This is a genomic window from Pseudoroseomonas cervicalis, from assembly GCF_030818485.1.
Lineage (GTDB): Bacteria > Pseudomonadota > Alphaproteobacteria > Acetobacterales > Acetobacteraceae > Pseudoroseomonas > Pseudoroseomonas cervicalis_A.
The window spans coordinates 2800543-3020619 of record NZ_JAUTAJ010000004.1; the positions used below are offsets into that span (position 1 = coordinate 2800543).

Here is a 220077-nt window from a genome sequence, read left to right on the forward strand (position 1 = left end):
CGGCTGCGAGGCACGCTCCACGAAATCCTCGACCCCGATATAGGTGCCGGCGACCGGGCCGGAGCCATGGATCGTCCAGCGCACATCCGGCGCCAGCAGGCGGAAGACATTCTCGCCGCGCTGCGCCCAGCCCTCGAAGGCCTCGCGCACCAGGGCGGCGTTGCGGGCGGTGGCGTCGCTGCCCTGGGCGGCGGCGCCCGCCGCGGGCCGGGCGGCGGTCTGGGCATGGGACGGGGCGGCCGCGACGGCAATGGCGCTCAGGGCCAGGGCCAGCAGCAGCGGGCGGCCGGCGGCGGCAAGGCGGCGATGGGTCTGGGCGAAGGGCATGGAATCCTCCCGAAGGGTTGCCGGGCGGCCGGGTCAGGCCCGGCCGCGGCAGCCGGCGGCAGCGCCGGGTGGGGAGGACGGCGCGCCATGCGCCCGGCCGGCCCCTCTGCCACCAGGCCAGATGGCCGCGCGCCGGCGCCAGGGGTATGTGTCGCCCGCTTAACGTTACAGTTAGCGCAAGTTAACAATCACGGCCCCGCTTCAGCCAGGGCCGGCGCCCTGCTACGCTGCGCATCGGCAACAAAGACCGATGGAGCACAGGGGATGGCCGGCCAGGATCTCGCGCGCTTCCGGGCGGAGCATGCGACGGAGGCGGCCCGCGCCGCCTTTCTCGACCGGCTGGGCGCTGCCCCCGCCACCCCCGCCGCGGTGGCGGCGGCGGCACGATCGCTCGGCTACCAGGTGACGGAGGCGGATTTCCGGCCGCGGGCGGAGCTCGCCGAGAGCGAGCTCGACCAGATCGCCGGCGCCGGCCTGAACCCGGTCAACCTGCTGCGCATGATCTGGGGGTGAGGGCGCGCCGGCCGCCGCCATAGCGGCCGGCTTGGCGCGACACGGGGCGGCACGCCTCCGCCAAACCGGCGCGGCCGGCGCTGCCACGCCGTCTTCCGCCCAGGGCCGGGCCCTCCCCTGGCGCGCTTGTGTTGCGCCCGCCCGCCGGCCCGGCTTCCATTTCATGAACAAAACGGAATACTCCCCGCCCGGGGAGGATCACGTCATGGCCAGCTACCAGACATCGCTGTTCTACAAACTGACCGTGCTCGAGGATGGCCGCTACGAGATCGCCGATGGCGGCTTCAACGCCGTCACCGCGCAGGACGAGACGGATGACGGCGTGCTGGAAGGCAGCGTGCAGGCCTCGGGCGTCACCTGGGAGTATCTCGGCCAGTACGGCACCGGCTGGGTCGGCTACAGCGCGACGCCGGTGATGGGCGCGCAATACTACCTGTTCAGCAACAGCGTCCTGGGCGCGGGGCCCGACTCCGCCTTCGCCGCCGACCCCGCCCCGCTGCCGATCTGCTTCATGCCCGGCACCCGCATCGCCACCCCAGGGGGATCCTGCGCGGTCGAGGCGCTGCGCATCGGCGACGCCGTGCGGACGGCCGAGGGCGCGGTGCGGCCGGTGCGCTGGATCGGCCGGCAGCGCATCGTGCCGCTTTTCGCCGACCGGCTGCGCGCCTGGCCGGTCCGCATCCAGGCCGGCGCGCTGGGGGAAGGGCTGCCGGCGCGCGACCTGTGCCTCTCCCCCGACCATGCGCTGTGGCTGGACGGGCTGCTGGTGCAGGCCGGCGCGCTGGTGAACGGCACCACCATCCGGCGCGAGACCGCGCTGCCCGAGGCCTTCGACTATCTGCATGTCGAGCTGGAGGACCACGCGCTGCTCCTGGCCGAGGGCGTGCCGGCCGAGAGCTTCATCGACAATGTCAGCCGCCGCCGCTTCGACAATTACGCCGAATATGTCGCGCGGCATGGCGAGGAAGGCGCGGCCATGGCCGAGATGGCGCCGCCACGGGTGAAATCGGCGCGCCAGCTGCCGCGCCGCCTGGCCGAGGCGCTGGCCCGCCGCGCCACGGCGCTGGGGATGGCGGAGCTGGCGGCCTGACCCAGCCCCCCCTTAGCGCTCCTCCCGCATTGCCGGACGACCAGGATGACGGCCTGGCGGGCGCCGGCTTGCCGGAGGCCATGGCACGTTCTCTGCCTCCTCACCTTCCGGCGTGTCGGACAAGGACCTGCGCCACCGCATCCCATATCGATACCGCAACTTTTTTGAATGACGCACCCCTGGCAGCCATGCGATCGTTGCGAATAAGAAATTTATGGGAGGCAGCCATGTCGGACGATTTCAGGGGAAAGTTACGGCAGTTTGCAGAACGAATGGTGGCGCTGGCTCCACGCTGCACCAACGAGGAAAGCACCAAGCTGTTCCTGGTGCTGCCTTTCCTGAGCTTCCTCGGCTATGACGACCGCAACCCCGATGAGGTCTGTCCGGAGCATAGCTGCGACTTCAGCGAAAAATACAAGAACAGGGTCGATTTCGCCATTCTGCGCGATTCCTGCCCCGTCATCGCCATCGAGTGCAAAACCCTCGGCATGGCGCTGCGGGACGAACGCGGGCAGCTCCGCTCCTACTTCAACGCCGCACCCACCGTGAAGATGGGCATCCTTGGCGATGGACTCGTCTACGAATTCTACGCGGATTCCGACGAGCCCAATATGATGGATCAGAACGCCTTCCTGACCCTGGATCTGCGCGAGATCGCCAAGGGCAAGATCGAGGATTCCGTCGAGGAGGGCCTGCGTAGCCTGCAGAAAAGCACTTTCGACCCCGAGAACATCGGCGCCGAGGCCAAGCGCAAGCTGATCTTCCAGAACATCCTCGCGCAGCTGAGTGCGCTGGCCCAGGATCCGAGCGAGCCTTTCGTGCGCCTGCTGCTTCAGAATGCCGGCGTCAGCCATGTGCGGGCGAAATCGCTCGGCGAGTACCGCGACCTGACCAAGGCGGCGTTCAGCGAGTTCGTCAATCTGCGCATCCTGCGGCGGCTGGACCTGCCGACACGCGAAGAACCGGAGAAGGCCGCGACGCTGCCCGCCGAAGCCACCCCCGCCGCCTCGCCGGCCAGCGGCCATGACGCCGGCATGACGGAGGCCGAACTGAAGGTCATAGCCCATGTGCGGCGGAGGCTGGCCTTCCTGGTCAATGAGGAGCGCCTCTACGAGGCTTTGGAGAAGCTCGATTTCCGCGACTACAAGGGCAAGATGGTAGCGTTCTACCAGCGGGAGCGCGCCGGCCGGCTGTTCGATTTCCGTGAAGGCCGCGACGCCACTTTGATCTTCGATTTCGGTGCGCTGGGCGGCGAAATCTCCACCCGGCAGCTGAGCGACATGGACGAGCTGCTCCTTGCCGCCTTCAAGCAGCGGGTGGAGGAGCTGGCGCCCGCGCCCAAGCGCGCCGCAGCCTGACCAGCCTCGGAGGGCGCTGCCAGCGGCAACGCCCTCCTGTGCATGCCAGCTGGAAGGCCGCCGCGGAAAGGCTGGCGCCGCCGCCCCGCCGGGGGAACAATGCCCGCCTCGCCACCGCAGGGGATGCGCATGTCCATCGGCCACAATGGCGGCCCGCCGCTGGAGCCCGAGCCCGACCTGTCCTGGAATGCCTGGAACTGGCGGCGCGCGCATCGCAAGGCCTGGAAGACGCCGCCGCGCGAGATCGCGCTGCGCCGCCTGGCCCGGGCCGAGGAGCTCGGCATGAGCTATCGTGACTACACGCTGGAGATCCTGGAGCGCGGCCGCCATCTGTGACGGCGCGGCGCCTCAGGCCGCCGGGCGCGCCTCCAGCGGCGCGGGGCAGCGGCGCTGCAGCGCCTCGGACAGGCAGATGCGGTTGCGGCCGCCCTGCTTGGCGGCATAGAGGGCGCGGTCGGCCTCGCTGTACAGCGCGTCGAAACTGTCGGCCGGCTGCAGCGCGGCGCCGGCCGAGATGGTGATCGACACCGCCCGCCCATCCACCACCACCGGCTGCTGCGCCAGCCGGTCGCGCAGCCGCACCAGCCGCTGCAGCAGCGCCTCCGGCGCCTCGCCGGGGGCGAGGAGGGCGAATTCCTCGCCGCCCAGCCGGCCCAGCACCCCTTCGCCGCCCAGCTCCCAGGCCATGATGGCCGAGGCCGCCTGCAGCACCCCGTCGCCGATGCGGTGGCCATGGGTGTCGTTGACGCGCTTGAAATGGTCGATATCGATGATGACCAGCACCATCAGCGCCATGCCGCCGCGCTCCGCCGCCTCCAGCAGGGCGCGGCGATTGGCCAGGCCGGTCAGCGGGTCGGTGCGGCTGAGCAGCTCCACCGCCTGCTTGGCCTGGTACAGCGCCAGGTGGGAGCGGCCGATCCAGCCCAGCAGCAGCACGGCGATGCCGGCCGCCAGCACGATGGTGACGGCCCAGGAGCGCAGCGCGGTCGCCCAGTCGGTGAAGAAGATCAGCTGCTGCGCGACATCCACCGCCAGCGCCAGCAGCACGGCGAGGCAGCTGGCCGTCGCCACATAACGGACCAGCCCGGCCCTGTCGCGCAGCTGCGGCGCGGCGATCCGTCGGAAAAGCTCACGCACGCCAGGCCTCGCCGCGGGGGTTGGAACGGGACACAGCCCGGCTGGCGGCCCCCGACCGCCATCACGGGCGGCGGCAGTCTAGCATGGCCGGCTCACGGAATCGCGCGTTTAAGGGCCGGCCGGTGCCGTCCCCGGCGCCGGACAGGATGAAGGCCGGCGGGGTCTCCCCCGCCGGCCTCCGCCCGGTGCCGCGGCGTGCCGCCGCCCGGGCTCAGTTCTGCGCCGGGCCGGTGCCGAAGCCGCCCCAGGCATTGGCGGAATTGCCCACGGCGCGCGGCAGATGCGCCGCCTCATGCGGCTCGGTCTGCGCCAGCTGCAGGGCCAGCGGGTTGCCGCGGGGCTGGGCGTTGTCGCCCACCGGGCCGGGGATGCCGGCCGGGGCCTGCGCCCGGGTCACCTGCATGGAATAGGCGAAGGGGGCGGAGGTGCTGCCATTGTTGGCGTTCTCCGTCAGGTCGCGGGCCGCGGCCAGGCCGGGCAGGGCCAGCGCCAGGCCGGCGGCGAGGGTCAGGGCGCGGAAGGCGTTCAGCTTGGTCATGAGGCTCTCCTCGTCAGGGTGGTGGCGGTCGACCCGCCGTCTGAGCGAGAGATGGGCAAGGCGATCCGGCGCAGTGAGGGCCGATTCCTGATCGCCCTGATTAGCAGAAGTCATCAATCCCCAGCCGCGCCAGGCGGTGCGCCGCCTGCGGATTGACCGCCTGCTCCGGCAGGCGCCCGGCCGCCAGCGCCGCCACCTGGCGCACCGTGTCGAAGGCCTGGTGATGCGCCGCCTGCGGCGTCAGCCCGCCGATATGCGGCGTCGCCACCACATCCGGCCGGGCGGCGAGGGACGGGCTCGGCATCTGGTCGGCGGCGCGGCCGACATCCATCGCCGCGCCCCCCAGCTGGCCGGACTCCAGCGCGGCGGCCAGCGCCGCCTCGTCCACCAGCTCGCCGCGCGCCAGGTTCAGGAACAGCGCGCCGCGCCGCATGGCGGCGAAGGCCGCGGCGTTCATCAGCCCCTCGGTCTCCGGCCGCGCCGGCGCCAGGCAGACCACGATGTCGGAGGCCGCCAGCAGCGCGGCGAAGGACACGCCCCGCGCGCCCTCGCGCTCCGCCCCCTCGGGCAGCGCCGGGTCGCTGGCCAGCACCTGCATGCCGAGCGAGGCCGCCAGCCGCCCCAGCCTCTGCCCGATGGCGCCATGGCCGATGATGCCGAGCGTGGCGCCGGAAAGCTGCCGCCCCATGCGGACCGGCGCCGCCCCGCCGGCGCGATAGGCCAGCACGGCGTCGCTGATGCCGCGCGCCAGGTCGATCATCAGGCCAAGCGCCAGCTCCGCCACGGAATCGACGAAGCCGGGGGTGGCGCGGCAGACCAGCACGCCGGCGCGGCTGGCGGCCTCGACATCGACATTGCGGATGTCGACGGCGACCCGCAGGAAGGCCGCGAGCTGCGGCAGCCCCGCGAACAGCGCCGCCGGCGCCGCCGCCAGCCGGTCGGCCACGATGATGTCGCAGCCCTCGGCCAGGGCCAGCAGCGCCGCGGTGTCGAGCGGCGCGTCGCGCTCGTTCAGCCGCAGCGTGCCGTGCTGCGCCAGCGCCTGCAGCGCCGCCTCCCCGTAATACAGCGCGCGGGCGCGTGGGGCGTGGGTGAGCAGGATGCGCAGGCCGGCCATGGCGGTTCTCTCCCTCGGGCGCGCCAGCATAGGCGGGTGGCGCGCGCGGCACAGGAGGGGGGTTTCGCGCGCCGCGCGTAAACCCGCGCCCTCCCGCGCCATTGTGTCAGCGGGGCGATGCGGCCCGCGCCGGAGACGGGCGCCAGCCGGGGCGGCCCCCCGAGGACAGGAGCAAGACCATGAGTGATGCGAAGCGGCAGCTGGAGGAGCGGATCCGTCAGCGCGCCTATGCGCTGTGGGAGCAGGCCGGCCGCCCGCACGGGCAGGACGAGGCGCATTGGCACCAGGCGCGCCGCGAGCTGGATGCCGGCGAGGCGGGCAATGCGGCGCTGGACGCGCAGCTGGCCGACACCTTTCCCGCCAGCGACCCGCCCAGCCTGACCGACCCCAATCGCGGCGCCAGGCTCTCCGGCGACAAGGCCGCGAAGCCGGCCAGGCCGGCGGCGAGGAAGCCGGTGGCCGGCACCGATGCCGCGCCCTCCGCCGCCACGCAGAAGGCCGCGGCGGCGGCGGCCAGCAAGGCGCCGGGCGCGCAGCCGCCCGCCCCCGCCGGCGCCAGGCCCACCCCCGGCAAGGCGGCGCCGAAGCCGGCCGCGCGCAAGCCGAAGGCCTGACGCCCGCCGCCCCGCGGCCATGCCACCGCGGGCCAAGCCCCTTGCGGCGGGATGGCCGGCGGAGGGACACAGGGGGCAGGGCCGGCCCTCCGGCCGCCCGCCGAGGAGATGCCGCCATGTCCCGCCGCCGCCCCATCCCGCCCGCCCTGTCGCTGCTGGCAGCGCTGCCGCTCGCCCTGGCGCTGGGCGGCGACGCCACGGCGCAGAGCCGCGTCGGCGAGGTCAGCACGACCTTCCGCCTGGTCGGCCCCAACGACAAGGTGGTGGTCGAGCGCTATGACGACCCGCGCGTGCCGAATGTCTCCTGCTATGTCTCGCGCGCCGACACTGGCGGGCTGTCCGGCTGGGTCGGGCTGGCCGAGGATCCGTCGCGCTTCAGCATCGCCTGCCGCGCCACCGGCGTGGTGACGCTGCCGCAGGGGCTGCCGCAGACGGAATCGGTGTTCCGGCAATCCTCCTCGGCGCTGTTCAAGTCGCTGACGGTGACGCGCATGCATGACCGCGAGAAGAACGTGCTGGTCTATCTCGTCACCAGCACCAAGATCGTCGACGGCTCGCCCTTCAACAGCGTCACCGCCGTGCCGCTGGAGGCGCCGCCACGCTGAGCGCCCCGCCGCCGGCGACATAGCCGAGCCGCCGCCAGCCCGGGCGCGCGGCTTCGCGCGGCGGCGCCTGCTGCAGCGCCACCAGCACCATCAGCCAGAAGATCATCGGCAGGTCGGGGTTCAGCAGCGCGCTCTCGCTCTGGTTCAGGATCACCAGGACCCCCGCCAGCATCAACGTCCACATGGCGTGGCGGCGGGGCCCGCGCGCCAGCGCCACCAGCGCCCAGAGCAGCGTCACCGCCGCCAGCAGCATGACCAGCACGGCGCCGGCCCAGCCCAGCTGCAGCAGCACCTCCAGATAGCCGCTATGGGCGCTGGGCACCGCCCATTGCACCCGCTCCTGGATCGCCAGCACGCCGGGGGAATCGGCGATCCAGAAGGCGGCATAGCCGATGCCCAGCAGCGGCCGCTGGTTGATCGAGTTCCACACCTCCTCCCAGATGAAGGTGCGGCCGGTGAGCGAGGCATCCTTGCCGATCAGCTCGAACAGCCCCTCGGTGCCGAGCGCGCCGAACAGCAGCAGCCCGGCGCTGCCGCCCACCACCAGGCCGAGCAGGATGGAGGCCGCCCAGGCGCCGCCGCGGTCGAGCCAGAGGAAGGCGACGGTGGCGCCGGCGCAGAGCAGCGTCAGCAGCAGCGAGGTGGTGGAGCGCGCCAGCACCAGCATCACCAGCAGCACCAGCAGGATGGCGCCGTCGCTCCAGCGCAGCCTGCCGCGTTCCAGCACCACATAGGACAGCGCCAGCGCGCCGCAGAGCAGCGCCATGCCGAAGACGTTCTTCTGCGGGAAGACGCCGCGCACCGCATTGGCGTAGTCGCCGGTGTCGAAGCCGATGGAGGGGCGCAGCACCGCCTCGGCCAGGCTGAACACCACCAGCACCAGGGTGACGCCCACCGTGATGCGCATGAAGCGCACGATGCCGGGGCCGGCGATGGTGGACAGCACGAACAGCAGCAGCACCACCACGCTGACCGAGCGGCGCAGCGTGTGCCCCGGCGATTGCGACCAGAGGGTGGAGGCGGCGATCATCGCCACGATCAGCAGGAAGGGCCAGAGCCGCAGGGCGAGGCCCAGCGCCCGCCGCGCATGCAGCAGCACGGCCAGCCCGCCGCCGGCCAGCAGCATCAGCTGCATCAGCGTGTTCAGCGGGTCGCTGGCGCCGAGCTGCTCGGCCTCCGGCGCGCCGCCGCTCAGCTGGAACTTGGCGCCGCTGTAGAGCACCACGCCGATGGCGGCGAGCGCCAGCTGCAGCGGCATCAGCCAGGCCGGCAGGCGGAAGGCGGCGGGCGGCGGCGCCAGGGCCGGCCGCGCGGGCCCGGCCCCCTCCAGCCGCAGCGCGGCGGGCGCCGCCGCACCGGACGACGTCCAGTGCGGCGCGAAGCCGCCGGGGCGGCGCGCCGCGCCCGGCATCAGAACACGTTCCGCCCCGCCAGCCCGACCACCACGGTGCGCACCATGATGCGGATGTCGAGCCAGAGCGACCAATGGGTGATGTAGTAGAGGTCCATCTCGATCGATTTGCGCGCATTCTCCGGCGAGCGCAGCGCGTAGCTGCGCATGCCGTTCGCCTGCGCCCAGCCGGTCAGCCCCGGCTTGATGCGGTGCCGCGCGGCGTATTGCCGCACCATCTCCGAGAAGCGCTCCTGCCCCACCAGCATGTTGGCGACATAGGGGCGGGGACCCACGATCGACATCTCGCCGCGCAGCACGTTGATCAGCTGCGGCAGCTCGTCGATCGACAGCCGGCGCAATAGGCCGCCCACCCGCGTGATGCGCGGGTCGTTGCGGCTCTGCGTGCCGACCGAGCCGTCATCGGTCGGGTCCATCAGCATGGTGCGGAATTTGTAGATGGCGAAGGGCTTCTGGCCGAGGCCGGGGCGCCACTGCTTGAAGAAGATCGGGCCCGGGCTGTCGAGCCGGATGGCGATGGCGGCGGCGATCATGATCGGGCTCAGCAGCAGCAGCGCGACGCTGGCGATGACGTAATCCTCGATCACCTTGACCACGCCCTGGGTGCCCTTGAAGGGCCGCACCATCACCTGCAGCGCGCGCAGCCGGCCGAGCGGGGCGATGCGCGCATAGTTCGGCGGCACGCCCTCCGGGTCGAAGGGGATGACGACATCGGCGGCGATCCACTCGACCTGGTGCATCAGCCGGAACAGCTCCTGCGCGCGGCTCCAGGGCAGGGCCAGCACGATCAGGTCGATGGTGTTGTCCTGCGCGAAGGCCGAGAGCGCCGGCAGCCCGCCCAGCACCGCATGGCCATCGAGCGCGGCCGGCGCGGCCCCGTCATGGCCAACATCGCCATCGCTGCTGTCGGCGAAGACACCGACCAGCTCGTATTCCGCCGCCTTGTCGGGCGCGGTCAGCTCGGCCAGCACGCGGGCGCCGGTCGGGTTGGCGCCGACCACCACCACCTTGCGGCAGAGCAGGCGGCGCCGCTCCACCCAATAGACCATCAGCCGGTGCCATTGCCGGCTGAGCAGCAGCAGCAGGAATTGCAGCGCGTGCCATTCCAGGAACCAGGGCTGGTTCAGCGGCAGCTGGCCGGGCAGGCAGGCCTGCAGCGCGATCAGCCCGACCGCCCAGCCCACCGCCAGCCCCGCCAGGATATGGCCGAGCTGGCCCCAGAAGCCCTGGTAATGCTCCACCCGATAGGCGGAGATGCGCTCCATCACCGAGAGATAGGCCCAGACCTGGGCGGCGGCGATGACCAGCGCCTGCTGCCAGGCCAGCGGCGAGGCATCGCTGCCCGGCAGCAGGCCGAAAAAGGCCGCCGGCAGCAGCAGCATCGCCACGTCGAACCATTTGACGACGCGGTTGATCAGCCCATGCGTCCAGCGGACCGTGGCGAGCGACTGGCCGAGGGCGGCGAGCCCGCCACGGGCGGCGGCGGCGGAGGGGGCGGGTTCGGGCTGCGTCACGGAGCGGCTTCCCAGAGCGGAACGTGGCGGGGAGAGGATGGGGCCGCGCGCCCGAAGGGCAAGGCGGCGGGCGGCGGCGCGGAGGGAAGGCCGGGCGCGGTCCGGCGCGGCGGGCAGCGGTGGCCTGGCATGAGCGCCCTCCCCCTCACGGCACGCCGGTGGTGCCGCGGTTGATGGTGTAGCTGAAGGAGCGGTTGAACGGCACCAGCCGGTTGACGAACTGGTCGATCCACAGATTGACCTCGCCGATACGGCTGCGCGGCACATAGACGATGTCGCCCGGATAGAGCGGCACATCGGCGGCGCCCGCGGCGCTGCCCTCGATGAAGCCGCGCACATCGATGGTGCGCAGCATCGGCCGGTCGCCCGGGCCGCGGCGGATCAGCACCACCTGGCCCATGCGCGCATCCGGGTCGAAGCCGCCGGCCTGCAGCACCGCCTCCAGCACGCCGCGCCGCCCGGGCAGCGGATAGGCGCCGGCCCGCTGCACCGCGCCGCCCACCAGCACGGTGGAGGCGCCGGCCTCCTCCAGCCCCAGCGTCACCACCGGCTGGGTCAGGATGCGGCGGGAGGCCTGCTCGACCGCCGCCTCGGCCTGCGTCACGCTCATGCCGGAGAGGGCCAGCCGGCCGGCGGCGCGCAGCGCCACCTGGCCATCGGGCGCCACCAGCACCGTCTCGTTCATCTCCGGCGTCAGCAGGAACTGCACGCGCAGCCGGTCGCCGGCGCCGATGCGGTATTCGGGGGCGGTCTCGGTCCAGGGGGCGAAGCCCTCCGGCGCGCGCTCCACCGGGTCCAGCGCCTGGCCGGTGCCGCAGCCGGCCAGCGCCAGCGACAGCAGGGACAGCAGCAGGGCGGCGGGCAGGCGCATCGCGGGCGTATCCTCAGGCGAACAGGCGGGTCAGGGCGCGCGGCAGCAGCCGCCGCTGCCCGGTGAAGGCGAAGCCGAGCAGCGCGCCGCCCGAGCCGAGCACGGTGTCGCGCACCGCGCGCGCCTCGGCGCCGCGGCTGCGCTCGCCGCGCACCACCAGCAGATTGGCGTCGACCATGGCGGAGAGCCGGCGCATCGCATAGCTGCCGCCCTCATCCGGGCCGATCAGCACCACGGTGCCGAAGGCCTCGCGCAGCCGGTCGAGCAGGGTCTGCGTCTCCTCCCGGCTGGCGCGCGGATTGGTCAGGTCGGACTCCACCGCCTCATAGGAGATCCAGAGATTGGGGATCACCGTGCTGAACACCAGCACATGGCCGGGGATGCGCTCGACCTCGAGCGGCTGCGAGCCCAGCGCCGCCAGATGCGCCCTGCCATCCGATTGCAGGTCGATCAGCGCCACATCGGCCACGCCGCGCCGGGCCAGCGCCACGGCCAGCGCCCGGCCCAGCTCGTCCCGCCCATCGCCGGCATCGGTCGCCACCAGCTGCACCAGGCGCGGGCGGCGGCCATTGACCCGCGCATCGCCCAGCAGCGCCACCAGATCCTCGACGGGCGGCATCGGCTTCAGGTCGCGCGAGGCCGGCACCAGGCTGCCGAAGCTGGCCAGCGCCGGCAGGCGCAGCCCGCGCTCGGCCTCGTCCGGCGTCGCCAGCACGCGGCGGGTCAGCGTCAGCAGCAGGCCGAGCCCGCCGGCGAAGGCGAAGCCGCCGGCGATGCCGCCGGCGGCCAGCAGCTTGCGCAGGCTGCGCCCGTCCAGCGGCGCCGCGGGGGGCTGCACCACCACCACGCCGGGGCGGCCCTGGCGGCGCGCCTCCTCGCCGATGCGGGTGCCGGCCTCGCGGGTGATCAGCTGGCGGTTCACCGCCTCCAGCCCCTCGCGCTCGCGCCCCAAGGCGCGCAGCCGCTGCTCGGCGGAGAGCAGGGCGGTGCCGCGCTGCTCGGCCTCCTGCCGCTGGCGCTGCAGCTCGGCCAGCTGACGCTCCAGCGCCTCGCCCTCCAGCCGCAGGGCGACGACGCGCTGGCTCAGCATCTCGACATTCGGGTTGCGCACCTCGCGCGTGGTCGAGAAGGTGGTGCGCGCATTCTCCCGCATGGCGCCGCGCAGGGCGGCGATGCGCTGGTCCAGCTCGCGCAGCCCGGGATATTCGGCGGTGTACTGCCCCGCCATGCGCTCCCGCTCCTGCAGCAGCCGGGCGAGCTGGCCGCGCGAATCATCGCCCGGCACCAGGTTGGTGGCCTCGCTGGAGGCGAAGACGCGGCCGGGCTGGGCGGCCAGCGCCGCCTCGGCCGCGCTGCGCTGCGCCTCGACATTGGCCTGCTGCTCGCGCAGCGCGTTCTCGCGCCGCGCCAGCTCCTCGCGGCGCGAGGCGGCGAGGGTGATGTCCTGGGCGATGTCGAGCACGCCATTCTCCGCCTGCACCTGGCGGATCTGCGCCTCCAGCGCGCGGATGCGCTGGCCGTAGCGCTCCAGCTCGGCATTCAGCAGGCGCGCGCTCTCATCGGCATACATCTGGTCGCGCCGGTCGAGATAGGCGCCGACCACCGCCTGCAGCCCGCGCAGCGCGCGCTCGCGGTCGGGCAGGGTCAGGCTGACGCGCATGATGGTGCTGGCGGTGTCGGCCTCGGTCTTCAGCGCGCGCCACAGCGCCTCGATGGCCTTGGCGCCGGTCAGCTCCGCATCGGTGAAGATGCCGCCCGGCCCGGCGCGGCGCAGCGCCTCCTCCAGCACGGCGGTGCTGCGCAGGATCTCGATCTCGGCGCGCGTCACCTTCAGCATCTCGACGGCGACGACATTGGGGCCGAAGCCGGTGACGTCGGTGGCGCCCGCGGCCTCGCGGGTGGTCTGCGCCAGCAGCACGCTTTCGGCGGTGTAGCGGGTGGGGGCCAGCAGGGCGCCGGCGAAGCCCAGCGCCACCGGCAGCAGGAAGGCCAGGGCCAGCAGCTTCCAGCGCAGCCGCAGCGTCACCAGCAGGTCGGCGATGTGGAAACCGCCCACCGGCGGCGCGCCGAAGGGCTCGGGCGGGGCCAGCATCGGCGCCGGCGCGGCGGCCAGGGCGGCGCCCTGCGGCCGGGCTTCCGGCCCCGGCGGCGGCGCACCCGGCGGCACCTTCTCCCAGGCGGCGCTCTCCTCGGCCTCGGGCGGCGGCGGATCCCCGGGCGGCGGCGCCGGCCCATCCTGCGGCGCATCCGCCTGCGGCGCATGCTCCGGCGCGGCCGCCTCCGCGGGGCCGGCGCCGTCTCCCTCCGTCCCGGCCGGGCTGGGGTCCTGCGGCGGCCTGTCCTGCCCGTCCCGCTCCGGCCCGCCGCTCATGCGCGCGCCCCCCGCGCCGGACCGGCCGGCCAGAGGTTCCGAGACAGGGTCGCCAGGCGGAGCAGCGTCAATTCCTCCACGGACCGCAGAGAGGCAGCGACCCGGCCGGCAATTCTGCCGCGAAGGTCATGCTTCCGCACGAACACCGCCAGTTTAGGATGATCCGGCTGCGAAGTGGTAGCTTTCGGGTCACAGCGCCATGCTTTCTCTGCCCTTCCCGCCGGGAACCCCTGCATGACCAATACTTACGCCGATACCGCCCCGCCGCCAGAGGGGCGGCCGCACAGCCAGAGACTGCTCGGCCTGCGCTTCGATTCGCTGGATCTGGAGGCGGTGCTGGCCCTGATCGCGGCGCGCGACCCGGCTTCGCCCTTCGCCTATGTCGTCACCCCCAATGCCGACCATCTGCTGCGGCATGAGCGCGCCGGTGCGGCGCTGCGCGCGGTGTATGAGGGCGCCTGGCTGTCGGTCTGCGACAGCCGCGTGCTGCGGCTGCTGGCGGCGCGGCGCGGCATCCATCTGCAGCTCGCCCCCGGCTCCGATTTGACCGAGGCGCTGTTCGCCCGCGGCCTGGCCGGGCCGGACACGCCGGTCACCATCATCGGCGGCAGCGCCGCGGTGGCGGAGGCGCTGCGGCAGCGCTTCGGCCTGCGGCGCCTGGCGCACCACAACCCGCCCATGGGCTTCATCGACGACCCGGCCGCCGTCGCCGCCTGCGTCGATGTCGTGCTGGCGCATCCGGCGCGCTTTGTCCTGCTCTGCGTCGGCTCGCCGCGGCAGGAGATGCTGGCGGCGCGCATCGCCGAGAGCGGGCGGGCCACCGGCATCGGGCTCTGCGTCGGCGCGGCGCTGGAATTCACCACGGGGGCCAAGAAGCGCGCGCCGCTCTGGATGCAGCGGGCGCATCTGGAATGGCTGCACCGGCTGGGCAGCGAGCCGCGCAGGCTGTGGCGCCGCTACATCCTGGAAGCGCCGCGCCTGCTCTGGCTGATGCGCCGGGTGGAGCGGCCGCGCGGCGCACCGCCTGGCTGACGCTGCGGCGCCGCCGCCACACCCCCCCGCTGCGACGCGCCGGGCCGGGCGGCGCGTTCTTGCAGCGGGGCGGGGCCTGGGGGAAGATCGTTCCGCCCAGGCGACACCAGCCTGCCCCGGCCGAATTCTCCCCGTGCCCCGTGCAGGATCCGCCATGCCGCGCACCGCCATCGTCATCTGCACCTACAACCGCCCGCTGCCGCTGAAGCGCGCCGTGGAAAGCGCCCGCGCCCAGGCCCTGCCGCCGGGCTACGAGGCCGAGGTGCTGGTGGTGGACAATTCGCCCGACAGCAATGCCCGCGACGCCGTCGCTTCGATGGCGGAGGGGCCGGGCCTGCCGCTGCGCTATCTCGGCCTGCCGCAGCCCGGCGTCTCCCAGGCGCGCAATGCCGGCGTCGCCGCGACCAGCGGCGAGACGCTGATCTTCCTCGATGACGACCAGTGGTTCGACCCGGGCTGCGTCGCCGCCCTGCTCGCCACCGCCGAGGCGAGCGGCGCCGACATGGTGTTCGGCCCCGTCCTGCCGGATTTCCCCGGCGGCGCGCCGGATTGGGACCCGACCGGCCACCATTACCGCCGGCTGGTGCACTGGCCGACCGGCACCACCATGCCGCTGAACCACAGCAACCCGGCCGGCGGCCGCTGGATCGCCACCGGCAATCTGCTGCTGCGCCGCGCCACCTGCCTGGCCGAGCCGGTGCCCTTCGACCCCTCGCTCGGCATCTGCGGCGGCGAGGATTACGACCTCTTCGTGCGGCTGCACGGCCAGGGCCGCCGCATGGTCTGGTGCGCCGAGGCGGTGGCGCATGAGGAGGTGCCGGCGGGGCGCACGCGGCTCGGCTATTTCCGCCGCCGCAGCTTCCATGCCGGCAAGCTCTACGGGATGGTCACCCTGCGCTACAGCGCCTGCCGCCCCTGCACCGCGCTGAACCTGACGGCGCGCGCCATCGCGCAATGCGGCGTGGCCGCGGCGCGCTGGGCGGGCGCGGTGCTGACGCGCGAGAAGCGCGCCGAGCGCCATTCGGTGAAGCTGGCCGAGGTGGCCGGCAAGCTGGTCTGGTGGAGCCTGTCCCGCCGGAGCCCCTGGTGAGCGCCCCCGCCATGCCCGGCACGCCCCGCCCCCAGCCCGATGCCGCGCCGTCACGGCGCGCCGGGCAATGGCTGCTGCTGGGCTCCTCGCCCGGCGGCTATGACCATCACTGGATCACCCGCTTCGTCTCCCCGCTGCGGCACCGCTTCTTCGACCTGCACGCCGATTACGACCATGACCGCTCGCGCCGCGCGACCTCGGGGCGGCAATGGCTGGACTATCTGCGGCATGCCGCCCGCGGGCTGCGCGCGGCGCGCCTGTCGCGCGATCCGGGGGCGGGTCTGCTCACCGTCTTCCCGCAGCTGGCGCTGATGGCGGGGCTGCTGAAGCGGCTCTCCGGCAGCCGGCGGCCGATCATCGCCTGGAGCTTCAACCTCGGCCAGCAGCATGGCGGGGCGAAGGCGAAGCTGGCGCGTTACGGGCTGCAGGCGGTGGAGCGCATCATCGTGCATTCGCGGCGCGAGATCGCTTCCTATGCCGAGGCCTTCGGCCTGCCGCAGGAGCGCTTCGTCTTCGTGCCCTTCAGCGTCAACGCGCTGAACCCGACGCTGGAGGAAGAGGCGGAAAAACCCTTCCTGCTGGCGATGGGCACCGCCAATCGCGACTACGCCACGCTGTTCGCCGCCATGCGGGAGCTGCCTTCGCTGCCGCTGGTCGTCGTCGCCGGGCGGCACGCGACCGAGGGGCTGGAGCTGCCGCCCAATGTCACGCTGCGCAGCGGGCTCTCGCTCGCCGAATGCCATGTGCTGGCGCAGCGCGCGCGGCTCAGCGTGGTGCCGACGGCGAACCGCTTCTCCGCCTCCGGCCAGGTGACCTTCATCGAGGCGATGATGTTCGGCCGCTGCTGCATCGTCACCGAATCGATCGGCGCCGAGGATTACGTGCAGGACGGGGTGAACGGGCTGCTGGTGCCGCCCGGCGATCCGGCGGCGCTGCGCGACGCCATCGCCCGCGCCTGGGGGGACGAGACCCTGCGCCAGCGCATCGGCGCCGAGGCGCGGCGCCACGCGCTGGAGCATTGGACGCATGAGGCGGCCTCGCGCCAGCTGGTGGCCTTCTGCGACGCGCTCTCCGCGCCCCAGCCTGGCCCCGCAGAGACCCGCGCCGCCCGCCCATGATCGCCAAACTGAAAAAAATCCTGCCGGAGAAGGCGCTGGCGCTCGACATGGGCGTGCTGTTCAGCGGCTTCACCCTGCAGCTGCTGACGCAGATCGGCTGGCTGGTGCTGGCGCTGCGCGTGCTGGGGCCGGGCGGCTACGGGCTGTTCGCCAGCCTGACGGCGGTGACCATCGCGCTGTCCAGCCTGGTCGGCCTCGGCAGCGACCAGCTGCTGATCCGCCACGCCGCCGGCGACCGCGAAGCCCTGCCGCGCTGGATCGGCCATGCGCTGCTCTCGGCGACGCTGACCGGCCTGCCGCTCGGCCTGCTGCTGCTGGCGCTGCTGCCGCTGTTCGAGATCGGCTCGATCGGGCTCTGGCCGCTCGCCGCGGTGCTGGCGGCGGACCTGCTGTTCGGCCGCTACGCCAATCTCTGCACCATGATCTATATCGCGACGGGCCAGGCCGGGCGGCAATCGCTGGCCACCGTGCTGATCGGCGCCATGCGGCTGGCCGCCATCGCGCTGGCCTGGGCCGCCCATGCCGCGCTCGGCAGCGGGCTCAGCCTCGGCGAATGGGCCTTCTGGTATCTCGGCGCCTCGGCGCTGGCCGCGCTCTGCTGCCTGGCGCTGGTGGTGCGCGACCATGGCCGGCCGGTCTTCGCCTGGATCCAGGGCAGCTGGCGCGAGGGGCTCTCCTTCGCCGCCGAGGGCACGCTGCAGGCCTCGGCCGCCGATCTCGACAAGCCGATCGTGCTGGAACTGGCCGGGCCGCACGCCGCCGGCCTCTATGCCGCCGCCTTCCGCATCATCGGCACGCTGTACCTGCCGATCCGCGCGCTCGGCTACGCGCTCTATGGCCGCCTGTTCCGCATGGCGGCCGGGGACCGCGCCGGCTACGGGCTGCGGCTGCTGCCGGTGGGGCTCGGCCTCGGCCTCGCCGCCGCGCTCGGCGTGCTGGTCTTCGCCGATCTGCTGCCCTGGATCTTCGGCGCCGCCTATGCCGAGCTGCCGCCGCTGCTGCGGCTGATCTGCCTGACGCCCGCCGCCTATGCCGCCTTCTATATCGGCGCCGATGTGCTGAGCGCGACCGCCCGCCAGGGCCAGCGCCTGGCCGTGGTGGCGCTCTCGCTCGGGCTGACGCTGCTGCTGTGCTGGATCGCCGTGCCGATCGGCGGGATCGAGGCGGCGGCGCTGGCCCGGCTGGCGGTGATGGCGCTGACCGCCGCCCTGGTCTGGCTGCTGGCGCTGCGCCGCCCCCCCTCCACCCCCGGGACCGATCCCGCCGCATGACCGAGACCCTGCCCAAGCTCGTCACCAGCCCGGCCTGGCACGGCGCCACGCCGCGCCTGTCCATCCTGGTGCCGACCTATGACCGCGACATCCGCCCCCTCGCCGCCGAGCTGCTGGCCGACATGGCGGCGCTGCCCGAGCCCGGCACGGTGGAGCTGCTGGTGCTGATCGACGGCAACCCCGCCCTCACCGGACAGGAAAAAATCCTGGAAGCGGCCGCGCAACGCGGCCAGGCCGCAGGCCTGGCCAACGCACAAAAGAATCTCGGCAGGGCGGGGGCGCGCAACGCGCTGGCGCGGCTGGCGCGCGGCCAGGTGGTGCTGTTCCTCGATGCCGATGGCCTGCCGGATTCGCCGGGCTTCGTCGGCCGCGCCCTGGCGGCGGCGGAGGCGCATCCGCGCGATGTGGTCTGCGGCGGCCGCAGCGGCCAGCGCCTGCCCCCCGTGCCGGCGGACAGCCTGCTGTTCCACACCCACAGCCAGAAGCGCGAATGGCTGCCGGCCGAGACCCGCAACCGCGACCCGGCCGGGAACTTCCTCTCCGCCAATTTCCAGATCGACCGCGACCTCTTCCTCGCCACCCCCTTCGATGACCGTTTCCGCGGCTGGGGCTGGGAGGACACGGAATGGGCGCTGCGCATCGGCGCCCAGGCGCCGGTGCGGCATGTCGACAACAGCGTCACCCATATGGAATTCCACCGCGACGCCGATTGGCTGGGGCGGCTGGACCGCTCGGTCGAGAATTACCGCCTGCTGTTCGAGGCGCATCCGGAGGCCGTGCGGCGCCACCGCATCTTCCCGATGATCCGCGCGCTGCGGCCGGTCGGCCGGTGGCGCTGGCTGCGGGGGCTGTTGTGGCAACTCGCGCTGTGGCGGGCCCTGCCGCCATCGCTGCGGCTGCAGATCGCCAAGCTGCGCCAGGCCATGGTCTATGGGGCGATCCTGGAACCGCAAACCTCCCCCTGACGCGCCCCGCCTTGAGGGGGCTCTGCCCCCTCAAACTCCCCCGGCAGGGGACAGGGTCCCCTGCACCCGCCTTCGGTTTGAGACGATATTTTGTGCCTGTGTCGCCATCACGGGCGCGTGATTTACTCGGCGCTAACCTCACGAAAGCGAGAGTGACCTCCATCGGAACCCTTCGATGGAGCCCCCCAATGCTGCACCGCCTCGGCCTCAAGGCCCTGTGGAACTGGCTTTCTCCCAATGGCTACCGGCCGGAGCGCCGCTATATGCGGGGCGGCCGCAGCGTCTGATCCGCCTCATCCCCCGTTGCCCCCTGGCCCCTCCCGCCTTCAAATACCCGTGCGCCGGGGAGCGGCGATGCAGGGCGGGGGACAGGAATGGGGCGGGGTGAGCAGGGGCGCGGCAGGGCCGCGACAACCCTGAATCCGGCGGAGTGCCGCGACGGCGCGCCGCATCATTCCGACAGCCGATGTTCCACGTGAAAACGGCGCAGCCCAGCCTGCCGCGCCGCTTCGCGCGTTTCGCGTTTCTCCCCGCAGGACCCGACGGTTTTCCGCTTCCAAGCCGGAAACAAAACAGTTTAAGCTTCAAAGAAATAGGGGAGATCGGGAGATGATGGACAGGCGTGGCTTCGGGCGGAACGTCCTGGGCGCCGCGGGCGCGCTGGCGGCCGCCCCGCTCTTGGCGCGGCCGGCCCTGGCGCAGGGCGCGCCGCTGAAGATCGGCATGATCACCACCCTCTCGGGGCCTGGCGGCTATCTCGGCCAGGACATCCGCGACGGCTTCGCGCTGGCCGCCGAGATGCAGGGCGGCAAGCTCGGCGACACCGCCGTGCAGCTGCTGGTCGAGGATGACGCGCTGCGCCCCGGCCAGGGCAAGCAGATCGCCGAGCGCTTCATGAAGAATGAGCGCATCAGGCTGCTGACCGGCATCGTCTTCTCCAACGTGCTCGGCGCCGTGGCGCCGGACGTGCTGGATGCCGGCGGCATCTATGTCAGCCCCAACGCCTCGCCCTCGACCTTCGCGGGCCGCGAATGCCACCGCAATTTCTGGTCCATCGCCTGGCAGAATGACGGCCTGCATGAGAGCGCCGGCCAGGCCGCCGTCAATCTCGGCTACAAGCGCATGTTCATCCTCGCCCCCAACTACCAGGCGGGCAAGGACGCCATCACCGGCTTCAAGCGCCTCTACAAGGGCGAGATCGTGGGCGAGGTCTATACCCGCCTCGACCAGACCGACTACGCGGCCGAGATGGCGCAGATCCGCGCCGCCCAGCCCGACGCGGTCTACCAGTTCCATCCCGGCGGCCTCGGCATCGCCTTCCTGAAGCAGTATGTGCAGGCCGGCCTGCTCGCCAACATCCCGATGGTGCTGGCCGAGCCGTCGATGGACGCGACGACGCTGACCGCGGTGGGCGATGCCGCGCTCGGCATCCATGTCACCGCGCATTGGAACACCGATTTCGACAATGCGGCGAACAGGCGCTTCGTCTCGGCCTTCATGGCCAAGCACAACCGCACGCCGACCTACTACGCCCAGCATGGCTACGACACGGCGCTCGCCATCGGCGCCGCGCTGGCCGGCACCGGCGGCAAGGTGGACGACACCGAGGCCTTCCGCCGCGCCATGCTGCCGGCGCGCTTCGAGAGCCCCAGAGGCAAATTCGCCTTCGGCCCCAACCAGCACCCGGTGCAGGACTGGTTCCTGGTGCGCGTCGAGCGCGGCGCCGATGGCAAGCCCGCTCTGGTGACGAAGGAGCGCGTGCTGGAGAATCATGGCGACGCCTACGCGTCGCAATGCCGCCTCTGACCGGGCCGGCGCCGGGGCAGCCGCCCCGGCCCACCCTGTCCTGACCGCAAGGACCGGCGGGCGCGGCCCGCCGGCGGCTTTCTGGAGAACCGCATGGCCCTGCTGCTGGAGCAGCTCCTCAACGGCCTGCAGCTCGGCGTCATGTTGTTCCTGCTGGCGGCAGGGCTGACGCTGGTCTTCGGCATCATGGGCGTCATCAACCTGGCCCATGGCTCGCTCTACATGGTGGGCGCCTTCGCCGCCGCCTGGGTGGCGGCGCAGACCGGCTCGGCCTTTCTCGCCTTGCTCGCCGGCCTCGCCGCCGCGGCGCTGATCGGCATGGTGGTGGAATTCGCCGTGCTGCGCCGCCTCTATGCGCGCGACCATCTGGACCAGGTGCTGGCCACCTTCGGCCTGATCCTGTTCTTCAACCAGGCGATGGTGCTGGTCTTCGGCCGCCAGCCGCTTTTCGTCGACATCCCCGGCCCCCTGCGTGGCGCGGTGGAGCTGCTGCCGGGCGTGCCCTACCCCGCCTACCGCCTGGCCATCATCCTGGTCGGGTTGCTGGTGGCGGCCGGGCTTTACCTGCTGATCCAGCGCACCCGCACCGGCATGCTGGTGCGCGCCGGCGCCACGCACCGGGAGATGGTGCGCGCCCTCGGCGTCGATGTGCGGCTGCTCTACACGCTGGTCTTCGGCCTCGGCGCGCTGCTCGCCGGGCTGGCGGGTGTCATGGCCGGGCCGCTCTTCTCCGTGCAGGTCGGCATGGGGGAGCAGATCCTCATCACCACCTTCGTCGTCGTCGTCATCGGCGGCATCGGCTCGGTGCGCGGGGCGCTGGCCGGCGCGCTGCTGGTCGGCCTCGTCGACACGCTGCTGCGCGCCTATCTGCCGGCCACGCTGCGCAATGTCATGCAGGGGCCGGACGCCGATGCGCTGGCCGCCGGCCTCGCCTCCATGGGAGTCTATCTGCTGATGGCGCTTGTGCTGCTGCTGCGCCCGCGCGGCCTGTTCCCCGCCCATGCGTAGCCGCCTGCGCAACCGCCTGCCCTCGCGCGATGCGGTGGCACTCACCCTGCTGCTGGCGCTGGCCATCGCCCTGCCCTGGCTGGCCGAGGCGCTGGGCAGCCCGGCCAGCATCGCGCTGGCCACCCGCATCGCCATCTACGCCATCGCCGCCAGCGCGCTGAACCTGGCGCTCGGCCATGGCGGCATGGTCAGCTTCGGCCACGCCGCCTTCTTCGGGCTCGGCGGCTATGCGGTGGGCATCCTCTACGCCCACTGGTCCTGGCAGGAGCCGCTCTTCGGCCTGATCCCGGGCAGCGTCTCGCTGCCCGTCACGCTGCTGGCCGCCATCGCCCTCGGCGGCGTCGCGGCCGCGGTGATCGGCGCGCTCAGCCTGCGCACCAGCGGCGTGCCCTTCATCATGATCACCCTGGCCTTCGCCCAGATGGTTTTCTTTCTGTTTGTCTCGCTGAAGGCCTATGGCGGGGATGACGGGCTCAGCGTGCGCCGGCAGGGGGAGTTCCCGGGCCTGTCGCTGCGCGACCCGGCGCAGCTCTACTGGCTCTGCCTCGGCCTGCTGGTCGGCTGGCTGGCGCTGCTGCGGCGCGTCACCCGCTCCCGCTTCGGCCAGGTGCTGGATGGCGCCCGGCAATCCGAGCGGCGGCTGCGCGCGCTCGGCATCACCCCCTACCCCTACAGGCTGGTGGGCTTCATCCTCTCCGGCATGGGCACGGCGCTGGCCGGCGCGCGCTGATGGTCAACCAGGCGCGTTTCGTCAGCCCCGACATGATGCATTGGACCAAATCGGGGGAGCTGATGATCATGGTCATCCTGGGCGGCGTCGGCACGCTGCTCGGCCCGGTCTTCGGCGCCGCCGCGCTGGTCGGCCTCGAATCCCTGCTCTCCGCCTGGACCGAGCATTGGCAGATCATCCTGGGCCCGATCCTGCTGCTGGTCGTGCTGTTCGGGCGCGGCGGGCTGATGGCGCTGCTGCGCCGGGCGCTGCCGGCATGACGCCGCTGCTCTCCCTCCTCGGGCTGCGCAAGAATTTCGGCGGGCTGCGCGCCACCGACGACCTCTCGCTCACCGTCCTGCCGGGCGAGCTGCACGCGCTGATCGGCCCGAACGGCGCCGGCAAGAGCACCGCCATCGGCCAGATCACCGGCGAGATCGCCCCCGATGCCGGGCGCATCCTGTTCGACGGCCAGGACATCACCCGCCTGCCGGCGGCGCGCCGCGTGCGGCTCGGCCTCTCCCGCTCCTTCCAGATCGTCCAGCTGCTGGACGAGGCGAGCGCCGAGGACAATGTGGCGCTCGCCGTGCAGGCGCATCAGGGCCATTCCTTCCGCTTCTGGCGCGCCGCCGCCAGCGACGAGACGCTGCGCCAGCCCGCCCGCCTGGCGCTGCTGGAGGCCGGCCTGCCGCCCGCGCGCTGGGATCTGCCGGTGGCCGATCTCTCCGCCGGCGAGCGCAAGCAGATCGAGCTCGCCGTGGCACTCGCCGCCGAGCCCCGCCTGCTGGTGCTGGACGAGCCCATGGCCGGCCTCGGCGCCAGCGAATCCCGCGCCATGACCGAGACGCTCGCCCGGCTGAAAGGGAAGATCGCCATCCTGCTGGTCGAGCACGACATGGAGGCGGTCTTCGCCCTGGCCGACCGGGTCTCCGTCCTGGTCTATGGCCGCTGCATCGCCACCGGCGCGCCCGAGGCGATCCGCGCCGACCCCGAGGTGCGCGCCGCCTACCTGACCGAGGAGGAGGAGGTCTGATGCTCGAGATCTCCGGCTTGCGCGCCGGCTACGGCGCCAGCGAGGTGCTGTTCGGCGTCGAACTTCTCGTGCGGGAGGGCGAGGTCGCCACCCTGCTCGGCCGCAACGGCATGGGCAAGACCACCACCGTGCGCGCCATCATGGGGCTGAACCCGCCGCGCGGCGGCCATGTCGCCTTCCGCGGCGCGGCCCTGGTCGGCCGCACGCCGGAATCCATCGCCCGCCAGGGCATCGGCCTGGTGCCGGAGGGGCGGCAGGTCTTCCCCACCCTCTCGGTGCGGGAGAACCTGGTCGCCACCGCCGCCAACCGCGCCGGCCAGCCCTCGCCCTGGACGCTGCGCCGCATCTTCGATCTCTTCCCGCGGCTGGAGGAACGCGCCGGGCAATCCGCCCGCACCCTCTCGGGCGGCGAGCAGCAGATGCTGGCCATCGGCCGCGCCCTGATGACCAACCCGCATCTGCTGATCCTGGACGAGGCGACCGAGGGCCTGGCGCCCGTCATCCGCGCCGAGATCTGGAACACCCTTGCTTTGCTGAAGCGCGAGGGACAGTCCATCCTGGTCATCGACAAGAACCTGGCGGCGCTGACCCGGCTGGCCGACCGGCACCATGTGCTGGAAAAGGGCCGCACCGTGTGGAGCGGCGACAGCAACGCCTTGCGCGAGAACGCCGAGGCGGTGAAACGCTGGATCGGCGTCTGACAGCCAAAGCGGCAGGGGGCGCTGCCCCCTGCACCCCCGCCGGGGTGGCAGGGCCACCCCGGACCCCGCCATCCGAAAGAAATCCGATGCAGGCACTCTATCGCGGCATGGACCGCGCCACGCTGGACCGCGAATACAATGCCCGCGCCACCGTGCCCGATGTCGGCCCCTTCCTCGCCGAATACCGCCGCCGCACCGACGCCGCGCGCGCCAGCCTGCCCTGCCGCACCGACATCCCCTACGGTCCGACCCCGGCCGAGCGGCTGGATATCTACCCCGCCAGCACACCCGGCCCGGCGCCGGTCTTCCTGTTCATCCATGGCGGCTACTGGCGCGCGCTGGATTCCGCCGATTCCGGCTTCATGGCGCCCTACCTGACGGCGCGCGGCGCCTGCGTGGTCGCGGTGAACTACGCCTTGGCCCCCGGCGCCTCGCTCGACGAGATCACCCGCCAATGCCGCGCGGCGCTGGCCTGGGTGCATGCCAACATCGCCTCCCATGGCGGCGACCCGGCGCGCATCCACCTCTCCGGCAGCTCGGCCGGCGGGCACCTGGCCGCCATGCTGATCGCCGGCGGCGACTGGCCGGCCGCCTTCGGCCTGCCGCCGCACCCCGTCACCGGCGCCACCCTGCTCTCCGGCCTCTACGACCTCGAGCCGATCCGCCTCTGCCACGTCAATGACTGGCTCTCCCTCGACGCGGCCGCCGCGCGCCGCCTCTCCCCCCTCGCTTTGCCGCCCCCAGCCCCGATCCCGGTGGTGCATTGCGTGGCGGAGACGGAGACGGCGGAATTCAAGCGCCAGACCCATGACCACGCCGCCTTCTGCGCGCTCGCCGGCTGCACCACCCACAGCATCCCGGCGCCGCCCCTCTCCAACCATTTCGACCTGCCCTTCGCCCTGTGCGAGGACACGCCGCTTTCCCGCGCCACCCTCGCCGTGATGGGGCTGGCCCCGGAACGCCTGTAACGGGATCGCTTTTTGACAGCCGCGCCCCGCTCTGCTCCCTGCCGCCCCTTCCACGCGAAGGAGGGCAACGCATGTCGGATGGCTGGACCGAATCGGCCGGGGCCTGGCTCGAGGAAATGGGCGACCACGGCGACTATGCCCGCCAATGGGTGCTGGACCGCCCGATGCTGGCCCGCGCCACCGCCTCCGGCGCGCGCGAGGCCCTGGATATCGGCTGCGGCGAGGGCCGCTTCTGCCGCGCCCTGCGCGCCGCCGGCATCCGCGCCACCGGCATCGACCCCACCCCGGCCTTGCTGGAGGCCGCCCGCGCCCGCGACCCCGGGGGCGACTATCGCCCCGGCCGGGCCGAGGCGCTGGACTTCCCCGATGCCAGCTTCGGCCTGGTGGTCAGCTACCTCTCGCTGATCGACATCCCTGGCCTCGCCGCCGCCGCCGCCGGGATGGCGCGGGTCCTGGCCCCGGGCGGCGAGCTGCTGATCGCCAATCTCAACCCCTTCATGACCGCCGCCGCCCCGCATCACCGCATCCGCGACGCCGAGGGGCGCGAGCATCTGCGCGTCGACCGCTATCTTGAGGCCCGCGCCGAATGGGTCGCCTGGCGCAACATGCGCATCCAGAACTGGCACCGGCCGATGCAGGACTACATGGCGGCCTTCCTCGGCCAGGGCCTGGTGCTGCGCCACTTCGCCGAGCCCGCCGCCTGGGGCGGCGATCCCGCCCTCGCCGAGCGCTACCGGCGCACGCCCTGGTTCCACATCATGGCCTGGGGCAAGCCTTAGGCCCTGGGGAGGCTTTGCCTCCCCAGACCCCACCACCGGGGTGGCAGGGCCACCCCGGACCCCGCCGCCAGTCAGGTCAAGGTCACACGCGTCAGGCCTTCCTCGCGCGTCGCGCTCAGGCCCAGCGCCTCCAGCCCCTGCAGGGCCGCCGGCGGCGCCTCCCAGGCGGCGGTCAGGCTGGCACCCTCCAGCACCAGCGTGGGCTTCACCCCGCGCGGCAGCTCCCGCGCGCCCCAGGCCAAATCGATCAGCGCGATATCCACCGCCGGCCGCTGCGGCGCGATCATCGTGCTCGACCGCACCTCGACCACCACCGGACGCCCCGCCGCCTGCGCCAGCACCGGGCGCACCGCCTCCAGATACTTGGCGGAATCCATGGCGGGCTGCTCGGCCGGGCGGCCGATGCGCAGATAGGCGCGCAGCAAGGCCTCCATATCCTTCGCCCCCTGGCTGGCGCGCTGCAGCCGCAGCGTCGTCTTGTCCTCGGGCGGCAGGGCGGAGATCACCGAATCCAGATTGGCGTGCAGCACCATGAACAAATTGTTCAGGGCGTGCTGCATCGGCCGCGCCAGGGCGGCCAGGTTGCGGGCGCCGGGATTTTCCTCCCCCGCCGTGGCGTCATCGCTCATGGGCGAAGCTCCTCCAGGATGTCGTGGAACAGCCGGGCGGGCAGGCTGCCGCCGCTGACGCTCTCCATCGGGCTGCCATCGTCATTGCCCAGCCAAATGCCGATGACCAGTGAATCGGCGAAGCCGATGAACCAGGCATCGCGAAAATCCTGCGTCGTGCCGGTCTTGCCGGCGACCGAAAGCCCCGCCACCCCGGCCGCCCGGCCCGTGCCCTGCCGCACCACCGCCCCCAGCATGCGCCGCATCGCCGCCGCATGCTCCGGCGCCAGCACGCGCTGCGGCGCGCTGCGCGGCACCGCCAGCAGCCGCTCCGCCGCCTCGGCCCGCGCCACGCCATAGGGGGTGACGCGCAGCCCGCCATTGGCGAAGGCGGCATAGGCGGCGCTCATGTCGAGCAGCGTCACCTCCGCCGTGCCCAGCGCCAGCGAGGCATTGTTGGCGAAATTGCCCTGCACGCCCAGCCGGTGCGCCACCTCCGCCATCGCCCGCGCGCCGCCGCCCTGCTGCATCACCCGCACCGCCGCGGTGTTGACGCTGTGCGCCAGCGCCTCCTCCAGCGTGATCTCGCCCCGGCTGCGCCAGCCGCCATTGCCCGGCGACCAGCGGCCGAGGCTGAGCGGCGTGTCCGCCACCCGGTCCTCGGGCCCCGCCCCCTGCTCCAGGGCGGCCAGGAAGGCGAAGGGCTTGAAGGCCGAGCCGGGCTGCCGCCGCGCCGTGGTGGCGCGGTTGAACGGGCTCTGGCGATAGGCGCGGCCGCCGGCCATGGCGCGCACCGCGCCATCCCGCGCATCCAGCACCACCACCGCCCCCTGCCCGACATGCGCCGCCACCCCGGGTCCGGCCAGCAGCGCCTCCAGCCGCGCCTCCACCGCCGCCTGGGCGCGCAGGTCGAGCGTGGTGCGCAGCACCAGGTCGCCGGTGCCGGGATAATCCTCGGCGAGGTCGTCCTGCACCCAGTCGGCGAACCAGCCGGCATCGCCCGAGGGGCGGCGCGGCAGGCTCATCCGCTCCGCCTCCTCCGCCGCGCGGCGCGGCGTGATCAGCCCGGCATCGGCCATGGCGGCCAGCACATCGGCGCCGCGGCGCATCGCCGCCTCCGGCGCCGCGCGCGGATTGAGGCGCGACGGCGCCTTGGGCAGCCCGGCCAGGATCGCCGCCTGCCACAGCGTCACCCGCGCCGCCGGCACGCCGAAATACAGCCGCGCCGCCGCATCCACCCCGAACGCCCCGCCGCCCAGATAGACGCGGTTCAGATAGATCTCGAGCAGCTGGTCCTTGGTGAAGCGCCGCTCCAGCCACAGCGCCAGCAGCGCCTCCTGCACCTTGCGGCGCAGGTTGCGCTCCGGCGTCAGGAACAGGTTCTTGGCCAGCTGCTGCGTCAGGGTGGAGCCGCCCTGCACCACCCGCCCGGCCCGCCAATTGGCCAGCGCCGCGCGCGCCAGCCCCATCGGGTCCAGCCCGAAATGGCTGCGGAAGCGCCGGTCCTCCACCGCCATCAGCGCCGCCGGCAGATAGGCCGGCAGCTCCGCCAGCCGCACCCGCTCCCCATACAGGTCGCCCGAAGTGGCCAGCAGCCTTCCATCCGCGGCCTCCAGCGTCACCGAGGGGCGGCGCGTGGTGGCCAGCGCCGCATCCGGCCGCGGCAGGTCCCAGGCGAAGAACAGCAGCGCGACGCCGAGCGCCAGCCCGCCCCAGATGGCGAGCAGCAGCAGCGCGTGCAGCAGCCGCAGCAGCCAGGGCCGGCGGCGGCGCTGCGGCCGTGCCGGGGCCGGCGCTCCCTTGGCGGTCCCCTGGGCGGGGGCGGCAGGCGGGGCCAGGCGCGCCGCGCGCGCGGAAGTGCGAGCCATGCCGGGCCTATAGCATGGAAGCCCGTGGACGGCGCGGGGTGCGGCGGGCAAGCTGGCCCTGCCCCGGAGGCGGGACGCGGACAGGCCGGGGCGCGGGAGAGCGGGAGCGATGCGGGCCAGGCGAAGCGCCGGGCGTTGGGGATGGCTGGGCCTGCTGGCGGCGCTGGCGCTGTCGCCGCTTCCGGGCGCCGCCCAGGCGCCGCGCCCGGACAGCGAGGCCTGCCGCCAGCAATGCGGCGCCACCATGCCGCGCCGCGCCGACCACCCCGCCAGCATCCAGGCCTGCCTGATGCGCTGCCAGGCGCTGGAGGGCCGCAGCGAGCTGCGCCCCTTCCAGGCCCCCGTGACCCGCGCCAGGCCCGAGGCGCTGACCCCGCCCTCCGCCCCGCCGCCGCTGGGGCTGGAAGCGCGCGAGGGCACGCCCCGCGCGCCGCTGACGCCGCCCGCCGGCAGCACGCTGCGCACGCCGCAGGGGCTGCGCCCGGCCGGGGGCAGCCTGCCCGCCGCCCCCGCCCCCTCCGCCTCCCCCGGCCTGCTGCCGCCGGGCGCGCCGCCGGGAACCGCCTCGGGCGCCGCCGCGCCGGGCCGGGCCGGGGCCGGGCCATCATCCCCAGGCTCCTCCGCCCCAGGCCCCTCCGCCTCCGGCGCCGGCAACCGTTTTCCGCTGCGCGGCGCGCTGCCCGGCCCGGAGCCGCGCGACGCCGGCCTTCCGGCCTCCGCCGGCGCCCCGCCAGGCGGCGCGGCCACCCGCGCGCCCGGCCGCCTGCCCACCCTGCTGCCGCCCGCCACCCCAGCGCCCCAGCCGCAGGCGCCGCTGCCGCCGCCGCTGCTGCCCGGCCCGGCCGCGGCCCCGCGCCCGGGGGCGGAGGCGCCCCCCGCCACGCCGGCCCCGCGCATGACCCTGCCGGCCTGGAGCGCCCCCGCCCAGGCCGCCACCGCGCCGCCTGCCGCCGCCCCCTCGCCCCCCGGCGCCCCGGGCGCGCGGTTCGGCGCCATCTACCTGGCCGCCGCGCCCTCGGCCCGGTACGGGCTGGTGGCGGGGCAGGCCGACCGCATCGCCGCGCATCGCCGCGCCGAGGGGCAATGCATGGGCTCGGACGGCACGCCCTGCCGGCTGGTGCTGGAATTCCAGGAACGCTGCGGCAGCATCGCGCATGGGGTGATCGGGCGCAGCATGGTCGTCACCGACGACCCCAGCACCTATCTCGTGATGCTCGCCACCGCCGCCAGCGGCCGCAACCCGGAGGAATCGGAGCGCGAGGCGCTGGCCGATTGCCGGCTGCGCCACCGCAACGCGCAATGCCGCGTGGTGCAGACGCAATGCGGGCCCGCCTCGCCGGGCTGAGCCCCCTCGCCAAGCGCCGCGCAACGATCCTAGGCTCGGGCTTTCGCCCCCGGGGAGGGTTGTCCATGAGCCATCTGATCCACCGCAACCTGCGCAGCGATCCGCCCATCGCCGTCTCCGGCCAGGGCATCTGGCTGCGGGACGCCGCCGGGCGGGCGGTGATCGACGGCTCGGGCGGCGCGGCGGTGGCCTGCCTCGGCCATGGCCATCCGCGCGTGCTGGCGGCGATGCGGGCGCAGATGGAGCAGCTCTGCTACGCCCATACCAGCCTCTACAGCTGCGAAAGCGCCGAGGCGCTGGCCGACAGGCTGGTCGGCCACGCGCCGGGCGGGCTGAGCCATGCCTATTTCGTCTCCTCCGGCTCGGAGGGGTCGGAGGCGGCGCTGAAGCTGGCGCGGCAATATTTCCTGGAGATCGGCCAGCCGCAGCGCCAGCGAATCATCGCGCGGCGGCAGAGCTATCACGGCAACACGCTCGGCGCGCTCGCCGCCGGCGGTAATGCCATGCGCCGCGCCCCCTATGCGCCGCTGCTGGCCGATGCCTTCAGCCATGTCTCCGCCTGCTATCCCTATCGCGGCCAGGCGGCGGGCGAGAGCGAGGGTGACTACGTCGCCCGGCTGGCGGCGGAGCTGGAGGCGGAGTTCCAGCGCCTGGGCCCCGACAGCGTCATGGCCTTCATGGCGGAGACGGTGGTGGGCGCGACCCTGGGCTGCGTCGCCGCGCCCGAGGGCTATTTCCGCGCGGTGCGCGAGATCTGCGACCGGCATGGCGCGCTGCTGATCCTGGACGAGGTGATGTGCGGCATGGGCCGCACCGGCACGCTGCATGCCTGGGAGCAGGAGGGCGTGGCGCCCGACATCCAGGTGATCGCCAAGGGGCTGGGCGGCGGCTACCAGCCGATCGGCGGCATCCTGGCCGCGGGGCGCGTGGTGGCGGCTTTGCGCGACGGCTCGGGCGGCTTCAAGCATGGCCACACCTACCAGGCGCATCCGATGGCCTGTGCCGCCGCGCTCGCCGTGCAGCAGGTGATCGAGGAGGAGGGGCTGGTGGCGCAGGTCGCCAGGCGCGGCGCGCAGCTGGAGGCGGCGCTGGTCGAGCGGCTGGGCAACCACGCGCATGTGGGGGAGATCCGCGGCCGCGGCCTGTTCCTGGCGGTGGAGCTGGTGGCCGACCGCGCCGGCAGGACGCCCTTCGAGCCGGGCCTCGCTTTGCATGAGCGGGTGCGCGACGCGGCGCTGGCGCGCGGCCTTGCCTGCTATCCGATGAATGGCACGATCGACGGGCGGCTGGGCGACCATGCCATCCTGGCGCCGCCCTATATCGTCACCGAGGATGAGGTGGCGATGATCGCCGAGCGTTTTTCGGCTGCGGTGGAGGAGGCGGTGGAAAGCGCGCTGCGCGAGGCCGCGCTGGCCTGAGGCGGCATCGCCCGGCCCGCCCGCACGGCCGGGCGCGGCCGGCGCCGGGCGCCGCGATGGCGCCCCGCCCGTCCGGGAGGAGGATGGCCACCGGACAGCGTCCCGCTTCTTCGGGAGATGGCGGCAGCCCGAAAAGAGTCCCGCCTCACCGGGAGATGGCGGCAGCCCGAAAAAGAGTCCCGCCTCACCGGAAGACGGCGGCAGCCCGAAAAGAGTCCCGCCTTACCGGGGGACGGCGGCAGCCCGAAAAAAATCACCGGGAGGCGGCGGCAGCCTGAAGAAAACCTTCCATGACCGGCACGGCGCCGCCGCCGACATGGGCGCGGATCGCCCCGTCCTGGCGTTCGGCGCGGGCCAGCAGCAGGCTGGGGCGGCCCATCGCCTCGCCCTGGCGGACCCGCAGGCGCAGCGAATCGCCGCCGCGGCGGGAGAGCAGCCAGGCCGTCGCCGCCGCCGTGGCGCTGCCGGTCGCCGGGTCCTCGTATTCGCCCTGGATGAAGCAGCGGGATTGCAGCGCATCCTCGCCCTCCGCCACGCAGGCATAGATCGAGCGGCGGCCGCCCGGCAGGCGCAGCGCGGCGAAGGCCGCGCGGTCGGCGCGGGCGCGGGCGAGCGCCTCGGGGCTGGCGAGCCGCGCCACGCAGAAGGGCAGGCCGACGGACGCCATCACCGGATCCTCCGCCACATCCTCAGGCGCCAGGGAGAGGCAGCGCGCCACCTCCTCCCGGCTGGCGGCGGGGAGGAGGGAGAGCGGCTCGGGGGCGGCGAATTCGGCGCCGGTGACATGGCCGTCCTGCCGCAGCAGGCGCAGCGGGACGAGGCCGGCGCCCTCCTCGAACAAGAAATGCTCCGGCGCCGCGCCGGAGAGGCGCCGCGCCAGGGCGACGGCGGTGCCGACATTGGGGTGGCCGGCGAAGGGCAGCTCCTCGCGCGGGGTGAAGATGCGCACCCAGGCGGTGTGGGACGGGTCGCGCGGCGGCAGCACGAAGGTGGTCTCGGAGTAATTAAACTCCCGCGCGATGGATTGCATCGCGGCGTCCGACAGGCCCTCCGCCTCCAGCACCACGGCCAGCGGATTGCCGCCGAAGCGGGTGTCGGTGAAGACGTCGAGGGTGACGTAGCGATGGCCGGTCATGGCGCGGGCTCCGGTGGCGGAAGACGGAAAAGACTAGTCCCAGAAGGGGCGGCGGGCTTCCCGGGCGGCGTCGGCCTCGGTCAGGCCGAGGTCGCGCAGCCGGCCGGGCGGCAGTTCCGCCAGCGCGGCGCGGGTGGCGGCGTTGCGGCGCCACAGGCGCAGCCGGGCGGCCAGCTGGCCGAGCCAGGCGGGGCGGAGGGAATTGATCCGATCTCTGGGAGATATTGCTCCGATCAACATGGGATTGTCCTGCGATTGATCTCGGCGCAATCCGTGGCACGGCGCAAAAAAAGCTTCAACAGGGGAATTGTTCTCGGTACAATTTCCCATGACCGATTTCCGCCTGCTGGCCGAGCGCTACGCCACCGAGCTGACCGCCGATCTGCTGGCCGGCCGGCGCCACCCCGGGGAGCGGCTGCCGACCAGCCGCGACTTTGCGCATCGGCAGGGCATCGCCCCCTCCACCGCCAGCCGCGTCTATGCCGAGCTGGTGCGGCGCGGCGTGGCGGTGGGCGAGGTCGGGCGCGGCACCTTCCTGCGCGCGCCGGAGGACAGCGCGCCGGGCGGCCCGGCCGGGCATGGCCTGCCCGCCCTGCCGGCGCGGGAGATGAAGCCGGATGGCATCACCGATCTGGAGGTGAATTTCTGCGTGCTGCCGGAGCAGGCGGCCCTGCTGGCCCCGGCCCTGGCCCGGCTGGCCGCCGACCCCGCGGCGCTGACCGAGGCGATGCTGCGGGCCGAGGCGCGCGGCACCGCCGCCTGCCGCGCCGCCGCCGCCGCCCTGCTGGCGCGCGGCGGCTGGACGCCGGAGCCGGAGCGGCTGCTGTTCGCCGGGCGCGGCCAGCAGGCGCTGGCGGCGGTGTTCAGCGCCCTGGTGCCGCCGGGCGAGCGGATCGGCTTCGAGGCGATGACCTACACCATGGCCAAGGGCATGGCGCTGCGGCTCGGGCTGCAGCCGGTGCCGCTGGCGATGGATGCGCATGGGCTGCGCCCGGACGCGCTGCTGGCGGCGCATCGCGCGCATCCGCTGCGCCTGGTCTATCTGCAGAGCGAGCTGCACAACCCGCTCGGCATCACCATGCCGCCGGCGCGGCGGCAGGAGCTGGCGGCGCTGCTGCGGGAGCTCGGCATCACCGCGGTCGAGGATGCGGTCTATGCCTTCCTGGCCGAGGATGCCGGCGCGCCGCTGGCGGCGCTGGCGCCGGAGCATGTGGTGCTGGTGGACAGCCTGTCGAAGCGGGTCTCGCCGGGCATGACGCTGGGCTTCCTGGTGGTGCCGCCGGCGCTGCGGCACCGGCTGGCGGCGGCGCTGCGCCTCGGCGGCTGGACCGCGCCGGGCTTCGCCCTGGCCTGCGGCCGCGCCTGGATCGAGGAAGGCAGCGTGGCCGAGCTGGTGCGCCACAAGCAGCAGGACGCGCAGGCGCGCAACGCCCTGGCGCGGCAGCTGCTGGGCGAGGCCGGGCTCAGCCTGCGCGGTGACCCGCGCGCCTATCACCTCTGGCTCGACCTGCCGGGCGGCTGGCGGGCGGAGACCTTCGTGGCGGCGGCGGCGCGGCGGCGCATCGCCGTCTCGCCGGCGGCGGAATTCACGGTCGGCAGCGGGCATGCGCCCGATTCGGTGCGCCTGGCCCTGGCCGCGCCGCCCGCCGCCGCGCTGCGCCCGGCGCTGGAGACGCTGCGCGACCTGGCGCTGGCCGGGCCCGAGGCGGGCGGGGTGGAATAGACGCGGCTCAGCCCTTCTTCGGCGGCGCCTCCGCCTCGCTCCCCGCCATGCCGGGCAGGCCGCGCTCCAGCACCAGCGCGCCGGGGCCCTCGCCGCCCCAGACGTCGCCCGGGTTGCGCAGCGGGCAGGTATCGATCGACAGGCAGCCGCAGCCGATGCAATCGCCCAGATGGTCGCGCAGGCGCTGCAGCTGGCGGATGCGCGCCTCCAGCTCCGCCCGCCAGCCGGCGGCCAGGCGCGCCCAGTCCTGCCGCGTCGGCGCCCTTCCCTGCGGCAGGGCGGCCAGCGCCGCGCCGATCCCGGCCAGCGGGATGCCGGCGCGCTGCGCGGCGCGGATCACGGCGATGCGCCGCAGCACGTCGCGCGGGTAGCGGCGCTGGTTGCCGGCGCTGCGGCGGCTCGCGATCAGCCCCTTGGCCTCATAGAAATGCAGGGCGGAGACGCTGACGCCGCTGCGCCGCGCCACCTCCCCCACGCTCAGCTCCGGCGCCATGCGGATGGGCTGCGTCATGCTCTTGACCTGAACCTTACCTGAGGTTCTATGGGGTGTGCTCCGTGATGCCGCAACAGGAGCACGCCCATGCCCCGTCCCGTCGAACTGGCCCTGGTCTATCGCAGCGACCGCCCCGGGCGGCTTTGCGACCGCGTCGCCGCCTGGGCGGTGGGGGAGATCTGGGGCCGCCCCGAATTCCGCCTGAGCCTGGTCGAGAGCATGGGTGAGGGCGCGGCGCGGCGCCTGGACCATGCCGAGGCCTGCCTGCTGCTGGTGGAGGGCGAGGAGGCGTCCGGCCTGGCGCCGCTGCTGCGCGGCCCTTCCTGGCAGGACCGGCCGGTGGCGCTGCTCGGCCCTGGCGGCGCGGCGCTGCGCCAGCGCCTGGCGCTGCTGCGCGCCGTGGTGGTGCCGGAGCGGCTGGTCCTGCCCGACGCCGCCAACCTCACCGAGGATGGCTGGCTGCGCCATCCGGGCGACCTCCCCGCCCGCTTCGCGGCGCTGCTGGACCGGCTGCACTGGTGGGCGCTGGTGCTGCGCCAGGCGCGGGCCGCCACGGCGCAGGGCCGCGCGGCCTGAGCGCGGCGCCACCTCAGGCGTATTGCGCCACGCCGTGGCCCAGCGACCAGTTCTCCCGCGCCACCTCGACCAGGTTCACGAACACATCCTCCGGCCGCAGGCCGGGCGCCTCGCCCAGCAGCTCGACCAGCCGGCGGTACAGCGCCTGCTTCTGCGCCGCGCTGCGGGTGTTGTTGGCGGTGATCTGGATGAAGACCAGGTCGTCGCTGCGCGCGATGCCGAGATAGGAGCGGCCATAGCGGAAGCTCGCCGCCGCATGCTCGGTGATGACCATGAACTGGTCGTCCTCCGGCACGTCGAAGGTCTCGCGCAGGGCGCGGTACAGGCCATCGAGCAGGGCCTGCCGGTACGCATCCGGCTTGCCGGCGCGCATCGCGATATGGGCCAGGGGCATGGGGAGCCTCTCCAAGGGATTCGCCCGCAGGGTGAGCCGGGCCCATGGATTTGCATAGCATATGGCGATGGATAGCTGTGATAATCAGGCGTTATGAACGAACCGCCCCTCGATCTCGACGCCGTCTGGGCCTTCCTGCTGATCGCCGAGCTGGGCAGCTTCACCCGCGCCGCCGAAAGCCTTGGCACCACGCAGGCCGCGGTCAGCCTGCGGCTGAAGCGGCTGGAGGAGCGGCTGGGCTGCCGGCTGGTGGAGCGCACCCCCCGCCATGTCGGCCTGTCCGCGCGGGGGGTCGCCTTCCTCGAACAGGCCCGCGCCCTGCGGGCGGCGCATGACCGCGCGCTGACCGTGCTGGACACCGCCCGCCAGCGGCTGGTGCTCGGCATCAGCGAGCATGTGGCGGGGCCGGAACTGCCGGCCCTGATCGCCCGGATGAACGCGCAGGACCCGCATCTGCTGATGGAGATCCGCATCGGCTCCTCGGGCGATCTGCTGCGCGCCTATGACCGGCGGGAGCTGGATGCCGCCCTGCTGCGCTTCGAGGCGGGGCGGGAGGATGGGGAGCGGATCGCGGAGGAACGCTTCGGCTGGTTCGCCGCCCCCTCCTGGCAACCCCGCGCCGGCGAGAAGCTGCCGGTCGCCACCCTGTCCGAGCCCTGCGGCGTGCGGGCAATGGCCAGCCAGGCGCTGGACCAGGCGGGCATCGCCTGGACGGAAAGCTTTGTCGGCGGCGGGGTGGCCGCGGTCGTCGCCGCGGTGACGGCGGGGCTCGGCATCGCCGCCCTGGCGCCGCGCATGCTGCCGCTGGGCGCGGTGGAGGTCGGCGACAGGCTGGGGCTGCCGCCGCTGCCGCGCCTGCCCATCCTGCTGCATGCCCGCCCGGCCGGGGAGCGGCCGCGCGCCGCGCTGGCCGCGCTCTCCGCCGCCTTCCGCGCCGCGGTGCGCGGCTAGGCGCAACCGGCCTCCGGCCTGCCGGCCGCCCCGCGACGGCCGATCCGGCCCCGGCGGCCGCTCAGAGCCCCATCAGATCCAGGGTGCGGCCGATGATGCGCGCCTCGTCGAAACGCTCCACCGCCCGGGCCCGCCCCGCCGTCCCCATCCGCGCGCGCAGCTCCGGATCGGCCGCCAGGCGGTTCAACGCCCCGGCCAGCGGTTCGACGGTCATGGGCGGCACCAGGAAGCCGGTCTCGCCCGGCACCACCTGCTCGCGCGGGCCGCGGATATCGGTGGCGACGACGGGCAGGCCGGTCAGCATCGCCTCGATCACCGACATGGGCAGGCCCTCGAAATGGCTGGGCAGGCAGAACACATCCGCCGCCGCCAGCAGGCGGTCCACATCGGTGCGGTAGCCCAGCCGCTTCAGCCGCGGCCCCAGCAGCCGCTCGGCGCGCGAAAAATCCTCGGCCATGTCGGGGCCGTGGTCGGTGGGCAGCCGCTCCCCCACCACCCAGAGGGTGGCGCTGGGCACCGATTCCATCGCCCGCAGCAGCTCGGGATGGCCCTTGTGCCGCACCAGGCGGGAGACGATGACGATGACGCACTCCTCCTCCGCCGCGCCCAGCTCGGCGCGCACGGCCGCGCGGGTGGCGGGGTCGGGGCGGAAGCGCGCCGGGTCGCGGCCATTGCCGATGCCGATGGCGTTGCGGGCGATGCCCAGGCGCCGGGCATCCGCCGCCTCCTCCTCGCTCACCGTCAGGAAGACATCGGTGGCGCGGCCGCCCAGCCATTCCAGGCCCAGCGACAGCCCGCGCCGCCAGGCCGGCCCCGGCTGGTTGAACAGGAAGCCATGCCCCGTATAGGCGATGCGCGGCACCCCCGCCGCCTTGGCCGCCGCCCGCGCCAGCAGGCCGGAGATCGGCATATGCGCGTGGACGAGGTCGAAGCGCTCGGCGCGGAAATGCCGCAGCAGGGCGGCGAAGGCGCGGCCCTGGGCCAGAGGGTTCAGGCTGCGCGCCATCGGCACCGGCTCGATGCGGAAGCCCTCGGCGCGCGGCACATCGAGCAGCGGGCCCTCGGCGCAATAGCCCACCACCGCATGCCCGCGGTCGCGCGCGCCGCGCATCACCGGCAGCAGGAAATGCCGCATGGCAAAGTCGACATTACAAACAAACGCTATTTTTGGCATCTGCCGGTCATGGCCCAGACGAGAGTCGCTTCACTGAGGCCGCGCGCTCCGGCCCAGCCGTGCCGGCGACCCCGTCACCACCAGCCCCCCCTTGCGAGTGCAGCGTCCCGCCACCCCACCAGACGGCGGCAGCCCGAAAAAAATCAATCGGAGGTGGTGGGGTTGGGGAGGTTCACGCGGCTCAGCGCCCATTGCACCGAGGCGGTGCCGGGCTCGGCCGAGAGCACCACCTGGGAGGTGCGGCGCGGCTCGCCGGCCATGAACACGCTTTCCTCGACGGTGAGCCGGGCGCGGCTGGCGCGCAGCCGCCAGGAGGCGCCGGAGGGCAGGCGCAGCAGCACCGCATTCTCCTCCTGCTGCGGGCTGGCCACCACGCCGGGATGCAGGTGGAAGCGCACCGCATAGGCGGGGATGTCCTCGGCCTCGACGGAATCCTCGCCGCGCAGATCGTCGCCGGATTCGGAGAGGTAGAGGCGGCGGCGGTGCAGCGCGCCGAAGCCGCGCCGGTAGCCATCATGGCTGGCATCCAGCCATTGCGCGCCATTGGCCTCCTGGCGCTCGGCCTCCACCGCCTCGGGCCGGCGGCCGAGGCCTTCCTCGCGCAGCTCGCTGCTGTTGGTGTCGGCCAGCACCAGGGTGGAATGCGCGGCGGTGGCGCGCAGCGCGTCGCGCCAGGCGCTCTCGGCGGCCGGGGCGGCGCCGCAATTGACGATCAGCCGGTCGCGGCCGACCGACATCTCGAAGGCCAGGGTGCCGGCATGGTGGTAGCGGTCCGGGTGGCGCGGCAGGCCGCCCGGGCCGGCGCTGCCGCGGCCCTCGGGCGGGGCGCCGCAATCGGCGATCACCAGGGTGCGCCCGGCCTGCAGGCGCTGGAAGCCGGCCTCGGGCAGGATCAGCGGCGCGCGGCCGCGCGCCTGGCCCTGGGTCAGCACCAGGTCGACCAGCGCCGCGCCCTCGTCGCGGGTGCCGTTGAACAGGGCCAGCCCGCCATCGCCATGGCGGAACAGCCGCAGCGCCGGGGCGGCGCGGTCGAGGGCCAGCGCCAGATGCGGCGGCGCCTCCAGCCCCGCGCCATGCAGCAGGTTGCGGATCTCGATGAGGTCCTGCACCGCCAGCAGCAGCTGGCCGGGGGAACGCTCGACATGCGCGCCATCGGGCAGGATCTGTCGCTCGATCTCCTGCGGCAGCACGCGCAGGCAGCGCGCCACCCAGGCCTCCTCGGCCAGGGCGACGGAGGCGGCCAGCGCGCCCTTCAGCGCGGCGAGGCCCCCGCGGTGCCGCGCCTCGGCCGGCAGGGAGGCGACGAGGCCGCGCGCATCCTGGGCGAGGCGCACCATCAGCGCGCGGCGGAAGCCGTCCTCGGCGGTGGCGGCCAGGAAATCCCAATGGCCGAGCCAGGCGGAAAGCCGGGCGCCGACCACTTCCGGCAGGGCGGCGAGCGGCTGCTCGCTGCCCTGGGCCATCCAGTCGGCGGTCAGGTCGCGGGCGCGCAGCCGCGCGCCATCGGTGCCGAGCGCGCGCAGGTCGCGCAGCCAGGCGAAGCCATGCACGGCGGCGCGCCAGGGCGGCGCCCCGCTGCCCTCGGCCCAGCCCTGGCCGCCTTCCTCGGCGGTGGTCAGCGGGCGGGTGGTGCCATACACCTCGCATTCGCCGCGCAGCAGCCGGTGGCCGCGCGCCGCGTCGCCGGGCCAGAGGTCGCGGAAGGCGCGGGCCGGGGCATCCGGCACCTTCACCGGCCGCAGCCCTGCAATGACCTTGCGCGCGCCGCGCAGCCAATCGGACATCAGGCAGCGTCTCCCCGCAGGGCGGCGATGGCGGCGGCATAGTCCGGCGCGCCGAACACGGCGGTGCCGGCCACCAGGACGTCCGCCCCCGCCTCGATGCAGCGCGGCGCGGTCTTCACCGTGACGCCGCCATCGATCTGCAGCGCGATGTCGCGGCCGGTGGCCTCGATCATCCGGCGCAGCGTGGCGATCTTGGGCAGCTGGCTGTCGATGAAGGACTGGCCGCCGAAGCCGGGATTGACCGTCATCACCAGGATCAGGTCGACCAGATCCATCACATGCTCGATGGCCGAGACCGGGGTGGCCGGGTTCAGCACCACGCCGGGCGAGGCGCCGAGGGCGCGGATGGTCTGCAGCGAGCGGTGCAGATGCGGCCCGGCCTCGGGGTGCAGGCTGATGCGCTCCGCCCCCGCCTCGGCGAAGGCCGCCAGATAGGGGTCGGCGGGCGCGATCATCAGATGCACGTCGAAGCACATGCGGCTGTGCTTGCGCAGCGCCTTCACCACCGACGGGCCGAAGCTGATATTGGGCACGAAATGCCCGTCCATGATGTCCAGATGCAGCCAGTCGGCACCGGCGGCGTCGATGGCGGCGACTTCCTCACCCAGCCGCGCGAAATCGGCGGCCAGCAGGGACGGGGCGATTTTGACCGGTCGTGACACGGGGGACGTTATGCCTTTTGGCCTGGGGCGGGACAAGCCGTGGGACGGGAGAGAGAGTCAGACGAAGTAAGGATTTAGCGAGGCGGCCGGCACGTTCCAATGGAATGCCCCGCCGCGCTGTTGACGGGATGAGCGAAACCGGCGGCCGCGCGGCCGCCGCGCTCACACCATGCTCGCGGCGAGGTCGTTTGCCCAGGCCTCGGCGGCGTCGCGTTGATCGAGCCAGAGCCGGTCCCAGGCGCGGACCGAGCGCGGCCCCATCGCCCAGGGCTTGCCGGGGGTGTAGTGCAGGAAGACGATGCGGTCGCGCACCGTCTCGAAATGGGCGGGGCCGAGCGAGCCGAAGATGCGCCGCCGCGCATTGTACCAGACCGGCAGGCGCAGGAAGGGCGTGCCGCTGCCGGCGATGGTGCGGGTGGTCAGGTTCTGCTCATTGGTGAAGGCGGTGGTGCTGGCCAGGGCGAGAGCGCCGTCGAACGCCGCCTGCGACAGCAGCGGCCGCTCCAGCACCACGAAGCCGGAATTGATGCCGCGGATCGGCCGCAGGGCGGGCTGGTCGTGCTCGGCCAGATAGGCCTCGGACACCGCCTGCGCGTCCTCCCGCCGGGGTTCCTGGCCGATCGGGAAGGTCGAGGCGCCGTATTCCTCCACCGCCTTGGCCGGCTGCGGCCCGGTCAGCAGCGCCGCGTCCGGCGTCCGCAGGCAGAGCATGTCGGCATCGAGGAAGATGTGCCGGTCATAGCCCCTGTCCTGGAACATGCTGAGCTTGAGGAAGGTGTATTTCGGGGCGAAGCCGGCATGCAGCGCGGGATTGATCCGCTCGCCCCGGATCTGCGCGAAGCGGGCCAGGCGCGCCGCGTCGAACATCTCGATGCTGGCCGCAATGCGGCGGATGAAGGGGTCCTCCGCCACCACCGGGTCGTCGGTGATGATGACGGTGGGGCAGCCCTCGAAGGCGCCCTGCCGCATCAGCGAGTGGCGCAGCACGCGCAGCGGCAGCAGGTAGTCCCGGTTCAGCACGTGCAGGATGGCGGTGCCGGGGTAGACGCTGCCCATGGAGGTTCCTCCCGATGGCGTAAAAGCCTGAACCCGGTTGCCCGCGCCCGCCGCGGCTCAGCCGGCGCGGAAGCGGGCCATGAAGAAGCCGTCCAGCCCGCCCTGCTCCGCCCAGAGATCGGGGCGGGTGCGCAGCCAGCCCTGCGGCGAGAGCGCGGCCTCCAGCCCCGGCACCTCCTGGGCGCGGATCGGGTCGGGGATCAGGCCGGGCGGCGGGCTGGCGGCCTGGGCCTCGCCCTCCTCCGGCTGCAGCGAGCAGGTGGCGAAGACCAGCCGCCCGCCCGGCGCCAGCAGCCGTGCAGCGGCGGCGAGGAGCTGGCGCTGCAGCCCGGCCAGCGTCGCGATGTCGCCCGGGCGCTTCAGATGCGGCACGTCGGGGTGGCGGCGGATGGTGCCGGTGGCGCTGCAGGGCGCGTCCAGCAGGATGGCATCAAACCGCGTGCCGGGCTCCCATTCGGCGACATCGGCCTGCACGCTCTCCACGCTGAGGCCGAGCCGCGCCATGTTCTCGCGCAGCCGGAGCAGCCGCGTCGCGTCGCGCTCGACGGCGGTGACGGCGGCGCCGCTGGCGGCCAGCTGCGCCGTCTTGCCGCCCGGCGCGGCGCAGAGATCGGCCACCCGCATGCCAGGGCCGGCGGCGAGCAGCCGCGCCGGCAGGGCGGCGGCGGCGTCCTGCGCCCAGGCCAGGCCGTCCACGAAGGCGGGCAGCTCGGTGATGCGGGTGCCGGCGGGGAAGCGCGCGGTGCCGGTGGGCAGCATCAGCGCGCCCTCCGGCGCCGGGGTGCCCGGCTTCAGCGAGAGGTCGAGCGGCGCCGGCAGCCGGTGGGCGCGGGCGATGGCGCGCACCGCCGGGCCATAGGCGCCGTGCCAGGCGCTCCACAGCCAGCCCGGCGTGTCCAGCCGCTCGCCATCCAGCTCCTCCAGCGCGGCGGGGCCGGCGGCGGCGACCTTGCGCAGCACGGCATTCACCAGCCCGGCGAAGGGGCGCGGCACCAGGTCGACGCAGCTGGCGACGGCGGCGTGCGGCGGCGTCTCCAGCAGCAGCAGCTCGGCGGCGCCGATGCGCAGGGCGTGGCGCACCTCGGGCGGCGGCTCGCGCCGCAGCGAGGGCTCGAGCACGGCGTCGAGGCTGCCCAGCCGGCGCAGCACGGCGGCGGCGATGCGGTGGGCGGCGGCACGGTCGCGCGCCTCGGCCGGCGGCAGCGCGTCCAGCGCCTCCTCCAGCCCGCGATGCCGGTCGAGCACGGCGGTCAGCAGCGCCAGGGCGGCGCTGCGGGTCGGGTTGCGCGGCGGCCGGCCGCCCCCGCCGCCCGGCCTGCCGCCGGCTTTTCCGGGGGGTTTGCCGCCGGGGCGGCCATCGGCGCGCGGCGGGCGGCCGGAAGGACGGCCATCGGGGCGACCGGAGGGCGAGGCGGCGGAGGCGGGAGAGGGCGGCTTCATCGCCCCCTGCTATGAGCCGGAAGCGCCCGCCCTGTCGAGGGATCGGCGCGGGCGCTTCACGCTTTGTCGCTATACTTCCGGCGGCAAAAAGCTCTACAGCCGGCGCGCCATGCCCTTTTCCCTGCCCGACCTGCTCGATCGGCTGCCCGAGACGCGCCGGCCGCGCCTGTGGCTCGCCCTGCTCTGCCTGGCGCTCTGGCTGCCCGGCTTCGCCACCCTGCCGCCCGGCGACCGCGACGAAAGCCGCTTCGCCCAGGCCAGCCGCCAGATGGTGGAAAGCGGCGACTATGTCCGCATCCGCTTCGGCGAGGAGGAGCGCAACAAGAAGCCGGCCGGCATCCACTGGGCGCAGGCCGCCTCGGTGCATGCGGCCGAGGCGCTGGGCATCGGCTCACGCGACCAGATCTGGCCCTATCGCCTGCCCTCGCTGCTCGGCGCGCTGGCGGCGGTGCTGGCCACCTTCCACTGGGGCCGGGCGCTGGTCGGAAGGCGGGCGGCCTTCGTCGCCGCCGCCATGCTGGCCTGCTCCACCGTGCTGGTGGTGGAGACGCATATCGCCAAGACCGATGCGGCGCTGCTCGGCACCGTCGCCATCGCCATGGGGCTGCTGGGCCGGGCCTATCTGGCGCCGGGCGGCTTCACCGCGCGGCAGGCCGGGCTGTTCTGGGCGGTGCTGGGCCTGGCCATCCTGCTGAAGGGGCCGATCGGGCCGCTGGTGGCGCTGCTGGCGGCGCTGACCCTGTGCATCGCCGACCGCTCGGCCCGCTGGCTGACGGCGCTGCGCCCGGCCTGGGGCGTGCCGCTGATGCTGGCCATGGCCGCCCCCTGGTTCATCGCCATCGGCATCGCCACCGAGGGCCGCTTCTTCGCCGATGCGGTGGGCGGCGACATGCTCTCCAAGGTGAATTCGGGCGAGGAGGCGCATTGGGGCCCGCCCGGCTACTACCTGCTGACCTTCGCGCTCAGCGCCTTCCCCATCGCCTTCCTGGTGCTGCGCGCCTTGCCGGCGGCCTGGCGCGACCGGATGAACCCGTCCACGCGCTTCCTGCTGGCCTGGATCGCCCCCTCCTGGCTGATGTTCGAGGCGGTGGCGACCAAGCTGCCGCACTACACCCTGCCGGTCTTCCCGGCGCTGATGCTGCTGGGTGCCGCCTGGGCGATGGACCCGCTGCGCCGCCCGGCGCCGCGCTGGCTGCGCGGGCTCGGCCTGGTCCTGCTAGCGCTGGTGGCGCTGGCGCTGGGCGTCGCCGCCCCGGTGCTGCCCTTCCTGGCCGATGGCCGGATCGACCCGGTGGCGCTGCTGGCGCTGCCGGCGGCGGGGCTGCTGCTCTGGGGCGTCTGGTCTGCGCTGAAGCGCGGCGCGCCGGGCCAGGCGGCGCTGGCCGGGGCGCTGCTGGCGGTGCCGCTCTACGCCATCATCCTGGGCGGCGTGCTGCCGCGGCTGGAAGCGCCCTGGATCGGGCCGCGGCTGGAGGCCCTGGTGCAGCAGCGCCTGCCCGGCCTGCCGCCAGCGCGGCTCGGCGTGGTCGGCTATCACGAGCCCTCGCTGGTCTTCTCGACCGGCACCGAGACCGCCCTGCTGCGCGACGGCGCCGCGGCGGCCGGTTTCCTGGCGGCCGGGCCGGGCCGCGCGGTCGCCGTCAGCGGCCGCGACCTGGAGGCCTTCCGCGCCGCCGCCAGCGCCGCCGGCCTGGCCCCCGCATCGCTCGGCGAGGTCGCCGGCTACAACTACACCCGCGGCCGCCGCGTGGTGCTGCACCTGTTCGGCGGTGGCGCATGATCGAGTGGGTGACACGCATCGTCGGCGATGCCGGCCCGGCCGGCGTCTTCCTGCTGATGGCGCTGGAGAATCTGTTCCCGCCCATCCCGTCGGAGCTGATCATGCCGCTGGCCGGCTTCGCGGTGGCGGAGGGGCGGATGTCGCTCTGGGCGGCGATCCTGGCCGGCGCCGCCGGCTCGCTGCTCGGCAACGCCGCCTGGTACGAGCTGGCGCGCGCCATCGGCGCCGCCCGGCTGCGGCCGCTGGTGGCGCGGCACGGGCGCTGGTTCGGCGTCAGCGGCGAGGATATGGACCAGGCGGAGGCGAAGCTGCGCCGGCACGGGCCGGTGGCGCTGTTCTTCGGCCGCATGCTGCCGGCGATCCGCACGCTGATCTCGATCCCGGCCGGGCTGGCGCGGATCGAGCGCGGTGTCTTCTATCTGTGGACGGCGCTGGCCGGGCTGCTCTGGGTCGCAGCCCTGGCGGGGGCCGGCTATGCGCTGCGCGACCAGTATCTGAAGGTGGCCGGGGTGCTGGAGCCGCTCAGCTATGTCGTGCTGGCCGCCCTGGTCATCCTCTATCTGCGGCATCTCTGGCGCAGCCGCCGGCGCGGCTGAGCGCCTACCGGCGCGCGGATGCAAGAAGGGCCCGGGGATCGCTCCCCGGGCCCTTCTTGCGTCGCGGCGTTCAGATCACCCCGAACAGCAGCAGAAGGATAATGATCGGAATCGGGATCCCGAGCAGCCACAGCAGGATCGAGCGCATCGTCTTCTCCCTTCGCAATCCTGGCCCAGCAACGCGTCCCGGGAGGCCGGGGTTGCCCGGGGAAGGCGGCCGGGGCGTCTTTGTCACCGGCGCGTCGCTTTTGTGCGACAGGCTGTAACCGAAGCGCCGGCGCGACGTTGACGCGGCAGGCCGGCACGACCGGCTCCCCCCGACGACTACCCAAGACGACAAGGAGCTTCGAGGATCATGCGCCAGCGCGAGATTGGCTTTGCCATCGTGGTGTCCGCCGCCCTGCTGGGCCTGGCGGCCTGCTCGTCCTCCCCCGATGGCAGCGCGCCGGCGCGTGCCCTGGACCGCGCCGCGGGCACCAACACCTCGGGCGCCTATCCGGCGCAGTCGGATGGCACGCCGGCCAACCCGCCGGGCACCGCCGCCAGCCGCGCCCTGGACCGCGCCGCCGGCACCAACACCTCCGGCGCCTATCCCAGCCAGTCGGACGGCACGCGCGTCAACCCGCCGGGCACCGCCGCGACCCGCGCTTATGACCGGGCGACGGATTCCAACACCTCGGGCGCCTATCCGCAGAACGGCCCGCGCATGTAACGCCTGAGGGAAGGCCCGGCGCGCATCCCAGGATGCGGGCCGGGCCTTTTGCATGCGCGCCGCCTGCCCTGCCCCGCGCGGCCGGACCGGCCGGCGCCGCCTTCGCGCGGCGGCCGGTGCGCGCCCGCCTGCGCCCTCTCCATCCCTGCCCCGCAGCCGGCGCGCCGCATCGCGCGCCGGGCCGCGCCGGCCTGCGCGATGGCGCCCCGCGCGCTGCCTGCGTCGCGGCGCCGGGCGGGCGGCGCCCCCTGCCGGAACGCTGCGCATGCGACAGGCGCTGCGCCACGTCGCGGCGGTGCCGCGCCCCGCAGAAACAGAACGGGCGGGGGAGATCCCCCGCCCGCCCAGGGCCGCCATTTTGGCAGCCGATGAGACCCTGCCGCGCGGCGCGTCGCGCGCCGCGCGGCGGGCCTGTCCTCAGGCCCAGCCGCGGCCGGCCACCAGCGAGATCAGGAACAGCACCAGGAAGATGACGAAGAGGATCTTGGCGATACCGCTGGCCGCGGACGCCACGCCGGAGAAGCCGAGAACACCGGCGACCAGCGCCACGACGAGGAAGATGAGCGTCCAGTACAGCATGGGATCCTGCTCCTTCGGACCGTTTGGGGAATATGCCGGTGCCGCGAGGGCGGCATCGTGCCAGGAACGCGGCTTATTCCCCGCAGTTTCAGCCGATCGGAACGGTCGAGGACACGGCCTGGTAGGTGGCGATGGCCAGCGCCAGCGGCTCGAAGGGCTTGCTGATGACGAAGGCCGGCTCGACCTGCTCGGCGGTCAGCAGACGCTCAGGATAGGCGGTGACGAAGATCACCGGCACCTCGACCTCGCGCTGGATGCGGTTGACGGCGTTGATGCCGTCGCCGCCGGCGCCGAGATTGACATCGGCCAGGATCAGCCGCGGCTTCATCTCCGCGGCCATGCGCACCGCCTGCGCCTCGCTGGCGGCGACGCCGACGACACGATGGCCGCAGGCCTCGACCAGCTGGCGGACATCCATGGCGATGATCGGCTCATCCTCGATCACCAGGATGTCGGTGGCGGCGGCGCTGCGCAGCGCCTCGCGCGCCGCGTCCAGCTCGGTTTCGGCGACGTCGACGGGCACGCCCACCACCTGCGCCGCCTCGGCCACCGGCAGCTCCTCCAGCGCGGTCAGCAGCAGCAGCTGGCGCGAGCGCGGCGAGAGATTGGCGCCGGGGCCGGGCGCCGGCGCCGGGGCCAGGCGGGTGACGCCGGCATAGAGGGCGAGGCGCGCCGGCAGCGGCGGCAGCCCCTCGCGCAGCGCGGCGGCGACCAGCGCGTCGCCGGCCGTCTGGCTGCCGCTGAGCGCACGCGCATAGCGCCGGGCGGGGGGAAGGCTTCGGAGCAGCTCGGCCTGGGTAACGGCGTTCATGTCATGGCCCTCGTGACGTTCCTGGTTGCTGCGGCAAGATCGTGCCGGAAGTGAGAATGACAAAGCAAACGGATCCGATCCGCGCCGCCCTGCCGGGGCTGCTGCCCGAGCTGCGCGCCTTCGCGCGCTTCCTCGCCCGCGACACGGCGCTGGCGGACGATCTCGTGCAGGAGGCGATCCTGCGGGCGCTGCGCGCGGAATCCCAATGGCTGCCTGGAACCAGCCTGCGGGCCTGGGTGTTCCATATCCTGCGCAACGTGTTCCTGGAACAGATGCGCCGCCGCGGCACCGAGAAGCGCGCGCTGGAGCGGATGCCGCCGCGCGAGGCGATGCCGGCGGCGCAGGAGGCGCAGGCCGATGTGAACGACCTGTCGCGCGCGCTGGAGCGGCTGCCCATGGCGCAGCGCGAGGCGCTGATCCTGGTCGGCGCGCATGGCCTGTCGCATGACGAGGCGGCGGCGATCGTCGGCGTGCCGGTGGGCACGGTGAAGGCGCGCGTGTCGCGGGCACGCGACGCGCTGGCGCGGGGCTGGTCGCCGGCGGAGCGCGGCGAGGCCGCGCTGCAGGAGGAGGGAGACTGAAGGGACGCGCATCGAACGCCTCTTCAAGGATGCGCGAAGGGCGAAGGTTTCATGCATCCAACGCAATGCAGACATGCTTCGATTGGATATCACCCATGCAACCGCTTGCCCGCCTCCGGCATTGGTGGGGCATGCAAGGCGAGCAGAGCACCATGAACAGCGTGACCCCGATCCAGCAGGCCACCGGCACCGCTGCGCCGGTCAGCGAGGGCCCGAGCTTCCATGAGCAGCTGGTGGCCATCCTGCCCCGGCTGCGCGTCCAGGCCGTCTCCATGACGCGCAACCGCGCCGATGCGGATGATCTGGTGCAGGCCGCCGTCAGCAACGCGCTGGCGGCCCAGCACAGCTTCACCCCGGGGACGAATTTCGGCGCCTGGATGTTCCGCATCCTGCGCAACCGCTTCCTCTCCGACATCCGCCGCAAGCGCGACACCTGCGACATGGACAACGCCCCGGCCGAGGCCCTGGCGCGTCCGGCGGCGCAGGAGGACAGCCTGGCGCTGCGCGAGCTGCGCCGCCGCCTGGCCGACCTGCCGGAGGACCACCGCACCGCCCTGCTGCTGGTGACGGTCCAGGGCATGTCCTATGAGGAGGCCGCGCAGGCGATGAACTGCGCCGTCGGCACCGCCAAGTGCCGCGTCTTCCGCGCCCGCCGGCAGCTCGAGGCCTGGCTGATGGGTGAGAAGCAGCCCTCCCGCCGCGCCCAGGCGGAGGCCAAGGCACCGGCGCGCTCTGGCGAGCAGCGCCGGCGCAATGATAGCCTCCGGGAGAGCTCCAGCGCCGCGCGGGGCATGCATCCGGGTCTCTGATGGACGAGAGAGAGAATAAGCGCATGTTGGCGGATCCGGCGATCGCCCACCGCCCGAGTGCCGAGCGTGCCCGAAAGGGCACGCCGGATGCCGCTTTTGACCTCTGGCTTCAGCGAGGATTGCATGCGATGTACGATGACATCGCCAAAGAGCCCATCCCGGAGGAGCTGCTTCGCTTGATCGACCAGGACAAGGCTCAGGGCAGCAAGACGTGATCTCTCCGGCGCCCCCGAAAGGCCGGGCGCTGCACAGAATGCTCCGCGGAGTGCGGGGCCGCATGCTGCTCCTGCTCCTGGTCGCCAGCGTCCCCGTGGTGGGTATTGCCGGCGCCAATGCGTTCCTGAGTTACGAGGCCGAGCTGGCCGCCGGGCGGCGCACCGCCGCCATCCTGGGCGAGGTCGCCGCGACCCGCCATGGCGCCATCCTGCAGTTTCTCGACAATACCCTGCGTGGCCTGGCCCAGCAGGAAGAGGCGCTGAACGACCCCGCGATCTGCTCGCGCTTCCTGCGCCGCATGCTCTCGGTCAACGCCGCGCATTACAGCAATGTCTGGGTGACGACGCCGGATGGGCGGATCACCTGCTCCGCCCTGCCGCCGCGCGATGTCAGCCTGGCCGGCGACCCGCTGCTGGCCGAGGCCCGGACCGACCGCGTCGCCCTCAGCGGGTTCCGCACCGGCCGCATCAGCGGCGAGCCGGTGCTCAGCGCCGTGCTGGCCGCGCCCGGCCTGGTGGTCGGCGCCAGCCTGCGGCTGAGCATCTTCGAGCAGGCCGAGGCGGCGGCGCCGAAGCGCGCCGCGCAGCGCGTCTGGCTGGTCGACCGCGAGGGCACCGCCCTGCCCCTGACCACCGCCGCGGCGGATGAACTGCCGGATGCCGCGCTGCTGCGCGACCTGGCCAGCCTGCCGCAGGGCGGTGCGATCGAGACGCGCTCGCGACGCGGCGACGACTACGCCTATGCCAGCGCCCGGCTGGATCCCGGCCTCGGCCTGCTGGTCGGGCTGCCCACCGGGGAGATCCGCAAGGCCGCGCACAATGTGCTGCTGCGCCGGGCGATGGAGCTGGCCGCCTTCCTGCTGGCCTGCCTGGTGGTCATCGTGCTGGGCGCGGATCTCGCCATCGCCCGGCCGCTGCGGCTGCTGGCGGCGCGGGTGCGGCAATGGCGCCCCGGCGCGCCCTTCGCCCCCGTCTTCCGCCGCGGCGAGCCGGATGAGGTGCGGGCGCTGGAACAGGCCTTCGCCGACGCCGCCGCCGCCATCAGCGGGCGGGAGGAGGAGCTGCGCGGCGCGCTGCGCCAGCGCGACCTGCTGATGGCCGAGATCCACCACCGGGTGAAGAACAACCTGCAGATCGTGGCCAGCCTGCTGAACCTGCAGGCCAACCGGCTGCGCGACCCCACGGCGCGGGCGGAATTCGCCACCGCCCGCGACCGCGTCCAGGCGCTGGCCACGCTGCACCGCCACCTCTACACCAACCAGACCTTCGAGGTGATCGCGCTGCGCCCCTTCCTGGAGGAGCTGGCGCAGCAGCTCTTCGCCGCCATCGGCGAGCGGCCGGGCCAGCGCATCCGCCTGACCGTCGAGGCCGACGAGCTGGAGATCGTCACCGACCAGGCCGTCTCGCTGGCCCTGCTGGTGACCGAGACGGTGACCAACGCCATCAAGCACGGCTTCCCCGATGCGCGCAGCGGCAGCATCACCATCGCGGTGCGCAGCCTGGGCGAGGAGGCGGAGCTGCGCATCCATGATGACGGGCTGGGCATGCGGCTGGACGAGGAGGAGGGCAGCCAGGGCATCGGGCTGACGCTGATCCGCGGCTTCGCCGCGCATCTGGGCGGCGAGATCGTCATGCGGCGCGAGGACGGCACCGAGCTGCTGCTGCGCTTCCCGCTGCGCCGGCGCGAGGCCGACCAGCATCCGCGCGCCACCCCGCCGCAGCCCGCCGCCGCCGCGCCCTGAGCGGCCGCCCTCCCCGCCTCTCGCCCCGCAGACTCCCCCGCCCCGCCGGCCGATTTGCCGCAACCCGTGGCGGCGCTGCCGTGTTGCAGGCACGAAGAAGGAGTGCATGCGATGCGCAAGATCCTTGCGGCGGCCCTGCCCGCCCTGCTGCTGTCCCTGCCGCTGGTGGCCTGCAACGAAGGCCCGGCCGAGCGGGCGGGCCGCAGCGTCGACAATGCCGCGCAGAACCTGCGCGACGCGGTGGATCCGCCGCGCGGCCCGGGCGAGCGCCTCGGCCGCAGCATCGACCGCGCCACCGATTGATCCCACACGGCAGGAGACTTTCCATGCGCCGTCTTTCCCAGGCGATCGACACCGGCTCCGTCGAGGAGCGCCTGCATGAGTTGCGCCAGAAGCTCGACACGCTGATCGAGGAGCAGGTGAACCCGGCGCTGTCGCGCGCCGGCCACCATGCGCAGGACATGGCGCAGCGCGCCCAGGGCATGGCCCAGCGCCTCGGCCACGACACGCGGCGCGAGGCCGAGCAGGTGCTGGGCGTGGTGCGCGAGCGCCCGGTCGCCACCATCGCCATCGCCGTCGGCGTGGGCTTCCTGATCGCCAAGCTGCTGCGGCGCTGAGGGCATGCGCGCCATCCGCCTCGCCACCGCCTCGCTGGAGGCGGAGCGTGTCCGCCTCGGCCTCTACGGGCGCCGCATGGCGGTGCGCGCCGGCCTGGCGGCGGTGGCCGCCGTCTTCCTCTGCGCCGCCCTGGCCATGCTGCATGTGCTGGCCTGGGTGGCGCTGACGCCGGGCGTCGGCCCGCTCGGCCGCGCCGGCATCCTGCTCGGCGCCGATCTGGTGATCGCGGTCGTGCTGCTGCTGATCGCCATGCGCGACCGGCCGACCACGCAGGAGATCGAGGCCCGGGTGCTGCGCGACACCGCGCTGACCCAGGCGCGCGCCAGTCTGAGTGTCGTCACCGTGCTGGGCGGCCTCGCCGCCTCGCCCTGGCTCGGCATCGTACTGGGGCTGTTCCGCCGGCGCCGCCGCGCCCGCTGAACCGCGCCCGAAGGCCGCGAAAAAGGGCGCCCCCGCCAGGGGGCGCCCTTTTTCATGCCGCGGCCCCGCCCGGGCGGCTCAGCCCAGCAGGCGGTGCAGCAGCTGGATCAGCTGAGCGCGCTCGGCGTCGGAGAGCGGCGAGAGCAGCTGCTCATTGGCGCGGCGCCCCTGCGCCACCGCCTCGGTCAGCACCGCCTCCCCGGCCGGGGCGAGCGACAGCACCAGGGTGCGCCGGTCCAGCGGGTCGCGCGCCACCTCGACCAGGCCGCGGTCGCGCAGCCGGGCGATGACGCCCTGGATGGTCGCCGGGTCCAGCGCCACGGCGCGGCCCAGCGCGTTCTGCGTGGCGCGGCCGAGCTCGCCCAGCTTCAGCAGGGTGGCGAATTGCGTGGAGGTGAGGCCGCCCACCGCGCCGCGATCCTGGAACAGCGAGGCATGGCGCTGATGCGCCCGGCGCAGCAGATGGCCGACCGACTGGTCCAGGCTGTAATGCGCCGTCTCGGCCGGCGGCACCGTGCCCGGCGCGGCGCGGCGCACGGCCGTCCCCGTGCCGGCGGCACCCGCCTGGCTCCGCACCGCATCCAGCAGCAGCGTGATGTCCCGATCGGAAATGGCCTGCCCCTTCTCCAGCCGCCGCACGCAGTGCAGCATTCCCGCAGGGGAGAGGCGCGTCAACCGCTGCTGACGCCCCCCAGCCCTGCAGGGCCAGAAGCTTCGCGCGCCGAGGCTGCGCGCGGCGGAGACCGGCCAGGAAGGCGGGAACCGGGCGGGCGGGCCCGGCGGGAAGGCGGCGTAGGGTCGCCCCCGCCGCAAGCGGGTCGCCTCAGCCGCGCAGCAGGCGCGCGGCGTGCATGGCCAGCGCGCCGAGGCCGAGGCCGAGCGCCGCCATGGCGGCGCGGTCGGCATGCCATTGCAGCCGCTCGGCCAGGATGGCGGAGAGGCGGCGATGCGCGCCGCGGGCGGTGCCGCTGCCATCGCCGGCCAGGACGGAAAGCTGGCGCCAGAGCGGGCGCCACAGCGCGCTGCCGCGCAGATCCTGGCGCGGCACCCGCATCGCCGTGGCCCAGAGGCCGAGCCACACCGCGGCGGTGAGCAGCGCGCCGCTCTGCAGCGACAGCGCCGGCTCGGCCGCCAGCCCGGCCATGACCAGGACGATGCCAAGGGCGAGGCCGCCGAGGATGCGGCGGATCCTGTGGTCAGCCAGAGTGCGGAGCGTATCCATCGAGCCTTCCTTCCCCCCGCATGCTGACGCCCTGCACGCGAAGATGCCAGCCGGTTTTCGCGTCCAGCCGGGGCGCGGCGCGGAAAAACGGCGTCGCCGGCGGCGGGGCGGGGTCCGGAGGGCCGTGTCCGGCCCCCATCGGATATGGGGCCAACGATGCAGCGCGCCAAGCGTTGCGCGGCGCGGCGGGGCGGGATGACAGCGCCGTCACCCCCGGGCGGCCGGCGCGGCCCGGCCGCGGCGCAGGTCGTGGTTGCGGCGCGGCATGGCATTGCCATAACGTTCCGAAGCGAATCGGTTCCCACGAAACGGATCCCGGTTCGCCAATAAGATGAAACCTCTGTAACCCTGCTGCCGGGCCGATTTCCACGATTTCACCGCCCGGATGGCAAGGTCACAATCCGATTGCCGTCACCCTGGCAGGGCATCAGGCCAGGGCGACGGGCTGACGACCGCGCATCCAAGAGCGCGGAATATCAACAAGAACCGGGGGAGGCGGCGAACCGTACCTCCGGGCAGGGCAGGAATGGGTTCGACCAATGGCATCCGCGATTCCACGGACAGAAGCGGCCAAGCGGCCGATGACGCGCGAAGAGAGGCGCGTGATCCTGGCCTCATCGCTCGGGACCGTCTTCGAGTGGTATGATTTCTACCTCTACGGTTCGCTGGCCATCTTCATCGCCGCCAAGTTCTTCACCGTTCTCGGGGCGGATGGCAGGCCGATCTTCGATGAGGCGACCCGCAACGTCTTCGCCCTGCTGGCCTTCGCCGCCGGCTTCCTGGTGCGCCCCTTCGGCGCGCTGGTCTTCGGCCGCCTCGGCGACCTGGTCGGGCGCAAATACACCTTCCTGATCACCATCGTGATCATGGGCGCCTCCACCTTCATCGTCGGTGTGCTGCCGACCGCCGAGCAGATCGGCATCGCCGCGCCGATCATCCTGATCGTGCTGCGCTGCCTGCAGGGCCTGGCGCTGGGCGGCGAGTATGGCGGTGCCGCCACCTATGTGGCCGAGCATTCGCCGCATGGCCGCCGCGGCTTCTACACCAGCTTCATCCAGGTCACCGCGACGGGCGGCCTGTTCCTGTCGCTGATCGTCATCCTCAGCACCCAGGCCATCACGGGTGAGGCCGCCTTCCGCGACTGGGGCTGGCGCGTGCCCTTCCTGGTCTCGATCGTGCTGCTGGCGATCTCGGTCTGGATCCGCACCCAGATGGAGGAGAGCCCCGCCTTCAAGAAGATGAAGGCCGAGGGCACCCATTCCAAGGCGCCGCTGACCGAGGCCTTCGGCCAGTGGAAGAACGCCAAGATCGCGCTCTTCGCGCTGCTCGGCCTCGTCGCCGGCCAGGCGGTGGTCTGGTACACGGGCCAGTTCTACGCGCTGTTCTTCCTGGGCTCGGTGCTGAAGGTCGACAGCTACACCACCAACCTGCTGATCGCCTGGGCGCTGCTGCTCGGCTCCGGCGGCTTCGTCTTCTTCGGCTGGCTGTCCGACAAGGTCGGCCGCAAGCCGATCATCCTCGGCGGCTGCCTGATCGCCGCCCTGACCTATTTCCCCCTGTTCAAGCTGATGAGCGCCGAGGCCAACCCGGCGCTGCACGCCGCCCACCAGAACATCACCGTGGTGGTGCGGGCCGACCCGGCGGATTGCTCCTTCCAGTTCAACCCGACCGGCACGGCGCGCTTCACCAATTCCTGCGACATCGCCAAGGCGGCGCTGGCGCGGCTCTCGGTCAACTACACGGTCGAGAGCGCGCCCCCCGGCACCCCGGCCAGCGTCAGCGTGGCCGGCAATGTGGTGACCAGCGGCCAGCCCAACTTCGCCCAGTCGCTGGGCGCGGCGATCACCGCCGCGGGCTATCCGGCGGCCTCGAACCCGACCGTGGTCCGGGTGCGCCACCCGCTCGACATCTTCGGCGAGCAGCAGCTGGTGCTGATCGCGGTGCTGACCCTGCTGGTGATCTACGTCACCATGGTCTACGGCCCGATCGCGGCGGCGCTGGTCGAACTGTTCCCGACCCGCATCCGCTACACCTCGATGTCGCTGCCCTATCACATCGGCAATGGCTGGTTCGGCGGCCTGCTGCCGGCCACCAGCTTCGCCATGATCGCGCAGACCGGCGACGTGTATTTCGGCCTCTGGTACCCGGTGGCCATCGCGCTCTTCACCGTGGTGATCGGCATCTTCTTCGTGCCCGAGACCAAGGATCGCGACATCTTCGCCGACGACACGGCGGAGGCGCCGCAGGGCAACACCGCGCGGCTGCGCGGCTGAGGCCTCGCCCCTGGCGGCATGGGAAGGGGGGCTCCGGCCCCCCTTTTCTTTTCAGAAGAAGCGTTCTTTTTTGAAAAAAAGAACCAAAAAACTTCTGTCATTTGGCGTCCCGCTGTGCCGGGAGACGGCGGCAGCCTGGAAAAGTCTTTTTGCTTCTTTTTCTTCAGAAAAAGAAGAATAACTGAAATCAATAAAATCAGGGAGGTACCGCCATGGATGATGGCTATGACAGGATGCACGCGGCCTGGCGGCGCGACCCCGAGGGCTATTGGCTGGGCGCCGCCGCCGGAATCGACTGGGCCGTCCCGCCCGGCCGCGCCTTCGACGCTGGCCACGGCCCCTATGGGCGCTGGTTTCCCGACGCCCGGCTGAACATCTGCCACAACGCGCTGGACCGCCATGTCGCCGCCGGGCGCGGCGGGCAGGACGCGCTGATCTGGGACAGCCCGCTGGCCAGCGCCAAGGCCCGGCTGAGCTATGCCGAGCTGCTCGACCGCACCGCGCGGCTGGCCGGCGCCATGGCCGCGCGCGGCGTGGGCCAGGGCGACCGCGTGGTGATCTACATGCCGATGGTGCCGGAGGCGGTGATCGGCATGCTGGCCTGCGCCCGCCTCGGCGCCGTGCATTCGGTGGTGTTCGGCGGCTTCGCGGCGGCCGAGCTCGCCGCGCGCATCACCGATGCGGAGCCGAAGCTGGTGCTCTCCGCCTCCTGCGGGATCGAGCCGGGGCGGGTGGTGAAATACAAGCCGCTGCTGGATGCGGCGCTCGGCCTCTCCCCGCACCGGCCGGCGGCGGGCTGCCTGATCCTGCAGCGCGAATCCTGGCGCTGCGAGCTGACGCCCGGCCGCGACGCGGACCTGCTGGCGGCGATCGAGGCCGCCACGCCGCACCCTTGCGTCGAGGTGGCGGCGACCGACCCGCTCTACATCCTCTACACCAGCGGCACGACCGGGAAGCCCAAGGGCGTGCTGCGCGATTGCGGCGGCTATGCCGTGGCGCTGCACCACTCGATGGGGCTGCTCTATGGCGTGGGCGCGGGCGATGTCGCCTGGACCGCCAGCGATGTCGGCTGGGTGGTCGGGCATTCCTACATCGTCTACGGCCCGCTGCTCGCCGGCTGCACGACGCTGGTCTATGAGGGCAAGCCGGTCGGCACGCCGGATGCGGCCGCCTTCTGGCGCGTCTGCGCCGAGCACGGGGTGAAGACCCTGTTCACCGCCCCCACCGCGCTGCGCGCCATCAAGAAGGAGGATCCGGAGGGGCGGATGCTGGCCGGGCACGACCTCTCCAGGCTGGAGGCGCTGTTCCTGGCCGGCGAGCGCTGCGACCCGGACACCGCCCTCTGGGCGGAGCGGCTGCTGCGCCGGCCGGTGATCGACCATTGGTGGCAGACCGAGACGGGCTGGTGCATCACCGGCAATTTCCGCGGCGCGGGCCTGTTCCCGATGCGCGCCGGCTCCGGCGGCAAGCCCGCGCCCGGCCATGTCGTGGAGGCGCTGGACGAGGCCGGCCGCCCCCTGCCCGCGGGCCGGACCGGCAGCCTGGCGCTGCGCCTGCCGCTGCCGCCGGGCTGCGCGCCGACGCTCTACCGCGCCGATGCGCGGTTCCGCGAAGCCTATCTCGACGCCTTCCCCGGCTACTACAACACCGGCGATGCCGGCATGGTGGATGCGGAGGGCTATGTCTGGGTGATGTCGCGCACCGACGACATCATCAATGTCGCCGGCCACCGCCTCTCGACCGGCGCGATCGAGGAGGTGCTGGCCAGCCACCCGGATGTCGCCGAATGCGCGGTCGTCGGGGTGAAGGATGCGCTGAAGGGCCAGGCGCCGCTCGGCCTGGTGGTGCTGAAGGCGGGCGTGGACAAGGACGAGGCGGTGCTGGAGGCCGAGCTGGTGGCGCTGGTGCGCGAGCGCATCGGCCCCGTCGCCGCCTTCAAGCGGGCGCGGGCGGTGCAGCGCCTGCCCAAGACCCGCTCGGGCAAGATCCTGCGCGCCACGCTGCGCAAGCTGGCGGATGGGGAGGAATTCGCCGTGCCCGCCACCATCGACGACCCGATGATCCTGGAGGAGATCGGGGCGGTGCTGGCGCGGGCCTGAGCCTCCGGCTCTGCGCGGAAGCGGGACGCCCTAGAGCCGCCAGTCGACCGAGTCGCGGCCCTGGGCGCGCAGGAAGTCATTCGCCCGGCTGAAGGGGCGGGAGCCGGCGAAGGGGCTGGCGCTGCGCGCCGCCTGGGCCGCGGCCAGGGGCGAGGGGTGGTCGGATTCCAGCAGCAGATGCGGCGTGCCGCGCAGCAGCTCCGCCCGCTTGCGCGCATGCCCGCCCCAGAGCAGGAAGGCCACCGGATCGGGCCTTACGCCCAGCACGCGCAGCACCTCGTCGGTGAATTCGTGCCAGCCGGCCCGGGCATGGCTGCCGGCCTTGCCTTCCTCCACCGTCAGCGCGGTGTTGAGCAGCAGCACGCCCTCATCCGCCCAGCGCGTCAGGCAGCCATGCGCCGGCGCGGCGATGCCGCAATCCGCCGCCAGCTCGCGATGGATGTTGCGCAGCGAGGGCGGGATGCGCACCCCCGGTGGCACGGAGAAGGACAGGCCCATGGCCTGGCCCGGCCGGTGATACGGGTCCTGGCCCAGGATCACCGCCTTCACCTGCGCGAGCGGCGTGCGCTGCAGGGCGGCGAACACCAAGGGTTCCGGCGGGTAGATCGCCTTGCCCGCCGCACGCTCAGCCAGCAGGAACTCCGCCAGCCGGTCCATGACCGGCATGGCGAAGGCGGGGCCGAGCGCGCCGCGCCAGCAGGGCGGCAGCGCGTCCAGCGCCGCGCTCCAGGCCGGATGCACCATGCGGCTCGGCCTCAGCGCGCGCTCGCGCTGGCCTCCGACCGGTGCGCGCCGACGCGCGACGCCAGGGCGGCGGCCATGAAATCATCCAGCTCGCCATCCAGCACCGCGTCGGGATTGCCCTTCTCGACATTGGTGCGCAGATCCTTGACCAGCTGGTAGGGCGCCAGGACGTAGGAGCGGATCTGGTGGCCCCAGCCGATATCGGTCTTGCTCGCCTCGGTGGCGGCGTTGACCTCCTCGCGCTTGCGCAGCTCCAGCTCGTAGAGGCGCGCCTTCAGCATATCCATGGCGATGACGCGGTTGCGGTGCTGGCTGCGGTCCTGGGTCGAGGCGGCGACGATGCCGGTCGGGATATGGGTGAAGCGCACGCCGGATTCGGTCTTGTTGACGTGCTGCCCGCCAGCGCCCGAGGCGCGGAAGGTGTCGGTCTTCAGGTCGGCCGGGTTGATCTCGATCTCGATCTTGTCGTCGATCACCGGGAAGACATAGACGCTGGCAAACGAGGTCTGGCGGCGGGCGGCGGCGTCGAAGGGCGAAATCCGCACCAGGCGGTGCACGCCGCTTTCCGTCTTCAGCCAGCCATAGGCGTTGGGGCCGGAGACCTGGATGGTCGCCGATTTGATGCCGGCCTGCTCGCCCTCGCTCTCCTCGGTCAGCTGCACCTTGTAGCCGCGCTTCTCGGCCCAGCGCTGATACATGCGCAGCAGCATCTGCGCCCAGTCCTGCGCCTCGGTGCCGCCGGCGCCGGCATTCACCTCGACGAAGCAGTCGCGCATATCGGCCTCGCCCGACAGCAGGCTCTCGATCTCGCGGCGCTTGGCCTCGGCGGCAAAGCTGTGCAGATCGGCGATGGCGGCGTCCGCCGTGGCGGTATCGCCCTCGGCCTCGGCCAGCTCGATCAGCTCCAGCGCGTCCTTGACGTCCTGCTCCAGCTTCTTCACGCCCTCGACCTGGTCGGCCAGGCGGTTGCGCTCGCGCATCACGGCCTGTGCCTCGTCGGGCTTCTCCCACAGGGTGGGGTCCTCGGCGCGGGCATTCACCTCGTCCAGCCGGCGCAGCGCCACGTCCCAGTCGAGGTGGCGGCGCAGCAGGGCGATGGAATCCTCGATCTGGCCGCGCAGGGCCTCGGCATCGGCACGCATCTGTCACATTCCTCCACGGCGCGGCGGCGGCTCAAGCGGGGCCAGAACAAGTCCGGGGGAATGAATTCCCCCGGGCCCCCATCTTTTCTCTGTCAGGGCCGGCGGGCGCTGCCCGCCGTCGGGGCGGGGGCAGCTTCCAGGGCAGCAAAGCGGCTTAGTAGAGCCCGCCCAGGTTGCTGTCCACGCCAGCCGGGGTGTCGGAGGACATGACGCTGTTGTCCACCGGCGGCCGGGCGGCGTTCTCGGTGCCCGGGCGGAACGGCTCCAGGATGGTCTGGCCATTGTCCAGCTGGGTGCGCACCAGCGCGACACCCGGCGGGGCGCGGAACGGCACCGGCGGGCTGTTGCCCAGCGCCGCGGCGACGACGTCGTGGAACACCGGGGCGGCGGTGCTGCCGCCGGTCTCGCCGCTGCCCAGGCTGCGCGGCTCGTCATAGCCGATCCAGACGGCGACCGCGATGTCGGGGGTGAAGCCCACGAACCAATTGTCCATGTAGTCGTTGGTGGTGCCGGTCTTGCCGGCCACCGGGCGGTTCAGCCCGGCCCCGGCGCGGGTGCCGGTGCCGTACTGCACCACGCCCTGCAGCAGCGACACCATCTGGTAGGCGGCGATCGGGTCGGTCAGCTGGCGGCGCTCATCCACCAGCCGCGGCGGCTCGCCATTCGGGCCGCTGTCGCAGCCCTCGCAGCGGCGGTTGTCGGCGCGCCAGACGACGCGGCCGAAGCGGTCCTGCACGCTGTCGATCAGCGTCGGCGCCACCTCCTTGCCGCCGCTGGCGAAGGAGGCATAGGCGGCGGCCATGCGCATCACCGTCGTCTCGCCGGCGCCGAGCGCCATGGACAGCACCCGCGGCATGTTGGGGATGACATGGAAGCGCGCCGCCGTCTCCGCCACGCGATCGATGCCGATCTCCTGCGCCAGCCGCACGGTGACCAGGTTGAGCGACTTCTGCAGCGCCGTGCGCATCGTCACCCAGCCGTTGAAATTGTTGCTGTAATTGCCCGGGCGCCAGATGCCCTGCGGGGTGCGGATCTCGATCGGCCCGTCCAGCAGCTGCTGGTTGGGCGGGATGCCCATCTCCAGCGCCGGCAGGTAGACGAAGGGCTTGAAGGAGGAGCCGGGCTGGCGCAGCGCCTGGGTGACGCGGTTGAACCAGCTCTTCTCGAAGGAGAAGCCGCCGGCCATGGCCAGCACGCGCCCGGTCTGCGGGTCGAGCGCGACGACGGCGCCCTCCACCTGCGGGATCTGCCGCAGGGCGAGCCGCGCCGGGCGGGCCGGGCTGCGGCCCTGGGCGGCGGTGGCCGGCAGGCTTTCCACCAGCACCACATCGCCGACCGAGACGACATCCTGCATGCGGCGCGGCGCCACGCCCAGCCTTCCGTCGCGGCCGACCGGGCGGGCCCAGCCCATATCCTCGAAGGGCAGGCTCGCCTGGCGCGGCTGGGCGGGGGTGGCGCGGTCGGGCTTCTCCACCCAGCCGAGCCGCGCCTCGCGCGCCTCGACGGAGAGCACCACGGCCAGGCGCCATTCGGGCAGCGCGCCGGGCGGGCGGGCCACCGCCTCCAGCGCCGGCATCCATTCGGTGGCGCCGGCCTCGATGCGGGTCACCGGGCCGCGCCAGCCGCCGCGCCGGCGGTCGTAATTCATCAGCCCCTCGCGCAGCGCCGCCTCGGTCGCGGCCTGCAGCTCGGGCTCCATGCTGGTGCGCACCACCAGCCCGCCCATGGTGGTCTGGTCCTGGCCGAAGCGGGTGACCAGCTCGCGCCGCACCTCCTCGGTGAAGTACTGGCCGACCGCCACCATGTCGGGGCGGGCGCGGCCGCGCGGCACGATCGGCTCCTGCTTCGCCGCATCGGCCTCGGCGCGGCTGACCGCGCCGTCATCGACCATGCGGTCCAGCACCCAGTCGCGGCGGGCCTTGGCGGCCTCGGGGAAGCGGGCGGGGTTGTAGTTGTTGGGCGCCTTGGGCAGCGCGGCGAGGAAGGCGGTCTCGCCCAGCGTCAGCTCGTCGAGGCCCTTGTTGAAGTAGTTCATCGCCGCGGCGGCGACGCCATAGGCCTGGGCGCCCAGGAAGATCTCGTTCAGGTAGATCTCGAGGATGCGCTCCTTCGGCATGGCGCTTTCCAGCCGGAAGGCCAGCACCGCCTCGCGCACCTTGCGCAGGATGGTGCGCTCATTGCCCACCAGCATGTTCTTGGCGACCTGCTGGGTGATGGTGGAGGCGCCGCCGGCGCGCCTGCCGCTGGCCAGCCCCTCGACATTGCTGATCACCGCGCGGGCGATGCCGATCGGGTCGACGCCGTGATGGTCCCAGAAGCGCTGGTCCTCGGCGGCGGTGAAGGCCTGCTGCACGCGGCGCGGAATGGCGCCGATCGGCAGGAAGACGCGGCGCTCCAGCGCCAGCTCGGCCATCAGCTTGGAATCCGCCGCGTAGATGCGGCTCATCTGCGGCGGCTGGTAATCGGCCAGCCAGGCATGCTCGGGCAGGTCGGCCGTCGCCTGGCGGTAGAAGCCATAGGCGGCGATGCCGCCCACCGCGGTGACCGCCAGCCCGACCGCCAGGCCGAACCCGGCCAGCCGGGCGACCAGGCGGCCCAGGCCGCGCCCGCCCTTGCCGGCATCGCCGCCCTTGCGGCCGCGCCCATTGCCGCCGCGGCCCTTGCGGGGCGGGCGTGGCGGGCGGCCGCCGGGATCCGCCGGCTGGGCGGCCTCGGGCGGGCGGGAAGCCGGGGCGCGCTCGCCCACCAGCGGACGGTCAGCGCGAAGATCGTTCGGTGCCATGGCGCGATCCCCTTACACCGCCCGGGCCGGGCGCGCGAAGCGTGGAGTGGGCATGGCGGCCAGATGGGAAAGCCAAAGCCTTCACACCAGGGTGAAGCCTTGTTTCAGAAACCCCTGACACCGGTCGCAAGAACACGCGCCGCGCCGGATGCTGCAGCGCGTCACCCGCCGGCGGGCGGGCAGGGCGGGCAGCGCCCGGCTCTCCGCCGCTTCAACGGCCGGGCCGGCCACCGGGTTGTGCGGCGGCGCAGCGAAAGCGGGGTATTTTTCGCGCCCCCGCCTCGGCACCCGGCGCCGGCTCAGCCGCGGAGCAGCAGCACCCCATTGCCGGAGGGGTCGCGGCCGGCCAGGCCCTCGGCGGTCTCCACCGCCCCGCGCAGCCCGGCGGCGGCGATCTCCCAGGCGGCGTCGTCGCGCGCCGCCAGCACCACCTGCTCCAGCCCCAGCAGCCCTTCCGGCCGCTGCCCGGCGCTGTGCCAGCCATTCACCGCCAGATGGTGGTGATAGCCGCCGCTGGCCAGGAAGCGGGCCTGCGGCCGCGCATGCATCTCCTGCAGCCCAAGCCCCTCATAGAAGGCGGCGGTGGCCGGGATGTCGCCGCCGCGCAGATGCACATGGCCGATGCGCAAGCCCGGCGGCAGCGCCGCCTGCGGCGCCTCGGCCAGCAGCGAATCCAGGTCCAGCCGGCGCGTCCACATGCCGACGCGCTCGCCCGCCCCGGGCTGCGGCCAGTCGGCGCGCGGCCGGTCGGCATAGACCTCGATCCCGTTGCCCTCCGGATCGGTCAGGTACAGCGCCTCGCTGATGCCGTGGTCCGACGCCCCCTCCAGCGCGATGCCGAGCGCCGCGGCATGCCGCAGCCAGCCGGCCAGCGCGGCGCGGGAGGGCAGCAGGAAGGCGGTGTGGAACAGGCCGGGCTCATGCCCCTGCCCGGCGCGCGCCGCCGGGGCGGGGCGCAGCCGCAGCAGGCCGCCGGCCTGCCAGAGCCCATCCTCGTGCCGCGCCGGCAGGCCCAGCAGCCGCTCATACCAGCGGGCCAGCCCCGCCGCGTCGCGCGCCGCCAGCGCCACCGCCACCGGATGCAGCGGCGCCGTCCAGGGGCGCTCCGCCGCCAGCGCGTCGGCGGGGAAGTCCAGGGAAGCGGTGCGGGCGTCGGACATGGCGGAACTCCTTTCCCGCTATCTGGGCCCGGGGCGGCGCCAGCGGAAATCCGCATCCGGAAGGACCATCATTGGCCGCGCGCATGATGCCGCCTTGGCCGCGGCCGCGCCGCGCTTCTACTGTCAGCGCGCATGCATCACGCGCCCCCCCTGCTCGCCCTGCTGGTCATCGCCCTGACCCTGGCCTTCGTCTTCGGCACCATCGCCCGGCTGCTGCGCCTGCCGCCGCTGATCGGCTATCTGGTGGCCGGCGCCGTGGTCGGGCCGCACACGCCGGGCTTCTCGGCCGATCTCGGCTTCACCGCGACGCTGGCCGAGGTCGGCGTCGGCCTGCTGCTGTTCGGCGTCGGGCTGCATTTCCGCGCCGAGGATCTGCTGGCGGTCTGGCGCGTGGCGCTGCCGGGCGCGGTGGCGCAGGTCGCCGCCGCCGGGCTGCTGGGCGGGCTGGCCGGGGTGGCGCTGCTCGGCCTGTCCGGCGCCGGCGCCTTCGCCTTCGGCCTGGCCCTGGCCATCGCCTCCACCGCCGTGGCGACACGGGCGCTGGAGGAGCGCGGCCGCCTCTCCGGCGAGGCCGGGCGGCTGGCGCTGGGCTGGCTGGTGGTGCAGGACCTGATCGTGGTGCTGGGGCTGGTGCTGCTGCCGGCGCTCTCCGGCCGCGGCCAGGAGGGCGGGCTGGCCTGGGCCATGCTGCGCGCGGTGGGCGAGCTGGTGGCCTTCATGGCGCTGATGCTGCTGGCCGGGCGGCGCGTGCTGCCCTGGGCGCTGAAGCGGGTCGCCCGCACCGGCTCGCGCGAGTTGTTCACCCTGGCCGTGGTGGTGGTGGCGCTGGGCGTCGCCTATTCGGCGACCGCGCTGTTCCATGTCTCCTTCGCGCTCGGCGCCTTCTTCGCGGGCGTGGTGCTGGGGGAGAGCGATCTCGGTCACCAGGCGGCGGCCGAGACGGTGCCGCTGCAGCGCGTCTTCGCCGCCATCTTCTTCTTCTCGGTCGGCATGCTGCTGGACCCGGCCAACCTGGCCAGCGCGCCCTGGGCCTCGGCCGCCGCGCTGCTGGTGGTGCTGATCGGCACCGGCGGCGCCACCTTCGCCCTGCTGCTGCTGTTGCGGGTGCCACCCGCCACCGCCGCCGTGGTCGGCGCCGCCATGGCGCAGATCGGCGAATTCTCCTTCGTGCTGGCGGAGCTGGCGATCGGCCAGGGCGCCCTGCCGGCCGAGGCGCGCGGGCCGATCCTGCTCGGCAGCTTCGGCGCCATCCTGCTGCTGCCGCTGACCTTCCGCGCCTTCGCCGCCCTGGCGCCGCGGCTGGCGGCCAGCCCGGCGCTGTCACGCTGGCAGCGGGGGCGCGCCGCCGCGGCGCCGCCGCATCCCGGCCTGCCGGCGCTGGAGCAGCACGCCATCCTGGTGGGCTATGGCCGCGTCGGCGCCACCATCGCCGCCGCGCTGCGCCGCCACAACCTGCCGCTGGTGGTGGTGGAGGAGGACCGGCGCATCGCCGATGCCGCCCGCGCCGAGAGCCTGCCGGTGATCTGGGGCGACGCCGCCAAGGAGGAGGTGCTGCAGGGCGCCCGGCCGCACCAGGCGCGGCTGCTGATCCTGGCCCTGCCCGGGGCCTGGGAGGCGCGGCAGGTGATCGCCCTGGCGCGCGCCGCCAACCCGGCCATCGAGGTCGCGGTGCGCACCCATGATGATGAGGAGGTGGCTTGGCTGCGCCAGGAGGCCAGTGTCGGCATGGCGGTGATGGGCGAGCGCGAGGTGGCGCTCGGCATGGCCGATTTCGCCATGCAGCGCCTGGGCGTCTCGCCCTCCACCGCGCAGGCGACGGTCGATGTGCTGCGCGCCCGCATGCCGGGCGAGGGGCTGGCGGGCGAGCCGCTGCCCGGAGCTGCCTGATGGAAGCCGCCTGATGGGAGCCGCCTGATGGGAGCCGCCTGATGCCGCCCGACCACATGCCGCCGGCGACGCCGCTGGCCCGCCCCCGGCTGCGGCGCCATGCCGCGCCCGGCAGCCCGACCCTGCTGTTCCTGCACGGCGCCGGCTGCGGCGCCTGGGTGTGGGAGCAGGGCTTCGCCGCCCGCTTCGCCGAGGCCGGCTACCCCTCCCTGGTGCTGGAGCTGAAGCGCCGCGCGCCGGCGGGCGGGAGGCGGGGCTGGCCGATTATGTCGCGCAGGCGCGCACGGCGCTGATGCAGGCCGGCGGGCCGGTGGTGGCCATCGGCCATTCGCTGGGCGCGCTGGTGGCCCAGCGCCTGCTGCTGGAGCCGCGGCTGCGCGCCGCCGCCCTGCTGGCGCCGGTGCCGCCCGAGGGGCTGTGGCTGTCCAGCACCAGGCTGGCGCTGACCGACCCGGCGCTGTGGGCCGAGGCCGCGCGCATGGACGCGCCGCCCGGCAGCACCCCGCCCGAGCTGGCGCCCGCCCTGTTCGGCGCTGGCATGCCGGTGCCGCTGGCGCGCGACTACGCGGCGCGGCTGGGCGGCGAATCCCGCACCGCCCTGCTGGAGGCGCAGCTGCCCCAGCCGGTGCCCTATGGCTGGCTGCATGGCCGCCCGGTGCTGGTGCTGGGCGCCGGGGAGGACCGGCTGATCCCCGAGGATGCGGTGCGCCGCTGCGCGCTCTGGCATGGCCGCCATGCCGAGTTCCTGCCCGGGCATGGCCATCTGATGATGCTGGAGCCGGGCTGGCCGGCGCTGGCCGACCGGCTGATCGCCTGGCTGCAGGCGCTGCCGGGCTGAGGCGAGCCCGCCTCCCCCGGCGGGTCAGGCCGGCGGGTCAGGCCTGCGGGTCAGACCGGTGCGTCGGGCGCCGGCGGGGCCTCCCCATGCTCCACCACCAGCCGCACCAGGTCGCGCCACTCATTCTTGCGGTTGGCCATGCGGGGGCTGCCATCCGGCATCCAGGTGTGCAGCGTCAGCGCGCCCTTGGCCCAGAGCCCGTCGAACAGCGCCTCGCGCGACAGGGCCAGCTCGGCGGTGCGGGCATAGACCGCCTCCTTCACCCGCGGCTGCACCTTGATCAGCCAGAAGGCCATGCCGGCCGCCAGCAGCACGGCGCCGACATGGATGTTGGCCAGCACGGCGCCGAGGAAGCTCACCACCAGGATCGCCGCCGGCACCGCCAGCGTCTCGAAGGGCCGGTAGGCGGGCGAGCCCGGCATGTTCATCTTGCGGATATCGACGCCGAGCTGGATCCGGTCCTGCCGGATCAGCTCGCGCAGCGTCTCGAACTCGTTCATGCCTCGGGCGCTTTCCCATTCCCCTGCGGCGGGCCCTCCGGAAAGGCGGCCCGCATCAGCGCCCTTGTGTAGTCCGCCCGGGGCGCGCGCAACACCGCCTCCGCCGCCCCCATCTCCACCACCTGGCCGCCCTTCATCACCAGGATGCGGTGCGCCATGGCGCGCACCACCCGCAGATCATGGCTGATGAACAGATAGGCCAGCCGGTGCTTCGCCTGCAGCCCGCGCAGCAGCTCCACCACCTGCGCCTGCACCGAGACGTCGAGCGCACTCGTCGGCTCGTCCAGCACCAGCAGGCGCGGCTGCAGCACCAGAGCGCGGGCGATGGCGATGCGCTGGCGCTGGCCGCCGCTGAACTCATGCGGGTAGCGCTCGGCCGTGGCAGGGTCGAGCCCGACCTCCTCCAGCGCCGCGCGCACCCGGGCCGCGCGATCGGTGGCGGACAGGCCGGGCTCATGCACCGCCAGCCCCTCGCCCACGATCTCGGCGACACTCATGCGCGGCGAGAGCGAGCCATAGGGGTCCTGGAACACCACCTGCATGCGCGCGCGCAGCGGCCGCAGCGCGGCGCGCGACAGGCCCTGGATCGGCTGGCCCTCGAAGGCGATGCGGCCCTCGCTGCGCTCCAGCTGCAGCAGCGCCAGGCCGAGCGTCGTCTTGCCGCTGCCGCTCTCCCCCACCAGGCCGAGCGTCTCGCCCTCCCGCAGGGTGAGCGACACGCCATCGACCGCGCGCACCTCCCCCACCTGGCGGCGCAGCAGGCCGCGGCGGATCGGGAAATGCACGCGCACCTGATCGGCCTCCAGCAGCGTCGCGGCCTCCTCCGGCACCGGGGCCGGGGCGCCGCGCGGCTCGGTCTCCAGCAGCAGGCGGGTGTAGTCGTGGCGCGGATCGGTCAGCACCTGCCCCGCCGGGCCCTGCTCCACCACCTGGCCATGCCGCATCACCACCACCGTGTCAGCCTGCTGCCGCACGATGGAGAGGTCATGCGTGATCAGCAGCATCGCCATCGACAGGCGCTGCTTCAGCTCGGCCAGCAGAGCCAGGATCTGCGCCTGGATGGTGACGTCGAGCGCCGTGGTCGGCTCATCGGCGATCAGCAGGCGCGGGTCGTTGGCGAGTGCCGCCGCGATCATCACGCGCTGCCGTTGCCCGCCCGAGAGCTGGTGCGGGAAGGCGTCCAGCCGCTTCGAGGGCTCCGGCAGGCCGGCGCGCTCCAGCAGCATCAGCACCCGCTCGCGCAGCGCGCTGCCGCGCAAGGGCTGGTGCAGCCGCACCGCCTCCCCCACCTGGCGGCCGATGCTGTGCAGCGGGTTCAGGCTGGTCATCGGCTCCTGGAACACCATGCCGGCGACACCGCCGCGCAGCCGCTGCAATTCGGCCGTGTCGGCGCGCAGCACATCGGTGCCGTCCAGCAGGATGCGGCCCGTGGGGTTGGCGCCGGCCGCCGGCAGCAGCCGCAGGCAGGACAGCGCCGTGACGCTCTTGCCGCTGCCGCTCTCGCCCACCAGCGCCACCGTCTCGCCGGGGCGCACATCGAAGGAGACGTCCCGCACCACGGTGCGGCCGCGGAAGGCGACGCTGAGATTCTCGACGGAGAGAAGGGTCATGGCAGGGGGCTCCGCCCCCTGGCCCCCGCTGGGGGGACAGGGTCCCCCCAGACCCCGCCATCCGTTTGGCGCCAACTGAAGGCGGGGTCCGGGGTGGCCCTGCCACCCCGGCGGGGCCCGGGGCAGCGCCCCGGCTCTACCACTTTCATCCTTGGCTCCCCCCCGGCAGCTTGCGCGGATCGAAGGCGTCGCGCACCGCCTCGCCCACGAAGATCAGCAGGGTGAGCACGCCGCCCAGCACGAAGAAGGCGGTGAGCCCGAGCCAGGGCGCCTGCAGGTTGTTCTTGCCCTGGCTCACCAGCTCGCCCAGCGAGGGCGAGCCCGGCGGCAGGCCGAAGCCCAGAAAGTCCAGGCTGGCCAGGATGGTGACCGAGCCGGAAAGCAGGAAGGGCAGGAAGGTCAGCGTCGCCACCATGGCGTTGGGCAGGATGTGGCGCGCCATCAGCCGCGTGTCGGAGACGCCGAGCGCCTTGGCCGCGCGCACGTAATCCAGGTTGCGGCCGCGCAGGAATTCCGCCCGCACCACGCCGGTGAGCGACATCCAGGAGAACAGCAGCAGGAAGATGAGCAGCGTCCAGAAGCCCGGCTCGATCACGCTGGAGAGGATGATCAGCAGGAAGAGCTGCGGCATGCCCGACCAGATCTCGATGAAGCGCTGGAAGCCCAGATCGACCCAGCCGCCGTAATAGCCCTGCACCGCCCCCGCCGCGATGCCGATGACGGAGGAGACGAGGGTGAGGGCGAAGCCGAACAGCACCGAGACGCGGAAGCCATAGATGACGCGGGCCAGCACGTCGCGCGCCTGGTCATCGGTGCCGAGCGGGTTCTGCCAGCTGGGCGGCGAGGGCGCCGGGCGGCCGAGATCCTTGATGATGGTGTCGTAGCGATAGGGCAGCGGCGGCCAGAGCATCCAGCCGCCCTTCTCGCGGATCTCCTCCTGCAGCGCGGTGTCGCGCCAGACGGCGGCCGTCGGGAAGCCATCGGGGATGATGTCGCTCTCGGCATATTCGATGGCGACGGGGAAGAACCAGCGCCCCTCCACCTTGGCCAGAAGCGGGCGGTCATTCGCCACCAGCTCGGCGCAGAGCGTCACCAGGAACAGGGCGGCGAAGATCCAGAGCGACCACCAGCCGCGCCGATTGGCGCGGAAATTGGCCAGGCGCCGCTGCGTGATCGGCCTCATCGGCGGGCCTCGAAATCGATGCGCGGGTCGATCAGCGTGTAGGTGATGTCGCCCACGATCTGCATCACCAGGCCGAGCAGGGTGAAGATGTAGAGCGTGCCGAACATCACCGGGTAGTCGCGGCGGATCGCCGCCTCGAAGCCCAGCAGGCCGAGCCCGTCCAGGCTGAAGACGATCTCCACCAGCAGCGCGCCGGTGAACAGGATGCCGATGAAGGCGGCGGGGAAACCGGCGATGATCAGCAGCATGGCGTTGCGGAAGACATGGCCGTAGAGCACGCGCCCCTCGCTGGCGCCCTTGGCGCGCGCGGTCAGCACATACTGCTTGCCGATCTCCTCCATGAAGGAGTTCTTGGTCAGCATGGTCAGCCCGGCGAAGCCGCCGATCACCAGCGCCAGGGTGGGCAGCACCATGTGCCAGGCATAGTCCAGCGCCTGGCGCCAGAAGGGCCAAGACTCGGCGCCCGAGGAAGCCAGGCCGCGCAGCGGGAAGATCTGCAGGAAGGAGCCGCCGGCGAACAGCACCACCAGCAGGATGGCAAACAGGAAGCCCGGCACCGCATAGCCCACCAGCACCACGGCGGAGCTCCACATGTCGAAGCGGCTGCCATCGCGCACCGCCTTGCGGATGCCCAAGGGTATGGAGATCAGGTAGATGATCAGCGTCGACCACAGGCCGAGGCTGATCGAGACCGGCAGCTTCTCCCACAACAGATCCACCACCTTGCGGCCGCGGAACAGGCTCTCGCCGAAATCGAAGGTGAGATAGCCCTTCATCATGGTCAGGAAGCGCTCATGCGCCGGCTTGTCGAAGCCGAACATGCGCTCGATCTCGGCCACCACCGCCGGGTCCATGCCGCGCGCGCCGCGATAGGTGCCGGACGGCCCGCCGCCCTCGCCGCCGCCCTGGGAAGGGCCGCGCAGCTCGCCCTGGCTCTCGCCCGAGAGCCGCCCGATCGTGCTGCCGCCCTGGCCGCGCAGCTCGGCCAGCATCTGCTCCACCGGCCCGCCGGGCGCGAACTGCACCACGACGAAATTGATCAGGATGATGCCGAACAGCGTCGGCACCAGCAGCGCCAGCCTCCTGAGCAGATACGCTCCCATTTTTTCTTTCAGGCTGCCGCGTAAGGGTTGAGGGGCGGGACGCTGTACTTCGCCGGGGCGCTCACGGTTCCGGAGCGCGCCCCGGGCGCGGCCGGGCCGGAGCGCCGCGCACCTTCAGAGCGATCCCGTCCCGGCCATGACCGGCAGCTGACAGAAAGAATCATGGGGGGGCGCGGCGGTCGGCGGGGAGGGCGCGGTCCTTGGCGGGCTCGACCCACCAGGCCTGCAGGTCGAGCGCGTAGCGCGGCGTGCGCTCGGGGCGGCCGAACTTGTCCCACCAGGCCAGGCGGAACACCCGGCTGTGCCAGTGCGGCACCACATAGTGGCCCCAGAGCAGCACGCGGTCCAGCGCCCGGGTGCGGTCGATCAGCGCCTGGCGGTCGGGGGCGTTGACCACCAGCTCGACCAGCGCGTCGACGATCGGGTCGGCGATGCCGATGATGTTCTGGCTGCCATTCTCCCGCGCCTTCTCCGAGGACCAGAAGTCGCGCTGCTCATTGCCGGGGGAGAGGGATTGCGGGATGACATCGACCGTCATGTCGTAGTCGAAGGCATCCATCCGCACCTGGTACTGGGCGGGGTCGACGGTGCGCACCCGCGCCTCGATGCCGAGCCGCTGCAGCGCCTGGATATAGGGCAGGGCGACGCGCTCGAAGGTGGCGCCGTCCAGCAGGATCTCGAAATTGAAGGGCTCGCCCTTGTCGTTGACCAGGCGGCGTTCCTTCACCGTCCAGCCGGCCTCGCGCAGCAGGCCGAGCGCGCGGCGCGCATTCTCCCGGTTGTTGTTGCTGCCGTCGGAGGTGGGGACGCGGAACTCGCTGGTGAACAGCTCCTCCGGCAGCCGGCCGCGGAAGGCCGAGAGCACCATCAGCTCGCCCTCGGAGGGCAGGCCGGTCGCCGCCAGCTCCGAATTGGAGAAGTAGGAGGTGGTGCGGGTGTAGCTGCCATAGAACAGGTTGGCGTTCATCCACTCGAAATCGAACACCAGCCCCAGCGCCTCGCGCACCCGGCGGTCCTGGAACAGCGGCCGGCGCAGATTCATCACGAAGCCCTGCATGCCGGTGGGCAGCTCGTGGCGGATCTCCTCGCGCTTCACCAGGCCGCGGCGGACGGCGGGGAAATCGTAGCCGGTGGCCCATTCCTTGGCGACATTCTCCGTCCGCAGGTCGATCTGCCCGGCCTTGAAGGCCTCCAGCGCCACGGTGGTGTCGCGGAAATACTCGTAGCGCATGACATCCACATTGTGGGTGCCCTTGCGGGTGGGCAGGTCGCGCGCCCAGTAATTGTCCACCCGGCGATAGGTGATGCTGCGGCCCGGCTCGAAGCGCTCGATCCGGTAGGGGCCGGAGCCGAGCGGGATGTCGAGGCCGGGCTGGGCGAAGTCCCGCCCCTCCCACCAATGCCTCGGCAGCACCGGCATCTGGCCCAGGATCGTCGCCAGCTCGCGATTCTCATTGCCGCGGAAGCGGAACACGGCGCGGTCCTCGCCCTCCGCCACCACCTCGGTCACGTCGCCCCAATAGGCGCGGTAGAAGGGGCGCCCCTTCTCGCGCAGGGTCTGGAAGGTCCAGACCACATCGGCGGCGGTGATACGCTTCCCGTCATGCCAGCGCGCCGCCGGGTTCAGCACGAAGGTGACGCCGCGCCCGTCGCGCGGCACCTCCACCTCGCGCGCCAGATGCGCGTATTCGGTGCTGGCCTCGTCGCTGCTCGGCACCATCAGCGAATCATAGAGCAGGGTGGAGCCGACCGCCGGGGTGCCGCGCAGGATGAAGGGGTTGAAGCTGTCGAAGCTGCCCAGCGCGGTCAGCGCCATCTGCCCGCCCTTGGGCGCGTCCGGGTTCACCCAGGGCCAATGGGTGAAATCCGGCGGCAGGGCCGGCGCCCCCAGCAGCGACAGCGCATGAGCGCGGCGGATCGCCGGCGCCTCGGCGGCGGCGGCCCCGGGCGCGGCTTGTGGCGCCCCGGCGGCGGGGGACTGCGCCCGGGCGCGCGGCAGCGCGGCGCCCGAGGCGAGGACGAAACCGGAGGCGAGCAGGTGTCGACGGCGCATATCCCTAGGATGAGGGCTCCCCGCCGCCGCGACAACCATTCCCTGGCCCGGCTTGCGATTTGCAACAGGCGGGCGGGGCCGCCGGCGCTGGCAGCACCGGGGCAAGGGTCCCGCCGGGCCTCATTCACCGCGTGAATGGTGGTGATCCGGCCTCCCGGCTTGGCAGCCCCGCCCGGCCGCCGCATCCTGGCATCAACCGGCGGTCATCCGCCCCCTCTGTTGCCCAGGAGCACGCCCATGGCCGAGCCGATCGACAGCGCCGCCCTCGACACCCTGTTCCGCGACGCCCGCACCCACAACAAGTGGCAGGACCGCCCGGTCTCCGACGAGATTCTGCGCCAGCTCTATGATCTGGTGAAGCTGGCGCCGACCTCGGCCAATGCCAACCCGGCGCGCTTCGTCTTCGTCCGCTCGGCCGAGGGCAAGGAGAAGCTGCGCCCGGCGCTCTCGGCCGGCAATCTGGACAAGACCATGACCGCGCCGGTCACCGTCATCGTCGCCTGGGATGAGCGCTTCTACGACAAGCTGCCGGTGCTGTTCCCGCACGCGCCGGATGCCAAGAACTGGTTCACCGGCAGCGCCGCCTTCGCCGAGGCGACGGCCTTCCGCAATTCCTCCATGCAGGCGGCCTATCTGATCCTGGCGGCGCGCGCGCTCGGCCTCGACACCGGGCCGATGAGCGGCTTCGACAACGCCAAGCTGGACGAGGCCTTCTTCGCCGGCACCGGCTGGAAGTCGAACCTGCTGGTCAATCTGGGCTATGGCGATGCCAGCGGGCTGTTCGGCCGGCTGCCGCGCCTGTCCTTCGACGAGGCCGCCGACCTGGCCTGAGCCCCTCCCCCGCCGCCCGCCCGGTCCTGCCGGGCGGGGGTCGGGGCGCCCGCCTCACCACATGCTGGCCCGCGCCCGTTCCGGCCATTCGCGGTCATAGGCCTCGCCGCCGACGCGGCCCTGGCTGAGCTTCGCCAGGATCTGGCCGGGGGTCGGCAGCGTCGCCGGGTCCACCTGGCTCTCGGCCTTCCACAGCCCGGCGCGGATGATGGCGCGGGCGCACTGGAAATAGACCTCCTCCACCCGCACCACGATGACGCAGCGCGGCGCCTTGCCTTCCATGGACAGGCTCTCCAGCAGCGCCGGATCGGTGTCGAGCTCGGCGGTGCCGTTCACCCGCAGCGCATTGCCGCTGCCGGGCACCAGGAACATCAGCGCCACGCGCGGGTCGCGCACGATGTTGCGCAGGCTGTCGATGCGGTTGTTGCCGCGCCGGTCGGGCAGCAGCAGGGTGCGCGGGTCCCGGATGCGCACCGCCTGGCCACGGTCGCCGCGCGGCGAGCAATCCATGCCCTCCGGCCCCACCGTCGCCAGCGCCAGGAAGGGCGAGGCCTCGATGAAGCGCGCATAATCGGGGGTGACATGGTCGGTCACCTTGGCGGTGGAGGCCTCCCCCACCGCGCCCAGCGCGCCATAGATCGCCTCGAGTTCCTCGACGCTGCGGATGATGCTCATGCCCGCCTCACAGCCGCGGCGATTCGACGCCGCCGGGCGCGGCCAGGCCGTTGCGGCGCAGGCAGTCGCGATAGGCGCGCAGCTGGGCCACCCGCATGTCGTACTCGACCCGCTGCTGGTTGCCGAAATTGCCGGGGTTCTGCTGCCGCGCCAGCGCCACCACCGCCGGGTCGTTGCGCGCCTCGGCGCGGCAGGCGGCATGGGCGGGGCTTTCGGGCGCCTCGGCCACCGCGGCCGGGCGGTTGCCGCAGGCGGCCAGCGCCAGCAGCGCCAGGAGGGGAAGGGTGGCGCGCATCATGCGGACTCCAGCCAGTCCTCGATCAGCCGGCGCGCGATGGAATCGGCGCGCGGCAGGCCGAAGCCATGGCGCTCATGGTTGCGGATCTCGTCGCGGCTGAACCAGCGCGCATCGCGCAGCTCCTCCGGGTCGATGGTGATGGCGTCCGACAGCGCCTCGGCATGGAAGCCCAGCATGATCGAGGCCGGGAAGGGCCAGGGCTGCGAGGAATGGTAATGCACCTCCCCCACCCGCACGCCGACCTCCTCCGCCACCTCGCGCCGCACCGCCTCCTCCAGGCTCTCGCCCGGTTCCACGAAGCCGGCCAGCGTCGAATACATGGCGCTGTTGGGAAAGCGCACGGAATGGCCGAGCAGCGCGCGCGGCCCATCCGTCACCAGCATGATCACCGCCGGGTCGGTGCGCGGGAAATGCTGCGCGCCGCAGGCGGTGCAGGCCATGGCGTTGCCGGCGCTGCGCGGCTCGCACAGCCCGCCGCAGACGCCGCAGAAGCGGTGCCGCACGCGCCAATGCATCAGCCCGCGCGCATGCGCCAGCACGCTGGCCTCGCCCGCCGGCAGCAGGCCGGCGACCGCGCGCAGATCGGTGAAGGCGCCGAAGCCCTCGGGCAGCAGCGGCAGCGGATCCTCGGCCGCCGAGCAATCCACGGCGAAGACCGGCCGGCCCTCCCAGAAACCCAGAAAGGCCCAGGGGCCGCCCGCCATGCGCACCGCCTCGGCCGCGGCGGGGGAGAGCAGCAGCGCCTCGGGCCGCCCCTCCTCCACCCCGCGCATCAGGCTGCGGCTGCGCCAGACCGGCACGAACAGCGCCTCGGGCGAGGCCGCGCAGGCGGCGATGAATTCCGTGTCCTCCCGCCGGCCGGAGGCACGGTCGAGAGGGCTGCCAGTGTAGGCATTGGGTCGGGAAGCCGGGATGGACAGCATGCGCGCCGGACCCTGCCACGCCCCTGCTTTTCCCGCAACTTTCTCCCAGGCTGCCGCCGTCGGGTGGGGAGGCGGGACGCTGCAGGCCAGCAGCGCTCCCGTTTTTCTGTCAGGCTGCCGCTGCCTTGCGGAGAGGCGGGGCGCGGCAGGGGCGGCGTCGCCCTCGCGGCACCCTGGCCCAGCCCCCGCCCCACCGGCACCCCGCTCCCGTGGCACGTCCCGCCTCTCCACAGGACAACGGCAGTCCGAAAAAAGGAGGGGTTGTGGGGGGAGGGGGGCGGCATGATATGGTGACCTCGGAAGGCCGGTGGCGGACAGGCGCCTTGCCAACCCGGTCAGGTCCGGAAGGAAGCAGCCGCAGCGAGTTTCCGCCTGGGTCGATCCGCTGGTCTTCCACCTACGCCGCCGAGGCCCGCCGCGGGCCCAACTGGATCCGCCGCGAGCATGCCCAGCGACAGCTTCCCCGATCCGCTCGACACACCGCTGGTGCCCGAGGGCCCTGGCCTGTTCGGCGACCCGCCGCCGCCCGAGGGGCCCGGCCTGTTCGGGGAGGCGCCGGAGGCTGCGCCGGCCGTGACAGCCGCGCCCGTGGCCGCCGCGCCGGAGCCGCCCGCCACACCCTATCGCGTGCTGGCCCGCAAATACCGCCCGCAGAGCTTCGCCGATCTGATCGGCCAGGACGCGCTGGTGCGGACCCTGAGAAATGCCTTCGCGCAGAACCGCGTGGCGCATGCCTTCATGCTCACCGGCGTGCGCGGCGTCGGCAAGACGACCACCGCCCGCATCATCGCCCGCGCGCTGAACTGCGTGGGGCCGGACGGGAATGGCGGGCCGACCGCCGATCCCTGCGGTGTCTGCGCCGAATGCCAGGCGATCCTGGCCGACCGCCACCCGGATGTGCTGGAGCTCGACGCCGCCTCGAACAACGGCGTCGACAACATCCGCGAGCTGCGCGAGGCGGTGCGCTACCGCCCGGCCCGGGCGCGCTTCAAGGTGTACATCCTCGACGAGGTGCACATGCTGTCGACGGCGGCGTTCAACGCGCTGCTGAAGACGCTGGAGGAACCGCCGCCGCAGGTGAAGTTCCTCTTTGCCACGACGGAAATCCGGAAAGTCCCGGCGACGATCCTGTCGCGCTGCCAGCGCTTCGACCTGAAGCGCGTGCCGCAGGAGCAGCTGCGCGCCCATTTCGCCCGCATCGCCGAGGCCGAGGCCGTGCCCGCCTCCGAGGCCGCGCTGGCGATGATCGCGCGCGCGGCGGATGGCTCGGTGCGCGACGGGCTGTCGCTGCTGGACCAGGCGATCGCCCAGGCCGCCGGCAGCGCCGAGGGCGTCGAGGCCGATCTGGTGCGCGACATGCTGGGGCTGGCCGACCGCTCCCTGCTGTTCGACCTGCTGGAGGCCGCCTTCCGCGGCGACATCCCCGCCATGCTGGCGGCGATGGATGCGGGGCATGAGCGCGGCGCCGATCCCGGCGTGGTGCTGGCCGATCTGCTGGAGCTGACCCACACCCTGACCCGGCTGCGCGCCGTCCCCGCGCTGCGCCAGGACCCGTCTTTGCCGGAGCAGGAGCGGGTGCGCGGCGTGGCGCTGGCCGAGCGGCTGACCATCCCGGTGCTGGGCCGCGCCTGGCAGGTGCTGCTGAAGGGCATTTCCGAGGTGGCCGAGGCCCCGGACCGCCGCGCGGCGGCGGAGATGGTGCTGATCCGCCTGGCCCATCTGGCCGATCTGCCGAGCCCGGGCGACCTGGTGCGGCGGCTGACCGAGGGCGGCCTGGCCGCGCCGCAGCCCAGCCTGCCGCAAGGTGGCAATGCTGGGGGCCATGGCGGCGGTGGCGCCGGGCTGCGCAGCGCGATCGGCGGCGGCGCGGCGGTGATGGCGGCGCCCGAGCCCGCTGGCCTGCCCCAGCCGCGCAATTTCCGCGAGGTGGTGGCGCTCGCCTCCGGCCGCGCGCCGATGCTGCATGCGCATCTGCTGCACAGCGTGCATCTGGTCAGCTTCGCCCTCGGCCGCATCGAGTTCCGCCAGCGCCCCGACGCGCCGCGCGACCTGGCCGGGCAGCTTTCCGCCCTGCTGGCCGAGCAGACCGGCACGCGCTGGACCATCTCCCTCTCCAATGCCGAGGGCGAGCCGACGCTGGCGCAGCAGCGCAGCCACATCGCCAGCGAGCGCATGGAGATCGCCAAGGCGCACCCGCTGGTGCAGGCCATCTTGCTGGCCTTCCCCGGCGCCCAGGCCGAGGCGCTGCGCGACGAGACGCTGGATGATTACGGCCTGCCGCCGGTGCCGGAGCCGGAGGACGGACCGGAAGGCGGCTATGACGGCCCGGATTTCGCCCCGCCCGATGCGGAGCCCGCGGATCTGGACGATTTCTGACATCGCGGCCGCCCGGCCCGCGTTTCCTGTCACAAGCGATTTCCTGGAAGCCTTGGGGGAGTACCCATGAAGAATCTCGGCGCGATGATGAAGCAGGCCCAGCAGATGCAGGCCAAGATGCAGGAGATGCAGGCCAAGCTGGACGCCATGCTGGTGGACGGCGCCGCCGGCGGCGGCATGGTCAAGGTGACGCTGACCGGCAAGGGCGACCTGAAGAAGCTCACCATCGATCCCTCCCTGGTCGATCCGGAGGAGCGCGAGGTGCTGGAAGACCTGATCGTCGCCGCCCATGCCGACGCCAAGGCGAAGGTCGAGGCGATGATGGCCGAGGAGATGCAGAAGGCCACCGCCGGGCTGAACATCCCGGGCATGGGCGGCGGCCTCGGCGGCTTCAAGCTGCCCTTCTGAGCCGATGAGCGTGCGCGGCCCCGACCAGGTCGAGCGCCTGGTCGCCATGCTGGCGCGGCTGCCCGGCCTCGGCCGGCGCAGCGCGCGCCGCGCCGCGCTGAAGCTGCTGCAGGACCCGGGCGGGCTGATGCTGCCGCTGGCCCAGGCCCTGCACGAGACCGCCGAGGCGGTGCGCCCCTGCCGCATCTGCGGCAATCTCGACACCGAGGATCCCTGCCGCATCTGCACCGATCCGGGGCGGGAGCAGGAGATGGTCTGCGTGGTCGAGGGCGTCTCCGACCTCTGGGCGCTGGAACGCGCCCATGTGCATCGCGGCCTGTACCATGTGCTGGGCGGCGTGCTCTCGGCGCTCTCCGGCGTCGGGCCGGAGGATCTGCGCGTCACCGCCCTGCTGGAGCGGGTGGCGGCCGGCGAGATCCGCGAGGTGATCCTGGCCCTGCCGGCGACCGTCGATGGCGCCACCACGGCGCATTACCTGACCGACCAGCTGCGGCCGATGGGGGTTGCCGTCACCCGCCTGGCCCAGGGCGTGCCGATGGGCGGCGCGCTGGATGTGATGGATGACGGCACGCTGGCGGCGGCGCTGAAGGCGCGGCGGCCGGTCTAGAAGCGGGCCCGAGGGGGGCGGCGCCCCCCTCAAGCTTCCGCGCAACATTCCCCTGGCAGGGGACAGGGTCCCCTGCACCGCCTTCAGGGGGCGGTTACGACCAGTCGAATTCGGGCAGGCGGCCCTCGGCGGCGCCATGCTGCAGGAAATGCAGCAGCGGGTTCACATTCGCCGCGGCGACATCGGCGTAATTCTCCAGATAGCCCTTGGCGTCGAACCAGCCGGTCGCCTCGCGGCCTTCCTTCCAGCCGAAGGCCAGGTAGTGCACCAGCGGGTCGATGCCGGAGGCGGCCACATCGGCATTCACCGCCAGATAATTGGCGCCCTCGAAATAGCCATTCGCGTCGCGGCCCTCGGCGCGGCCATATTGCTCGTAATGCGCGCGGGCATCGATCCCGGCGCGCGCCACATCGGCATTGGCCAGGCGGTAGAACTCGGCGTCGAACCCGTCCGCGCCGATATCGCGGCCCACCACCGACAGCACCACCCGCTCCTCGGCCGCGCCGAAGGCCAGGTAGTGCAGCATCGGGTTCAGCCCGGCCTCGGCCACATCGCTGTGGCGCGCCAGGTAGTCGCGCCCGTCGAACCAGGCGGAGGTCAGCCTTCCTTCCGCCGCGCCATATTGCAGGTAGTGCTGCAGCGGGTTGATGCCCGCCGCGGCGACATCGGCATTGTTCGCCAGATAGGCCTCGGTGTCGAACAGCGCGTTGGGGTCGCGCCCCTCGCGCCAGCCATACTGGTCGTAATGCGCGCGCAGATCCATGCCGGACTGCCAGACATCGGCATTGTTCACCGCATAGCCCAGCGCGTCGAAGCCGCCCGCCGCCTGGTCGAGGGCGATGCTGCCATCGGCGAAGCGCAGCACCTCGATGCCGCGCATCGTCGTCACGCCATCCGGGCCGCTGGCCTGCAGCGCGCCGCCGGACAGGCCCTCGAAGCTGTAGCTGGAGAGCCGGCCGGACAGCACGGCGGTGTCGCGGCCCTCGCCGCCCTCCAGCGTGTCGTTGCCGGGGCCGCCGATCAGCAGGTCGTCGCCCTGCTCGCCATACAGGAAGTCGTCGCCCTCGCCGCCGGCGATGATGTCCTCGCCCTCGCCGCCATGGAGGAAGTCGGTGCCGGCGCCGCCGGTCAGCACGTCATTCTCCGGCGTGGCGTCGCTGCGCAGGTAATCCTGCAGCGCCTGCAGGCCGATATCCGGCTGGTCGGTGAACAGCCCGTCGACGCCGAGCGCGATCAGCGCCGCGATCTCCTGCGCCGCGCTCTGCGGCGTGCCATCCGGGTTCAGCGCCTGGAAGCTCTCCTCGGCGCGCACCGTGTAGGGGATGACCTTCAGCCCGAGCTTGTGCGCATTCTCGACCAGCGGGCTGGTCTGGCCGGTCAGCTGGAAGCGGATCTCGGCGATGCCGTCGCCATCGGCGTCCACCGGCTCGGCCAGGCGCGTGCGCAGGCGGATGGCGTCCTTGCTGGGCCCGACAATGTCGGCATAGACGGCGATCTGCGCCAGCAGCTCCGGCGTCGCGGCGTTGCCGAGCTGGACGATCTGGAAGTCGACCCCCGCCGCCGGCATGATCGTCTCATGCAGCCGGATCAGGTTGCCGGATTCGAAGGACTGGATGAAGACGCGCTCGCGGTCCGTGAAGCCCTCGCGCACCAGCACATCGACCAGCATCTGGCTGGTGTCGAAGCCCAGCGACTGCGCATAGGTCGGGTGCTTGGTCTCCGGCGCGATGCCGATCTTGCGCCCCGTCTCGGCCTCCACCTGGCGCACCAGGGCGATGATCTCCTCCAGCGTGGTCAGCTGGAACTGGCCATCATAGCCCTGGCTCTCCGGCCGCTGCTCGCCGAGCCGCTCCTTGGCGCGCAGCGTCTTCAGCTCGGCCAGGGTGAAATCCTCGATGAACCAGTCGGTGACGGTGACGCCGTCGATCACCTTGGTGACGCGCCGGTCGGCGAATTCCGGATGGTCGGCGATGTTGGTGGTGTCGGAGAGCAGCGGCTCGTGCCGCGCCACCAGATAGCCATCCTTGGTCGGCACCAGATCCGGCTCGATCACCGAGACGCCCATCTCGATCGCCAGCTTGTAGGCTTCCAGCGTGTGCTCGGGCCGATAGCCGCTGGCGCCGCGATGGGCGATGATCACCGGCGGCATGCCGTCCAGCGTGTTGAAGCTGACCATGGGGCGCGTCTTCCTCTCGGCTCTTGGCGCGAAGAGGGTGCCGCACAGGCACGGCCCGGCGCCGCGCCGGGACGCAGCGCCCGCCGGCACCCATCGGCCGCCGGATTAGGCGGCGCGCATGGCGGCGGGATGAAGCCGGGATGACAGGGGGATGAACTGAACCTTGCCCGGTTTTCACGAAGCCGTGGAGACCGGTCTGACGGGCGATTGACGGAGTTTTCATCGACCTCCCGGAGGGCGGCCTGACACGCCCGCTGGTTTACTGCCGCAGGTGGGCAACCGCGGAGAACAACAATGCTGACGGGTGGTAGCGGCAGGGACTTCCTGGAGGGCGGCGAGGGCAATGACGTCATCCTCGGCCTGGGGGGCGACGACGTCCTCGAAGGGGGGCGGGGCAATGACCGCCTCGATGGCGGCGAGGGCGATGATCTCCTGTTTGGCGATCAGGGCGATGATGTGCTGGTCGCCGGCCCGGGCAATGACTTCCTGGATGGCGGCGAGGGCCGCGACATCGTCCTCTTCTCCCGCGACCTGAGCAGCTACAGCTTCAGCATCCAGAATGGCGCGCTGCAGGCCGACGGACCGGATGGCGTGACGCGCATGGTCTTCGTCGAGGCGCTGCGCTTCGCCGATGGCGTTGTCCGGCTGGAGGAGCTGGGGCGCGGCATCGACGCGCTGGGCTACGCCGTCGACAATCCCGATGTCTGGCGGTCCGGCGTCGATCCGGGCATGCATTACGACCAGTATGGCTGGCGCGAGGGGCGCGACCCCAACGCGCTGTTCGACACCGAGGCCTATCTGGCGAACAATGCCGATGTCGCCGCGGCGGGCATCAACCCGCTGCAGCACTATCTGCAATATGGCGCGGCGGAAGGAAGGCTGACCTCCGCCTGGTTCGACGGGCGCGACTATCTGGCGCGCAACCCGGACGTGGCCGAGGCCGGCGTCAACCCGATGCTGCACTACCTGACGGGCGGCTATGTGGAGGGAAGGGTGGCGCTGTCCGTCATCGGCCGCGGCATCGGCGCGGACGGGTTCGATGCCGAGTTCTACCGCCTGGCCAATCTCGATGTGGCGCGCGCCGGGATCGACGCCCGGGCGCATTACGAGCAGTTCGGCCGCGCCGAGGGCCGCGACGCCAACGCCTATTTCGAGGGTGAGAGCTATCTGGCGCTGAATGATGATGTGGCGGCGGCCGGAATCGACCCGCTGGCGCATTACCTGAATTTCGGCTGGAAGGAGGGCCGCTCCGCCCCCGGCGATTTCGATGCCGAGGCGTATCTGGCGGCCTATGCCGATGTGGCGGCGGCGGAGGTCAATCCGCTGCTGCATTTCCTGCAATATGGCGCCGCCGAGGGCCGCCTGCCGAGTTTCGGCTGACACCCAGGCGGGGGCGGGCGACCCTGTCCCCTGCCAGGGGTGTACTGCGCGGGAGTTTGAGGGGGCGGCGCCCCCCCCCCCCCAGGCTCAGCCCGCCCCGTGCCGGGCGCGGGCGTCCAGCACCGCATAGGCGGCGCGCACCGCCGCCTCGCCATGCGCGCGTTCCAGCCGGCGGATGGTGAAATGCGCCCGGCCGATGCCGCGGAAATGCTCCAGGAAGGTCAGGTTGATGGCGGCGCCCGCCGCGGCGCCGATCACCGGCGCCGCCTGGGCGCCGAGCTTGACCATCAGCGGACCCGTGAAGCGCGCCGCGATGCCGCCGATGAAGCCCGGCAGCAGCGAGGCCCCCATGGTCGGCAGCAGCTGCGCCAGCGCCAGGCGGGTGGCGAAATAGCCGGTCTCGGTGGCGTCATCCGCCGTGCCCGGGCCGCCGAGCGCGAAGACCTTCAGGCATTCGGCGCCGGTCTCGGGCAGCGCCATGTCCTCGCCCTGCTCCACCGCCTCGGCGGCGATCTGGCGCAGCAGCAGGGTGGTGGAGATGGGCAGCTCCAGCAGCGTGCCCGGCAGGCCGAGCGCGCCGCCGGCGGCGCCGCTGGCCGCCGCCAGGCCACGATTCAGCCAGTGGCCGGACAGCCCCGGCAGGCTGCGCTGCGGCTCGCTGCGCAGCGCCGCGTTCAGCGCGGCGGAGAGCGCCTTGCGCACCGCCGCATCCACCATGCCCTGGGCGCCGGAGGGCAGGCGCCGGCGCAGCGCCTCCACCGGCGTGCCGGCCATCGCCGCCAGCCTGGCGGCCAGCGACTGCTCCTCCAGCACCCGCCGCGCCTCGGCCAGCTCGGCCTCCGCCGTGTCGGGCAGCGGCAGCGGCGCGGGCAGGGCTTCGGTCGGGGTGTCGGCTTGGGCCTCGGGCATGGCGGGTCCGGTCCTACAGGATGAAGCGGCTGAGATCGGCGCTGGCGGCCAGCGGCGCGACCTTCTCCTTCACATAGGCCGCATCGACGCGAACCGTTTCACCATGGCGGTCGCTGGCACTGAAGGAAATCTCCTCCAGCAGCTTCTCCAGCACGGTGGCCAGGCGGCGGGCGCCGATATTCTCGACCCGCGCATTGATGTCGGCGGCGAGGTCGGCGATCGCCTCGATGGCGTCCTCCGTCAGCTCCAGCGCCACGCCCTCGGTCGAGAGCAGGGCGACATACTGCTTGGCCAGGGAATGCTCGGGCTCGGTCAGGATGCGGCGGAAATCGTCGCGCGTCAGCGCGCCCAGCTCGACCCGGATCGGCAGGCGGCCCTGCAGCTCCGGCAGCAGGTCGGAGGGCTTGGCGATGTGGAAGGCGCCCGAGGCCACGAACAGGATGTGGTCGGTCTTCACCGGCCCGTGCTTGGTGGCGACCGTCGTGCCCTCGATCAGCGGCAGCAGGTCGCGCTGCACGCCCTCGCGCGAGACATCGCCGCCACGGAAGCCGCTGTCGCTGGAGCGGGCGCAGACCTTGTCGATCTCGTCGACGAAGACGATGCCGTTGTTCTCGGCATGCGCCACGGCGTCGCGGGTCAGCTTCTCCTGGTCCAGCAGCCGGTCGGCCTCGTCCTGGGTGAGGGCGCGGCGGGCCTCGGCCACCGTCATCTTGCGCGACCGCTGCGGGCGGCCGAACATCTTGCCCATCATCTCCTGGATGTTGGCCATCTGGCCGGGCGGCATGCCGGGCACATCCATGGCGGCGCCGGGGGCCGGGCCCTGATCGGCCACCTGCACCTCGACCTCCTTCTGCTCCAGGCTGCCCTCGCGCAGCATGCGGCGGAACTTCATCCGCGTCTCGCCCGAGGCGCCCTCGCCGACGAGCGCGGTGATCAGCCGCTCCTCGGCGGCCAGCTCGGCCTTGGCCTGGACCTCCTTGCGCGCCACCTCCCGCGTGCGGGTGATCGAGATCTCGACCAGGTCGCGGATGATGCTGTCCACGTCGCGGCCGACATAGCCGACCTCGGTGAACTTCGTCGCCTCGACCTTGATGAAGGGGGCGTCGGCCAATTTCGCCAGGCGGCGGGCGATCTCGGTCTTGCCGCAGCCGGTCGGGCCGATCATCAGGATGTTCTTCGGCACCACCTCCTCGCGCATCGCCTCGGGCAGCTGCTGGCGGCGCCAGCGGTTGCGCAGCGCGATGGCGACGGCGCGCTTGGCCTCATGCTGGCCGATGATGAAGCGGTCCAGCTCGGAGACGATCTCGCGCGGGGAGAGGTTGACGGCTTCGGCGATCATGGTCTCGGACATGGGTCAGAGCGTCTCCAGCACGTAGCGGCCATTGGTGTAGACACAGATGCCGGCCGCGATGCCCATCGCCTTCTTGGCGATGTCCTCGGCCGTGAGGCCGTCGACATCGATCAGCGCGCGCGCCGCGGCGAGCGCGAAATTGCCGCCCGAGCCGATGCCGATGATCTGGTCCTCCGGCTCCAGCACGTCGCCATTGCCGGTGATCAGCAGCGAGCGGTCCTTGTCCGCCACCGCCAGCAGCGCCTCCAGCCGGCGCAGGTAGCGATCGGTGCGCCAGTCCTTGGCGAGCTCGACGGCCGCGCGCTCGAGCTGGTCGGGGAAGCGTTCCAGCTTGGCCTCCAGCCGCTCCAGCAGCGTGAAGGCATCGGCGGTGGCGCCGGCGAAGCCGGTCAGCACCTTGCCATTGGCGATGCGCCGCACCTTGCGCGCATTGCCCTTCACCACGGTCTGCCCGAGGCTGACCTGGCCATCGCCGGCCATCGCGACCTGGCCATCCTTGCGGACGCAGAGGATGGTCGTGCCGTGCCAGCCGATCGGATCGTGAGTCGAGATGTCCATGGCGCAGCAGATGGCATTGCGCCCCGCCGGCAACAAGCGGCGGCACGCATGGCTCGGGCGTGGCCACAGCGAGGCTCGGGCAGGCCGCGCCTCAGGCCGTGCCGCGGCGGGGCCGGTCGGCCTCCGCCGGCGGCGGCGCGGTCAGGCGGCCCAGCTCCAGCGCCTGGGCCTGGTCCAGCGCCAGGAAGTGCACCCGCAGCACCCCGCCGCCGCAATGCACGGTCTGCGCCGGCAGGCTGCCGAGCCGGCTGCCCGCGATGGTCAGGCGGCTGCCCCGGCGCAGATGCAGATCCGCCACCGCCAGGGCGGCGCCGCCCATGGAGATGTTGGTGATGCGGGCCGGCCTGCCGGGGCCGATGGCGTCGCCCTCCAGCGTGACCGCCATGTCCACCGCGACGCGCCGGTTCTTCCGGCCCTGGTCGGTGCGTTCCCGCAGGCGGTTGCGCCAGGCCAGCAGCAGCACCGCCGCCAGGATCGCCAGGCCCTTGGCGATCCACAGGCCGATCGGCATCGCCCCATCCGATCCGGCCTCCCCCTTCTCGGGGGGCGGCGGTTTCGCGCCCGGCTCGCCCTTGCCGGAGGGGCCGGCGGCGGCGTCGCCGGCCGGGCGGCCGGCGGTGGCCAGGCTGCGCTCCGCCTGGCGGCCGGCCTCCCGCGCGGGCGGCGGCGGGGCGGGCGGCGGCGCCGGCGGCGGCGGGCGGTGGCCGGCCAGAAGCTGGCCCAGCCGACGCAGCGCCTCGCCGCGGCGCGCCACCGCCTCGCTCCATTCCACCAGGCTGGGCGGCGTGCCGCCGCGCGCCGCGGCATCGATGCGACCCTGCAGCGCGGCGACAACCTGCTGCGCGCTGCGCAGCCCTTGCAGGCCGGCGGAGAGGCCCTCCGGCACGCCGCCCGGCGCGGCGGCGGCCTCGGCCTGCGCGGCGCCCAGCAGCGCGGCCAGCGCCGCATCCGCCTCGGCGCGGCGCTGCGACAGGGCGGCGCGGCTGCCCTGCGTCAGCGCGGCGATGCCGGGCAGGATGCCCAGCGTGGCATCGCTTTCCAGCCGCAGCGCCGCTTCCGCCTCCACCAGCAGCAGCCGCGTGGCGTCGGAGGCGGTCCAGCGCCCCGGCGGCGGCGCCGCTTCCGGGGACATGGCAAGGCCCGGGGGGCGCATTTGCGCCTGCGCCGGCGCCTGCCCGAGCCCGACCAGCACCAGCGCCAGCAGCAGCGCGGCGCGGCCTGGGCGCGGGGCTGCGACCCGGCGAGGGACGGGGGAGGGAGCGGGCATGTCTCGCGGCGGGGCCAGGGGTTGCCGCCCCGCCTTCCGCGGGGCCGCCCCAGCCTGGCAGCACGAGTCTTGATTCCGGGTGAAAGCGCCGAGGCCGCCGCCGCCCAGCTCGGCCCTCAGCCCCTGAGCCTCTCAGCCCCTGGGCAAAGGGGGTCGCGCGGTCTAGGTAAGCCGCATGGACGCCAAGCCCCGCACCGCCGACATCGCCCGCGCCACCAGCGAGACGGAGATCCGCCTGAGCCTGGGGCTGGACGGGCAGGGCGACAGCCGCATCGCCACCGGCATCGGCTTCCTCGACCACATGCTGACGGCGCTGGCCCGGCACGGCATGCTGACGCTCGAGGTCGAGGCCAAGGGCGACCTGCATATCGACTTCCACCACACCACCGAGGATGTCGGCATCGTGCTGGGCCAGGCGCTGAAGCGGGCGCTGGGCGACAAGCGCGGCATCCGCCGCTACGGCCATGCCGTGGTGCCGATGGACGAGGCGCTGGCCGAGGCCGCCATCGACATCTCCGGCCGCCCCTTCCTCGCCTGGAGCGTGACCTTCCCGCGCGACAAGGTGGGCGAGATGGACACCGAGCTGTTCGAGGAATTCTTCCGGGCCTTCGCGATGAATGCCGGCATCACCCTGCACATCATCCAGCGCGCCGGCACCAACGCCCACCACATCGCCGAGGGCGTGTTCAAGGCCGTGGCGCGCGCCCTGCGCCAGGCGGTGGAGCCCGATCCGCGCGCGGCGGGCGCCATCCCCTCGACCAAGGGCGTGCTGGAGGCGTGATGCGCGCCTGGACGGTGCACCCGCCTCCGTCGGACCAGACCGCCCGGCCGGCGCCGCGCGGCTCCGTGCCCATGGCCGGCCAGGTGGCGGCGCCGCCCGCCGCCGCGAAGGCCAGGGCCCGCCCGCAGGGCGGGCTGCTCCTGGTGCCGGAGGGTTTCGCCTGGGGCGCGCTGCTGTTCGGCCCGCTCTGGCTACTGGCACACCGGCTGTGGATCCCGCTGCTGCTCTGGCTGGCGCTGGCCGTCCTGGTCGCCCTGCTGCTGCCCGAGCCGCTGCGCCCCTGGCTGGCGCTGGCGGCGCATTGGCTGCTCGGGCTGCAGGGGCAGGATCTGCGGCGCTGGGCGCTGGCCCGGCGCGGCCGCCCGGCCCAGGGCGTGGTGCTGGGCGCCGATCCCGAGGCGGCGCTGTCGCGCGCCCTCGCCGCCCGCCCCGACTGGGCGGCGGCCGAGGCGGCCGGCCTGCGCCGCGCCGCCCCCCTACCCCAAGGAGTCCCGGCATGAAGGTCGCGGTCGTCGATCCCGGTTCGGGCAACCTCGCCTCGGTGCTGCGGGCGCTGCGACGCGCGGCGTCGGAAGCCGGCATCGAGGCCGAGTTCACGGTGGAGACCGCGGCCGAGGCGGTGGCACGCGCCGACCGCATCGTCATGCCCGGCCAGGGCGCCTTCGCCGCCTGCCGCCGCGGCCTCGACGCCATGCCCGGCATGGTCGAGGCGGTGTGCGAGGCGGTGGACCGCCGCGCCGTGCCCTTCCTCGGCATCTGTGTCGGCATGCAGCTGATGGCCGAGCATGGGCTGGAGCATGGGGTGCATCCGGGCCTGGGCTGGATCGCCGGCGACATCGCGCCGATGGACCCGCGTGACGCCGCCGGGCAGCCGCTGCCGCTGCCGCAGATGGGCTGGAACGCGCTGGAATTCCGCCCCGGCGCGCACAAGCTGCTGGAGGGCATCGCCCCCGGCGACCACGCCTATTTCGTGCATTCCTATGCGCTGGCAGGCGGCCGGCCGGAGGAGATCCTGGCCAGCGCCGAGTATGGCGGGCAGGTCCCCGCCATCATCGGCCGCGACAACCGTGTCGGCACCCAGTTCCACGTCGAGAAGAGCCAGTTCACCGGCCTGCGCATGCTGGCCAATTTCCTGGCCTGGCAGCCCTGACATGCCCACCACCGAACACACTTTGCTGGTCGAGCGCGCCGACAGCCTGGACGATGCCGAGCTGGCCGATCTGTGCGAGGCGACGGATGCCGCCATCATCGAGGGCGGCGGCTTCGGCTGGGTCGAGCCGCAGGGGCGCGAGGCGCTGACGCGGCATTTCCGCGGCGTGCTGCTGGTGCCGGCCTGCGAGCTGTTCGTGGCCCGGCTGGACGGCGTGCCGGTGGGCTCCGCCCAGCTGATCCGCCCGCCGCGCAACAACGAGGCGCAGGCCTTCTCCGCCCAGCTGACCCACGCCTATATCGCGCCCTATGCGCGCGGCCACGGCCTGGCGCGGCTGCTGGTGCACCGGGTGGAGGAGCGCGCCGCGGCGCTCGGCCACCGCGTGCTGAACCTGGATGTGCGGGAGACCCAGACCACCGCCATCGCGCTGTTCGAGAGCCTGGGCTACACGCGCTGGGGCACCCACCCGGCCTATGCGCGGGTGAAGGGCAAGACCGTCTCCGGCCATTACTACCACAAGCTGCTGGAGCCGCCGCATGGGCGGACGCTGGACATGCGGGCGGGAGTTTAAGAAGAAAGTGTTCTTTTTTGAAAAAAAGAACCAAAAAACTTCTGTCAGTTTGGCGTCCCGCCTGGCCGGGAGACGGCGGCAGCCCGGAAAAAGTCTTTTTGCTTCTTTTTCTTCAGAAAAAGAAGATCTCTTCCCGACTGGCCTTCGCGCCGCCTTCTGACCGAGACCTGCATCATGGGCTTCACCCTCTACCCCGCCATCGACCTCAAGGGCGGCAAGGTCGTCCGGCTCAAGCGCGGCGACATGGACCAGGCCACGACCTATGCCGAGGATCCCGGCGCCCAGGCGGCGGCCTTTGACGCCGATGGCTTCGAATGGCTGCATGTGGTGGATCTCGACGGCGCCTTCGCCGGCCGGCCCGCCAATGCCGAAGCCGTGGCCGCCATCCTGGCCGGCACCTCGCGCCCGGTGCAGCTCGGCGGCGGCATCCGCGACATGGCGACGGTGGAGGCCTGGCTGCAGCGTGGCGTGAAGCGCGTGATCCTCGGCTCGGCGGCGGTGAAGAACCCGGATTTCGCCCGCTCCGCCTGCCGCGCCTTCCCCGGCCATGTGGCGGTGGGCATCGACGCCAAGGACGGCATGGTGGCGACCGAGGGCTGGGCCGAGGTCAGCACCGTCTCCGCCCTCGACCTGGCGCTGTCTTTCGAGGATGCCGGCGCGGCCGCCATCATCCACACCGATATCGACCGCGACGGCATGCTGGGCGGGGTGAATGTGGAGGCGACCTCGGCGCTGGCGCGGCGCCTCTCCACCCCGGTCATCGCCTCGGGCGGCGTCGCGGGGGTGGAGGACATCCTGGCGCTGAAGGCGGCCGGCAGCGTGGCCGGCACCATCATCGGCCGCGCGCTCTATGATGGCCGCCTGACCGCCGGCGAGGCGCTGCGCGCCGCCGCCGGCTGAGCCGATCCGGCGGGCGGTTCAGCCGCCCGCCACGCCTTGCGCGTTGACATAGACGGCATAGACCGAGCGCGACGAGGCCATGAACAGCCGGTTGCGATGCCGGCCGCCGAAGCAGAGATTGGCGCAGCGCTCCGGCAGGTCGATATGGCCGAGCGGCTTGCCCGCGGCGCTGAACACCCGCACCCCGTCGCGCTCCGCATCGCCCATGCCCCAGCCGCACCAGAGATTGCCCTCGGTGTCGACACGGAAGCCGTCCGGCGTGTCGCCGGGCTCGCCCTGCACCACGGTGCGCTGGTTGCTGATGCGGCCATCATCGGCCACGTCGAAGCCCACGATGCGGCGCGGCTCGGCGCGGCTTTCGACGATGTAGAGGATGCTCTCGTCCGGGCTGAAGGCCAGGCCGTTCGGGCCGGCCAGCGCATCGGTCACCATGGTGACGGCGCCGCTCTGCCCATCGATGCGGTAGACGGCGTGCGGCAGCTCGGGGTCGGCCTTCTCGCCCTCGACATAGCCGGAAATGCCGAAGGTCGGGTCGGTGAACCAGATCGAGCCGTCGGACTTCACCACGATGTCGTTCGGCGAGTTCAGCCGCTTGCCGTCATAGCGGTCGGCCAGCACGGTGATGCTGCCGTCATATTCGGTGCGGGTGATGCGGCGGGTCAGGTGCTCGCAGGTGACGAGCCGCCCCTGGCGGTCGCGGGTGTTGCCATTGGCGTTGTTGGAGGATTTGCGGAAGACGGCGACCTGCTCCGTCGCCTCGTCCCAGCGCAGGATGCGGTCATTCGGGATGTCGGACCAGTAGAGCGCGCGCTGGTCGCCGAACCAGACCGGCCCCTCCGCCCAGGCGCAGCCGCCCGCCAGCTTCTGCACCGCGCTGTTCATCACCCGGAAGCGCAGGAAGGAGGGGTCGAAGGCGCGGAAGCGCGGCTCCGGATAGCGCTGGCTGGGTTCCCAGGGCGTCTCGTTGGCGATGTCGCTCATGGCGTACTCCCTTGCTTGTATGATGACCAGACTACCCAGGCTTGCAGGCCCGGGCCATCCCCCTCTTGGCCGGGCGGACCGGGCCTCAGGCCGCGCGCCCCGCTGCCGCGATGTCCTGCACCAGCCGCTGCAGCCGCTCCTCCCGCGAATCCCAGGCGAACATGAAGCGCGCCCCGCCACCGATGAAGGTGTAGAAGCGCCAGCCCTTGTCCTTCAGGGCGTCCAGCACCGCCGGCGGCGCCTTCAGGAACACGGCGTTGGACTGCACGGGGAACATGATCTCCACCCCCGGCAGGCCCTCGACCGCACTGGAAAAAACCTGCGCGCAGCGATTGCCATGCGCCGCGTTGCGCAGCCAGGCGCCGCTCTCCAGCAGCCCGACCCAGGGCGCCGCCAGGAAGCGCATCTTCGAGGCCAGCTGCCCCGCCTGCTTGCAGCGATAATCGAAATCCTCGGCCAGGCCACGGTCGAAGAAGATCACCGCCTCCCCCACCGCCATGCCGTTCTTGGTGCCGCCGAAGCACAGCACATCCACCCCCGCCTGCCAGGTGATCTCGGCCGGGCTGCAGCCCAGGCTGGCGCAGGCATTGGCGAAGCGCGCGCCATCCATGTGCAGCTTCAGCCCCAGCGCCCGGCACTCGGCGGCGATGGCGCGGATCTCCTCCGGCGCATAGACCTCCCCCGTCTCGGTCGGCTGGGTGATGGTGACGGCGCGCGGCTTCGGATAGTGGATGTCGCCCCGCGCCAGCGCCAGGCGGCGGATCGCCTCCGGCGTCAGCTTGCCGCCGCTGCCCGGCGCCACCAGCAGCTTCGAGCCGTTGGAGAAGAATTCCGGCGCGCCGCATTCATCCGTCTCGACATGCGCGGCCTCGGCGCAGATCACGCTGTGATAGCTCTGGCACAAGGCCGCCAGCGCCAGCGAATTCGCCGCCGTGCCGTTGAAGACGAAGAACACCTCGCATTCCCGCCCGAACAGCGTGCGGAACGCGTCCGCGGCGCGCTGCGTCCACGCATCCTCGCCATAGGAGGCGGCATGGCCCGCATTGGCCTGCTGCAAGGCGAGCATCGCCTCGGGGCAGATCCCGGCATAATTGTCGCTGGCGAATTGCTGGTCCATCGGCGCCCCTTTCCTCAACACAGACCATCGAGGTGGGCGCCGTTGGGTTGCCGGTGCGGCCACATCCCCCGTCGCCGGGGTGCCACCTTGCCACGGTCGGGGCAGGTTGGCGTCGGGACGCGGGATGCGCCGGCCGACTCTCGATGCGGGGGCGGTTTTAAAACCAAAATCGAAGCATCACCAGGGGGCTCCGCCCCCCTCTGGCGCAGTGCGCCAGAGCCCGCCGGGGGGACAGGGTCCCCCCGGACCCCGCCTTCAGTTTCGGTAACGCGACCAGAGGCCGGCTACCGCATCGTAAGGCAGCGCCAACCCCTCGCGCAGGCGCCAGCGCCAGCGTTCGACCAGGCTGTGCGCGGCCTCGGGCGGCGGCGCGGCGCGCGCCGGCAGGCCATGCAGCCGCAGCAGCATCACGCAGCGCGGCAAATGGTAGCCGCTGCTGGCGGCATGGACCGGCCCGGCATGGTCGCGCAGCAATGCGGCACAGGCCCGGGCGGAGGAGAGCGTGTCGGTGCCGCTGCGCTCCTGCCGGATATCCTCGGCCGGGACGCCCAGATCCTGCAGCAGCCGCGCCATCACCTCGGCCTCGGGAGGGCCATGCCGCCCCTGCCCGCCCGTCGGCACATAGAGCGGCGGCGGCTGCAGCGTGGCACCGAAGGCGGCGGCGGCCATCACCCGGCGGCGCAGCGTCAGGCTCGGCCCGCCATCGGCGCGCACGGCGGCACCGAAGATGACGATGGCGGCCCGGCCCTTCATCCCGGCGGCGCGGCCAGCAGCAGCCGGTTCAGCGGCTCCAACGCCTCGCGCAGCGCCGTGAAGTCGCGCTGGAACGCCTCCCGCGCAATGCCGTTCGCCGCCAGCGCCTCGCCGATCTCGCCGATGCTGCGCACCCCGTCGATGCGCGACAGGATGGCGCTCGCCAGCCGCGGCAGCGGCACGCCCATGCCGATCCCGTCGAAGGTGACGCGCAGCACCCCGTCCCGCGGCAGCCCCTTGGCCAAGGCCGCGCCATCCAGCTCCCGCAGCACCGGGATCGCGGCCGGGTCGTCCCAGGCCGGCGCCGGCGCTTCCTCCCGCGTCACATAGGCGATGTGGATGCCCATATTGCCGCACATCGCCTCGGCCAAAGCGGCGCGGGCGATCGGGTCCAGCCCCGCGGTGCGGGCGCGCAGCTTCGGGTCCGGCAGGTAGCGGTCCGGGTCGTAGCGGAAGGGCTCGACGAAGCAGCGCAGCCTGAGCCCCGCCCCGTCGATCAGCGCCGCGAGCTGCGGCACACTGAAGGAAACATCGCGCGGGTTGAGCAGCAAATCGTACAGCCCGGCATCCCCGCCCTCCAGATGGTCGGTGATCCAGGGATTGCGGCGCAGCCAGGCGGTCTCCGGCAGGTGCTTCCACAGCCGCTTCGCGGCCTCGACCCGGGCGGCCGGCGCCTCGCTGTCGGGGGCCAGCAGGCGCAGCGCGTCCTGCAGCATGTAGACGCCGGTGCGGCCATGCGGCGCATAGACCATCAGCCCGATGCCACCCCCCGGCGCCAGCGACCCCGCCAGCGCCGCCAGCCCCGCCGCCGGGTCCGGCAGGTGGTGCAGCACGCCGCAGCAATCGATGTAGTCGAATTCGCCGAGGCCGAGGGAAGGCAGGTCGAGCAGCGAGCCATTGACGAAGCGGATATTGGACAGGCCCCGCTGCTTCGCCCGCGCCTCCGCCACCGAGCGTGCGGCGGTGGAGCGGTCGAGCCACACCACCTCCCCCGGGCGCCCGGCCCAGGCCAGTTGCTGCGCCAGCATCATGGTGCCGTCGCCGCTGCCGCCCCCGGCCATCAGCGCCCGGAAGGGCCGGCTGGCCGGGCGGCGGGCGCCGAAGATCCAGTGATCCACCTCCCGCAAATGGCTCGGGCTGCCGATGATCAGGCGCTTCGCCTCATCGCGCGGGTCGCGCTCGGGATAGGGATAGGCCTCGTACTGCGCGGCGAGGCGGGCATCGGTGGCGTCCATGGCCACCGGATAGGCGAAGCCGCGCCGCCGCGCCAGCGGGTGAGGGGACCGGCTCACGCCAGCGTGGCGCGGCGGGGCTTTGCCGCGCCCGGGACCGGCCCCATCTTCGGCCCATGCCGCCGATCAGCACTCTCTCCCGCATCGTGCTCATCCTGCTGGTGGTCAGCGCCGTGGTGCGCACCATCCTGTTTGTCATGGAACGGTGACGCCCGCGCCCATTGGCCGGCGCCGCGGCCAGGGCTAGGCAGCCTCCATGGCCGAGATCCCCCGCCTCACCACCGACCGCCTCATCCTGCGCGCGCCGCTGGAAGAGGATTTCCCCGCCTATGCCGCGCTGATGGCCTCGCCCCGCGCCGCCTTCATGGGCGGGCCGCATGACGGGCGCGCCGCCTGGGGCATGTTCTGCCACGACATCGCCTGCTGGGCGCTGTTCGGCCATGGCGCGCTGATGATCGAGCGCCAGGCCGATGGCGTCTGCCTGGGCCAGGTCGGCATCAACCACGGCCCGCTCTTCCCCGAGAAGGAGCTGGGCTGGATGCTGTATGACGGCCATGAGGGCCAGGGCTACGCCACCGAGGCCGCCGCCGCGCTGCGCCGCTGGGCTTGGCAGGCGCGCGGGCTGCGCCGCCTGGTCAGCTATCTCGACCCGCGCAACCACGCCTCGATGCGGGTGGCCGAGCGCCTGGGCGCCTGGCGGGATGACGCGGCGCCGCGCCAGGATCCGGGCGACCTGGTCTATCGCCACCCCGATCCCGGCTGAGCCTCACAGCAGCACATAGCGCTGCGGCTGCAGCGGCGCGGGCAGGCCTTCCTCGCCCAGCGCCTCGCGCAGATCGATCTCCACCAGCCGCGCCATCGCATCCAGCGGCAGGTCGTTGGCGGCGCGGCCGAAGGGCTCCTCCAGCTCATCCGCCAGCTCGTCCAGGCCGAAGAAGGTATAGGCCAGGATCGCCACCACCGCCGGCGTCGCCAGCCCCAGCGTGCCGACGAAGCCGAAGGGCAGCAGCAGGCAGAACAGCCAGGCGGTGCGGTTCAGCAGCAGCCAATAGGCGAAGGGGGTCGGCGTGTTCTGGATGCGCTCGCAGCCCGTCTGCGCCTCGGTCAGCGCCGTCAGATGCCCGTCCAGCCTTGCATAGAGCACATCGCCGATCACCCCCGCCCGCCGCGCCGCCGCCAGCTCGGTGGCGCAGGCCCGCAACACCGCCTGCAGCGGGTTGCGCAGGCCGCCCAGCGCCGCCGCCTCCTCAGGCGGCAGGAAGGGGCGCAGCGCCGCCACCGCATCCTCCCCGCGCAGCTGCGCCGCCAGGCCGCGGGTGAAGCCGATCAGCCGGTGCAGCAGCCGCCGGCGCAGCGCCGCATCCTCGGGGAACAGCGCCACCGCCTCCCGCGCCAGGTCGCGCGTCGCGATCACCAGCCGGCCCCACAGCCCGCGCGCCTCCCACCAGCGCGCGTAGCAGGTGTTGGTGCGGAAGCCGAGGAAGATGGACAGCGCCAGCCCCATGAAGGTGAAGGGCCCGGCCGTCACCTGCGGGAACCAGTGCGGCCAGCGCAGATCGGCCAGCGTCAGCAGGGTCGCCAGCAGCGTCACCACCGCCAGCCGCCCGGCGATCCGGGGAATGATGGAACCACGCAGGACGAAGAGCAGGCCGAACGGGCCGGGGCGGGGACGCAGGATCATGACCCGGGCACTTTCGCCGCGCCGCGCGCGGTGGGAAACAGGCGAAAACCCATGGCTGCCTCCCGGGCGGGGCGGCCGCCCCACTGGATGCGCCGCTCATGCAGGTCCTGGTCCTCGAGAACTCCCCCCTCGCCCCCATCGGGCATTTCGGCGCCTGGCTGCGCGCCACGCGCGGCGCCAGCCTGCGCATCGAGCCCGGCCCGGCCCTGACGCCGGACCAGGCCGAGGGCCCCCTGCCCGAGGCCGACCTGCTGGTCTCGCTCGGCTCGCCCAAGGCGGCCTATGACGCGGATGACTGGATCGCCGCGCAGAAGCGCCTGCTCGCCCGCTGGATCGCGGCCGACCGGCCGGTGATCGGCATCTGCTTCGGCGCCCAGATGATCGCCAGCGCCATTGGCGGCAGCGTCTCCGCCCTGGGCGTCTTCCACGAAGGCTGGATGGAGACGGAGCACGCCCCCTCCGCCCTCTGGCGCGGCCCCTGGGTGCGCTGGCACGGCGACCATGTCGCGGTGCCGGAGGGGACGGAAGTGCTGGCGCGCTCGGAAGACACCATCCAGGCCTTCCGCCACCGCCGCGCGCTCGGCGTGCAATTCCACCCCGAGGCCGATGCCGGCTGCGTCGGCGCCTGGCTCGGCTTCACCCCCGCCGAACGCCTGGCCGCCAAGGGCCTGGCGCCCGAGGCCCTGCTGGACCAGACCCGCACCCGCGATGGATCCTACGCCGCGCAGCGTGAGGCGCTGTTCGGGGAGATGCTGGATCTGGTGGGGGTTTGAGGAAGCAGAAGCCAAGGCGAAGCTCGGGGGAAGAATGAATTCTTCCCCCGAACCCCCATCATCTTTTTCTGTCAGGCTGCCGCCGTCTCCTTCCAAAGTGGGCCGCACCAACCGCACAACCCGCGCCCCGGCTGAGTGCAGCGTCCCGCTTCCCCACCCGACGGCGGCAGCCCGAAAGAAAAGCTGCCGCCGTCTCCTTCCGAAGTGGGCCGCGCCAACCGCACAACCCGCGCCCCGGCTGAGTGCAGCGTCCCGCCTCTCCACCCGACGGCGGCAGCCCGAAAGAAAAGCTGCCGCCGTCTCCTTCCGAAGTGGGCCGCGCCAACCGCACAACCCGCGCCCCGGCTGAGTGGAGCGTCCCGCTTCCCCACCCGACGGCGGCAGCCCGAAAGAAAATTGACAGGGAGGGGTGCGGGGGGCATCTGCGGGCGGAATCTGGCGGAGAGTGGTGAGATGCGTCCTTCCGGCCGCGCGGCTGATGCGCTGCGCAGTGTGTCCCTGCAACCGGGCGTGGCCCGCCATGCCGAGGGGTCCTGCCTCATCCGCATGGGCGTGACGGAGGTGCTGTGCACCGCCAGCGTCGAGGGCCGGGTGCCGCCCTTCCTGCGCGGCAAGGGCGAGGGCTGGGTGACGGCGGAGTATGGCATGCTGCCGCGCGCCACCCACACCCGCGGCGACCGCGAGGCGGCGCGCGGCAAGCAGTCCGGCCGCACCCAGGAGATCCAGCGCCTGATCGGGCGCAGCCTGCGCGCCGTGGTCGACCGCAAGGCGATGGGCGAGGTGTCGATCGTGCTGGATTGCGATGTCATCACCGCCGATGGCGGCACGCGCTGCGCCGCCATCACCGGCGCCTGGGTCGCGCTGCACCAGGCGCTGGAGCATTGCGTGACCAAGAACCTGATCTCCGCCAACCCGCTGCGCGACCAGGTGGCCGCGATCTCCTGCGGGCTGTGGGAGGGCGAGCCGATCCTGGACCTGGAATATGTCGAGGACAGCGCGGCCCAGGCGGACGCCAATTTCGTGCTGACCGGCAAGGGCGGCATTGTCGAGGTGCAGGGCACGGCCGAGGGCGAGCCCTTCTCCGACGCGCAGCTGCTGGGGCTGATGGCGCTGGCCCGCAAGGGCACGGCGGAGCTGTTCGCCGCGCAGCGCCGCGCCATCGGGGCCGCCTGATGCCGCGCCGGCTCGAGGAGCGCCGCATCGTCCTGGCCAGCCACAATGCCGGCAAGGTGCGGGAGAATGCCGCCCTGCTGGCCGAGTATGGCATCGAGGTGGTGAGCGCCAAGGAGCTCGGCCTGCCCGAGCCGGCGGAGACCGAGACCACCTTCCTGGGCAACGCCACGATCAAGGCGCTGGCCGCGGCGCGCGCCGCCAACATGGTGGCGATGGCCGATGACAGCGGCTTCTCGATCGCCGCGCTGAACGGCGATCCGGGGGTCTACACCGCCGACTGGGCGGAGCAGCCGGGCGGTGGGCGCGACTACGCCAAGGCCATGGCGAAGGCCGAGGCGCTGGCGCGGCCGCAGGCCGACCGCACCGCCTGGTTCACCTGCGCCCTGGTCCTGGCCTGGCCGGACGGGCATACGGAGGGCTTCGAGGGCCGCACGATGGGCGAATGGGTCTGGCCGCCGCGCGGCGCGGCCGGCTTCGGCTACGACCCGATGTTCCAGCCCAAGGGCCATGCCGAGACCTTCGCGGAGATGGACCCGGCGGTGAAGCACCGCATCAGCCACCGGGCGGAGGCGTTCCGCCTGCTGGCCGAAGGGTGTTTGAAAAAGTAAAAATCTTCTTTTTCTGAAGAAAAAGAAGCAAAAAGACTTTGTCAGTTGGCGTCCCGCTTCTGGCCATAGGCGGGACGCCAAACTGACAAAAGTTTTTTGGTTCTTTTTTACAAAAAAGAACTCTCTGGCAGATCCTGCTGCCCACCCTGCCTGCAGCAGCGGAATCCGCCGCGCAGCCCGGGCGAAGCCCCTCGCCATCCTCTGCCAACCGGCCTAGCCTTCCAGCCCATCCGCCCCGGCAGTGCAGGTTGGCCATGAACCAGATCCATGTCTCGCGCCCGAACGACCTCGATGCGTTCTGGATGCCCTATTCCGACAACCGCTACTTCAAGTCGCATCCGCGCCTGCTGGCGCGGGCCGAGGGCATGTCCTACTTCACCGCCGACGGGCAGGAGGTGATCGACGGCACCGCCGGCCTGTGGTGCTGCAATGCCGGCCATGGCCGCCGCGAGATCACCGAGGCGATCCAGAAGCAGGCGGCGATCATGGATTTCGCGCCGACCTTCCAGCTCGGCCACCCGATCGCCTTCGAGGCCGCCTCCCGCGTCGCCGAGATGACGCCGGCCGGGCTGGACCGCATCTTCTTCACCAATTCCGGCAGCGAGAGCGCCGACACCGCGCTGAAGATCGCGCTGGCCTACCAGAAGGCGCGCGGCCAGAGCCAGCGCGTGCGGCTGGTCGGGCGTGAGCGCGGCTATCACGGCGTGGGCTTCGGCGGCATGTCGGTGGGCGGCATCGGCGGCAACCGCAAGCAGTTCGGCGCCATGCTGCCCTATGTCGACCACCTGCCGCACACCCACCTGCCGGAGCAGAACGCCTTCGCGAAGGGCCTGCCGCAGCATGGCGCGCATCTGGCCGAAGCGCTGGAGAATCTGGTCGCCCTGCATGGCGACACCATCGCCGCCGTGATGGTCGAGCCGATGGCCGGCTCCACCGGCGTGCTGGTGCCGCCTGTCGGCTACCTGCAGCGGCTGCGCGAGCTGTGCGACAAGCACGGCATCCTGCTGATCTTCGACGAGGTCATCACCGGCTTCGGCCGCCTCGGCACCAATTTCGGCGCCGAGCGGCTGGGCGTGACGCCCGACATCATGACCATGGCCAAGGGGCTGACCAACGCCGCCGTGCCGATGGGCGCGGTGGCCGTGAACAACGCCCTCTACGACACGGTGGTGAATGGCGCGCCGGACGGGATCGAGCTGTTCCACGGCTACACCTATTCCGGCCACCCGCTGGCCGCCGCCGCCGCCATCGCCACCCTGGCGCTGCACAAATCGGAGGACCTGCCCGGCCGCGCCGCCGCCATGGAGCCCTATTTCGAGGAGGCGGCGCATTCGCTGCGCGGCCTGCCGAATGTCATCGACATCCGCTCCATCGGCCTGGTCACCGGCATCGAGCTATCCTCGCGCCCCGGCAAGCCGACGGCGCGCGCGGTCGAGGTGTTCCGCCAGTGCTTCGACGAGGGCGTGCTGATCCGCACCACCGGCGACATCATCGCCCTCTCCCCGCCGCTGATCGCCGAGAAGAGCCATATCGACCGGATCTTCGGCACGCTGTCGGACGCGATCCGGAAGGCGGCCTGAGCGACCGGGCCCGGGGGGCGCCCCCCGGGCCCTTCCCGCCTCAGCGGGAGAGGAGCAGGCGCAGCCCGAGGGCGGCCATCACCGCGCCGGCCGCGCGGTCCAGCCAGCCTTTGCTGCGCAGATAGGCGGCGCGCGGCGTGGCGGCGGAAAACGCCACGGCCACCAGCGCGTACCACCCGGCCTCCACCAGAAAGACCAGCGGCGGCAGCACGATGGGCAGCCAGCCCGGCATGCCCTGCGGCAGCAGGGCCGCGAAGATGCTGCCATAGAACAGCGCCGTCTTCGGGTTGCTGAGCTGGGTGCCCAGCGCCAGCAGGAAGGCACGGCCGAGCCCGCCCCGCGCCGCGGCGCTGGCCCCCATCCCGGCCTGGGCATGCGCCTCCATCGCCAGCGGCGCGTCGGCGCCGCGCCAGATGCGCCAGCCCAGCCACATCAGATACAGCCCGCCGGCCACGCGGATCAGCAGGGCCAGCGCCTCCACCTGCAGCAGCAGCGCGACGAGGCCGAGCAGCGCCAGGGTGGCAAACAGCGCGCCCCCCAGCCCCATGCCGAGCGCCGCCGCCAGCCCGCGGGCGCGGGATTGGGTGACGGCGATGCGGCTCACCAGGACGAAGCTTGGCCCGGGGCTGATCGCCCCGAGCAGGAGGGTGCCCAGCATGGCCAGCAGGGCGAGGGTCGCGGACATGGCAGTCTCTCCGGGGTCGGGCCGCATCGCCACGGGCGATGGGCGGAAGGCGGGGCGCCGCGCCGTCCGGCCATGCTTCTCCGGGTCGCCAGCCGCGCGGTGGCGCAGGCTAGGCCAGCGGCGCGCCCTGCGCTCAGCACAGGCTTGCGATGCTCCGGGCGGCGACCCCCGTGACCTTGCCGGGGAAGCGTATCATATAACACCCTGAAGGCCGCCCCCCGGCAGGAGAGACTTGCATGAGCGACAACGCCACCGTCCCCGTCACCGTGCTGACCGGCTATCTCGGCGCCGGCAAGACCACGCTGCTGAACCGCATCCTCACCGAGAACCACGGCAAGAAATTCGCCGTTGTGATCAACGAGTTCGGGGAGCTCGGCGTGGACAACGACCTCGTCATCGATGCCGATGAGGAGGTGTTCGAGATGAACAATGGCTGCATCTGCTGCACCGTGCGCGGCGATCTGGTGCGCATCCTGGGCGGGCTGATGAAGCGCCGCGGCAAATTCGACGGCATCATCGTCGAGACCACCGGCCTGGCCAACCCCGCCCCCGTCGCCCAGACCTTCTTCATGGATGAGGACGTCAAGCGCGCCACGCGCCTCGACGCCATCGTCACCGTGGTCGATGCCAAGAACCTGCTGGCCCGGCTCGAGGACAGCTCCGAGGCCGAGGAGCAGATCGCCTTCGCCGACCTGATCGTGCTGAACAAGATGGACCTGGTGAGCGAGGAGGAGGCCGCCGAGGTCGAGCGCCGCATCCGCGCCATCAACCCCTATGCCGAGCTGCAGCGCGCCACCAAGTCGGACGTGCCGGTGGAGAGCGTGATCGGCCGCGAGGCCTTCAGCCTGGAGCGCATCCTGGAGCGCGAGCCGGACTTCCTGACCTCCGACGAGCATGAGCACAATGAGGACGTGATGAGCATGTCCTTCGAGGTGTCCAAGCCGATCGACCCGGAGAAGTTCAACGCCTGGATCGGCCAGCTGCTGCAGAGCAAGGGGCAGGACCTGCTGCGCACCAAGGGCATCCTGGCCTATCAGGGGGAGGAGAACCGCTTCGCCTTCCAGGCCGTGCACATGATCGCCGATGGCGATTTCATCGGCCCCTGGAAGGAGGGCGAGCCGCGCAAGTCGAAGCTCGTCTTCATCGGCCGCAACCTGAACCGCCCGCAGCTGCGCCGCGGCTTCGAGGGCTGCGTGGCCGAATGAGCGAGACGATGGGCGGCGTGTCCGACGCCGATTTCCTGCTGCAGACCCGCGGCGCCTCGCAGGAGCTGGGCGCCTGGGTGGTGTCGGTGGCCTTCGCCGCCGACGCGCCCGGCCCGGCCTTCGCCCTCGGCGACGGCACGCTGCGCCTCTCCCGCCCCGAGGCGGGCGCCGAATGGGCCAGCGTCGCCGCGCATGACGGCGCCTGCCTGGACATGGTGGCCGATGTGGCGGGCGGGTTCCTGACCGGTGGCGACGATGGCAAGCTGAACCACGTCACCGCCGGCGGCGAGATCCGCGAGATCGCCGATTTCGGCATGATGAAATGGGTGGAGCATCTGGCCACCCATCCGTCCGGGTTGCGCGCCGCCTCGGTGGGCAAGGTGGTGCACATCCTGGACAAGGCGGGGGCGAAGCTGAAGGCGCTGACCCACCCCTCCAGCGTCGGCGGCGTCGCCTTCGACGCCAAGGGCAAGCGCATCGCCGCCGGGCACTACAACGGCGCCAGCCTGTGGTTCGTCAACAGCAAGGACGACAAGCCGCGCGTGCTGCCCTGGAAGGGCAGCCACCAGCTGGTGGCCTTCAGCCCGGACGGCACGCATGTGGTGACCTCGATGCAGGAGAACGCCCTGCATGGCTGGCGGCTGACCGACCAGCAGGACATGCGCATGTCCGGCTACCCCACCAAGATCAAGAGCTTCTCCTTCAGTGGCGGCAAGGGGCGGTGGCTGGCGACGGCGGGCGCCGATTGCGTGGTGCTGTGGCCCTTCTTCGCCGGCGGGCCGATGGGCAAGCCGCCGCTGGAACTGGCCGGGGGCGATGGCGTGCTCTGCACCCAGGTCGCCTGCCATCCGCAGCATGAGGTGGTGGCAGCCGGCTTCCAGGACGGCCTGGTGCTGATGGCCGAGATCGGCAGCGGCAAGATCGTGCCGATCGCGGCGCCGGGCCGCGGCGCCGTCTCGGCGCTGGCCTGGAACGCCTCGGGCACGCAGCTGGCCTTCGGGACGGAGACCGGCTTCGCGGGCGTCGTCGATCTTTCCAAGAGATAAGAATCTTCTTTTTCTGAAGAAAAAGAAGCAAAAAGACTTCCTCAGTTGGTGTCCCGCCTCAGGCCAGAAGCGGGACGCCAAACTGAAAAAGTTTTTTGGTTCTTTTTTCCAAAAAAGAACCCTTACTTAAGAATCCAGCCTGATCCCCAGCTCCCGGATCAGCGGCCGCCATTCGGCATTCTCCCGCGCCACGAATTCGTTGAACTCCGTGGGCGACCAGGGCGCGCTCTCGATCCCCAGCCCCCGCATCCGCTCCTGCATGGCGTCCGACGCCACGGCGGCGCGGAGTTCCGCGTTCAGGCGTTCGATCACCGCCGCCGGCGTGCCGGTGGGGGCCGACATGGCCTGCCAGCCGAAGGCGATGGCGCGGTCGATGCCCAGCTCCCCGGTAGTCGGCACCTCCGGCGCCTGGGCGGAGCGGGCTTCCGACATCACCAGCAGCCCGCGCGCCTTGTTGTCGCGCAGGAAGGGGATGCCGGTGGCGCAGTCGATCAGCACGCTGTCCACCGTGCCGGAGAGCAGATCCTGCATGGCGGCGGGGCCGCCGCGATAGGGGACATGGGTCGCCTCGAAGCCGACGCGGCGCTTCAGCATCTCCATCGCCAGATGGTGGGGGGAGGCGACGGCGGGCGAGCCATAGGTCGGCGCGCGCGTGCGGGAGGCGGCGACGTAATCCTCGAAGCTGCGGATGGCGCTGTCCGGCCGCACCACCAGGAAGAGCGGGAAGCGGCCGATGAAGCCGACCCCGGTCAGGTCGCGATCCGGGTCATAGGGCAGCCGGCCATAGAGGGCAGGGTTGTAGACCAGATTGCCATTGTCGGTGTGCAGCAGGGTGTAGCCATCGGGGGTGGCGCGGGCCACCGTCTCGCTGGCCAGCACGGCGCCGCCGCCGACCCGGTTCTCCACCACCATGTTCTGACCCAGGCGCGGGGTGATGTAGGCGGCGACCAGCCGGGCATAGGTGTCGCTCGGCCCGCCGGGCGGGTAGCCCACCACCCAGCGCAGCGGCCGGTCCGGCCAGGCGGATTGCGCGCGGGCGGCGCCCAGGCTGGCGCCCAGGCTGGCGGTGGATCCCAGCAGACCCAGCGAAAGCGCGCGTCGACCCAGCAGCATGTCCGGCCTCTTCATTCCTCGGGCAGCGACCGGCGCGGGGAGGGGGCCGGTGTGCGCCGCATCATGCGGCGTCCGGCCTCAGCGCGCCAGCAGCCAGACCCAGATCGGCAGGGTCAGCATGGCGGCGACATGCTGGGTGGTGATCATGGCCGCCATCAGCGGCGCGTCGCCGCCCATGGCGCGGGCCTGGACATAGGCGGTGGAGGCGGTGGGCTGCGCCATGAACAGGATGGCGATGGAGGCCGCCAGCGGATCCAGCCCCAGCAGCCGCGCCAGCAGCACGGCGATGGCCGGCATGACGAACAGCTTCAGCCCGCCGGTCAGCGCCTGGGTCAGCGGCTGGGCGCGCATGGCGCCCGGCGTCAGCGCCGCGCCGACGCAGAGCAGCCCGACCGCCAGCGACCCTTGCGCCAGCCCGCGCAGCAGCCCGCCCAGCCCCGGCGGCGGGCCGCCCAGCAGCGCCAGCAGCAGCCCGGCGGCGCAGGCCAGGATCAGCGGGTTGGTGGCGATCTGCCGCAGCACCCGCAGCGGGTCGGGCCTGGTCTGGCCGCCCATGGCGAAGGCGATGGTGATGATCACCTGCACGCAGGGCACGATCAGCCCGGTGGCGATGCCGCCAAAGGCGATGCCGGGCGCGCCATGCACCGCGCCGGCGACGGCGAAGGCCAGCAGGTTGTTGTAGCGGATGCCGCCCTGCAGGATGGAGGTGGTGGTGGCATGCCCATGCCGCAGCGCGCGGGCGAGCGCGAAGGACAGCGCCGTGCCGATCAGCAGCGTGCCCCAGATGGTGGCAGCCAGGCTGCCCAGCGGCAGCCTGGCCAGATCCACCGCCCCGATCGAGGAGACCAGCAGCGCCGGCAGCAGGATGGTAAAGACCAGCTTCTCCATCCCCGCCCAGATGGCGACATCCGGCAGCAGCTTGCGGCGCAGCACGGCGCCGAGGGCGATCATGCCGAAGGTCGCCACGAAGGCGTCGAGCCACGGCCCCATAAGCTGCCCCCCGGCCGGTACCGGCCGTTACTTCGCGCCGACCAGCGCCTTCAGATCGGCCTGCGGGCGGGCGCCGAAATGGCCGATGCACTCGGCCGCGGCGATGGAACCCCAGCGGCCGCATTCGGCCAGGGCATGGCCCTTGGTCAGCGCCGCCAGGAAGCCGGCGGCATAGGCATCGCCGGCGCCGGTGGTGTCGACGACCTTGGTCGGCTCGGCGGCGATCTCGATGGTCTGGTCGCCGGCCACGATGACGCTGCCCTTCTCCGAGCGCGTCAGGGCGGCCAGCCCAACCTCCTGCCGCACCGCCTGCATCGCCGCCTCGAAGCTGTCGGCCTCGTAGAGGCTGATGATCTCGTCCTCATTGGCGAAGAGGATGTCGACCTGGCGGGCGACCAGGGCGCGGAAGGCGTCGCGGTGGCGGCCGACGCAGAACGGGTCGGAGAGCGAGAGCGAGACCTGGCGCCCCGCCTGGTGCGCCACGGCGGCGGCGCGGCGGAAGGCGGCCTGCGCCGCCGGCGGGTCGAACAGGTAGCCTTCCATGTAGGTGACCGCGGCGGAGGCGATCATCGCCTCGTCCAGGTCGTCCTCGCTGAAGGTCACGCAGGCGCCGAGATAGGTGTTCATGGTGCGCTGCCCATCCGGCGTCACCAGGATCAGGGAGCGCGCGGTCGGCGCGCCGCCGGTGAGCGGGGCGGTGGGGAAGGTGACGCCGGCGGCGCGGATGTCGTGGGCGAAGGCCTGGCCCAGCGTGTCCTCGGCCACCTTGCCGAGATAGGCGACACGGGCGCCGAGCGTCGCCGCGACGGCGCAGGTGTTGCCGGCGGAGCCGCCGCTGCTCTCGATGCCGGGGCCCATGGCGGCGTAGATCGCCTCGGCCCGGTCGGTGTCGATCAGCGCCATGCTGCCCTTCACCATGCCCTGGGCGGCCAGGAAGGCATCCTCGGCGCGCGCCTGCACGTCGAGAATGGCATTGCCGATGCCCAGGATGTCGAAGGTGGTGGCCGTCATCGCGCGCTGCCCCTGCTGTGGATGCGGCGCCGCGGCCGCCTTGCGCGCCGCCCCCGCCGGGCGGCGATAGCAGCCGCGCGGCCGGCTTCATAGATGCGGGGTGGCGCTCACATTCGGCGGCGCGGTGGTTGCGGCGGCGCGACGAAGCCGGGCGCGCGGCGTGGCCGGGCAAGGCTTTCGATCGAATCGCGCGCCGGGCGAAAAGCGCAGGAAAATGAAGCATTCCCTGCCACCCCCCGTTGTCCCTGGGGGGCTCTGCGTGATAGCCCGGCACAGATGCGCGCCGACCCGTTCGGAAAACAGCGCCAGGCTTCACAACACTTCCGTGCAGAGGGGGCAACCATGTCCATCTTCCGCCGCCGCGAAGAGCCCACACCGCCCGCGTCCGCGCCGGGAGGGACACAGGATTCCGCCGCGCCCACCACCGTTCCGGTGGCGCGCGATCCGGATCTCGCCGTTCCCCCCTTCCGCCCCGCGCCCAGCAAGGAGGCCGCCGCCATGTCCCTGCCGCCGAAGCCCAGCCAGCCGCCCGCCGGTGTCGGCGTGCCGCCGCGGCCGCCGGTGAACGCCGCCGGTGGCCCCGCCGCCCGCCCCGTCGCCCCCGCCCCGGTGCAGGAGCGCCGGACCATGGTGGTCGGCAAGGGCATCAGCCTGCAGGGCACGGTGACCGATGCCGAGCGCCTCGTGGTCGAGGGCACGGTCGAGAGCCAGATGATGCACGCGGCCGAGCTGAACATCAGCCATAGCGGCGTGTTCAAGGGCGAGGTCGAGGTGGACGATGCCGAGATCGCCGGCACCTTCGACGGCACGCTGACCGCCCGGAACAACCTGGTGATCCGCGCCACCGGCAAGGTGCTGGGCGTGGCCCGCTGCCGCCGCCTGCAGGTGGAGGAGGGCGGCCAGCTCTCCGGCCGCATGGAGATGCTGAGCGACAATGGCGCGCCGCGCCCCTCCTACACCGCCGCCGCGGCGCCGGTGCCGGCCGACGAGGCCTGACGCGTCCGGCGCGGGGAGCCCCGGCTTTCCGCGCCGCCGCCCGACCATGCGCATCCTTCTTCCCGGATTGCTCCTGCTGCTCGGCGCCTGCGCCGCGCAGCCGCAGGAGATCGACCGCCAGGCCGTGCTGCAGGAAGTGCTGGATAGCTACCGCGCCAACCTGGCCGGCATGCAGCCCACCAGCGCCCCGGTGATGCCGCGCCTGTCCGGCGCGCCGCAAAGCGCCTCCCAGCTGCTCGGCCAGTCCCCCACCACGCTGCAGCGCTGGCTGGGCGAGCCCCGCCTGCGCCGCACCGAGGGCAATGCCCAGATCTGGCTCTATCAGGGCCCCTATTGCCACCTCGACGTGGTGATGGACCGCGAGGACGTGCCGAACAGCCCCTTGCGCGTCAGCTACGCCGCCGCCCGCGCGGCGGGGACGGAGCGGCGGACGGAGGCGGCGTGCCTCGCCGAGCTGGCGCGGGGGAATAATTCTTAAGTTAAGGGTTCTTTTTTGGAAAAAAGAACCAAAAAACTTTTTTCAGTTTGGCGTCCCACCTATGGCCATCAGCGGGACGCCAACTGAAAGAAAACTTCTTTTTCTTCAGAAAAAGAAGATAAGTAAAATACTTAAGCCGTCACGCGCGCATTCTGCACCGCCTCGGCCAGCTCCCGCACCTGGTCGAGCACCTTGCGCACGGTATCGGGTCGCGCCCGGCCCTGCTCGTCCAGCGACTTGGCCAGCGTGTCGATCAGCGCCGAGGCCACCACGGCGCCATCGGCGATCTGCACCGCCTCCGCCGCCTGCTGCGGCGTGCGCACGCCGAAGCCGATGGCGATCGGCAGGTCGGTGAATTTCCGCACCTTCGGGATCGCCTCGGCCAGCGCATCGCGCGAGGCGCTGCGCGTGCCTGTGATGCCGGTGATGGCGACGTAGTAGATGAAGCCGCTGGTGCCGGCGAGCACCTTGGGCAGCCGCACCTCATCCGTCGTCGGCGCGATCAGCCGGATCAGGTCGAGGCCGTTGGCGGCGGCGGGGCCGGTGACCTCGTCGGCCTCCTCGGGCGGCAGGTCGACGATGATCAGGCCGTCGACGCCGGAAGCCCCGGCATCGACGCAGAAACGCTCCACCCCGTAGGAGAGGATGGGGTTGTAGTAGCCCATCAGCACCACCGGGGTCTCGTCATCCTCGCGGCGGAAATCGCGCACCATGGCCAGCGCGCCGCACAGCGTGCCGCCGGCCTTCAGCGCGCGCTGCCCGGCCATCTGCACGGTCGGGCCATCCGCCATCGGGTCGGTGAAGGGCACGCCGAGCTCGATGAGGTCCGCCCCCGCCCCCGGCAGGCCGCGCAGCAGGGCCATGGAGGTGGCGGGGTCGGGATCATAGGCCTCGAGGAAGGGCATCAGCGCGCCGCGGCCCTCGGCCTTGAGCTGCGCGAAGCGCGTGGCGATGCGGCTCACAGCGTTTCTCCCAGATGCTTGGCCACGGTGAAGATGTCCTTGTCGCCCCGGCCGGACAGGTTCAGGACGATGATGCTGTCCTTGTCCATCGTCGGCGCCAGCTTCATGACATGCGCCAGGCCGTGGGCGGATTCGAGGGCGGGGATGATGCCCTCCAGCCGCGAGCAGAGCTGGAAGGCCTCCAGCGCCTCCTGGTCGGTGACGCTGACATAGTTCACCCGGCCGATCTCGTGCAGCCAGGAATGCTCCGGCCCGATGCCCGGATAGTCGAGCCCGGCCGAGATCGAATGCGCCTCGGTGATCTGGCCGTGATTGTCCTGCAGCAGATAGGTGCGGTTGCCATGCAGCACGCCCGGGCGGCCACCGCCGATGGCCGCCGCGTGCTCGCCGCTTTCCAGGCCGCGCCCGGCCGCCTCGACGCCATAGATCGCCACGCCCTCATCGTCGAGGAAGGGGTGGAACAGCCCCATGGCCGAGGAGCCGCCGCCGACGGCGCAGACCAGCGCATCCGGCAGGCGGCCTTCGGCGGCCAGGATCTGCTCGCGCGTCTCCTCGCCGATCACGCACTGGAAGTCGCGCACCATCTGCGGGAAGGGCGCCGGGCCGGCGACGGTGCCGATGCAGTAATAGGTGTCCGAGACATTGGCGACCCAGTCGCGCAGCCCCTCATTCATCGCGTCCTTCAGCGTGCCGGCGCCGGAGGTGACGGGGACGACCTCCGCCCCCAGCAGCTTCATGCGGAACACGTTGGGCTGCTGCCGCTCGACATCGGTCGCGCCCATGTAGACGACGCATTTCAGCCCGAACAGCGCGCAGGCCGTGGCGGTGGCGACGCCATGCTGGCCCGCCCCGGTCTCGGCGATGATGCGCGGCTTGCCCATGCGCTTGGCCAGCATGATCTGGCCCAGCACGGCGTTGATCTTGTGCGCGCCGGTGTGGTTCAGCTCCTCGCGCTTGAAGTAGACCTTCGCGCCGCCGAGATGCTCGGTCAGCCGCTCGCACAGCCAGAGCGGGCTGGGCCGGCCGACATAGTCTTTGAGCAAGCGTCGCCACTCCGCCATGAAGGCCGGGTCGTTGCGGGCCTCATTGTAGGCCTGCTCGACCTCCTGGATGACGGGCATCAGCGTTTCGGCGACGAAGCGGCCACCGAACTGACCGAAGCGACCGCGCCCATCCGGGCCCTGGCGCAGAGAATTTGGCAGAGGCTTGTTCACTCATCCCTCCAGGCTGCGCGTCGTGGTGCGCGCAGCGCATATGGGCGCGACCCCGGGCCTGACAGCCCGCCGGTGCCGCGCGCAGGGACTCTTTTAGCCGAAAGAAAAAAGAAGGGGGCCTGGGGGAATTCATTCCCCCAGACTTTTTTACCCCCTTGTTTCGGCCGCCGCCGCCTCGGCCGCATGGGCATGGGCGACGAAGGTGGCGATCAGCACCGGGTCCTTCACCCCGCGCGTGCGCTCCAGGCCGGAGGAGGCATCCACCGCCATGGCCCCGGTGGCGCGGATGGCGGCGGCGACGTTCACCGGCGTCAGCCCGCCCGCCAGCATCCAGGGCTTCGGGATGGCGCGCCCGGCCAGCAGCGACCAGTCGAAGCTGACGGCGTTGCCACCCGGCAGGCTGGCGCCCCTGGGCGGCTTGGCGTCCAGCAGGAAGCGGTCGACCACGGGCGCATAGGCGTCGAGCAGGGCGAAATCGGCCTCGGAGGCGATGCCGAGCGCCTTCATCACCGGCAGGCCGAAGCGGGCGCGGATGGCGGCGCAGCGCTCCGGCGTCTCCTCCCCGTGCAGCTGCAGCAGGCCGAGCGGCACTTCCTCCAGCACCGCCGCGATCTCCTCGTCGCTGGCATCGACGAAGAGGCCGACGCAGAGCGGCCGGCGCCCGGTGCCGCCGCGGGCGGCCAGCGCGCCCGCCTGCTCCGGGCTGACGAAGCGTGGCGAGGGCGGGTAGAAGACGAAGCCCACCATGTCGGCGCCGGCGCGGCTGGCGGCGTCATAGGCTTCCGCATCGTTGATGCCGCAGACCTTCACCTGGACCCGGTCGGCCATGGTCAGCGCCCCGCGGTGACGCCGTGCAGGCCGGCGGCGATGGCGGCGGCGGCGGCGCCGGGGTCGGAGGCCCCGGTGATGGGCCGGCCGATCACCAGCCAGTCGGCGCCGGCGGCGATGGTCTCTTCCGGCGTCGCGATGCGGGCCTGGTCGCCCACCGCGCTGCCGGCGGGGCGGATGCCCGGCACCACCAGCAGCGGCGCGTCACCGAAGGCGTCGCGCAGGCGGGAGACCTCCTGCGGGCTGCACACCAGCCCATCCGCCCCCGCCTCCAGCGCCAGCCGGGCCAGGCGCAGCACCTGCTGGGCCGGGCCGCCGGAGACGCCGGTCTCGGCCAGGCCGGCCGCGGTGAAGCTGGTCAGCACGGTGACGGCCAGGATGGCCGGCCGGTCCTCACCCAGCGCATCCTCGGCGGCGCGGCGGGCGGCCTCGACCATGGCGGAGCCGCCGCCACCATGCAGCGTCAGCATCGCCGGCTTCGCCGCGCAGACCGAGCGCACGGCGCCGGCGACCGTGTTGGGGATGTCGTGGAATTTCAGGTCGAGGAAGACCGGCCGGTGCCGCGCCACGCGGCTGACGGCGGAAAGGCCCTCGGCGCAGAACAGCTCCAGCCCGACCTTGACCAGCCCGACATGCGGCGCGACGGCGCCGGCCCAGGCCTCGGCCTGGGTGAGGCTCGGCGTGTCGAGGGCGGCGATGACCCCCGGCCGGTTGGGCTTCTGGCGCATCAGGAGGCCCGGGCCAGGGCCGTGCCGCCGGAGGGCGGGGCGAGCGGCGGCACCATGGAGGGCGACTTCGCCTCCTCCCTGGCGCGCAGCTCGGCCAGCTCGGCCTCCAGCAGTTGCGCGGCGCGCTGCATCTTGCGGGCGCGGCGGCGGTAATGCAGCGCCCCGCCCCAGGCGACCAGCGCGCCCAGGATGAAAGCGATGGCCGCGGCGCCGAGCACCGCGCCGGCCAGCGGCACCTCCCAGGCGAGGTCGAAGGGCCAGAGCAGCAGCGCCACGGGCGCGGTGTTGCTGATGGCGAAGAGCACCAGCAGCAGAAGCAGGATGGCGGTGAGGACCAGGCCGATCAGGCGCATCATGCCACGGCCGTCCCGCGCGGGGCGCGCTTCGGATCCTGCAGCGGGCCGCCATTGACGCGCTCGCGCAGCTCCTTGCCCGGCTTGAAATAGGGCACGGCCTTGCCGGCGACCTCGACCGCCTCGCCGGTGCGCGGATTGCGCCCGGTGCGGGCGTCGCGCTGCTTGGCCGAGAAGGCGCCGAAGCCGCGCAGCTCCACCCGGTCGCCACGGGCCAGCGCCGCGGTGATCTCGTTGAAGATGGTGCCGACGATCAGCTCGACATCCGGTTGCCGCAGATGCGGGTTGGCCGCGGCCAATTGGGCGATCAGCTCGGACTTGGTCATGCCGCGACGCTCTCCTGCCGGATGCGGGGGATGGGGGAACAGGCCTGCCCGGTCATGGCCGAAGCTGCCAAACGGCCCGCGCGCCGTCAATCGCAAGCCATTCTGAAACCACGCTTTTCATCAGCGCGCGCAGCGAGACGCCAAGCGCCCGCTCGGCCGCGCTGCGCGGGTCGAGGTCGCGCACCGGCGTGCTGGCGGGGATGTCCTGCTCGGCCGCCAGCCAGGCGCGCGCCTCGGGCTCGCCGCCGATGGCGTCGATCAGCCGCAGCTCCAGCGCTTGGCGACCGGTATAGACGCGGCCATCGGCGAGCTCGGCCACGCGCTCGCGCGGCATCTGGCGGCCCTCGGCCACGATGGTGACGAATTGCTCGTGCAGGTCGCGCAGCACCGCCTCCAGCGCGGCGCGGCCCTCAGGAGAGAGCGGGCGGAAGGGGTTGGGCTCGCCCTTCAGCGCGCCGGAGGTCAGCATCTCGGCGCGGATGCCGAGCGTGTCCATCAGCCGGCTGGCCTCGAAGCTCTGCAGGATGACGCCGATCGAGCCGGTGAGGGTGGATTCGCGGGCGAAGACGCGCTGCGCCGGCATGGCGATCATATAGGCCGCCGAGGCGCCCATGCCGCGCATCACCGCGACCACCGGCTTGCCGCTGTCGCGGAAGCGGCGCAGCGCTGCGTGCAGCCCCTCGCCGCCGGCCACCGTGCCGCCGGGGCTGTCGATGGAGAGCAGGATGCCGCGCACGGCGGGGTCGCGCGCCGCGTCCAGCACCGCCTCGGTCAGCTTGCGGTCGTCGGAGATGGTGCCCTCGACCGTCAGCCGGGCGAGGTGGCCGCCGGTGACGGGCAGGCCGCGCCCGGCCAGCAGGGCGCCGGCGCCCAGCACCGCGACCACCGTCAGCACCCGCCAGAACAGCAGGCGCCGCTTCAGGCGGCGGCGATCGACCAGCAGGTCCTGTTCCAGCGGCGTGCTCATCGCCGGCATCAATGGGGGGGCGGCCATGGAGGGTCAAGGGGAAGCCACGCGCGGAACGCCGCGGGCGCGAAGGCGTGCGCCGCAACGGCCGGGCCCCGGGCACGAAAAAGGGGGAGAGCTTGCGCCCTCCCCCCGTTTCTCATCCGGCCTGCCCCGCCCCCGGCTGGCGGAACGCTGCGATGCAGCGCCCCGCTTCCCCGCCAGACGGCGGCAGCCCGAAAGACATCAATCCTCGGTGGCCATCTGGTTGCGGCGGCGGATGGCCGCGCCCAGGATGTCGCCCAGGGAGGCGCCGGAATCGGCGGTGCCGTATTCCTTCATCGCCTCGCGCTCCTCCTCGACTTCCTTGCCCTTGATGGTCAGGGCCAGGCGGCGGGCGGCGCGGTCGACGGCGGTCACCTTCGCATCGACCTTCTCGCCCACGGCGAACTTGTCGGGGCGCTGGTCGGCGCGGTCACGGGCCAGCTCGGCGCGGCGGATGAAGCCCGTCAGGACCTCGTCGACCTTCACCTCGATGCCGTTCTGCTCGACCTTGGTGACGACGCAGGTCACGACATCGCCCTTGCGGACGCGGTCGAGGACCTCGGCGGCCGGGTCGGCCTGGAGCTGCTTGATGCCGAGGGAGATGCGCTCCTTCTCGACGTCAACATCCAGCACCTTGGCCTTGACGATATCGCCCTTCTTGTAGGCGGCCATCGCCTGCTCGCCCGGGATCTCCCAGGAGAGGTCGGACATGTGCACCATGCCGTCGATCTCGGGAGCCAGACCCACGAACAGACCGAACTCGGTGATGTTGCGGATCTCGCCCTCGACGATCGAGCCCGGGCCATGCGCCTCGAGGAACAGCTCCCAGGGATTGCCCTGGGCCTGCTTCAGGCCGAGGCTGATGCGGCGCTTCGGCTCGTCCACGTCCAGGATCATCACGTCGACTTCCTGCGAAGTGGCGACGATCTTGCCCGGATGGACGTTCTTCTTGGTCCAGCTCATCTCGGAGACGTGGACCAGACCCTCGACGCCCGGCTCCAGCTCCACGAAGGCGCCGTAGTCGGTGATGTTGGTCACGCGGCCCGAGAACTTGGCGCCCACCGGGTACTTGATGGACACGCCCTCCCACGGGTCGGACATCAGCTGCTTCATGCCGAGCGAGATGCGCTGCGTCTCGGAGTTGAAGCGGATGACCTGCACGCGGACCTGCTGACCGATGGTCAGGGCCTCGGAGGGGTGGTTGATGCGGCGCCAGGCGATGTCGGTGACATGCAGCAGGCCGTCCACGCCGCCGAGGTCGACGAACGCACCGTAATCGGTGATGTTCTTGACCACGCCGTCGAGGATCATGCCTTCCTTCAGGCCCTGGATCAGCTCCGAGCGCTGCTCGGCGCGCGTCTCCTCGAGCACAGCGCGGCGCGAGACCACGATGTTGCCGCGGGCGCGGTCCATCTTCAGGATCTGGAAGGGCTGGGGCGAACCCATCAGCGGGCCGACATCGCGCACCGGGCGGATATCGACCTGGGAGCCGGGCAGGAAGGCCACGGCGCCGCCGAGATCGACGGTGAAGCCACCCTTCACGCGGCCGAAGATGACGCCGTTGACGCGCTGCTGCGCGTTGAACGCCTTCTCCAGATTGGTCCAGGCCTCCTCGCGGCGGGCCTTCTCGCGCGAGAGCACGATGGAGCCGTCACGGTCCTCGTAGCGCTCGACGAACAGCTCGATCACGTCGCCGGGCTTGACCTCGGCCTTCTGACCCTGGGGAGCGAACTCCTTGAGGGGCACGCGCCCCTCGGACTTCAGCCCGACATCCACCACCGCGAAATCGTCATCGACCCGGATCACCTTGCCGGTGACGACCGAACCGGCGAAGCCGGTGTCGGCGCCCAGCGTCTCGTCGAGCAGGGCGGCGAAATCTTCGGTCATGGACGGGCTGTTGGCATTAGCCATGAAGCAGAGTGTTCCTGATCCACCCCATGGCGGCGCCACAGGAGGATTCCTGCGCCCCCGCTCGCGCGGGCACGGCTTGACCGGACGCCCCTTCCCTCGGGATGCGGGACGCCGCTCGGTCCAGGTTGCGACAGGCGGATGACGGCCCGCCTTTTCCGGCCCGGATGCGGCGTTGCGCCGAGGCGCGCCACCGGACTCCGGACTCTCCATCGCCAACCGGCGGTAGAGATGGGGGACTCGCCTAGGCCAGTTGGGCGCCCATCGTCAAGGAGATTCCCCCCAGCCGCGCAACAATCCTGATGCTGCGGCGCGAAGGGGCGCGGGGCTCAGCCCAGCCGGCCGGGCAGCTTCGCCCGCAGCAGGGCCCAGGCGGCCTGGAAGGCGGCCTCGGCATCCAGCGCCGTGGTGTCGAGCAGCGCGGCATCGGCGGCCGGCTTCAGCGGCGCCACCGGACGGTTGGCGTCCTGCGCGTCACGGTCGCGGACCTCGGAGAGGACCTGGTCCCGGTCGGCCGCGACCCCGCGATCGCGAAGCTCAAGCCAGCGGCGGCGAGCCCGTTCTTCCGGCGTGGCGGTGACGAACAGCTTCACCGGCGCCTCGGGGAAGACCACGGTACCGATGTCGCGGCCGTCCAGCACCGCGCCATGGGTGCGGCCAAAGGCGCGCTGCCATTCCAGCAGCGCGGCGCGCACGGCGGGAATGGCGGCGACCGCGCTGGCCGCCATGTCGGCCTCCGGCCCGCGCAGGTCGCCGCGCTCCAGATCGGCGGGCGTCAGGGCATGCGCCGCGGCCTCGGCCTGCGCGGCATCCCGCGGATCGACCCCGGCCTCCAGCAGCCGCCGCCCCGTGGCACGGTAGAGCAGCCCGGTGTCGAGATAGGGCAGGCCCAGGGCGGCGGCCAGGCGGCGCGCCAGCGTGCCCTTGCCCGCCGCCGCCGGCCCGTCCACCGCGACGACCAGCCCGGCCAGGGACCTCACCGCCGCGCCGGCCGCCTGGTCGTTCATGCGACGGGCGCGCCGTTCAGGCGGCGCAGCACCTCGCCCCCCGCCACGCGGTTCACCAGCGCGGCGAAGCCGGGGAAGGAGGTGTCGATGAAGCTGGAATCATCGACCGAGACCGGCTGCTCGGTCGCCAGGCCCAGGATCAGCGCGCTCATGGCGATGCGGTGGTCCATATGCGTCACGACATTGCCGCCGCCGGGCGGGTTGCCGGCGCAGCCATGCACCAGCATGTCGTCGCCCTCGATCTCCACCCTGATGCCATTGGCGGCGAGCAGGGCGGCGGTCGCGGCGACGCGGTCGCTCTCCTTCACCCGCAGCTCGGCCAGGCCGCGGAAGCGGCTGGTGCCGGTCGCGCAGGCGGCGGCCACCGCCAGGATCGGGTATTCATCGACCATGGACGGCACCCGCGCCGCCGGCACATCGACCGCGCGCAGCGCGCCGAAGCGGGCGGTCAGGTCGCCCACCGGCTCGCCGCCCTCGACCCGCTCATTCTCGACCGTGAGCTCGGCGCCCATCTCGCGCAGCGTGGTGAACAGGCCGGTGCGCAGCGGGTTCAGCCCGACATGCTCGACCGTCAGCGCCGAGCCCGGCACGATCAGCGCCGCCACCAGCGGGAAGGCGGCGGAGGACGGGTCGCCCGGCACCGCCACCGGGGCGGCGACCAGCTCCGGCTGGCCCTCCAGCTCGATGACACGGCGCGGGCCATCCTCGGCCACGCGCAGCGTGGCGCCGAAATGGCGCAGCATGTTCTCGGTGTGGTCGCGCGTCGCCTCCGGCTCCACCACCCGCGTCACGCCACGGGCGCAGAGGCCTGCCAGCAGCACGGCCGACTTCACCTGGGCCGAAGCCATGGGGAGCGTGTAGTCCAGCGGCAGCGGCTCCGCCGCGCCCTGCACGGCCAGCGGCAGCCTTCCGCCCTCGCGGGAGGAGAAGCGCGCGCCGGAAGCGGCCAGCGGGTCGGTCACCCGCTTCATCGGCCGCTTGCGCAAGGACGCATCGCCGGTCAGCACGGCGAAGATCGGGTGGCCGGCCAGCAGCCCGCAGATCAGCCGCGCGGCGGTGCCGGAATTGCCCATGTCGAGCACATCCGCGGGCTCGGTCAGCCCGCCGACGCCGCGGCCGGAAACCTCCCAATGGCCCTCGCCCAGCCGCTCCACCGTGGCGCCGAGGGCGCGCATGGCGGCGGCGGTGCGCAGCACATCCTCGCCCTCCAGCAGGCCGGTGATCTCGGTCCGACCGACCGCCAGCGCGCCGAACATCAGCGCGCGATGGCTGATCGACTTGTCGCCGGCGACCGTCAGGCGGCCGGCGAGGCCCTGATGCGGCCGGGCGGCGCGCAACGGCCTGATATTCTGTCCGTGTCCCACGACGCAGGGGTTTGACATGGGGGCGGGGTGCGTGGCAATGCGCCCCGTGTTTCTCGGCCGGCCCGTCCCTGGCCCGCCTTTCCCGGGATATTCACGCTGATGGCCAAGCCCGAACTGGGTCTGAAACGCACTTGCGTCGCCTGCGGCGCCAAGTTCTACGACCTCACCCGCCAGCCCGCGGTCTGCCCGAAATGCGGCACCGAACAGCCGGCCGAGCAGCCCCGCCTGCGCCGCGCCGCCGCGCCGGCCGAGGAGAAGATCAAGAAGCGCGCCATCGCGCCCGAGGCCGACACGGATGATGTCGAGCTCGAGGATGTCGACGGCGACGACGCGCTGGAGGACGCCGAGGATCTCGACGATGCCGAGGACGATCTGGACGGCGAGATCGAGGTCGAGACCGACCGCGAGGAAGAGAACTGATCCGGCCGCCGGGGGCTGGACCCCCGGCCTGCCGCTTCCGGCCCCCTCTTGCAGACGAATGGCCGGCGGAGCAATCCGCCGGCTTTTTTGTCGTCGGGCGCCCGCCGGACGGCGCGCGGGGGGCGCCCGCGGAACGCGCCATTGGACCGGCCGCTCCCCGGCCCTGCCCTTTCGCGGGCCGCTGGCGCCGTCAGGGTGGCGGCTTGGCCCCGGCCGCCCTCCCGCAGGCGGCGACAGGGCCGTCAGCCCCTCCCCGGGGCGCCAGACACACCCTGAGCCTCTCCCGCAGCCTCAGCGCCAGTCCAGCGCCTCCGGCTCCCGCACCGGGCAGCCATTGCGGGTCAGCCGGAACCGGGCCGAGGCCTCATAGGCCGCGCGGCGCGCCCGCATGATGCCGCCCAGCGGCCGGTGCGCCTCCAGCCCGTGCCAGGGGCTGAAGGCCATGCCCTCATCCACCGCGCGGCGCGCCGCCTCGGCCCAGGCGGGCTGCGGCGGGGCGCGCAGCCGCGCGATCGGGATATAGGGGCTGACCTCCTCCGGCCATTCCACCGAGGCATCCTCGACCGGCATGGTCTCCGGATCGGTCAGCAGCTGCACCCGGACCTCCCACTCCCCGCCCTCGCGCCGCAGCACGTCATCCGCCGCCTGGCGCAGCGCGTCCGGGTCGTCGGAGACATCCACCCTCTCCCCCTGCAGCGCCCGCAGCGCCGGGGAGCTCGGCGCCACCGACAGCTTGGCCACGTAGTCGCCATGCCGCAGCGGCACCTGGCTCCAATAGGTCTCGCCCAGGATATGCGTGGTGGGGTGGCCGCCCAGGCTGCGCAGCCGGGCGCTGCCGCCGCCCACCGCCTCGGCCACCCGCTCCACCTGGCGCAGCACGGCGGAGGCCGCCTGCTTCAGCCGCGGCGCCCGGTCGGTGGTGGCGGCCAGCAGCCTCAGGCCGGAGAGGAAGGCGCGCGGATCCGGCGCCAGGAAGACCGGCGCATTGGCCAGCACGAAATCCTGCGTCGTCGCCGCCTCCGAGCCCGGCAGGCGGGCGCCCTCCACGCCCAGCACCTTCACCGCCAGGCCGCGCGGCACGCTGACGCTGTCGGCCAGCACGTCGCCCGGATTGGTGGAGAAGCGCAGCACCGCGTCATGCCGGCCGGGCTTGGCGAAGAGGCCCTGCGCCAGGGTGGGCGGCAGATGGCCCAGCACCTCCAGCTCGCCATGCAGCAGCGCATGCGCCTTGGCGTGCACGGCCCGCTCGGCATGGCCGGAATCCGCATGCACCGTCTCGCTGATCTGGCGTAGCGCCGCGACCAGCCCCGCGATGGTCTCGGCCTCGTCCGGTTCGGGGCGTTCCAGGGCGGGGTCGTAGCGGATCGGCATGGCGGGGGCGTCCTTGCAGGGGCTTCCCTGGCAAACGCCGCCCGTGCGGGGCTGTTGCTCTTGAGGGGGCTTTGCCCCCTCAAACTCCCCCAGCAGGGGACGGGGTCCCCTGCACCCGCCTTCAGTAAGGCTCCAACTGATGGGATTCCAAAGGCCTCAGGCCTTTGGTGGGGAGAGTTTGAGAGGGGCAAAGCCCCTCTCAAGACTTCAGCCGATGCGGATGATGCGCGCCAGCGCCGCCACATGCTCGGGCGGGGTCGGCGGCACGATGCCATGGCCCAGATTGAACACGAAGGGCCGGCCGCGCATCGCCGCCAGGATGGAGCGCGCCTCCGCCTCCAGCGCCGGGCCGCCGGCGACCACCGCCTGCGGGTCCAGATTGCCCTGCAGCGTGATCCCCTCCGGCACATTGGCGGCCGCCCAGCGCGGATCCATGCCGGTGTCCATGGCGACCGTCCCCACCCCCGTGCGCTGCGCATATTCCGCCAGCAGCGGGCCGGCCAGGCGCGGGAAGCCGATCAGCGGGATGTCCGGCCGCACCTTGCGGATGGCGCGGACGATGGCGTTGGTCGGCTCGATCGACCAGCGGCGGAATTGCGAGGGCGAGAGCAGGCCGGACCAGCTGTCGAACAGCATCAGCGCCTCGGCCCCCGCCTCGGCCTGGGCCAGCAGGTAATCCACCGTTCCATCCACCAGCAGGCGGATCAGCTTGCCGAACAGCGCCGGATCGGCATGCGCCATGCGCCTGGCATGGGCGAACTCGCCGCCGCCACGGCCCTCCACCATGTAGCAGGCCACCGTGAAGGGGCTGCCCGCGAAGCCGATCAGCGTCGCCTTCGGCGCCTCCCGGGCCAGGCCTTCGCGCACCCGCGCCACCGTCTCCAGGATCGGCGCGATACGGGCGCGCATCTCCTGCGGCCGCAGCGCCGCCAGGCCGTCCGCGTCGCGGATCGGGTCCAGCAGCGGGCCCTCCCCCTCGGCATAGCGCAGCCCCTGCCCCATGGCCCAGGGCAGCATCAGGATGTCGCTGAACAGGATGGCGCCATCCATGCCGTAGCGGCGCAGCGGCTGCAGCGTCACCTCCGCCGCCAGGGCCGGGTTGGTGCAGAGGCTGATGAAGTCGCCCGCCTGTGCCCGCAATTCACGATATTCGGGCAGATAGCGCCCGGCCTGGCGCATCAGCCAGAAGGGCGGGGGCCACAGCGCTTCGCCGGAGAGGGCCCGCAGCAAGGGCTTCGACGCGTTTTCCATGGCGCCCCTTTCTATGAAAAAGAGTCTTTAAGAAAGATGGGGGGCTTATAGGGCCTGTGGATAAGGGGGACGCAATCCCGTCCCGCGCTTTCCACAAACTTCTCCACAGCCCCGAATCGGGCGCAAAGCCAGCTCAAAGGCCGGTTTCCGGAGTTTTCCACCGAGTCGTGCCAGGCGATGTGCCCAAGCCTCCCCAGCCCCCTGAAAATGCGAATTCCATCCCCGATTCACGCAGGGGGGGTGGAGCGGGACGAATCTTGTCCCCAATCTCCACAGCAATCCCCGTTATCCTCCACCGGGAGAAACGCCCCTTTGCACGCCGGGAGCCGATGGCCCACCGTACCCTGAACCTGCATCTCGTCTCCGACAGCACCGGCGAGACGCTGAACTCGATCGCCCGCGCCACCCTGGCGCGGTTTCCCGACCCGCATGTGGTGCATCACCGCTGGTCCCTGGTCCGCTCCCATCTGCAGCTCGAGCAGGTGCTGGAAGGCATCAAGGCGGAGCCGGGGCCGGTGATGTTCACCCTGGTCGACCGCTCGCTGCGCCATGCGCTGGAGGGGGTGTGCCAGCAGCTCGGCCTGCCCTGCCTCTCGGTGCTGGACCCGGTGATGGACCTGTTGCAGAGCCAGATCGGCCAGCAGGCGCGGGAGAAGCGCGCCGCGCAATATGTGCTGGACGCCGACTATTTCCGCCGCATCGACGCCATGCACTACGTGCTGGCGCATGATGACGGCCAGGGCGTCGCCGGCATCGCCGAGGCCGATTGCGTCCTCGTGGGCGTCTCCCGCTCCAGCAAGACGCCGACCTGCTTCTACCTGGCCAATCGCGGCATCAAGGCGGCCAATGTGCCGATCGTGCCGACCTCGCCCCTGCCGCCGGAGCTGGAGACCCCGCCCTGCCCGGTGATCGGCCTGACCATCGACACCAATGCGCTGATCGACATCCGCCGCCACCGGCTGAAGATCATCGGCAGCGGCGGGGTGCGGCAGGACACCAATGACTATGTGGATTTCGAGGCGGTGAAGGCCGAGATCCAGGCCGCCCGCCGGCTCTGCACCAGCCGGGGCTGGCCGGTGATCGACGTCACCCGCCGCTCCATCGAGGAAACCGCCGCCACCGTGCTGCAGCTGATGGAGGCCTGGCACGCCCGACGCAGCATGGGCGCCAGCCAGGGGCCGAAGCCGGGGATGATCGGCGCGTGAGCGTGACGCTGATCCTGGCTTCCTCCTCCGAGACCCGCGCGGCGCTGCTGCGCGGCGCCGGGCTGGAGTTCGAGGCCCGCCCGGCCCGGGTGGACGAGGCCGCGCTGAAACAGGCCGCCCAGGCCGAGGCCATACCCCCCGGGGACGCCGCCATCCTGCTGGCCGAGGCCAAGGCGCAGCGCATCGCCCGCCAGGCGCCCGAGGCGGTGGTGATCGGCGCCGACCAGCTGCTGGTCTGCGAGGGGCGCTGGTACGACAAGCCCGAGGACATCGCCGCCGCCCGCGCCCAGCTGCAGGCGCTGCGCGGGCGGAGCCACACGCTGCACACCGCGACCGTCGCCTGGCGCGGCGGCCAGCGCATCTGGCAGCATCTGGCGACGCCGCGCCTGACCATGCGCGGTTTCTCCGACGCCTTCCTGGAGCGCTATCTGGCGGCGGAGGGCGAGGCGGTGACCTGGTCGGTCGGCGCCTACCGGCTGGAAGGGCTGGGGGTGCAGCTGTTCCGCGACATCCAGGGCGAGCACAGCGCCATACTGGGCCTGCCGCTGCTGCCCCTGCTGGGCTTCCTGCGGCAGCACGGGGTGCTGGAGGAGTGAAAACTGGGGAGGCTTTGCCTCCCCAGACCCCTCCACCGGGGGGACAGGGTCCCCCCGGACCCCGCCAACTGTTCGCGGGGTCCGGGGTGGCCGTGCCACCCCGGCGGGGTGCAGGGGCAGCGCCCCTGCCCTGTCACCCGAGCAACCGCCCAATCACCCGCGCCGTGTAATCCACCACCGGGATCACCCGGCCGTAATTGATGCGCGTGGGCCCGATGACGCCGATGGCGCCGACGATCTGCTCCTGCCCGTCGCGGAAGGGTGCGACCACCATCGACAGCCCGGCGCTGCTGAACAGCCCCGATTCGGCGCCGATGAAGATCTGCACCCCCTGGCCGCGCTGGGCCAGCTCCAGCAGGCGCAGCATGGTCTCCTGCGCCTCCAGCCGCTCGAACAGCGCCTGGATCTCCTGCAGCCGGGCGATCTGGTCGACATTCTCCAGCAGCCGCGCCTGGCCGCGCAGGATCAGCGAACCGCCGCCACCGCCCGCCCAGGTGGCCAGACCCTGCTCCACCATCTGCTGCGTCAGCGCGTCCAGCGCGGTGCGGTTGGCCTGGATCTCCTCCGCCACCACGCCGCGCGTCTCCTCCAGCGTGCGGCCGGAGAGGCGGGCATTGAGGAAGTTGCTGGCCTGGGTGAAGGCGCTGGGCGGCAGGCCCGGCGGCACCTCGATGACGCGGTTCTCCACCTGGCCATGCGCGTTCACCAGCACCACCAGGGCGCGGCCGGGGGAGAGGGCGACGAATTCGATGTGGCGGATGGCGGCCTCGGTCTTGGGCGCCACCACCAGACCGGCGGCGCCGGCCAGGCCGGAGAGCATCTGCCCGGCCTCGGACAGCGTCTCTCCTCCATGCTGCGGCCGGCGGCGGCGCAGCGGATGGCGATGGCCTCGCGGTCCTCCTCCGACAAATCGCCGAATTCCAGCAGCCCGTCGACGAAGAGCCGCAGCCCCTGCTCGGTCGGCAGCCGCCCGGCCGAGGTGTGCGGCGCATAGAGCAGCCCCGCCTCTTCCAGGTCGGCCATGGCGTTGCGGATGGTGGCGGGCGAGAGCGTCAGCGGCAGCCGGCGGGAGAGGGTGCGCGAGCCCACCGGCTCCCCCGTCTCGACATACATCTCGACCACCTGGCGCAGGATGGCGGCGCCGCGGCTGTCCAGCCCCGGCAGGCCGGAGCGGCCGATGCGGCCGGTGAACAGGGGGGAGGCGCCTCCCAGAGGAGCCTGGCCGAGCGCTGCATGGCCGAGGCCATTCAGTCCCTGTGCCGCCGCGCCTTTGGCGCCGATGCCCTTCGCCAAGTCCCGTTGCCCCTTCATGACGATCACGTTCGGTCAAAAACCAGCTTCACGCCACCAGCTCAAGCACGCGTGACCCTGAAAAATCCGGCTTTGCCCTGATCTTGTCACGGGCCGACACATCATGGCCATGAACGCGTTGCACGTCTCTCTAATGGTGTGCCGCAGGGCGCGAACAAGCGCGGAGGGGCTCATGAGGGATATGACCGGATCGCGGCTCTGGCCGCTGGCGCTGATGGGGTGGCTCGCCGCCTATCCGCCGGTGGGCAAGGACGCCCGTGCCGAAGCCATGCCGGGCTTCGAGGAGCCGGAAACGACACGCTGCCGCGCCGAGGGCGAGCGCACCGCCTGGCTGCGCGCCGCCCGGCAACGCTACGCCGCCATGCCCGCCGAGGAGCGCGCGGCGCTGCGCCAGGCCCGCCGGGCGGAGCTCCGTGCGTGAACCCGACCACGCTCGGCTTCCTGGCGGTGCTGATGATCTTCGCCCTGGGCGCCACGCTCGCCGGGCTGCTGATGGACCGCGCCGCGCGCCGCCCCGGCACCGCGGCCGGGGGTGCTGGTGGCGGCGGTGCTGTTCCTCTCCTGGGGCGGCGCCCTGCTGCTGGCCGACTAGGCCCTGCCCGGCCAGCGGAAGACCCGGCCAGGCCGCCGGGACGGTTCCGCTGGCCGGGCAGGCGCCCCCCGGACAGCTGCCCGCGTCCAGGCTGCCTCGGCAGCCGCCATGCCGCGCCTCAGCGCCCGCCGGGCAGCGCCGCCAGCAGGCTGCGGATGCGCGGCAACGCCTCCGCCTGCTGGTCCAGCCGGTAGGAGCAGCGCAGCCCGCGCAGCCGCTCCCCCTCCGGCCACAGCGCCAGCACCGCGCCCAGCTGCGCGCGCGAGGAGCGCAGCGCCGCCCGGCCCAGCGCCACCTCGCGCCGCCCGGCGCTCTCGATGGCGAAGCCGGAAAGCGGCTCGTCGCGCAGATCGCCGGGGCCGAGGATGTCGCGCCGCTCCTGCCCCAGCCGCGCGGAGAGCCAATAGCCCATCTGCCCCAGCGGCGCCCGCTGCGGGTCGGTCAGCTCCGTCAGGGTCGGCGGGCCGCCCGGCGCGGCGGCGGTGCGGAAGCCGGTGCAGGAAAGGCTGCCCTGGGCGCAGCCCTCCCCGGTGCAGCGCAGCGCCCAATCCTCGGTGATGCCGCCGCTGCTCTGCGCCAGCCGCTCGGCGCTCCACCCGGGCAGGCGCGGCGGCGCCGGCTGCGCGAGGGCGGCGCCGGCCAGCAGCATTGGCGCGAGCAGCAGGGCGGTGGCGGTCAGGCGGTGGCGCATGGCGGCATCCCGGCAAGGTCGGGCGCAGCTTTCCCTGCCCCGGCGCCGCTGTGAAGCGCGTTTCAGCCCCCGGCGGGGGGCCGCCGCGTCACGAAATCCAGCGCGCAGGAGAGGTGGTAGAGGCTGCTGGCCGGCGCCGGCTCCTCACTCAGCCTGCCATCGGGGAGGCGCCGCTCATGCCACAGCCCGTCCGGGCGCAGATAGGGCGCGATCGCGGCCATTGCCGCGCGCAGCGGTGCATCCCCCGCCAGCGCCGCCGATTTCAGCCGCTCCGCCTGCGGCCAGAGCCGCGCGGCCTCCGACAGCGGCGCGCCATCCGGCGCCACCGCGTCGCGCAAGGGGCCGGCGGGCAGCGGGCCGAAGCGCTCGGCGAAATCCCGCAGCGCCGCCGCCTGGGCGGGTGCTGCGTGCCGGCCGGCCAGCCGCGCATGCCAGTCCAGCAGCCAGACCCATTCGCAGTGATGGCCGGGCTCGACCGGGCCGGGCAGCGGCTTCAGATCGTCATCCAGCAGCTCCACCAGCGTGCCGGTGGCGGGCTCGAGGAAATGCGCGCGGAACAGCGCCACCAGCCGGTGGGCGCCCTCCAGGAACCGCGCCTCGCCGAAGGCCTCGGCCGCGGCCAGCCGCGCCTCCAGCAGATGCATATGCGGGTTCTGCCGGCGCGGCAGGCTGGGCGGCAGGCTTTCCAGATAGCCGCCGCTGGCATGGCCCAGCCGGTGGATGACGTAATCATCCACCTCCAGCGCCAGGGCCCGCAGCGGCGCCGCCGGCAGCACCGCGCTGGCGGCGGAGAGCGCCAGCAGCACGAAGGCATGATCGTAGAGGTCGCGCCGCGCATCCAGCACCCGCCCATCCAGGCCGAAGCGCCAGGCATAGCCGCCATCCGCCTGCCGGGCGGTGCGGCGCAGGAAATCGATGCCGAGCTCCACCGCCTCCGCCGCGCGCGGCAGCCCGTGGCGATGCGCCAAAGCGAAGCTGTAGACCTGCCGTGTCACGACGCGCAGCCGGCGGAACTCCGCCGTGCAGTGCTTTCCGTCCAGCGTCAGATGCTCGTGGAAGGCGCGGCGCTGCCAGTCGACACCATGGGCCAGCCAGCAGGGCCAGGCTTTCCGGGTGAGCCAGTCCCAGAGATCGGTTGGCGCCAGGTCGCTTTGCACCCGACCGGACTACTCTCTTCGCCGTGCCGCAGCAACCGGGGCCGGCCGAGGGGGCCGGCCCCTTGCTGGCGTCACAGCGCCCCGGCGGGCTTCAGATAGGTGCCGTCGACCAGCCGGCTGTAGCGGTAGGAATGCGCATCGACGATCGGCGTGTCGCCGCTGACGATGTCGGCCGCCAGCCGCCCCGCCGCGGGCCCGATGCCGAAGCCATGGCCGCTGAAGCCGGTGGCCAGGAAGAAGCCCGGATGCCCCTCCACCGGGGAGATCACCGGCACCGCATCCGGCGTCGAATCGATCGAGCCCGCCCAGGCCTCGGCGCAGCCGATGCCGGCGAGCGACGGATAGGCCGCGCGCAGCATGCCCAGCGCCTCCTCCACCAGCGTCATGTCGGGCGAGGGGTCGAGCACGCGGGTGCGCTCGAAAGGCGTCTCGCTGTCGAAGGACCAGGAGGCGCCCTGGAACAGCTCGGTGACGAAGCTGGAGCCCATGCGGATCTTCAGCTTGGCGGCACGCTGCTTGAAGGTGGGCCAGAATTGCCGCGCATAGCGCAGCCCGTCCGGCGTCAGCTCCAGCCGCCCGCGGCCGCGCAGCGCCACGGTGTAGCCGCCATCCTCCCGCCGCCGGATGCAATAGCCCGGCGTGCCCAGCGCGCCCTCGCGGATCACCGGCGCGGCGGTGGTGCGGAAGGCGGTGCCGATCACCATGGCCTGCGGCAGGGTGATGCCGTGGCGCCGGCAGAACAGGGTCGACCAGGCGCCGCCGGCCAGCAGCACGGCCTGTGTGCGGATGCGGCCCTTCTCGGTCACCACCGCGTCGATGGCGCCGCCCTTGGTCTCCATGCCGCGCGCCGCGCAGTTCTGGAACAGCTTCACGCCCAGCCGCCGCGCCGCCGCCGCCAGGGCCGGTGCCGCCATCGAGGGTTCGGCGCGCCCGTCGCTCGGCGTCTCCATGCCGCCCAGCCAGCCCTCGGTGCTGTCGGGCAGGCGCTCGCGCACCTCGGCCGCGCTCAGCATGTGGCTGTGCACCTGCATCTGCCGGGCGTCATTGGCCCAGCGCTCCCAGCCGGCCAGCTCCTTCTGGTCCTTGGTGACCCAGAGCACGCCCTTGCGGCGGAAGCCGAGATCGGCGCCGATCTCCTCATGCAGCCCGCCCCACATCTCCAGGCTGGCGCGCGCCAGCGGGATCTCGTGCCGGTCGCGGCCCTGCTGGCGGCACCAGCCCCAGTTGCGGCTGGATTGCTCGGCGCCGACATGGCCCTTCTCGATCAGCGCGACCGAATGGCCCTTCTTCGCCAGGTGATAGGCGGCGGCGACGCCGATGATGCCGGCGCCGATGACCACGACATCGACGGCCTCCGGCAGCGTCTCGTCGCTGGCGATGCGGTCCACGGGAGGCGACATGGCGGATGTCCTTGGCGGCTGGGTCGGAAGGAATCGCGGCGCTCAGGCCGCGGGCAGGCTGGCCTGCAGCACGATATCGTCGCGGATGCAGGCGGTGAAATGGCCGGGCCCGACCGCGCGCAGCGGCGGCACCGCTTCGGCGCATGCATCGCGGGCGAAGCGGCAGCGCGTGCGGAAGGCGCAGCCCGAGGGGCGGGTTCAGCGGCGAGGGGATGTCCCCCTGCAGGATCACCCGCCCCGATCCGCGCCGCAGCGTCGGGTCCGGCACGGGCGCGGCGGAGAACAGCGCCTCGGTATAGGGATGGCGCGGATTGCGGAACAGCGCGCCGGTCTCGGCGATCTCCACCACCCGGCCGAGATACATCACCGCGATGCGGTCGGAGATATGCCCCACCACCGCCAGATCATGCGCGATGAACAGGATGGTCAGGCCGAGTTTTTCTTTCAGTTCCAGAAGGAGATTCACCACCTGCGCCTGGATCGACACGTCCAGCGCCGAGACCGGCTCATCCGCCACCAGGAAGCTGGGCTTCATGATCAGCGCCCGCGCGATGCCGACGCGCTGGCGCTGCCCGCCCGACAGCTCATGCGGGTGCCGCTCCGCATGATGCGGCTGCAGCCCGACCAGGCGCAGCATCTCCGCCACGCGCTCCCGCCGCTCCGCCCGGCTGACGCCGCCCTGGATGATCAGCGGCGTCGCCACGATGCGCTCCACGCTCATGCGCGGATTCAGCGAGGCGAAGGGGTCCTGGAACACCAGCTGCATCCGCCGCCGCAGCGGCCGCAGCGCGCGCCGCGACAGATGCGTGATGTCCTGGCCCTCGAAGCGGATGGCGCCGCCGCTGGGCTCGGTCAGCCGCAGCAGCGTGCGGCCGAGCGTCGTCTTGCCGGAGCCGGATTCGCCCACCACGGAGAGGATCTCGCCGGGGGTCACCGCGAAGGAGACACCGTCCAGCGCCTTCACCAGCTTCTGGCCACGGCCGAACAAGCCGCCACCCACCGGGAAATGCTTCTGCAGGTCGCTGACTTCGAGAAGCGGGGTCATACCAGGGGCTCCGCCGGCCGGGGGGACAGGGTCCCCCCGGACCCCGCCATCAGTTCAGTCGCGACCTGCTGCCAGCGCAGGCAACGGATCTGACGGTCATCCTCGGTGGTCTCCAGCATGGGCGCCGTCTGGTCGCATTCTCCCGCCCGGAAAAAATCGCAGCGCGGGTGGAAGGCGCAGCCGGGCGGCGGGTGGCGCGGATCCGGCACATTGCCGCGGATCGCGGGCAAGGCGCCGGCGCGGCGGCCGGCCAGCTCCAGCCGGGGGACGGAACGCAGCAGCCCCTGGGTGTAGGGCATCAGCGGCTGGCGGAAGAGCGGCACCACATCCGCCTGCTCCACCACCCGCCCCGCATACATCACCATCACCCGGTCGGCGATCTCCGCCACCACGCCCAGATTGTGCGTGATGAAGATCACCGCCATGCCGGTCCGCTCCTGCAGCCGCCGCAGCAGGTCGAGGATCTGCGCCTGGATGGTGACGTCGAGCGCGGTGGTCGGCTCATCGGCGATCAGCACCGAAGGCTCGCAGGACAGCGCCATGGCGATCATCGCCCGCTGCCGCATGCCGCCCGACAGCTGGTGCGGATAGGCCGAAAGCCGCTGGCGGGGGGAGGGGATGCCGACCAGCTCCAGGAGCCGCGCCGCCTCGTCCTCCGCCGCGCGCTGCGGCATCGGCCGGTGCAGCCGGATCGTCTCGGTGATCTGCGCGCCGATCGTCTTCACCGGGTTCAGCGAGGTCATCGGCTCCTGGAACACCATGGAGAGCTGGTTGCCGCGCACCGCGCGCATCGCGGGCTCCGGCAGGCTCAGCAGTTCCTGCATCGCGCCATCCGCGCCGCGCAGCCGGATGCTGCCCGAGACGGTGCAGAGCGGCGGCTTCGGCAGCAGCCGCATCAGCGCCAGCGAGGTGACGCTCTTGCCCGAGCCGCTCTCCCCCACCATCGCCAGTGTCTCGCCGCGCTTCAGGGTGAAGGAGACATCGCTGACCGCCGCGGCCTCCCCGCCATGGGTGCGGAAGCGGATGGCGAGATTCTCGACCTCCAGCAGCGTGTCATCCATCAATGGCTGTCCATCCGCGGGTCCAGCGCGTCGCGCAGCCCGTCGCCGAGGAAGTTGAAGCTGGTGACGGCGAGCGTGATCAGCAGCCCGGGCAGGATGGCCAGCCAGGGCGCGCTGGTCAGGTAGATCTGCGCATTGTTCAGCATGTTGCCCCAGCTCGCGACCGGCGGCTGGATGCCGTAGCCCAGGAAGCTGACATAGCTCTCCAGCAGGATCGCCTTGGCGACGTTCAGCGTGGCGCTGACCACGATGGGTGCGACCGCATTCGGCACCAGCTCGCGGAACACGATATAGCCATCCGATGCGCCCAGCGCCTCGGCGGCGGTGGCGAAGTCGCGCTCGCGCAGGGCGCGGATCTGCGCCTCGACGATGCGCGCCACATCCATCCAGGCGGTGGCGGCGATCAGCAGGGTGATGGAGGCCACGCCCGGCTCGACCAGCGCGGCCAGCGCCAGCAGCAGGAAGATGGTGGGGAAGCACAGCACGGCATCGACGAAGCGCATCAGCGCCGCGCCCACCGCGCCGCCATAATAGCCGGCGATGGCGCCGACGCTGATGCCGATCACCATGCTGATCGCCATGGCGGCGAAGCCGACGGCCAGCGAAATGCGCCCGCCCATCATCAGCCGCGCCAGCATGTCGCGGCCCAGCTCATCCGTGCCCAGCACATGCGCGCCGGAAAAGGGCGGCGCGAAGCGCTGCATGATGTCGATATAGGTGTCGTCGTAAGGGATCAGATAGGGGCCGGCCACGCTGCCGAACAGCAGGATGGCGATGATCGCCGCCCCCAGCATCGCCAGCCTGTGCCGGCGGAAGCGCCGCCAGGCGGTGTTGCGCGGCGGCAGGGCTTCCGCCACGGGCAGGGTGATCGCGTCGGTGGTGCTGCTCATCGCCCGCCCCTCAGCCCAGCCGGATGCGCGGATCGGCCACCGCATAGAGCATGTCGGCCAGCAGATTGCCGATCAGCACCAGGCTGGCCGAGAACATCAGGATGCCCATCACCACCGGGTAGTCGCGGTATTCGATGGAATCGAGGAACAGCCTGCCCATGCCCGGCCAGGTGAACACCGTCTCGGTCACCAGCGCGCCGCCCAGCAGGGTTGGCAATTGCAGCCCGGCCACCGTGATCATCGGCAGCAGCGCGTTGCGGAAGGCGTGTCCCGACAGCACGCGCCATTCCGGCAGCCCCTTGGCCCGCGCGGTGCGGATATAGTCCTGGTTGATGACGTCGAGCATGGAGGAGCGCATGAAGCGGCTCCAGATCGCCGTCTCCACCAGCGCCAGCACCAGGGCCGGCGCGATCAGATGGTGGATCATGTCGAGCAGCGAGCCATCGCCGATGGTCTGCCGGTTGCCGGCCGGCAGCCAGCCGAGTTCCACCGAGAAGATGAAGATGGCGACGAGGCCGAACCAGAAGGTCGGGATCGACAGCGCCACCATGGCGCCGATGGTGGCGAGATAATCGAACACCGAATAGCGGCGGATGGCGCCCAGCACACCGATCCAGCAGCCCAGCAGCACGGCGATCAGCGTCGCCGTCAGCATCAGCTCCAGCGTCGCGCCGAGATGCGAGGAGATGATGTGCAGCACTGGCTGGCTGTCGCGGTAGGAGATGCCCCAATTGCCGCCCAGCATGCGCCACAGCCATTCGGCATATTGCACCGGCAGCGGGCGATCCAGGCCGAGCTGCGCCGCGATGCGGTCCAGATCCTCCTGCGACATGTTGGAGCCCATGGCGTATTGCGCCATCGGCCCGCCCGGCGCCAGGTGCAGGATGGCGAAGCCGATCATCGACACCAGCAGCAGCAGCAGCAGCGCCTGCCCCAGCCGGCGGACCAGATAGGACCCCATCGGGCTCAGCCCCCTCCGTGCCGCCTCACGCCCAGTACCATTCGCGGATGTTCCAGCAATTGGAGGAGGTGTTGATGTTCGGCCGGAAGCCGATGAGGTTGTCCTTCACCCCCTCGACCAGCGCCTGCTGGAAGATCGGCAGGATCGCCAGTTCCTCGCGGATGATGCGCTGGATGCGGCCATAGGTGGCGCGCCGCGCCGCCTGGTCGAACTGCATCGCGCCGCGCTCCAGCAGCGCATCCACCTCGGCATTCTCGAACTGGAAGGTGTTCTGGCCGCGCCCGCCCTTGGCCGGGATCGCCTTGCTGCTGAAGCGCGGCGTCACATCGGGGTCGGAGCCCAGCATGTAGTTCACGCTGACCATCACCGAGTTGAATTTCGACATCTGCCAGAACTCACCCCAGATCACGGCGGCCGGCATGTTCTGCACCCGCATCGCGGCGCCGATGCCGCGCCAATCCTGCATCAGCAGCTGCTGCGCCTGCTCGCGCACCGGATTGCCGACGGTGGTGGAGTTGGTGAATTCCAGCCGCACGCCGCCCTTGGCGCGGACCCCGTCGCTGCCGCGCTGCCAGCCGGCGGCGTCCAGGATCTCATTCGCCTTGGCCGGGTTGTGCTCATGCGCCGGCAGATCGGGGTTGATCGCCCAGGATTGCCGCGGCAGGAAGCTCTCGCTCGGCGTCGGCAGCCCGTAATACAGGACGTCGATCAGCGCCTTCTTGTTCATGCCGAGATACAGCGCCTGTCGCACCGCCTTGTCGGCCAGCGCCGGGAAGCCGAGATTGGGCGCGATGCTCTCGATCGAGGCGGTCGGGTTCACATGCACCTTGCGGCCGCGCAGCGCCTGCGCCTCGCGCGCGAAATTCGGGCTGATGCCGGCGATGCCGGTATAGTCCACCTGGCCGGTGCGGAACTGCGTGTACATCACCGTCAGGTCCGGGATGTACTTGAACACCAACCGCTCCAGATACGGCCCCGTGCCGTGATAGGCGGTGTTGGCGGTGAGCTGGATGTTGTCGCCCGGCTGCCGGCTGCCCCAGCGGAACGGCCCGGTGCCGATCGGCGCCGTGTGGAAGGGCGCGCTGTTCGGGTCCGCCACCTTTTCCAGCGCGTGCTTCGGCACGATGAAGGTCAGCGACAGGATCGAGAGATAGGGCGCGTAGGGCGCCTCCATCTGCCAGCGGATCTCGGTGGGGGAGACCACGCGGATCTCCTTGACCAGGCTGTGGCCGACCCGGTTGCGCACGCGGAAATTCGGGTTGTTGATCAGCTCCAGGCTGAACTTCACATCCTCGGCCGTGAAGGGCGTGCCGTCATGCCAGGTGACGCCGCTGCGCAGCTTCACCGTCCAGGACAGGCCATCCTCGGAAATGCCACCATTCTCCTGCGTCGGCATCTCGGCGGCGAGATCGGGGACGAAATTCCCCTCCGGGTCGATATACCAGAGCGTGCTGAACAGGTTCCACCAGACGCCCTGGTCGACCTCGATGCCCGGCATCAGCGGGTGGAACACCGTGGGTTCCTGCGACAGACCCACCACCACCTGGCCGCGCGGCCGCTCCGGCGGGCGGGCGGCCGGCCGGCCCTGCGCCCGCGCGCCCGCGGTGCCGAGCGCCAGCACCGCCCCCGCGCCGCCGCCGATGGCGAACAGGCCGCGCCGCGTCGGCGCCAGGATGCGCTGCCAGCGCGCCCAGGATTCATCGTGAGTCATGGTCCCGTCTCCCGCTCGAACGGCCGCGCGGCGGGCATTGCGCCCACCACCGCCAGGCACCGCATCGGCTTTTCCCCGTGACCCCGGTTTTCATTGGGGTCAAAATTCTTGCCTTGATGTTCACGCCCATGAAAGCTGGATGTCAACCGCCTTGTGCGCCGGCACGAAGGCTGACACAGCCAGCGCCCCGCCCCATCTCGAAGGGCACGGCAGGAGGATGCGCATGACGGATGAGCCAGGCAGCGTGACGGCCGAGGCAGCCCTGCCCGCCCTGGTGCTGGATGACGGCGCCAGCGACCGCCGCCTGGGCGAAAGCGTCCGGCTGCTGCGGCAGCGCATGGGCCTGTCGATCCAGGAACTCGGCCGCCGCACCGGCCTGTCCATCGGCATGATCAGCCAGCTGGAGCGCGGCCTCGCCACCCCCTCGGTGCGCACGCTGCGGCTGCTCAGCCTGGCGCTGCAGGTGCCGATCTCCTTCTTCTTCGAGGAGCGGCCCGAAGGCCCGGCGCCGCGCTACATTGTCCGCCGCGGCCAGCGCCGCCTGCTGCGGCTGACTCCCTCCGGCGTGCTGAAGGAATCACTGGCCCCCGACGCGCCGGGGCAGATGGAGATGTATGAGCTGACGCTCAGCGCCGGCGGCTCCTCCGGCGCGGATTTCGTCAAGCACCAGGGGGAAAAGGCCGGCTACGTGCTCTCCGGCACGCTGCGCCTCTGGCTCGACCACGAGGCGCATCTGCTGGAGGAAGGCGACAGCTTCCGCTTCCCCAGCACCGTGCCCCACATGTTCGACAACCCGACCGATACGCCGACGCGCATCGTCTGGATCACCATGCCCAGCGCGGGGGCCTAGAAACAGAAAAAGGCCTGGGGGAATGAATTCCCCAGACCCCCATCTTTTTTCTGTCAGGCTGCCGCCGTCTGGCCGAGAGGCGGGCCGCTTCACTGGGCCGGAGCGACCCGGCGCAGCGCAGCGACCGTCGTCTCACCCATGACCGGCAGTTTTCTGTCAGGCTGCCGCCGCCCGGCTCAGAGGCGGGCCGCCCCACTGGGCCGGAGCGACCCGACCCAGTGCAGCACCCGTCGTCTGAGCCATGACCGGCAGCTGACAGAATCAGGCGGCTTCGGAGTCGCTGCGGCGGGCGTGCTTCTTGCGCTCGTTCGGATCCAGGAAGCGCTTGCGCAGGCGCACGGCGGTCGGCGTCACCTCGACCAGCTCGTCATCCTCGATATAGGCGATCGCCTGCTCCAGGCTCATGCGGCGCGGCGGGGTCAGCAGCAGGGCCTCGTCCTTGCCGGCGGCACGGACGTTGGTCAGCTTCTTCTCCTTGATCGGATTCACGTCGAGGTCGTTCTCGCGCGAATGCTCGCCCAGGATCAGGCCGGTATAGACCTTGTGGCCCGGATCGACGAACAGCGTGCCACGCTCCTGCAGGGAGAACAGCGCGTACTGCACCGCCTCGCCATCGGAGTTGGAGATCAGGCTGCCCTTGATGCGGCCCTCGATCGGACCGGCCCAGGGGCGGTAAGCCCAGGAACAGCCGGTTCATCATGCCCGTGCCGCGCGTGTCGGTCATGAACTCGCCATGGTAGCCGATCAGGCCGCGCGACGGGATGTGGAACACCAGCCGGACCTTGCCGCCGCCCGAGGGGCGCATGTCCTGCATCATGCCCTTGCGGACCGACATCTTCTCGACGACGACGCCCGAGAACTCCTCATCGACATCGATGACGGCTTCCTCGAAGGGCTCTTCCTTCTCGCCGGTCTCCGGGTTGATCTGGGTCAGCACGCGCGGGCGGCCGATGGTCAGCTCGAAGCCCTCGCGGCGCATCGTCTCGATCAGCACGCCCAGCTGCAGCTCGCCGCGGCCGGCCACCTCGAAGGCGTCGACCTCCTCGGAGACCTTCACGCGGATGGCGACATTGCCCTCCGTCTCCTTGAAGAGACGGTCGCGGATCTGGCGGCTGGTGACCTTCTTGCCCTCGCGGCCGCCCAGCGGGCCGTCATTGATGCGGAAGGTCATGGTCAGCGTCGGCGGATCGATGGGGATCGCCGGCAGCGGCTCGGTCACCTCGGGGGAGGCGATGGTGTCGGGGATGGTCGCATCCGCCAGGCCGGCGATGGCGCAGATATCGCCCGCCTGCACCTCGTCCACCGGCACGCGGTCCAGGCCGGAGAAGGTCATCAGCTTGGTCAGGCGGCCGGTCTCGACCACCGTGCCGTCCTGGCGCATCACGCGGACCGGCATGTTCGTGCGGGCGACGCCCTGCTCGATACGGCCGGTCAGGATGCGGCCAAGGAAATTGTCGGCCTCCAGGATGGTCGCGTTCATCGCGAAGGGCTTGTCGAGATCGACCTTCGGCGCCGGCACATGGCTCAGGATCAGGTCGAACATCGGCGACAGGTCCTTGCGCGGACCGTCCATCGTCAGATCGGCCCAGCCCTGGCGGCCGGAGGCGAACATGGTGTGGAAGTCGAGCTGCTCGTCCGAGGCGCCGAGCGCCGCGAACAGGTCGAACACCTCGTTCAGCACCTCATCGGCGCGGGCGTCCTGGCGGTCGACCTTGTTGATGACGACGATCGGCTTCAGCCCGCGGGCCAGCGCCTTGGTCAGCACGAATTTGGTCTGCGGCAGCGGGCCCTCGGCGGCGTCGCACAGCACGATGGCGCCATCGACCATCGACAGGATGCGCTCCACCTCGCCGCCGAAATCGGCGTGGCCCGGCGTGTCGACGATGTTGATCTTGACGCCCTTCCACTCGACGGCGGTGGATTTGGCGAGAATGGTGATGCCGCGCTCCCGCTCCAGGTCGTTGCGGTCCATGGCCCGCTCGGCCACGGCCTGGTTGGCGCGGAAAGCACCCGCCTGCTTCAGCAGGTTGTCGACGAGCGTAGTCTTGCCGTGGTCGACATGGGCGATGATGGCGACGTTGCGCAGTTCCATAAGGCGGGCAGTCCCGAGGCTGCGCCGCCTGCGAACACAGCCCGGCACCCCTGCCGTATCCATACGACGAGGCTCGGGCGGGGCTGGCCTGGCGGCTTGTTGCGGCGCACAGATAGAATCATCGGGCGCAAAAAGCGAGCCTTTCCGGTCGCAGTGTGCCGCAGGTCTGCCCCGACGAATCGGGATCGCAACCTTCGCCGCGGCCTTTCCGCCCCGTGCCGGCCTGCTGCCCCCGCCAAGGCGGGGCCGGCCTTACAGCCGGTACACCGCGCGCGAGGCGCCGCCGAGCGGCCGGCTGGGGGCGAAGCGGTCCACCACGCAGAGATGCAGCGCCTGGTGCATCGCCGGCTCCTGGGCCGCCTCCTCGGTGAAGGGGGCGGCGCCGGGCGGGGTGCCGGGGGCGCGCTGCGGCGTGCTGTCCGGCTTCGGCGTCTTCGCCTCCTGCCAGGAGACGAAGCGCGGCATGGCGGAGCGGAACAGCGGCGCGCTCTGCGCGCAGCCGGGGGCGCTGGCCATGCCGCCGGCCGAGGCCGGGGTGAAGCTGCCGCCGGCGGGGGCCGGTTGGGCGTCGCCGTCGCGCTGGGCGACGGGGAGGAGGCTGGCCAGGGACGCCATCGGGCGCATCCCGGCGGGGGGATGGTTCGTGGTCGCGGGACTCCCCGAGGGCGGGGGGGGAACCGCCACGGAAAGACCAATCGCCACCGCTACCATGAGGGGGGTCAGGTGTCGGCGCATGTGGTCTCAATGAAGCAGGGCGCTTTGGCGTTGCGTCCGCCGCCGCCGCCGCGCGCAACACGTTTTTTTTTAAGAAACCGCAGGCTGGTGCCGGCCTTTCGCGTTGCCGTAGCCTGGAGCCAGAGGAGAGGGGCCCATGAGCGATACTCCGAGCGAAACCCCGCGCGACGATGACGGGGATGGCGAGCTGGATCTGGGCATCAGCCTGGAATCGGTGGCCACCGTCGTCGACCATATCCGCGCCATCCAGGATGACGAGGCCGGCGAGTCGATCGAGGCCGATGATGACGAGGGCGATGACGGCGACGATGATTTCGACGAGGACACCCTCGCCGCCTTCATCGAGGAGCTGAACGAGGACGAGCAGGCCGCCCTGGTGGCGCTGGCCTGGGTCGGCCGCGGCGATTACGAGCCCGAGGAGTGGGAGGAGGCGCTGCGCCTGGCGCGCGAGCGCGGCACGGCCAGCGGCGACACCGCCCGCTACCTGCTGGGCATGGACATGGCCGGCGACCTGCTGGCCGAGGGCCTGGCCGCCTTCGGCATCTCGGTCGAGGATGTGGAGCGCTGAGGCGCTGACATGGCCGCGCCCTGGGGGCGACCGCCCCCGGGCGGGGCGTCCCGCCCGGCCTGCCCCATGAGGCAGGCCCGGCGATCCGGCGGGCGCCCCGGCGGCGCCGGGGCTCAGCCGCGGCCTTCGGCCACCCCGTCGCGCCGCGCCAGCATGCGCACCGGACCCGGCAGCCCGGCGATCTCGCGGATCAGCTTGCGCCGCACCGCCATGCCGAAGGCCTCGAAATCCGCCGCCGCGATCAGGAAGGCGCCGGGGCCGCCGATGACGGATTCGGCGTAATACTGGTCCAGCGGCACGGTGCTGCGCCGGCCGAAGCTCGGCTGGTCGTTCAGGATCGGCAGCCCGTTGATGACCACCCCCTCGGCCACCGCGCGGTCGCGCACCGGCTCCACCGGCGGGCCGGAATTGTTCACCCCATCGCCCGAGACGTCGATCACCCGCCGCGTGCCCTCATAGGGGCAGTCCGCCAGCATGCGCAGGCTGAACTCGATGCCGGCCGAGATCGAGGTCCAGGAGAGCGAGGCGCGCGGCGCCTCCGCCAGCGCGCTGGACCAGGCCTCGGCCTGCGCCGCATTGGCGATGCGGGTCCAGGGCAGCACCTGGCGCTGATACTCGGCGCCGGCCCATTCCACATAGGTCAGCGCGATGGCGCCGACCGCGCCGCCACGGATCGCCTCCAGCACGCGCGGATCGGTCATGGCGCTGCGATAGCCCTCGCGCTGCAGCTTCGCCTCATCCTCATCGACCGAGCGGGAGACATCCACCGCCAGCACCAGCAGCACATCGGCCGCCTCCTCGGCCCGGGCCGGCCGGGCGGGAAGGGAGATCCCGGCCAGCGTCCCCGCCATCAGGGAGCCCGTCGCCAGCCCAGACGCCAACAAGGAGCGTCGCCGCATCGTCGCCTCCTGCCCGTTCACGGTCAGCAAACCGATCCCGGTCGCGGGAATGCAACAATTCCTTCCGCAAAAGGATGTGCGCGCGGCCCGGAAAGGCGGCGGCAGGCTTGCGGCAGGGCTTTTCCCGCACCGGATGGGGCAGCCTAGGCCGGCGCGCCTCTCCAGCGGGTAAAGTTACATGCGAAAAGCGGTGGTTGCCTCAGGCCGTCAGATGCTCATGCAGGATGGCGGTGCCGAGCAGGATCAGCGCGATGCCCGCCAGCGCCTCCGCCACCCGGCCCAGGCGGCGGCCCAGCAGCCGGCCGAACAGCACGCCGCCCGTGGCCATGCAGAAGGTGGCGGCGCCGATCGCCGCGGCGATCACCCAGATATCCGCCTCCAGGAAGGCCAGCGACACGCCGACCGCCATGGCGTCGATGCTGGTGCCGATGGCGGTGGCCAGCAGCATCCAGGGGGAGCGGCCGGCCGGCGCTTCCTCCGCCGGGCGCCGCGCCGCCTCGAACAGCATGCGGCCGCCGACCAGCGCCAGCAGGGCGAAGGCGATCCAGTGGTCCACCGCCGCCATGGCGCCCGCCGCCAGCATGCCGGCGCCCCAGCCCAGCAGCGGCGTCACCGCCTCCACCGCGCCGAACACCAGCCCGGTGCGCATCGCCTCGGCCAGCCGCACCGGGCGGCCGCCGGCGCCACGGCTGATCGCGGCGGCGAAGGCATCCACCGACATGCCGAGGGCGAGCACGGCGATCGAGACAGGCGACATCGGGCAACCCTTCCGGCGAGCACGGCACGGCAAGCGCGCGCGGCCGAAAGGCCAGGGCTCCCGTGCCGCGCCGATTAGGCCGGCAGCGCCAGGGCGTCAAATTTTTTCTTTTGAAATCAGATACTTGTAGCCAAGGCGCGGCTTTGGAGCCGGGGCTACACCCTGCCGCCCCGCGCACAAGGCGAAGCCATGGCGCGCCGGGCGCAAAAAAGGCCGGGGCTCCGCGAAGCCCCGGCCCGGCCGGTCATCCTGGAAAGGCGCGACGCCTCAGGGCAGTTCCTGCAGCCGCCGCTCCACCAGGCCGCGCCAGGGCGCATCCGCCGGCGCCTCGGCCAGCAGCGCCCGCCAGGTGGCGCGGGCATTCGCTGTCCGCCCGGCGCGGGCCTCGGCCAGCCCGGTCAGGTAGCGCAGCCGCGGCTCGCCGGGGTCGATCTGCAGCGCGCGGGCCAGCAGCCCCTGCGCCGCCGCGAATTCGCCGCGCTCGATCTGCAGCTCGGCCAGCTCGGCCGCCAGCGGCCCCTCGAAGCGCAGCCGCAGCGCCGTCTCCCAGGCCTCCACCGCGCGTTCCAGCCGGCCGCGGCCGCGCTCGGCATTGCCCAGCAGGATCCAGCCCTGCCGCGTCACCTCCGGCCCGGCGCCGCCCTGCGCCAGCCGCTCGCGCAGCCGCTGCAGCAGCGCCTCGTCCCGCGCCGCCGCCGCCGCCCGCTCCTGGAAGGGCGCGGCCGGGATGTCCGGCTGGCCGTGCCAGAGATAGACGCCGAAGCCCAGCGCCGGCAGCAGGAAGATCAGCGCCGCCAGCACCGCCGCCCCGCGCCCCGGCGGCTGGCCGGGCTGCTCCGCCCCCTCCAGCCCCGGCGCGGCCAGCACGCGGCGCTGCACCTCCAGCTTGGCGGCGCGATAGGCCTCGGGCTCCAGCCGCCCGGCCTCCCGCTCGCGCTCCAGCTCCTCGAGCTGGGCGCGATACAGGGCCAGATCGGCCTCCTGACGGTTGCGCAGCCGGGCGGGGCGCAGCAGCGCCCAGCCCAGCGGTGCCAGGGCGAGCACCGCCAGCCCCAGGAAAAGCAGCCAGATCATCGGGGGGAGCGGTCCTCCAGCGCGGCCAGCCGCGCCTCTTCCTCGGGCGAGAGCGGGGCGGGGGCCGCCTGGGTGCCGCGCCGGCGCAGCAGCAGCACGGCCAGCAGCCCGCCCCCCAGCGCCAGCACCGGCATGCCCCACAGCAGCAGCGTGGCGGCGTTCAGCGGCGGCCGCAGCAGCACGAAATCGCCGTAGCGGGCATGGACATATTCGATGACGGCGGCACGGTCCTCGCCGAGGGCGATGCGCTCGCGCACGATGCGGCGCAGGTCGCGCGCCAGATCGGCCTCGCTGTCCTCGATCGACTGGTTCTGGCAGACCAGGCAGCGCAGCTCGCGCCCGATCTCCCGCGCCTCCTGCTCCTTCACCGGGTCGCGCAGCATCTCGGAAGGCAGGCCGACGGCGAGCGCGGCCCCCCCCAGCGACACCGACAGCAGCAACGCTGCTGCACTGGAAAAAAGACGGGGCATCAGGCGTGGCGCCGCAGCAGGGGGCGGATATCCTGCTCCAGCACCTCCGGCGTCACCGGCCCCGGCCAGCGCCAGCGCACAATGCCCTGGCGGTCGAGCAGATAGGTCTCCGGCACGCCATAGACGCCCCAATCGATGGCCACCCGCCCCGGCTCGTCCCGCCCCAGCCGCCGGAACGGGTTGCCATGCCGGGTCAGGAACTGCGCCGCATCGCCCGGCTTGTCCTTGTAGTTGATGCCGAAGACCGGCACGCCCTCGCGCGCCAGCCGCATCAGCTGCGGATGCTCGACGATGCAGGGCACGCACCAGCTGGCCCAGAAATTCACCAGCACCGGGGCCGGCAGCGCGCGCAGCTCGGCATCGCCGAAGGCGGGCACGCCGCTGGCCTCCAGCGGCGGCAGGGTGAAGCTCGGGGCCTGCTTGCCCACCAGGACGGAGGGCACGCCGCGCGGGTCATAGCTGCCATCGCCCAGGCCGCGCAGCATTCCGTAGAAGCCTGCACCCCCGGCCACCGCCAGCCCGAGCGGCGCCAGCATGATCATGCGGCGGCTGGTCAGGGGCATCTCGGAACTCCTTTTTTGTCAGGCTGCCGCCGTCTCCCGGCGAAGCGGGCCGCGACACCGGGCCCAGGGCAGCCCCGGTTAAGTGGTGCGGCGCCCTTGTGCGCCATGGCCGGCAGCGGGCAGGGGCGCGGCGATGCGGATGCGGCGGTCGGTCAGCGACACCGCGCCGCCCAGCGCCATCACCAGCGCCCCCAGCCAGATCCAGGGCGCCAGGATGTTGTGGTGCACCCGCAGCACCGCCTGGCCCCCCTCCTCCTCGCCCAGCACGGCATAGAGATCGCCGCGCGGCCGGGCATGGATGGCGGCCTCGGTGGTGGTCATGCTGCCCACCGGGAAATAGCGCCGCTCCGGCCGCAGCACCGTCACCACCGCGCCATCGCGCAGCACCGTCACCGTGGCCCGGCGGGCGGACCAGTTGGGGCCGATCACATCCTCCACCCGGTCCAGGCGCCATTCATAGCCGGCATGCCGGATGGCCTGGCCGGGGCGAAGCGCTGCCAGATGGTCGCTGGCCAGGCCCATGCCCGCCATGCCCAGGATCGAGATGCCGACCCCGGCATGCGCCAGCGCCGCGCCCCAGGCGGCGCGCGGCAGGCCGCGCGCGCGGCTCCAGGCGGCGGCCGGGCGGCGGAACAGCGCGATGCGGTCGAAAATGTCGGCCAGCGCGCCGCAGATCAGCCAGAGCGCGGCGGCGAAACCCAGCGCCGGGCCGATGCGCAGGCCGGCGAAGGCCAGCACCAGCGCCACGGCACCGGCGGCGGCCAGCGCCGCCCACCACAGCCGCTGCAGCACCGGCCACAGCCGCGCCCGCTTCCAGGGCAGCAGCGGCCCGGCCGCCATGGCCAGCACCAGCGGCACGGCCAGCGGCAGGATGGCGGTGTTGAAGAAGGGCGGGCCCACCGAGATCTTCTGGCCCAGCAGCAGGTCGGCGAACATCGGCCACAGCGTGCCGGCCAGCACCACCGCCGCCATGGCGCAGAGCAGCAGGTTGTTCAGCACCAGCGAGCCCTCGCGCGACAGCGGCGCGAACAGGCCGGTGGGCGCCATGGACGGCGCCCGCCAGGCGAACAGCGCCAGGCTGCCGGCGACATAGAAGCCGAGCAGGCCCAGGATGAACACGCCGCGCGACGGGTCGGAGGCGAAGGCATGCACCGAGTTCAGCACGCCCGAGCGCACCAGGAAGGTGCCCAGCAGCGAGAAGCCGAAGGCCAGCAGCGCCAGCAGCAGGGTCCAGATCTTCAGCGCCTCGCGCTTCTCCACCACGATGGCGGAGTGCAGCAGCGCCGTGCCGGCCAGCCAGGGCAGCAGGGAGGCGTTCTCGACCGGGTCCCAGAACCAGTAGCCGCCCCAGCCCAGCTCGTAATAGGCCCACCAGGAGCCGAGCGCGATGCCGAGCGTCAGGAAGGCCCAGGCCGCCAGCGCCCAGGGGCGCACCCAGCGGCCCCAGGCGGCGTCCACCCGCCCCTCGATCAGCGCGGCGACCGCGAAGGCGAAGGTGACGGCATAGCCGACATAGCCCAGGTAGAGCAGCGGCGGGTGGAAGGCGAGGCCGGGATCCTGCAGCACCGGGTTCAGCCCCTGCCCGTCCGGCGGCGCCGGCCAGACCCGGCCGAAGGGGTTGGAGGTGAGCAGGGTGAAGGCCAGGAAGCCGATCGCCACCAGCCCCAGCACACCCAGCACCCGGGCCCGCAGCATGCCCGGCAGGTCGCGGCCGAAGCCGGCGACGGCGGCGCCGCACAGCGCCAGGATCAGCACCCAGAGCAGCAGCGAGCCCTCGTGATTGCCCCAGGCGCCGGCGTATTTGTACAGCAGCGGCTTGGCCGAGTGGCTGTTCTGCACCACGGTGATGACGCTGGTGTCGTTCACCGCGAAGGCCCAGAGCAGGGCACCGAAGGCGGCGGCGCAGGCCAGCGCCTGGCCATAGGCGAGCGGCGCGGCCGCGCCCATCAGCCGCGCATCGCGCCGCGCCGCGCCCCAGAGCGGCAGCACCGTCTGGGCCAGCGCCAGCGCGAAGGCGAGCGCCAGGGCGAAATGGCCGAATTCCGCGATCATCCGCCGCTGTTCTCCGGGCTGGGGGAGAGGGTGTTCCAGCTGGCCGCCGGCGGCGGCGCGCCGCGCGCCGGGTCCCAATGGCCGCTGCGCTTCAGCGCGTCGGCGACCTCGGGCGGCATGTAGGTCTCGTCATGGCGGGCCAGCACCTCGCTGGCGCGGAACAGCCCGTCCGGCCCCAGCTTGCCCAGCGCCACCACGCCCTGGCCCTCGCGCAGCAGGTCGGGCAGCACGCCGTGATAGGTGACCGGGATGGTGGCCGGCCCGTCGGTGACGCGGAAGCGTGCCTCCGGCTTGCCATCGGCGGCCTGGCTGCGCTGCAGGCTGCCGGCCTCGACCAGCCCGCCCAGGCGGAAGGCGCGGTCGGGGCCGGGATTCTTCGCGGCGATGTCGCTGGGGGCCAGGAAGAAGACCAGATTGTCCTGGAAGGCGGTGAGCGTCAGCGCGGTGGCGGTGCCGAGGCCGAGCCCGGCCAGCAGCACGATCCACATCCGACGCCGCTTGCGCGACAGACTCACCCTTGCCTCCTCTGCCGCCAGCGGGCGGTCCCTTTCGCGACCAGGACGGAGGCCAGCTCCGCCAGGTCGAAGATCGCACTGCCCATGACCCAGACCGCCAGGGCACAGGCCAGGGCGGGGAGCAGCCCCCACCCGGCCAGCAGCATCAGGCCCGGCACCAGCGCCAGCGCCAGGGCGGTGACCGCCAGCGCCAGCCCGGTGCGGGCCGCCTTCATGCGCGCCGCCGCGGGCGCGGACCCAGCAGCGCCATGCGCCGCTTCGCCGCGGCGTGGCGCCGCGCCGCCAGCAGCGCCATGCCGCCGAAGCCGAGCGCCGCCAGCCCCCAGGAGAGGGCGACATGCCACCAATGCTGCGTCATGCCGCATTCTCCCTGCCGGCGCCTTGATCCGGCGCAAGAAGCGCGGTCATGCCGCGCCCTCCAGCCCGGCCGCCTCATGCTGCCGGGCGCGGGAGAGCTGCAGCTGGCGCAGCCGCTTCTCCATCACCGCGGCGCGGGTGCGGGCCAGCACCAGGGCTGCGAAGGCCAGGCTGAAGCCGGCCGCGCAGACCAGCAGCGGGTAGAGGATGTCGACATGCATGCCCGGCGCCGCGGCGCGGGTGACCGAGGCCGATTGGTGCAGCGTGTTGAACCAGTCGACGCTCCACTTGATGACCGGCAGGTTCACCGCGCCGATCAGCGCCAGGATGGCGCCGGCGCGGGCGCCGCGCTCCTCCTCGTCGAAGGCGCGGACCAGGGCGGCATGGCCGACCCACAGGAAGAACAGCACCAGCACCGAGGTCATGCGGGCATCCCAGGCCCACCAGGTGCCCCACATCGGCCGGCCCCACAGGCTGCCGGTGGCCAGGCACAGCGCGGTGACCATGGCGCCGACCGGCGACAGCTCCCGCGCCGCCAGATCGGCCAGCGGGTGGCGCCAGATCAGCGACATGGCCGAGGCGATGGCCAGGCCGAGATAGCCGCCCATGGCCAGCCAGGCCATCGGCACATGCACATACATGATGCGCACCGTCTCCCCCTGCTGCCAGTCGGGCGGGGAGAAGAGCAGCGCCCAGGCGGCGCCGGCGCCCAGCACCAGCGCCGCGAGCCCCCAGAGCCAGGGCAGCAGCCGCTCGGTCAGCCGCAGGAAGCGGCCGGGATTGGCGAAGCGGTGCAGCCCGCCGCCGGCGGGGGCGGCGGCTGCGGGGGCGGCGGGGCGGCTGGCGGGGCCGGGGTGGGACGGGGTGCTCACGCCGCGCAAACTAGGGGCTTGCGGCGCCGGATTGAAGCCATCGCCGCACGCGGTTACGTCATGACACAGCCCCGGCGCCGCCGTGGCGCCGCCAGGAGAGCCCGGCGCCGCAGGGCGCCTTGAGGAGAGAGAAGCCGATGCTGTTCGCCATTGTCTGCGAGGACAAGCCCGCCGCGCTGGAGCTGCGCCTGGCCACGCGGCCCACGCATCTCGAATATCTCGACAGCAAGGTCGAGGCGCTGGTGCAGGCCGGCCCGGTGCTGGATGCCGAGGGCAAGCCCTGCGGCAGCGTGCTGCTGGTCGATGTCGCCGACCAGGCGGCGGCCGAGGCCTTCGCCGCCGAGGACCCCTATGCCAAGGCCGGGCTGTTCGCCAAGGTCACGGTGCGGCCCTTCCGCCAGGTCTATGCCGGCGGCCAGCGCGTCGGCTGAGGGGCGCGCCGCCATGGCCTATTGGCTGGTCAAGAGCGAGCCCGACGCCTTTTCCTGGCAGCAGCAGGTGGAGAACGGGGTCGAGCCCTGGACCGGCGTGCGCAACGCCCAGGCGGCGAAGAACCTCCGCGCCATGCGGCAGGGCGACCGCGCCTTCTTCTACCATTCCAATGTGGGGAAGGAGATCGTCGGCGTGGTCGAGGTGGCGCGCGAGGCCTATCCCGACCCGACCGAGGAGAGCGGCCGCTGGGCCTGTGTCGACATGCGCGCGGTGGGGCCGATGCCGCGCCCGGTGACGCTGGCCGAGATCAAGACGATGCCGGAACTGGCCGAGATCGGGCTGATCCGGCAGTCGCGCCTGTCGGTGATGCCGATCTCCGACGAACACTGGGCGCTGCTCTGCCGCCTGGGCGGCTTCCAGGGCTGAGAGCGGCCAGGGCCGGGGCGGCTCCCCCGGCCCTGGCGCCCCGCCTCAGTTCCGGCGGGCCCGGTCGTTGAACCAGGGCGTGTTGTGGCGCGGCGGCGGCTCGGCCATGGGCGGCTGCGGCTGCAGCAGCGGGCCGGGATCGACATAGATCTGCGTCCCCGGCGGCAGATAGGGCGGGGTCTGCGGCGGGTAGGGGGAGGGGCGGCGGCGGAAATCGCGCTCCACCTCCTCGCGCCCCAGATAGCGGCCCTCGGCATCGTAATGCCGCAGCACCCCGCCGCCGGCCGAGCGTTCCGAGCGCCCGTCATATTGGCCATAGGCGTCGTAGTGCCGCTGCACGCCGCCCTGGGTCTCGGTGCGGCCGAGCGGGCGGCCATAGGGATCGACCTCGTAGCGGATCTGCGCCGCCGCCGGGCCGCCCAGCAGGGCCAGCGCCAGGGCCAGCGCCGCCACCGCGCCGCCCCTCCTTCCCCCCGCCAGCCTTCCTGCCAGCCTTCCTGCCAGCCTTCCTGCCCGGGGCAGGGTCTTCCGATGCCGCATGAGCCGCCTCCTCCTGCCTGCGCCCGACCGATCCGCGCGAGGCTGCCGCAGAAAGGTTAACGGAATGGGCGGAAAGCCGCTGCCGCATCCACCGGGCGTTCCGGCATCCTGCGTCCGGCGGCGGGGGCTTGCGGCGGGGGCGGCGCTGGGCGATGCCCGGGCTGGCGGGGCCGCCCCGCCCGACCGCAGGACACGCCGCATGGATGAACGCCGCCTCTGCCATCTCGACGACATCCCCGAAGGCGGCTCGCGCGGCTTCGCCGGCACGCCGGGCAGCTTCATCGGGCTGTTCGCGGTGCGCCGCGGCGATGCCGTGCATGTCTATGTCAATTCCTGCCCGCATGTCGGCGTGCCGCTGGAGATCGTGCCCGACCGCTTCCTGGACGGGCCGGGGCGGCAGATCGTCTGCGCCGTGCATGGCGCGCATTTCCGCATCGAGGACGGGTTCTGCACCTCCGGCCCCTGTGCCGGCGATTCGCTGGAGGCGGTGCCGGTGCGCATCGACGACCAGGGCGCGGTCTGGGTCCCCGCCGATGCCGGCGCCTGAGAAGGGCCGGCCGCGGGGGCGGGCATGGAGCCGGTTCCAATTCCGCGTTGCAGCACTTGACGGGGATCAAGGCGCATTGGCCCAATAGCGGCGAAAGACGGGGTGCCGCCTCAACCGGCGGACACCATAGCGGGAGGAAAGAGCATGCCTGACGACGCGCTGATTCCGGTCAAGCCCGAGCTGGCGCAGGGCGCGCGGGTGGACGAGGCCCGCCACCGCACCATGACCGCCGAGGCGCTGCGCGACCCGGACGCCTTCTGGCGCGAGGAGGCCAAGCGCATCGCCTGGATCACCCCGCCGACGAAGATCAAGAACACCAGCTTCGAGGGCGACGTCTCGATCAAATGGTTCGAGGACGGGGTGCTGAACGCCTCCGTCTCCTGCCTGGACCGCCATCTGGCCGAGCGCGGCGAGCAGACCGCCATCATCTGGGAAGGCGACGACCCGAACAGCGACGCCAAGGTCACCTATCGCGACCTGCATGAGCGGGTCTGCCGCCTGGCCAATGCGATGAAGGCGCTGGGGGTGAAGAAGGGCGACCGCGTCAGCCTGTACCTGCCGATGATCGTCGAGGCGGCGGTGGCCATGCTGGCCTGCGCCCGCATCGGCGCGGTGCATTCCGTGGTGTTCGGCGGCTTCAGCCCGGACAGCCTGGCCAGCCGCGTGCAGGATTGCGACAGCGTGCTGGTCATCACCGCCGATGAGGGCCGCCGCGGCGGCCGCAAGGTGCCGCTGAAGACCAATGCCGACGAGGCGATGAAATCCTGCCCGACGGTGCGGCACGTCATCGTCGTGAAGAACACCGGCGGCGATGTGCCGATGCAGGAAGGCCGCGACCACTGGTACCACGAGCTGGTCGAGGCCGCGGCGCCGGATTGCGCGCCGGAGCCGATGAACGCCGAGGACCCGCTCTTCATCCTCTACACCTCGGGCTCCACCGGGAAGCCCAAGGGCGTGCTGCACACCACCGGCGGCTACATGGTCTGGGCCGGCTTCACGCATGAGTTGGTCTTCGACTACCGCCCGGGCGAGATCTACTGGTGCACCGCCGATGTCGGCTGGGTCACCGGCCACACCTATATCGTCTATGGCCCGCTGGCGAATGGCGCGACGACGCTGATGTTCGAGGGCGTGCCGAACTGGCCCGGCATCGACCGCTGCTGGCAGGTGGTGGACAAGCACCAGGTCAACATCTTCTACACCGCGCCGACCGCCATCCGCTCCCTGATGCGGGAGGGCGAGGCGCCGGTGAAGAAATGGTCGCGCCAGTCGCTGCGCGTGCTGGGCAGCGTCGGCGAGCCGATCAACCCCGAGGCCTGGATGTGGTATTACCGCGTGGTCGGCGACAGCCGCTGCCCGGTGGTCGACACCTGGTGGCAGACCGAGACCGGCGGCATCCTGATCTCGCCGCTGCCCGGCGCCGTGGCGCAGAAGCCCGGCTCCGCCACCCTGCCGCTGCCCGGCGTGCAGCCGGCGCTGGTCGACAATGAGGGGCAGATCCTGGAAGGCGCGACCGAGGGCAACCTCGTCATCCTGGATTCCTGGCCGGGCCAGATGCGCACCGTCTACAAGGACCATGAGCGCTTCATCCAGACCTACTTCTCGACCTTCCCGGGCAAGTACTTCTCCGGCGACGGCGCGCGGCGGGACGAGGATGGCTATTACTGGATCACCGGCCGCGTCGATGACGTGCTGAACGTCTCCGGCCACCGCATGGGCACGGCCGAGATCGAAAGCGCCCTCGTCGCCCACCCCAAGGTGGCCGAGGCCGCCGTGGTCGGCATGCCGCATGAGCTGAAGGGCCAGGGCATCTACTGCTACGTCACCCTCAAGACCGGCGAGGAACCCACCGACGCCCTGAAGAAGGAACTGGTGGCCTGGGTGCGCAAGGAGATCGGCCCGATCGCCTCGCCGGACGCCATCCAATGGGCGCCCGGCCTGCCCAAGACCCGCTCCGGCAAGATCATGCGCCGCATCCTGCGCAAGATTGCCGCCAATGAGACCGACAGCCTGGGCGACACCTCGACGCTGGCCGACCCCACCGTCGTCCAGGACCTCATCACCAACCGCGTCTAGTTGTCAGGCTGCCGCTGTCCTGTTGCGAGGCGGGACTTTTCTTTCAGGCTGCCGCCGTCCCGTTTTGAAGCGGGACGCGGCAGGCTAGTGGGAGCACCCGTGGTCCGGTGGCTTCGCCGTGTTGCCGCCATCCTGTTTCCAGGCGAGGTGCGCAATCCGGACAAGGTCTGGCGGTCAGGTGGAAAATAGAAGCCCCGCGAAAGCGGGGCTTTTTTGGGCCATTATGCACTTTGCAAACAGAAGGATTTTTACTTGACTGCCAGCCGGTCACCCAACTAGATTTCTATTCATGCGGTCGTGAGCCGCCCGAGAAGCCCAGGGTCGCGGGTTCGAATCCCGCCGGGCGCGCCACTTGGCGTCCGTAGCTCAGCTGGATAGAGTGAGGGCCTTCCTTGAACTCACGCTAAACGCCGCCCCTAGCCGGGGCGGCGTTTTGTTTTTTCGGATTCTCGAAAGAAAAGCAGCCCGACAGAAAAACTAGCCGATGCCGGTGGGGCCGTCGAGGACGAGGCGGATCTTGCGGCTGAGCTCCAGCCGGCCATAGGGCTTGCCGATGATGTCGAATTCGGCGCCGCCGGCGGTGCTGCGTTCCAGCGAGGCCTCGGCATAGCCAGTGGTCAGCAGCACCTTCAGCCGCGGCCGGCGGCGGCGGGCCTCGCGCGCCAGCATGGCGCCGTTCATGCCGCCGGGCATGATCAGGTCGGAGAACAGCAGATCGACCGGCCCGGCGCCGTCCAGCACCTCCAGCGCCGCCGGGCCATTGTGCGCGACCAGGATGCGGTAGCCGAAATCCTCCAGGATCTCGCGCGCCAGCTCGGCGACGTCGGGGCGGTCATCGACCACCAGGATGGTCTCGGTGCCGGGGCGGTCCATGACGCGCAGCGCGCGCGGCTGCACCGGCCGGTCCTCCTCGCCGAGGGCGGGGAAATACAGGGTGACGGTGGTGCCTTCCCCCTCGCGCGAGGCGATGCGCAGCGTGCCGCCGGATTGCCGGGCGAAGCCATAGACCATGGACAGGCCGAGCCCGGTGCCGCGCCCCTCATCCTTGGTGGTGAAGAACGGGTCCATGACGCGGGAGAGGATCTCGCCCGGGATGCCGCCGCCATTGTCGCTGACCTCGAGCGCGACATAGCCGCCCGGCAGCAGCTCGCCGAAGCGGCTGGCCTGTTCCTGGTCCAGCGTCTCGTTGCGGGTGGCGATGCGCACATGCCCGGCGCGGTCGCCCGGCATGGCGTCGCGGGCGTTGATCAGCAGGTTCAGCAGCGCGACCTCGGCCTGGGTCGGGTCGATGCGGCAATTCCACAGCTGCGGCGCAGGCTGCAGCTCCAGCGTGATGGCCTCGCCCAGCGTGTGGTGCGCCATGTCGCGCACGCCATCGAGCAGGTTGTTCAGGTTGAGGGTGCGTCCCTCCAGCCGCTGCTTGCGGGCGAAGGCCAGCAGCTGCTGCGTCAGGGTGGTGGCGCGGCCGACGGCGCCGCGCACATTCTCGACGCCGCGGGTCAGCCGGGCGCGGTCCAGCTGCGGCTGGGTCAGCCCATGCCCCATCAGGTCCAGATAGCCCAGCATCACCTGCAGCAGGTTGTTGAAGTCATGCGCGATGCCGCCGGTCAGCTGGCCCAGCGCCTCCATCTTCTGCGCCTGGCGCAGCGCGTCCTCGGCATCGCGGCGGCGGCTGACATCGAGCTGCGAGCCGAAGAAGTAGCGGAGCCTGCCGGCATCGTCATAGACCGGGGAGATGAACAGCGCGTTCCAGAAGGTCGAGCCGTTCTTGCGGTAGTTCAGGATCTCGATGGCGATCTCGCGCTCCTCGCGCAGCGCCTGGCGCACCGCGTCGACGCTGCCGCGATCGGTCTCCGGCCCCTGCAGGAAGCGGCAATTGGTGCCGACGATCTCCTCCCGCGAATAGCCCGTCATCTGCAGGAAGGCGTGGTTGGCGAAGACGATCGGCATGTCCGGCAGCCGCGCATCCGCCACGATCATCGGCATGCGCGTCGTCTCGACGGCGATGTGGAACACCTCGCCATGCTGCGGGTCGCGGCTGTCGAGCGGGGCGGTGATGCCGTGCGGCGGCGTCTGGGGCTTGTCGGGCATCGCAATCCCTGCTGGCTGAACGCCCGGCGGGGGGCGGTAGGTCGGACCGGAACTTGGCACCGCTGCGGAACCCCGCAAGAACCGCCGCGGCCGGGGCGTGTCACTTTTGTCTCAGCCCGGCCGGGGCTTCGGCGCAAGCGTCCGGGGCTGTAACGTTGCGCTTCGCCCGGTGTTGCCCGCATGGATGATGCGGCATGGGCAGAGCGGGGGCGAGCATGCGGATCCTGGTCCTGGGCGCGGGCGCGCTGGGCGGCTATTTCGGCGGCAGGCTGCTGGAGGCGGGGGCGGAGCTGGCCTTCCTGGTCCGTCCCAAGCGCCAGGCGCAGCTGCGCGAGCGCGGGCTGGTGCTGCGCTGCCCCGCCACCGGGGAGCTGCGCCGCCCCGTCACCGCGCTCACCGCCGCCGAGCTGCGCCCGGGCTGGGACATCGTGCTGCTGAGCTGCAAGGCCTATGACCTGGAGGAGGCGATCGACAGCCTGCGCCCGGCCATCGGGCCGGAGACGGCGGTGCTGCCGGTGCTGAACGGGCTGTCGCATCTCGACCGGCTGCGCGAGGCCTTCGGGGCCGGCGCCGTGCTCGGGGGGCTCGCAAAAATCCGCGCCACGCTGAACCCGGCGGGGGAGGTCATCAACCTCTCCGACTGGCGCTATCTGACGCTGGGCGAGCTGGATGGCAGCCTGACCCCCCGCGTCACCCGCTTCGCCGAGCTGGCCCGCCAGGGCGGCATCCTGGCCGAGGCGGTGCCCGACATCCACCGCGCCATGTGGGCCAAGCTGGTGCATCTGGGCACGGTGGCGGCGGCGACCGTGCTGCTGCGCGGCAGCACCGGCCAGATCGCCCGCGCCCCCGGCGGCACCGCCTTCCTGCTGACCCTGCTGGAGCGCAACATGGCCATCGCCGCGCATCACGGCCATCCGGTGCCGGCAGGCTTCGCCGAGGAATACCGCGCTTTGCTCTCCGACCCCACCGGCACCTACACGGCCAGCATGCTGCGCGACCTCGAATCCGGCGGGCGGATCGAGGCCGACCACATCCTGGGCTTCCTGCTGCAGGCGGCCGGCGAGGCCGGGGTGGACCCCACCCTGCACGCCATCGCCTATCTGCACGCCAAGACCTATGAGCAGCGCCGCGCCGAGGAGAAGGCCGCATGAACGCCGACCGCCACCGCATCCAGCGCGACGGCCTCTCCGCCACCATCCAGGCCCGCGGCGGCGAGCTGGTCAGCCTGCGCGACGCGGCGGGGCGGGAATGGCTGTGGCAGGCCGGGCCGGAATGGCGGCGCCACGCCCCCTGGCTGTTCCCGATCGTCGGCCGCCTGGCCGGCGACACGCTGCGGCATGAGGGCCAGGCCTATCGCATGGGCCAGCACGGCTTCGCCCGCGACCGCCGCTTCACCTGGCTGTCCCAGACCGCCGATCGCTGCCGGCTGCGCCTGTCCGACGACGCCGAAAGCCGCGCCCTCTACCCCTTCGCCTTCATCCTGGAGCTGGATTTCTCGCTGGCCGGCGGCTGGCTGGTGGCGAAGGCCACCATCGCCAATCCGGGCCGGGTCCCGCTGCCCTTCGCCTTCGGCGCCCACCCGGCCTTCGCCTGGCCGCTGCCCGGCGCCGGGGCGAAGCAGGACCACCGCCTGGTCTTCGCCCAGGCCGAGCCCAACCCCGCCCGCCGCCTGGAAGGCGGGCTGCTGGCGGGGGAGGAGGCGCTGCCCCTGCAGGGGCACGATCTGCCGCTGTCGCCGGCGCTGTTCGGGAAGGATGCGCTGGTGCTGCCAGGGATCGCCAGCCGGGCGCTGCGCTATGTCTCCGAGGCCGGGCCGGAGATCGAGATGCGCTGGGAGAATTACCGGGATTTCGGCCTGTGGTCGAAGCCGGAAGGGGCGGATTTCCTCTGCCTGGAGCCCTGGTGCGGCTATGCCAGCCCGGCCGGGTGGGATGGGGAGTTCTCGGAAAAGCCTGGCATCACCCTGCTGAAGCCGGGGGAAAGCCGGGATTTCACCTGGAGCGTCAGGCCCCAGGGATAGGGCCAGGGGCGCTGCCCCTGGACCCCGCCGGGGTGGCAGGGCCACCCCGGACCCCGCCATCCGTTCGCGCGATGGCTTGAGGCGGAATCGCCGAAAAGCCTGAATCGCGCGATCAGACAAAACCGCGATGGCTTGAGGCGGAATCGCCGAAAAGCCTGAATCGCGCGATCAAACAAAACCGCGATGGCTTGAGGCGGAATCGCCGAAAAGCCTGAATCGCGCGAGCCAGTAAGACCTTACAGGCCGGCGATGACGGCGTCGGCGACGCGGTCCAGCTGCGCCTCGTCCAGATAGGGATGCATCGGCAGCGACAGGATGCGCTGGCAGATATCCTCGGACACCGTCAGCGGCGGCGACTGGCGCAGCCCCTCGGCATGCGCCGCCGCATAGGCCGGCTGGCGGTGCAGCGGCTTCGGATAGTAGATCGCCGAGGGCACGCCGCGCGCCTGCATCGCCGCCTGCACCCGGCCGCGCGTCTCGGCATCCGGCAGCAGGATGGAATACAGCCCCCAGGCGCTCTCCGCCCCGTCCATCTCGCCCGGCACGGTGACATGGCCGGACAGCCGCGCGGCATAATGCCGCGCGACGCGGGTGCGGTCCTTCAGCTCCTGCTCCAGCAGCGGCAGCTTGCACAGCAGGATGGCGGCCTGGATCGTGTCCAGCCGGCCATTCATGCCGGTGCGCTCCACCTCGTAGCGGGTCTTGCCCTCGCCATGCGTGCGCAGGGACCGGTACAGCTCGGCCCGGTCGGCGTCATTGGTCAGGATGGCGCCGCCATCGCCGTAACAGCCCAGCGTCTTGGTGGGGTAGAAGCTGAGCGCGGCGGCATCGCCCCAATTGCCCAGCCGCTTGCCCTGCAGCGCGCCGCCGAAGGCCTGCGCGGCGTCGTCGAGGGCGAACAGCCCCTCCGCCGCGCAGATCGCCTGGATCGCCGGCCAGTCCGCCGGGCGGCCGAACAGGTCGACGCCGACCACGGCGCGCGGGCGCAGCTTGCCTTCCGCCTTCACCAGCGCGATGCGGCGCTTCAGATCCTCGATGTCGATGTTGAAGCCATCCTCGGCCACATCGACGAAGACCGGCGTGGCGCCCAGCACCAGCGGCACCTCGGCCGTCGCGGTGTAGGTGAAGGCGGGCAGGAACACCGCGTCGCCGCGGCCGATGCCCTCCGCCATCATGGCGATCTGCAGCGCATCCGTGCCGGAGGAGACGCCGACCGCATGCGCGCAGCCGGCGAACTCGGCCAGCTTCTCTTCCAGCTCGCGCACATCGGGGCCGTTGATGAAGGCGCCGCTGTCGAGGATGGCGGCGATGCGGCGGTCGATCTCCGGACGGATCAGCGCCTGCTGCGCCTTCATGTCGAACAGCCCGATGGGCCTGGTGGTGGTGTCGGCGGTCATAAGCGGATCGCTCCGTCAATCACAGCGGCCCGGGGCACGCAGCCTCAGGCCTGAATGACGGGGTGATAGGCCGGACCGGCCGCTTCTGGGAAATCACCGCGCGTTTCAAAGGGCAACGTGGCCGCCGCGGGCCGCATCGCCGCCGGGTCCACCGCCGCGTCGCGATAGACGCCGCGCGTGTCGACGATCAGCCGCGCATGCTGGCGCAGCAGCGCCAGATCCATGCCCGGCTGCGGCGTCACCAGCAGCACCGCATCCTGCCCGGCCAGCAGCGCCTCGGTCAGGGGCTGGCTCTCCAGCGCCGGCGCGCTGCCCTGCAGCCGCCTTGTCGCGGGGAAGCGCGGCACCAGCGGGTCGTGATAGGCGAGCTCGGCGCCGCGCGCCGCCAGCAGCCGGAAGATCTCGATCGCCGGGCTCTCCCGCGTATCCGGCACGCCGCTCTTGTAGGCCAGGCCGAGCAGCAGGATGCGCGCCCCGCGCAGCGGGATGCCGCGGGCATCCAGCGCGTCGCGCAGCCGCTCCACCACATAGGCGGGCATGGCGTCGTTCACCCGGCCGGCGAGTTCCACGAAATCGCTCGGCACGCCGAGCTCGCGCGCCTTCCAGGCGAGGTAATAGGGATCGACCGGGATGCAGTGCCCGCCCAGGCCCGGGCCGGGGCGGAAGGGCATGAAGCCGAAGGGCTTGGTGGCGGCGGCGTCGATCACCTCATGCACGTCGAGATCGAGCGCGTGGCTGATCCGCTTCAGCTCGTTCACCAAGCCGATATTCACCGCGCGGAAGACATTCTCATACAGCTTGGCCAGCTCCGCCGCGCGCAGCGAGGAAAGCGGCACCAGCCCCGCCGCCACCGGCCCGTACAGCGCCATGCCCATCTCCAGGCAGGTCGGGGTGGCGCCGGCCAGCAGCTTCGGCACGCGGTGCACCGTGCCCTCGGGGTTGCCGGGATCCTCGCGCTCCGGGCTGTAGAGCAGGAAGGCGTCGCGCCCCGGCGTCAGCCCGGCCGCCAGCAGGGCCGGCAGCAGGAAATCCTCGGTGGTGCCGGGATAGGTGGTGCTTTCGAGGGCCAGGATATGGCCGCGCCGCAGATAGGGGGCGAGGGAAGCGACACTGTCGCGCACCGGGCCCAGATCCGGCTCCTTGTGCGGCCCGACCGGGGTGGGGACGCAGATCACCAGCGCGTCGCAATCGGCGGCCAGGGCCAGGCTGCTATCCGCCTCGATCCCGGCGCGGGCGATGCGCGCATCCTCGATGCCATGCACCGGGCTGCGGCCTTCGCGGATCGCCTCGGTCTTGCTGGTGTCGATGTCGAAGCCGGTGACGGCGAAGCCCTGCTCGGCGAAGCGCAGCGCGAGCGGCAGCCCGGCATAGCCCAGGCCGATCACCCCGATCCGCGCCTGGCGGGCCTTCAGCCGCGCCAGCAGCTGGCGGCGCAATGTCGTGTCGGGATCGGGGGAGAGGGGCGCGCCGCCGGCCCGGCCGGGGCTGCGCGGGCGGGGGCCGGTCTGGTCCGCCGCCGGAATCAGGCGCTGGCGCCTGCGCGGGGGCAGCCCTGCCACCCCCGATGCGTGATGCGTCACGTCTTCCCCTCCGGGTTGTGGTCGAATTCCGGCACCAGCCGGCCAAGCTGCGCGAGCGCCGCCTTGGCCTGGCCGTTGCGGGCGGCGGCGGCGATGGCGTCGATCGCCTGGCCCACCTGGGTGGCATCCGTGGTGCGCGGGGTCGCCACCAGCAGCCCCGCGAATTGCGTCGGCCGCGGCGGCTCCTGCCCGTGGAACAGCTCCTCGAACAGCTTCTCGCCGGGGCGCAGCCCGGTGAAGCGGATCTCGACATCCTCGTCCGGCCGCAGCCCGGCCAGGCGGATCATCCGCCGCGCCATGTCGACGATCTTCACCGGCTTGCCCATGTCGAGCACGAAGATGCCGCCATCGGCCAGCTCCGGCGGCTGGCCCTGCGGATCGGCGACGCCGACCACGCTGGCCTGCAGCACCAGCCCCACCGCCTCGCGCACCGTCATGAAGTAGCGGCGCATATCGGGATGGGTCACGGTCAGCGGCCCGCCGCGCTCCAGCTGCCGGCGGAACAGCGGCACCACCGAGCCGGTGGAGCCCAGCACATTGCCGAAGCGCACCGTGACGCAGCGCATGCCGCCATTCCCCTGGCGCGCCTGCATGTCCAGCGCCTGGCAGTACATCTCCGCCAGCCGCTTCGAAGCCCCCATGACGCTGGTGGGATTCACCGCCTTGTCGGTGCTGATGAACACCATGGCGCGGCAGCCCACGGCGCGCGCCGCATCGGCGATGATGCGGGTGCCCTGGGCGTTGGTCAGCAGCCCTTCCAGCGGGTCGCGCTCGACCATCGGCACATGCTTCAGCGCCGCGGCGTGGAACACCAGCTCGGGCTGCACCTCCTCCATCAGCCGGGCGATGCGCGCGGCGTCGCGCACATCGGCCAGCACGGCGCGGCGCAGCACGCCGGGATGGCTCTCGGCCAGCTCCAGATCGATGCCGTAGAGGGCGAATTCGCCATGGTCGAGCAGCGTCAGCTGCGCCGGGCCCAGCGCCGCCACCTGCCGCGCCAGCTCGCCGCCGATGGTGCCGCCCGCCCCCGTCACCAGCACGCGCCTTCCCTGCACCAGCCGCGCCATGCCCTCGCGGTCCAGCGGCACCTGCGGCCGGTCCAGCAGCTCCTCGATGGCGACGGGGCGGAGGTCGAAGCGCCGCGCCCGCTCCCCCGCGCGCGGCGCCGGGTCGAGCGCGGTCAGCCGCGGCGCGCGCTTGACCAGCACGCCATGCCGGTCCGCCACATCCAGCATTTCCTCCAGTTCCGGACCTTGCAGGTCCGGGTCCGCGAGCACCAGGGCGGCGGGCAGGCGGCGCTCGGCGCGCAGCCGGTCCAGCACCTCGGACGCCTCCTCGAAGCCGCCCAGGATCGGGTAGCCATGGATGCGCCGCCCGGCCGCGCGTGGCCGCCGCGCCAGGATGCCCAGCACCCGGTAGCCCGGCGTGCGCTGCTGCAGCAGGGCGCGGATGAACAGGTCCGCCGCGTCGCCGGTGCCGATCAGCAGGATCGGCTGGGCCGGTGCCTCGCTGGCGGCGCCGACGCGGTGCGACTGCTTCAGCCGGCCGATGACCCGCGGCGCCAGCAGGGCGGCGGCCAGCGTGCCGGCATGGATCAGCGGGAAGGCCAGATTGCCCGGCCGCCAGGCGCCCAGCAGATGCAGCCCGGCGGCGAAGAGCAGCGCGCCGCCGATGCCGGCCACCAGCACCGCCACCAGGTCGCGCAGCGCGGCGAAGCGCCAGTATTGCTGCGGCAGCCGCACCGGCAGCCCGGCCAGCAGCAGCGCCGCGACGGCCCCCGGCACCGCGCCCAGCCACCAGAGCGGCGGGGGCGGCCAGCCGGCCGGATCGGCCATCCAGACGGCGAGCGGCAGGGCCAGGGCGGCGAGGGCCGAGTCCAGGCTGAGGTTCAACAGGATGCGGGTGAGGGCCATGACCGCCGCGTATAGGCGGCCCCCGGGGATGGGTGAAGCACTCCTGGCAGGAGGCTGGGGGGCGTGCGGCACCGGCACCCCCGGCCGCAGGGCCTGCCGCGCCACAAGCTGGGCCAGTTCGGCGGCCTGGTCGAGGCGGCCCGGCGGCGCCGGCGGCAGCGGGTCGAGCAGGCGCAGCAGCCCCGGCGAAAGGGGTTCCGCCGGGTGCGGCGCCGTGCCGCCGGCATCCTGGCCTGCCTTGCCCAGCCCCGGCCTGCCCGGCCCCTGCTCACCCGGACGCTGCGCGCCCGCCCCCGGCCCGGCCATCGGCCGGGCCGCCAGGGGCGGCGCATCCGGGGTGGGGGCGGGGGGCGGGCGCATCGCGGCGGCTCAGGCGGCGTCGCTGGGGCGCGCGGGCGGGGCGGCCGGCGGCAGCGGCGCCAGGCGGTGATACAGCGCCACCAGCCGCGCCGCCTCGGGCGCCCAGCCGAAGCGGGTCTCGGCGGCGCGGCGGCCGCGCTCGGCCAGGGCCTGGCGCTGCGCCGGCTCCGCCAGCGCCGCCACGGCGGTGGCGATGGCGGCGGGGTCGGCGCTGTCCACCAGCAGGCCATTGCCGGCGCCCTGCACCACCTCCGCCACCTCGGTGGCGAAATCCGGGGCGATCACCGGCAGCCCGGCCAGCATGCAGTCGAACAGCTTGTGCGGCAGCGCCAGCCGGTGGTTCTCGATGCCCGGCTGGAACAGCACCAGGCCCAGATCGCCCTGCGCCGCCTCGGCCAGCGCCGCCGCATGCGGCATCCAGCCCAGCCGCTCGATGCGCTGCTCCAGCCCCAACGTGCGGGCCCGCGCCAGGAACTCGGCCTCCGACCCGTCGGTGAAGCGGCCGATCAGCTTCAGCCGGGTGTCCTCGGGGCAGAGCGCCAGCGCCTCCAGCATGACGAAGGCGCCGCGCGCCCGGCCCAGCGCGCCCAGATGCACCAGCGTCAGCGGCCCGTGCCCCGCATGGCGGCGCGGCGTGACGGCGCTGGCGGCGGCATAGTTGCGCACGGCGATGGTGCGGTCGGGGGCGGCGAAATCGCCATCCAGCCCGTCCTTCGCCACCACCACCGCATCGGCGCGCCAGGCCATGGCGCGGCAGGCCAGGCGCAGCGCGGCGCGGGCCAGCGGCCGCAGCGCCGCCGGCAGCCGGTCGTCGAGCCGCGAGGGGTAGTGCTCATGCACATCCAGCACCACCCGGGCGCGGCCGCCGCGCGCCGCCCAGATCGCCGCCGCCCAGGCATCGGGTTCGGAGGCGTGCAGCACCGCGGCGCCGCTCTGCCGCGCCCGCCGCGCCAGGGCAGGCAGGCCGAGCAGCCGGGCGCGCCAGCCCGCGGCGCGGCGATAGGGGCGGATCGCCACCCCCGCATGCTGCTCCGGCGCCGCGGTGCCGGGGCAGATATGCAGCACGCGCCAGCCGGCCTCGGCCAGCGCCGCGCCCTCCTTGCCGACGACGCGCAGATCGGTCGGCGCATGCGCGGCCGAGAGCAGGCAGACCAGCGGCGCCTGCGGCGCGGCGGCGCGCGGCGCGGCACTGGCCGCCCGGCGCGAGGGTCCGGGCGGGCTCATGCCGCGTCGCGCCCGGGGCGGGCATGGCGGGGGGGGCCACCCGGGGCCGCCTTCGCCTCGGGGGGGGCGAAGGCGGCCCGGGTGGCGGGCGGCGCGCCAGCGTGGCGCGCCACCGGGCTCGCCCTTCCGGTCGGGGGGGAGGGAGGAAGGGCGGAACCTGCGAAGGCGGGCGGGGCGGGGTGGGCGCGCCCGGCCAGGAAGCCGGCCAGATGCTCGGCCATGCGTGCCCCGGCCCGGCCATCCCAGAGCGGGATCGGCCGCGCCGGCGGCCAGGCGCCGTCCAGCACCTCCTGCACGCATTCGGCCAGCTCATGCGGCCGCACCAGCCGGTTGGCGCCGGAATCCAGGGTCACCGGCCGCTCGGTGGAGGGGCGCAGCGTCATGCAGGGCAGGTCGAGCAAAGCCGCCTCCTCCTGCACCCCGCCGCTGTCGGTGGCGACCAGCCGGGCGCGCGCCAGCAGCCCGATGAAGTCGAGATAGCCGAGCGGCGGCAGCAGCCGGATGCCGGGCGGCAGGGCCAGCCCGGCCTCGCGCAGCCGGGCGGCGCTGCGCGGATGCAGCGGCCAGGCCAGCGGCAGCAGCGTGGCCGCCTCGCGCAGCGCGCCGAGCAGCCGGGTCAGCGCCGCGCGGTCATCGACATTGGCGGCGCGGTGCAGCGTCACCACCCCATAGGCGCCGGGCAGCAGCCCTTCCGGCAGCGGCCGGGCGCGCGCCGCCGGCAGCCGCGCCAGCAGCGTGTCGATCATGGCATTGCCGACGGCGCAGACCGCCTCCGGCGCATGGCCCTCGGCCAGCAGCCGGGCGGCGCTGGCCGCGTCCGGCGCCCAGAGCAGGTCGGCGATGGCATCCACCGCGCGGCGGTTGATCTCCTCCGCCATGTCGCGGTCGCCGCAGCGCAGCCCGGCCTCCAGATGCGCGACCGGGATGCCGAGCTTGCGCGCCGCCAGCGCCGCCGCCAGCGTGGCGTCGACATCGCCGGCCACCACCACCAGGGCCGGGCGCTCCCGCTGCCAGAGCGCGCCGCAGGCGGCCAGCGTCCGGGCGGTGAAATCGGCATGGCCGCCGCCGGCGGCGATGCCCAGGCTGATCTGCGGCGCCGGCAGGCCGAGATCGGCCAGATGCGCGCCGAACATCGCCGGGTCGGCATGCTGGCCGGTATGCACCAGCACCGGGCGGCACAGGCCGGGCCGCGCCGCCAGGGCGTGCCACAGCGCCGCCAGCTTCGGCAGGTTCGGCCGCGCCGCGGCCACAAGGTGGAGCAGGGGTGCGTCGCTCATGCCGGCACCAGCCCGGCCTGCGGCAGGGGGCGGCGGGTCGCGGCCTCGGCCAGGATCTCGACGAAGCGGGCGGCCTGCAGCCGGCGGTCCCAGCGCCGCACCGCCTGGTCGCGCGCCGCCAGGCCCATGGCGCGGCGCCGCTCCGGCTGCTCGGCCATCCAGCGCAGCGCCTCGGCCAGCAGCGCGGCGTCGCCGGGCGGGGTGGACAGGCCGCAGGGCCCCTCGGCCAGCAGCCGCGCGGCGCGGCCGGGCACATTGCCGACCACCGGCAGCCCGGCCGCCAGATAGTCCATCAGCTTGTTGGGCGAGGTCCATTCGGCGAATTCGGGCAGCGGCGCCAGGCAGTGCAGCCCGAGCTGCGCGCCGGCCAGCAGCGCGGCCAGCTGCCGCTTCGGCAGCGGCCCCAGGAAGCTGACATTGTGCAGCCCGCGCGCCGCCGCCTGCTCGCGCAGCCGCGGCTTCTCCGAGCCCTCGCCCACCAGCAGCAGGCGGATGCGGCGCTCGCCCCGCTGCTGCAGCTGCGCCGCCGCGTCCAGCAGCTGGTCCAGCCCGTTGGCGCGGCCATGCGTGCCGGCATAGACCGCAAGCATCTCCCAGGGCGCCGCCTCGGCCGGGCGCCAGGGGGTGACCTGCGGGCCGAACAGCTCCAGGTCGCAGCCATTCGGCACCACATGCACCCGCTCCGGCGCCGCGCCGCGGGCCAGCGCGGTGGTGGCCATGCCCTCGCTCAGCGCCACCACGGCGGCGGCGCGGCGGCAGGCGGCGTCCGCCAGCCAGTCCATGCCGGACAGCGCCCAGCGCGGCACCCCGCCCAGCGCCCGCGGCAGCTCCGGCCAGGGGTCGCGGATCTCGAAGACGAAGGGGGTGCCGCGCAGCCGCCGCGCCAGCAGCGCCGGCAGCGCCACGGTGAGCGGGGTGGAGCTGGCCACCACCAGGTCCCAGCGGGAGGAGAGCGCCAGCCGCCCGGCGGCGGCGGCGTAGCGGCCGAAGGCCAGGCTGCGGGCGCCGAGCCCCTGCTCATTGCCGCAGGGAATGTCGAACTCGACCAGCCGCAGCCCGCGCAGCAGCCCCTCGCGCCGGCCCTGGTGGAAGCCGCCCGACAGGCCGGTGACGGCGCCCTGGTAGCGGCCGCAGGCCAGGGTCACATGGTGGCCGCGCGCCACCAGGGCGGAGGCCATGGCGTGGCTGCGCGTCGCGGTGGCGCCGGCGGGGCCGGAATAATGCTGGTGCAGATAGAGGATGCGCATGGCTCAGCCCCCCAGCAGGCAGGCGCGGACGACATCGATGACGCGGTCCTGCTCGGCCGCGCTCATGGCGCCGCTGGGCAGGCAGAGGCCGCGCTCGAACAGCCGCCCGGAATGGCCGGGGCCGTGGCAGCGGGCGCCGCGGAAGGCGGGCTGCAGATGCAGCGGCTTCCAGACCGGGCGGCTCTCGATATTGGCGGCCTCCAGCACCCGGCGCAGCGTCTCCGGCGTCGCCTCGCAGCGCTGCGGGTCGAGCTGCAGCACGGTCAGCCAGTGGGTCGCGCGGCTCCATTCCGGCTCGGGCATGAAGCTGACGCCCGGCAGGTCGGACAGCGCCTCGGCATAGCGCGCCTGCACCAGGCGGCGGGCGGCGACGCGGGCCGGCAGGGCGCCGATCTGCGCCAGCCCGACCGAGGCCAGCACCGAGGACAGGCCGTAGGAATAGCCCGTCGTCTCATGCTGGTAATGCGGCGCCGCCTCCTTCGCCTGGGTGGCGAGGTGCCGGGCGCGGGCGATCAGCGCCGGGTCGTCGGAGACCAGCGCGCCGCCGCCGCCGGCGGTGATGATCTTGTTGCCGTTGAAGGAGAAGGCGGCCAGCGCCGCGCCCTTGGCCACGGGTCGGCCACGATACTGCGCGCCCAGCGCCTCGGCGCTGTCGCACAGCACCGGCACGCCCCAGCGGCCGCACAGCGCCAGGATGGCGTCGAGGTCGCAGGGCTGGCCGTAGAGATCGACCGGCACCACGGCGCGCGGCAGCTTGCCGCGCCGCGCCGCCTGGCGCAGCTGGCTCTCCAGCACCTCGGGGTCCAGCGTCCAGCTCTCCGGCGCCACATCCAGGAAGCGCGGCCGGGCGCCCATCTGCACCGCCGGGGCGATGGTGGCGACGAAGGTCAGGCTCTGGGTCCAGACCTCGTCGCCGCGCTCCACCCCCAGCACCCGGTAGGCCAGGTGCAGCGCCGCGGTGCCGGAGGCGACGGCGGCGGTATGGGCGAAGCCGGTGGCCTGGCTGATCGCCTCCTCGAAGGCGGCGGGGACCGGGCCGGCGGGGGCGATCCAGCCGGCGGTCAGGGTGCGGCTGAGCGTCGCGAGCTCCCCCCCCACCAGGCTGGGCGGGGAGAGGTGGATGCGCGGTTGCGCCGGCGCCACCACCCTGGGTCGGGGCGGGAAGGGCAACACGCTGCCCGCTCCGCCGAAAGCCGCATCGCCCGTCCAGCCCTGGATCGCCGCCATGTCTGCCACCTGCTCACGGTTTTGTGAACGCCCCCTAAAGGGACCACAGGGGGCGGGAATTTTCAAGAAACAAATCAACCGTGAATGTTTAAATCCCGGTCAAGATCGGGCGGCGGCACAGCAACATTCGAGTCAAAACGCGGCATGGTGGCGTGTCCTGGCGCGTTGACTCCATGTCCTTTCAAAAGGATGAAGATTGTTCCTAAACCGGCACGGAAATCGCCGCAGACGCTGATGCGCTGCACGTAAAGCGCGTCCCGCGCGAGACGCTCTTCCCAGGGCACGGCGTTGCGCCCGGCCGCCTGGGCGGGGCCGGCCAGGCCGGGCCGGGCCCGCAGCCGGCTGCGCTGGGCCGGCGTGTAGCGGGGCAGATAGGCCAGCGGCAGCGGCCGCGGCCCGACCAGGCTCATCTCGCCGCGCAGCACGTTGATCAGCTGCGGCAGCTCGTCCAGCGCGCTGGCGCGCAACAGCCGGCCGAAACGGCCGAGTCGCTCCGCATCCTCGCCCGGCCCCTCGCGCATCGAGCGGAATTTTATCAGGGTGAAGGGGCGGCCATGCCGGCCGGCGCGGCTCTGGCGGAACAGCACCGGGCGGCCGAGCGCCAGCCGCACCGCCAGCGCCACCGCCAGCAGCAGTGGCGCCAGCGCCAGCAGCAGCAGCGCCGCCCCCAGCGCGTCCAGCCCGCGCTTGCCCCAGCGCGCATAGGCGCCGGGGGGCAGGGGGGGAGGCAGCTCAGCCGGCACGGCGAGCCACCACGCCGAGCGACAGCGCCAGGCCGAGCGCGAACCACACCATGCGGTTGCCGAGATCGGTCGAGACCAGCGCGGCCAGCGCCACCGGCAGCACCAGGGCGGCGATGCGCGCCACGCGCGGCGGCGCCGCGTGGCGGCTGCGCAGCAGCAGCACCAGCGCGCCGCCGCCGAAACAGGTGAGCCAGAGCAGCAGCCCGGGCAGCCCGGCCTCGGCCAGCGCCTCCAGCGCGTGGTTGTGCGGGTAGAGGCCGCGCCGTTCGCCATGCCCGGCGGCGATGGTGAAGCCGCCGGTGCCGAGGCCCCAGGGCAGCGTCGCCCCCGCCCAGTCCAGCGCGGCGCGCCACAGGGTCGGCCGGGCCGAGGCCTCCAGCCCGCCCTCGGTGAAGCGCTCCAGCGTGCGCAACCCGTCCAGCGCCTCGGCGCGGGCCAGCAGCAGGGCGAAGCCGGCGGCGCCGGCGAGGCCCGCGGCGGCGGCCCAGCCCAAAGCGGCGCGCGGCCGGCCGGCGGACCAGCAGCGCAGCGCCGGCACCAGCAGCACGCCGAGGCCGAGCGCCAGCAGCGCGGTGCGCCCGCCCGGCAGCAGCGCGCCCGCCGCCAGCGCCAGGGTGTAGAGCGCCCAGAACAGCCGCGCCCGCCAGCGCCGCGCCTCGATCAGCCGCACCGCGCCGAGCCCGGCGGCGCAGGCGATGGACAGGCCGGCCAGCTGGTACTGCACCCGCAGCAGGTCGGGATTGGCGCCGACCGCGCCGCCCAGCACCACCTGGCCGCTGGCCAGCCCCCAGGCGGTGCTGGCGGCCACCAGCGGCCCGATCGCCAGGGTGGCGGCGCAGAACAGCCGGCGCGACGCGGCATCGGCGCCGATCGCCAGGCCGCCGAGCAGCATGGGCGGCGCCATCAGCAGGATGTCGGCCAGCTTGGCGGGCAGGATGGCGTGGCTGGCGCTCCACAGCCCGGCCAGCACCAGCCACAGCCACAGAAGGGCGGCGGCGGCCAGGGGCGGGCCCAGCAGCGGGTGCAGCCGCCAGCGCCGCGTCAGCAGCAGCAGCGCCAGCAGCGGCAGCGTCGCGGCGCCGGCCAGCGCGGTGAGGTCGAGCGGCAGCGCCGCGCCGGGCGGCGTCGATTTCAGCGCGCCGGCGAAATGCAGCGCCGCGCCGGCCAGCCCGGCCAGCGAGGCCAGGCTGGCGCTGTCGATGCGCCAGGCCGCCAGCCCGGCGGGGCGGCCCGCCCCCGTCACCGTGCCTGTCACCGCCCGGGCCCCCGCAGCAGCACCAGGCAGGCGCCGCAGAAGCCGCAGGCCAGCGGCACCGCCAGCAGCAGCAGCGCCAGCAGCAGCGGCCGGTTCGGCACCGAGGGCCGCAGCTCCACGCTGGGGCCGGAGACCAGCCGCGCGGCCACCGTGTTCTCCGCCGCCAGCACCAGGGCGGCGCGCTGGTGCTGGGCCAGCAGCTCGAACAGCGGCGTGCGCAGATAGATGTCGCGCTCCTGCGCCAGCCGCCCCTCCAGCAGGGCGACGCGGCGGCGGATCATGGTCAGCAGGTCGTCGCGCACCCGCGTCTCGGCGAAGTCGTGCAGCAGGGCGAGGATCTCCTGCGCCGCCTCGCGCCGCGGATGCGTCAGCTCCAGCGTCCAGGTCAGCGAGGCCAGGGACTGCGTCACCGCCAGGTTGCGCTCCAGCCAGCGCTGCACGTCATCGGCATCCGGCGGCGGCGCCGCCTCGGTCAGCAGCGCCAGCACGCCGCGCAGCGGGGCCAGCGGGCCCTCCTGGCGGCGGGCGGCCAGCTCCTCCACCAGCCGGGTGCGCTCCAGCAGCAGCGCCACCGCCTCCGGGCTGCGCAGCGCGGCGAGATAGACGGCGAAATTGCCGCTGGGCCGGTTGTCCAGCAGGCTGCCCGGCGTCAGCACATTGGCGGCGATCAGGTTGGAGGCGGCAAGGCCCGTGGTCTCGGCCGGCGCCACCACCGCCTGCGCCACATAGGCGCGCGGCCAGCTCAGGATCAGCGCGGCACCGCCGGCCAGCAGCGCCAGGCAGGCCAGCAGCAGCCAGAGCCGCAGCCGCCAGACGCCCCTCAGCAGCTGGTCGAGCGGCATGGCGGCGCCGGCCCCGCCGGGGCAGGGTTCGATGCGGGTGGTCAGGCAGGTGACCGGGGCCTCGGCGCGGGCGGCCAGCACCAGGCAGGGGCGCACCACGCCATAGGCCGGGCTGTCATGCCCCTCCTCCAGCGACAAGGCGAGCGGCGCATCGGCGAACAGGAACAGCCGCGCCGGCCCCGCCACCCCATCCGCCTGCAGCCGCCACTGGCCGGGGCCGAGCCGCCAGCGCAGGGTGACGCGGCGGAAGCGCCCGGCGACACGATCCTCCACCTGCCAGGCGCCATCGGGCAGCGGCCGCACGCGCCGCGCATGGTCATGGCCCTGGCGGTCGCGCCGCGCCGCGCCATCGGGCAGGGCGCGGCAGCGCGGCCAGCCGCCGAACAGGAAGCGGCCGAGTCGCGGCATCGGCTCCGTCCCGTCGAAGACCAGCGTGTTGTGGGCGCGGGCGGAGGGGAAATAGTCCAGCCACCATTCGGCGCCCCGGGGCGGGTTGTAGGCGCCGGTGCCGGCATCGGTCAGCAGCGGCAGGTCGCCCTGCCACAGCTCCAGATGCAGCAAATCGGACTGGCCGGGGCGGAAGCGCAGCGGGCCGCTGCGCAGCAGGGCGCGCACCCCGTCCCGCTCCCACCCCGCGCTGCCGCTGGCGCGCCAGGCGGCCGGGCGGGGGGCGGCGGGCATCTCCGGCAGGCCGAGCCAGCGGCAGCCCGGCTCCTGCGCGACGCCGGCCGAGGCCCCGGCAAAAAGCCGCAGCGCCCGTTCGGCGCTGCCGCGCGCATCCGCCTCGCCCCAGGCGCCGAGATCGGCGAAGGCCGAGCCATCCTGGTGGCCGAGCCGTGGCAGCGCGCCGCGGGGCGCCAGCAGCCGCGCCAGCCATTGCGCGGCGGCGGCGGCGCGCTGCGGCAGCGGCGCCGGCAGGGGCGGCTGGCCGAGATGGCGGCGCAGCGCCTCCAGCGCCGCCAGCGTGTCCAGCAGCAGCCGGTGATAGCCGGTGGAGCAGGCGGCGAAGCCGCCATCGGGGGCCACCAGCCGCGCCACCGCGCGGGAGAGGGCGCGGGCGGCGGAGGCCGCCTCGGCGGGGCGGCCGAGCAGCCAGGCGCAGGCCAGCAGCCCGGCGGGCTCGCTGATGCTGTGGTTGTTGTCCTGCGCGGCGGCATAGGCGCCGGTGGCCAGGATGCGGGCGCGGTGCAGCGCCAGCAGCCGGCGCAGCGCGGCCGAGGGCGCGGCCTGCCCGGCCAGCACCAGCGCCAGGCCGAGATGCAGCACGCGCAGCGCCGCCTCCTGCCCGCAGGCCCAGTTGGGGCCGCGATAGGGCGGGTTGGCGGCGCACCATTCCGCCAGCCGCCGTTCCAGCGCGGCGCGGTGGCCCTCCTCCGGCCAGAGGCGGGCGGCCTGCAGCAGCAGCGGCACGGCGCCCAGCCGGTTGGGCTCCCAGACCGGGCGGATATCGCCCGGGGTGAAGAGGTCGAGGCCGAGCGATTCGGCGGCCGGGTCGAAGGGGCCGTGCCAGGCGGCGGGGGGCAGCGCCGCCAGCGCCGCGCGCAGCCGGGCGAGGTCGGGCGGCGCCAGAGCGGGCGGCGGCGGCAGCGGCGCCGTGCCGAAAAACCGCGACTCGGGGCCTGGGCCTGGCCATTCCTCGCATGCGGCCGGGCAGTCCCGCGCGGCCCGATCCAAAGCGCGCCGGGGCAGGCCGGCGCGCAGCCGCAACCGGTGCCAGCCATAGCGCGCCAGCGCCCGCGGTCCCAGCCGCCATGCGGTGCCTGCCCAAAGAGAGAGCTGGGCGCCGCGGCGAATGTGCGCTTGGATCGGCATGGACGATTTGATAAAGCAATAATCACGAAAACGCGAGCAATCCGTGAATCGCGCCCAGTCCGGAGGAATGACCGTGCCGCCTGCCCCCGCGCCCCGCACGGCTCGGCGCGCCCGGCTGGCCCTGGCCCTGCTGCTGCTGGGCGGCCAGCTGGCGCCGGGGGTGGGGGCGGGGCCGGCCCGGGCACAGCCGGCGCCGCCGGGGCTGCTGGGCGGCGGCTATTCCGGCATGGCGCCCGGCGCGCCGCCGGGCGGGGCGCCGCCGGGGGGCAGCCCGCTGCTGGGCAGCCCCAGCCTGCCGCTGACCCTGCCGGGCGGGCTGCCGCTGCCCAGCCTGCCGCCGGCCCTGCAGCAGGATATCCTGCAGCGGATCCAGGACGCCGCCTCCGGCAACCGGGCGCCGCCGCCGCTGGTGCCGGGCAGCAGCCCCAGCCTCAACGGCCCGGCCGGGCCCTCCGCCCCCTCGGTCGCGCCGGTGGCGCCGATGGCGCATCCCTGGAGCGGCGCGGCGCCTCCGGCGTCCTGGGGCGCCGCGCATGCGCCGCCCATCCCCGCCCTGCCGCCGGGCGAGCCGCTCTCCCCCACCGAGGCGTTTTTCGCGGCCAGGCTGGAGCAGCCGGGGCTGCCGCTGCGGCAATTCGGCTACGACACCTTCCGCGAGCTGGCCGCCGCCCCGCCCGGCCAGGCGCCGGTGGCGCAGGTGCCGGAGGATTACATCCTCGGCCGCGACGATGAGGTGCTGGTCGGCATCCGCGGCCGCACCCGGCAGAATCTCAGCCTGCGGGTCAATCGCGACGGCGCGCTGCTGCTGCCCGACCTGCCGCCGCTGGCCGCCGCCGGCCGGCCGCTGGGCGAGGTGCGGGCGGAGATCGAGGCGCGGGTGGCGCGCGAGCTGGGCGGCTCCGAGGCCTTCGTCAGCCTGGGCCAGCTGCGCCAGATCGGCGTCTTCGTCGCCGGCGAGGTGGTGCGGCCCGGCCTCTACCCGCTGCCCGCTTTGGCCTCGGCGCTGGACGCGCTGGCGCTGGCCGGCGGCGTGAAGAAAAGCGGCAGCCTGCGCGCCATCCGCGTCGAGGGGCCGCGCGGGGCGCGGGTGATCGACCTCTACAGCGTCATCGGCGCCGAGCCGGGCAGCCCCGACCTCGCTTTGCGGGAGGGGGAGCGGCTGGTGGTGCCGCCGCTCGGCCCCAGCGTGGCGCTGGGCGGCGAGGTGACGCGGCCCGGCATCTACGAGCTGCCGCCCGGCAGCGACTCGGCGCCGCTGGCCTCGATGCTGCGGCTGGCGGGCCAGGCGCTGCGCCCTTCCGGCAACCGCTTCCTGCTGCACGGCACCGATGCACAGGGCCGCCGCGCCCTGGCGGAGATCGGACCGCAGGGGCGGCTGCGGCGCGGCGACGCGGTGCTGGTGCAGCCGGGGGCCGATGTGCTGGCGGGCCAGGTGCGGCTGGCCGGGCATGTCGCGGCGCCGGTGCTGCGCGCCGCCAGCGCCGGCGGCCTGCGCGGCCTGCTGGCCGACCCGCTGCTGGTGCGGCCCGACCCCTATCTGCGCATGGGCATCGTCTGGCGCACCGAGGAGCGCACGCGCAGCCGGCGCTTCCTGGGCTTCGATCTCGGCCGGGTGCTGCAGCGCCAGGCGGAGCTGCCGCTGCGCCCGGCGGATGAGGTGATCCTGCTCTCCCAGGCCGATATCGCCTGGCTGGCCAGCCCGCCGGTGCAGCGCGCGCTGCGCGGCGAGCCGGGGCCGGAATGCCCGGCGCTGCAATCGCTGGCCATCGCCGCCCGCTCCTCGCCCGTGCGCTTCGCGCATGTGCGCGGCGCGGGCTTCCCCGATCTCGGCGCGCCGCCCTGCCCGCAGGTCTTCATCGACTATCCGGCGCTGCTGCCCTTCCTGCTCGACCAGTCGGTGCTGCTCTCGGGCGAGGCGCGGCTGCCCGGCCTCTACCCGATCCTCGACGACACCGGGCTGGACCAGGTGCTGGGCGCGGCGGGCGGGCTGACCGACACGGTCGATCTCTCCGCCGTGGAATTGTCGCGCGAGCCGCTGGAGCAGGCCGGCGCCATCCCGCTCTCGCGCACGCTGCTCGACCTGCGCAGCGGCAATTTTGCCGCCGTGCGGCTCTCCCCGCGCGACGCCATCCGGCTGCCGCGCGGCTTCGGCGACCGCGACAGCGGGCCGGTGACGCTGATGGGCGAGTTCCTGCGCCCCGGCATCTACGACATCCGCCGCGGCGAGCGGCTGTCGGAGCTGATCGCCCGCGCCGGCGGGCTCTCGCCCCAGGCCTACCCCTACGGCGCCGTCTTCACGCGGGAGAGCGTGCGGCAGCGCCAGCAGGAAGGGTTTGCGCGCAGCGCGCGGGAGCTGGAGCAGAGCCTGATCCAGGTGGCCGCCGGCCAGGCGGTGGCGGGGGTGGGCGGGCGCGGCGGCGGCGGCGATCTTGGCGGCGCCATCAGCGCCGGGCGGGAGCTGGCCAATGCGCTGCGCGAGGCGCGCGCCGCCGGCCGCATGGTGGTGGAGGCCAACCCCGTGATCCTGGCGGCGCGCCCCGAGCTCGACGTGCTGCTGGAGCCGGGCGACCTGATCGTGGTGCCGAAGCGCCCCAATGAGGTGACGGTGGTGGGCGCGGTGCTGAATCCGGGCAGCCTGCAATTCACCAGCGGCTGGCGCGCCAATGATTATGTGCGGGCCTCGGGCGGCACGCAGCGTTTCGCCGATGGTGGGCGCGCCTTTGTGGTGCTGCCGAACGGGCAGAGCACCCCGGCCGGGCTGGGCGCCTGGCAATCGGGCGGGCCGCCGGTGCCGCCGGGCTCGCTGGTGGTCGTGCCGCAGGATCCCTCGCCCTATGAGAGCTGGGGCTTCATCCGCGACCTGACGCAGACGCTGGGGCAGATCTCGATCAGCGCCGCGGCGCTGGCGGTGATTGCCAGGAACGCGCGCTGAGGGGAAGAACGGGGGGAGGGGCCGCGCGCCCCGCCTTCCCCGCCTGAACGGATCCGCCGCCATGACCATCGCCCGCGCCTTCACCAAAGCCGATCTCGACGCCTGCTTCGCCATCCGCCGCGAGGTCTTCGTCGAGGAGCAGGCGGTGCCGGAGGCGATGGAGTATGACGAGTTCGACGCCACCGCCCTGCATTTCCTGGCCCGGCGGGAGGGCGCGCCGGCCGCCACGGCGCGGGTGGTGTTCAAGGAGGGCGGGCGGGTGGCCAAGATCGGCCGCGTCGCGGTGCGCCAGGCGCTGCGCGGCAGCGGGCTGGGGGCCGCCATCATGCGCGCCATCGAGGCCGACCCGGCGCTGGAGGGCGCGGAGCAGCTGGTGCTGGAGGCGCAGAGCTACGCCATCCCCTTCTATGAGCGGCTGGGCTATGCGGCGGAGGGCGAGGAGTATCTGGATGTCGGCATTCCGCACCGGCTGATGCGGAAGGCCCGGTAGAAGAGAAGGCCGGGGGGACAGGGTCCCCCCGGACCCCGCCGTCAGTGTGGCGTCCCGCTGTGACGGGAGACGGCGGCAGCCTGGAAAAAAGTCTTTTTGCTTCTTTTTCTTCAGAAAAAGAAGATTCTGACCTTTGCCTCAGGCCTTCCTGAAGGTGATCGGCTTGTTGCCGTCCCACAGCACCGAGCGGCAGACCGTGGCCAGCCTGTCCAGGTCGCCCTTGATGGTCAGGAAGTGGTTGCCGGCGAGCTGGCCGGCCTTGCTGGCGAAGCAGCAGGGGCCGTAGGCGACCAGGATCTCGGTCTCGCTCATGCCGCCCGGGTGGACGATGATCTGGCCCGGGGCGGGGTAGGAGGTGGCGTTCTCGTAGCCGATGCCGAGATCGCGCTCGCCCATCGGGATCCAGCAGGCCTCGCCGGACCAGCGCACATGGATGATGCGGTCCTGATAGGGCAGCAGGGTGCGGAAGCGGGCGACGGTGCGCGGCGCGGCGGCTTCCTCGAAATCGGCGTGGAAGATTTCGCCGCCGATGTCGATCGCGATGTCGGCCAAATCCGTGCTCCTTCTGTCAGGCTGAGGCGTGGGCGGGCAGCCTGCCAGAGGCCGCGCCGCGGCTCAATCCGCCTCCGCCGCCTGGCCCAGCCGGTAGGGATGCGCGGCATAGGTGCCGAGCACCTTCAGCTCGCGCGAGAAGAAGGCCAGCTCCTCCAGCGCCCGCTTCAGGCCGGGCTGCTCGGGGTGGCCATCGACGTCGCAGAGGAACTGCGTCGCGGTGAAATGCCCGTCGAGCATGTAGCTCTCGAGCTTGGTCATGTTGACGCCGTTGGTGGCGAAGCCGCCCAGCGCCTTGTACAGCGCGGCCGGGATGTTGCGGACGCGGAAGACGAAGGTGGTCACCGGATTGGCGATGTCGATCGGCGGCGCGGCCGGCGTCTTCGACATGACGTAGAAGCGCGTGGTGTTGTGCGCCGCGTCCTCGACGTTGCGGCGCAGGATCTCGAGCCCGTAGATCTCGGCGGCGAGGGAGGAGGCGATGGCCGCGTCCTCCAGGCTGGGCTGCTCGGCCAGCAGCTTGGCGGCGCCGGCGGTGTCGGCCTCGATCACCGGCTCCAGCTTCAGGTCGCGCAGCAGGTTCAGCACCTGGCCGAGCGCCACCGGGTGGCTGTGCGCGCGCTTCAGCCCCTCGATGGTGGCGCCCTTATGGGCCAGCAGGCAGTGCTCGACGCGCTGGTAGTGCTCGCCCACCGTGTGCAGGCCGGAATCGGGCAGCAGGCGGTGGATGTCGGGCACCCGGCCGGCCAGCGAGTTCTCGCAGGGCAGCATGGCCAGCCCGGCGCGGCCGTCGCGCACGGCTGCCATGGCGGCCTCGAAGCTGGGGCAGGGGAGGGTGGTCCAGCCGGGATAGGCGCTGCGGCAGGCCAGGTCGGAATAGGCGCCGGGCATGCCCTGGAAGGCGATCACACCACTCATCTTCAGTTTTCCGTCCCGTCTTCTGGCCCGTCCGCCGGAGTTCATCCGGCGGCCCGGCGCGACGGCGCGTGGGGCTACGGGTTGAAGCGTCCGGCCTCTGCCACTATGGTCCGCTCGCTTCTAGTCGAGGCCCCTGCCGCGCGCAAACCGCGCCCTCGACCGGATCGAGTCGCATGGCACTTACGATGGATGGATCGGCAGCATGAGCTTGGAGGTCAACAAGGCGTTCGCGGCCGTCCTCACCGCCGGCATCGCCTTCATGGTGGCGGGCCTGGTGGGCGAAACCGTGGTGCATCCGCACCGCCTTGAGAAGACGGCGATCGCCATCGAGGGCGTCGGCGAAAGCGCGGCCCCTGCCGCGGCCGCCGAGCCGGCGCTGGATCCGGTGGAGCCGCTGCTGGCCGCCGCCAATGCCGATGCGGGCCGCCAGCTGGCCGGGCGGCTCTGCGCCTCCTGCCACAGCTTCGAGCAGGGTGGCGCGAACCGCGTCGGCCCGAACCTGTATGGCGTGGTCGGCAACCACCATGCGCATCTGGACAATTTCAACTACTCGCCGGCGATGAAGGGCCTGTCCGACAAGCCCTGGGACTATGCCGCGCTGAACGAGTTCCTGGCCGCGCCGGCCCGCGCCATCCGCGGCACCCGCATGGCCTTCGCCGGCATCCGCGACGTGAAGCAGCGCGCCGATGTCATCGCCTATCTGCGCAGCCTGTCCGCCAACCCGGCGCCGCTGCCCTGATGCAGGAGCTGATCGCGGCGGCCGAAGCGGCCGCCGAGGCGGCGGGGGCGGTCATCCGCCCCCTTTTCCGTTCCGCCCTGCTGGTCGAGGCCAAGGGCGATGCCAGCCCGGTGACGGAGGCCGACCGCGCCGCCGAGCGCGCGATCCGCGCCCTGCTGGCCGAGCGGTTTCCCGGCCATGGCGTGATCGGCGAGGAATACGGCGCCGAGCGGGCGGATGCCGAGTATGTCTGGGTGATCGACCCGATCGACGGCACCCGCGCCTTCGTCACCGGCCGTCCGCTCTTCGGCAGCCTGATCGGGCTGCTGCACAAGGGCCGCCCGGTGCTGGGCCTGATCGACCAGCCCGCCACCGGCGAGCGCTGGCTGGGCGTCGCGGGCCAGCCCCTGCAGTTCCGCAGCCCGATGGGCGGCACGCCGCGCACCCGCCGCTGCGCCGCGCTGTCCGAGGCCGAGCTCTCCTGCACCAGCCCGGACATGTTTTCCCCCGCTCAGGCGCCGCGCCACGCGAAGCTTCGCCAGGCGGTCCGCCGCGTCACCTGGGGCGGCGATTGCTACGCCTATGGGCTGGTCGCGCTGGGCCTGGTCGATGTCATCGCCGAGGGCGACCTGAAGCCCTGGGACTGGGTGGCGCTGCAGCCGGTGCTCGAATCGGCGGGCGGCAGCCTGACCGACTGGCAGGGCCAGCCGCTCCGCCTGGACGGGCCGGGCGAGGTGATCGCGCTGGGCGACCGCTCGCTGCTGCCGGCGGTGATCGACGCGCTGAGCTGAGTGCCCGCGAAGCGGGCATGAAAAAAGGCCGGGGTTTCGCCCCGGCCTTTTGCGTTCGCGCGCCGCGGCGGGGCGCTCAGGCGTCGACCTGCTCCACCGCCATCACCTCCGGCACGTAGTGGCGCAGCATGTTCTCGACGCCGTGCTTCAGCGTGGCGCGGGAGGAGGGGCAGCCCGAGCAGGCGCCCTGCAGGTGCAGCTTGACGATGCCGTCGCGGAAGCCGCGGAAGACGATGTCGCCGCCATCGCCGGCGACGGCCGGGCGCACCCGGGTGTCCAGCAGCTCCTTGATCTGGGCGACGATCTCGGCATCGGCCGGGTCGCTATCCTCCAGCGCGGCGTCGCCCTCGGCCTCCAGCACCACCGGGCGGCCGGCCATGAAATGCTCCATGATGGCGCCCAGCACCTGCGGCTTCAGCGCCTGCCACTCGACACCCTCGACCTTGGTGACGGTGACGAAATCGCTGCCGAGGAAGATGCGCGCCACGCCGTCCAGGCCGAACAGCCGCTCGGCCAGCGGCGAGCGGGCGGCGCTTTCGGCGCTGGTGAAATCGGCGGTGCCGCGGCTGCCCATCACGTCCTGGCCGGGCAGGAACTTCAGGGTGGCGGGGTTCGGGGTCGCTTCCGTCTCGATGAACATGGGATTCGGGCTTTTCCTTAGCGCGGCTCCGCCGGGATGGGCGATCGGGGCGGAAGGGCGTCGGCCCGTTCGGGCCGGATTCGTCTGCGCCCGATGTGGGCCATAAGGCGGCGCGCTGCAAGCGCCGGACGCGACCCGCAGGGCAGGGGTGCAAGAAGGCGCGCCCCGGCCCGGCGGCCGCCCTGACGAGAATCAGGTGACGCGGTCGAGTTCCCGGTCGTCCAGATTGCCGGGCACGATGGTCAGCGGCACGCGCAGCCGCGGCGCGTAGCGGCCGGTCAGCGCGGTGATCAGCGGCCCCGGCCCGCTGCCATTGCTGGCGCTGGCCAGGATCAGGATCGACAGGCGCGGATCCTCCTCCAGCAGGGTCAGCAGCGCGTCGCGCGGCTCGCCCTCGCGGATCAGCAGAATCGGCAGGCCGCCGGTGATCTCCTGCACCTCGGCGGCCAGCGCCGAGAGCAGCTTCTCGGCATCCTCGCGCCGTTCCTCCTGCAGCATGGCGCCGACGCCGGCCCATTCCACCGTGCCTTCCGGCTCGATCACCCGCAGCAGGGCGACGCGGCCGCCGCCATTGCGGGCGCGCAGACAGGCATAGCGCAGCGCCGTGTGGCGCTCCGGGCTGTCATCGACCACTACCAGGAAGACGCGGTCGCGCCGGGCGGCTTCGGGCATTCATCCCCTCCGGAACAGCACGCTGCCCAGCCAGCCGGCCATGGCCGCCAGCAGGATGCAGACCAGCCCGTATACCACCGGCCGTTCCTCGGCGACATCGGCGATGCGGGCGGCGGTTCCCACCCGCTCCACCCGGAAGCCCAGCTCCTGCCGGGCGACCACGCGGCCATCGCGCACCAGCAGCACCTCCACCCGGTAGTCGCCGGTGCCGACGGTGGCCGGCAGCGGCAGCCGGGCGCGGAACAGCCGGGCGCCGGAGATGTGCAGCGGCTCCTCCTCCTCATGCCACAGCCCGGCCTGCTGCTTCAGCTGCATCAGGGCGGCGCGGAATTCCGGCTGCTGCTCGCCGGTGGAGGCGAGGGGGAGGTATTCCAGGCCGAGGCGCTTCGCCTGGCGCTCCTCCTCCTCCAGCATCTGGCGCAGCGGGCGGGTGCCGGTCAGCAGGTAGAAGCCGGGCACCTGGCGGAACCGGGCGGAGGGGCCGTTCAGCCAGAGGCCCAGCACGCGGATCTTGCGGCGCACCACCATGGGCTCGGGCACCGCGCTCTGCGCCACCACCAGCACGTCGTCGCCGGATTCGCCCAGCAGCCGCTCGGTGGCGCCGAAGACCAGCACCTCGGTGCCGCTGAAGCCGGTGGTGATGTCGACACGGGTCTGCGACAGCTCGGCCACCAGGGGCGGGCGGGCGGCGCTGGGCTGGCCGGGCGGCGGGGGCGGCGGCACCGGCAGGGCCTGGGCCGGGCGCGGGGTGGCGCGGCGCGGCGCGGGGGCGGGGGCCGGCGTGGGCGCGGCGGTCTCCGGCGCGGGGGCGGGCGTGGGGGCAGGCGCGGGCGTGGGCGCAGGCGATTGCGCCTGCGCCGCGCCACCGGCCAGCAGCGCCAGCGACAGCAGCGCCGCGCGGAGCCGCCCGGCCGCGCTCATACCGGGATCGGGCCCACGGCGAAGAGGCTGTCCGGCGTCGCCACCAGCCCCCAGAGCAGGCTGAGCGCCACCCCCAGCACCAGCAGGCCGAGCAAAGCGCGCGTCTCCTCGCCGCGCAGGCGGGTGCCCATGCTGGCGCCGAACTGCGCCCCGGCGACGCCGCCCACCAGCAGCAGGAGAGTGAGAACAATGTCGACGCTGCCGGTGGAGACCGCCTGCAGCAGCGTCACATTGGCGGCGACGAACACCACCTGGAACAGCGAGGTGCCGATCACCACCGCCGTCGGCATGCCGAGCAGGTAGATCATCGCCGGCACCAGCATGAAGCCGCCGCCGACGCCCATCACCGCCGACAGCACGCCGATGCCGAAGCCCACCACCAGCGGCGGGATGACCGAGATGTAGAGGCGCGACTTGCGGAAGCGCAGCTTCAGCGGCAGGCCATGCATCCAGAGATGCGCGTGCAGCCGGGCCGGCGCCACCTGGCGGCGGCGGCGGATGATGGCGCGCACGCTCTCGCGCACCATCAGCGCGCCGACCGTGCCCAGGATGACGACATAGAAGACCGAGACGGCGAGATCGACCTGCCCCTGCCGTCGCAGCCAGGCAAAGAGCTGCACCCCGGCGAAGGAGCCGAGGAAGCCGCCGGCCAGCAGCACCACCCCCATGCGCGGGTCGACATTGCCGCGCCGCCATTGCGCGATCAGGCCGGAGACCGAGGCGCCCAGCGTCTGGTTGGCGCCGGAGGCGACGGCGACGGGGGCGGGAATGCCGATCAGGATCAGCAGCGGCGTCAGCAGGAAGCCGCCGCCCACGCCGAACAGGCCGGACAGCCAGCCCACCCCGAACCCGATGCCCAGCAGCAGCAGCGCATCCACCGACATCTCGGCGATCGGCAGATAGACCTGCATCGCGTTCCCGTCTTCGAAGCCATCATCCCGCGGCCGGACAGGTGTCGCCTGCCGCCGCGCCGCACAAGGGACATTCCGAATGCGGCAAGTCTTGGGCTAAAGCGTCAGAACAGCCCTGGTTGAGGGCTTTTTTCGGGATCGTCGCATGCAGCTCTCCCGTCGTGGCCTGCTGGCCACCGCCCTCGCCACCCCTTTCGCCGCGCCGCTGGCCCTGCCGGCGCTGCACCGCGCCCGGGCCGAGGCCGCGTCGCGCCTTGCCCTGCTGCACCTGAACGATTTCCACGCCAAGCATGACGGGCAGCAGGGCAGCGGCGCGGCCTGCCGGCTGGACCGGCCGCCCTGCCTCGGCGGCAGCGCCCGGCTGGCCAGCGGGCTCGACCTGCTGGAGGCCGAGGCGCGCGCCGAGGGCCGGCCTTCGCTGCGGCTCGATGCCGGCGACCAGTTCACCGGCAGCCTCTACCACACCGCGCATGCGGGCCGGGCGGAGGCGGCGGTGCAGCGCGCCACCCGCACCCAGGCCATGGCGCTGGGCAATCATGAATTCGATGGCGGGCCGGCGCGGCTGGCCGCCTATGCGGCGCTGCTGCCCTTCCCGCTGCTCTCGGCCAATCTGGACGCGACGCGGGAGCCCTCGCTGCAGGGCGCCTTCCGCAGCCATGTGGTGTTCGCCTCCGGCGGCGCGCGGCTCGGCATCATCGGCCTGACCACGGAGACGACGCCGCAGGCCTCCAGCCCGGGGCCGACGCTCGCCTTCCGCGACGCGCGCGAGGCGGCGGAGCGCGCCATCGCCGCGATCCGCGCCGAGGGGCCGGCGACCATCGTGCTGCTGTCGCATCTGGGGCTGGCCGCCGACCAGGCGCTGGCCGCCAGCCTGCCGGGGGTGGATGTCATCCTGGGCGGGCATTCGCACACGCTGCTGGCCGATCTGCCGGGGGCGGACGGGCCCTCGCCCACCCTGGTGGACGGGCCGGACCGGATGGTGCGCATCCTGCAGGCCGGCGCCTATGGCCGCTGGGCCGGGCGCTTCGACCTGGACCTAGCGCCGGATGGGCGCGTGCTGGCGCATGGCGGGCGGGTGCTGCCGATCACCCCCGATCTGCCGGAGGAGCCGGCGGTGGCGGCGATCGTCGCCGAATATGGCCGGCCGCTGGCCGAGCTGCGCGCCCGCCCGGTCGGCCGCAGCCCGGCGGCGCTGCCCAACACCGAATGCCGCAAGGGCGAATGCGCCCTCGGCAGCCTGGTGGCCGAGGCGATGCTGGCCGCCGTGCCCGGCGCCGAGATCGCGGTGACCAATGGCGGCGGGCTGCGCGCCGGCCTGCCGGAGGGGGCGGTCTCGCTGGGCGATGTGCTGGAGGTGCTGCCCTTCGGCAACACCCTGGCCACGCTGACGCTCCGCGGCGGCGATCTGCGCGCCACGCTGGAGGCCGGGCTCGCCCGCTATGCCGAGAATGGCGGTGGCTTCCCGCAGGTGGCCGGGCTGCGCTACGGCTTCGACCCGGCGGCGCCGGCCGGGCAGCGGCTGCGCGGTGTCGAGGTGGCGGAGGCGGGCGGCTTCCGCCCGCTCGACGATGCCCGCGCCTATCGCGTGGTGACCAACAATTTCAACCGGCGCGGCGGCGACGGCTATGTCGCCTTCCGCGACCGGGCGCTGGACGCCTATGACAATGGCCCGCCGCTGGAGGATGTGGCGGCGGCCTATCTGGCGGCGGATGGCGCCTTCCGCACCCGGCTCGATGGCCGCATCACCCGGCGCTGAGAGAAGGGCGGCCGGACCCTGTCAGGCCGGCTGCCAGACCCAGCCGCCGCGCGCATCGCGGCGGAAGCGGCCCTGCTGCAGCCGGGCCAGGCCGGTCGCCGGCCGCGGCGCGGCGGGCGCGAGCCGGGGCGGCGCCGGCGGCGGCACCAGGTCGCAGGCCGCCACCGCATAGCCCAGCCGGCACAGGGCGATGGCGATCGCCTCGGGCGGCGTGCCGGGCGGCAGCGCCTGGCGCAGTGCCGCCGCCAGTTCGGGGCGGCGGCGCAGATCCTCGGCCAGGCGCTGCAGCTCGGCGGTCATGGGCGGGGCGGGCATGGGCGGTCCCGCCGGTGTCAGTGCGACAGCTGCGCCGAGAGGGATGCCAGCATTGCCCAAGGGTCGATGACCTGGCCCGGCTTGTCCGTGAACGGGACGGCCGAGCTGGAGATGAAGGAGGCGCCACCGGTCACGCCATCCAGCGCCGCGTCCGGCAGGGCCGCGCCATCGGATGGCGGGCCGGCGGATGGCTGGCCGGGGAGCTGCCCACGGCTGGCCTGCAGATCGGCGGCCTCGATCGCATAGCCATGGCTCTGCAGCCGGGCGGCGGCGTCCTCCAGGCTGCGGCATGGCGCCAGCTCGGCTGCCAAGGTCTGGCGCAGCGCATGGTCCTGGCCCAGCGCCAGGGCCAGTCGCTGCAGTTCCGATGTGCTCATCGCGGGGCTCCTTGTCTCCAGGCGGGTCATCCGGCGCGCCCGGCCGGTGTCGGGGTGGTGGTTACGGCGTCACGCTGCCCAGGCCGCCTTTGAGGAAAGGCACCGCCTTGCTGGCCACGCTGCTGAGGATGTCGAACAGGCCGCCACCGGCCACGCCATCCAGCGCGGTATCCGACAAGGCGGTGCCGCTGGTCTGCAACGCGGCGGCCTCGATTGCATAGCCATGGCGCTGCAGCACGGCGCTGGCCTCCGCCGCCGTCCGGCATGGCGCCAGCGCCGCGCCCAGCGTTGCGCGCAGCGCGCTGTCCTGGCGCAGCGCCAGGGCCAGGCACTGCAGCTCCGCTTCGCTCATTCCTGGCTGTCCTTCTCGGGGTGGCGGCGGCCGCCGGCTCTCGGGCATTGGGTGGAGGATGGGACGGGCATCCGCGCCCGCTGCCGACCCGGCGCCACGGCCCGGGCAGGGCAGTGGCGCAAAGTCCGGGCTGGGGGCGGCGGCGTGAGGGCCAGGTGCGGTTCTGCCGGCATCAGCCCGGTGGCTTCGCGGAGAAGGGCAACAGCATCTCCGAGAACGGGCCGATCTTGTCCAGGATGTCCGCGAAGGGCCCGATCCCGCCCAGGAAGGAGCCGGGCCCGCCCGTGGAGGTGCCCCCTGCCACGCCGTCCAGCGCCGTGTCCGGCAGGGCGGCGCCCGCGGCCTGCAGCGCGGCGGCGTCGACCGCGTAGCCATGCCGCTGCAGCAGGGCGGCGGCTTCCTCCGCACTGCGGCACTGCGCCAGCCCGGCATCCAGCGTCTCGCGCAGCGCGCTGTCCTGGCGCAGCGCCAGGGCCAGGCGCTGCAGCTCCGATGCACTCATGGTGGTTGTCCCTCTTGCCGCCTGCTCATCAATGATATCCGGCCGGCCTCAGGGTGCTTTCAGAAAAGGCACCGCCTTCGCCGCCACGCTGTTGAGGATGTCCCAGAGGCCGCCGCCGGCCACGCCGTCCAGCGCCGCCTCCGGCAGGGCGGCGCCGGCGGGCGGCCATTCGCCGGCCTCGACCGCATAGCCATGGCGCCGCAGCAGGGCGGCGGCGGCCTCGGCGGTATCGCATCGTGCCAGCGCCGCGCCGAGCCGGTCGCGCAAACCCGGCTGTTGGCGCAGATCCTGCTCCAGACGCTGCCATTCCCCGCGCATGCCTTGCCTCCTTCTCCGGCGCGGCCCTGGCGCCGGGCGCCGGCCGCAAAGGCATCCTAGCGCCGCTCATGCCCGCCATCGATTGCGGTGCGGCTCAATCTTGGCCTTGCGCGTCTCGACCTCTCAGGCATGTTCCATTCTGTGGAGGAAAAGACCGGAGCCCGTGCCGATTAACGGCACAAGAATTGCTTGGAAAAAGCGACCTCCGGCTTTGCGGCGCGCCTTCCCGCCGGGAGCCATCCTGCCGCACCATCCTCCCTCACCGAGGAGACGCCATGCCCGCCCCGACCACCCCGCGCCCGATCATCGATGCCCGCGGCCTGTGGAAACGCTTCGGCGCCACCCCCGTGCTGAAGGGCGTCGATCTCAGCGTCGCCGAGCGCGAGCTGGTCTTCATCATCGGCCCCTCCGGCTCCGGCAAATCGACGCTGCTGCGCTGCCTGAACCGGCTGGAGGAGCCGGATGACGGCTCGATCCATGTCGACGGGATCGAGCTGCTGAGCCCGAAGACCGACATCAACGCCGCGCGCCGGCGCATCGGCATGGTGTTCCAGAGCTTCAACCTCTACCCGCATATGACGGCGCGGCAGAATGTCATGCTGGCGCTGCGCAAGGTGCTGGGGAAGGGCAAGGCGGAGGCGGCCGAGATCGCCGGCGCCGCGCTGGCGCGGGTCGGCCTGGCCGAGCGGATGGAGCATTTCCCGGCGCAGCTTTCCGGCGGCCAGCAGCAGCGCGTGGCGATCGCCCGCGCCATCGCGCTGGAGCCCCGGGTGATGCTGTTCGACGAGCCGACCAGCGCGCTGGACCCCGAACTGGTGGGCGGCGTGCTGCAGGTGATGCGCGAGCTGCGCGAGAGCGGCATGACCATGGTGGTGGTCAGCCACGAAATGGCCTTCGCCCGCGCCGCCGCCGACCGCGTGGTGTTCATGGCGGATGGCCAGAAGCTGGAGGAGGGGCCGCCGGCGCAGCTCTTCGGCGACCCGCAGCATGAGCGGTGCCAGGCCTTCATCCGCCAGATCGGCCGGCATTGAGGCAGGGCGATGGGCGGGCTCGACAACTTCCTTTTCTCCTTCTTCAACCTCAAGGTCATGGCCACCTACCTGCCGCTGGTGGCGCAGGGCCTGGTGCTGACCATCCTGCTGGCGCTGCTGATCGTGGTCTCCGGCCTGGCGCTGGGGCTGGCGCTGGCGGTGCTGCGCAGCTTCGGCATCCGCCCGCTGAACTGGCTGATCATCTTCACGGTCGACCTGTTCCGCGCGCTGCCGCCGCTGGTCATCATCGTGCTGCTGTTCTTCGGCCTGCCGGCGATGGGGCTCGGCCTGTCCGGCTTCGCCGCCACCTGGCTGTCGCTGACCCTGGTGCTGATGGCCTTCTCGGAGGAGATCTACTGGGCCGGCATCACCGCCGTGCCGAAGGGGCAGTGGGAGGCGGCGCGCTCCACCGGCCTGTCCTTCCTGGCGACGCTGCGGCTGGTGGTGCTGCCGCAGGCGCTGCGCATCACCATCCCGCCGCTGACCAACCGCACCATCGCCATCACCAAGGGCACGGCGCTGGGCTCGGTGGTGGGCGTGTCGGAGATCCTGGGCGCGGCGCAGAGCGCCATGTCCTTCTCCGCCAATCCGACGCCGCTGACCATGGGCGCCATCGCCTATCTGATCCTGTTCATCCCCGTCGTCGCGCTCGGCCGCTGGATCGAGACGCGCTTCGCCTGGAAGCGCTGAGGAGCGGCCACCATGGAAGATTTCGTCTTCGCCTTCCTGAACGGGGAGATCCTGCGCGAGGCCTGGCCGATCCTCTGGCGGGGCTTTGTCTACACCCTCGGCCTGTCGGCCATGACCGTGCCGCTCGGCCTGGTGGGGGGCGTCATGCTGGCGCTGCTCTCCACCGCCGGGCCGCGCAGCATCCGCTGGCTGGCGGCCGGCTGGACCGACCTGTTCCGCGCCATCCCGCCGCTGGTGCTGCTGGTCTTCCTCTATGCCGGCCTGCCCTTCGCGGGGCTGGATGTCGGCGCCTGGGGGGCGGTGGCCATCGGCTTCTTCCTCAACACCGGCGCCTATTACGGCGAGGTGCTGCGCGCCGGCATCGAGAGCGTGCCGCGCGGACAGATGGAGGCGGCGCGCAGCACCGGCCTGAACCGCGCCCAGGCGCTGGCGCATGTCGTGCTGCCGCAGGCGGTGCGCAACGTGCTGCCCGACCTGGTCAGCAACACGCTGGAGGTGGTGAAGCTGACCTCCATCGCCTCGGTGGTGGCGCTGCCCGAGCTGCTGTTCCAGGCCCGCCAGGCGCAGAACGCCACCTACAACGCGACGCCGATCATGGCCGCGGCGGTGGCGTATTTCCTGCTGCTCTGGCCGCTGGTGCGGCTGATCTCGCGGCTGGAGAACAAGGCGATGGCCGGGCGCTGAGGCTTCTGAGAGGGGCTTTGCCCCTCTCACTCCCCACCAAAGGCCTGAGGCCTTTGGAAACCCATCTGTTTAGATTTTAAACTGAAGGCGGGTGCAGGGGACCCCGTCCCCTGCCCAAGGGAAAGAATGGGGGGAGTTTGAGGGGGCAAAGCCCCCTCAAGCCGCCGGCAAGGCCAAGCGCATGCGCACCGCCAGCCGCACCGTGTCGGACAGGGTGGCGCGGTCGGCCACCATGCCGAAGGCGGCGCGCGACAGGGCGCCGCTGGCCACCAGGCCGACGCTCTCGCCATTCGCGTCGCGCCGCCGGTCGCGCAGGCTGGCCTCCAGCAGCAGCGGCTGGGCGGTGCCGCGCATCGCCAGCCGGCCCTGCAGCGCGTAGCGATCGGTGCCCAGGGCGCGCGCGCCCTGGCTTTCGAAGCGCGCCTGCGGGTAGCGCTCCACATCGAAGAAATCGGCCGAGCGCAGCAGCGCGGTGCCCTGCGGCACCGCCACCTCGGCGCCGCGCATGTCGAGGGTGACGGCCAGGGCCGAGCGTTCCGGCTGCGCCATCTCCAGCTGCAGCGCGCCCTCGAAGCGGGCGAAATGGCCGGTGATGTCGAACAGGCCCAGGGCGGCGACGGTGAATTCCACCGTGGCGTGGCGCTGGTCGAAGACGAAGGCGGTGGCGGCGCGGGCGCGGCGCGGCCGGCAGGACAGGCCCGGCAGCAGCAGCCCGGCCAGCACGCCGCGCCGCGCCAGGGGCGGCAGCGGTCGCAGCGCCGGGCGGGCCGCGGCAAGGGGTTCCGCCGGGGCGGGGCGGGGGGCTGCGCCTGGGGCCAGGGGCCTGGGCTGGGGCATGCGGCGGTTCCGGGGCTGGACGGCGGGGCCGCGCATTTCGTGCGCATCTTCCTTGCTGAAAGGAAGCGCGATCTGTGCCTCGGCCTTGCCGACGCGGCAGGGCGGCGCCCGCCGTCGCCGCGCCCCGGCATGACGCCCGCGTCATCCGCCGCGCCGCGCCGCGGCCGGGCTGGCGCCGCATGGCGATGCGGCCCTCGCCACGGGTGACGCCGATTTCACCCGTGGCCTGGCGGCGGCCCTCAGCCCTGCGGCAGCACCGCCGCCGGGGGCACGGCGAAACCCATCGCCAGATAGCCGGCGCGGTTCGGGTGCAGCTTGTCGCCGGCGGCGCCGGTGGTGGAATCCGGCACCATCTCCGGCTTCAGCCCGCCGCTGGCCGGGTCACGGGTCGCGGTGTCGAAATCGACCACCGCGTCGAACAGCCCGCTTTCGCGGATGAAGGCGTTCAGCTGGCGGCGCTTCTCCTCCTGCTCGGCATGGCCATGGGCGGGGCTGCTGCTGCCGAGTGCCGGCGTCACCGTCGCCCCCACCAGGCGGATGCCGGGGATGGCGGCGCGCAGCCGCTCCACCCCTTGGCGCATGCCGTCGCGCACCGCCTCGAAACTGGCATTGCCGTTGCGGCTGAAATCGTTGGTGCCCTCCAGCCAGACCACGGTCCGGATGCCGGAGAGGCTGATGATGTCGCGCTCCAGCCGCGCCAGGGCCGAGGGGCCGCCGGGGAAGGGTTTTTCCGCGCTGTATTCGGCCGGGCCCACCACCTGGTTGCCGCCGATGCCGGCATTCACCACGGCGACGCGGTTGCCGAGCGTGGCGTGCAGCCGGCGCGCCAGCACATCCGGCCAGCGGTCATCGCCATTCATGGTGGAGGCGGTGCCGTCGGTGATGGAATCGCCGAAGCACAGCACCACCGGCGTGCCGGCCGGCGCGGTCATGTCCACCGCGTCGAGGAAGAACCAGGAGGCGGTGGAATAGGGGAAGGCGGCCTCGCTTTCCTCCGCCGCATGGTCGCCGCTGCCGGGGGGCGAGACATAGGAGGTCTGCAGCGCCTTGGCGTGCCAGGTCATCGGGCCGGAGGGGCCGGCGACATGGAAGGAGATGGCGAGCTTGCGCCCCGCCAGCAGCGCCGCATCGGGCTCGGCGGCGAAGGGGAGGTCCACCGCGTCGGACCAGAGCTGGCCGCCGGGCGGGATGCTGGCGCTGGCCGCGCCGCCGAAGGTGACCGGCCGGTTGCTGCCCGGCAGCAGCGCCGCGCCGCCCCAATGCAGCCCGGCATGCACGCTGGCGATCTGCAGCGGCCGCGTGCCGAAGGCGTTGCTGAAGCGCAGCCGGGCCCGGCGGCCCCAGAGATCGGGGCGCAGCACCAGGCGGAAGCTCTGGTCGCGCGCGCCCTCGGCCGGGCTCGGGAAGGCGAAGGACTGGTTGGGCTGGGCCGAGGGGTTGCCGACCGGGTAGGGCCCCTGGGCCGAGCCGGTCCAGGCGGTGGCCCAGCCCTCGGCGCCGCCGCCGCCGCGCTGCTGGGCCGGTGCCTGGGCCCGGGCCGGGGCGGGCAGGCCGGCGGCCGTGCCCAGGATGGTTCCGGCCAGGGCCAGGCCCTGCGCCAATTCCCTGCGCTTCATGCGTCCCTCCTCTCCCCCTTTTCGGCGGGGGTGGGGTGAGCATTCCACGCGGGGGCGCGGCGGGGAAGACAGGGTGTCTAGGCGCTGCGCGCCGGCACGCCCGAGACGGTGGCGCCCGCCGGCACATCGGCCACCACCGCGGCGCCGAGGGCGATGGTCGCATCCTCCCCCACCGCCACCCCCGGCCGCAGCCCGGCCAGGATGCCCACCAGCACCCTTGCGCCGAGCCGCGTGCCACCGCCCAGCACCGCGCCGGGGGCGATGTGGCAGCCGGGGCCGGCCACCCCGTCATGCTCCAGGATGGCGCCGGTGTTCAGGATGCAATGCGCGCCGAGGCGGGCCGCCGCCCCCAGCACGCTGCGCGGCATCAGCACGCAGCCCGGCCCGCAGCGCGCGGTGGAGGCCAGGATGGCGGAGGGGTGCCGCAGCACGGGCAGGTCGTAGCCGAGGGAGAGAAGCTCCTCCCCCAGGCGCTGCCGCGTGGCGTTGTGGCCGAGCGCCACATGCGCCGCCGCCACGCCCTCGGCCCGCAGCGCGGCGGCGCGGGCCAGCGGGCCGAGATAGGGCACCCCCGGCAGGCCGGGGCAGTCCGGGTTGTCGTCCAGCACGCCGAGCGGCGGCGGCAGGCCGGCATCGCGCAGCAGCTCGACCACCGCCCGCCCATGCCCGCCGGCGCCCAACAGGACCAGGGGCAGCAGCAGGGGCGCCGGCGGGGCGGGCGCGTCAGATGGCGACGCGGACGCCAAGCTCGACCACGCGGTCGCTCGGGATGCGGAAGAACTCGGTGGCCGGCATGGAATTGCGGCTCATCAGCGAGAACAGCCATTGCCGCCAGGTCGCCATCTTTGGCACGGCGGCCGCCACCAGCGTCTCGCGGCCGAGGAAGTAGCTGGCCTGCATCGGCTCGAACTCGACGCCGTATTCGTGCAGCGCTTCCAGCTCGCGCGGGATGTTGGGGCTTTCCTGGAAGCCGTAGCGCAGCATCACGCGGTGGATGCCGGGCGCCAGCTCGGTCACCTCGCGCCGCTGCGGCGCCTGGGGCACGTCCAGATTCTCCACCGTGACGAACAGCACCCGCTCATGCAGCACCTTGTTGTGCTTGAGGTTGTGCAGCAGGGCGGCGGGCACGTAGTCGGCCTGGCCGGTCATGAACACGGCGATGCCGGGCACGCGGATGGTGCGCGATTGCGGCAGCCGCGCCAGGAAGGATTTCAGCGGCAGGCTGTCCTGGCGGAAGCGGGTGAAGAGCAGCTCGCGCCCGCGCCGCCAGGTCAGCATCAGGATGAACATGCCGGCGCCCAGCAGCAGCGGCACCCAGCCGCCATCCGGCACCTTCAGCACGTTGGAGATGAAGAAGCCGCCATCGAGCAGGAAGAGCGGGATCAGCACCGCCACCACCGCGGCCAGCGGCCAGTTGAACTGCCGCCGCAGCACCAGGCCGAGCAGCGCGGTGGTGCAGAGGAAGGTGCCGGTGACGGCCAGGCCATAGGCGGCGGCCAGGCTGTCGGAATCGTGGAAGCTGACCACCAGGATGACGACGCCGACCAGGAGCGCCAGGTTGATCTGCGGCATGTAGATCTGCCCCTCCTCGGTGTCGGAGGTGTGGCAGACGACGAGGCGCGGCAGGAAGCCCAGCTGCACGCATTGCCGGGCGATCGAATAGGCGCCCGAGATCATGGCCTGGCTGGCGATGATGGTGGCGCAGGTGGCCAGCACCACCAGCGGCAGGCGGAACCAGTCCGGGGCCAGCAGGTAGAAGGGGTTCTCCAGCGCCGCGCGGTCGGTCAGCAGCAGCGCGCCCTGGCCGAAATAGTTCAGCGTCAGCGAGGGCAGCACCGCCCAGAGCCAGACGAGGCGGATCGGCCGGGCGCCGAAATGCCCCATATCGGCATAGAGCGCCTCGGCCCCCGTCACCGCCAGCACGACGGAGCCGAGGGCGATGAAGGCCGCCAGGTGGTAGTTGATGCAGAACTCGATGGCGTAGTGGGGCGAGAGCGCCAGCAGCACATGCGGCTGCTGCACGATCTCCACCAGGCCGAGGATGCCGAGGCTGCCGAACCACAGCGCGGTGACCGGGCCGAACACGCGGCCGATGCTGTGGGTGCCCTTGTACTGCACCAGGAACAGCGCCAGCAGCACCACCAGCGAGATCGGGATGACGGCGCCGCTGAAGGCGGGGGAGATGACCTTCAGCCCCTCCACCGCCGAGAGCACCGAGATGGCCGGGGTGATGATGCCGTCGCCGAAGAACAGGGCGGCGCCGGCGATGCCGATCAGCATCACCAGGTTGCGCCCGCGCTCGCCGCGCGTCACCCGCTGGGCGAGGGCCATCAGCGCCAGGATGCCGCCCTCGCCCCGGTTGTCGGCGCGCAGCACCAGCAGCACGTATTTCACCGTGACCACCAGGATGAGCGACCAGAAGATCAGGCTGAGGATGCCGAGGATCTCCCACTCCTCCAGCCCGTCCGAGGAGAAGTGGAGCAGCGAGGCGCGCAGCGCGTAGAGCGGGCTGGTGCCGATATCGCCATAGACGACCCCGAGCACGCCGAGCAGCAGGGCCGGGGTGAGGGGACGGTTCGCCGGGGAGGATGGGGTCTGGGTCACTGCCGTGCTGCGTGTGGTCCGGCGGCAAGGAGTAGGATGCGGCGCCGTTGCGGTGCAAGAGGCAGTGCCGGGGCGCCGCCTGGGCGGCCCTGGGCGGGGCCGGGCGGGCGGTCCTCCGAAAGGGCGTGACGCCGGCGGTCTCGGGACAGGGCCGGGGGGTCAGCGAGCCCGGAGGGGGGCCGTCTCCAGGGCCGGAGGCGCCAGGCCGGCCCGTCCAGAACCCTGGGCCGGGCCGGCGGGCCTCCCGGCCCCGCTTCCCGGCCGGGCCGGGGGCGGTGGCGGGAGGGCGCCGCCCTCCCGCGCGCCGCGCTCAGTGGCCGCGCAGGATCTGGCTGAGGAAGCCCTTCAGCCGGTCCGTCTTCGGGTCGTTGAAGATCTGCTCCGGCACCCCGGCCTCGACCACCTCGCCGCGGTCCATGAACACCACGCGGTCGGCGACCTGGCGGGCGAAGCCCATCTCATGGGTGACGCAGACCATGGTCATGCCGGTCTCGGCCAGGCTGACCATGGTGTCGAGCACCTCCTTGATCATCTCCGGATCGAGCGCCGAGGTCGGCTCGTCGAACAGCATGATCTTGGGCTTCATGCAGAGCGCGCGGGCGATGGCGACGCGCTGCTGCTGGCCGCCGGAGAGCTGGCCGGGATATTTGCGCGCCTGCTCCGGGATCTTCACCCGGGTCAGGTAGTGCATCGCCAGCTCCTCGGCCTCCTTCTTCGGCATCCGGCGGACCCAGATGGGCGCCAGGGTGCAGTTCTCCAGGATGGTCAGGTGCGGGAACAGGTTGAAGCTCTGGAACACCATGCCGACCTCGCGGCGGATGGCGTCCAGCGCGCGGGTGTCGTCGGTCAGCTCCATGCCGTCGACGACGATCCGCCCCTCCTGGTGCTGCTCCAGGCGGTTGATGCAGCGGATCATGGTCGACTTGCCGGAGCCGGAGGGCCCGCAGACCACGACGCGCTCGCCATTGCCGACGGTCAGCGACACGTCGCGCAGCACATGCATGGCGCCGTACCACTTGTTGACCTTGTCGAGCAGGATCGCCGGGGGCGCGTCGGTGCGCAGGGCGGAGGCGATGTGCGGGCCTTCGCCCGCGAGGTCCATGGTGGCGCTCATGCTGGGTGCGGTCCCCGGGGTCTCGGTGTTGTGGCGGTCCATGGCTCAGCGCACCCGGTGGCGGTTCAGCTCCGCCTCGAGGTTCTGGCTGTAGCGCGACATGGCGAAGCAGAAGACGAAGTAGATGGCGCCGACGACGACATAGATCTCGATGCCGAAGCCCTGCCAGGCGGGCTCGACGATCGCCGTCTTGCCGGCGGTCAGCAGGTCGAAGATGCCGATGATCAGCACCAGCGAGGTGTCCTTGAAGAAGCCGATGAAGGTGTTCACCAGCGGCGGGATCACCAGCCGCAGCGCCTGGGGCAGGATGATGAAGCCGGTCTTCTGCCAGTAGGACAGGCCGAGCGCGTCGGCGGCCTCGTACTGGCCCTTGGGCAGGGCCTGCAGGCCGCCGCGCACCACCTCGGCCAGATAGGCGGCGGCGAAGAGGATGATGGCGATCTGCGCGCGCAGCAGCTTGTCGATGTTGATGCCTTCCGGGAGGAAGAGCGGGAACATGACGCTGGCCATGAACAACAGGGAAATGAGCGGCACGCCGCGGATCAGCTCGACATACAGGATGCAGAGCATCTTGATGGCCGGCATGCGCGAGCGCCGGCCGAGCGCCACCAGGATCGACAGCGGGAAGGCGAAGGCGATGCCGAAAGTGGCCAGGATCAGGGTGATGACCAGGCCGCCCCAGCGCTCCTGCGGCACATAGGACAGGCCGAGCACGCCGCCCCACATCAGCACGCCGATCACCACCAGCGTCGCCAGCCAGATCAGCGCCAGCGCCGGGCGCCAGAAGCGGCGCATGGCGGAGATGATGTAGAGGCCGATGAACAGCAGGATGCAGATGGCCGGGCGCCAATGCTCCTCATAGGGGTAGGTGCCGAACAGGATGAAGCGGTGCTTCTCGGTCACCACCGCCCAGCAGGCGCCGCTGCCCTGGAGCGCGCGGCAGGCCTGGGTCTGCGCCGTGCCGTTGGTGACCGGCACCGACCAGATGGCGTTGATGAAGGCCCAGTCGATGAAGCCCACCGCCCAGCGGATCAGGAAGTAGAGCAGCACCAGGGTGACGGCGGTGGACAGCCAGCCCGAGAACAGGTTGGCGCGGGCCCAGGCGACCGGGCCCACCGCCAGCAGGGGCGGGCGGCGCGGGGCGAGGGCGGCGTCCTGCACCGGACGCGGGGCGGAGGCTTCGGCGGCGATCTCGGCCATGGCTCAGCGCTCCACCGGCGCGAGGCGCGCCGCATAGCTGGCGCCTGCGCCAGCGAAGCCAAACGAGGTCCGCCCGGCCGTCAGGCCGGCGAAGCCAGAAGAAATCGGCAGCTTGCGACGGGCCATGGCTCAGCGCTCCACCAGCGCGATGCGCGCATTGTACCAGTTCATGAACAGGCTGATCGACAGGCTGATGGTCAGGTAGACCGCCATGATGATGGCGATGCCCTCGATCGCCTGGCCGGTCTGGTTCAGCGTCGTGTTCGAGATGGACACGATGTCCTGGTAGCCGATGGCCACCGCCAGCGAGGAGTTCTTGGTCAGGTTCAGGTACTGGCTGGTCATCGGCGGCACGATCACGCGCAGCGCCTGCGGCAGCACGATCTTGCGCATGATCAGCCCGCGCGGCAGGCCGAGCGCCTCGGCCGCTTCCCACTGGCCCTTGGCGACCGCCAGGATGCCGGCGCGGACGATCTCGCCGATGAAGGCGGCGGTGTACATCACCAGGCCGATCAGCAGCGCGAAATATTCCGGGGTGATGGTCAGGCCGCCCTGGAAGTTGAAGCCGCGCAGCGCCGGGATGTCGCCCTGCCAGGGGGCGCCGAAGGCGGCCCAGATGGCCACCGGCATGCCGATGATCAGCGCCAGCGCCGCCGGCCACACGCGGCGCGGCTGGCCATCGGCCATCTGCCGGGCGCGGGCGGCGCGGGCGTAGAAGATGGTCAGCACGATGCCGGCGACGAAGCCCAGCAGCGCGAAGCTGTGCGCGTCCTGCCACTGGATCCAGGGCAGCTTCAGCCCGCGATTGGAGAGGAACACGCCCTCCATCGGGTGCAGCGACTGGCGCGGCCCGGGCAGGCCCTGCAGGATGGCGTACCAGAACAGCAGCTGCAGCAGCAGCGGCAGGTCGCGCACCACCTCGACATAGACCGCGGCGATGCGGGAGAGCAGCCAGTTCTTCGACAGCCGGGCGATGCCGAGCAGCGTGCCGAGGATGGTGGCCAGCACCACGCCGACGACCGCGATCTTCAGCGTGTTCAGCACGCCGACCATCAGCGCCCGGGCATAGGTGTCGGTCGGGCTGTAGGGGATCAGGCTCTCGGCGACCGGCAGGCCGGCCTCGCGGTTGAGGAAGCCAAAGCCCGTGGCGATGCGCCGGACCTCGAGATTGTGCTGCGTGTTGCCGACCAGCCAGGCGATGATGGCGATGACGACGCCGAGCACCAGCACCTGCCAGACGATCGAGCGCAGCCGCTCATCGGCCCAGGAGAGGCGAAGTCCTTTTTTCGGCGGCGCGCGCAACAGCCTGGGATCGGCGGCGGTGTCGGACATGCGTTGAAGCCCCGTTGTGTCGTCTTTGTCCGATAATCGGAACGGCTTCCGCCACGCTGGCGTCTCGGCGCCATTCGGGGGCGGCAGCACGGGGTCGGCCGGGCCGGCCCCGTCAGGCGCTCCGCCGGGTCGGCCAGGCCGGCCCGGTCAGGCGCTCCACCGGGCCGGCGCACCGGGCCCGCTGAAGCGATCCGGCGGGACGGCCAGGCCGATCCCGCCGGTCAGGTCCGGCGAAAGCTTACCGGAAGGGCTGGGCGTATTGCAGCCCGCCCTGGGTCCACTGCGCGTTCGGGCCGCGCTGGATGCCGAGCGGCGTCAGGTGACGCTCGAACATCTCGCCATAATTGCCGGTGGCCTTGATGATGCGCACCGCCCAGGCATTGTCGACGCCGAGCATCTGGCCCAGGCCGCCGGTCTTGCCCAGCAGGCGCTGCACCTCGGGGCGCTGGTCCTCGGCGGCGGCCTTCTCGACATTGGCGGCGGTGATGCCGAACTCCTCGGCGGCCAGCAGGGCGTAGTGGGTCCAGCGGACCAGGTCGGCCCAGCGCTGGTCGCCATGGCGCACGGCCAGGCCCAGCGGCTCCTTGCTGATCACTTCCGGCAGGATCAGGTGCTCGCCCGGGTTGGGCTGGGCGGAGCGGGTGGCGGCCAGGCCGGAGACGTCGGTGGTGTAGGCGTCGCAGCGGCCGGCGACATAGGCGGAGACCAGCTCCTCCAGCCGCTCGATGATCACCGGGGTGAAGCGGATGTTGTTGGCGCGGAACCAGTCGGTCAGGTTCTGCTCGGTGGTGGTGCCGGGCTGCACGCAGACCGTGGCGCCATCCAGCTCCTTGGCCGACTTCACGCCCAGGCTGGCCTTTACCATGAAGCCCTGGCCGTCATAGAAGTTGATGGCCGGGAAATCGAGGCCGAGCGAGGTGTCGCGCGAGAGGGTCGCCGTCGTGTTGCGCGGCAGCACGTCGATCTCGCCGGACTGCAGCGCGGTGAAGCGGTTCTGCGCCGTGGTCGGCACGTAGCGCACCTTGCTGGCGTCGTTGAACAGGGCGACGGCCAGGGCGCGGCAATACTCGACGTCGAAGCCGGTCCAGCGGCCCTGGCTGTCCGGCTGGGCGAAGCCGGCGAGGCCCGTGTTGACGCCGCAGCTCAGCGTGCCGCGCGCCCGGATGGCGTCCAGGGTGGCCGCCGCATTCTGCTGCTGCGGGGCGGGCTGCTGGGCCGCGGCCGGCAGCGCCAGCGCCCCGACCATGACAGCCGCGCCGAGCGCACGAAGGGTGGCAAGCCGCATGGGCTTCATAAACTCTCTCCCAATCTTTTCCGGCCCCCGGCTGGTGCCGGCGGCTCCTCCCGCGACCTGGCGATGCTGCGCCAAAGGTCGGGGCTGGATCAACGCGCCTTCGCGCACCGGTCCCTGCCCACTTCGCCCGTTAGCCGTGCGGAAGGAATGACGCAATCGTGGCATGCCATCTTCGCATGTTGACGAGGATGGCGGCCGGGAAAGAAGCAAGTGGCGTGCCACGAAATGCAACCGGTCACGGCTTCCGTTGGACCGCGCACTGCCTAGGATGGCGGCAGCACTGCCAGGAGAAGACCCGTCCCCATGCGCCTGCTGGACCGCGACGAAACCACCGCCCGCCTGCCCTGGCCCGCGCTCGGCGCGGCCTTGCAGGCCATGTTCCGCGAGGGTTGCGCGGCCCCGCTGCGGCATCGCCACCCGCTGCCGCAGAATGAGGCAGCCGAGGGCTCCCTGCTGCTGATGCCCGCTTGGCAGGCACATCGCTATACCGGCGTGAAAATTGTGCATGTGACGCCGTCCAACGCAAAAAATTCTGAAATCCAGGCCGTCCACTCGGTGTATCTGCTGTCGCATGGCGAATCCGGCCAGCCGCTGGCCATCCTGGATGGCGGCACGCTGACCGACCGGCGCACCGCCGCCACCAGCGTGCTGGCCGCGACCTATCTGGCGCGCCCCGAGAGCCGGGTGCTGCTGCTGCTGGGCAGCGGCAAGGTCGCCCACGCCCTGGCCGAGGCCTATGCGGAACGCTTCCCGCTGGAGGAAATCCGCATCTGGTCGCGCCGCGCCAGCAGCGCCGCGAAGCTGGCCGCGGCGCTGGCGGCGCGGGGCCTGCCGGCGCGCGCCGTGGCCGAGGCGGATCCGCGCGGCGCCGACATCATCTCCGCCGCCACGCTCTCCACCGTGCCGCTGATCGATGCGGCGCTTGTGCAGCCGGGCACGCATCTCGACCTGGTCGGCGCCTTCCGCCCCGACATGCGGGAAAGCGACTCGGCGCTGGTGGCGCGGTCGCGCCTGTTCGTCGACACCCGCCCCGGCGCGCTGGCCGAGGCCGGCGACATCGTCCAGGCCATCGCCGAGGGCGCTATCACCGAGGCGCATATCCAGGCCGATCTGTTCGAGCTGTGCCGCGGCACGCATCCGGGCCGCGCCTCGGCCGAGGAGATCACCCTGTTCAAGTCGGTCGGCTGGGCGGGGGAGGATCTGGCGGCGGCGGTGCTGGCGTATGAGAGCTAAGATCTTCTTTTTCTGAAGAAAAAGAAGCAAAAAGACTTTTCCAGTTGGCGTCCCGCTTATGGCCTGAGGCGGGATGCCAAACTGACAGAAGTTTTTTGGTTCTTTTTTTCAAAAAAGAACGAAAAACTGAAAACAATAAAAAAGGGGGAGACCTTCCGGTCTCCCCCCCTTTTCGTCCGGTCGTGCCGCGATCAGCGACGCAGGCCGAGGCGCTCGATCAGGCTCTGGTAGCGGGCCTGGTTCTTGCGCTTCACATAGTCCAGCAGGCCGCGGCGCTGGCCGACCAGGACCAGCAGGCCACGACGGCTGTGGAAATCCTTCGGGTGGGCCTTCAGGTGCTCGGTCAGCTGCGAGATGCGGTCGGACAGCAGGGCGACCTGCACTTCCGGGCTGCCGGTGTCGCCGGGCTTGGTGGCGTATTCGGCGATGATCTTCGCGCGGGCTTCGGTGTTCATCGACATCGGCATGTGCCTTTCAGTCAGTCTCCCCATCCGGCAGCGCCTGGACGGGAAGGAGGGTGTTGTCGCCCGGGCTGAGCCAGCGCTCCGGCCGCACGCGGCCAGAGTCCAGTCGGACCAGTCCCTTCAGGCGCTCCCCCGCCATTGCCCGCACAAGCCCACCATCGGGGCTGGCGTCGCCGGGTATCCGCCCCATGAAGTCGACCACGGAAAGGGTCTGCCCATGGGACAGGCGTGCGGCCTCCGCTTCCGTGACGGCCAGAGCCGGGATGTCGGCCAGCGCGGTCGTCACGGGCAACAGAAGGTCCGGGGAAGGAGGCGGCGTATCCTCCATTCCCACCAGCTTGTCCAGCGGAATCGCGTTCTCTTCGAGGAAGGGGCCGACCCGCATGCGGCGCAGCACGGCGATATGCCCGACCGCGCCGGCCGCGCGCGCGATGTCGCGCGCCAGGCTGCGCATATAGACACCCTTGCCCGACTGCACGGTGAACACCGCCGTGTCGGCATCGGGGCGGGATTCCAGCTCGAATTTGTCGACGCGCGCGGGGCGCGGCGCCATCTCGGGAATCTGCCCGTCGCGCGCCAGGTCATAGGCGCGGGCGCCATTGATCTTGATGGCCGAGAAGATCGGCGGCACCTGCATGATGTCGCCGATGAAGGCGGGCAGGGCGGCGCGCAGCTGCTCGTCGGTCGGGCGGACATCGCTGGTCTCGATGACCTGGCCCTCGGCGTCGTCGGTGTCGCGCGCCTCGCCGAACCGCAGGGTGAAGCGGTAGGTCTTGGTGCCATCCATGACGTAGGGCACCATCTTGGTCGCCGCGCCAAAGGCGATCGGCAGCACGCCGGTCGCCAGCGGGTCCAGCGTGCCGCCATGCCCGACCTTCTGCGCATTGAAGGCGCGCTTCAGCTTGTTCACCACATCGGTGGAGCCGATGCCGGAGGGCTTGTCGACGATCAGCCAGCCATCCAGCGGACGGCCCTTCGGCTTGCGGTGCGGGCGTGCCATGAAATTCCTGCGTCACTGAAGTGTCGGCGAGAGGGCTCTGCCCTCTCGCGCTCTCCCGCCAGAAACCTGAGGTTTCTGGACTTCCCATCTGAAGGCGGGGTCCGGGGGGATACTATCCCCCCGGCCGGGGGTCCAGGGGGGCAGAGCCCCCCTGGCCGACGTCTGGTCCTAGACCGACGGCACCGGGCGCGGGCGGCCGGTGGCGTCGAGCGCCACGAAGGTGAAGACCGCCTCGGTCACCCGGTTGGTGTGCTCGCTCTCGCGCTCGCGCCGCCAGGCCTGCACGCGGATGCGCAGCGAGGTGCGGCCGGTCGCGATCACCTCGGCATAGAGGCTGACCTCGTCGCCGACCCGCACCGGGGAGTGGAAGGTCATCGCCTCCACCGCGACGGTGGCGCAGCGGCCGCGGGCGCGGCGGACGGCGGCATTGCCCGCCGCCAGGTCCATCTGCGCCATCAGCCAGCCGCCGAAGATGTCGCCGGCGGGGTTGGTGTCGGCCGGCATGGCGATGGTGCGGATCATCGGCGCCGTATCGGGCGGCGCCAACGGCGCCGGATCCGGCGCCGCCTCGGCATTCGTCACGGAGTCTCGTCCTCCTGCGGCGCGCCGTCGCTTGCCGGGCGGGGGGCAAGGTCCTGCTGGACCTCCGGCCGGCGCATCACCGCATCGATCTTCATCGCATAATCCAGCGCGGTGTCGGGCTGGAAATGCATCTCGGGGGCGAATTTCAGCCGCACCGCGCGCGCCACCTGGGTACGTAGGAAGGGCTGCACGCGGCGCAGCCCCTGCAGCTCCTCCTTGGTCACCGGCCGGCCGAGGGCGGCGACGAAGCAGGTCATGTGCTTCAGGTCGGGGGAGGCGCGGACCTCGGTGACCGTGATGTGCCGGCCCGACAGGTCGGGATCATGGAACTCGCCGCGCATGAACACGGCCGAGAGCGCATGGCGCACCTCCTCCGCGACGCGGAGCATGCGCTGGCTGGGGGCGCCGGCGGTGGCAGGTTTCTTGGCCATGGGGGATCTCTTCACAGCAGCGCCGGGCCGCCCCGGTCGGGCGGCGCGGGGGCCGCGCCGGCTGGGGCGGGCGGGCGAAGGCAAGGCGGCCCGGGGGATCGCTCCCCCGGGCCGGTTCCGGTCAGACCGCGGCGACGGTCTCGGTCTCGTAGCACTCGATCTGGTCGCCGATGCGGATGTCGTCGTAATTGGCGAAGGACATGCCGCACTCGTAGCCGTTGGCGACTTCCTTCACGTCATCCTTGAAGCGACGCAGCGTGGCCAGCTCGCCCTGGTGGATGACGACGCCATCGCGCAGCAGGCGGACGCCGCAGCCGCGCTTGACCACACCCTCGGTGACGCGGCAGCCCGCGATCTTGCCGACGCGCTTGACCTCGAACACCTCGAGGATCTGCGCGTAGCCGAGGAACTTCTCGCGCTGCACCGGGGCCAGCTTGCCGCGGACCATCGCCTCCACATCATCCGCCACCTGGTAGATGATGGAGTAGTAGCGGATGTCGACGCCGTCGCGGTTCGCCATCTCCCGCGCCTGGGTGGTGGCGCGGACGTTGAAGGCGACGACCACGGCGTTGGACGCCTTGGCCAGCTGGATGTCGCTCTCGGTGATCTGGCCGACCGCCGAATGCAGCACCCGCACCTTGACCTCGTCGCGCGACAGCTTGTTCAGCGTCACGCCGAGCGCCTCGGCCGAGCCCTGCACATCGGCCTTGACGACGACGGCCACCTCCTTCTGCGCGCCGGCGGCGACGCGGGCCATCATGTCGGCCAGCGTGCCGCGGGCGGCGCCGGCGGCGGCCGCCTGCTTGTCGCGGGCGACGCGCTGGCGGTACTCGGAGATCTCGCGGGCGCGGCCCTCATTCTCCACGGCCACGAAGGTCTCGCCGGCGGTCGGCACGCCCGACAGGCCGAGGATCTCGACCGGCAGGCTGGGGCCGGCCTCCTTCAGCTGGCGGCCCTTGTCGTCGAGCATGGCGCGCACGCGGCCCCACTCGGCGCCGACCACCACCATGTCGCCCTGCCGCAGCGTGCCCTTCTGCACCAGGATGGTGGCCACCGGGCCACGACCCTTGTCCAGCTTGGACTCGATGACGGCACCCTCAGCGGCGCGGTCGGGGTTGGCGCGCAGGTCCAGCACCTCGGCCTGCAGCAGGATCGCCTCCAGCAGCTTGTCGAGATTGGTGCCCTTCAGCGCGGAGACCTGGATCTCCATGGTGTCGCCGCCCAGGCTCTCCACCACGATCTCGTGCTGCAGCAGCTCCTGCCGCACGCGGTCGAGGTTGACGCCCGGCTTGTCGATCTTGTTGACCGCCACGATCAGCGGCACGCCGGCCGCCTTGGCGTGGTTGATGGCCTCGATCGTCTGCGGCATCACGCCGTCATCGGCGGCCACCACCAGCACCACCATGTCGGTCACGCTCGCACCGCGGGCGCGCATGGCGGTGAAGGCCTCGTGGCCCGGCGTGTCGAGGAAGGTGACCTTCTGCCCGTCCGCCAGCGTCACCTGATAGGCGCCGATATGCTGGGTGATGCCACCGGCCTCGCGCGCCGCCACATCGGTCTTGCGCAGCGCGTCCAGCAGGCTGGTCTTGCCGTGGTCGACATGGCCCATGATGGTCACGACCGGCGGGCGCGGCAGCAGCGCGTCCTCGGCGTCGACGGTGCCCACCAGGCCCTGCTCGACATCCGATTCCGACACGCGCTTCACGCGGTGGCCGAACTCGTTGACCACCAGCTCCGCCGTGTCGGCGTCGATGGTCTGGGTCAGCGTCGCCATCACGCCCATGCGGAACAGCGCCTTCACCACCTCGCCGCCACGGGCGGCCATGCGGTTGGCGAGCTCCTGCACGGTGATGGCTTCCGGCACCACCACGTCGCGCACCACCTTCACGCCGTCCGAGCGCAGGCGCTGCAGCTCCTGCTGCCGCCGCTCACGCTCGCGGGCGCGGCGGACGGAGGCCATGGAGCGGCTGCGCTCATCCTCGCCCTCGATCGCGGCGGCCACGTCGATGCGGCCATCGCGGCGGCGGTCGAGGCCCGGGCCCGGCTTCTTGGCCGGGGCGGCGGCGGGCTTCTTGGCGGCCGCGGCCGGCAGGCCGGGGCGGCGCGCCGGGCCACGGCGATCCTCTTCCTCACCCTCGCGGCCACGCAGCGTCAGCCGCGCGGCGCCGGGCGCCGCCGCCGGGGCGGCAGCGGCGGGGGCCGCGCCGGGGCGCACCGGGCCACGGGCGCCGGGGCCGGCGATCGGGCGCGGACCGCCGCTGAAATTGCCGATCGGGCGCGGCGCCGGGGCCAGCGGGCGCTGGCCGGACGGGGCCGGGGCGGCGGCCGCCGGCTGCGGGGCGGTCTTGCGCACCGCCTCCTCGGCCTTGCGGGCGGCCTCTTCCTCGACCTTGCGGCGCGCATCCTCTTCCGCCTGGCGGGCGGCGTCCTCGGCGGCGCGGCGGTCTTCCTCGGCCTTGCGCGCGGCCTCCTCGGCGGCGCTGCGCAGCTGCAGGGCCTGGCGCTCGCGCTCCTCGCGCTGGCGCTGGGCCTCCTGGCGGCGCATCTCCTCCAGCACGCGCAGGCGGTTCGCCTGCTCGGCCTGGGTCAGCGGCCGGCCGGTGGAGGAGCCGCTGCCGCCGCGATTCACCGGGCCGCTGGCGCGCTGCGGGCCACCGGCCGGGCGCGGGCCCGCCGCCTGCGGGCCGGCCGCCGGCTTGGCGCCGGTCGCCGCCGCCGGGGGGCCACCCGCGCGCTTCTTCACCACTTCAACCTGCACGGTCTTGCCGCGACCATGGCTGAAGGACTGGCGCACCGTGCCAGCAGCCTCGGTCTTGCCAAGCTCGAGGCGGCCGCCCGGCCGAAGGCTCAGCCTGCTCTTCGCCGCGTCCTGCTCATTCTGGTCGCTCATTCGTTCGCCTGAACCCGATCCGTCTTGTGCCATCAATCCTATCGCGAGCCGTTGCCGGGCTCACGTCCCCGCTCCGCTCGCGATACCGGAGACAGCGGCCAGACGGCCCGCCTCCTGCACCAACATGTCGGCAATCCGTCCGGGGGCTATCGCTACGTGCACCGCATGGTCCCTTCCGAATACCGCACCCAATTCCGCCGCCGACAGCACCGCCACCATGGGGGTGCCACGACGCCCGGCCAGCCTGTCCCGCTCGGACAGGCTGCCGTCGCTTGCCTCGACCAGCACCGCGGCCCGACCGGCCTGCAGCCATTCGCGCACCTGCTGGAATCCGCTCACCGCCTGACCGGCCCGGCGCGCAAGCCCCAGCTGGTCGCGGATGCGACCCTTGAGGCCAATCTCGATCCGGGCGCGAAGGTCTGGGGGCAATTGCACCTGGCCGCGGGCCGCCCTGTGAAAGGCGCCCCGGCTCAGCGCGCGTTCTAGCACATCGGCCCGCGCGCTCAACCACATTCCCCGGCCGGGCAGGCGCCCGGCCAGATCCGGCACCAATTCGCGGCCCGGACCCAGCACGAAACGCAGCATGGCCTCTTTCGGCAGGGTCTCGCGGGTCACGATGCAGCGGCGGAGCGGGCCTTTCAGCTCCGGCTCCGGCTCGCCCGAATCATGCTCCAGGCCGGGGGCGGTGTCGTCCACCGCCGCCGCCAGGGCCTCGTGCCGCGTCTCGCTGTTACTGCTCGTCGTCCTTCTCCCCGGTCGCGTCCGGCGTCTCCGCCGCGCTCTGGGCCTCGCCCTCGCCGCCCTCCTGGTTGCCTTCCTGGGCGAACCAGTGCTCGCGGGCGGCCATGATGATGGCGTTCGCCGTGTCCTCGTCGACCGCCTCGGGGCCGAGGATCTCGATCAGCTCGTCGGCCGCCAGATCGGCCAGGTCGTCGAGCGTCTTCACGCCCTTCTCGCCCAGCGTCACCAGCATGGCGGGGCTGAAGCCGCCGGCCTCGGCCACCGCATCCTCGACGCCCAGCGCCTGGCGCTTCTCGTCCAGCTCCTGGTCGCGGCGGTCGAGGAAGGCCTGCGAGCGGCGCTTCAGCTCGGCGGCGACGTTCTCGTCGAAGCCCTCGATCTCGGCCAGATCCTCGTCCGGGACCTCGATCAGCTCCTCGATGGAGCCGAAGCCCTCGGTCACCAGCAGGCCGGCGATGACGTCGTCGACGTCCAGCGCCTCGACGAACAGGCCGGTGCGCTTGCGGAACTCCTCCTGGCGGCGCTCCGATTCCTCGGCCTCGGTGAGGATGTCGATGTCCCAGCGCGTCAGCTGGGAGGCGAGGCGGACATTCTGGCCGCGGCGCCCGATCGCCAGCGAGAGTTGGTCATCGGGGACGACGACTTCAACCCGCTTGCTGTCATCGTCCATCACCACCTTGGACACCTCGGCGGGCGCCAGGGCGTTCACCACGAAGGTCGGGTTGTCGGCCGACCAGGGGATGATGTCGATCTTCTCGCCCTGCAGCTCGGCCACCACCGCCTGGACGCGGGAGCCGCGCATGCCGACGCAGGCGCCGACCGGGTCGATCGAGCTGTCGCGGCTGATCACCGCCATCTTGGCGCGGCTGCCGGGATCGCGCGCCACCGCCTTGATCTCGATGATGCCGTCATAGATCTCCGGCACTTCCTGCGCGAAGAGCTTGGCCAGGAAGCCCGGATGGGTGCGGCTGAGGAAGATCTGCGGGCCGCGCGGCTCCTCGCGCACGTCGTAGATATAGGCGCGCACGCGGTCGCCATTGCGGAAGGCCTCGCGCGGGATGGTCTCGTCGCGGCGCAGCAGGGCTTCCGCGCGGCCGAGATCGACCATCAGGTTGCCGTACTCGGTACGCTTGACCACGCCATTGACGATCTCGCCCACGCGGTCCTTGTACTCATTGAACTGCTTGGAGCGCTCGACCTCGCGCACCCGCTGCACGATCACCTGCTTGGCGGTCTGCGCGGCGATGCGGCCGAAATCGATCGGCGGCAGCGGGTCGACGATGAACTCGCCCACCGCGATGCCGGGGCGGATCTTCTGCGCGATGCGATGCGGGATCTGCGTCGCCTCGTTCTCGACCGGCTCGGCCTCGACCACCTCGGTCCAGCGCGACAGCTTCACCTCGCCGGAGCGGCGGTCGATGACGGCGCGGATGTCCTTCTCATGCCCGTACTTGGCGCGGCCGGCCTTCTGGATGGCCTGCTCCATCGCCTCGAGCACCTCGTCGCGCTCGATCATCTTCTCGCGGGCAACGGCCTCGGCGACCTGCAGCAGTTCCGGGCGGGCAATGGCGACGTCGGCGGCCATGATGCTCAGTTCCTCTTGGCGTAGGGCGATGCGGCGTCGGCATCATCGTCCGGGGCGTCCTCGCCCCGGGCGCGTGCGGCATCCGCCGCCGTGGCGGCGATCAACTCGTCGGTCAGCACCAGCTTGGCGCGGCGGATGTCGTGCCGGGGGAGCGCGTATTCGGTGCCCTCCTCCAGCCGCAGCCGCACGCTCGCCTCGTCGGCGCCGAGGATGGTGCCGCGGAAGCGGCGCCGCCCTTCGAAGGGAATGCTCATCTCGGCGATCGCCAGATGGCCGGCGAAGCGCAGCCAGTCCTTGGTGCGGGTCAGCGGCCGGTCGATGCCGGGGGAGGAGACCTCGAGATTCCACTCCCCGCTGAACGGGTCGTCCACGTCGAGCACGGCGCCCACGGCATGGCTGATCGATTCGCAATCGGCGACGCCGATCGGCGCGCCATCGGCGCGGTCGGCCATGACCTGGACGGTGGGGGTCTGCTTGCCATGGATCTGCACGCGCACGATCTCATAGCCCATCGCGGTCAGCGTGGGCTGGATGGCAGCAGCGATGCGGGCCTCGAGGCCCTCATTCTGTGGCAGATCGTCTTCCAAAAACAAAAAAGGCGGCCCGTTAAGGCCACCCCCCTGGCTATGCAGCGAAGATGTGTCTGTCCGCCATATAGTCCTGCCGTGTCGCCGACACAAGGAAATGCGGCGGCGGCGCCGGCTCAGCCCGGCTCCAGCCGCGCCAGATGGGTGACGCGGCACAGCCCATGCGTGCGCGGCGACAGCACGGCGCCGGCCAGCTTGTTGTCATGCACCTCGGCCAGGCCGAAGCCATGATGGCGCAGCAGCAGGAAATGCCCGGTGACGCGCACCAGATACAGCCCCGGCGCCAGCCCGTGCCGGCGCGCCAGCCCGATCAGCGTCGGGCGCGGCGTGGCCAGGGGAAGGGGGGTGGCCCGCAGGCCGGCCTCGCCCAGCGCCGCCACCACGTCGCGCCAATAGGCGGTGACGATCTCGCCCGAGGGGTAGCGCTGCGGCGCCACCTGGCGCAGCAGGGCGCAGGCCCGGGCATAGGAGCAATGCGCCGCCAGGGCGATGGCGGCGGGGCCGCACCAGGGCAGCGTCCCACCGCGCTCGGCCGCCAGAGCCTCCGGCCCGCGCTGGCCGGCCTCCTGGAATGTCGGGGCGGGAAAGGTTGCATCCATGGGAGAGCACGTTCCCGTGATCCCCGCCGCCCCGTCAAGCCGATTGTGCGCCGCCGCGAAAAGGCCGTGAAGCCTGTGACCGCGGCGCTACGGCGTCAGCGTGGCAAACACGGGCAAGTCCTTACTTTTCCTGAAGAAAAAGAAGCAGAAGGACTTGGCCGGCCAAGCCGGCGCCGCTCAGCGGCGGCGCCAGATCCAGTAGCGGGGGTGCCGGCCCTCGCGCAGCGCCTTCGCCTCGTAGCGCGTGGGCGGCCAGCCCTCGGGGCGCTGCTCCTCCAGCGCGACACGCTCGAACATGTCCTGCGCGCCCATCACCTCGGCCACCCAATCCTGGTAGGTCGGGTCGTCGGTCGCGATGCGCCATTCGCCGCCCGGGCGGATCGCCCGCTGCAGAACCGGAAGAATGCTGGGATGGACGAAGCGGCGCTTGGCGTGGCGCGCCTTCGGCCAGGGGTCGGGGAACATCAGGAACAGCCGCGACAGGCTGCCCTCCGGCAGGGCGCGCAGCAGGCGGCGCGCATCCTCGGTCCACAGAAGCAGATTGGGCGGCAGCGGCGCGCTGGCCTCGCCGCCCTCCGGCACCAGCCGCGTCAGCAGGGAGCAGATGCCGTTCTCGAACACCTCGGCCGCGATCAGCCCGGCCTCGGGGTGCCGGGCGATCTGCTCCAGCGCGTGCTCGCCGCCGCCGAAGCCCACCTCCAGCCACAGCTCGCGCGGCCGCACCGGGAAGCTGCCCAGCGGGTCGGCGGGGTCGAGCGCCAGGCGCGGCAGGGTGACGTCCAGCAGGGTCTGCTGGCGCTGGCGCAGCGGATGGCCGCGGCGGCGGCCATAGAGGCGGTCGGGCACGGCGGGCGCGCCCGGCGGGATCGGGGGCGCGGTCTCAGGCGTTTGGGTCAATTGATCACCAGCAATGTCTGGATGCGCTCCCAGGCCTCGGACCAGTATTCCGAGACATAGGCGCCCTTGAACTTGTAGGGCTCGGCGCGGAGGTCGATGGTGCGGAAGCGGCCCGGCGCGATGTCGGTGTTGTGCTTCGGCCGCATGTTCACCTTGCTGACCGAATTGGTCAGCAAGGCGAAGCGGAAGCGCGGCACCACGCGGAAGCGGTAATAGCGGATCTCGTCATCCGGCAGGTGCTGCAGCACGTCCTTCATCAGCAGCAGGTCGGCCTTGGGCAGCTTCGCCGGGTCCTCGGGCGCCAGGGCGAAGCGCACCTTCTCCGAGCCATAGGCCGCCTGGTTCCGCTCGATCAGATGCGGCACCACATCGATGCCAAGATAGCTGGCCGCGCCGAAATTGACGTAGCGGGAGAACTGCCAGTCGCCGCAGCCGACATCGACGATGCTGCGGATGTTGTTGCGGGCGATGAAGCGCTCCAGGAACATCCGGTAGTCGAGATTGGCCAGCGGCGCCGAGCCGGGGCCGGAGGTGCCGCCCCAGCCCGGGCCGGCATAGATCTCCTCGAAGGTCTGGCGATAGACGCTGCGGTCGATGCGCGGCGGCACCGGATCGGCGGCGCGCGGCGCCTCGCCCGCGGGCGAATCCGGGGCGGCGGTCTCGGTCCGGCTGGGGGCGGCGTCATCCATGCGGTCACAGGCTCCCTCGCGGCCGGGGGCGGTCGGCCTTCGGCACGGCCCGGCGCGGGCGGAGTGTAGGACGGATCATTCCGGGTGTCGCCGCCGCGTGGCGGCATCCGCCCGCCGGAGGGGCGGGCGGGGGGCGGCGGGGGAGGGGGCCTCCCCCGCCGCGGGTCGGCTCAGCGACCGAAGGCGCGCTTCAGCTCGGCGGCCAGGTCGGTCTTCTCCCAGGTGAAGGTGCCCTTCTCCAGGTCCGGCGTGCGGCCGAAATGGCCATAGGCCGAGGTCGGCGCGTAGATGGCGCGGTTCAGGTGCAGGTGCTCGCGGATGCCGCGCGGGGAGAGGTTGACCATGTCGTTGACGACCTTGGCCAGCTTCACCTCGTCGATGTCGCGCCCCGTGCCGTGCAGGTCGAAATAGACCGAGAGCGGCTTGGCCACGCCGATGGCGTAGGAGACCTGGATGGTGCACTTCTCGGCCAGGCCGGCGGCGACCACGTTCTTGGCCAGGTAGCGGCAGGCATAGGCCGCCGAGCGGTCGACCTTGGTCGGGTCCTTGCCCGAGAAGGCGCCGCCGCCATGCGGCGCCGCGCCGCCATAGGTGTCGACGATGATCTTGCGCCCCGTCAGGCCGCAATCGCCATCGGGGCCGCCGATGACGAAGGTGCCGGTCGGGTTCACGTAGAACTCCTCCTCCGGCACGCTCCAGCCCTCGGGCAGGCTGCTGGTGACGATCGGGCGGACCAGCTCGCGCACCTGCTCCTGCGTCATCCCGTCCTCATGCTGGGTCGAGACGACGACGGAGGCGACGCCGACCGGCTTGCCGTCGACATAGCGCAGCGTCACCTGGGACTTCGCGTCCGGCAGCAGGCCGCGCACCGACTTGTCGTTGGCGCGGCGGCGCTCGGCGATGCGGCGCAGGATCAGATGGGCGTAGTAGAGCGGCGCCGGCATGAGATCGGGCGTCTCGGTGCAGGCATAGCCGAACATGATACCCTGGTCGCCGGCGCCCTCGTCCTTGTTGCCCGAGGCGTCGACGCCCTGGGCGATATGCGCGGACTGGGCATGCAGGTGGCAGGCGATGTCGGCATTCTTCCAGGAGAAGCCTTCCTGGTCATAGCCGATGTCGTGCACCGCCATGCGCGCGAGATGCATCAGCAGCTCGGGCGTCACGCTCGCCGGGCCGCGGGTCTCGCCGGCCAGGATGATGCGGTTGGTGGTGACCAGCGTCTCGCAGGCCACGCGGGCATACGGGTCGGCTTCCAGGAAGGCGTCCAGCACCGTGTCGCTGATGCGGTCGGCAACCTTGTCGGGGTGGCCTTCGGAGACGGACTCCGAGGTGAACAGATATTCGCCCTTGTCGCGCATGGCCTTATCGTCCTCTTGTCGCGATGGCGACCGGCTCGCCCCGGCCTGGCTATCCCCCGCGGAATCGCGGCCGGGCTGTTTCGCAAGCGCGGGGGCGGGGGTCAAGCGGCTCTGTGGCAGGGCAGCACAGCGTCATCCCGCGGTCACAGGGCGCCGTCGCTCAGCCCAGCCCGATGACGTGCTTCATGTCGTACAGCCCCGGCGCCTGCGCCGCCGCCCAATGCGCCGCGCGCACCGCGCCCGTCGCATAGACGCGGCGGTCGAAGCTGCGATGGGTCAGCGCGATATGCTCGCTGCCGGCGGCGAAGAGCAGCGTGTGCTCGCCCACCACCTGGCCGCCGCGCAGCGTGGCGAAGCCGATCGGGCCGGTGGCGCGCGGGCCGGTATGGCCGTCGCGGCCGCTCTCCATGCCGACCTCCTCCAGCGTCTTGCCGCGCCCGCGCGCCACCGCCCGGCCCAGCGCGATGGCGGTGCCGGAGGGGGCGTCGACCTTCTGGCGGTGATGCATCTCGACGATCTCGGCGTCGTATTGCTCGGGCGGCAGGGCGGCGGACATGCGCTCGGCCAGCGCCAGCAGCATGGCGACGCCGGGGGAGAAATTGGCGGCATAGACCACCGGCACATGCCGCGCGGCTTCGGCCACCGCCGCCTCCTGCGCCAGCGACAGGCCGGAGGAACCCAGGATGAAGGGCTTGCGGTGCTCGGCGGCCAGCGCCGCATGGCGCTCGGCGGTGCCGGCATGGGTGAAGTCGATCACCACGTCGCTGGCGGCGAACAGCGCCGCCGCATCGCCGGCGCGGGTGATGCCGCCGGCCAGCTCCGCGCCGGCGGCGGCCACTTCCTCGGCCAGCAGCTGGCCCATGCGGCCGGAAATGCCGGCAATGCCGATGCGGAGCGCCATGATGCCTGTCCCTCTGAGTGCTGGCGCCATGTTCACCAGAGGAGAGAAGGCCGCAAGGGGCAGGGGCGCTGCCCCTGCACCCCGCCGGGGGGACAGGGTCCCCCCGGACCCCGCCATCAGTTTGGCGCCATCTGATGGCGGGGTCCGGGGTGGCCCTGCCACCCCGGCGGAGGGGGTAGGGGAGGCGGAGCCTCCCCAGCATACTTACCGCCCGAGCCCGTCCCAGAACTCCTTCACCTTGGCGAAGAAGCCCTCGCTTTCCGGGCTGGATTGATGGCCGGCCTCGCCGCCCTCGCTCTCGAACTGCTCCAGCAGCTCGCGCTGGCGCGGCGAGAGGTTCTGCGGGGTCTCCACCGCCACCTGCACATACATGTCCCCCCGCGCGGCGGAGCGCAGCACGGAGAAGCCCTTGCCGCGCAGGCGGAACTGGTCGCCCGTCTGGGTGCCGGCGGGGATGGTGACGCGGGAGCGCCCGCCATCGATGGTCGGCACCTCGACCGCGCCGCCCAGCGCCGCCTGCGTCATGCGCAGCGGCACGCGGACATAGATGTTGGCGCCGTCGCGCTGGAACAGCGCATGCGGGCGGATCGAGATGTCGACATAGAGGTCGCCCGCCGGCGCGCCGCGCAGCCCGGCCTCGCCCTCGCCGGAGAGGCGGATGCGCGTGCCGTCCTCGACACCGGCCGGGATGGTGACGTTCAGCGTGCGCTCGCGCTGCACGCGGCCGGCGCCCTGGCAGACCTTGCAGGGGTTCTTGATGACGCGCCCGGTGCCGCCGCAGGTGGGGCAGGTGCGCTCGATCAGGAAGAAGCCCTGCTGGGCGCGCACCTTGCCGGCGCCGCCGCAGGTGGTGCAGGTGGATTGCGCGCTGCTCGCCTTGCCCTCGGCGCCGGTGCCGTCGCAGGCGTCGCATTGCACGCTGCTCTGCACCCGCACCGTCTTGCGGGTGCCGGCGAAGGCCTCTTCCAGGGTGATGGTAGCGTCCTGGCGCAGATCGGCGCCGCGCCCGGTGGCCCCGGCGCCGCCGCGGCGGCCGCCGAACTGGCCGAACATCTCGGCGAAGATGTCCTCGAAGCCGCCCGCGCCGAAGGGCCCGCCGCCGCCGAAGGGGCCGGCCCCGCCACCGCCGCCGCCACCCTCGAAGGCGGCATGGCCGAAGCGGTCATAGGCGGCGCGTTTCTCGGGGTCCTTCAGCACGTCATAGGCCTCGTTCACCTCCTTGAAGGAGGCCTCGGCGGCCTTGTCACCCGGGTTGCGGTCCGGATGGTACTTCATGGCGAGCTTGCGATAGGCCTTCTTCAGGTCCTCGTCGCTCGCGCCCCGGGCGACGCCCAGGGTCTCGTAATAGTCCTTCTTGGCCATGGTGCGGCCTGTCCCCCAAGCTCCGGAACGAAGGAGCGCCCGGCCCTGTCGAGGGAAGCCGGGCGCCCATGCTCAACGCGGCGTGCTCAACCGAGCGCAGAGCGCCTTAGCTGGGCTTCTTCTTGTTGGGGTCGACATCCTCGAACTCGGCGTCGACCACCTTCTCGCCGGGCTTGGCGTCGCCCGCGCTGCTCTGGCCACCCGCCGCACCGGCGGCCGGCTCCTCGGCGGGGGCGGCCTTGTAGATCGCCTCGCCCATCTTCATCGCCGCGGCGCCCAGGCGCTCGGTCGCCGACTTGATGGCCTCGGCATCCTCGCCCTCCTTGGCGGAGCGGGCGGCTTCCAGCGCCGCCTCGACCTCGCCGCGATCGGCCTCCGAGACCTTCTCGCCATTCTCCTTCAGCGTCTTCTCGGTGCTGTGGATCAGGGCGTCGAGCTGGTTGCGCGCCTCCACCGCCTCGCGGCGCTTCTTGTCGGCGGCGGAATTGGCCTCCGCCTCCTTCACCATGCGCTCGATGTCGGAGTCGGACAGGCCGGACTTGGCCTGGATCTTGATCTGCTGCTCCTTGCCGGTCGCCTTGTCCTTGGCGCTGACCGAGACGATGCCGTTGGCGTCGATGTCGAAGGACACCTCGATCTGCGGCACGCCGCGCGGGGCGGGGGCGATGCCGGTCAGGTCGAAATTGCCCAGCAGCTTGTTGTCCGCCGCCATCTCGCGCTCACCCTGGAACACCTTGATGGTGACCGCGGTCTGGTTGTCGTCGGCCGTCGAGAAGGTCTGGCTCTTCTTGGTCGGGATCGTCGTGTTGCGGTCGATCAGCCGGGTGAAGACACCGCCCAGGGTCTCGATACCCAGGGAGAGCGGCGTCACGTCGAGCAGCAGGACATCCTTGACCTCGCCCTTCAGCACGCCGCCCTGGATGGCGGCGCCGATGGCGACCACCTCGTCCGGGTTGACGTTGCGGGCCGGCTCCTTGCCGAAGAACTGCTTCACCGCCTCGATGACCTTGGGCATGCGGGTCATGCCGCCGACCAGGATCACCTCATCGACCTCGCCGGCGGAGAGGCCGGCATCCTTCAGCGCCTGGCGGCAGGGCTCGAGCGTGCGCTGCACCAGATCGTCGACCAGCGCCTCCAGCTTGGCGCGGGTCAGCTGCAGCACCAGGTGCTTCGGGCCCGACGCGTCGGCGGTGATGAAGGGCAGGTTGATCTCGGTCTGCTTGGCGGAGGAGAGCTCGATCTTCGCCTTCTCGGCCGCCTCCTTCAGGCGCTGCAGGGCGAGCTTGTCGCCGCGCAGGTCGATCCCGTTCTCCTTCTTGAACTCATCCGCCAGGTAGTCGATGACGCGCTGGTCGAAATCCTCGCCGCCGAGGAAGGTGTCGCCATTGGTCGACTTCACCTCGAACACGCCGTCGCCGATCTCCAGGATCGACACGTCGAAGGTGCCGCCGCCGAGGTCGTAGACCGCGATGGTGCCGGTGGCCTTCTTGTCCATGCCATAGGCCAGCGCCGCGGCGGTCGGCTCGTTGATGATGCGCAGCACCTCGAGGCCGGCGATGGCGCCCGCCTCCTTGGTCGCCTGGCGCTGGCTGTCATTGAAGTAGGCGGGGACGGTGATGACGGCCTGCGTCACCTTCTCGCCGAGATAGGCCTCGGCGGTCTCCTTCATCTTGGTCAGGATGTTGGCGCTGATCTGCTGCGGCGCCTGCTTCTGCCCGCCGGCCTCGACCCAGGCATCGCCATTGTCGGCGCGGATGATCTTGAAGGGGGCGAGGCCCGCCTCCTTCTGCACCATCTTGTCGTCGAAGCGGCGGCCGATCAGGCGCTTCACGGCGAACAGGGTGTCGGTCGGGTTGGTCACCGCCTGGCGCTTCGCGGCCTGGCCCACCAGGCGCTCGCCATTCTTGGCAAACGCCACCATGGACGGCGTCGTGCGCGCGCCTTCGGCGTTCTCCAGCACCTTCACATCGCCGCCTTCCATGATGGCGACGCAGCTATTGGTGGTGCCGAGGTCGATGCCGATAACCTTGCTCATCCGAGTTCTCCTCCTGGCGGATGGGGGCGGCCCTCATCCCGGCGCCGCGCCCATCCCCTCTCTGCTCATCAGGCGATCTGGGGATTGCCGTCCGGCCTGAAACCACGGCCGGTCGGTTCTGCCAGCGATGTATTCAGCCCTGGCCCGCCGGACAAGGGCGTTGATCGGGGCTGCGCAAAAAATGTGCAGTCAGGGGCGCGGCCGGCGCCGCCAGATACCGCACCACCTTGCCGTTGCGCGGGTCGGTGGCCTCGCCGACAGGGGCGAAGCCGAGGCGGGTGTGGAAGCCCATGCTGGCCGGGTTGGGCGGGTCCAGATTGACCTCGCAGCCCAGCTCCGCGAGCCCCGCCTGCAGCGCCGCCGCGGCGAGCGCGGCGTAGAGGGCGCGGCCGGTGCCCTGGCCCTGCGCCGCCGCGTCGACCACGACACGGTCGATATAGGCGGCGCCGGGGCGGTTGGCCTGCATCCAGCCATGGTTCGGCCCGGTCGCCGGCCCGCCGGGCTGCAGCGCGATCAGGAAGCCCAGCGGCCGCCCGCCCTGCCACAGCGCCCCGGTCCAGAGGGCGGCCTGGCAGAGCGCGGCGAAGCCGGCGGCGTCCAGCGCGTTCACCGCCTCGGCATGCAGGTTGTTCAGCGCCAGCAGCGCGGGGTGCTGCGCCGGCAGGATCGGCCCGGGCTCAAGCATCAGCGGATCTGGGGCATCAGGCGGTTTCGGAGACGCCCTCGCCCGCCACCACCACCATGGCCGGCTTCAGCAGGCGGCCATTCAGCGTCCAGGCCGGGGTCCAGGCCTGGATCACCGTGCCGGCGGCGACCCCCTCCGGCGGCGGCTGCTGCGCCATCGCCTGGTGCAGCTCCGGGTCGAAGGGCTTGCCGGTGGCGTCGTGCTTGGTGACGCCGTTGCGCTCCAGGATCGAGAGGAAGGCGCGCTCGACCCCCTCGAAGCCGCCGCGCAGCTTGGCCAGCAGCTCGGCCTCGCCCTCCTGGGCCGGGGGCAGGGCGTCCAGGCCGCGGCGCAGATTCTCCGCCGCCTCGACCACGTCGCGGGCGAATTTCTGCACGGCGAAGGCGCGCGCCTCCTCCACCTCGCGCTTGGTGCGGGTGCGCAGATTCTGCATCTCCGCCTCGGAGCGCAGCCAGCGATCCTTCAGCTGGGCGTTCTCCGCCTCCAGCTCGGCCAGCCGCGCCAGCGCGTCGGCCGGCTGCTCCGGGGTCGGCTGGGTCTCGGGATGGGGCGCTGTCGGGTTGCTCTGGTCGGTCATGTCGGAATCAATCTTTTCAGTCATGGCGCAGGGCCACAAGCCCGCTTTGCCCATCACCTAGGGAAGAGCGCCTGCAAGAGCAAGGAAGCCGCGGCCCGGCGCAGGGCCGCCCTGCGTGCCGGAAGGGGCGCGGTGAGGGCGGCATTTCACCGGCTTTGACCTTGACCGCAGCCCCCGGCATGGCATCTGCAAGCGCATGTCCGAGCACCGTCCCCGCGTCGCCATCATCCTGTTCAACCTGGGAGGTCCCGACGCCCCGGAGGCGGTGCGGCCCTTCCTCGAGAACCTGTTCCTCGACCCCGCCATCGTGCGGCTGCCCAAGCTGCTGCGCTGGCCGCTGGGCAAGTTCATCGCCGCCCGCCGCACCAAGGCGGCCAGCGAGAACTACGCCATCCTCGGCGGCAAATCGCCGCTGCTGGAGCTGACCATCGCCCAGGGGCAGGCGCTGCAGGCGGCGCTGGCGCCGGAGATGGAGGCGCGCTGCTTCGTGGCCATGCGCTACTGGCACCCCTTCGCCGAGGCGACGGCGCGCGAGGTGAAGGCATGGGGCGCCGATGAGGCGATCCTGCTGCCGCTCTACCCGCAATATTCCACCACCACGAGCGGCTCCTCGATCGACGACTGGAAGGCGGCCTGCGCCAAGGTCGGGCTCGATTTGCCGAGCAAGACGCTGTGCTGCTGGCATTCGGATGAAGGCTTCGCCCGCGCCACCGCCGCCCTGGTGCAATCCTCCTACGACAAGGCCCGGGCCGAGCTGCCGGCCGAGGTGCCGTTGCGCATCCTGTTCTCCGCCCACGGCCTGCCGGAGAGCATCGTCAAGCGCGGCGACCCCTATCAGTGGCAGGTGGAGCGCAGCGTCGCCGCCGTGGTCGGGCAGCTCGACATCCCCGGGCTCGACCATTCCGTCTGCTACCAGTCGCGGGTGACGCCGCAGAAATGGATCGGCCCCTCCACCGAGGAGGCGCTGGAGCATGCGGCGAAGGAGAAGGTGGCGGTGCTGGTCTGCCCCATCGCCTTCGTCTCCGAGCATTCCGAGACGCTGGTGGAGCTCGACGTCGAATACCAGGAGCTGGCCCACAAGCTCGGCATTCCCGGCTATTTCCGGGTGCCGGCGCAGAACAGCGATGAGGGCTTCATCGCGGCGCTGGCCGGGCTGGTGCGGCGGGTGCGCGGCGGCAACCGCACGCTCTGCTCCTTCGCCGGCGGGCGGCAATGCCCGAAACAGCATGGCGACTGCCCGCATGCCCGCGCCCGGAGCGCCGCCTGATGCCCAGCCCCCTGATGTCCGCCTCCATCACCCGCCCCAAGGCCGTGCTGTTCGATTGCGACGGCGTGCTGGCCGACAGCGAGGCGCTGGCCGCCATGGTGGTGTCGGAGGATCTGTCGGAGCGCTTCTGGCCGGTCTCGCCCGAGGAATGCCAGGACGTCTTCCTCGGCCGCGCCGTGCCGGACATGATGCCGCTGATCGAGCAGCGCTTCGGCCGGCTGCCGGAGAACTGGCCCGCTTTGCTCGCCGCCCGCCTGACCGAGCGCATGGCGCGCGACGTGGTGGCGGTGCCCGGCGCCCTGAACACGCTGCGCCGGCTGCGCGCGGCGGGGCTGCCGATCGCCTGCGCCTCCAACTCCTCGCGCTCCGAGCTGCGGGCCAAGCTCGGCCGGCTCGGCATCGCCGAGCTGTTCGAGGGGCGGGTCTTCTCCTTCGAGGATGTGGCGCGGCCGAAGCCCTATCCGGACATGTATGAGGCGGCGGCGGCGGCCTGCGGCGCCGCGCCGGAGGAGTGCGTGGTGGTGGAGGACAGCCTGCCCGGCATCCGCGCCGGCCGCGCCGCCGGCTGCCGCGTGCTGGCGCTGGTCTGGGAGATGCCGGAGGCGCTGCTGCGCGCCCAGGGCGCCGAGCCCTTCCGCCACATGGACGAGCTGCCGGCACTGCTGGGAGCCGCCTGATGTTCGACGCGCTGGTGCCCTGGTACCCCTGGGTGAAGTCGCTGCACCTGATCTCGGTCTTCGCCTGGATGGCGGGGCTGTTCTACCTGCCGCGGCTCTATGTCTACCACACCCAGGCGGCCGCCGGCTCGGCCCAGTCGGAGCTGTTCAAGGTGATGGAGCGCCGCCTGCTGCGCGCCATCATGAACCCGGCGATGATCGCCGCCTGGATCTTCGGCCTGACCCTGGTGCTGACGCCGGGCGTGGTCGACTGGAAGGCCGGCTGGTGGCACGGCAAGCTCGCCGGGCTGCTCGGCATGACGGTGTTCCACCATGTGCTGAGCGGCGGGCGGAAGGCCTTCGCCGAGGACCGCAACCGGCGCAGCGAGCGCTGGTGGCGGGTCGCCAATGAGGTGCCGACGCTGCTGCTGATCCTCATCGTCATCATGGTGATCGTGAAGCCTTTCTGAATCGCGCGCGCCCGCCCAAAGAGGGGCGCCGCAGATCCTTGAAACGGAGTGTGAAAACCCCCAGATCGCCCATTGACGGAACAGGCTGCGCGCCCCTAGCGTTGCGGCGCTTCCCGTCGATGGCGTGAGACAGGCCGCTGCCCGGTCCCCCGGGCGGGATCTTTCTGGCGCCGAGACTCCCTCCTCCTGATCCGGGACATGGCCGGCTGCGCATTCCGCGGCGCCGGCCCGCCGGTGGGCCATGCGCCCGCCCCGCGGACATGTCCCGCGCCTCCCGCCGGAACGGAATGCGTCCGACCCATGCATCTTTCTGAACTCAAGGCCAAGAGCCCCGCCGACCTGCTCGCCTTCGCCGAGTCCCTGCAGATCGAGAACGCCTCCACCCTGCGCAAGCAGGACATGATGTTCGCGATCCTGAAGCAGCTGGCGGAGAATGATCAGGCGATCCATGGCGATGGGACGCTGGAGATCCTGCCGGACGGCTTCGGCTTCCTGCGCTCGCCGCAGTCGAACTACCTGCCGGGGCCCGACGACATCTATGTCTCCCCGGCCCAGGTGCGCCGCTTCGGCCTGCGCACCGGCGACACGGTGGAGGGGCAGATCCGCGCGCCGAAGGACGGGGAGCGTTACTTCGCACTGCTGAAGATCAACACCGTCAATTTCGAGCCGCCCGAGGCGCTGCGGCACCGCATCAACTTCGACAACCTCACGCCGCTCTACCCGACCCGTCGCCTGAAGATGGAGAATTCGGAGTTCGAGAGCGTCGCGAAGGGGATGCAGAAGGACTACACCCCCCGCGTCATCGACCTGGTGGCCCCGATCGGCATGGGCCAGCGCGCCCTGGTCGTGGCGCCGCCGCGCACCGGCAAGACGGTGATGCTGCAGAACATCGCCCGCAGCATCAGCCTGAATCACCCGGATGTCTTCCTCCTCGTCCTGCTGATCGACGAGCGTCCGGAAGAGGTCACCGACATGGCCCGCACCGTGCGGGGCGAGGTCGTGGCCTCCACCTTCGACGAGCCGGCGACCCGCCATGTGCAGGTCACCGAGATGGTGCTGGAGAAAGCCAAGCGCCTGGTCGAGCACAAGCGTGACGTTGTCATCCTGCTCGACTCCATCACGCGCCTCGGCCGCGCCTACAACTCGGTCGTGCCCTCCTCGGGCAAGGTGCTGACGGGCGGCGTGGACGCCAACGCCCTGCAGCGGCCGAAGCGCTTCTTCGGCGCGGCGCGCAACATCGAAGAGGGCGGCAGCCTCACCATCATCGCGACCGCCCTGATCGACACGGGCAGCCGCATGGACGAGGTGATCTTCGAGGAGTTCAAGGGCACCGGCAACTCCGAGCTCATCCTCGACCGCAAGCTTTCCGACAAGCGCGTCTTCCCGGCGATCGACATCACCAAGTCCGGCACCCGCAAGGAAGAGGTGCTGATCGACCGTGCGACGCTGACCAAGATGTGGGTGCTGCGGCGGATCCTGAACCCGATGGGCACCCAGGACGCGATGGAGTTCCTGCTGGACAAGCTGAAGTACAGCAAGACCAACCAGGACTTCTTCGACGCCATGAATACCTGATTCTTTCGGGCTGCCGCCGTCCGGTTGAGAAGCGGGCCGCTGCGTTTCGCCGGGTGTGCCCCGGCTGAGCGTCGCGGCCTTTTCTTTCGGGCTGCCGCTGTCCGGTTGAGAAGCGGGACGCTGCACTGCGCCGGGTTGCCCCGGCTGAGTGGCGCGGCCCACTTTTCTTTCGGGCTGCCGCCGTCGGGTGGAGAGGCGGGACGCTGCACTGCGCCGGGTGTGCCCCGGCTGAGTGGCGCGGCCCACCTGGCCGGCAGATGGCGGCAGCCTGACAGAAAAAAGGGGAATTCATTTCCCCGGGCCTTTTTCATATCTGCCCTTCCTTTCCCTCCCGCGTGGCAGCCCTTCCTTGGCCGCGCTGGTCAGCGCCACGGGGCCGGTTAGGCTTTCGCCCACACTCGACCAAGGCGGAGCGGCGAACCGGATGCAGGGCAAATCCTGGCAGGGCGTATCGGTGGCGGAGCTGGAGCGGGCCTCGCACAGCGCGGTGCCGGCGCTGCGAACGGCGTTCGATGGGCCGTTCCTGTTGCGCGCCTTCCTGGGCGGCACCGGGCGGGCCAATGCGGTCAGCTCCCTGGATCCGGCGCAGGATGGCGGGCTGGCGGCGCGGCTGGACCGCATCGAGGCGGCCTATGCCAAGATCGGCCTGCCGCCGCGCTTCCGCTCCACGCCGCTGGACCCGCCGGGGCTGGAGGAGGCGCTGCTGGCCCGCGGCTATGCCGAGAAGGATGAGTCGCTGGTGATGGCCGGGCCGCTCTCCGGCTTCGCGGCGCCGGATGCGGCGGTGGAACTGCTCGACGGCCCGAGCGAGGAATGGTTCGCTGTCCTGTCCACCGCCGACTACCAGACCGAGGCGCGCCGGGCGGAGAAGCGGCAGGCGGTGCAGATGATGTTGCTGCCGGCAGCCTGGCTGCTGCTGCGGGTCGAGGGAAGGCCGGCGGCGGTGGGGCAGGTGGCCTCCGACGGGCAGCTCGTCGGGTTCTTCGACATCGCCACGGCGCCGGAATTCCGCCGCCAGGGGCTGGGCGGGCGGCTGGTCGCCGCCGGGGCAGCCTGGGGGCAGCAGCAGGGGGCGCTGACCGGGTGGCTGCAGGTGTCCGCCGGCAACACCCCAGCCCGCAGCGTCTATGAGCGGCTGGGGATGCGGGAGATCTACCGCTACCGGTATTTCTTGCCGAAAAACTGAAGAAAGCTCGGGGCGCTGCCCCGAACCCCGCCGGGGTGGCAGGGCCACCCCGGACCCCGCCTTCAGGGGATAAAAACCGTGCTGCCGGTGGTCTTGCGGCCTTCCAGGGCGCGGTGGGCCTCGGCCGCGTCCTTCAGCGCATAGGTCTGGTTGACCTCGATCTTCACCGCGCCCGACAGCACCACCGAGAAGAGGTCGGTGGCGGTCGCCACCAGATCGGCATGCTTGGCGGTGTAGGTCGCCAGCGTCGGGCGGGTCAGGAAGAGCGAGCCCTTGGCGGCCAGGATGCCGATCTCCACCGGCGGCACGGCGCCCGAGGCATTGCCGTAGGACACCATCATCCCGAGCGGCGCCAGGCAGTCCAGCGAGGCGGTGAAGGTGTCCTTGCCCACGCTGTCATAGACCACCGGCAGCATGGCGCCGGAGGTGATCTCCTTCACCCGTGCCGCCAGGTCGTCCTGGCCGGAGATCAGCACATGGTCGGCGCCATGGGCGCGGGCTAGCTCGGCCTTCTCGGGGGTGGAGACGGTGCCGATGACGGTGCAGCCCAGCTGCTTGGCCCATTGGCACATGATCAGGCCCACGCCGCCGGCCGCGGCATGCACCAGGATGGTCTCGCCCGGCTTCACCGGATAGGTGCGGCGCAGCAGGTACTGCGCCGTCATGCCCTGCAGCATCATGCCGGCGGCGGTGACATCGTCGATGCCATCCGGCAGCTTCACCAGCCGGTCGGCCTTGATGGTGCGCGCCTCGCAATAGGCGCCGATCGGCGCCATGGCGTAGGCGACGCGGTCGCCGATGGACAGGCCCGTCACCTCGCTGCCCACCGCCTCGATCCGGCCGGCGGCTTCCATGCCGAGCGTCGCGGGCAGGGAGGGCAGCTTGTACAGCCCGGTGCGGAAATAGACGTCGATATAGTTCAGCCCGACGGCGCCATGGCGGACCAGCACCTCATCCGGCTTGGGGGCGGGCAGGGGCACCTCCTCCCACACCATCTTCTCCGGGCCGCCATGTTCATGAATGCGGATGGCATGGTTCATAGGAGCGTTCCTTGCTGACGCAGGGTGCGACGTTCGAGGTCGAGAAGATAGCGCTTCGTGGCGGCACCTTCGCCCCCCGAGAAGCCGCCCAGCTTTCCGCCCGCGCCGATCACGCGGTGGCAGGGGATGATGATGGGGATCGGATTGGCGCGGTTGGCCTGGCCCACCGCGCGCGCGATGGAGCCGATGGTGGTGGCCAGCTCGGCATAGCTGCGTGTCTCCCCGCTGGGGATGTCGCGCAGCGCGGCCCAGACCTTCTGCTGGAAGGCCGAGCCATAGGGGGCCAGGGGCAGATCGAAGCTCGTCCGCTGGCCGTCGAAATAGTCCTGGACCTGGTCGCGGGCGGCGATCAGCAGGGGGGTCTCCTCCTGGTCGCGGCCACGCCCCCAATCCAGCGCCACGATCGCTCCGTCCTCCTCGGACAAAGTGAGCGTGCCGAGGGGGGTGAGGAAGGAAAGCTGCGGCATGCGGGCGCGATTCGACACGCTCCGCCGGCAGCGTCAAGGGCGAAGCGGCGGGAGGCCCCTTTGCCGCGCCCTCTGTCACCCTGGCCCGGGGGCGGGGGCAGGGCTACATGAAGGGCAGAGGAGATCCCCCGTGACCCAGCCCGCCGATCCGCCGCCCTATTTCCAGGCCCATCTCTTCGTCTGTTGCAACCGCCGCCCCGATGGCCATCGCCGCGGCTCCTGCGCCGCGCGGGGCAGCGAGGCGCTGAAGGACTACATGAAGGCCCGCGCCAAGGAGCTGGGGCTGCAGGGCATCCGCGTGAACCAGGCTGGCTGCCTGGACCGCTGCGAGTTCGGCCCGGTCATCGTCATCTACCCTGAGGGCATCTGGTACCGCGCCGAGACGCGCGAGGATGTGGACGAGATCCTGCAGGCGCATCTGGTCGAGGGCGGCCGCGCCCGGCGGCTGATGCTCACGGAGAAGGATGTGGTGGCGAAAGGCTGAGAGGCCTGGCCAGGGGGCGCCGCCCCCTGGACCCCCGCTGGGGGGACAGGGTCCCCCCAGACCCCGCCTTCTGATGGCGGGGTCCGGGGTGGCCCTGCCACCCCGGCGGGAGGGTCCAGGGAGGGCGGCGCCCTCCCTGGCCTCGCCCGGAGTGAAGCCCCTGTCCGACACCATCTTCGCCCTCGCCTCCGGCGCCGGGCGCGCCGCGATCTCCCTGCTGCGCCTCTCCGGCCCCGGATCCGGCCCGATCCTGACCCGCCTGGCCGGCCGCCTGCCGCGCCCGCGCCAGGCCAGCCTGCGCCGCCTGCACCATCCGGAGACGGGCGAGCTGCTGGACGAGGCGCTGCTGCTCTGGTTCCCCGCCCCCCGCAGCTACACCGGCGAGGATTCGGCGGAACTCCACCTGCATGGCGGCCGCGCCGTGCTGGAGGGCGTCTCCGGCGCCCTGCTGGCCTGCGGCGCCCGCCCGGCCGAGCCCGGGGAGTTCACCCGCCGCGCCTTCCTCAATGGCCGCCTGGATCTGACCGCCGCCGAGGGCATCGCCGACCTGATCGACGCCGAGACCGCCGCCCAGCGCCGCCAGGCGCTGCGCCAGGCGGGTGGCGCGCTGGCCGCCCGCTATGCCGGCTGGAGCGAGCGTCTCACCCGCCTGCTGGCCCATCAGGAGGCCAGCATCGAATTCGCCGAGGACGGCATCCCGAACGAGCTGGAGGAGGAGGTCCGCCAGGGCGCCGCCACCCTGGCCGCCGAGATCGGCGCGCATCTGGCCGATGGCGGGCGCGGGGAGCGGCTGCGCGAGGGGCTATGGGCCGCCATCATCGGCGCGCCCAATGCCGGGAAATCCTCCCTGCTGAACGCGCTGGCGGGGCGGGAGGCGGCGATCGTCTCGTCCCGCGCCGGCACCACGCGCGACGTGGTGGAGGTGCGGCTGGACCTGGGCGGCGTGCCGGTGCTGCTGGCCGACACCGCCGGGCTGCGCGACACGCCGGACGAGATCGAGGCCGAGGGCGTGCGCCGCGCCCGCCGCCGGGCGGAGGAGGCGGATCTGGTCATTGCCCTCTTCGCCGCCGACGCGGCGCCGGATGCGGAGACGCTGTCCCTGCTGCGCCCAGGCACGGTGGTGGTGGCGAACAAGGTGGATCTGGCGCCGGCGCCCGCGACCATCGGCGGCATCCCGCCCATCGCCCTCTCGGCGCGGGATGGCACGGGCCTGGACGCGCTGCGCAGCCTGCTGGAGCGCGAGGCGCAATCCCGCGCCGGCCTCAGCGAGGAAGCCAGCCTGACCCGGCCCCGCCACCGCGCGGCGCTGGGGGAGGCGGTGGCCTGGCTCGAAGAAGCCCAGCGCGCGCCACTGCCGGAAATCGCCGCCGAGTCGCTCAGGGCGGCCCTGCGGAGCCTGGGGCGGCTCACCGGAAGGGTGGGCGTGGAGCAGGTGCTGGACGTGGTGTTCGGGGATTTCTGTATCGGGAAATGAAAAGGGTAGGGGCTCTGCCCCTGCACCCCGCCGGGGGGACAGGGTCCCCCCGGGCCCCGCCATCAGTTTGGTGGAGCAGGCATCCCGCGCGGCTGCTATAGGGCGCGCATGCGCGAGAACTCCTTTGATGTGGTGGTGATCGGCGGCGGGCACGCCGGCACCGAAGCCGCCGCCGCCGCCGCGCGCTGCGGCGCCCGCACCCTGCTGCTGACCCACCGGATCGAGACCCTGGGCGAGATGTCCTGCAACCCCGCCATCGGTGGCGTGGGCAAGGGGCACCTGGTGCGCGAGGTCGATGCGCTGGACGGGCTGATCGGCCGCGCCGCCGACCTGGCCGGCATCCATTTCAAGCTGCTGAACCGCAGCAAGGGCCCCGCCGTGCGCGGCCCCCGCGCCCAGGCGGACCGCGCCCTCTACCGCCGCGCCATCCAGTCCCTGCTCGCCGCCCAGCCCGGCCTGACCCTGCGCGCCGAGGCCGCCGGCGGGCTGGAACGCGACGCCTCC

218 protein-coding genes, 1 other RNA gene and 3 pseudogenes (2 of these 222 cut by a window edge) are annotated in these 220077 nt (G+C 72.4%); 89 read left to right on the forward strand and 133 right to left on the reverse strand.

Going from position 1 to position 220077, the window contains the following annotated elements; genetic code table 11:
• Nucleotides 1–327 carry the 5' portion of a nuclear transport factor 2 family protein gene (locus QE401_RS16970; RefSeq protein ID WP_307139317.1) on the reverse strand. 237 nt of this gene lie to the left of the window's left edge, so the window shows 327 of its 564 coding nt (coding positions 1–327); its start codon is at nt 325–327; its stop codon lies off the left edge, out of view.
• A gap of 264 nt (nt 328–591) precedes the next feature.
• Here QE401_RS16970 and QE401_RS16975 point away from each other — a divergent pair, with 264 nt between their 5' ends.
• The 4 genes from QE401_RS16975 (at nt 592) to QE401_RS16990 (ending at nt 3624) form a co-directional block, all read left to right on the forward strand.
• Nucleotides 592–840, forward strand: coding sequence for a Nif11 family protein (locus QE401_RS16975; RefSeq protein ID WP_307139318.1), 249 nt, complete (start codon nt 592–594; stop codon nt 838–840).
• A gap of 205 nt (nt 841–1045) precedes the next feature.
• Nucleotides 1046–1930 (forward strand): Hint domain-containing protein, encoded by an 885-nt coding sequence (locus tag QE401_RS16980; RefSeq protein WP_307139319.1) that lies wholly within the window; start codon nt 1046–1048, stop codon nt 1928–1930.
• Between the two features lie 227 nt (nt 1931–2157).
• Complete coding sequence (locus QE401_RS16985) at nt 2158–3288, forward strand: type I restriction endonuclease (protein ID WP_307139320.1); 1131 nt, start codon at nt 2158–2160, stop codon at nt 3286–3288.
• Nucleotides 3289–3417: 129 nt separating this feature from the next.
• A complete protein-coding gene (locus tag QE401_RS16990) occupies nt 3418–3624 on the forward strand; it encodes a hypothetical protein (RefSeq protein ID WP_307139321.1) in 207 nt (68 codons plus the stop codon).
• Between the two features lie 12 nt (nt 3625–3636).
• Here QE401_RS16990 and QE401_RS16995 read toward each other — a convergent pair whose 3' ends face one another.
• The 3 genes from QE401_RS16995 to QE401_RS17005 form a co-directional block, all read right to left on the reverse strand.
• Nucleotides 3637–4425: a GGDEF domain-containing protein gene (locus QE401_RS16995; RefSeq protein WP_307139322.1), complete on the reverse strand. Its 789-nt coding sequence runs from the start codon at nt 4423–4425 to the stop codon at nt 3637–3639.
• 211 nt (nt 4426–4636) lie between these two features.
• Nucleotides 4637–4963, reverse strand: coding sequence for a glycosyl transferase family 39 (locus QE401_RS17000; protein ID WP_307139323.1), 327 nt, complete (start codon nt 4961–4963; stop codon nt 4637–4639).
• A 100-nt stretch (nt 4964–5063) separates the two neighbouring features.
• Nucleotides 5064–6080 carry an NAD(P)-dependent oxidoreductase gene (locus QE401_RS17005; RefSeq protein WP_307139324.1) on the reverse strand — a complete coding sequence of 339 codons (1017 nt, stop codon included), beginning with the start codon at nt 6078–6080 and terminating at the stop codon, nt 5064–5066.
• A gap of 179 nt (nt 6081–6259) precedes the next feature.
• Between QE401_RS17005 and QE401_RS17010 the strand changes: the two genes are divergently transcribed.
• On the forward strand, nt 6260–6694 hold the full coding sequence (locus tag QE401_RS17010) for a DUF2934 domain-containing protein (protein WP_307139325.1): 435 nt from the start codon (nt 6260–6262) through the stop codon (nt 6692–6694).
• Nucleotides 6695–6810: 116 nt separating this feature from the next.
• Entirely contained in the window at nt 6811–7299 is a 489-nt protein-coding gene (locus QE401_RS17015) for a CreA family protein (RefSeq protein WP_307139326.1), read from the forward strand.
• Here the strand turns inward: QE401_RS17015 and QE401_RS17020 are convergent.
• The 4 genes from QE401_RS17020 to QE401_RS17035 form a co-directional block, all read right to left on the reverse strand.
• Nucleotides 7265–8710, reverse strand: coding sequence for an O-antigen ligase family protein (locus QE401_RS17020; protein ID WP_307139327.1), 1446 nt, complete (start codon nt 8708–8710; stop codon nt 7265–7267). The two genes, QE401_RS17015 and QE401_RS17020, sit on opposite strands and share 35 nt — an antisense overlap.
• Nucleotides 8710–10224 carry an exopolysaccharide biosynthesis polyprenyl glycosylphosphotransferase gene (locus tag QE401_RS17025; protein ID WP_307139328.1) on the reverse strand — a complete coding sequence of 505 codons (1515 nt, stop codon included), beginning with the start codon at nt 10222–10224 and terminating at the stop codon, nt 8710–8712. Before QE401_RS17025 ends, QE401_RS17020 begins: the two co-directional genes overlap by 1 nt.
• 145 nt (nt 10225–10369) lie before the next feature.
• A complete protein-coding gene (locus tag QE401_RS17030; RefSeq protein WP_307139329.1) occupies nt 10370–11095 on the reverse strand; it encodes a polysaccharide biosynthesis/export family protein in 726 nt (241 codons plus the stop codon).
• A gap of 13 nt (nt 11096–11108) precedes the next feature.
• The gene (locus QE401_RS17035) at nt 11109–13466 is read right to left on the reverse strand and encodes an exopolysaccharide transport family protein (protein WP_307139330.1); all 2358 of its coding nucleotides are present in this window, start codon (nt 13464–13466) and stop codon (nt 11109–11111) included.
• Between the two features lie 234 nt (nt 13467–13700).
• Here QE401_RS17035 and QE401_RS17040 point away from each other — a divergent pair, with 234 nt between their 5' ends.
• The 13 genes from QE401_RS17040 (at nt 13701) to QE401_RS17100 (ending at nt 25946) form a co-directional block, all read left to right on the forward strand.
• The gene (locus QE401_RS17040) at nt 13701–14498 is read left to right on the forward strand and encodes a WecB/TagA/CpsF family glycosyltransferase (protein WP_307139331.1); all 798 of its coding nucleotides are present in this window, start codon (nt 13701–13703) and stop codon (nt 14496–14498) included.
• A gap of 154 nt (nt 14499–14652) precedes the next feature.
• On the forward strand, nt 14653–15588 hold the full coding sequence (locus QE401_RS17045) for a glycosyltransferase family 2 protein (RefSeq protein WP_307139332.1): 936 nt from the start codon (nt 14653–14655) through the stop codon (nt 15586–15588).
• Complete coding sequence (locus tag QE401_RS17050; RefSeq protein ID WP_307139333.1) at nt 15585–16706, forward strand: glycosyltransferase family 4 protein; 1122 nt, start codon at nt 15585–15587, stop codon at nt 16704–16706. Before QE401_RS17045 ends, QE401_RS17050 begins: the two co-directional genes overlap by 4 nt.
• On the forward strand, nt 16703–17977 hold the full coding sequence (locus QE401_RS17055; RefSeq protein WP_307139334.1) for a lipopolysaccharide biosynthesis protein: 1275 nt from the start codon (nt 16703–16705) through the stop codon (nt 17975–17977). Before QE401_RS17050 ends, QE401_RS17055 begins: the two co-directional genes overlap by 4 nt.
• On the forward strand, nt 17974–18942 hold the full coding sequence (locus QE401_RS17060) for a glycosyltransferase family 2 protein (RefSeq protein WP_307139335.1): 969 nt from the start codon (nt 17974–17976) through the stop codon (nt 18940–18942). Before QE401_RS17055 ends, QE401_RS17060 begins: the two co-directional genes overlap by 4 nt.
• A 609-nt stretch (nt 18943–19551) precedes the next feature.
• Nucleotides 19552–20748, forward strand: a complete 1197-nt coding sequence (locus QE401_RS17065) for an ABC transporter substrate-binding protein (RefSeq protein WP_307139336.1) — start codon at nt 19552–19554, stop codon at nt 20746–20748.
• 93 nt (nt 20749–20841) lie between these two features.
• Nucleotides 20842–21756: a branched-chain amino acid ABC transporter permease gene (locus tag QE401_RS17070; protein ID WP_307139337.1), complete on the forward strand. Its 915-nt coding sequence runs from the start codon at nt 20842–20844 to the stop codon at nt 21754–21756.
• Nucleotides 21749–22486, forward strand: a complete 738-nt coding sequence (locus QE401_RS17075) for a branched-chain amino acid ABC transporter permease (RefSeq protein ID WP_307139338.1) — start codon at nt 21749–21751, stop codon at nt 22484–22486. Before QE401_RS17070 ends, QE401_RS17075 begins: the two co-directional genes overlap by 8 nt.
• Nucleotides 22486–22746 carry an ABC transporter permease gene (locus tag QE401_RS17080; RefSeq protein WP_307139339.1) on the forward strand — a complete coding sequence of 87 codons (261 nt, stop codon included), beginning with the start codon at nt 22486–22488 and terminating at the stop codon, nt 22744–22746. Before QE401_RS17075 ends, QE401_RS17080 begins: the two co-directional genes overlap by 1 nt.
• Entirely contained in the window at nt 22743–23498 is a 756-nt protein-coding gene (locus tag QE401_RS17085; RefSeq protein WP_307139340.1) for an ABC transporter ATP-binding protein, read from the forward strand. Before QE401_RS17080 ends, QE401_RS17085 begins: the two co-directional genes overlap by 4 nt.
• Nucleotides 23498–24199 (forward strand): ABC transporter ATP-binding protein, encoded by a 702-nt coding sequence (locus QE401_RS17090; RefSeq protein ID WP_307139341.1) that lies wholly within the window; start codon nt 23498–23500, stop codon nt 24197–24199. The genes QE401_RS17085 and QE401_RS17090 overlap by 1 nt, the downstream gene beginning before the upstream one ends.
• Before the next feature lie 86 nt (nt 24200–24285).
• Nucleotides 24286–25167, forward strand: a complete 882-nt coding sequence (locus QE401_RS17095; RefSeq protein WP_307139342.1) for an alpha/beta hydrolase — start codon at nt 24286–24288, stop codon at nt 25165–25167.
• A 71-nt stretch (nt 25168–25238) separates the two neighbouring features.
• Nucleotides 25239–25946, forward strand: a complete 708-nt coding sequence (locus tag QE401_RS17100) for a class I SAM-dependent methyltransferase (RefSeq protein ID WP_307139343.1) — start codon at nt 25239–25241, stop codon at nt 25944–25946.
• A gap of 71 nt (nt 25947–26017) precedes the next feature.
• Here QE401_RS17100 and QE401_RS17105 read toward each other — a convergent pair whose 3' ends face one another.
• Together QE401_RS17105 and QE401_RS17110 are read right to left on the reverse strand one after the other, a co-directional pair.
• Nucleotides 26018–26575: a hypothetical protein gene (locus tag QE401_RS17105; protein ID WP_307139344.1), complete on the reverse strand. Its 558-nt coding sequence runs from the start codon at nt 26573–26575 to the stop codon at nt 26018–26020.
• Entirely contained in the window at nt 26572–28422 is a 1851-nt protein-coding gene (locus QE401_RS17110) for a transglycosylase domain-containing protein (protein WP_307139345.1), read from the reverse strand. Before QE401_RS17110 ends, QE401_RS17105 begins: the two co-directional genes overlap by 4 nt.
• A 109-nt stretch (nt 28423–28531) precedes the next feature.
• Between QE401_RS17110 and QE401_RS17115 the strand changes: the two genes are divergently transcribed.
• Nucleotides 28532–29767 carry a DUF4189 domain-containing protein gene (locus tag QE401_RS17115; RefSeq protein ID WP_307139346.1) on the forward strand — a complete coding sequence of 412 codons (1236 nt, stop codon included), beginning with the start codon at nt 28532–28534 and terminating at the stop codon, nt 29765–29767.
• 65 nt (nt 29768–29832) lie between these two features.
• Nucleotides 29833–31185: an aspartate aminotransferase family protein gene (locus QE401_RS17120; protein WP_307139347.1), complete on the forward strand. Its 1353-nt coding sequence runs from the start codon at nt 29833–29835 to the stop codon at nt 31183–31185.
• Nucleotides 31186–31438: 253 nt separating this feature from the next.
• Here QE401_RS17120 and QE401_RS17125 read toward each other — a convergent pair whose 3' ends face one another.
• A complete protein-coding gene (locus QE401_RS17125; RefSeq protein ID WP_307139348.1) occupies nt 31439–32320 on the reverse strand; it encodes a PhzF family phenazine biosynthesis protein in 882 nt (293 codons plus the stop codon).
• Between the two features lie 33 nt (nt 32321–32353).
• Nucleotides 32354–32560 (reverse strand): DUF1127 domain-containing protein, encoded by a 207-nt coding sequence (locus QE401_RS17130; RefSeq protein WP_307139349.1) that lies wholly within the window; start codon nt 32558–32560, stop codon nt 32354–32356.
• Between the two features lie 88 nt (nt 32561–32648).
• Here QE401_RS17130 and QE401_RS17135 point away from each other — a divergent pair, with 88 nt between their 5' ends.
• Complete coding sequence (locus tag QE401_RS17135; protein WP_307139350.1) at nt 32649–34043, forward strand: aminotransferase-like domain-containing protein; 1395 nt, start codon at nt 32649–32651, stop codon at nt 34041–34043.
• Between the two features lie 7 nt (nt 34044–34050).
• Here the strand turns inward: QE401_RS17135 and soxR are convergent, their stop codons facing one another.
• Nucleotides 34051–34554 carry a redox-sensitive transcriptional activator SoxR gene (gene soxR, locus QE401_RS17140; RefSeq protein ID WP_307139351.1) on the reverse strand — a complete coding sequence of 168 codons (504 nt, stop codon included), beginning with the start codon at nt 34552–34554 and terminating at the stop codon, nt 34051–34053.
• A 69-nt stretch (nt 34555–34623) separates the two neighbouring features.
• On the opposite strand from soxR, the gene QE401_RS17145 reads away from it, so the two are divergent.
• Entirely contained in the window at nt 34624–35112 is a 489-nt protein-coding gene (locus tag QE401_RS17145) for a hypothetical protein (protein WP_307139352.1), read from the forward strand.
• Between the two features lie 13 nt (nt 35113–35125).
• Here QE401_RS17145 and QE401_RS17150 read toward each other — a convergent pair whose 3' ends face one another.
• On the reverse strand, nt 35126–35506 hold the full coding sequence (locus tag QE401_RS17150; protein ID WP_307139353.1) for a tautomerase family protein: 381 nt from the start codon (nt 35504–35506) through the stop codon (nt 35126–35128).
• Nucleotides 35507–35599: 93 nt separating this feature from the next.
• Between QE401_RS17150 and QE401_RS17155 the strand changes: the two genes are divergently transcribed.
• Complete coding sequence (locus QE401_RS17155; RefSeq protein ID WP_307139354.1) at nt 35600–36457, forward strand: LysR family transcriptional regulator; 858 nt, start codon at nt 35600–35602, stop codon at nt 36455–36457.
• A gap of 61 nt (nt 36458–36518) precedes the next feature.
• Here the strand turns inward: QE401_RS17155 and QE401_RS17160 are convergent, their stop codons facing one another.
• The 5 genes from QE401_RS17160 to QE401_RS17180 all read right to left on the reverse strand — a co-directional run bounded on the left by QE401_RS17160 (nt 36519) and on the right by QE401_RS17180 (nt 42573).
• Complete coding sequence (locus QE401_RS17160; RefSeq protein WP_307139355.1) at nt 36519–37631, reverse strand: glycosyltransferase family 4 protein; 1113 nt, start codon at nt 37629–37631, stop codon at nt 36519–36521.
• Nucleotides 37632–37774: 143 nt separating this feature from the next.
• Nucleotides 37775–39415, reverse strand: a complete 1641-nt coding sequence (locus QE401_RS17165) for a heparinase II/III family protein (RefSeq protein ID WP_307139356.1) — start codon at nt 39413–39415, stop codon at nt 37775–37777.
• Nucleotides 39415–40077 (reverse strand): ribulose-phosphate 3-epimerase, encoded by a 663-nt coding sequence (rpe, locus tag QE401_RS17170; RefSeq protein WP_271136711.1) that lies wholly within the window; start codon nt 40075–40077, stop codon nt 39415–39417. Before rpe ends, QE401_RS17165 begins: the two co-directional genes overlap by 1 nt.
• Before the next feature lie 162 nt (nt 40078–40239).
• The gene (locus tag QE401_RS17175) at nt 40240–41133 is read right to left on the reverse strand and encodes a glycosyltransferase family protein (RefSeq protein ID WP_307139357.1); all 894 of its coding nucleotides are present in this window, start codon (nt 41131–41133) and stop codon (nt 40240–40242) included.
• Nucleotides 41134–41190: 57 nt separating this feature from the next.
• Entirely contained in the window at nt 41191–42573 is a 1383-nt protein-coding gene (locus QE401_RS17180) for an RsmB/NOP family class I SAM-dependent RNA methyltransferase (RefSeq protein ID WP_307139358.1), read from the reverse strand.
• Nucleotides 42574–42682: 109 nt separating this feature from the next.
• Between QE401_RS17180 and QE401_RS17185 the strand changes: the two genes are divergently transcribed.
• The 3 genes from QE401_RS17185 (at nt 42683) to QE401_RS17195 (ending at nt 45661) form a co-directional block, all read left to right on the forward strand.
• Nucleotides 42683–44353: an ArnT family glycosyltransferase gene (locus QE401_RS17185; protein ID WP_307139359.1), complete on the forward strand. Its 1671-nt coding sequence runs from the start codon at nt 42683–42685 to the stop codon at nt 44351–44353.
• Nucleotides 44354–44361: 8 nt separating this feature from the next.
• Complete coding sequence (locus QE401_RS17190) at nt 44362–44949, forward strand: DedA family protein (protein ID WP_307139360.1); 588 nt, start codon at nt 44362–44364, stop codon at nt 44947–44949.
• A 355-nt stretch (nt 44950–45304) separates the two neighbouring features.
• A complete protein-coding gene (locus QE401_RS17195) occupies nt 45305–45661 on the forward strand; it encodes a hypothetical protein (protein WP_307139361.1) in 357 nt (118 codons plus the stop codon).
• A gap of 417 nt (nt 45662–46078) precedes the next feature.
• Here the strand turns inward: QE401_RS17195 and QE401_RS17200 are convergent, their stop codons facing one another.
• Nucleotides 46079–46240, reverse strand: a complete 162-nt coding sequence (locus QE401_RS17200) for a DUF1328 domain-containing protein (RefSeq protein WP_007006484.1) — start codon at nt 46238–46240, stop codon at nt 46079–46081.
• 88 nt (nt 46241–46328) lie between these two features.
• Entirely contained in the window at nt 46329–47051 is a 723-nt protein-coding gene (locus QE401_RS17205; RefSeq protein WP_307139362.1) for a response regulator, read from the reverse strand.
• 56 nt (nt 47052–47107) lie between these two features.
• On the opposite strand from QE401_RS17205, the gene QE401_RS17210 reads away from it, so the two are divergent.
• The 7 genes from QE401_RS17210 to QE401_RS17240 all read left to right on the forward strand — a co-directional run bounded on the left by QE401_RS17210 (nt 47108) and on the right by QE401_RS17240 (nt 51436).
• Nucleotides 47108–47632, forward strand: a complete 525-nt coding sequence (locus QE401_RS17210) for a sigma-70 family RNA polymerase sigma factor (RefSeq protein WP_307139363.1) — start codon at nt 47108–47110, stop codon at nt 47630–47632.
• 152 nt (nt 47633–47784) lie between these two features.
• Nucleotides 47785–48441: a sigma-70 family RNA polymerase sigma factor gene (locus QE401_RS17215; RefSeq protein WP_307139364.1), complete on the forward strand. Its 657-nt coding sequence runs from the start codon at nt 47785–47787 to the stop codon at nt 48439–48441.
• Nucleotides 48441–48656 carry a NepR family anti-sigma factor gene (locus QE401_RS17220; protein WP_307139365.1) on the forward strand — a complete coding sequence of 72 codons (216 nt, stop codon included), beginning with the start codon at nt 48441–48443 and terminating at the stop codon, nt 48654–48656. The genes QE401_RS17215 and QE401_RS17220 overlap by 1 nt, the downstream gene beginning before the upstream one ends.
• 62 nt (nt 48657–48718) lie before the next feature.
• Entirely contained in the window at nt 48719–50398 is a 1680-nt protein-coding gene (locus QE401_RS17225) for a sensor histidine kinase (RefSeq protein ID WP_307139366.1), read from the forward strand.
• 111 nt (nt 50399–50509) lie between these two features.
• A complete protein-coding gene (locus QE401_RS17230) occupies nt 50510–50701 on the forward strand; it encodes a hypothetical protein (protein ID WP_307139367.1) in 192 nt (63 codons plus the stop codon).
• Between the two features lie 23 nt (nt 50702–50724).
• On the forward strand, nt 50725–51015 hold the full coding sequence (locus QE401_RS17235; RefSeq protein WP_307139368.1) for a hypothetical protein: 291 nt from the start codon (nt 50725–50727) through the stop codon (nt 51013–51015).
• A gap of 4 nt (nt 51016–51019) precedes the next feature.
• Nucleotides 51020–51436, forward strand: coding sequence for a hypothetical protein (locus QE401_RS17240; RefSeq protein WP_307139369.1), 417 nt, complete (start codon nt 51020–51022; stop codon nt 51434–51436).
• 78 nt (nt 51437–51514) lie between these two features.
• Here the strand turns inward: QE401_RS17240 and QE401_RS17245 are convergent, their stop codons facing one another.
• Both QE401_RS17245 and QE401_RS17250 read right to left on the reverse strand, forming a co-directional pair.
• Nucleotides 51515–52075 (reverse strand): MarR family winged helix-turn-helix transcriptional regulator, encoded by a 561-nt coding sequence (locus tag QE401_RS17245; protein ID WP_307139370.1) that lies wholly within the window; start codon nt 52073–52075, stop codon nt 51515–51517.
• A gap of 184 nt (nt 52076–52259) precedes the next feature.
• On the reverse strand, nt 52260–52658 hold the full coding sequence (locus QE401_RS17250; protein ID WP_307139371.1) for a hypothetical protein: 399 nt from the start codon (nt 52656–52658) through the stop codon (nt 52260–52262).
• A 602-nt stretch (nt 52659–53260) separates the two neighbouring features.
• On the opposite strand from QE401_RS17250, the gene QE401_RS17255 reads away from it, so the two are divergent.
• Complete coding sequence (locus QE401_RS17255) at nt 53261–54931, forward strand: MFS transporter (RefSeq protein ID WP_307139372.1); 1671 nt, start codon at nt 53261–53263, stop codon at nt 54929–54931.
• Between the two features lie 212 nt (nt 54932–55143).
• Nucleotides 55144–57030, forward strand: coding sequence for an AMP-binding protein (locus tag QE401_RS17260; protein ID WP_307139373.1), 1887 nt, complete (start codon nt 55144–55146; stop codon nt 57028–57030).
• Nucleotides 57031–57060: 30 nt separating this feature from the next.
• Here QE401_RS17260 and ung read toward each other — a convergent pair whose 3' ends face one another.
• From ung to QE401_RS17280, 4 genes are all read right to left on the reverse strand, one after another.
• Nucleotides 57061–57774, reverse strand: coding sequence for a uracil-DNA glycosylase (gene ung / locus QE401_RS17265; RefSeq protein WP_307139374.1), 714 nt, complete (start codon nt 57772–57774; stop codon nt 57061–57063).
• A gap of 11 nt (nt 57775–57785) precedes the next feature.
• A complete protein-coding gene (gene prfB, locus QE401_RS17270; RefSeq protein WP_307139375.1) occupies nt 57786–58916 on the reverse strand; it encodes a peptide chain release factor 2 in 1131 nt (376 codons plus the stop codon).
• 154 nt (nt 58917–59070) lie between these two features.
• Nucleotides 59071–61698, reverse strand: a complete 2628-nt coding sequence (locus QE401_RS17275) for a penicillin-binding protein 1A (protein WP_307139376.1) — start codon at nt 61696–61698, stop codon at nt 59071–59073.
• Between the two features lie 299 nt (nt 61699–61997).
• A complete protein-coding gene (locus QE401_RS17280) occupies nt 61998–62858 on the reverse strand; it encodes a VOC family protein (protein WP_307139377.1) in 861 nt (286 codons plus the stop codon).
• 132 nt (nt 62859–62990) lie between these two features.
• Between QE401_RS17280 and QE401_RS17285 the strand changes: the two genes are divergently transcribed.
• The 3 genes from QE401_RS17285 to QE401_RS17295 are packed head-to-tail and all read left to right on the forward strand — an operon-like array spanning nt 62991 to nt 65583.
• On the forward strand, nt 62991–64745 hold the full coding sequence (locus QE401_RS17285; RefSeq protein ID WP_307139378.1) for a cation:proton antiporter domain-containing protein: 1755 nt from the start codon (nt 62991–62993) through the stop codon (nt 64743–64745).
• Nucleotides 64746–64786: 41 nt separating this feature from the next.
• Nucleotides 64787–65038, forward strand: a complete 252-nt coding sequence (locus tag QE401_RS17290; protein ID WP_307139379.1) for a hypothetical protein — start codon at nt 64787–64789, stop codon at nt 65036–65038.
• Nucleotides 65002–65583 (forward strand): alpha/beta hydrolase, encoded by a 582-nt coding sequence (locus QE401_RS17295; RefSeq protein WP_307140268.1) that lies wholly within the window; start codon nt 65002–65004, stop codon nt 65581–65583. Before QE401_RS17290 ends, QE401_RS17295 begins: the two co-directional genes overlap by 37 nt.
• 50 nt (nt 65584–65633) lie before the next feature.
• On the opposite strand, the gene QE401_RS17300 is transcribed toward QE401_RS17295, so the two are convergent.
• The 5 genes from QE401_RS17300 to QE401_RS17320 form a co-directional block, all read right to left on the reverse strand.
• Nucleotides 65634–66083 carry a hypothetical protein gene (locus tag QE401_RS17300; RefSeq protein WP_307139380.1) on the reverse strand — a complete coding sequence of 150 codons (450 nt, stop codon included), beginning with the start codon at nt 66081–66083 and terminating at the stop codon, nt 65634–65636.
• Nucleotides 66080–67693: an ABC transporter ATP-binding protein gene (locus tag QE401_RS17305; RefSeq protein WP_307139381.1), complete on the reverse strand. Its 1614-nt coding sequence runs from the start codon at nt 67691–67693 to the stop codon at nt 66080–66082. Before QE401_RS17305 ends, QE401_RS17300 begins: the two co-directional genes overlap by 4 nt.
• Nucleotides 67694–67838: 145 nt before the next feature.
• The gene (locus QE401_RS17310) at nt 67839–68876 is read right to left on the reverse strand and encodes an ABC transporter permease (RefSeq protein ID WP_307139382.1); all 1038 of its coding nucleotides are present in this window, start codon (nt 68874–68876) and stop codon (nt 67839–67841) included.
• Nucleotides 68873–69979: a microcin C ABC transporter permease YejB gene (locus QE401_RS17315; protein WP_307139383.1), complete on the reverse strand. Its 1107-nt coding sequence runs from the start codon at nt 69977–69979 to the stop codon at nt 68873–68875. Before QE401_RS17315 ends, QE401_RS17310 begins: the two co-directional genes overlap by 4 nt.
• Nucleotides 69980–70139: 160 nt before the next feature.
• The gene (locus tag QE401_RS17320; RefSeq protein WP_307139384.1) at nt 70140–72032 is read right to left on the reverse strand and encodes an extracellular solute-binding protein; all 1893 of its coding nucleotides are present in this window, start codon (nt 72030–72032) and stop codon (nt 70140–70142) included.
• 237 nt (nt 72033–72269) lie between these two features.
• Here QE401_RS17320 and QE401_RS17325 point away from each other — a divergent pair, with 237 nt between their 5' ends.
• Complete coding sequence (locus QE401_RS17325) at nt 72270–72863, forward strand: malonic semialdehyde reductase (RefSeq protein WP_307139385.1); 594 nt, start codon at nt 72270–72272, stop codon at nt 72861–72863.
• Between the two features lie 54 nt (nt 72864–72917).
• Here QE401_RS17325 and QE401_RS17330 read toward each other — a convergent pair whose 3' ends face one another.
• The 3 genes from QE401_RS17330 to nudC are packed head-to-tail and all read right to left on the reverse strand — an operon-like array spanning nt 72918 to nt 74759.
• The gene (locus QE401_RS17330; protein WP_307139386.1) at nt 72918–73538 is read right to left on the reverse strand and encodes a pyridoxamine 5'-phosphate oxidase family protein; all 621 of its coding nucleotides are present in this window, start codon (nt 73536–73538) and stop codon (nt 72918–72920) included.
• Nucleotides 73539–73545: 7 nt separating this feature from the next.
• Nucleotides 73546–73833: a phosphoribosylamine--glycine ligase gene (locus tag QE401_RS17335; protein WP_307139387.1), complete on the reverse strand. Its 288-nt coding sequence runs from the start codon at nt 73831–73833 to the stop codon at nt 73546–73548.
• Nucleotides 73833–74759, reverse strand: a complete 927-nt coding sequence (nudC, locus tag QE401_RS17340; RefSeq protein ID WP_307139388.1) for an NAD(+) diphosphatase — start codon at nt 74757–74759, stop codon at nt 73833–73835. The genes QE401_RS17335 and nudC overlap by 1 nt, the downstream gene beginning before the upstream one ends.
• 302 nt (nt 74760–75061) lie before the next feature.
• Between nudC and ffs the strand changes: the two genes are divergently transcribed.
• The 4 genes from ffs to recR all read left to right on the forward strand — a co-directional run bounded on the left by ffs (nt 75062) and on the right by recR (nt 78150).
• Nucleotides 75062–75153, forward strand: an RNA gene (gene ffs / locus QE401_RS17345) — signal recognition particle sRNA small type.
• 50 nt (nt 75154–75203) lie between these two features.
• On the forward strand, nt 75204–77135 hold the full coding sequence (locus tag QE401_RS17350) for a DNA polymerase III subunit gamma/tau (protein ID WP_307139389.1): 1932 nt from the start codon (nt 75204–75206) through the stop codon (nt 77133–77135).
• A gap of 66 nt (nt 77136–77201) precedes the next feature.
• The gene (locus QE401_RS17355) at nt 77202–77543 is read left to right on the forward strand and encodes a YbaB/EbfC family nucleoid-associated protein (RefSeq protein WP_271136677.1); all 342 of its coding nucleotides are present in this window, start codon (nt 77202–77204) and stop codon (nt 77541–77543) included.
• Between the two features lie 4 nt (nt 77544–77547).
• A complete protein-coding gene (recR, locus tag QE401_RS17360; protein ID WP_307139390.1) occupies nt 77548–78150 on the forward strand; it encodes a recombination mediator RecR in 603 nt (200 codons plus the stop codon).
• A gap of 94 nt (nt 78151–78244) precedes the next feature.
• Here recR and QE401_RS17365 read toward each other — a convergent pair whose 3' ends face one another.
• Nucleotides 78245–80326 carry a glycerophosphodiester phosphodiesterase family protein gene (locus QE401_RS17365; protein ID WP_307139391.1) on the reverse strand — a complete coding sequence of 694 codons (2082 nt, stop codon included), beginning with the start codon at nt 80324–80326 and terminating at the stop codon, nt 78245–78247.
• Between the two features lie 294 nt (nt 80327–80620).
• Here QE401_RS17365 and QE401_RS17370 point away from each other — a divergent pair, with 294 nt between their 5' ends.
• A complete protein-coding gene (locus tag QE401_RS17370; protein ID WP_307139392.1) occupies nt 80621–81706 on the forward strand; it encodes a calcium-binding protein in 1086 nt (361 codons plus the stop codon).
• Between the two features lie 87 nt (nt 81707–81793).
• On the opposite strand, the gene QE401_RS17375 is transcribed toward QE401_RS17370, so the two are convergent.
• The 4 genes from QE401_RS17375 to QE401_RS17390 form a co-directional block, all read right to left on the reverse strand.
• A complete protein-coding gene (locus QE401_RS17375; protein ID WP_307139393.1) occupies nt 81794–82615 on the reverse strand; it encodes an EcsC family protein in 822 nt (273 codons plus the stop codon).
• A gap of 13 nt (nt 82616–82628) precedes the next feature.
• The gene (gene hslU / locus QE401_RS17380; RefSeq protein WP_307139394.1) at nt 82629–83966 is read right to left on the reverse strand and encodes an ATP-dependent protease ATPase subunit HslU; all 1338 of its coding nucleotides are present in this window, start codon (nt 83964–83966) and stop codon (nt 82629–82631) included.
• A gap of 3 nt (nt 83967–83969) precedes the next feature.
• Complete coding sequence (gene hslV, locus QE401_RS17385) at nt 83970–84524, reverse strand: ATP-dependent protease subunit HslV (protein WP_307139395.1); 555 nt, start codon at nt 84522–84524, stop codon at nt 83970–83972.
• Between the two features lie 91 nt (nt 84525–84615).
• Nucleotides 84616–85791, reverse strand: coding sequence for a PilZ domain-containing protein (locus tag QE401_RS17390; protein ID WP_307139396.1), 1176 nt, complete (start codon nt 85789–85791; stop codon nt 84616–84618).
• Nucleotides 85792–85966: 175 nt separating this feature from the next.
• On the opposite strand from QE401_RS17390, the gene hisB reads away from it, so the two are divergent.
• The 6 genes from hisB to hisA are packed head-to-tail and all read left to right on the forward strand — an operon-like array spanning nt 85967 to nt 89193.
• Nucleotides 85967–86572, forward strand: a complete 606-nt coding sequence (gene hisB / locus QE401_RS17395) for an imidazoleglycerol-phosphate dehydratase HisB (protein ID WP_307139397.1) — start codon at nt 85967–85969, stop codon at nt 86570–86572.
• Nucleotides 86572–87072: a DUF2628 domain-containing protein gene (locus QE401_RS17400; RefSeq protein WP_307139398.1), complete on the forward strand. Its 501-nt coding sequence runs from the start codon at nt 86572–86574 to the stop codon at nt 87070–87072. Before hisB ends, QE401_RS17400 begins: the two co-directional genes overlap by 1 nt.
• Entirely contained in the window at nt 87069–87722 is a 654-nt protein-coding gene (hisH, locus tag QE401_RS17405; protein WP_307139399.1) for an imidazole glycerol phosphate synthase subunit HisH, read from the forward strand. Before QE401_RS17400 ends, hisH begins: the two co-directional genes overlap by 4 nt.
• Nucleotide 87723: 1 nt before the next feature.
• Entirely contained in the window at nt 87724–88293 is a 570-nt protein-coding gene (locus tag QE401_RS17410) for a GNAT family N-acetyltransferase (RefSeq protein WP_307139400.1), read from the forward strand.
• Nucleotides 88259–88453 (forward strand): hypothetical protein, encoded by a 195-nt coding sequence (locus QE401_RS17415; RefSeq protein ID WP_307139401.1) that lies wholly within the window; start codon nt 88259–88261, stop codon nt 88451–88453. The genes QE401_RS17410 and QE401_RS17415 overlap by 35 nt, the downstream gene beginning before the upstream one ends.
• Nucleotides 88454–88467: 14 nt before the next feature.
• Nucleotides 88468–89193, forward strand: coding sequence for a 1-(5-phosphoribosyl)-5-[(5-phosphoribosylamino)methylideneamino]imidazole-4-carboxamide isomerase (gene hisA, locus QE401_RS17420; RefSeq protein ID WP_307139402.1), 726 nt, complete (start codon nt 88468–88470; stop codon nt 89191–89193).
• Nucleotides 89194–89211: 18 nt separating this feature from the next.
• Here the strand turns inward: hisA and QE401_RS17425 are convergent, their stop codons facing one another.
• The 4 genes from QE401_RS17425 to QE401_RS17440 form a co-directional block, all read right to left on the reverse strand.
• A complete protein-coding gene (locus tag QE401_RS17425; protein WP_307139403.1) occupies nt 89212–90174 on the reverse strand; it encodes an SMP-30/gluconolactonase/LRE family protein in 963 nt (320 codons plus the stop codon).
• 85 nt (nt 90175–90259) lie between these two features.
• Nucleotides 90260–91291, reverse strand: coding sequence for a threonine aldolase family protein (locus QE401_RS17430; RefSeq protein WP_307139404.1), 1032 nt, complete (start codon nt 91289–91291; stop codon nt 90260–90262).
• A 255-nt stretch (nt 91292–91546) separates the two neighbouring features.
• Entirely contained in the window at nt 91547–92044 is a 498-nt protein-coding gene (locus QE401_RS17435; RefSeq protein ID WP_307139405.1) for a YdcF family protein, read from the reverse strand.
• Nucleotides 92041–93279 carry a class I SAM-dependent methyltransferase gene (locus tag QE401_RS17440; protein WP_307140269.1) on the reverse strand — a complete coding sequence of 413 codons (1239 nt, stop codon included), beginning with the start codon at nt 93277–93279 and terminating at the stop codon, nt 92041–92043. The genes QE401_RS17435 and QE401_RS17440 overlap by 4 nt, the downstream gene beginning before the upstream one ends.
• 253 nt (nt 93280–93532) lie before the next feature.
• Between QE401_RS17440 and QE401_RS17445 the strand changes: the two genes are divergently transcribed.
• A complete protein-coding gene (locus QE401_RS17445) occupies nt 93533–94039 on the forward strand; it encodes a GNAT family N-acetyltransferase (protein WP_307139406.1) in 507 nt (168 codons plus the stop codon).
• Nucleotides 94040–94042: 3 nt separating this feature from the next.
• Here QE401_RS17445 and QE401_RS17450 read toward each other — a convergent pair whose 3' ends face one another.
• On the reverse strand, nt 94043–94957 hold the full coding sequence (locus QE401_RS17450) for a bestrophin family protein (protein WP_307139407.1): 915 nt from the start codon (nt 94955–94957) through the stop codon (nt 94043–94045).
• A gap of 98 nt (nt 94958–95055) precedes the next feature.
• Between QE401_RS17450 and QE401_RS17455 the strand changes: the two genes are divergently transcribed.
• From QE401_RS17455 to aptA, 4 genes are all read left to right on the forward strand, one after another.
• Entirely contained in the window at nt 95056–95730 is a 675-nt protein-coding gene (locus QE401_RS17455; RefSeq protein WP_307139408.1) for a type 1 glutamine amidotransferase, read from the forward strand.
• Nucleotides 95731–96183: 453 nt separating this feature from the next.
• Complete coding sequence (gene rph / locus QE401_RS17460; RefSeq protein WP_007004840.1) at nt 96184–96903, forward strand: ribonuclease PH; 720 nt, start codon at nt 96184–96186, stop codon at nt 96901–96903.
• Nucleotides 96903–97511 carry a non-canonical purine NTP pyrophosphatase gene (locus QE401_RS17465; protein ID WP_307139409.1) on the forward strand — a complete coding sequence of 203 codons (609 nt, stop codon included), beginning with the start codon at nt 96903–96905 and terminating at the stop codon, nt 97509–97511. Before rph ends, QE401_RS17465 begins: the two co-directional genes overlap by 1 nt.
• 254 nt (nt 97512–97765) lie before the next feature.
• Nucleotides 97766–99091, forward strand: a complete 1326-nt coding sequence (aptA, locus tag QE401_RS17470; RefSeq protein ID WP_307139410.1) for an omega-aminotransferase AptA — start codon at nt 97766–97768, stop codon at nt 99089–99091.
• A 40-nt stretch (nt 99092–99131) separates the two neighbouring features.
• On the opposite strand, the gene QE401_RS17475 is transcribed toward aptA, so the two are convergent.
• Nucleotides 99132–99776, reverse strand: coding sequence for a LysE family translocator (locus QE401_RS17475; protein WP_307139411.1), 645 nt, complete (start codon nt 99774–99776; stop codon nt 99132–99134).
• A 236-nt stretch (nt 99777–100012) separates the two neighbouring features.
• On the opposite strand from QE401_RS17475, the gene QE401_RS17480 reads away from it, so the two are divergent.
• Entirely contained in the window at nt 100013–100981 is a 969-nt protein-coding gene (locus QE401_RS17480; RefSeq protein WP_307139412.1) for a CobW family GTP-binding protein, read from the forward strand.
• Nucleotides 100978–102027 carry a WD40 repeat domain-containing protein gene (locus QE401_RS17485; protein ID WP_307139413.1) on the forward strand — a complete coding sequence of 350 codons (1050 nt, stop codon included), beginning with the start codon at nt 100978–100980 and terminating at the stop codon, nt 102025–102027. Before QE401_RS17480 ends, QE401_RS17485 begins: the two co-directional genes overlap by 4 nt.
• 126 nt (nt 102028–102153) lie before the next feature.
• On the opposite strand, the gene QE401_RS17490 is transcribed toward QE401_RS17485, so the two are convergent.
• The 3 genes from QE401_RS17490 to QE401_RS17500 all read right to left on the reverse strand — a co-directional run bounded on the left by QE401_RS17490 (nt 102154) and on the right by QE401_RS17500 (nt 105141).
• Nucleotides 102154–103140 carry a Bug family tripartite tricarboxylate transporter substrate binding protein gene (locus tag QE401_RS17490; protein ID WP_307139414.1) on the reverse strand — a complete coding sequence of 329 codons (987 nt, stop codon included), beginning with the start codon at nt 103138–103140 and terminating at the stop codon, nt 102154–102156.
• Between the two features lie 78 nt (nt 103141–103218).
• Nucleotides 103219–104130 carry an AEC family transporter gene (locus QE401_RS17495; RefSeq protein ID WP_307139415.1) on the reverse strand — a complete coding sequence of 304 codons (912 nt, stop codon included), beginning with the start codon at nt 104128–104130 and terminating at the stop codon, nt 103219–103221.
• Between the two features lie 27 nt (nt 104131–104157).
• Nucleotides 104158–105141, reverse strand: a complete 984-nt coding sequence (locus tag QE401_RS17500) for an adenosine kinase (RefSeq protein WP_307139416.1) — start codon at nt 105139–105141, stop codon at nt 104158–104160.
• A 498-nt stretch (nt 105142–105639) separates the two neighbouring features.
• On the opposite strand from QE401_RS17500, the gene QE401_RS17505 reads away from it, so the two are divergent.
• Nucleotides 105640–106137 carry a bactofilin family protein gene (locus QE401_RS17505; protein WP_307139417.1) on the forward strand — a complete coding sequence of 166 codons (498 nt, stop codon included), beginning with the start codon at nt 105640–105642 and terminating at the stop codon, nt 106135–106137.
• Between the two features lie 46 nt (nt 106138–106183).
• The gene (locus QE401_RS17510; protein ID WP_307139418.1) at nt 106184–106615 is read left to right on the forward strand and encodes a MerR family transcriptional regulator; all 432 of its coding nucleotides are present in this window, start codon (nt 106184–106186) and stop codon (nt 106613–106615) included.
• Nucleotides 106616–106746: 131 nt separating this feature from the next.
• Here QE401_RS17510 and trpA read toward each other — a convergent pair whose 3' ends face one another.
• The 10 genes from trpA to aroA form a co-directional block, all read right to left on the reverse strand.
• Nucleotides 106747–107577 (reverse strand): tryptophan synthase subunit alpha, encoded by an 831-nt coding sequence (gene trpA / locus QE401_RS17515; RefSeq protein WP_307139419.1) that lies wholly within the window; start codon nt 107575–107577, stop codon nt 106747–106749.
• On the reverse strand, nt 107574–108791 hold the full coding sequence (trpB, locus tag QE401_RS17520; RefSeq protein WP_307139420.1) for a tryptophan synthase subunit beta: 1218 nt from the start codon (nt 108789–108791) through the stop codon (nt 107574–107576). The genes trpA and trpB overlap by 4 nt, the downstream gene beginning before the upstream one ends.
• A gap of 147 nt (nt 108792–108938) precedes the next feature.
• On the reverse strand, nt 108939–109619 hold the full coding sequence (locus tag QE401_RS17525; protein WP_307139421.1) for a phosphoribosylanthranilate isomerase: 681 nt from the start codon (nt 109617–109619) through the stop codon (nt 108939–108941).
• Nucleotides 109620–109621: 2 nt separating this feature from the next.
• The gene (gene pyrF, locus QE401_RS17530) at nt 109622–110347 is read right to left on the reverse strand and encodes an orotidine-5'-phosphate decarboxylase (protein WP_307139422.1); all 726 of its coding nucleotides are present in this window, start codon (nt 110345–110347) and stop codon (nt 109622–109624) included.
• Nucleotides 110347–110703, reverse strand: coding sequence for a LapA family protein (locus QE401_RS17535; protein WP_307139423.1), 357 nt, complete (start codon nt 110701–110703; stop codon nt 110347–110349). The genes pyrF and QE401_RS17535 overlap by 1 nt, the downstream gene beginning before the upstream one ends.
• The gene (gene ihfB, locus QE401_RS17540; RefSeq protein ID WP_271136647.1) at nt 110700–111026 is read right to left on the reverse strand and encodes an integration host factor subunit beta; all 327 of its coding nucleotides are present in this window, start codon (nt 111024–111026) and stop codon (nt 110700–110702) included. The genes QE401_RS17535 and ihfB overlap by 4 nt, the downstream gene beginning before the upstream one ends.
• Nucleotides 111027–111078: 52 nt before the next feature.
• Nucleotides 111079–111993 carry a signal peptide peptidase SppA gene (gene sppA / locus QE401_RS17545; protein ID WP_307139424.1) on the reverse strand — a complete coding sequence of 305 codons (915 nt, stop codon included), beginning with the start codon at nt 111991–111993 and terminating at the stop codon, nt 111079–111081.
• A 225-nt stretch (nt 111994–112218) separates the two neighbouring features.
• On the reverse strand, nt 112219–113928 hold the full coding sequence (gene rpsA / locus QE401_RS17550; protein ID WP_307139425.1) for a 30S ribosomal protein S1: 1710 nt from the start codon (nt 113926–113928) through the stop codon (nt 112219–112221).
• 326 nt (nt 113929–114254) lie between these two features.
• Nucleotides 114255–114932 (reverse strand): (d)CMP kinase, encoded by a 678-nt coding sequence (cmk, locus tag QE401_RS17555; RefSeq protein ID WP_307139426.1) that lies wholly within the window; start codon nt 114930–114932, stop codon nt 114255–114257.
• The gene (aroA, locus tag QE401_RS17560; protein ID WP_373461455.1) at nt 114929–116314 is read right to left on the reverse strand and encodes a 3-phosphoshikimate 1-carboxyvinyltransferase; all 1386 of its coding nucleotides are present in this window, start codon (nt 116312–116314) and stop codon (nt 114929–114931) included. The genes cmk and aroA overlap by 4 nt, the downstream gene beginning before the upstream one ends.
• 81 nt (nt 116315–116395) lie before the next feature.
• Between aroA and QE401_RS17565 the strand changes: the two genes are divergently transcribed.
• On the forward strand, nt 116396–116716 hold the full coding sequence (locus QE401_RS17565; RefSeq protein WP_307139428.1) for a TIGR02300 family protein: 321 nt from the start codon (nt 116396–116398) through the stop codon (nt 116714–116716).
• A 291-nt stretch (nt 116717–117007) separates the two neighbouring features.
• Here QE401_RS17565 and QE401_RS17570 read toward each other — a convergent pair whose 3' ends face one another.
• Complete coding sequence (locus QE401_RS17570) at nt 117008–118087, reverse strand: catalase family protein (protein WP_307139429.1); 1080 nt, start codon at nt 118085–118087, stop codon at nt 117008–117010.
• Between the two features lie 207 nt (nt 118088–118294).
• The gene (hemE, locus tag QE401_RS17575; RefSeq protein WP_307139430.1) at nt 118295–119338 is read right to left on the reverse strand and encodes a uroporphyrinogen decarboxylase; all 1044 of its coding nucleotides are present in this window, start codon (nt 119336–119338) and stop codon (nt 118295–118297) included.
• A gap of 329 nt (nt 119339–119667) precedes the next feature.
• Between hemE and QE401_RS17580 the strand changes: the two genes are divergently transcribed.
• Both QE401_RS17580 and QE401_RS17585 read left to right on the forward strand, forming a co-directional pair.
• Nucleotides 119668–120543 (forward strand): pyruvate, water dikinase regulatory protein, encoded by an 876-nt coding sequence (locus QE401_RS17580; protein WP_307139431.1) that lies wholly within the window; start codon nt 119668–119670, stop codon nt 120541–120543.
• Nucleotides 120540–121139 (forward strand): Maf family protein, encoded by a 600-nt coding sequence (locus tag QE401_RS17585; protein WP_307139432.1) that lies wholly within the window; start codon nt 120540–120542, stop codon nt 121137–121139. The genes QE401_RS17580 and QE401_RS17585 overlap by 4 nt, the downstream gene beginning before the upstream one ends.
• Nucleotides 121140–121272: 133 nt before the next feature.
• Here the strand turns inward: QE401_RS17585 and hrcA are convergent.
• A pseudogene (hrcA, locus tag QE401_RS17590) lies at nt 121273–122252 on the reverse strand (heat-inducible transcriptional repressor HrcA).
• Between the two features lie 370 nt (nt 122253–122622).
• Here hrcA and QE401_RS17595 point away from each other — a divergent pair.
• The gene (locus QE401_RS17595) at nt 122623–122871 is read left to right on the forward strand and encodes a hypothetical protein (RefSeq protein WP_307139433.1); all 249 of its coding nucleotides are present in this window, start codon (nt 122623–122625) and stop codon (nt 122869–122871) included.
• 289 nt (nt 122872–123160) lie between these two features.
• Here the strand turns inward: QE401_RS17595 and QE401_RS17600 are convergent, their stop codons facing one another.
• From QE401_RS17600 to QE401_RS17640, 8 genes and pseudogenes are all read right to left on the reverse strand, one after another.
• Complete coding sequence (locus QE401_RS17600; RefSeq protein ID WP_307139434.1) at nt 123161–123733, reverse strand: hypothetical protein; 573 nt, start codon at nt 123731–123733, stop codon at nt 123161–123163.
• A gap of 62 nt (nt 123734–123795) precedes the next feature.
• Nucleotides 123796–124890 carry an AGE family epimerase/isomerase gene (locus QE401_RS17605; RefSeq protein WP_307139435.1) on the reverse strand — a complete coding sequence of 365 codons (1095 nt, stop codon included), beginning with the start codon at nt 124888–124890 and terminating at the stop codon, nt 123796–123798.
• A 71-nt stretch (nt 124891–124961) separates the two neighbouring features.
• A complete protein-coding gene (locus QE401_RS17610; RefSeq protein WP_307139436.1) occupies nt 124962–126290 on the reverse strand; it encodes an NAD(P)/FAD-dependent oxidoreductase in 1329 nt (442 codons plus the stop codon).
• 42 nt (nt 126291–126332) lie between these two features.
• Nucleotides 126333–127335, reverse strand: a pseudogene (locus tag QE401_RS17620) (ABC transporter ATP-binding protein).
• Nucleotides 127332–128396, reverse strand: a complete 1065-nt coding sequence (locus QE401_RS17625; RefSeq protein WP_307139437.1) for an ABC transporter ATP-binding protein — start codon at nt 128394–128396, stop codon at nt 127332–127334. The pseudogene QE401_RS17620 and the gene QE401_RS17625 overlap by 4 nt, the downstream one beginning before the upstream one ends.
• Nucleotides 128396–129286: an ABC transporter permease gene (locus QE401_RS17630; RefSeq protein WP_307139438.1), complete on the reverse strand. Its 891-nt coding sequence runs from the start codon at nt 129284–129286 to the stop codon at nt 128396–128398. The genes QE401_RS17625 and QE401_RS17630 overlap by 1 nt, the downstream gene beginning before the upstream one ends.
• 10 nt (nt 129287–129296) lie before the next feature.
• Nucleotides 129297–130247: an ABC transporter permease gene (locus tag QE401_RS17635; RefSeq protein WP_307139439.1), complete on the reverse strand. Its 951-nt coding sequence runs from the start codon at nt 130245–130247 to the stop codon at nt 129297–129299.
• A gap of 25 nt (nt 130248–130272) precedes the next feature.
• A complete protein-coding gene (locus tag QE401_RS17640) occupies nt 130273–131958 on the reverse strand; it encodes a peptide ABC transporter substrate-binding protein (protein WP_307139440.1) in 1686 nt (561 codons plus the stop codon).
• Between the two features lie 223 nt (nt 131959–132181).
• Here QE401_RS17640 and QE401_RS17645 point away from each other — a divergent pair, with 223 nt between their 5' ends.
• A complete protein-coding gene (locus QE401_RS17645) occupies nt 132182–132808 on the forward strand; it encodes a helix-turn-helix domain-containing protein (protein WP_307139441.1) in 627 nt (208 codons plus the stop codon).
• Nucleotides 132809–133069: 261 nt separating this feature from the next.
• Here the strand turns inward: QE401_RS17645 and typA are convergent.
• Nucleotides 133070–134900: pseudogene (typA, locus tag QE401_RS17650) on the reverse strand (translational GTPase TypA).
• Nucleotides 134901–135152: 252 nt separating this feature from the next.
• Entirely contained in the window at nt 135153–135515 is a 363-nt protein-coding gene (locus tag QE401_RS17655; RefSeq protein ID WP_307139442.1) for a hypothetical protein, read from the reverse strand.
• A 256-nt stretch (nt 135516–135771) separates the two neighbouring features.
• On the opposite strand from QE401_RS17655, the gene QE401_RS17660 reads away from it, so the two are divergent.
• Complete coding sequence (locus QE401_RS17660; RefSeq protein ID WP_307139443.1) at nt 135772–136203, forward strand: DUF3775 domain-containing protein; 432 nt, start codon at nt 135772–135774, stop codon at nt 136201–136203.
• 113 nt (nt 136204–136316) lie between these two features.
• Here the strand turns inward: QE401_RS17660 and QE401_RS17665 are convergent, their stop codons facing one another.
• The 10 genes from QE401_RS17665 to QE401_RS17710 all read right to left on the reverse strand — a co-directional run bounded on the left by QE401_RS17665 (nt 136317) and on the right by QE401_RS17710 (nt 143762).
• Nucleotides 136317–137054 carry a DUF1194 domain-containing protein gene (locus QE401_RS17665; RefSeq protein WP_307139444.1) on the reverse strand — a complete coding sequence of 246 codons (738 nt, stop codon included), beginning with the start codon at nt 137052–137054 and terminating at the stop codon, nt 136317–136319.
• A gap of 247 nt (nt 137055–137301) precedes the next feature.
• Nucleotides 137302–137859: a manganese efflux pump MntP gene (locus QE401_RS17670; RefSeq protein WP_307139445.1), complete on the reverse strand. Its 558-nt coding sequence runs from the start codon at nt 137857–137859 to the stop codon at nt 137302–137304.
• Nucleotides 137860–138126: 267 nt separating this feature from the next.
• Nucleotides 138127–138933, reverse strand: a complete 807-nt coding sequence (gene ccmI, locus QE401_RS17675) for a c-type cytochrome biogenesis protein CcmI (protein WP_307139446.1) — start codon at nt 138931–138933, stop codon at nt 138127–138129.
• Nucleotides 138930–139403 carry a cytochrome c-type biogenesis protein gene (locus QE401_RS17680; protein ID WP_307139447.1) on the reverse strand — a complete coding sequence of 158 codons (474 nt, stop codon included), beginning with the start codon at nt 139401–139403 and terminating at the stop codon, nt 138930–138932. The genes ccmI and QE401_RS17680 overlap by 4 nt, the downstream gene beginning before the upstream one ends.
• Nucleotides 139403–139966: a DsbE family thiol:disulfide interchange protein gene (locus QE401_RS17685; protein ID WP_307139448.1), complete on the reverse strand. Its 564-nt coding sequence runs from the start codon at nt 139964–139966 to the stop codon at nt 139403–139405. Before QE401_RS17685 ends, QE401_RS17680 begins: the two co-directional genes overlap by 1 nt.
• Before the next feature lie 78 nt (nt 139967–140044).
• A complete protein-coding gene (locus QE401_RS17690) occupies nt 140045–142018 on the reverse strand; it encodes a heme lyase CcmF/NrfE family subunit (protein ID WP_307139449.1) in 1974 nt (657 codons plus the stop codon).
• Entirely contained in the window at nt 142015–142527 is a 513-nt protein-coding gene (ccmE, locus tag QE401_RS17695) for a cytochrome c maturation protein CcmE (RefSeq protein ID WP_307140270.1), read from the reverse strand. The genes QE401_RS17690 and ccmE overlap by 4 nt, the downstream gene beginning before the upstream one ends.
• 2 nt (nt 142528–142529) lie before the next feature.
• The gene (locus QE401_RS17700) at nt 142530–142748 is read right to left on the reverse strand and encodes a hypothetical protein (protein ID WP_307139450.1); all 219 of its coding nucleotides are present in this window, start codon (nt 142746–142748) and stop codon (nt 142530–142532) included.
• Nucleotides 142745–142891 (reverse strand): hypothetical protein, encoded by a 147-nt coding sequence (locus tag QE401_RS17705; protein WP_307139451.1) that lies wholly within the window; start codon nt 142889–142891, stop codon nt 142745–142747. The genes QE401_RS17700 and QE401_RS17705 overlap by 4 nt, the downstream gene beginning before the upstream one ends.
• A 46-nt stretch (nt 142892–142937) precedes the next feature.
• The gene (locus QE401_RS17710; RefSeq protein ID WP_307139452.1) at nt 142938–143762 is read right to left on the reverse strand and encodes a heme ABC transporter permease; all 825 of its coding nucleotides are present in this window, start codon (nt 143760–143762) and stop codon (nt 142938–142940) included.
• Between the two features lie 137 nt (nt 143763–143899).
• Between QE401_RS17710 and QE401_RS17715 the strand changes: the two genes are divergently transcribed.
• Together QE401_RS17715 and QE401_RS17720 are read left to right on the forward strand one after the other, a co-directional pair.
• Nucleotides 143900–144193: a YciI family protein gene (locus QE401_RS17715; RefSeq protein WP_307139453.1), complete on the forward strand. Its 294-nt coding sequence runs from the start codon at nt 143900–143902 to the stop codon at nt 144191–144193.
• 13 nt (nt 144194–144206) lie between these two features.
• Nucleotides 144207–144620: an EVE domain-containing protein gene (locus QE401_RS17720; protein ID WP_307139454.1), complete on the forward strand. Its 414-nt coding sequence runs from the start codon at nt 144207–144209 to the stop codon at nt 144618–144620.
• 45 nt (nt 144621–144665) lie between these two features.
• On the opposite strand, the gene QE401_RS17725 is transcribed toward QE401_RS17720, so the two are convergent.
• On the reverse strand, nt 144666–145160 hold the full coding sequence (locus QE401_RS17725) for a hypothetical protein (protein WP_307139455.1): 495 nt from the start codon (nt 145158–145160) through the stop codon (nt 144666–144668).
• 199 nt (nt 145161–145359) lie between these two features.
• Between QE401_RS17725 and QE401_RS17730 the strand changes: the two genes are divergently transcribed.
• Nucleotides 145360–145707 (forward strand): Rieske (2Fe-2S) protein, encoded by a 348-nt coding sequence (locus QE401_RS17730; protein ID WP_307139456.1) that lies wholly within the window; start codon nt 145360–145362, stop codon nt 145705–145707.
• A 144-nt stretch (nt 145708–145851) separates the two neighbouring features.
• Complete coding sequence (acs, locus tag QE401_RS17735) at nt 145852–147783, forward strand: acetate--CoA ligase (protein WP_307139457.1); 1932 nt, start codon at nt 145852–145854, stop codon at nt 147781–147783.
• A gap of 477 nt (nt 147784–148260) precedes the next feature.
• Here the strand turns inward: acs and QE401_RS17740 are convergent, their stop codons facing one another.
• Nucleotides 148261–149874 (reverse strand): histidine kinase famiy protein, encoded by a 1614-nt coding sequence (locus tag QE401_RS17740; RefSeq protein WP_307139458.1) that lies wholly within the window; start codon nt 149872–149874, stop codon nt 148261–148263.
• Nucleotides 149875–150089: 215 nt separating this feature from the next.
• Between QE401_RS17740 and QE401_RS17745 the strand changes: the two genes are divergently transcribed.
• Complete coding sequence (locus tag QE401_RS17745; RefSeq protein ID WP_307139459.1) at nt 150090–151025, forward strand: ketopantoate reductase family protein; 936 nt, start codon at nt 150090–150092, stop codon at nt 151023–151025.
• Nucleotides 151022–151894 carry an aldose 1-epimerase family protein gene (locus QE401_RS17750; protein WP_307139460.1) on the forward strand — a complete coding sequence of 291 codons (873 nt, stop codon included), beginning with the start codon at nt 151022–151024 and terminating at the stop codon, nt 151892–151894. The genes QE401_RS17745 and QE401_RS17750 overlap by 4 nt, the downstream gene beginning before the upstream one ends.
• Before the next feature lie 236 nt (nt 151895–152130).
• Here the strand turns inward: QE401_RS17750 and QE401_RS17755 are convergent, their stop codons facing one another.
• From QE401_RS17755 to QE401_RS17800, 10 genes are all read right to left on the reverse strand, one after another.
• A complete protein-coding gene (locus QE401_RS17755; protein WP_307139461.1) occupies nt 152131–153291 on the reverse strand; it encodes a DegT/DnrJ/EryC1/StrS family aminotransferase in 1161 nt (386 codons plus the stop codon).
• 44 nt (nt 153292–153335) lie between these two features.
• Nucleotides 153336–154871, reverse strand: a complete 1536-nt coding sequence (locus tag QE401_RS17760) for a nucleotide sugar dehydrogenase (RefSeq protein WP_307139462.1) — start codon at nt 154869–154871, stop codon at nt 153336–153338.
• Nucleotides 154868–156784 carry a polysaccharide biosynthesis protein gene (locus QE401_RS17765; protein ID WP_307140271.1) on the reverse strand — a complete coding sequence of 639 codons (1917 nt, stop codon included), beginning with the start codon at nt 156782–156784 and terminating at the stop codon, nt 154868–154870. The genes QE401_RS17760 and QE401_RS17765 overlap by 4 nt, the downstream gene beginning before the upstream one ends.
• A 369-nt stretch (nt 156785–157153) precedes the next feature.
• Nucleotides 157154–158368, reverse strand: a complete 1215-nt coding sequence (locus QE401_RS17770; protein ID WP_307139463.1) for a glycosyltransferase — start codon at nt 158366–158368, stop codon at nt 157154–157156.
• Nucleotides 158365–159645, reverse strand: coding sequence for a non-hydrolyzing UDP-N-acetylglucosamine 2-epimerase (gene wecB / locus QE401_RS17775; protein ID WP_307139464.1), 1281 nt, complete (start codon nt 159643–159645; stop codon nt 158365–158367). Before wecB ends, QE401_RS17770 begins: the two co-directional genes overlap by 4 nt.
• Complete coding sequence (locus QE401_RS17780) at nt 159642–160892, reverse strand: glycosyltransferase family 4 protein (RefSeq protein WP_307139465.1); 1251 nt, start codon at nt 160890–160892, stop codon at nt 159642–159644. The genes wecB and QE401_RS17780 overlap by 4 nt, the downstream gene beginning before the upstream one ends.
• A gap of 3 nt (nt 160893–160895) precedes the next feature.
• On the reverse strand, nt 160896–162119 hold the full coding sequence (locus QE401_RS17785) for a DegT/DnrJ/EryC1/StrS family aminotransferase (RefSeq protein WP_307139466.1): 1224 nt from the start codon (nt 162117–162119) through the stop codon (nt 160896–160898).
• Between the two features lie 74 nt (nt 162120–162193).
• A complete protein-coding gene (locus QE401_RS17790) occupies nt 162194–162862 on the reverse strand; it encodes a sugar transferase (RefSeq protein ID WP_307139467.1) in 669 nt (222 codons plus the stop codon).
• Complete coding sequence (locus tag QE401_RS17795) at nt 162852–164105, reverse strand: O-antigen ligase family protein (RefSeq protein WP_307139468.1); 1254 nt, start codon at nt 164103–164105, stop codon at nt 162852–162854. The genes QE401_RS17790 and QE401_RS17795 overlap by 11 nt, the downstream gene beginning before the upstream one ends.
• 8 nt (nt 164106–164113) lie before the next feature.
• Complete coding sequence (locus QE401_RS17800; protein ID WP_307139469.1) at nt 164114–166633, reverse strand: heparinase II/III family protein; 2520 nt, start codon at nt 166631–166633, stop codon at nt 164114–164116.
• Nucleotides 166634–166844: 211 nt separating this feature from the next.
• Here QE401_RS17800 and QE401_RS17805 point away from each other — a divergent pair, with 211 nt between their 5' ends.
• Nucleotides 166845–169703, forward strand: coding sequence for an SLBB domain-containing protein (locus QE401_RS17805; protein WP_307139470.1), 2859 nt, complete (start codon nt 166845–166847; stop codon nt 169701–169703).
• Nucleotides 169704–169764: 61 nt separating this feature from the next.
• On the forward strand, nt 169765–170193 hold the full coding sequence (locus tag QE401_RS17810) for a GNAT family N-acetyltransferase (RefSeq protein WP_307139471.1): 429 nt from the start codon (nt 169765–169767) through the stop codon (nt 170191–170193).
• A 138-nt stretch (nt 170194–170331) separates the two neighbouring features.
• On the opposite strand, the gene QE401_RS17815 is transcribed toward QE401_RS17810, so the two are convergent.
• Nucleotides 170332–170745: a DUF3830 family protein gene (locus QE401_RS17815; RefSeq protein WP_307139472.1), complete on the reverse strand. Its 414-nt coding sequence runs from the start codon at nt 170743–170745 to the stop codon at nt 170332–170334.
• Nucleotides 170746–170808: 63 nt separating this feature from the next.
• Nucleotides 170809–171663 (reverse strand): prephenate dehydratase, encoded by an 855-nt coding sequence (locus QE401_RS17820; protein WP_307139473.1) that lies wholly within the window; start codon nt 171661–171663, stop codon nt 170809–170811.
• A 202-nt stretch (nt 171664–171865) separates the two neighbouring features.
• Here QE401_RS17820 and QE401_RS17825 point away from each other — a divergent pair, with 202 nt between their 5' ends.
• Nucleotides 171866–172402 (forward strand): c-type cytochrome, encoded by a 537-nt coding sequence (locus tag QE401_RS17825; RefSeq protein ID WP_307139474.1) that lies wholly within the window; start codon nt 171866–171868, stop codon nt 172400–172402.
• On the forward strand, nt 172402–173172 hold the full coding sequence (gene hisN, locus QE401_RS17830; RefSeq protein ID WP_307139475.1) for a histidinol-phosphatase: 771 nt from the start codon (nt 172402–172404) through the stop codon (nt 173170–173172). The genes QE401_RS17825 and hisN overlap by 1 nt, the downstream gene beginning before the upstream one ends.
• Nucleotides 173173–173248: 76 nt before the next feature.
• Here hisN and QE401_RS17835 read toward each other — a convergent pair whose 3' ends face one another.
• The 4 genes from QE401_RS17835 to QE401_RS17850 all read right to left on the reverse strand — a co-directional run bounded on the left by QE401_RS17835 (nt 173249) and on the right by QE401_RS17850 (nt 176316).
• Complete coding sequence (locus tag QE401_RS17835; protein ID WP_307139476.1) at nt 173249–173812, reverse strand: NifU family protein; 564 nt, start codon at nt 173810–173812, stop codon at nt 173249–173251.
• Between the two features lie 192 nt (nt 173813–174004).
• Nucleotides 174005–174484: a universal stress protein gene (locus QE401_RS17840; RefSeq protein WP_307139477.1), complete on the reverse strand. Its 480-nt coding sequence runs from the start codon at nt 174482–174484 to the stop codon at nt 174005–174007.
• On the reverse strand, nt 174485–175405 hold the full coding sequence (locus QE401_RS17845) for a TIGR02186 family protein (protein WP_307139478.1): 921 nt from the start codon (nt 175403–175405) through the stop codon (nt 174485–174487).
• Nucleotides 175402–176316 (reverse strand): sulfite exporter TauE/SafE family protein, encoded by a 915-nt coding sequence (locus tag QE401_RS17850; protein ID WP_307139479.1) that lies wholly within the window; start codon nt 176314–176316, stop codon nt 175402–175404. Before QE401_RS17850 ends, QE401_RS17845 begins: the two co-directional genes overlap by 4 nt.
• Before the next feature lie 145 nt (nt 176317–176461).
• Here QE401_RS17850 and QE401_RS17855 point away from each other — a divergent pair, with 145 nt between their 5' ends.
• Nucleotides 176462–178072, forward strand: a complete 1611-nt coding sequence (locus tag QE401_RS17855; protein WP_307139480.1) for a bifunctional metallophosphatase/5'-nucleotidase — start codon at nt 176462–176464, stop codon at nt 178070–178072.
• A 21-nt stretch (nt 178073–178093) separates the two neighbouring features.
• On the opposite strand, the gene QE401_RS17860 is transcribed toward QE401_RS17855, so the two are convergent.
• The 5 genes from QE401_RS17860 to QE401_RS17880 form a co-directional block, all read right to left on the reverse strand.
• Complete coding sequence (locus tag QE401_RS17860) at nt 178094–178387, reverse strand: hypothetical protein (RefSeq protein ID WP_307139481.1); 294 nt, start codon at nt 178385–178387, stop codon at nt 178094–178096.
• A 17-nt stretch (nt 178388–178404) separates the two neighbouring features.
• A complete protein-coding gene (locus QE401_RS17865) occupies nt 178405–178764 on the reverse strand; it encodes a Nif11-like leader peptide family natural product precursor (protein WP_307139482.1) in 360 nt (119 codons plus the stop codon).
• Between the two features lie 61 nt (nt 178765–178825).
• Nucleotides 178826–179116, reverse strand: coding sequence for a hypothetical protein (locus tag QE401_RS17870; protein WP_307139483.1), 291 nt, complete (start codon nt 179114–179116; stop codon nt 178826–178828).
• Nucleotides 179117–179288: 172 nt separating this feature from the next.
• Entirely contained in the window at nt 179289–179618 is a 330-nt protein-coding gene (locus QE401_RS17875; protein WP_307139484.1) for a Nif11-like leader peptide family natural product precursor, read from the reverse strand.
• 48 nt (nt 179619–179666) lie between these two features.
• Entirely contained in the window at nt 179667–179936 is a 270-nt protein-coding gene (locus QE401_RS17880; protein ID WP_307139485.1) for a hypothetical protein, read from the reverse strand.
• Between the two features lie 275 nt (nt 179937–180211).
• Between QE401_RS17880 and QE401_RS17885 the strand changes: the two genes are divergently transcribed.
• From QE401_RS17885 to QE401_RS17895, 3 genes are read left to right on the forward strand one after another with little or no spacing between them, the layout of a single operon-like run.
• Nucleotides 180212–180967, forward strand: a complete 756-nt coding sequence (locus QE401_RS17885; protein ID WP_307139486.1) for an amino acid ABC transporter ATP-binding protein — start codon at nt 180212–180214, stop codon at nt 180965–180967.
• Between the two features lie 9 nt (nt 180968–180976).
• The gene (locus tag QE401_RS17890; RefSeq protein ID WP_307139487.1) at nt 180977–181657 is read left to right on the forward strand and encodes an amino acid ABC transporter permease; all 681 of its coding nucleotides are present in this window, start codon (nt 180977–180979) and stop codon (nt 181655–181657) included.
• A gap of 12 nt (nt 181658–181669) precedes the next feature.
• Nucleotides 181670–182341, forward strand: a complete 672-nt coding sequence (locus QE401_RS17895) for an amino acid ABC transporter permease (protein WP_307139488.1) — start codon at nt 181670–181672, stop codon at nt 182339–182341.
• 156 nt (nt 182342–182497) lie between these two features.
• Here QE401_RS17895 and QE401_RS17900 read toward each other — a convergent pair whose 3' ends face one another.
• The 9 genes from QE401_RS17900 to QE401_RS17940 form a co-directional block, all read right to left on the reverse strand.
• Nucleotides 182498–183178 carry a YceI family protein gene (locus QE401_RS17900; protein WP_307139489.1) on the reverse strand — a complete coding sequence of 227 codons (681 nt, stop codon included), beginning with the start codon at nt 183176–183178 and terminating at the stop codon, nt 182498–182500.
• A 239-nt stretch (nt 183179–183417) separates the two neighbouring features.
• Entirely contained in the window at nt 183418–184794 is a 1377-nt protein-coding gene (locus tag QE401_RS17905) for a GDSL-type esterase/lipase family protein (RefSeq protein ID WP_307139490.1), read from the reverse strand.
• A 77-nt stretch (nt 184795–184871) separates the two neighbouring features.
• Nucleotides 184872–185540: an acetyltransferase gene (locus QE401_RS17910; RefSeq protein ID WP_307139491.1), complete on the reverse strand. Its 669-nt coding sequence runs from the start codon at nt 185538–185540 to the stop codon at nt 184872–184874.
• Nucleotides 185518–187398, reverse strand: coding sequence for a potassium transporter Kup (locus QE401_RS17915; protein WP_307139492.1), 1881 nt, complete (start codon nt 187396–187398; stop codon nt 185518–185520). The genes QE401_RS17910 and QE401_RS17915 overlap by 23 nt, the downstream gene beginning before the upstream one ends.
• A 310-nt stretch (nt 187399–187708) precedes the next feature.
• Entirely contained in the window at nt 187709–188512 is an 804-nt protein-coding gene (locus QE401_RS17920) for an amino acid ABC transporter ATP-binding protein (RefSeq protein WP_307139493.1), read from the reverse strand.
• A gap of 45 nt (nt 188513–188557) precedes the next feature.
• On the reverse strand, nt 188558–189712 hold the full coding sequence (locus QE401_RS17925) for an amino acid ABC transporter permease (protein WP_307139494.1): 1155 nt from the start codon (nt 189710–189712) through the stop codon (nt 188558–188560).
• Between the two features lie 3 nt (nt 189713–189715).
• On the reverse strand, nt 189716–189838 hold the full coding sequence (locus QE401_RS17930; protein ID WP_307139495.1) for a hypothetical protein: 123 nt from the start codon (nt 189836–189838) through the stop codon (nt 189716–189718).
• A gap of 3 nt (nt 189839–189841) precedes the next feature.
• Nucleotides 189842–191044, reverse strand: a complete 1203-nt coding sequence (locus QE401_RS17935; RefSeq protein WP_307139496.1) for an amino acid ABC transporter permease — start codon at nt 191042–191044, stop codon at nt 189842–189844.
• Nucleotides 191045–191282: 238 nt separating this feature from the next.
• Nucleotides 191283–192338, reverse strand: coding sequence for an amino acid ABC transporter substrate-binding protein (locus QE401_RS17940; protein ID WP_373461457.1), 1056 nt, complete (start codon nt 192336–192338; stop codon nt 191283–191285).
• 303 nt (nt 192339–192641) lie between these two features.
• Between QE401_RS17940 and lhpI the strand changes: the two genes are divergently transcribed.
• A complete protein-coding gene (gene lhpI / locus QE401_RS17945) occupies nt 192642–193571 on the forward strand; it encodes a bifunctional Delta(1)-pyrroline-2-carboxylate/Delta(1)-piperideine-2-carboxylate reductase (RefSeq protein WP_307139498.1) in 930 nt (309 codons plus the stop codon).
• 191 nt (nt 193572–193762) lie between these two features.
• On the opposite strand, the gene rpsO is transcribed toward lhpI, so the two are convergent.
• From rpsO to QE401_RS18030, 17 genes are all read right to left on the reverse strand, one after another.
• Nucleotides 193763–194032: a 30S ribosomal protein S15 gene (gene rpsO, locus QE401_RS17950; RefSeq protein WP_040613427.1), complete on the reverse strand. Its 270-nt coding sequence runs from the start codon at nt 194030–194032 to the stop codon at nt 193763–193765.
• Between the two features lie 13 nt (nt 194033–194045).
• A complete protein-coding gene (truB, locus tag QE401_RS17955; RefSeq protein ID WP_307139499.1) occupies nt 194046–195035 on the reverse strand; it encodes a tRNA pseudouridine(55) synthase TruB in 990 nt (329 codons plus the stop codon).
• 168 nt (nt 195036–195203) lie between these two features.
• Nucleotides 195204–195557, reverse strand: a complete 354-nt coding sequence (locus QE401_RS17960; RefSeq protein ID WP_271138055.1) for an acyl-CoA thioesterase — start codon at nt 195555–195557, stop codon at nt 195204–195206.
• 56 nt (nt 195558–195613) lie between these two features.
• Nucleotides 195614–196048, reverse strand: a complete 435-nt coding sequence (gene rbfA, locus QE401_RS17965; protein WP_307139500.1) for a 30S ribosome-binding factor RbfA — start codon at nt 196046–196048, stop codon at nt 195614–195616.
• 121 nt (nt 196049–196169) lie between these two features.
• Nucleotides 196170–198938 (reverse strand): translation initiation factor IF-2, encoded by a 2769-nt coding sequence (gene infB / locus QE401_RS17970; RefSeq protein WP_307139501.1) that lies wholly within the window; start codon nt 198936–198938, stop codon nt 196170–196172.
• 60 nt (nt 198939–198998) lie between these two features.
• Entirely contained in the window at nt 198999–199634 is a 636-nt protein-coding gene (locus QE401_RS17975; protein WP_307139502.1) for an RNA-binding protein, read from the reverse strand.
• Nucleotides 199635–199668: 34 nt separating this feature from the next.
• Nucleotides 199669–201264, reverse strand: a complete 1596-nt coding sequence (nusA, locus tag QE401_RS17980) for a transcription termination factor NusA (RefSeq protein WP_307139503.1) — start codon at nt 201262–201264, stop codon at nt 199669–199671.
• Nucleotides 201265–201269: 5 nt separating this feature from the next.
• On the reverse strand, nt 201270–201857 hold the full coding sequence (gene rimP / locus QE401_RS17985; protein WP_307139504.1) for a ribosome maturation factor RimP: 588 nt from the start codon (nt 201855–201857) through the stop codon (nt 201270–201272).
• A 110-nt stretch (nt 201858–201967) separates the two neighbouring features.
• Entirely contained in the window at nt 201968–202450 is a 483-nt protein-coding gene (locus tag QE401_RS17990; RefSeq protein ID WP_307139505.1) for a hypothetical protein, read from the reverse strand.
• 177 nt (nt 202451–202627) lie between these two features.
• Entirely contained in the window at nt 202628–203296 is a 669-nt protein-coding gene (gene trmB, locus QE401_RS17995; protein ID WP_307139506.1) for a tRNA (guanine(46)-N(7))-methyltransferase TrmB, read from the reverse strand.
• A 47-nt stretch (nt 203297–203343) separates the two neighbouring features.
• Nucleotides 203344–204036, reverse strand: coding sequence for a class I SAM-dependent methyltransferase (locus tag QE401_RS18000; protein WP_307139507.1), 693 nt, complete (start codon nt 204034–204036; stop codon nt 203344–203346).
• 170 nt (nt 204037–204206) lie between these two features.
• A complete protein-coding gene (gene metK, locus QE401_RS18005; RefSeq protein WP_307139508.1) occupies nt 204207–205394 on the reverse strand; it encodes a methionine adenosyltransferase in 1188 nt (395 codons plus the stop codon).
• A 160-nt stretch (nt 205395–205554) separates the two neighbouring features.
• On the reverse strand, nt 205555–206295 hold the full coding sequence (gene dapB / locus QE401_RS18010) for a 4-hydroxy-tetrahydrodipicolinate reductase (RefSeq protein ID WP_307139509.1): 741 nt from the start codon (nt 206293–206295) through the stop codon (nt 205555–205557).
• Nucleotides 206296–206499: 204 nt separating this feature from the next.
• A complete protein-coding gene (dnaJ, locus tag QE401_RS18015) occupies nt 206500–207657 on the reverse strand; it encodes a molecular chaperone DnaJ (RefSeq protein ID WP_307139510.1) in 1158 nt (385 codons plus the stop codon).
• A gap of 106 nt (nt 207658–207763) precedes the next feature.
• Entirely contained in the window at nt 207764–209692 is a 1929-nt protein-coding gene (gene dnaK / locus QE401_RS18020) for a molecular chaperone DnaK (RefSeq protein WP_307139511.1), read from the reverse strand.
• Nucleotides 209693–209825: 133 nt separating this feature from the next.
• Nucleotides 209826–210377 carry a GNAT family N-acetyltransferase gene (locus QE401_RS18025; RefSeq protein WP_307139512.1) on the reverse strand — a complete coding sequence of 184 codons (552 nt, stop codon included), beginning with the start codon at nt 210375–210377 and terminating at the stop codon, nt 209826–209828.
• 16 nt (nt 210378–210393) lie between these two features.
• Nucleotides 210394–210978, reverse strand: coding sequence for a nucleotide exchange factor GrpE (locus QE401_RS18030; RefSeq protein ID WP_373461458.1), 585 nt, complete (start codon nt 210976–210978; stop codon nt 210394–210396).
• Nucleotides 210979–211150: 172 nt separating this feature from the next.
• Here QE401_RS18030 and hemH point away from each other — a divergent pair, with 172 nt between their 5' ends.
• The 5 genes from hemH to QE401_RS18055 all read left to right on the forward strand — a co-directional run bounded on the left by hemH (nt 211151) and on the right by QE401_RS18055 (nt 216108).
• Entirely contained in the window at nt 211151–212221 is a 1071-nt protein-coding gene (gene hemH / locus QE401_RS18035; RefSeq protein ID WP_307139514.1) for a ferrochelatase, read from the forward strand.
• The gene (locus QE401_RS18040; RefSeq protein ID WP_307139515.1) at nt 212221–212898 is read left to right on the forward strand and encodes an HAD family hydrolase; all 678 of its coding nucleotides are present in this window, start codon (nt 212221–212223) and stop codon (nt 212896–212898) included. The genes hemH and QE401_RS18040 overlap by 1 nt, the downstream gene beginning before the upstream one ends.
• A complete protein-coding gene (gene hemJ, locus QE401_RS18045; RefSeq protein WP_271136558.1) occupies nt 212898–213347 on the forward strand; it encodes a protoporphyrinogen oxidase HemJ in 450 nt (149 codons plus the stop codon). Before QE401_RS18040 ends, hemJ begins: the two co-directional genes overlap by 1 nt.
• A 300-nt stretch (nt 213348–213647) precedes the next feature.
• Entirely contained in the window at nt 213648–214922 is a 1275-nt protein-coding gene (gene rho, locus QE401_RS18050) for a transcription termination factor Rho (RefSeq protein ID WP_271136557.1), read from the forward strand.
• A 424-nt stretch (nt 214923–215346) separates the two neighbouring features.
• Nucleotides 215347–216108, forward strand: coding sequence for a GNAT family N-acetyltransferase (locus tag QE401_RS18055; protein WP_307139516.1), 762 nt, complete (start codon nt 215347–215349; stop codon nt 216106–216108).
• A gap of 62 nt (nt 216109–216170) precedes the next feature.
• Here the strand turns inward: QE401_RS18055 and QE401_RS18060 are convergent, their stop codons facing one another.
• Both QE401_RS18060 and QE401_RS18065 read right to left on the reverse strand, forming a co-directional pair.
• Nucleotides 216171–217148, reverse strand: coding sequence for a quinone oxidoreductase family protein (locus QE401_RS18060; protein ID WP_307139517.1), 978 nt, complete (start codon nt 217146–217148; stop codon nt 216171–216173).
• Entirely contained in the window at nt 217145–217615 is a 471-nt protein-coding gene (locus QE401_RS18065) for a methylated-DNA--[protein]-cysteine S-methyltransferase (RefSeq protein WP_307139518.1), read from the reverse strand. Before QE401_RS18065 ends, QE401_RS18060 begins: the two co-directional genes overlap by 4 nt.
• Before the next feature lie 130 nt (nt 217616–217745).
• Here QE401_RS18065 and QE401_RS18070 point away from each other — a divergent pair, with 130 nt between their 5' ends.
• From QE401_RS18070 to mnmG, 3 genes are all read left to right on the forward strand, one after another.
• On the forward strand, nt 217746–218099 hold the full coding sequence (locus tag QE401_RS18070) for a (2Fe-2S) ferredoxin domain-containing protein (RefSeq protein ID WP_307139519.1): 354 nt from the start codon (nt 217746–217748) through the stop codon (nt 218097–218099).
• Nucleotides 218100–218259: 160 nt separating this feature from the next.
• Complete coding sequence (gene mnmE, locus QE401_RS18075) at nt 218260–219573, forward strand: tRNA uridine-5-carboxymethylaminomethyl(34) synthesis GTPase MnmE (RefSeq protein ID WP_307140272.1); 1314 nt, start codon at nt 218260–218262, stop codon at nt 219571–219573.
• A 108-nt stretch (nt 219574–219681) separates the two neighbouring features.
• Nucleotides 219682–220077 carry the start of a tRNA uridine-5-carboxymethylaminomethyl(34) synthesis enzyme MnmG gene (mnmG, locus tag QE401_RS18080; protein ID WP_307139520.1) on the forward strand. 1476 nt of this gene lie beyond the right edge of the window, so 396 of the gene's 1872 nt are visible here — the first part of the coding sequence; its start codon is at nt 219682–219684; its stop codon lies beyond the right edge, outside the window.

Coding starts and splice junctions, on each gene's coding strand:
- QE401_RS17005 (WP_307139324.1), bottom strand. CDS start 6,080: ATGGCCGGCCTGCGCATCCTGCTCACCCACGCCCCACGCGCCCGCGCG.
- QE401_RS17485 (WP_307139413.1), top strand. CDS start 100,978: ATGAGCGAGACGATGGGCGGCGTGTCCGACGCCGATTTCCTGCTGCAG.
- nudC (WP_307139388.1), bottom strand. CDS start 74,759: ATGCTGTCCATCCCGGCTTCCCGACCCAATGCCTACACTGGCAGCCCT.
- QE401_RS17285 (WP_307139378.1), top strand. CDS start 62,991: ATGCATCACGCGCCCCCCCTGCTCGCCCTGCTGGTCATCGCCCTGACC.
- recR (WP_307139390.1), top strand. CDS start 77,548: ATGAGCGTGCGCGGCCCCGACCAGGTCGAGCGCCTGGTCGCCATGCTG.
- pyrF (WP_307139422.1), bottom strand. CDS start 110,347: ATGCGCCAGAAGCCCAACCGGCCGGGGGTCATCGCCGCCCTCGACACG.
- QE401_RS17415 (WP_307139401.1), top strand. CDS start 88,259: ATGGGCGGACGCTGGACATGCGGGCGGGAGTTTAAGAAGAAAGTGTTC.
- QE401_RS17600 (WP_307139434.1), bottom strand. CDS start 123,733: ATGCGCCACCGCCTGACCGCCACCGCCCTGCTGCTCGCGCCAATGCTG.
- QE401_RS17685 (WP_307139448.1), bottom strand. CDS start 139,966: ATGCCCCTGACCAGCCGCCGCATGATCATGCTGGCGCCGCTCGGGCTG.
- dapB (WP_307139509.1), bottom strand. CDS start 206,295: ATGGCGCTCCGCATCGGCATTGCCGGCATTTCCGGCCGCATGGGCCAG.
- QE401_RS17080 (WP_307139339.1), top strand. CDS start 22,486: ATGGTCAACCAGGCGCGTTTCGTCAGCCCCGACATGATGCATTGGACC.
- QE401_RS18060 (WP_307139517.1), bottom strand. CDS start 217,148: ATGAACCATGCCATCCGCATTCATGAACATGGCGGCCCGGAGAAGATG.
- QE401_RS17305 (WP_307139381.1), bottom strand. CDS start 67,693: ATGACCCTTCTCTCCGTCGAGAATCTCAGCGTCGCCTTCCGCGGCCGC.
- QE401_RS17660 (WP_307139443.1), top strand. CDS start 135,772: ATGAGCGATACTCCGAGCGAAACCCCGCGCGACGATGACGGGGATGGC.
- ihfB (WP_271136647.1), bottom strand. CDS start 111,026: ATGACCAAGTCCGAGCTGATCGCCCAATTGGCCGCGGCCAACCCGCAT.
- QE401_RS17780 (WP_307139465.1), bottom strand. CDS start 160,892: ATGCGCATCCTCTATCTGCACCAGCATTATTCCGGCCCCGCCGGCGCC.
- QE401_RS17310 (WP_307139382.1), bottom strand. CDS start 68,876: ATGAGGCCGATCACGCAGCGGCGCCTGGCCAATTTCCGCGCCAATCGG.
- QE401_RS17185 (WP_307139359.1), top strand. CDS start 42,683: ATGCCCTTTTCCCTGCCCGACCTGCTCGATCGGCTGCCCGAGACGCGC.
- QE401_RS16980 (WP_307139319.1), top strand. CDS start 1,046: ATGGCCAGCTACCAGACATCGCTGTTCTACAAACTGACCGTGCTCGAG.
- QE401_RS18065 (WP_307139518.1), bottom strand. CDS start 217,615: ATGCCGCAGCTTTCCTTCCTCACCCCCCTCGGCACGCTCACTTTGTCC.
- QE401_RS17100 (WP_307139343.1), top strand. CDS start 25,239: ATGTCGGATGGCTGGACCGAATCGGCCGGGGCCTGGCTCGAGGAAATG.
- QE401_RS18040 (WP_307139515.1), top strand. CDS start 212,221: ATGCCCAGCCCCCTGATGTCCGCCTCCATCACCCGCCCCAAGGCCGTG.
- QE401_RS17300 (WP_307139380.1), bottom strand. CDS start 66,083: ATGAACGAGTTCGAGACGCTGCGCGAGCTGATCCGGCAGGACCGGATC.
- QE401_RS17730 (WP_307139456.1), top strand. CDS start 145,360: ATGGATGAACGCCGCCTCTGCCATCTCGACGACATCCCCGAAGGCGGC.
- hslU (WP_307139394.1), bottom strand. CDS start 83,966: ATGTCCGAGACCATGATCGCCGAAGCCGTCAACCTCTCCCCGCGCGAG.
- QE401_RS17690 (WP_307139449.1), bottom strand. CDS start 142,018: ATGATCGCGGAATTCGGCCATTTCGCCCTGGCGCTCGCCTTCGCGCTG.
- QE401_RS17115 (WP_307139346.1), top strand. CDS start 28,532: ATGCGGGCCAGGCGAAGCGCCGGGCGTTGGGGATGGCTGGGCCTGCTG.
- hisB (WP_307139397.1), top strand. CDS start 85,967: ATGGACGCCAAGCCCCGCACCGCCGACATCGCCCGCGCCACCAGCGAG.
- truB (WP_307139499.1), bottom strand. CDS start 195,035: ATGGCACGCCCGCACCGCAAGCCGAAGGGCCGTCCGCTGGATGGCTGG.
- QE401_RS17565 (WP_307139428.1), top strand. CDS start 116,396: ATGGCCAAGCCCGAACTGGGTCTGAAACGCACTTGCGTCGCCTGCGGC.
- QE401_RS17765 (WP_307140271.1), bottom strand. CDS start 156,784: ATGGCCCTCACCCGCATCCTGTTGAACCTCAGCCTGGACTCGGCCCTC.
- QE401_RS17145 (WP_307139352.1), top strand. CDS start 34,624: ATGCCCCGTCCCGTCGAACTGGCCCTGGTCTATCGCAGCGACCGCCCC.
- QE401_RS17375 (WP_307139393.1), bottom strand. CDS start 82,615: ATGCCCGAGGCCCAAGCCGACACCCCGACCGAAGCCCTGCCCGCGCCG.
- QE401_RS17480 (WP_307139412.1), top strand. CDS start 100,013: ATGAGCGACAACGCCACCGTCCCCGTCACCGTGCTGACCGGCTATCTC.
- QE401_RS17180 (WP_307139358.1), bottom strand. CDS start 42,573: ATGAAGCCGCCCTCTCCCGCCTCCGCCGCCTCGCCCTCCGGTCGCCCC.
- QE401_RS17070 (WP_307139337.1), top strand. CDS start 20,842: ATGGCCCTGCTGCTGGAGCAGCTCCTCAACGGCCTGCAGCTCGGCGTC.
- QE401_RS17920 (WP_307139493.1), bottom strand. CDS start 188,512: ATGAGCGCCACCATGGACCTCGCGGGCGAAGGCCCGCACATCGCCTCC.
- ung (WP_307139374.1), bottom strand. CDS start 57,774: ATGGTGCATCCGGCCTGGAGCGCGGCGCTGGACGCGCTGCCGCCCTGC.
- QE401_RS17430 (WP_307139404.1), bottom strand. CDS start 91,291: ATGGACCAGCAATTCGCCAGCGACAATTATGCCGGGATCTGCCCCGAG.
- QE401_RS17640 (WP_307139440.1), bottom strand. CDS start 131,958: ATGACTCACGATGAATCCTGGGCGCGCTGGCAGCGCATCCTGGCGCCG.
- QE401_RS17030 (WP_307139329.1), bottom strand. CDS start 11,095: ATGCGCCTGCCCGCCGCCCTGCTGCTGTCCCTGCTGTCGCTGGCGCTG.
- QE401_RS17065 (WP_307139336.1), top strand. CDS start 19,552: ATGATGGACAGGCGTGGCTTCGGGCGGAACGTCCTGGGCGCCGCGGGC.
- cmk (WP_307139426.1), bottom strand. CDS start 114,932: ATGAACGACCAGGCGGCCGGCGCGGCGGTGAGGTCCCTGGCCGGGCTG.
- QE401_RS17045 (WP_307139332.1), top strand. CDS start 14,653: ATGCCGCGCACCGCCATCGTCATCTGCACCTACAACCGCCCGCTGCCG.
- QE401_RS17825 (WP_307139474.1), top strand. CDS start 171,866: ATGAGCTTGGAGGTCAACAAGGCGTTCGCGGCCGTCCTCACCGCCGGC.
- QE401_RS17235 (WP_307139368.1), top strand. CDS start 50,725: ATGCGCCGTCTTTCCCAGGCGATCGACACCGGCTCCGTCGAGGAGCGC.
- QE401_RS17495 (WP_307139415.1), bottom strand. CDS start 104,130: ATGGGGCCGTGGCTCGACGCCTTCGTGGCGACCTTCGGCATGATCGCC.
- QE401_RS17580 (WP_307139431.1), top strand. CDS start 119,668: ATGGCCCACCGTACCCTGAACCTGCATCTCGTCTCCGACAGCACCGGC.
- QE401_RS16985 (WP_307139320.1), top strand. CDS start 2,158: ATGTCGGACGATTTCAGGGGAAAGTTACGGCAGTTTGCAGAACGAATG.
- QE401_RS17095 (WP_307139342.1), top strand. CDS start 24,286: ATGCAGGCACTCTATCGCGGCATGGACCGCGCCACGCTGGACCGCGAA.
- QE401_RS17335 (WP_307139387.1), bottom strand. CDS start 73,833: ATGCGCGCCACCCTTCCCCTCCTGGCGCTGCTGGCGCTGGCCGCCTGC.
- QE401_RS17135 (WP_307139350.1), top strand. CDS start 32,649: ATGACCGATTTCCGCCTGCTGGCCGAGCGCTACGCCACCGAGCTGACC.
- aptA (WP_307139410.1), top strand. CDS start 97,766: ATGAACCAGATCCATGTCTCGCGCCCGAACGACCTCGATGCGTTCTGG.
- QE401_RS17195 (WP_307139361.1), top strand. CDS start 45,305: ATGCGCCAGCGCGAGATTGGCTTTGCCATCGTGGTGTCCGCCGCCCTG.
- QE401_RS17745 (WP_307139459.1), top strand. CDS start 150,090: ATGCGGATCCTGGTCCTGGGCGCGGGCGCGCTGGGCGGCTATTTCGGC.
- QE401_RS17505 (WP_307139417.1), top strand. CDS start 105,640: ATGTCCCTGCCGCCGAAGCCCAGCCAGCCGCCCGCCGGTGTCGGCGTG.
- QE401_RS17720 (WP_307139454.1), top strand. CDS start 144,207: ATGGCCTATTGGCTGGTCAAGAGCGAGCCCGACGCCTTTTCCTGGCAG.
- rpsO (WP_040613427.1), bottom strand. CDS start 194,032: ATGTCGATGAACACCGAAGCCCGCGCGAAGATCATCGCCGAATACGCC.
- QE401_RS16975 (WP_307139318.1), top strand. CDS start 592: ATGGCCGGCCAGGATCTCGCGCGCTTCCGGGCGGAGCATGCGACGGAG.
- QE401_RS17535 (WP_307139423.1), bottom strand. CDS start 110,703: ATGATGCGCCTGATCGGCCTGGTCCTCACCGCCATCCTGCTTCTGCTG.
- QE401_RS17820 (WP_307139473.1), bottom strand. CDS start 171,663: ATGAGTGGTGTGATCGCCTTCCAGGGCATGCCCGGCGCCTATTCCGAC.
- QE401_RS17260 (WP_307139373.1), top strand. CDS start 55,144: ATGGATGATGGCTATGACAGGATGCACGCGGCCTGGCGGCGCGACCCC.
- nusA (WP_307139503.1), bottom strand. CDS start 201,264: ATGGCCGCCGACGTCGCCATTGCCCGCCCGGAACTGCTGCAGGTCGCC.
- QE401_RS17715 (WP_307139453.1), top strand. CDS start 143,900: ATGCTGTTCGCCATTGTCTGCGAGGACAAGCCCGCCGCGCTGGAGCTG.
- QE401_RS17755 (WP_307139461.1), bottom strand. CDS start 153,291: ATGACCGCCGACACCACCACCAGGCCCATCGGGCTGTTCGACATGAAG.
- QE401_RS17845 (WP_307139478.1), bottom strand. CDS start 175,405: ATGAGCGCGGCCGGGCGGCTCCGCGCGGCGCTGCTGTCGCTGGCGCTG.
- QE401_RS17595 (WP_307139433.1), top strand. CDS start 122,623: ATGAGGGATATGACCGGATCGCGGCTCTGGCCGCTGGCGCTGATGGGG.
- QE401_RS17400 (WP_307139398.1), top strand. CDS start 86,572: ATGCGCGCCTGGACGGTGCACCCGCCTCCGTCGGACCAGACCGCCCGG.
- QE401_RS17940 (WP_373461457.1), bottom strand. CDS start 192,338: ATGAAGCCCATGCGGCTTGCCACCCTTCGTGCGCTCGGCGCGGCTGTC.
- wecB (WP_307139464.1), bottom strand. CDS start 159,645: ATGAGCGACGCACCCCTGCTCCACCTTGTGGCCGCGGCGCGGCCGAAC.
- QE401_RS17210 (WP_307139363.1), top strand. CDS start 47,108: ATGACAAAGCAAACGGATCCGATCCGCGCCGCCCTGCCGGGGCTGCTG.
- hemH (WP_307139514.1), top strand. CDS start 211,151: ATGTCCGAGCACCGTCCCCGCGTCGCCATCATCCTGTTCAACCTGGGA.
- QE401_RS17875 (WP_307139484.1), bottom strand. CDS start 179,618: ATGAGTGCATCGGAGCTGCAGCGCCTGGCCCTGGCGCTGCGCCAGGAC.
- infB (WP_307139501.1), bottom strand. CDS start 198,938: ATGAGCGACCAGAATGAGCAGGACGCGGCGAAGAGCAGGCTGAGCCTT.
- QE401_RS18055 (WP_307139516.1), top strand. CDS start 215,347: ATGCAGGGCAAATCCTGGCAGGGCGTATCGGTGGCGGAGCTGGAGCGG.
- QE401_RS17935 (WP_307139496.1), bottom strand. CDS start 191,044: ATGTCCGACACCGCCGCCGATCCCAGGCTGTTGCGCGCGCCGCCGAAA.
- QE401_RS17510 (WP_307139418.1), top strand. CDS start 106,184: ATGCGCATCCTTCTTCCCGGATTGCTCCTGCTGCTCGGCGCCTGCGCC.
- QE401_RS17275 (WP_307139376.1), bottom strand. CDS start 61,698: ATGGCACCGAACGATCTTCGCGCTGACCGTCCGCTGGTGGGCGAGCGC.
- QE401_RS17060 (WP_307139335.1), top strand. CDS start 17,974: ATGACCGAGACCCTGCCCAAGCTCGTCACCAGCCCGGCCTGGCACGGC.
- ccmI (WP_307139446.1), bottom strand. CDS start 138,933: ATGATCTGGCTGCTTTTCCTGGGGCTGGCGGTGCTCGCCCTGGCACCG.
- QE401_RS17165 (WP_307139356.1), bottom strand. CDS start 39,415: ATGTCCGATTGGCTGCGCGGCGCGCGCAAGGTCATTGCAGGGCTGCGG.
- QE401_RS17645 (WP_307139441.1), top strand. CDS start 132,182: ATGACGGATGAGCCAGGCAGCGTGACGGCCGAGGCAGCCCTGCCCGCC.
- QE401_RS17090 (WP_307139341.1), top strand. CDS start 23,498: ATGCTCGAGATCTCCGGCTTGCGCGCCGGCTACGGCGCCAGCGAGGTG.
- QE401_RS17325 (WP_307139385.1), top strand. CDS start 72,270: ATGGCCGAGCCGATCGACAGCGCCGCCCTCGACACCCTGTTCCGCGAC.
- QE401_RS17000 (WP_307139323.1), bottom strand. CDS start 4,963: ATGACCAAGCTGAACGCCTTCCGCGCCCTGACCCTCGCCGCCGGCCTG.
- QE401_RS17960 (WP_271138055.1), bottom strand. CDS start 195,557: ATGATCCGCACCATCGCCATGCCGGCCGACACCAACCCCGCCGGCGAC.
- QE401_RS17055 (WP_307139334.1), top strand. CDS start 16,703: ATGATCGCCAAACTGAAAAAAATCCTGCCGGAGAAGGCGCTGGCGCTC.
- QE401_RS17320 (WP_307139384.1), bottom strand. CDS start 72,032: ATGCGCCGTCGACACCTGCTCGCCTCCGGTTTCGTCCTCGCCTCGGGC.
- QE401_RS17905 (WP_307139490.1), bottom strand. CDS start 184,794: ATGAAGCGCAGGGAATTGGCGCAGGGCCTGGCCCTGGCCGGAACCATC.
- QE401_RS17925 (WP_307139494.1), bottom strand. CDS start 189,712: ATGGCCGAGATCGCCGCCGAAGCCTCCGCCCCGCGTCCGGTGCAGGAC.
- QE401_RS17930 (WP_307139495.1), bottom strand. CDS start 189,838: ATGGCCCGTCGCAAGCTGCCGATTTCTTCTGGCTTCGCCGGCCTGACG.
- QE401_RS17810 (WP_307139471.1), top strand. CDS start 169,765: ATGACCATCGCCCGCGCCTTCACCAAAGCCGATCTCGACGCCTGCTTC.
- QE401_RS17435 (WP_307139405.1), bottom strand. CDS start 92,044: ATGAAGGGCCGGGCCGCCATCGTCATCTTCGGTGCCGCCGTGCGCGCC.
- metK (WP_307139508.1), bottom strand. CDS start 205,394: ATGCGCGACAAGGGCGAATATCTGTTCACCTCGGAGTCCGTCTCCGAA.
- sppA (WP_307139424.1), bottom strand. CDS start 111,993: ATGAGCACGCCGCTGGAACAGGACCTGCTGGTCGATCGCCGCCGCCTG.
- QE401_RS17220 (WP_307139365.1), top strand. CDS start 48,441: ATGGACGAGAGAGAGAATAAGCGCATGTTGGCGGATCCGGCGATCGCC.
- QE401_RS17085 (WP_307139340.1), top strand. CDS start 22,743: ATGACGCCGCTGCTCTCCCTCCTCGGGCTGCGCAAGAATTTCGGCGGG.
- rph (WP_007004840.1), top strand. CDS start 96,184: ATGCGTCCTTCCGGCCGCGCGGCTGATGCGCTGCGCAGTGTGTCCCTG.
- QE401_RS17215 (WP_307139364.1), top strand. CDS start 47,785: ATGAACAGCGTGACCCCGATCCAGCAGGCCACCGGCACCGCTGCGCCG.
- QE401_RS17130 (WP_307139349.1), bottom strand. CDS start 32,560: ATGTTGATCGGAGCAATATCTCCCAGAGATCGGATCAATTCCCTCCGC.
- QE401_RS17160 (WP_307139355.1), bottom strand. CDS start 37,631: ATGCCAAAAATAGCGTTTGTTTGTAATGTCGACTTTGCCATGCGGCAT.
- QE401_RS17390 (WP_307139396.1), bottom strand. CDS start 85,791: ATGCCCGCTCCCTCCCCCGTCCCTCGCCGGGTCGCAGCCCCGCGCCCA.
- QE401_RS17750 (WP_307139460.1), top strand. CDS start 151,022: ATGAACGCCGACCGCCACCGCATCCAGCGCGACGGCCTCTCCGCCACC.
- QE401_RS17125 (WP_307139348.1), bottom strand. CDS start 32,320: ATGACCGGCCATCGCTACGTCACCCTCGACGTCTTCACCGACACCCGC.
- QE401_RS17425 (WP_307139403.1), bottom strand. CDS start 90,174: ATGAGCGACATCGCCAACGAGACGCCCTGGGAACCCAGCCAGCGCTAT.
- QE401_RS17500 (WP_307139416.1), bottom strand. CDS start 105,141: ATGACGGCCACCACCTTCGACATCCTGGGCATCGGCAATGCCATTCTC.
- QE401_RS17885 (WP_307139486.1), top strand. CDS start 180,212: ATGCCCGCCCCGACCACCCCGCGCCCGATCATCGATGCCCGCGGCCTG.
- QE401_RS17855 (WP_307139480.1), top strand. CDS start 176,462: ATGCAGCTCTCCCGTCGTGGCCTGCTGGCCACCGCCCTCGCCACCCCT.
- QE401_RS17410 (WP_307139400.1), top strand. CDS start 87,724: ATGCCCACCACCGAACACACTTTGCTGGTCGAGCGCGCCGACAGCCTG.
- QE401_RS17175 (WP_307139357.1), bottom strand. CDS start 41,133: ATGGGCAGCGTCTACCCCGGCACCGCCATCCTGCACGTGCTGAACCGG.
- QE401_RS17665 (WP_307139444.1), bottom strand. CDS start 137,054: ATGGCGGGGACGCTGGCCGGGATCTCCCTTCCCGCCCGGCCGGCCCGG.
- QE401_RS17785 (WP_307139466.1), bottom strand. CDS start 162,119: ATGGCGGCGATCCAGGGCTGGACGGGCGATGCGGCTTTCGGCGGAGCG.
- dnaK (WP_307139511.1), bottom strand. CDS start 209,692: ATGAGCAAGGTTATCGGCATCGACCTCGGCACCACCAATAGCTGCGTC.
- QE401_RS17525 (WP_307139421.1), bottom strand. CDS start 109,619: ATGGCCGACCGGGTCCAGGTGAAGGTCTGCGGCATCAACGATGCGGAA.
- QE401_RS17035 (WP_307139330.1), bottom strand. CDS start 13,466: ATGAGCGGCGGGCCGGAGCGGGACGGGCAGGACAGGCCGCCGCAGGAC.
- QE401_RS17230 (WP_307139367.1), top strand. CDS start 50,510: ATGCGCAAGATCCTTGCGGCGGCCCTGCCCGCCCTGCTGCTGTCCCTG.
- QE401_RS17670 (WP_307139445.1), bottom strand. CDS start 137,859: ATGTCGCCTGTCTCGATCGCCGTGCTCGCCCTCGGCATGTCGGTGGAT.
- QE401_RS17155 (WP_307139354.1), top strand. CDS start 35,600: ATGAACGAACCGCCCCTCGATCTCGACGCCGTCTGGGCCTTCCTGCTG.
- QE401_RS17880 (WP_307139485.1), bottom strand. CDS start 179,936: ATGCGCGGGGAATGGCAGCGTCTGGAGCAGGATCTGCGCCAACAGCCG.
- QE401_RS17630 (WP_307139438.1), bottom strand. CDS start 129,286: ATGAGCAGCACCACCGACGCGATCACCCTGCCCGTGGCGGAAGCCCTG.
- lhpI (WP_307139498.1), top strand. CDS start 192,642: ATGCGCCTGCTGGACCGCGACGAAACCACCGCCCGCCTGCCCTGGCCC.
- QE401_RS17890 (WP_307139487.1), top strand. CDS start 180,977: ATGGGCGGGCTCGACAACTTCCTTTTCTCCTTCTTCAACCTCAAGGTC.
- QE401_RS17350 (WP_307139389.1), top strand. CDS start 75,204: ATGCCCAGCGACAGCTTCCCCGATCCGCTCGACACACCGCTGGTGCCC.
- QE401_RS17465 (WP_307139409.1), top strand. CDS start 96,903: ATGCCGCGCCGGCTCGAGGAGCGCCGCATCGTCCTGGCCAGCCACAAT.
- rbfA (WP_307139500.1), bottom strand. CDS start 196,048: ATGGCCAAGAAACCTGCCACCGCCGGCGCCCCCAGCCAGCGCATGCTC.
- hisN (WP_307139475.1), top strand. CDS start 172,402: ATGCAGGAGCTGATCGCGGCGGCCGAAGCGGCCGCCGAGGCGGCGGGG.
- QE401_RS17240 (WP_307139369.1), top strand. CDS start 51,020: ATGCGCGCCATCCGCCTCGCCACCGCCTCGCTGGAGGCGGAGCGTGTC.
- hemJ (WP_271136558.1), top strand. CDS start 212,898: ATGTTCGACGCGCTGGTGCCCTGGTACCCCTGGGTGAAGTCGCTGCAC.
- rpsA (WP_307139425.1), bottom strand. CDS start 113,928: ATGGCTAATGCCAACAGCCCGTCCATGACCGAAGATTTCGCCGCCCTG.
- QE401_RS17440 (WP_307140269.1), bottom strand. CDS start 93,279: ATGGACGCCACCGATGCCCGCCTCGCCGCGCAGTACGAGGCCTATCCC.
- QE401_RS17610 (WP_307139436.1), bottom strand. CDS start 126,290: ATGTCGCCTCCCGTGGACCGCATCGCCAGCGACGAGACGCTGCCGGAG.
- QE401_RS17700 (WP_307139450.1), bottom strand. CDS start 142,748: ATGAAGGCGGCCCGCACCGGGCTGGCGCTGGCGGTCACCGCCCTGGCG.
- acs (WP_307139457.1), top strand. CDS start 145,852: ATGCCTGACGACGCGCTGATTCCGGTCAAGCCCGAGCTGGCGCAGGGC.
- QE401_RS18030 (WP_373461458.1), bottom strand. CDS start 210,978: ATGACTGAAAAGATTGATTCCGACATGACCGACCAGAGCAACCCGACA.
- QE401_RS17895 (WP_307139488.1), top strand. CDS start 181,670: ATGGAAGATTTCGTCTTCGCCTTCCTGAACGGGGAGATCCTGCGCGAG.
- QE401_RS17475 (WP_307139411.1), bottom strand. CDS start 99,776: ATGTCCGCGACCCTCGCCCTGCTGGCCATGCTGGGCACCCTCCTGCTC.
- QE401_RS17020 (WP_307139327.1), bottom strand. CDS start 8,710: ATGCCGGGCGCGGCGCGCCGCCCCGGCGGCTTCGCGCCGCACTGGACG.
- QE401_RS17860 (WP_307139481.1), bottom strand. CDS start 178,387: ATGCCCGCCCCGCCCATGACCGCCGAGCTGCAGCGCCTGGCCGAGGAT.
- QE401_RS16990 (WP_307139321.1), top strand. CDS start 3,418: ATGTCCATCGGCCACAATGGCGGCCCGCCGCTGGAGCCCGAGCCCGAC.
- aroA (WP_373461455.1), bottom strand. CDS start 116,314: ATGTCAAACCCCTGCGTCGTGGGACACGGACAGAATATCAGGCCGTTG.
- hemE (WP_307139430.1), bottom strand. CDS start 119,338: ATGGAAAACGCGTCGAAGCCCTTGCTGCGGGCCCTCTCCGGCGAAGCG.
- QE401_RS17315 (WP_307139383.1), bottom strand. CDS start 69,979: ATGGGAGCGTATCTGCTCAGGAGGCTGGCGCTGCTGGTGCCGACGCTG.
- QE401_RS17010 (WP_307139325.1), top strand. CDS start 6,260: ATGAGTGATGCGAAGCGGCAGCTGGAGGAGCGGATCCGTCAGCGCGCC.
- QE401_RS17870 (WP_307139483.1), bottom strand. CDS start 179,116: ATGAGCGAAGCGGAGCTGCAGTGCCTGGCCCTGGCGCTGCGCCAGGAC.
- QE401_RS17705 (WP_307139451.1), bottom strand. CDS start 142,891: ATGACGCAGCATTGGTGGCATGTCGCCCTCTCCTGGGGGCTGGCGGCG.
- QE401_RS17205 (WP_307139362.1), bottom strand. CDS start 47,051: ATGAACGCCGTTACCCAGGCCGAGCTGCTCCGAAGCCTTCCCCCCGCC.
- QE401_RS17635 (WP_307139439.1), bottom strand. CDS start 130,247: ATGGGGTCCTATCTGGTCCGCCGGCTGGGGCAGGCGCTGCTGCTGCTG.
- QE401_RS17990 (WP_307139505.1), bottom strand. CDS start 202,450: ATGGATGCAACCTTTCCCGCCCCGACATTCCAGGAGGCCGGCCAGCGC.
- QE401_RS18025 (WP_307139512.1), bottom strand. CDS start 210,377: ATGCTTGAGCCCGGGCCGATCCTGCCGGCGCAGCACCCCGCGCTGCTG.
- QE401_RS17850 (WP_307139479.1), bottom strand. CDS start 176,316: ATGCAGGTCTATCTGCCGATCGCCGAGATGTCGGTGGATGCGCTGCTG.
- rho (WP_271136557.1), top strand. CDS start 213,648: ATGCATCTTTCTGAACTCAAGGCCAAGAGCCCCGCCGACCTGCTCGCC.
- hisA (WP_307139402.1), top strand. CDS start 88,468: ATGGGCTTCACCCTCTACCCCGCCATCGACCTCAAGGGCGGCAAGGTC.
- QE401_RS17120 (WP_307139347.1), top strand. CDS start 29,833: ATGAGCCATCTGATCCACCGCAACCTGCGCAGCGATCCGCCCATCGCC.
- prfB (WP_307139375.1), bottom strand. CDS start 58,916: ATGCGTGCCGATGCCGAGGCCCTGCGCGGCCAGATCGAGGATTCCATC.
- QE401_RS17655 (WP_307139442.1), bottom strand. CDS start 135,515: ATGGCGTCCCTGGCCAGCCTCCTCCCCGTCGCCCAGCGCGACGGCGAC.
- QE401_RS17680 (WP_307139447.1), bottom strand. CDS start 139,403: ATGCCCCGTCTTTTTTCCAGTGCAGCAGCGTTGCTGCTGTCGGTGTCG.
- QE401_RS17835 (WP_307139476.1), bottom strand. CDS start 173,812: ATGTTCATCGAGACGGAAGCGACCCCGAACCCCGCCACCCTGAAGTTC.
- QE401_RS17445 (WP_307139406.1), top strand. CDS start 93,533: ATGGCCGAGATCCCCCGCCTCACCACCGACCGCCTCATCCTGCGCGCG.
- QE401_RS18000 (WP_307139507.1), bottom strand. CDS start 204,036: ATGGATGACGCCGCCCCCAGCCGGACCGAGACCGCCGCCCCGGATTCG.
- QE401_RS17290 (WP_307139379.1), top strand. CDS start 64,787: ATGCCGCCCGACCACATGCCGCCGGCGACGCCGCTGGCCCGCCCCCGG.
- QE401_RS17740 (WP_307139458.1), bottom strand. CDS start 149,874: ATGCCCGACAAGCCCCAGACGCCGCCGCACGGCATCACCGCCCCGCTC.
- QE401_RS17725 (WP_307139455.1), bottom strand. CDS start 145,160: ATGCGGCATCGGAAGACCCTGCCCCGGGCAGGAAGGCTGGCAGGAAGG.
- soxR (WP_307139351.1), bottom strand. CDS start 34,554: ATGACGCAGCCCATCCGCATGGCGCCGGAGCTGAGCGTGGGGGAGGTG.
- QE401_RS17105 (WP_307139344.1), bottom strand. CDS start 26,575: ATGAGCGATGACGCCACGGCGGGGGAGGAAAATCCCGGCGCCCGCAAC.
- QE401_RS17355 (WP_271136677.1), top strand. CDS start 77,202: ATGAAGAATCTCGGCGCGATGATGAAGCAGGCCCAGCAGATGCAGGCC.
- QE401_RS17015 (WP_307139326.1), top strand. CDS start 6,811: ATGTCCCGCCGCCGCCCCATCCCGCCCGCCCTGTCGCTGCTGGCAGCG.
- QE401_RS17280 (WP_307139377.1), bottom strand. CDS start 62,858: ATGTCCGACGCCCGCACCGCTTCCCTGGACTTCCCCGCCGACGCGCTG.
- QE401_RS17330 (WP_307139386.1), bottom strand. CDS start 73,538: ATGAGCATCATCCGCAGCGTCGAGGAACTCGAGGCGATCTATGGCGCG.
- QE401_RS17370 (WP_307139392.1), top strand. CDS start 80,621: ATGCTGACGGGTGGTAGCGGCAGGGACTTCCTGGAGGGCGGCGAGGGC.
- QE401_RS17365 (WP_307139391.1), bottom strand. CDS start 80,326: ATGGTCAGCTTCAACACGCTGGACGGCATGCCGCCGGTGATCATCGCC.
- QE401_RS17040 (WP_307139331.1), top strand. CDS start 13,701: ATGACCAATACTTACGCCGATACCGCCCCGCCGCCAGAGGGGCGGCCG.
- QE401_RS17455 (WP_307139408.1), top strand. CDS start 95,056: ATGCAGGTCCTGGTCCTCGAGAACTCCCCCCTCGCCCCCATCGGGCAT.
- QE401_RS17840 (WP_307139477.1), bottom strand. CDS start 174,484: ATGCCCGAAGCCGCCCGGCGCGACCGCGTCTTCCTGGTAGTGGTCGAT.
- QE401_RS17200 (WP_007006484.1), bottom strand. CDS start 46,240: ATGCTGTACTGGACGCTCATCTTCCTCGTCGTGGCGCTGGTCGCCGGT.
- QE401_RS17490 (WP_307139414.1), bottom strand. CDS start 103,140: ATGCTGCTGGGTCGACGCGCGCTTTCGCTGGGTCTGCTGGGATCCACC.
- QE401_RS17625 (WP_307139437.1), bottom strand. CDS start 128,396: ATGGATGACACGCTGCTGGAGGTCGAGAATCTCGCCATCCGCTTCCGC.
- QE401_RS17110 (WP_307139345.1), bottom strand. CDS start 28,422: ATGGCTCGCACTTCCGCGCGCGCGGCGCGCCTGGCCCCGCCTGCCGCC.
- QE401_RS17900 (WP_307139489.1), bottom strand. CDS start 183,178: ATGCCCCAGCCCAGGCCCCTGGCCCCAGGCGCAGCCCCCCGCCCCGCC.
- QE401_RS17075 (WP_307139338.1), top strand. CDS start 21,749: ATGCGTAGCCGCCTGCGCAACCGCCTGCCCTCGCGCGATGCGGTGGCA.
- QE401_RS17570 (WP_307139429.1), bottom strand. CDS start 118,087: ATGCCGATCCGCTACGACCCCGCCCTGGAACGCCCCGAACCGGACGAG.
- hslV (WP_307139395.1), bottom strand. CDS start 84,524: ATGGACATCTCGACTCACGATCCGATCGGCTGGCACGGCACGACCATC.
- QE401_RS17770 (WP_307139463.1), bottom strand. CDS start 158,368: ATGAGCCCGCCCGGACCCTCGCGCCGGGCGGCCAGTGCCGCGCCGCGC.
- QE401_RS17250 (WP_307139371.1), bottom strand. CDS start 52,658: ATGGATACGCTCCGCACTCTGGCTGACCACAGGATCCGCCGCATCCTC.
- QE401_RS17225 (WP_307139366.1), top strand. CDS start 48,719: ATGCTGCTCCTGCTCCTGGTCGCCAGCGTCCCCGTGGTGGGTATTGCC.
- dnaJ (WP_307139510.1), bottom strand. CDS start 207,657: ATGGCCAAGAAGGACTATTACGAGACCCTGGGCGTCGCCCGGGGCGCG.
- QE401_RS17150 (WP_307139353.1), bottom strand. CDS start 35,506: ATGCCCCTGGCCCATATCGCGATGCGCGCCGGCAAGCCGGATGCGTAC.
- QE401_RS17450 (WP_307139407.1), bottom strand. CDS start 94,957: ATGATCCTGCGTCCCCGCCCCGGCCCGTTCGGCCTGCTCTTCGTCCTG.
- hisH (WP_307139399.1), top strand. CDS start 87,069: ATGAAGGTCGCGGTCGTCGATCCCGGTTCGGGCAACCTCGCCTCGGTG.
- QE401_RS17865 (WP_307139482.1), bottom strand. CDS start 178,764: ATGAGCACATCGGAACTGCAGCGACTGGCCCTGGCGCTGGGCCAGGAC.